The sequence below is a fragment of the Bacteroides sp. RCH18 genome (genome assembly GCF_058231005.1).
In genome coordinates, this window is sequence record NZ_JBIPTC010000002.1 from 1,845,209 (window position 1) to 2,075,894 (window position 230,686).

A 230,686-nucleotide genomic window follows, 5' to 3' on the forward strand; every position below is an offset into this window, starting at 1 on the left:
GACATTTCGACCTTTGCTTTCAGTCGCGATGCGGTGGCTCCCGTCAGCCATGAAGAAGTAAGCGGGGCATATACGTCTTTGCTCGAAGCCTGAAGGATGGTTGGCAAAGCCAGCGTAATCTTCAGACGGTTCGGCTTGATGGTTTCGATGCGCAGCCCCTTGTGGAAGGCAGTTCCTCCTACTTTCACGTAGGCATTCCATAATCCGGTGGGATCGTCGGCTTGTGTGGGCACGGCAAATGTATAAAATCCGTTTGTACCCTGCGTAGAGATCATTTTGGTATAGAACTGTCCTCTTGGATTGTAAATCTCCAATGCTACCGGATGTTTGTCCGGAATACGTTTCTCACGGTCTTCCAGCATGAAAGAAATATGCAGTGTATCTCCCGGACGCCATACGCCTCTCTCGCCATAGATAAATCCTTTCAGACCTTTCTGAATGTCTTTTCCTCCTACATCGAACCGGCTGACCGACTGCTCCTCGCCATCGACCACGCGTACATACGCCTTTTGCTTGTCCGCTTCGGCCACCGCTATGAAAGGAACTCCCTTCGGAGTGATTTCTACCAGCCCTTCACCGTTCGTCTCTCCCTTTCCAATCGGCTGAAGCTGGAAGTTATAAATCGTCACTTGTACTTTTCCTATCGGCTTTGTATCCAGAATGTTATTTACCGCAATCCACAACTTATTCAGTGAATTACGTTTCACAATCATTCCCAGATTGGAGGCAAAGATATTGCAGGCAGCTATCCGGTCGGAATTCATATAGTAGGACGGATGGCAGGGATTATCCCGTTCTGTCCATCGGTACTGGCTCCAGTCCATCGGCACGCTGCCGTTATAATAATAGTATGTTTCCGGAGTGTCCCATACCGCTTCATCGTCTTCCGACAATGTCTCTCCGCTGACTTTGGTCAGGTTGTCGGAAGATTTGTTGTCCGCGAACTGCATTTCCTTGTTTTCACTTCCCCCGCAAGGATAAGCGGAGTATTCTTGGCGGAACGAGAGGATGACACGGTAAATGGCTCCCGGCTCCTGATGAATCAATCCGGCAAGGTCTATCGAATAGTCTTCCCAACGGTGCACATCTTTGGAAGAATCTTTCGCCAGCCACAATGTCTTTTTATAAACCAGTCGTCCTGAACGGCGCAATTCATTAGCTGAGGAGAGCGAATTGTTCTGCATGAACATCAATACGTTGTTTTCGAAAATACGGATCACGCTCAAATCCACCGCATATAGATTGACGGCACGGAAGGGGATGATCAGACTTTTCGAATCGGGCAGGATAGCGGCGGAAGTAGCCATTTCTACCTGCGGTTTCAGGTTCAGTTCGCTGAATGAGATGGAGTGGGAAGTGCCCAGCGGTTTGTCCTGGCTGTTTCTTATTCCTTCATGGATATTTAGCGTCAGTTTGTTCAGTTTGCCGGTTTCGAAGTAAACGAATACTTTATTTTCTTTGATCTGGAAAATAGAGGAAGAAACTTCCGGAACGTCGATGAGCCCTTTCAAGTCCTGTGTGTTGGATACAGGGTCGGAGAATATGATTTCAATTCCGTTTTCCGGTTGGTCGATGCGTACGGCGGACAGGAAGCGGAAACTGTTCTTTGCCGGGATCAGAATACTTTCGTTTTGGGTACGGTCGATGCCTGCCGGATTGCCTTTGGCGGTAATTTCCAGTTGGTAATCTTCCGCCTCCCTTGTTATCTGACTGATGCTGAATGCGTATCGGGTCGGGTGATCTGTCTGGGTGATTTCAATCGGATAGCTTTTGTTCTTTTCGCTTCTGGCAGTGAGCATTTTCTCTACTTCCTCTTTTTTCACTACATCGCTGAAACGTATTTCACCCGTTACGGTCACTTGGTCGGGCTGGGTGGCTGTGACGGTTATCGGATCGGTATGAATACTAAAGTTTCGTTCCTGCACGCGGAAGGAGAAGTTGAATTCTTCCAGCTTTTTGTCTACATCGACGAAATCTCCCAGTCGGAAGGTTCCTTCGTAAAAAGCTCCCGGTTTCAGTGCCCCTTCTTCGGGGACAAATTCAATGGTATTGTTGCTGACCCAATACGTTTTTCCTTTCAATGAAGGAGAGAAGCTGAATGGATTGTCTTTCAGTTCCTGATTCAGGTCTACCATCGGCTGGTCTTGTGTCAGCTCAATGCGTATGGTTGAGTTTTGCGAAATCACTCCTCCCGTATAAGCATTGACATACGGAGCGTATTCGGCAGAAGGAATAATGTCTTTCTGATTACTTTTACAGGACGAAAATCCCGCAATTACTGTCAAAAGAATCAAGAATAGTCCGGCAGCAGTGCTGCATCTGGTTTTAATTTGTCCCATAGCGATGAGGTTTTATGATTCAACAAACAAATATACAGTTTTTATGGAAGATTTCTCTTAAATCTGCTTACTTTTGTACATTCAAATCATGTATTTATGGGAAGAAAGCAAGAATATAAAGAGACGAATTTGGAGTTCTTGAAAGAATTGTCATCGCAGGAAGGTGTTTATGCCTTGCCTTGCGGCATTTATTATAAGGTTTTGGAGACTGGTACGGGGACTGTTTTTCCTAATGTGCGGAGTATTGTTACCGTTCATTATAAAGGGAGCCTGATTAACGGTCGGGTGTTCGATAATTCTTATGAACGTAATTGTCCGGAAGCTTTCCGCCTCTGCGATGTAATAGATGGTTGGCAACTGGCGCTCCAACGGATGCGTGCGGGAGATAAATGGATCATCTATATACCTTACACGATGGGATATGGAACCCGTGCATCCGGTCCGATTCCGGCTTTTTCGACATTGGTATTTGAGGTAGAGCTTTTGGGAGTTGCATAACTAACGAAGAAAGATATGAAAGTGGAAATAAGAAGCAAAGTGGTGATATTGCTATGTATCGTTCTGGCAGTTTTTTCTTCCTGTATCACGGACGATGATGATGACAGGGGAGACTTTGCTCTTGTTGCCGGTGACGCCCTTCCTCAGTTTTCGGTAGAGATGAGTGATGGGGGAATGTTGAATACGCAGTCATTTAGCGGGAAGGTTGGAGTGATTGTCTTTTTTCATACGGATTGTCCGGATTGTCAGAAAGAACTTCCGGTTATTCAGAAAGTTTATGATACATATAAAGAGAATCCGGATGTATTATTGTCTTGTATCAGCCGTTCGGAATCGGGCTCTGAAGTACAAGCTTATTGGGAAAAACATTCGTTTACCTTGCCTTTTTCCGCTCAGAATGATGATGCTGTCTTTTCGCTTTTTGCTTCCCATACCATTCCCCGTATATTGATTACAGATAGGGAGGGGATTATTCGTGCTGTATATACAGATGATCCTTTGGCGACCTATCAAGAATTGGCAAAAGATATCGATGCTGTCTTAATCGATAAGTTGTCCGGAAATGAACGATAGCTCATTTGTTGCAAATCAACAGGTGGTTTAATCTGGCTTTTTCTATTTTTAATGGTGCAAATAGTATACATCTGTGTGAGTGCGAAAGAACAGATATACGGCACTGTCCACAATTTTGTGTAACTAATCTCATGTCTTTAGTAATGTTATGACTTCATTTCTAAGCTTTGGCAGATGATTAATAACCATGCTCCAAAGTATATCTACAGATAGACTATCATAGCCATGTATGATATAATTTCTGGCATCTACTATTTTACGAGAATTGGTTATAGCTATATCCTTATCAACTTTTAGTATTCTATTCATAGCTTCACCAATGATTTCTATATTCCTTTCAACGGCTCGTCTAAGGCATAGGTTACTATAGAAGTCATCATAAACTTTAGGAGCATTGCCGAAGAAACCTTCCACTTCTTCAATGGCAGTTAGAATATCTTGCAAGTGTTTCTTTATTAAGTCATCCATAGATTAAAGTTTTAGTTGCATCCACATTCTTCTTCAGATATGGATTCTTAATCGTTTGTTCTTCCAGTAAATCAACTTCTCTGCCAAACAGATTCTCTAAAGCATATTTGAAATCAAAGTAATTATCAAAGTAATCACTTACTTCTGCTTTATTGAAATCTACTACTAAATCAATATCACTGTTGTCGTTAAAGCGATTTGTAAGGATAGAACCAAACACAAATAGCTTATGTACCTTATGTTTCTTGCATAAGTCTATAATCTTCTGGATATTGTTCTCTATTAGTTTCATGTGGCTGTCTCCTTTCAATGCAAAGATAATGAATTAGTTTCTAATTAACAATCTTGTTTATGGGGAAGTTGTCAGATTCAACCTTTTTACATTAACACTAACATGAGTTCAAATAGAGAAGCATGGACCAGTAGGCTATTTGGCGGATGAGATAAAGGAGACTGTAGTAACAGAGTATGTATATCATCCTGTAGATGTCACCCTACTCAATATACTCATTACCGTTTCTTCCGAATCTTAAATGTAGCAAGATTCCCTTTATGGTCGCTGGGCCAAATACAAGAAGGCGTCAGAATCTTATCCTTAGAATCGTTTTCTGTTATTTTTCCCCGGACAACTGTTTCGGAGGGACCTACCAACTTGCTATCCTTCATGGAAAGCATCGACTCCAATGGATAATAATAAATGAAATCAATCCGGTCACGTTCGTCTGCCTCAGGCGCCCAAGCCAACTTTTCCAGTTTAGCCTCTTCTGCGAGTTTGTTTCCGGCAGGGAATGTAAAACCGGGATATCGAACTGTATTGGGAAATTTTTCACGATAAGCATCTTTGAATCCTGCTTTGCTCAGCATCATTGAGCAGTCCCAATGAATGATAGCCCCATTATGATCCCATAAATCCTTTGTATCTGCCTGCCAGTCTAAATGAGAGGGCTCATTAAAATCTCCTCCCATGATTATCGGGCGGCCTTGTTGAATGTCAGATTGTACTTCTTGAATAAAAGCACGGATGGTTTCATCCCGAAAAGACTGTCTGTTTGCTTTCAAGACTTCTTCTTCATCCGTTATCGGCATCTCCATCTTCTTCCAGGTAGTACCATTATATCCGCGTGGCATATAGCACTGATAATGCCGGTAATCCAAATGACAAGAATAGAAAGATACGGGTTGGCCTTCGATTGTTGCAACCATTTTCACCATAGCACGACCTTCGTCACCGGGTACGATGCAGCATTTAGTCATGCTATCCGGCTTGAATTTACTCAAAACACCGATTGCGAGATCAAATGTTTCTCCATAATAGTGTTTTCCTCTCTTCTCCAGCTCTTCGATCACATGAGGGATAAACTGTTTTCCGTCTCTGATTTCGCACAGAAAAACGACATCCGCATCCATCTCATCCAGTACATCAATAATGCCTTGATCTCCGTTGGGTACTTTAGTACATCCATGCCACAGGTTTAATTGGAAAACGGTAAAAGTGTCTTTCGCTTTTGCATGGCAAACATTGACCAGACAAAACAAGCAAAGTAATAATAGTAAGTTCTTTTTCATATCGTGTCTTTTATATTCTTCTTAATCTGATTTGCGTATCGATAAAATAGAGATCATTATCTATCCCATATAATACATTGTTGGGTACTGCATCGAATATCTCATATTCTTTATTATGGAATTCATCCATATAATCTGTTTCAAAACCAATGGCATTCATGTATTCAGCGATTTCATCTTCTGTAGCTTCTCGTTTGGCAATAATATATGGCTGAGTAAGAACTGCACAAAATTCATGTTTGCTGTTGTATGCGAAGCCGATCATTTCGTACGGGACATTACTGAAGTAATGATTGTGTGCAAAGATACGGATAAAGAAGTTTTCTAAATCTTCCCCAGCATATTCAAAATTATTCAGTTTGATGACTGATACGCTACCATCGTGAAAAACTTCGTTCTCTCCACCTTTATCCATATAAGTAATATTAAGATGAGATAAGTCGATCCACAAATGATTGGAATCAGCTAGTTTTTTTAGCTCTTCAGTTTGCGCTCTCTTATAGCTTTCTGTTGCTTCAGCATTTTCTGTTGCTTCCTTACTTCTTCTGGCGATACAGGCTGCTTGCTCCAAGAGGCTATTGACTGGCGGGTACGCTCTATCCATTCTTTGTGAAATTCGTTGATGTATTCCATAACCATAGTTAATTATGAGTTCATGCAAAAGTAATACATTTTTTATTTATTCCAATCTATTTATGTGCTTTTTGAATTTTCTTCTTCGGCCAGTTCTTTTATTTCTTTATTCAGAAAGACTGATAATACAGTTCTTACTATAACTACACCTCCTAAAATAGCCAGTTCGTCTAGAGTCGGGTCTACTACGGTCTTTAGTATGTCTGATGCAATTAGAAATTCTAATCCCAATAAGAGGTAACTGCCGAAATCAGCTCTCAGCTGCCGGACATTATTGATGGTATAGGTTCCGTTGATCCGTTTGAATTCGTTACGGAGAAAAGCGATGAATCCTACGAATACTCCATAGGTTACAATCAATAAGCTGATTACACCAATGATGGTGGCCAGTATGTTTAAAAATGTCAGTAGCATCGTTTCATGATGTTTGGTTATATTGTAATAACAAGTTATCCTGTATAAAAGTTTTGTATTGTGATGTAGAAAACGGATAATTCGTTATTGTCAAATTCCTGACATTTGACTACTATGGAGGAATAGTCGATGAAATACTTGCTGCCCCGTTTTACCTGATTATGTTATTTCATTATACATATTGGCAAATTCAATCTGCCTTGTACGCCTCTGGTATCTATTCTGCTTTCTTTAGGACCTGGAATCAGTGGGCTATAGTTTAAGATATGGCGTATTCTTTTTCGTTGTTCTAAAGTTATTTCATTATAAAAGCAATATGCATAATCCATAATGTTGTGTGCTTCATATTCTCCTTTTTCGCAGCTATATCGTTTAGCTAAATCTTTTAATTGATATTTTTTCTGCTTATCCAAATTGTTAAGCCATTGTTCATACTCACTACGGTTATAACTGGGAGTATCTTTGCAATAATCAGTATCGGTACACATTGAAGTGGTCCCTCCTTCTGAGAATACATGACGTAATCCTAAATAGTGTCCGAGTTCGTGTGCTAATGTTATTGCAGCATCGTTTTGATTAATTCTTTCATCTGTACTTTGCTCGTAAATATATGAACTATTGATCGATATACAATATGGGAAACTCAAATTTTCTAAAGTGATCCACGAAGCTGATACCTGTTGAGTCCCTTCTAAAAGAAAGTCCTTTAAACTATATGGAAATGTAGATATGCCTAAAATCTGTGAATCCGTAAAAGGATATACCATTATGTTAATGTATTCATTGGGTTCCCATAATAAAGATGTATATTTTCCTGTATTATCTCTCATAAACTTTTCGCAATCAATAGGAAGCTCATTAAATGGCACTCTTTCTACTCCAGGTTCTGGTAATGTGGTTCCATTCTTATCTTTGGTTGCTAATACAAATTCGAGATTTATATCAATTCCACACTTTTCAGATTGATAGAAATGGTTAGCTCGCACTAATACATCTTTTAAATGGTCTTCTTTTATATATTGATTTATGTCATTTTCGTTTTGATAAAGAACATGGAAAATAACGGGTAACTGATAGTGTATTTTATCTAAATCTTGATTAACTTCTCCTTTTTGTTGTGAAATCTTAATTGTTTGGTTTATCCCTTGGGCGGATATGATTAGATTAGTTTGTCTGTTTGCATGTTTGGTGTTAGCTAGAATTTTTATAGTAAGTATATCGTTTCCTTCTCCTTGATATTTGTCTGGTATGCACCAATCAGCTGAATTTGCGATGATCCATTCAGAATTAGATGTGATAGCAACAGTTATTTTCCCTCCGTTATTGTCGATATTGCGGAAGATGTTTTGTGAAATTTCAAGTTTTATACCATCGATTTTCTCCGAATGATCACAGCTTGTGGCTAGAAATAGTAATGTAAAGAGAATAGTGTTATATACAATTTTCATAGCTTTTATTTATAAAAGCCGTAATTCCTCATTTTCAAGAAAAAGGAAATTACGGCTTTGGGATATTTGTAACCTTTACTGAATTTCTACTTTTACTGTAAAGATTGGTGGGTTTTAGTCACGAGTTCCGGTAAAAGTGGTCATACTTCCTGCATTATTAAGGAAACTTATAGTCATTGCTTTACCTGTAACAGTTATGTTGATACCAGATGAGCTTTCGCTTGAAAGAATGTATTGATTGCCTTCTTTAGTAACATTGTAATTTTCACTACCGTTATCTGTGTAGAAGTCAGCGGTAACTTTTACTACAGAAGAAGATACTTTGGTGACAGTGACTACATATGCATCAGCTGTAACATTAGTTCCAACTTTGAGTTTACCTGTATAAACTCCTGCTATGCTGGCACTGAAATCACCAGACGTTTCATCATCATCATCTCCACATGATACAAATGACAGGCTTGATATAAGCACAATCATCAACATACTTAAAATTCTAAATTGTTTCATCTTTTTTGTTTTTAATGTGTAATCTTTTTAGTCATATACTTTGGTTGTCTTAAAAAACTTTGCAAAGATACATGCTCTTTAAACATAAATATCCTTTTGATTGTTGCTGTTTTATATACAAGGTTGTAGAAGATATTTCTATGTTCTGTTGTTATATATATCAGAATATATTTGGAAGAAATTGTATTCTAATATAATGGATATACGTAACAACAGTTCTGTATCTAAGCTCTGTCTTCTAAATATATTATATACATTAGTTCGATCGCAATAGAGTCGTCTTGCGAACCATGTGACCGAGCGTTCTTGGCGATGGAGCTCTTTTTCAATAATTTGTCCGATGTGTGTCATACTGGATTATTTTCGAGAGTTTATTTTATGTAATTCTTTATTTTCTAAAATTCTCTCTTTATATCCTCTTCTCTTTTTAATAATTTATGGATATTATTATCTCTTTGCAAAGATATGTTATAAGCTGGTTCATGGTAAGAATTTGTTGTAGAGAACTAAACAACGATAGTGTAGATTATTTGTAACAATCATCATCTTTTTTATAAAAATAGGAGAGTGTCTTATAAAAAATACTCTCCTGTATAATAATAAGTAACTTTTCAGCTTCTTGTAAACTATAGCAATCTGTTATTAATCAATACTATAATAGTTATTCATAAATGATTTGAGTTGGCAAAAGATATTAACTCTTCAATTTGCCCTCTTCTCATAGCTTTCTGCTGGTTCAAGCGTTCCTGCTACTTCTTTTGATTATGATTTTATGTAAATGTAGCTATTCATTGTATATAAATCTATCATTCAACAATTCTAAATGATAGGTGAGATAAGGTATCTGAAACTGCCATCTACTTCAAATTACCACAAATAAAAAAACTCCTGCAATCACATGGATTACAGGAGTTTATTTATATAATGTAACTTGAATTACTTAGCCAAAGCCTGAGCTACGTCTACAGCACAAGCTACTGTACAACCTACCATCGGGTTGTTACCAATTCCCAGGAATCCCATCATTTCTACGTGAGCAGGAACTGATGAAGAACCAGCGAACTGAGCGTCAGAGTGCATACGACCCATTGTGTCAGTCATACCATAAGAAGCCGGACCAGCTGCCATGTTATCCGGGTGAAGAGTACGACCTGTACCACCACCGGAAGCAACTGAGAAGTATGGCTTACCAGCCAATACACGTTCTTTCTTATAAGTACCGGCAACCGGATGTTGGAAACGAGTAGGGTTAGTAGAGTTACCTGTGATAGATACGTCTACGCCTTCTTTCCACATGATAGCTACACCTTCGCGAACATCGTCAGCACCGTAGCATTTTACTTTTGCACGAGGACCGTCAGAGTAAGCGATTTCGCGAACTACTTTCAGCTCACCAGTGAAATAGTCAAACTGAGTCTGAACATAAGTAAAACCATTGATACGAGAGATGATCTGAGCAGCGTCTTTTCCAAGACCGTTCAGGATGCAACGCAAAGGTTCTTTACGTACTTTGTCTGCTTTTGCAGCGATTTTGATAGCACCTTCAGCAGCAGCGAAAGATTCGTGACCTGCAAGGAATGCGAAACATTTAGTTTCTTCGCGAAGCAACATAGCAGCCAGGTTACCATGACCGATACCAACCTTACGGTCGTCAGCTACAGAACCCGGGATACAGAATGCCTGCAAACCGATACCGATAGCTTCAGCAGCTTCAGCAGCGTTTGTGCAGTTCTTCTTAAGAGCAATTGCAGTACCTACAACGTATGCCCATTTTGCGTTTTCAAAACAGATAGGCTGAGTTTCTTCACACGTTTTATAAGGATCAAGTCCGGCAGCTTCGCAGATTGCGTTAGCTTCTTCGATGTCTTTGATGCCGTTAGCGTTCAAGGCTTCAATGATACCTTTGATACGACGGTCTTGGCTTTCGAATTTTACTTCTCTAATCATAGTTTCTTTCCTCCTTATATTATTCGTGACGTGGATCAATGTGTTTAACTGCTCCCTGTTCTGCTGTTACACGACCATAAGTACCTGTAACTTTCTTCAATGCTTCGTTAGCATCAGTTCCCTTCTTGATTTCATCCATGAATTTACCCATGTGAACGAATTCGTATCCACAGATTTCATCATTCTTATCCAAGAAGATATTTTTGATGTAACCTTCAGCCATTTCAAGGTAACGAGGACCTTTAGCCAAAGTACCATAAAGGGTACCTACCTGGCTGCGCAGACCTTTACCTAAGTCTTCCAGACCTGCACCGATAATCAAACCACCTTCAGAGAAAGCAGACTGAGTGCGTCCGTAAACGATTTGCAGGAAGAGTTCGCGCATAGCTGTGTTGATTGCGTCGCAAACAAGGTCAGTGTTCAGTGCTTCGAGGATTGTTTTACCCGGAAGGATTTCAGCAGCCATAGCAGCTGAGTGAGTCATACCAGAACATCCGATAGTCTCAACTAAAGCTTCCTGGATAACGCCTTCTTTAACATTCAGTGTCAGTTTACAAGCACCCTGCTGAGGAGCACACCAACCGATACCGTGTGTCAAACCTGAAATATCAACGATTTCTTTAGATTTTACCCATTTGCCTTCTTCGGGTATGGGAGCCGGTCCGTGGTTAGGACCCTTCTTTACAACACACATGTGTTCCACTTCGTGTGAATAAGTCATAATTAGCTCTTTTTTTAGTGATATAAGGTGAGTTCTATCAATTCAATTTATCCTCTTGTATCAGACAGCAGAACTCTTTAACTGCCCAATTTGTGAGCTTTAGTCTTTCAAATTTAGCGAATATTTTCTACCCCCCCCAATTTTTACAATAATTAACTTGTGTCTGTTGTAAAAATTGGATGTGCAGGCATAATTCACCCCAACAACTCAGGTTTCAGCCTGATTATTTGCGTGTAACGACTGATGTTATACACAAGACTGGTGAGTGCTACATTGGCTTTAGCACGAATAAGCCCTACTGTACGCACCACAAGTCCACGCATGGTTTGTTCCTCAAACCCGAATACATGCTCGACAAGGCAACGTGTCTTGGATTTTTTCCTATTGTCTGATTTCTGCTCCTTGGTAAGCGGACGGTTACGGTAGCCCTTTTCGCAAATTATCGGATTCATCTTATGCTGTTTTACAATCTCCTCTTGTCCGACATAACCGGCGTCCAAATACAAGTCCTTGCCTTCGTCTTTTTCATCCAGCAGTCCTTCAAAGCCTTTGGAATCATGCACTTCTGCCGACGTGGTATCATAAGAAAGTATGATCTTATTGCGTTTCTCAACTTTAGTATGCTGCTTGTAGCCGTAAAAAGTCTCATCACGCTTCTTTGTCCAGCGGGCATCTACATCCTTGTGGCACTTCTTGTGGGGATTGTCATTCCACAACTTATCACCCGCTCCCTGTTTTATCTGCTCATTTTCATCACGGGTGTTACGTTGGCGAGGGGCAATAACAAAACTGGCATCAATGATGCGACCCTCATTGAATTGCAGACCCTTACTTTCCATGAAACTATGAAATTCCGAAAAAAGCTTGTCATAAACGCCTGTATTTGTCAGGAGTTCGCGATACTTCCACACCGTCTTCTCGTCAGGAACATCGTCAACACATTCAATACCAAGAAACTTGCGGAAACTCGTACGGTCAACTATCTGATACTCTATCTGATGGTCACTCAAACCATAATAACGCTGAAGAAACAAGACCTTGAACATCAGCACACAGTCTATCGGCGGACGACCGGCATTACTTTTGCGCTCTCCGGTAAAAAGGGCTGATTCAAGAGTAGGACGAAAGATCTCAAAATCAACATACTGAGACAACACTTCAAGAGGATTGCCCATTTCATTCAAACGCAATTCACGATTCTCTGACTCAAATAGTTGATTATAACGAAGCTTACGGTATCGGGATAACTTGTTCATTATAAAATTCTTATTTTCTGCAAATTTACGCTCTTGGAACCATATAAACAACTGTACTACAATATTTTAATTTATAGAACTCCTCATAATTAAAAATACGTAGTCACGATTCTCTAAATCGCCCACAAAGGTAGTCGATTTATTTGTTTCTGCAAATCGCCATATCTTACTTTTTTGTGAAAAGTGACAAATCCGTTTACGTTTTTTCTTCGTTTGCTAAGTCGGGATTGCATTTGTGAAAGATTACTATGCGTCGAACTATCTATTCGTTGCTTTGTTGTTATCTCAAATATAAATTTTATGGAACTGAATCAGGTAGATATACATTATTTGATAGCGGCAATCTGCGTTATTTCATCTGCGTTGGTATTTTATACTATCGGTGTATGGGGAGAAAGGCTGCAAAAGAAACTGAAGTTATGGCATATTATTTTCTTTCTTTTAGGATTGGTGTCCGATGCAGTCGGAACCAGCCTGATGGAGCATATTGCCAAATTAACGCATTTGCATGATGAAATCCACACGGTAACGGGGACGATTGCCATTCTTCTGATGTTTGTACATGCTTCATGGGCGATATGGACTTATGTGAAGGGATCTGCCGAGGCGAAAAGGCATTTTAATCGTTTTAGTATCGTCGTTTGGTGCATTTGGTTAATACCTTATTTAATAGGTATGGCTATAGGAATGCATTTACATGCATAAATAGTTATATGTTTTTGCATTAGATAGACTTAAAAGAGTTCCTTCTTTCAGCTATCCCATGCAAAGAAAAAAATATTTTAGTCTCACGGTCTCACTGCTTTTGTGTAATCTGCATATAATTAGTATATTACAGAATGAGAGATACTTTTCAAATAGGTATCTCTCATCATTTTCTCCCTAGAATCGCTTCATTTCAGTCTATCTCTCACTCTTTTTTGGGGTATCTCTCATTCCATTTCTTTGTCCTTTGCGTAAGTAGTTGCCGAATACATCTAGCATCTTGGTTGCTGTTTACTTGTTGTTTATATATTATGTTACTTATCTCTATGGCATTTGATGCCTTTATTCGTGTGTTATTTTACCGACATCTTCATCGTTCCACCCGGGTGAACCGATCGTTGCACCCTTGTAAACAGGTCTGCGCACCTAGGTGGACATGCTTGTTCACCCGGGTGGAACGATGAAGAACTCCCTTTGAAAATGCGACAATAATAGTTGTAAAGCTGGTTATTATAGGGTTGTTTGCATACTATTGAACGGTAAAAGAAATGTGCTTAAAGGGTTTTTCGGGAAAGGGAAAGTATATCGGTATGCAATTATCTGGCGGATATCGGAAAGCAGAATGAGATACCCTGTTTTCATGGGTTTGAATTAAATTAATTCCGCCAACAGGTATGTTTTAGTGAGAATGTGGCAGTATTACTAGATAGATATAGAATAAAATTAGTAGCTTTGCTGAATAATTTATTGAACAAAGCTATGATAGAAGTTATGGAGTCCGCTTTACAGAAAGCTGCGGGCGAAGGAATGGATGAATTTATCCAGGTATTTACTGATAAATATAAGGAAGTAATCGGTGGTGAACTGACTGCTGACACAATGCCGTTGTTGACAGGTGAACAGCATTCATTGCTGGCTTATCAGATTTTTCGTGATGAAATAATGTTCGGCGGATTCTGTCAGTTGATTCAGAACGGTTATGGCGGATATATCTTTGATAATCCTTTTGCCAAGGTTATGCGTCTGTGGGGGGCGGAAGAGTTCTCTAAATTGGTATATAAAGCCAAGAAGATATATGATGCCAACCGGAAGGATCTGGAAAAGGAACGGACAGACGATGAATTCATGGCGATGTATGAGCAATATGAGGCTTTTGATGATTTGGAAGAGGCATATTTAGATATGGAGGAACAGGTTACTGCGCTGGTAGCAAGGTATGTAGACGAGCACCTGGAACTTTTTGCAAAAATAATAAAGTAAACGATGCAGTATTTTTTAAGTATCTGCATTTATTAATTGTGAATTAGAATTTATATCTTTGCAAACTCTAAAAAATATGTTTATGAAACAAATGAAATTTTTATTAGTAGCTTTAATGACGGTTTTAATGGGGATGTCTGTTACTTCTTGTATGAATGGGGATGATAATACGATATATACCGGACCTGCGTTCGCAAAATGTACAAATTATTTTCCTGCTACATTTGAATTGGCTAATGGGCAGAAACTGGTAGTTAATGAATTGTCAATGCCTAACTTGAATCTAGGAGAGATCTATTTCTTTTACTATCAGTTTGACACAGCGCAACAGCCAGGGAATTCTCAGACTCTTGATGTAACACTTTATGCAGGAAGTACTCCGACTTCTATTAGTGCAAAATCTACTGAAGGACCAGAGAAAGCGGCAGATTATAACGAAGCTACTGCACCTTTATATACTTTTAATAGCGATACATCAACTCAGCCGGGAATACTTTTTGATCAATATCTTGTAATTCCTATTATGTATTGGGTAAAAGTAGAGAGTACAGACGAAAAGCAGAAAGAAGAACTTAATAAGCATTCTTTCATACTTACTTATGACTTTACAAATGTTAAATCGGGAGATACTACTCTTGAATTAACACTTAACCATGTGATAAAAGATGGTTCAGAAGAAACTGTAGATCGTAATAAATATACTTCTACTTATAAAGCCTATAATTTGACTACTGCTATTTCTGCTTTCAAAACTGCTAGTGGAGGAACTGAACCAACTAAAATAAAAGTAAATGCAAAGACCAACTCCTCAAAGAATTCTTTGGATGGTGCCGCAAATTCAACGTGGAGTGAAACACTTAAAACAAATTGAACTACAAAGAATTATTTAATATAGCAATGAAATTGATTTCCTCTCCGGCCAAGGCCTGGGAGGAAATTTCTATGGAAGAGGATAGGCGAAAAGTTTTTATGGCTTTTGTCTATCCTATGATTGGTTTATGCGGCTTGTCCGTCTTTATCGGCTCTTTGCTGACGAATGGATGGGGAGGACCGCAAAGTTTTCAAATAGCTATGACCAATTGTTGTGCCGTAGCTGTGGCATTGTTTGGTGGTTACTTTCTGGCGGCCTATGCAATTAACGAAATGGGAGTAAGAATGTTTGGGATGCCTGCCAATGCTCCGTTGACACAACAGTTTGCCGGATATGCACTTGTTGTCCCCTTCTTGCTTCAGATTGTGACCGGACTTTTACCTGATTTTAGAATTATTGCCTGGCTATTTCAGTTCTACATTGTCTATGTAGTATGGGAAGGAGCTCCCATATTGATGCAAGTGGAGGAAAAAGTACGATTGAAATACACCCTTTTCTCATCAGTTTTGTTAATACTATGTCCGACGGTGATTCAAATTGTATTTAGTAAGTTGATAGCCATACTTAATTAATGTGTAAAGATGAAACAACCTTCTGTAAATATCAAGAATAAACGTGCTACATTTGACTATGAGTTGATGGATACCTACACGGCAGGTATCGTATTGACAGGCACGGAAATTAAATCCATTCGTTTAGGAAAAGCAAGTCTGGTGGATACGTTTTGTTATTTTGCGAAAGGCGAATTATGGGTAAAGAATATGCATATCGCCGAGTACTTCTATGGTTCGTACAATAATCATACAGCTCGTAGAGACAGAAAGTTGTTGCTTAATAAGAAAGAATTGGAGAAAATTCAACGGGGAATGAAAGACCCCGGTTTTACTACCGTTCCTGTACGTTTGTTCATCAACGAAAAAGGTTTGGCGAAACTGGTCGTTGCTTTGGCGAAAGGTAAAAAACAGTACGATAAACGGGAATCAATTAAAGAAAAAGATGACCGCAGAGACATGGCCCGAATGTTTAAGCGATAAGATGGCTTTATAGCGTAATAGTAAGATAAGATCGTGATAGGTCTAAGATAGGCAGAGTGACAATTAGGTGTTAATGTAATAAGGTAAGAATGAAAAAGACAATTTCTCAGATTGTATCCGAGCGTATTCTGATTCTGGATGGCGCAATGGGCACAATGATCCAACAATATAATCTCAAAGAAGAAGATTTTCGTGGTGAACGTTTTGCGCATATTCCCGGTCAGTTGAAGGGGAATAATGATTTGTTGTGTCTGACTCGCCCCGATGTCATTCAAGATATCCATCGTAAATACCTGGAAGCAGGTGCGGATATTATCGAGACCAATACATTCAGTTCTACAACTGTCTCAATGGCGGATTATCATGTAGAAGAATATGTGCGCGAAATGAATCTTGCCGCTACCAGACTGGCACGTGAACTGGCGGACGAATATACAGTAAAGAATCCGGATAAACCGCGTTTTGTTGCAGGCTCCGTTGGACCTACCAATAAAACCTGTTCCATGAGTCCGGATGTGAACAATCCGGCGTTTCGTGCTTTGTCTTATGACGAACTGGCTGCCTCTTACCAGCAGCAAATGGAAGCCATGCTGGAAGGTGGGGTGGATGCCATTCTTATCGAAACCATATTTGATACGCTGAATGCGAAAGCTGCCATCTTTGCAGCCGGACAGGCTATGAAGGTGACAGGAATAGAAGTTCCTGTTATGTTGTCTGTGACGGTATCCGATATCGGCGGACGTACATTGTCCGGACAGACTTTGGACGCTTTCCTTGCTTCTGTGCAGCATGCCAATATATTTTCAGTCGGATTGAATTGCTCCTTTGGTGCCCGTCAGTTGAAGCCTTTTCTTGAACAGTTGGCTTCGCGTGCACCTTATTATATCAGTGCTTATCCTAATGCGGGACTTCCGAATAGTCTGGGGAAATATGATCAGACTCCCGCAGATATGGCTCATGAAGTGAAGGAGTATATTCAGGAAGGATTGGTTAATATTATCGGTGGTTGTTGTGGTACGACAGATGCCTACATTGCAGAATATCAGGCACTGATAGCAGGTGCCAAACCTCATGTTCCGGCACCCAAACCGGATTGTATGTGGCTTTCCGGACTCGAACTACTGGAAGTGAAACCGGAAATCAACTTTGTGAATATAGGTGAGCGTTGTAACGTAGCAGGCTCACGCAAGTTTCTTCGTCTGGTTAATGAAAAGAAATATGATGAAGCCCTTTCCATAGCTCGTCAGCAAGTAGAAGACGGAGCTTTGGTTATTGACGTTAATATGGATGATGGTCTGCTGGATGCCCGTACTGAGATGACTACTTTTCTGAATCTCATCATGTCCGAACCGGAAATAGCCCGTGTACCTGTTATGATCGACTCTTCCAAATGGGAAGTGATCGAAGCCGGATTGAAATGCCTGCAAGGCAAATCAATCGTAAACTCGATCTCTCTGAAGGAAGGAGAGGAAGTATTTCTGGAGCATGCCCGGATCATCAAGCAATATGGAGCGGCAACTGTCGTGATGGCTTTTGATGAAAAAGGACAGGCGGATACTGCTGCCCGCAAGATAGAAGTGTGCGAACGTGCATATCGTCTGCTGGTTGATAAAGTTGGATTCAATCCTCATGATATTATTTTCGACCCGAATGTGCTTGCGGTGGCTACAGGAATCGAAGAGCATAACAATTACGCCGTAGACTTTATAGAAGCTACTGGATGGATCAGGAAGAATCTTCCCGGTGCACACGTCAGCGGCGGAGTGAGTAATCTTTCTTTCTCTTTCCGTGGCAATAATTATATTCGTGAAGCAATGCATGCGGTATTCCTTTATCATGCCATCCAGCAAGGGATGGATATGGGAATCGTCAATCCGGGAACTTCCGTACTCTACAGTGATATTCCTGCAGATACGCTGGAAAAGATAGAGGACGTTGTATTGAATCGTCGTCCCGATGCTGCCGAGCGTCTGATAGAACTGGCGGAAGCATTGAAAGAAACGATGGGCGGTACTTCCGGTCAGGCAGCTGTGAAGCAGGATGCATGGAGAGAAGAATCCGTACAAGAGCGTTTGAAATATGCTTTGATGAAAGGAATCGGTGATTATCTGGAACAGGATTTAGCGGAAGCTTTACCTTTATATGATAAAGCTGTAGATGTAATTGAAGGTCCGTTGATGGATGGAATGAATTATGTCGGCGAGCTTTTTGGCGCAGGAAAAATGTTCCTGCCTCAGGTCGTGAAGACTGCCCGTACTATGAAGAAAGCCGTAGCTATACTGCAACCGATCATTGAATCAGAAAAAGTGGAAGGATCATCTTCTGCCGGAAAAGTTCTGCTTGCTACCGTAAAAGGGGATGTGCACGACATCGGAAAAAATATAGTTGCCGTCGTAATGGCGTGCAACGGTTATGATATAGTTGACTTGGGAGTGATGGTTCCGGCAGAAACTATTGTTCAGCGTGCCATCGAAGAAAAAGTCGATATGATCGGTTTGAGTGGTTTGATCACACCTTCTCTGGAAGAAATGACTCATGTGGCTGCCGAACTGGAGAAAGCCGGACTGGATATTCCTCTGTTGATTGGCGGAGCCACTACTTCAAAGATGCATACGGCACTGAAGATCGCACCTGTATATCATGCACCGGTTGTACATCTGAAAGATGCTTCTCAGAATGCCAGTGTTGCTTCCCGGTTGTTGAACCCACAGATGAAAGCCGAACTGATTAATGAGTTAGATGCAGAATATCAGGTACTTCGTGAGAAGAGCGGACTATTACGCCGTGAAACAGTATCGTTGGAAGAAGCCCAGAAAAATAAGTTAAACCTATTTTAAAGACTTGTCACAATGAAAAAGATTTTTTCTTTCTTGTGTATGCTCATGGCAATGACTGCTATGGTCTCGTGTTCTTCCTCAAAAGAGGAAAAAGGAACAACCGGCACCGGAAATGCCGCTTTGGATAATATCTTTGAACGTAAGAGCGTGCGTACTTACTTGAATAAAGGGGTAGAGAAAGAGAAAATCGATTTAATGCTTCGTGCAGGAATGTCTGCTCCATCGGGAAAGGATGTTCGTCCCTGGGAGTTTGTGGTTGTTTCCGACCGTGCGAAACTGGATTCGATGGCGGCGGCTCTTCCTTATGCCAAGATGTTGACACAAGCCCGTAATGCGATTATTGTCTGTGGTGATTCTGCCCGTTCTTTTTATTGGTATTTAGACTGTTCTGCTGCAGCACAGAATATTTTGCTGGCTGCTGAAAGTATGGGGCTGGGTGCTGTATGGACAGCTGCTTATCCGTATGAAGATCGTATGGAAGTCGTTCGCAAATATACCCACCTGCCTGAGAATATTCTTCCTCTTTGTGTCATTCCTTTCGGCTATCCTGCAACAAAAGAGCAGCCGAAACAGAAATATGACGAGAAAAAGATACATTATAATCAGTATTAGTAAACAAAAGTTTTGTCTTTTCAATAAATTCCTTACATTTGCGGCTTAATTGATTAAAATCTGATACGCAAATGTTTGGAATAGATGACCCTTTTATAGTCTTGCCATATATCCTCTCAGTGATATGTGTGATTTTTGCTGCCTGGTTTGGGCTGAAATATTGGAATAAGGACGACGATAAAGACGAAACACGATGAATACATTTACTCTTGGCTTGATTGTGATAGCTTATCTGCTGTCATTGGCCTACCTCGGTTTTTTAGGATATAAGAAGACTACGAATACCAGTGATTATCTGGTGGGCGGGCGTCAGATGAATCCGATAGTGATGGCGCTTTCTTATGGTGCTACGTTTATCTCTGCTTCCGCTATTGTTGGCTTTGGCGGTGTAGCGGCTGCTTTCGGTATGGGTATTCAGTGGCTGTGTTTCCTCAATATGTTTGTCGGGGTAGTTATCGCCTTCATATTCTTCGGTTTGCGTACCCGGCGCATGGGAGCAAAACTGAATGTCAGCACTTTTCCGCAGTTATTAGGCCGTCATTTTCGTTCCCGTAATATACAGGTGTTCATTGCAGCCGTCATATTTATAGGTATGCCGCTGTACGCTGCTGTGGTAATGAAAGGGGGCGCTGTATTTATCGAACAGATTTTTCAGATTGATTTTAATATATCTCTGCTGATATTTACGTTAGTCATTGCTGCGTATGTGATTGCAGGAGGAATGAAGGGGGTGATGTATACGGATGCTTTACAGGCAGTTATCATGTTTGGCTGTATGTTGTTCCTGTTGTTCTCTTTGTATCAGGTGCTTGGCATGGGTTTTACGGAAGCAAACAAGGAATTGACAAATATAGCCCCTTTGGTTCCGGAAAAGTTTAAGGCATTGGGGCATCAGGGATGGACTGCAATGCCTGTGACAGGTTCTCCGCAGTGGTACTCATTGGTTACCTCTCTTATTTTGGGAGTAGGAATCGGTTGCCTTGCACAGCCTCAGTTGGTGGTACGTTTTATGACGGTAGAAAGTAGCAAGCAGTTGAATCGTGGCGTATTTATCGGTTGTTTTTTCCTGATTATAACGGTAGGAGCTATCTATCATGCCGGCGCATTAAGCAATCTTTTCTTCTTGAAGACAGAAGGAGCTGTTGCTACGGAAGTGATACAGGATATTGATAAAATCATTCCTTATTTCATCAATAAAGCTATGCCGGACTGGTTTGCCGCTTTGTTTATGCTCTGTATCCTTTCTGCAAGTATGTCTACGCTTAGTTCTCAGTTCCACACAATGGGAGCATCGGTTGGTTCTGACATTTATGGTACTTATAAGCCCCGTTCTCGTGGCAAATTGACAAATGTGATTCGTTTGGGAGTACTTTTCTCTATTTTGGTCAGCTATATTATTTGTTATATGCTGCCTCACGATATTATCGCCCGCGGAACTTCTATTTTTATGGGTATCTGTGCTGCTGCATTTCTTCCTGCCTACTTCTGTGCATTGTACTGGAAGAAAGCGACGAAACAGGGAGTTATGGCAAGTCTCTGGGTAGGAACTTTAGGCAGTGCTTTTGCACTAATATTCCTTCATCAGAAAGAAGCTGCCGCAATGGGAATATGTAAATTCCTGTTTGGCAAGGATGTATTGATTGAGACATATCCGTTTCCGGTCATTGACCCTATTCTCTTTGCATTACCATTGTCTATACTGGCTATTGTGGTGGTTAGCCTTTTGACGGGCAGAAACAAATAATAGGTATTAAGTAATAAGTATTAAGTATTAATCGTAGCAGCACAACTGTTGATCCGCATGGTTTAATACTTAATACTTAATACTTAATACTTAATACTTAATACTTAATACTTATTACCTATTTTATCTTTTTCTTGTACGATTCGAACCGGGACTGAATATCACGTACGAAGTTGAACGTTTCTATGCCACGGAAATATCCATTTTTACAAACAGGGTCGGTGAAGTATTCTTCATTGCTTTTGAGCAGGATGAAGTTTTCGACGTTGTCTTTCCATACGAGGTTATTCTTTCCGTATTTTTTTGCTAATGCCATGGCATCGTAGATATGTCCTAGGCCGGCATTGTAAGAAGCCAGTATGAAATTGAGCCGTTCTTGTTTGTCAGAGATCATATTGAAACTTCGGTCTGTGGCGGCAATGTATTTAACGGCTGCTTTTATACTTTCTTCCGGGTTTTGTTCTTTACCTGCGGGTACGCCCATTGCTCGTGCAGTGGCAGGCATCAGTTGCATCAATCCTTTGGCTCCTGCCCAAGATACGGCTGTTGTGTCAAAGTTTGATTCCGTATAGGCGAGGGATGCCAGCATTCGCCAGTCCCATCCGATCTCTTTGGCGTATTTCTTGAATAAATCGTCGTAATGTGATATTTTTCCTTCTTTAAGTGAAAGGATGGGGGAGTGGGGCATCATTTTACTATTCTCGAAGTAACGCTTCATACTTGCCGTATAGGCAGGAGAGGTCATATTTTTTTTATGCCAGTTTGTGGCGGCGGCTGCCAGTTCGGGACTGTCTTTTCGTACAGCCCATGAAGAACGCTGGTCAAAACTGATAGAAAGATCGATATTCAGATTGGGATAGTAAGTTTTATTCAGTTTGGCTAAATCATTATCGGCTACGGTATAGGGAATCTTACCTTGTGCTACCTGGGTGATTAAGTCTTCCGCGGTAACGCTATCTCCCGTTATCTTATGAATATGGATACCACCTCCCAGTTCGTTGTTCAGATTCACGAGGCGATCGTAATATTTGCCTGGTTTGACATATATATCTTTGCCGATAAGTTCCGTTACATCTTTCAATGGTTTATGCTTTCCATTTCCTTGCTGGACGATAACCTGATGGGTGATTATATCTTCTCCACAATACAAAAGGCTGTCTTTCCATTCTTTGGTAATCGGCAGGTTGTAGGCGATCATATCTCCTTCGCCTGACTGTAATTTCTGAATCAATTCACGGACATTTCTGGCTACCTCGATTCTGAGTTTCAGTCCCAGACTTTTAGCAAACTGTTCACTGAGTTCGTATTGGAATCCCATTTCCTGTCCGCGATAAATGAAATATGAAGTAGAGCTATAGAGTGTCAGCACTACCAGTTCTCCACTGTCTTTAATCTGTGGAAGATCGTGTGCTGTTTCATTATTTTCGGTATGATGTTTGTTCCGGCATCCGAATACACAGCACAAAAGTATAAGAAACAAGGGGAGGATCAGTGTCTTGGCACTCATTCTGAACTCTTTATCTTTCATTCTTCATTTTTCAAATGTTTCTTGATATACATTGTTAATATATCGATAGCTACCGCATTGCTGCCGCCTTCCGGAACGATAAGGTCCGCATAGCGTTTGCAGGGTTCGATGAATTGCAGGTGCATCGGTTTCAGAACACGGGTATAGCGTTCCATGACAGCTTCCGCTGTCCGTCCTCTTTCGATGACATCCCTTTGGATGACACGTATCAGGCGTTCATCGGGATCGGCATCTACAAATATCTTTAGGTCCATCATATTGCGTAGCTTCTTGTCGCACAAGGCAAGGATACCTTCAATAATGACGACTTCACGAGGCTCGATGTGGATGGTTTCCGGTTGGCGGGTACAAGTCAGGTAAGAATAGGTCGGCTGCTCGATGCTTTTTCCTTCTTTCAGCATCATCACATGTTTGGAAAGCAAGCTCCATTCAAAAGCATCCGGATGGTCAAAGTTGATATTCTGACGTTCTTCAACCGGCACGTGACTACTGTCTTTGTAGTATGAATCCTGAGGTAATAGTACTACTTCTCCAACGGGGAGGCTTTCTATTATTTTTCGTACGACGGTGGTTTTTCCGGAGCCCGTTCCACCTGCTATTCCTATTATTAACATCTCTTTATAGTGTTATTTGAACCAAATAGAGTAATTTTGCATTAGTAATGTAATGCATTGACAAGACAAATATAGAAACAATTCATTAAAATAACAACGTAATGGTGAAACACATTGTATTATTTAAGTTAAAAGACGAAGTTCCCGAAGCGGAGAAACTCGTAGTGATGAATAAATTTAAGGAAGCTATCGAAGCGCTCCCCGCTAAGATTTCAGTGATCCGTAAGATTGAAGTCGGACTGAATATGAATCCGGGAGAGGCTTGGCATATAGCTCTCTATAGCGAATTTGACACGCTGGAGGATGTGAAGTTCTATGCAACACACCCTGATCATGTGGCAGCCGGAAAGATTATAGCTGAAGCAAAGGACAGTCGTGCATGCGTGGATTATGAATTATAACCCCCAATAATGAAAATGAGAAAATTAATTTCTTTTCTGCTTTTAAGCTTTGTAGCCTATACATTGCAGGCGCAGATTAAAGATCCGGTAAAGTTTAAAACAGAACTGAACTCTCTTTCTGATACAGAAGCGGAGATCGTGTTTACAGCTGCCATTGACAAAGGGTGGCATGTTTATTCTACCGATCTTGGAGACGGAGGACCTATTTCTGCCACATTTAATGTGGAGAAGAAGTCCGGTGTAGAACTGGTTGGTAAATTGAAGCCTGTCGGCAAGGAAATAGCTACTTTCGACAAACTGTTCGAAATGAAAGTGCGCTATTTCGAGAATACTGCCAAATTCGTGCAGAAAGTGAAGCTGACTGGTGGAGCTTATGCGATAGAAGGTTATCTGGAATATGGAGCCTGCGACGATGAGAGTTGTCTGCCTCCGACAGAAGTTCCTTTTAAGTTTTCGGGTGAAGCAAAGGCCGGAACTACGGCTACTCCTGTAGCCAAAGTTGATAAGCCGGAGACAAAAGAGGTGGAAGAGGTCACTGCTCCTGCTGCGTCCAAAGACTCTGCCGCAATGATGGAACTGGTTCCTGCTTCTGCTACGGATGCAAATGCCGATATTCAACCGGCCGTAGCTTCCGGTGACCTTTGGCGTCCGGTAATCAGTGAATTGCAGGCACTGGGCGAGGAACATACTCAGGGAGATATGTCTTGGATTTATATTTTCGTGACAGGTTTCCTGGGTGGATTGCTGGCTCTGTTCACTCCTTGTGTATGGCCTATTATCCCGATGACAGTCAGTTTCTTTCTGAAACGTAGCAAAGATAAGAAGAAAGGTATTCGTGATGCGTGGACTTATGGTGCTTCCATTGTCGTTATTTATGTGGCATTAGGATTGGCTATTACACTGATATTTGGTGCCAGTGCGCTCAATGCTTTATCGACGAATGCTGTCTTTAATATCCTTTTCTTCCTGATGCTGGTAATCTTTGCCGCTTCATTTTTCGGAGCGTTTGAGATTAGATTACCGTCAAAGTGGGGCAATGCGGTAGATAGTAAAGCGGAATCGACTACCGGTCTGCTGAGTATCTTCCTGATGGCATTTACACTTTCACTGGTATCTTTCTCTTGTACAGGTCCGATTATCGGATTCCTGCTGGTACAGGTTTCTACTACAGGAAGCGTGGTGGCTCCGGCTATCGGTATGTTGGGTTTTGCCATTGCATTGGCATTGCCGTTCACACTCTTTGCTCTGTTTCCGTCATGGCTGAAGTCTATGCCGAAGTCGGGCGGATGGATGAATGTGATCAAAGTGACGTTAGGATTTCTGGAACTGGCATTTGCGCTTAAATTCCTGTCGGTTGCCGATCTGGCTTATGGCTGGAGATTACTCGACCGTGAAACCTTCCTCGCTCTGTGGATTGTCATCTTTGCATTGCTGGGTTTCTATCTGCTTGGTAAAATCAAGTTCCCGCACGACGATGATGACAATAAGGTGGGAGTGACTCGTTTCTTTATGGCACTTATCTCTCTGGCGTTTGCCGTATATATGGTTCCCGGTTTGTGGGGAGCTCCGTTAAAAGCCGTAAGTGCTTTTGCGCCTCCTATGCATACGCAAGACTTTAATCTGTATAAGAATGAAGTACATGCGAAATTCGATGACTACGATCTGGGTATGGAGTATGCACGTCTGAATGGCAAACCAGTGATGCTCGACTTTACAGGCTATGGATGCGTGAACTGTCGTAAGATGGAAGCTGCTGTATGGACGGACCCGAAAGTGAGTGATCTGATTAATAATGATTATGTGCTGATTACTCTGTATGTGGATAATAAAACTCCGTTGACCGAACCTGTGAAAATCGTAGAGAACGGTAAGGAACGTACTTTGCGTACAGTCGGTGATAAGTGGAGCTATCTGCAACGTGTGAAGTTTGGTGCTAATGCACAGCCTTTCTATGTATTGCTGGATAATCAGGGAAGTCCTTTGAATAAGTCTTATGCTTACGATGAAGACATTCCCAAATATATTGAATTCCTGCAAACTGGACTGGAGAATTATCGGAAGGAAAAATAATCCGAAGATATAACTATCAATGAGAAGCGGTCTCACTCTGTAGAGTGGGACCGCTTCATTTAAATAGAATAAAACTAGAAATAATGTTTTTTACATGGGTACTTCCATTACCAGAAGTTTGGTCCCTTTAGTAGCACGGATAGAGAAGCTTTTGGTATCCCATATTCCGATGCCGTCACGTTTGGCCAGATGTTCGTCGGCCACGCTGATCTCCCCTTCGATCACAAACAGATAAGCTCCGTTACCTTCCTGATGCATACAATATTCGATGGTTCTTTCCGTATCGAAGTCTCCCATAGAGAACCAGGCATCTTGTTTGATAGAGGCCGGTGTCTTGCCGTTCGGTGAAATGAACAGAGATAACTCGTTCGGTTTCAGCAGCGGACGTATATCGAAATTGTTATATTCGGGTTTCGTATTCTCGATTCGGGGGAATACCCATATTTGCAGGAATTCCAATTGTTCTTCCTTGCTGTCGTTATACTCACTATGATAGATACCACTGCCCGTACTCATCACTTGGATATCACCGGGAGTAATCGTTTTCGTATTTTGTACACTGTCGCCATGTCTCAGATACCCTTTCAACGGAATGGAAATTACTTCCATGTTTTTATGTGGATGGGTATCAAATCCCATTGACGGGTCTACACTGTCATCATTCAGTACTCGCAAGGCTCCGAAATGGATTCTTTCCGGATTGTAATAGTTAGCAAAACTGAATGTGTGGTGGGTTTTGAGCCAGCCATGATTAAAATAGCCTCTTGATGAAGCTCTGTCGATTACTTTTTTCATAATCTTCCTTTCTTTTTTTATAGAACTTTGTTGCGTGCTTTGTTCGCACTTTTATAATAGGATAACAATTAAAGGGGGCACAAAGTTCTTGGACGGAAACTCAATAAGAAAGAAGGTTCTTTTTAACTCAGAAAGATGCGTATGTTAAGACGTCATGAGCGGAGTTCTGATTGAAGGACATAAAACGATCCGGAATGGGGTAGAGGTTTACGACTTTACTTATATTAATTGGTTTTGGATTGGGGCGGCTCTATTGTCGGTATTTTTCGCTTTATGGGTGTGGAATGCGAAGCAAAAAGTAAAGGTTTGATTATCACGTGAATATAAAATAGGAATCTTTTCTTTTAAAGTAGCGGGTTCTTGGTTTAAAACCAACGGGGCGTTTCTTTTAAAGGAATGAGCCCTGATATTTCAGAATTATTTCAGTATCATAATTTTTCTTTGCCGGAGTTTTATTATCTTTGTACTTTTAACCCGGTAATCAATGAGTAGAATATTTGCAATTACTAAAATACTGCTGTTTGCGCTATTGGCTGGAATGACTTCCACTGCATTTGCACAAAGTGATGATTTCACTACATGGACTAAATTCAAAGTGAACTATAAGATCGACCCCCGATTTTCACTTTTAAGCAATCTGGAGTTTCGGACAAAGGATGACGTAAGTAGAATGGACCGTTTGGGATTGGCCATTGGAGGTGAGTATCGGGCTTATTCATTTTTGAAACTGGAAGCCGGATATGAAACTCATTTCCGGAATTTGGGAGATTCGGAATGGAAATTCAGACACCGTTATAACTTTGGAGCAACTGCCAGTTTTCAGTATCAATGGTTGAAAATTGCTTTGAGAGAAAGGTTTCAGCAAACTTTTGATCGTGGTGATTCAAAAGCTCGTCTGCGTTCCCGCTTAAAATTAGCTTATGCACCTGAAAAAGGAATCGTTTCTCCTTACTTCTCAATTGAAATTTATCAAAGTTTGGATGACGCTCCTTTTTGGAGAGCAGATCGTATGCGTTATCGTCCCGGAGTAGAGATAGCTTTGGCTAAACGATGGGCGTTAGATGTTTTTTATTGTTATCAGTATGAGTCTCCAAAAGGTAAACATATTGCCGGAGTAGAAATAGGCTATTCTTTTTGAAAATGTTAGATTACTAATATAATAATGTGTAAGCCTATTTGGCTTTGAAATATCCCTGATTTATAAAGTGCTATTAATTTGATACTTATGAATAAATATAAATATTATTTAAGAAAATGAAGTGCTGGTTGGTTTATGATATATACTTTTGCTTTCAGCATTTCACAATGAAATGTTGGAGTTGATGATTCTCCAGTCGCAACAGAAATGTTGTGAGGAATCTCATAACTGAAAGCGAATACTTCCTTTTATGTCCTTCTTTCTGTTCAATCAAAGATTTCTTATTATTTATATTTAAATGAAGAGGATATGAATATTCTGTTTAGAATGGAGAAAGGAATCGCTGTATGCCTTTTTTCTTCTTTTTTTGTATCAGCATGTGTAAATCATATTTCGGAAGAGAAGGCTATAGTCAGCGATGGAGGTATTTCATTGAGATTTACTGCTGATATTCATGAAGCGACATATACACGTGTTGCCGGCAATGGCTTTGAAGAGAATGATGAAGTAGGGGTGTTTGCCCTTGTGGGTTCTTCCACCATGAAGGAAGAACGTTATGCGGATAATTTGCGTTTCTTTCGTACTTCCGAAAAAATATTTGAGTCCAGTGAACCGATTTATTATCCTGATGATGAGGTAACATTACGTTTGATCAGTTATTATCCTTACCAGGAAGAGGGAGTGGATATGGGAGAAAGTACGATACCGGTGGCGGTAGAAGCTGATCAAAATCTTTCTGTTGATTATTTCTGCTCTGATTTTCTGGTTGCCTCTCAGAACCTGCAATCAGCTCCTAAAGGAGCCATCGCCCTGCACTATGACCACAAATTTTTCAAGTTAAAAATAGCTTTGGTAGGAAAGGAAGGTGAAGAATTGCAGGGGATACTGGATACTGACCCCAAACTTTCTGTTTGTGGTTTTTATAGTAAGGCGATTTATGATTTTCAAAAAGAGACTTATTCCGCTTTTTCTGATGAGAAAAGCATTACTCCTGCCGGAAAATGGGAGATACAGGGAAATCGGTTGAGCGGAAAAGAAGTGATCCTTATTCCGCAAGAAACCACTTTGGGCTATCAATACATCGTATTGGAAGTTGGAGGCAAGATATATACCAGCCCATTGCCTTCTTCATTGCAGTTACAGTGTGGTAAGCAGAGTGAGCTGGCGATTTCTTTCATCCCGACCGAAGATGTTTTGATAAGTAAAGTCGAAGGGGAAATCAATGGTTGGGAAGATGGTAATACAGGGCAATCCGGGTCCGAAGTCTTCCATAATTATGTGGATGTGTCGAAATTGGCATTTGATGATTCGAAGGTGTATAAAGTGTTGAGTGCTGGGCAGCAGGTAGCAGAAATATGTAAAGAATATCTGGTGACCCCTGATTTTTCTTCACAGGCAATTGTCGTTTATCCGATGAAAGACCATGCGGTTGACTTATCCAAGGGAACAGTAGTAAAATTGGTCGGACATGCAGATAAAGTGCACGGTGGAACAGTTGCGTGGGATTTGAAAGAACATTCATTGAAATATACTCCTGGAAATCAGGCTGCCCGAAGTAAGGTGTATATTTTGCCTGACGGACAAATTGCATTGTCTATGCCTGAAGAAATGTTGCCTGTATTAGCTATGAAAGATATAATGCGTGATGTACGTGGGAGTAGTATTCACAATTACCCGATAGTGAAAATTGGTACGCAGTATTGGATGGGAAGTAATCTGAAAACATCATTATATATAGATGGAGAAGAAATTCCGAAACTGGAGATTATGAATGCCGGAGCGACAGGTTATCTATTGTCTCAAACAGATAAGAGTTATTATTTTTATAGTTTTGGAACAATTGTCAGTAATAAGCTGCTTCCTGTGGGGTGGAATATGCCTGATTGGAATGATTGGAATATACTGAAAACTTATTTGAGCAATGATGCCTCTTTGTTGAAAACCGGGACATGGAAAGCAATAAGCACCGGTGCCGGTGCAATAGTAGGAACTGCTACCAATCTCACGGGTTTTGATGGATATCCGGTAGGAATGTATGCCGGCAAGTTTCAGTCTGCCTATGAAGGAAAATATCTTTCTTATTGGACTTTGAATGAAGCTGGGACAGATGCGGCTGAGAAAATATTCTTGCTGAGAAGTGATAAAAACGAAATAGCAGAGGGAAACACCGGGTTGGATAAAGCTTACGCCATTCGTTGCATCCGAAAGTAAATCGTGTAAAATTGTTCTTCTTTTTTATATTTTGCTTATATTTGGGAAGTGAAACTTAAATAGAAGTCATAGATTATGAAGAAAATAATAAATCCTTGGAAAGGTCTGGAAGGGTACAATTGCTTTGGTTGCGCCCCTAATAATGAAGCCGGAATAAAGATGGAGTTTTATGAAGATGGCGACGAAGTGGTAAGTATCTGGAAACCCCGTCCTGAATATCAGGGATGGATCAATACCTTGCATGGTGGTATTCAGGCTGTTCTCATGGATGAAATCTGCGCTTGGGTGATACTTCGTAAATTACAGACAACGGGAGTAACTTCAAAAATGGAGACTCGTTACCGCAAGCCGGTCAGTACTACTGATTCCCACATTGTGTTGCGTGCTTCTATTAAGGAAGTCAAGCGAAATATTGTAATTATTGAAGCTAAGTTATATAATAAGGATGGCGAAGTATGTACCGAAGCGGTTTGTACGTACTTTACGTTCTCGCACGAAAAGTCGAAAGATGAAATGCACTTTGATAAGTGTGATGTAGAGCCGGAAGAGATATTGCCTTTAATTTGAAATAAAAACTGAACTTTTTGTGATAAATGTTTGGAAGTATCAAACAAATGCTTTACTTTTGTCGCATTAAATAAAAGAAATATGAAATATACAGCTGCACATCATCATCATCATTTTCCTAACGAATAACTCGGTGGGCGTGATTGATAGTGTGTATAACTCTATAAAGATAACGAAGGCTTACCGAATACGGTAAGCCTTTTTTTATTTCTGAATTGTTCGAATTGTAAATCATAAAGTAATAAATAAAATCATGTTAAGAATCGCAGTACAAGCCAAAGGACGTCTCTTCGAAGAGACAATGGCACTTTTAGGAGAGTCGGATATTAAAATCAGTACAACGAAGCGTACCTTGTTGGTGCAGTCTTCCAATTTTCCTATCGAAGTTTTATTTCTTCGTGACGATGATATCCCACAAACAGTAGCTACCGGTGTAGCTGATTTGGGAATTGTCGGTGAGAATGAGTTTAAGGAAAAAGAGGAAGATGCTGAAATCATCAAACGATTGGGATTCAGCAAATGCCGTTTATCCTTGGCAATGCCGAAAGACATTGAATATCCGGGATTGTCATGGTTCAATGGAAAGAAAATAGCTACTTCCTATCCGGTCATTTTGAGAAACTTCCTGAAGAAGAACGGAGTAAATGCAGAGATACATGTCATTACCGGTTCGGTAGAAGTATCTCCGGGCATTGGACTGGCAGATGCTATCTTTGATATCGTAAGTTCCGGATCTACTTTGGTAAGCAACCGTTTGAAGGAAGTGGAGGTAGTGATGAAATCCGAAGCGCTGTTGATTGGCAACAAAAACATGAGCGATGAGAAGAAAGAAGTACTGGAAGAACTTTTGTTCCGAATGAATGCAGTAAAGACTGCCGAAGACAAGAAATACGTGCTGATGAATGCTCCGAAGGATAAACTGGAAGAGATAATTGCCGTGTTACCCGGTATGAAGAGTCCTACCATTATGCCGTTGGCACAAGAAGGCTGGTGCTCTGTTCATACAGTACTGGATGAAAAGCGTTTTTGGGAAATCATTGGCAAACTGAAAGGACTGGGTGCTGAAGGTATCTTGGTGTTGCCGATTGAAAAAATGATAGTCTAATAAGTTTGAATGATGAAACTAATCAAATATCCCTCCAAAGAACAATGGGCAGAACTTCTGAAGCGTCCGGCTTTGAATACGGAGAGCTTGTTCGATACAGTTCGTACTATTATAAATAAGGTAAGGGCGGAAGGTGATAAGGCTGTTTTGGAATATGAGGCGGCTTTTGATAAGGTGACTTTGTCTGCTCTCACTGTGACTTCCGAAGAAATACTGAAAGCTGAAGGACTGATCAGCGACGAGTTGAAATCTGCCATTACGCTGGCTAAACGGAATATTGAAACTTTCCACTCTTCCCAACGCTTCGTTGGTAAGAAGGTAGAAACGATGGAAGGAGTAACTTGCTGGCAAAAGGCGGTAGGTATTGAAAAGGTGGGGCTTTATATTCCCGGTGGAACGGCTCCGCTTTTCTCTACGGTATTGATGCTGGCTGTTCCCGCAAGAATTGCGGGATGCAAGGAAAGCGTACTTTGTACCCCTCCCGATAAAAACGGAAATATTCATCCGGCTATTCTCTTTGCCGCTCAACTGGCAGGTGTCAGTAAGATATTCAAAGCGGGAGGAGTGCAAGCTATCGCTGCTATGGCATACGGAACCGAGAGTGTTCCTAAAGTCTACAAAATCTTTGGCCCTGGAAATCAATATGTGACGGCTGCCAAGCAGTTGGTAAGTCTTCGGGATGTAGCCATCGACATGCCGGCAGGTCCTTCCGAAGTGGAAGTGCTGGCTGATGCATCTGCTAATCCGGTGTTTGTTGCGGCAGATTTATTGTCGCAGGCAGAACACGGAGTGGACAGTCAGGCGATGTTGATAACAACCTCTGAAAAGCTTCAGGTGGAAGTAATGGAAGAAGTAGACCGCCAACTGGCAAAGCTCCCTCGCCGGGAGATTGCTGCGAAGTCTCTGGAAAACAGTAAACTGATTTTGGTGAAGGACATGGATGAAGCGTTAGAGTTGACGAATGCATATGCACCCGAACATCTGATTGTAGAGACTGAAAATTATATGGAAGTTGCTGAACGTGTAATAAATGCCGGTTCCGTCTTCCTTGGCTCATTGACGCCGGAAAGTGCAGGGGATTATGCTTCGGGAACCAACCATACGCTGCCGACTAACGGTTATGCGAAAGCATACAGCGGCGTGAGCTTGGACAGCTTTATCCGGAAAATCACGTTTCAGGAAATTCTTCCTCAAGGCATGAAAGTCATCGGGCCGGCTATTGAAGAAATGGCAGCCAACGAACTTCTGGATGCTCATAAGAATGCAGTTACAGTACGATTAAATACATTGAAATGAAAACATTACAAGAACTTACCCGGCCGAATATATGGAAACTAAAGCCTTATTCTTCGGCTCGTGATGAATATAAAGGCGCTGTGGCTTCCGTTTTTCTGGATGCGAATGAGAATCCTTATAACCTGCCTCACAACCGTTATCCGGACCCCATGCAGTGGGAACTGAAAACACTGTTGTCTAAAATTAAAAAGGTTTCTCCCCAGCATATCTTTTTAGGAAACGGCAGTGATGAGGCGATTGATCTTGTTTTTCGTGCATTCTGCGAACCGGAAAAAGATAACGTAGTTGCTATCGATCCGACTTACGGTATGTATCAGGTCTGTGCCGATGTGAATAATGTGGAGTACCGGAAAGTTTTGTTGGACGAAAACTTCCAGTTCTCAGCAGAAAAGCTTCTTGCAGCTACAGATGAGCGTACGAAACTCATTTTCCTGTGTTCACCTAATAACCCGACGGGAAACGACTTGTTGCGTTCTGAAATAGAAAAAATACTCCGCGAATTTGAAGGATTGGTCATATTGGATGAAGCGTATAATGATTTCTCCGAAGCACCTTCTTTCCTCGAAGAGCTGGATAAATATCCGAATCTGGTTGTTTTTCAGACTTTCTCCAAAGCTTGGGGATGTGCCGCTATCCGTTTGGGTATGGCTTTTGCATCCGAAGCAATTATCGGAATCCTGAGTAAAATCAAGTATCCTTATAATGTGAATCAGCTGACACAGCAGCAGGCTATTGCTATGCTGCATAAATATTATGAAATAGAACGCTGGATAAAAACATTGAAGGAAGAACGCGACTATCTGGAAGAAGAATTTGCGAAATTACCCTGTACAGTCCGAATGTACCCGTCCGATTCCAACTTCTTCTTGGCGAAAGTAACGGATGCAGTGAAGATTTACAATTATTTGGTAGGTGAAGGGATCATAGTGCGCAACCGTCATTCCATTTCGCTTTGTTGCAACTGTCTGCGTGTGACGGTGGGCACCAGAGTGGAGAATAATACGTTACTTGCTGCCCTCAAAAAATATCAAGGATAGTATATGAAGAAGAAAATATTGTTTATAGATAGGGACGGGACATTGGTCATTGAACCTCCCATTGATTATCAGCTTGATTCACTGGAAAAACTGGAATTTTATCCGAAAGTCTTTCGTAATTTGGGCTTTATCCGTAGCAAGCTTGATTTTGAATTTGTGATGGTTACCAATCAGGACGGGCTGGGTACAGCTTCGTTTCCGGAAGAAACTTTCTGGCCTGCTCACAACTTGATGCTGAAAACATTGGCCGGAGAAGGTGTTACCTTTGATGATATTCTGATCGACCGTAGTTTTCCGGAAGATAATGCGCCGACTCGCAAACCGCGTACAGGAATGTTGACGAGGTATATTGATAATCCGGAATACGATCTTGCGGAAAGCTTTGTAATCGGTGATCGTCCTACTGATGTGGAGCTGGCAAAGAATCTTGGTTGCCGTGCTATTTATCTGCAAGAAGCAACGGATGATTTGAAAGAGAAAGGTCTGGAAGAAGTTTGCGCACTTGCAACAACAGACTGGGATCAGGTGGCAGAATTTCTTTTTGCCGGTGAGCGGAAAGCAGAAGTTCGTCGTACAACGAAGGAGACTGATATTTATGTGTCTCTTAATCTCGATGGAAACGGAAGCTGTGATATTTCTACCGGTCTTGGCTTCTTCGATCATATGCTTGAACAAATAGGCAAGCATTCCGGGATGGATCTGACCATTCGGGTAAATGGCGACCTGGAAGTGGATGAACATCACACCATTGAGGATACTGCCATCGCTTTGGGAGAATGTATTTATCAGGCTTTGGGCAGTAAGCGCGGAATCGAACGTTATGGTTATGCTTTGCCTATGGATGATTGCCTTTGTCAGGTTTGTCTTGATTTCGGAGGTCGTCCTTGGTTAGTATGGGATGCAGAGTTCAATCGTGAAAAAATAGGAGAGATGCCGACGGAGATGTTCCTGCATTTCTTTAAATCATTGAGTGATGCTGCAAAAATGAATCTGAACATCAAGGCTGAAGGACAGAATGAGCATCACAAGATAGAAGGTATCTTTAAAGCGCTTGCACGTGCTCTGAAAATGGCATTGAAAAGAGATATCTATCATTTTGAGCTTCCTTCGAGCAAAGGAGTACTATAATTTGCCTCATCATATTATATAATCTCATAGGATTGCTATATGATAATCAATAACAAACGAATTTGGCTTGGTTTATTTATCGGGATAGTGATGTCTTTTTCGGTTTATGGTCAAAACATAAACGCTGAAAAGATAACTGTTCCCGATAGTAAACTGACTAATTTGTATCAGATAGACTCAGGTGTATATCGTTCGGAGCAACCATCGGATGCTGACTTTAAGGCTTTGGAGAAATACGGTATTCGTGAAGTGCTGAATCTTCGCAACAGGCATAGTGACGATGATGAGGCGGCAGGAACAAAGATTAAGCTTTATCGGCTAAAAATGAAAGCGCATTCAGTCAGTGAAGATCAATTGATCAATGCATTGCGCATTATCAAGAACCGCAAAGGGCCGATCGTCTTTCATTGTCATCACGGTTCTGATAGGACAGGTGCAGTATGTGCTATGTATCGTATTGTATTTCAAGGAGTGTCAAAGCAAAAAGCTATTCAGGAAATGACCGAAGGAGGTTTCGGTTTTCATCGTATTTATAAAAATATCATTCGCACTATTGAGAAGGCTGATATAGAACGTATTAAAAGAGAAGTATTACAATAGTGCAATTGACCGTATGTTCTGTATGATTGATACACAGTTATGTGACATTTCTGTTTTACCCCGTATAATACTTAAGATAAATACAAAAATGTCACAGAAGAAAGATCAAAGAGATTATAAATCTTCTATTTCTTTAAGCCAGATAGTTGAACTTGCATCACTTGGCATTCGCCAGTCACCTCTGGGACTGATGGAAATACTACCTACCTTCGGACCATCGGGCAGACAGGAGCGCTTGAACTGCTGATTAAAGAAACGTCGGAAGAAAGTAGATAGCCATTTCTTTATTGTTTCTTTGTCATATACATCCTTGAAAGCTATATTAGCCAGATAGTAAATCTTGGAAGGACGGAAACCAAAACGCAGGAAGTAATAGAGGAAAAAGTCATGCAGTTCATAAGGCCCTACCAAGTCTTCGGTCTTCTGTTTGATTTCCCCGTTTTCGTCAGCTGGAATTAATTCGGGACTGATAGGAGTATCTACAATATCCAGTAAAGTCGCTTTAGCGTCCTCATCCATATCATTTTCCGCTACCCATTGCACTAGATACTTCACAAGTGTTTTGGGAATACTTCCATTGACACCGTACATAGACATGTGATCTCCATTGTACGTAGCCCATCCGAGTGCAAGTTCTGACAAGTCACCCGTACCCACTACCATTCCCCAAGTTTGGTTAGCGATATCCATTAATATCTGTGTGCGTTCGCGTGCCTGAGAGTTCTCATAGGTGACATCATGTACATTGATATCATGGTCGATATCTTTGAAATGCTGGATACAGGCATCTTGAATACTGATTTCCCGGATAGAAATGCCTAATGATTTCATTAAATCAATGGCATTGTTATAAGTACGGTCAGTCGTTCCAAAGCCTGGCATTGTAACTCCCAGAATATCTTTGCGGGGTAAGCCGAGTTTGTCGAAGGTCTTCACGCAGACTAATAATGCCAGTGTTGAATCCAATCCGCCGGAAATACCGACTACAGCTGTTTTAGCTTTGGTATGAACCAGTCGTTGTGCCAAGCCGGCTATCTGGATAGAGAATACTTCCTCACAATGCTCATTCAGTTCTGCTCCTTGGGGGACAAAAGGATGTGAATTGAAGCCTCGGGTCAAAGTAAGCTCTTTACTATTAACAAACTCCGTTGCGATGGAGATTGCTTTTTTATCTCCTGGATTTCCCTGGCTGGCAGCAAAAGTGGTATTGATTCTACGTTCTGCCCGTATGCGTTCCACATCGATTTCGCTAATGATCAGTTGTTCCTCCATGCAGAAACGTTTGCTACGTGCCAGTAATGAGCCGTTTTCGTAAATCAATCCGTTTCCCGCAAATACTACATCCGTAGTAGACTCCCCGAAACCACAGGAAGAAAATACGTATCCTGCAATGCAACGTGCTGATTGTTGGCTGATAAGAGAACAAAGATAATGATGCTTTCCGATTCCTTCATTATCGGCAGACATATTGAAAATAATTTCTGCTCCTTGTAAAGCCAGTGAGGAACTGGGAGGTATGGTAGCCCAAAGGTCTTCGCAAATTTCGATCCCAAAAGTCGTATCGGCAGTTTCAAACAGCAGGTTGGCACCTATGGGAACGATTTGTCCGCATAGGCGTACGGTATCTTCTGTCAGTTGAAGGGCAGAAGTAAACCAGCGCTGTTCGTAGAACTCCTTATAGTTGGGGAGGTAAGTTTTGGCAGCAACACCTAGTACTTTTCCTTTTTGAATCACTACGGCGGCATTGATTACGGTTGAATTAACTACTACCGGCATGCCGACAATAGAGATGATGTCCAGTTGGCGGGTATTATTGAGTATCTGCATTAGCCCCATTTCTGCTTCTTCCAGCAAGATTTGCTGTCCGAATAAGTCGCCGCAAGTATATCCGGTAATACTCATTTCCGGGAATACTATGATTTGCACACCCTTACCTTCGGCTATTGCGATTTGGCTTTCTATTCTCTCTGCATTGAATTTACAGTCGGCCACTTTAACGTGTGGCACGGCTGCAGCTACTTTTACGAATCCGTAGTTCATCTTGTACCTTTTTATATATAGTGGGTACAAAAATAGGAAATAGTTTTGGATTTTTGCCTTTTTGACTCCGAATCCTCAAAATGAGGTGTTTTATGTCGTTTTAATGACTATTGCATAAACAACTAATAAGAATGTCAAATAGAAAGTAATATAGCCCTGTTTTTGACTGATTCTATGGGATATATCTGTTTGTTTATTAATATTTTGTTAATTGTGCAATAAAAAGACATTTTAGGAAATTTGGTATAAAAAATGCGACTTTTTGTTTCTTCCATTTAACGATTATAATTATATTTGTAGCCAAATTAAATAATTTTATAGGCAATTTACACCTAAACAAACGATAAGCACTTATTAATATCTATAATTTTAGAGAGATGGACATACACTTTATTAGTATTGCAGCGACACAAGACATTTATTTAGACACATGGCGTAATATTAAAAATCAGCCGAGCTAATTTTCCTATTCTATATATTGTATAGACTATTTAATAGTCTGTCCTGGAACGATGATAAAAGTACACTTTTTAAAGTCGCTCCAAGGGAAGAAGTATATTGCTGTTTCATGCGTGAAGCGTAATATGCTAAGTTTTCGTTTTGTAGATAAATCAATAAAAATAAATCAATTCATTAATTTAAATTCAAGTATCAAAGATGAGAAAATCAATTCTCTTGTTTGTACTCTTTGCTCTACTGAATATTCCTCTTATGCTTTTTGCACAGAGCGGATATAAGGTAAAAGGACATGTTGTTTCGGCAGAAGATAATGAGCCGATGGTAGGTGTGTCTATTTTAGAGAAGGGTACTACAAATGGTGTAATTACCGACATTGATGGTAATTACACTCTTGAGATTAAGGGTACGGCAAGTGCTACTTTGCTGTTCTCTTATATCGGTATGCAATCACAGGCACATGAAGTTAGTGCCAAAACCGGCACACTGAATGTTCGTCTGGTTTCAGATGCTGCTTTAATAGATGAGGTAGTGGTGGTAGCGTATGGAACTCGTAAAAAAGGGACGATTGCTGGTGCCGTATCTACTGTTAAAGCAGAAAAAATGGAAAATGTTCCCACAGCTGGTTTCGACCAGTCATTGCAGGGACAGACGCCCGGTTTGACGGTAATTTCCAATTCGGGAGAACCCAGCAAGGCGGCTGTGTTCCAGCTTCGTGGTACCAATTCCATCAATTCGGGCACCTCTCCACTGTTTATACTGGATGGTACGCCTATCTCCAGTGCTGATTTTAACACAATTAGCCCGGGAGATATAGAATCAATCTCTGTGTTAAAGGATGCTTCGTCGACTTCTATCTACGGAGCCCGTGCGGCAAATGGTGTGGTAGTTATCACTTCTAAGCGCGGACTGGCAATAGATAAAGCGAAAGTTACGTTGCGTGCCCAATGGGGTATTTCTCAATTGGCGTCGAATGACAAATGGGTGGTGATGAATACTCCCGAACGTATCCAATTTGAAAAGGAAATCGGGTTAGACACCGGACAAGATTACGACCTGCTGTCTCGCACGAATGTTAATTGGCTGGATGAAGTTTTCAACGATCGTGCACCTTTGCAGAGTTACGAACTTTCTGTCAATCGTGCCACCGACCGTCTGAACTACTATGTTTCCGGAGGATTTTATGATCAGGAAGGTATTGCGCAGAGTTCTTCTTTCCGCCGTTACAATATGCGCGCCAATGCGGAAGTGAAAGCCAGCAACTGGCTGAAAGTGGGCACGAATACAATGATGGCCTATGAAGAAATATCACAGGCTGAAGAGGGAGAACCGGCGCTTTATACACCTATTTCCGGTTCACGCTTTATGTTACCTTACTGGAATCCTTATAATGCTGACGGTTCTTTGGCTTCCGAAAATGATGGAACTTGGACGGGAACGGGGCAGAATCCGATAGAATGGATGGCGAATAATCCCGTATCATACAAAAAGTACAAATTGCTGTCTACTGTATTTGCAGAGATCACTCCGATTCAGAACTTGACTATTCGTGGCCAGTTTGGTGCTGATTATTCACACTCTACGGCTTTCATGCAGTCTTTCCCGAGTTACATTATTAATAATAACTCCGGTAAAGCAGGGCGCAGCTCATCTGATATCCTTAGCCTGAGTGAAACTCTTACAGCCAATTATCGGTGGGCTTTGAATGATGATCATTCATTCAATTTTCTGCTGGGACAGGAAGGGATAGATTATCAATCCTCCGGATTCCAGGTATCTACACAGGGGCAGAATAACGATCGCCTCACCAACCTGCTTACCGGAACTCGCGCTACATCGTGGCCGGATAGTAATAGTGCCTATTCTTACTTGTCTTTTTTCTTCCGTGGGGAGTACAACTATAAAGATTTGTATTATGCGGAAGTTGCTGCACGTACGGATGCTTCTTCCCGCTTCGGTGCAGATCATCGTTGGGGTATGTTTTGGTCGCTGGGTTTTATGTGGAACATCAAGAACGAGGCTTTCCTCAAAGACATAGAATGGCTTACTAGCGCACAGGTTAAGTTGAGTACAGGTACTTCCGGTAACTCGGAAATTCCTTATTACGATCATCTTGCGCTTGTTTCCGGAGATGCAAACTATAATGATGAAGCTGGTATCTATCCTTCACAAAGTGGAAATGAGGAATTGAGCTGGGAGCAGACTTGGGCAAACAATGTTGGCGTGAGTTTTGGCCTTTACAATCGTGTCAATGTGAATGTCGATTTTTATCATAAAAAGACTACTAATATGCTGATGTTAGTTCCTCAATCGTATGCGATCACCGGAGTAGGCAATCGTTGGGACAACATCGGCGCTATGATGAACCGCGGTGTGGAAATTGCGATTGACGGTGATGTGATTCATACCAAAGATTTCACTTGGAATCTGAGCGCAAACGTTTCTTACAATAAGAATAAACTTTTAGAACTTTACAATGGTGTAGAAGAATATGTAAACTCTACCACTGGATTGAAATATGTAGTAGGACACTCCGTACGTGAGTATTTCATGAACCGTTATGCAGGTGTGAATCCGGCCAATGGCGATGCTTTGTGGTACACAGCCGACGGAGAACTGACAACAGAATTTCGTGAAGAAGACAAAGTGATGACCGGCAAATCGTTTGATTCTCCTTGGGTAGGCGGCTTCGGCACATCCCTTATGTGGAAGGGGCTTTCATTGTCGGCGCAATTCAGCTGGATGGCAAAACGATATGTGATGAACAATGACCGTTTCTTCGAAGAAAGCAACGGACTATACAGTGCCTACAATCAATCGAAAAGATTATTGTACGATCGTTGGAAAAAACCGGGCGACATCACTGATATCCCCCGTTACGGAGTGACGGCTCAACTTGACGATCGCTTTCTTGAAAACTCTTCATTCCTTCGTCTGAAGAACCTGACACTGGCTTATGCATTTCCGCAATCACTGCTGAAGAAAACTAATTTCTTCACATCTGCGCGTGTTTATCTGCAGGGACAGAACTTGCTTACCTGGACAGGTTTTACCGGACTCGATCCGGAAGTAGCAACTAATGTGTATAGAGCACAATATCCGGCTTCACGCCAGTTTACTTTGGGTATTGACGTTTCATTCTAATAGTATATTTAAAGAAAGATGATTAAGAAATTTAAATTATATATCCTGTTGGCAGCCATGGCATTTTCTGCCGCTTCTTGTTTGGACAAGATGCCTGAAGACGGTATTCCATTCAATGAGTCTATACAGACGGTAGATGATGTGAATCTGGCTGTTATTGGTATTTACGATGCATTCAAAAGTAGTGCTCTGTACTCAGGGAACCTGACAATACTTCCTGATCTGCAGACAGACCTTGTGTATGGGGTAAATGGAAATACGAATACATTCGGAGATATTTGGCGTTGGAAAGACATTCTGGCAACTAATACAAGTATTGAGGCTGTTTATGCTGGACTGTACAACGTGATTAACCGTTGTAATTTCATGCTCGACCGTGTAGACGGGGTGAGAAATAACACAACCGATGATAACGATTTGGATAAGCTCGACCAGTGTTGCGGTGAAGCTTATTTTGCCCGTGCGATTGCTTATTCCGAATTGGTGAAGATGTTCTGCAAGGCTTATGAGAGTGATGAAGATGCAGCCAATCAATTGGGTGTGATACTCACCAAGCATTATCAAGGCAATGAAGAAATGAAACGTGCTTCGCTGAAAGCCTCTTATGAGTTTATTCTTGAGGATCTTGATCGGGCTGCCCAATTGTTGGCTCTGGATAAAGATTATGATCCGTCTGTCGATGGAGCTTTATTTAATAATGCTACTTATTTCAATGAATACACGGTGTATGCTTTGCGGGCACGTGTCGCTCTTTATATGAGAAAGTGGGATGAAGCTATCAAGTATTCCAGCAAGGTTATTGATAGCGAATATTATCTGCTGGCCAGTTGTACTCGCACTATTTCTTCCGGAGTGAGCTATTATAAGTATATGTGGACGAACGACATGTCAACGGAGGCTATTTGGAAAGTTGGTTTCACCATAAACTCTTATGGAGGCAAACTGGGACAAATTTTTTTGAATTACAATCATGTGAATTATCGTCCGGACTATGTGCCGGCTAATTGGGTGTTCGGATTGTATGATTCGAATGATTTGCGTCCGGGTACCATTTTTCAAACTCTGCAAACCGGCTTTAGTCATGGTCTTTCATGGCCTTTGTTGATAAAGTATGCCGGTAATAATGAGTTTATTGCAGCTAATATTTATCACGTATCTATGCCGAAAGTGCTTCGCTTGTCGGAGCAATATCTGATACGTGCCGAGGCTTATGTGCAAAAAGAAACCCCCGATTATAATGCAGCGGGGAAAGACATCTCAACGCTACGTACCGCACGCTATTCTTCTTATGGCGGATCTACCGCTCTAAGTGCTTCCAATGCAATGGACATCATCGAGGGCGAGCGTGTGAAGGAACTTTATATGGAAGGTTTTCGCCTTCACGATTTGAAGCGCTGGCATAAGGGTTTTGAACGTAAACCGCAAGACCAATCATTGGCGAATGGTAGTAGTTTGAAAGTAGAAGCTGACGATCCTTTGTTTGTGTGGCCTATACCGCAGCACGAATTGGATGCTCCCGGCTCACAAGTCCAACCGAATGAAAGTAACAAATAAGATTAAAAGCATACGATAATGAAGAAATTATTATTAGGATGTGCAGCAGCCATTGCCGCTCTGATAGCTCTTTCCGGATGCGGGCAGGACAAGGTGCTGTACAACGGAGCCAGTTATCTTATGTTTTCTGACACGCTTTATACTTATGCCGTGCAAGAAACTAATGAGATATTTAATGTTCCAGTCTCCGCCACTGTCTCTGCCGACTACGACCGTACTTTCGGTGTTGAAGTGTTAGATCGGGAGAGTAACGCTATAGAAGGCAAGCATTACAGAGTATTATCGAACACTGTGACCATAAAGGCGGGTGAGATGAGTGCTAATGTGAAAGTGCAAGGTCTTTATGAGAACATCGGCATAGCGGATTCGTTGGGATTCGCTTTGCGACTCGTAATCCCCGAAGCCGAAGAATGGAATTTATACAAGAATGAAGCAAAAGTAGTGATGCAAAAGGTTTGTCCGTTCGATATCAAGAACTTTACGGGCTTTTGCAAAGTGACTTCTACTTATTTGTCTTCGGATTACTATCCGATAAAAACAGATTTGCGTCTGGTGAAATCCGAAGTGGTAAAAAGCAAAGAGAACACCGTTGTCATTCGCGGACTTTATTTTGACGGCTATGATATGGAAATCAGTTTCAATAGGGAGGACGTTTTGGAGCCTTTGGTCGAGATGGACGAACAGATTTGCGGTTCAACGGGAGAGGCTTTCAATACGATTCATGGTGACGGAAAGTTGCGATTGAATCAACCTACTGCCTATACATCTTACTTTAGCACCAATGAGAATTTTGTCTTACAGTACGTCACGATGAGTGTGAACAATAAAGACGGGTCGTACTACGGTACGGTTGGAACATTCGTGAACATACTTGAATGGATAAGCGAGGCAGAAGCTGAAAAATTAAAAGAACAAGGATATTAAAAAAAGCAATTAAAAAAATATGAAAAAGTTTAGTTTAAAACCACTTGGAGATTCGTGCATGAAGACATTCTGCAAGAGTGGGTTCTTCGTAGGCTTACTTACGGCGTTATGCCTTGCGGCATGTTCGGACGATGATGATAAAGTAGTAACTCCGATATTTCCGGAAAAACAAAACATCGTCTGCAATGCGGGTGAAACAAAGGAGTTCACATTTGCGGCTAACACGAACTGGAGTCTGGCGTCTTCAGCCATTTGGTGTAAGTTCAAGGCCAATGATATGGAAGAATTTGTAGTGTCAGGTGCTGCCGGTACGCAATCCGTAACACTAATGGTAACAGATGACAATCAGATGATTGATAATATCAGCGTTGCTAAATTGGAATTGACAATGGGCGGTCAGACTATCGTGATTGGAGAAGTAACCCGTTCGGCTGTTGGTTATGAATTGAAGATAGTGGATGAAGAAGGAAATGAAATCAAGGAAATTAAGGCAGGCTATCAGCAATTTGCTAAATTCAGCGTTGAAGCTAACTTCCGCTTTGCCGCAACAAATCTCCCCGGCTGGGTAGAACTTGAAGGTGGTTCACTTGTAGGTGCAATTAACCAGAAAGTAAGTGGCGGGTTGAGAATCATTACCGATAATAACCGTGAAAAATATCCGGTCGTGGCAAGTGAAAAGAATGTAATAACTTTCTCTGACGAAGAGGGAAAAGCGTTCTATTCTTTCCCGATATCTTATGATGGTATGACTCCCGGAGTGCTGGATTTGACTCGTCCGGCAAGTTATCCAACAAATTGGGTTGTATCAATGGATGGAAAGACATTTACTCAGAAAAGTACAGGTGGAAGCACAGGTGATATAACTCTACAGAAAAGAATGCCGTTTACCATTAAGACCCTCAATGATGATTATGAGATTGTATTTTTAAGTGAGGGATGGGATGGTAAAATCCATCTTGTAGGTTCAGATTATGATTTCTTTAATTATGAATGGATGCATTGTGAAGGTGATGGGGGAAAATTGAACTTTACTGTTGATAAATATAGTCCTAATTCGATGAATGCTGATCCTGAAGAAAGAACTGGATATGCACTTGCATTTTCACGTGCTGAGTATGAAAATATTAAAGATAAGCTGGAAGAAACTATCGTTCAAAATGGAGAGATAGCTTATAAATATGAGCAAAGTAATCTTTTAATAGCTTTTACTCAGAAAGATGTGAAAGAAGAGCCGGATAATAAAAGCTTTACAATAAAAAAAGGTGGATGGGAAATCATTTCAGCAACGCAAACAACTAATACAGCTATTTTAGAGTTTCTGAAAGGAAACTATTTTATTGATGATGTTTACTCTATCACTGCTAATGCGGGAGAATATTTTTCAATTTATCCATTACTGTCAGAAAGTGAATGGGCAGGTGAAGTTTATGTAATTAATATTAAAGATGAAGATGTTACTGTAACTAAAGAAGTGTCAATGGATGGAGAAGGTATGTTTTTAGGAATTACTATACCCGATAATTTTGATGAAGACTTGATTGTAGTTTTTAAAGGAACAGATAATTTCTTTAAAAAAGCTTTAGTAATCACTCCAGCCAATTAATTAACATAGCTAATTATATAAATGAATCTACATAAATTATACTCAATATGCTTCCTACCCCTCCTCTTTATTTTATTGACGATGGTGGTAGTAACAGGTTGTTCGGATGATGACGAGGCATTGCAAAGCCAATATGGTTATGTGCAATTCAGAATTCACAAGAGCGCCTCATTTGAGAAGGAAGCAACTACTCGTGCCACGGACAAACTCGAAACGTTGGCGAGTGCACATAAGATAAAGGTTGTGATGGTGCACGACGGAACAACCGTGTCGCAGACTCTGCCCCTGAATTCATACAATGCAAACAATGCAGAGTATGGACTTCGCAGTGACAAATTGAAAATGTTGGTTGGCACTTATAAGATTGTCGGCTATTATCTGTATGATAATCTGGATAAAGTACTTCTGGCAGGACCTGCCGGTGACGACGATCTATTGACTATCGTTAGTGGAGGGCTTCAAGAAAAGGCATTGGTGGTGGATGCCGTATCACGCGGAACGGTAACTTTCAAGTTGACAAAAGAAGGTCTTACTACTCGTGCGGCGGGTGAATACCTGTTCAGCAGTATTCGTTTTATCGATGTTACGGTAAAGAACACTTTTAATAGTGTCACTACTAATCTGAAACAAATGACCGTTAAATATAAGGAAGACTCTAAGGAAAATCAGAATCCTGACAATCCTAATGACAAGTATATGGATATAGGTGTAGCCACCTGTGACTCTGCCGTATGGCTTCCTGCCGGAACCTATCAGGTAGTTGCTTATACCACTTATTCAAAAAGTGGTAGTAAAGTAACCTCATTGGAAACACAAGCCGTGAGAGGAGAACCTTTCATCGTGAAAGACAATGAACTGACAAAAGATGCCAATGTACCTATCCAATTGAAGAAGACCGCAGAGTACATCAAAGACTACATAGCACTGAAAGAAATTTGGGATGCTTTGGACGGTGAAAACTGGAAATACAATAGCGGAGCGGTAGACAATGCTGTGCGCAGTTCGAACTGGAACTTCAATAAAGAATTGGATATGTGGGGTGATCAGCCTGGTGTTGATTTGGATAACAACGGACGTGTTACCGGACTTTCTATTGCCGGATACGGAGCTAAAGGCAGAGTGCCCGACGCTATCGGACAGCTAACGGAACTGAAAACCCTGTCGTTTGGTTCGCATAGCGAAAAGCTTAGTGGCAGGCTATTTGGTGAAGATGAACTAACTCCGGATATGAGTGAAGAACAGAAACAGCGGATACGTATGCATTATAAGAGGACATTCCTTGATTACGACCCGCGCCTGAATATGTCGGAATTATTGCAAGATGCCATCAACAGGAATCCGGATTTAGAACCGATTAAGAAAAACAGCCGTATTACATTGAAGGATACACAAATCGGTGTTCTTACCAATGGAATTACGTTTGTTTCCAAGGCTATTATGCGATTGACCAAGCTGCAAGCACTTTTCTTTGCCAATTCGCCCCTTACTGAAGATAACATCGCAAGCGCCTGGGAAGATGAAAATTCTGACTATGCCAAACAGTATATGGATGAAGAACTGAGTTGGAGTAATTTGGAGTCACTGACGGATATGGAACTGTATAACTGTCGTGATATGAGAAAACTCCCTGATTTTGTATACGAACTTCCTGAATTGCAGTTGCTAAACATTGCCTGCAACAAAGGTATCAGTGCGGATCAATTAAAAACTGACTGGCAAAAATTGGCAGACAGCGAAAATACGGGTCCGAAGATTCAAATCTTATATATGGGTTACAACAATCTGGAAGCATTCCCTCCTACCGAATCTTTAAAGAAAATGGTGAAGCTCGGGTTGCTGGATTGCATACATAACAATTTGAAATCGGTGAATGCCTTTGGCACGGATGTGAAACTAACCACTCTGAATCTTGATTATAACCAGATTGAAGAAATTCCGGAAGATTTCTGCGCGTTTACCGATCAGGTGGAAGGCTTGGGATTTTCACATAACAAACTGAAATATATCCCGAACATCTTCAATGCAAAATCGGTATTTATTATGGGATCTGTCAACTTCTCGTACAATGAAATTGGTTCGGTTGGTGGTAAAAATATCAATTGCTCGATGGATGAATTCAAGGGTATCAATGCTGGTACGATAACCTTATCCTACAATAGGATATCAAAATTTCCTACGGAATTGTTTGCGTCTGGTTCTCCCATTTCGACCATTGACTTAAGTAACAATGAGATGACTTCGATACCCGAGAACTCACTTAAACCGAAAGAAGGAAATTATAAGAATACTTATTTGCTCACTACCATCGATTTACGATTTAATAAACTGACAAGCTTATCTGATGATTTCCGGGCTACAACGTTACCTTATCTAAGTAATATGGATGTTGGCTATAACTGCTTTTCTAAGTTCCCTACACAGCCATTGAACAGTAGCCAATTGCAAGCTTTCGGCATCCGTCATCAACGTGACGCAGAAGGTAACCGCATCTTGCGTGAATGGCCCGAAGGTATTACTACTTGCCCGAGCTTGATTCAGTTGCAAATCGGTTCAAATGACATTCGTAAAGTAAAAGAAAAGCTGACACCGAAACTTTGGATTGTTGATATTGCAGACAATCCGAATATATCTATTGATGTGACAAGTGTATGCTCTTATATTGAAGCAGGTATGTACGCACTTATATATGATAAGACACAGGATATTCGCGGTTGCGATGCTTTGGGTATTGAACGATAATATAAAAAGATGCTATTAATGAAATATTTTAATAAAATAACATTAGGACTCATTCTTTGTGCAGGGGTTGTATCCTCGTGCAAGGATGACGATGAAACGGGGTTCGATGGCATTACGGTAGATAAGGAAGAGATTACTATCGGTGCCGAAGGAGGGACAGAAAAGATATCCGTTTCGTCCAACGACCAATGGGTGGCACGTGTGTCAGATCCTTGGATTGCCGTTTCACCGGCAAATGGTATGGGCTCGGCGGATTGTGTTCTTGCCATAGACTCTACATTAGAAAATGTTGCGCGCACAGCCAAGGTACGCTTTTCTATGGACAATCGTGAACCAAGAATGGTTACTGTTACGCAATTCGGCTTTGGTAAGCAAATTCTGGTAAGAGATCCAGAAGTGGAAATCCTCAGTTCGGATGCTTTCAAGAAGCGTCAATTTGAAGCTACGATCTCTACGAACATTAATTTCAAAATCGATGGCGTTGACTATTCTTTCGCAGAAGAAGCTACGATGACTGATGAAGAAAAAGCCGAAGTAGAGGGAGAGAAAAAGAACTGGCTTACATTGCCCGCACAGAAAGATTTAGAAGTGAATCTTGACAGAGGTGCACGCCCGCGTACGCTGAAAGTAAACTTCCGTTGGGGAATGAATGTAGCTCCTTTTACTCGTGTAGCCAAAATTAAACTTGTTCCGGTAGATCCGAAAGACCAATTGTTAGACAATGACGGCAATGAAATAGATGCTGTTGTGCTGACCGTCACCCAAAAAGCTGCTATGAAAATTGAAGATAACCGTGCAGGTGACTCATTGGCTGTAATCACTATCAATAGTAAACTGCAGACTATGATGAACTTTGATACCAGTGAAAGTATGATTAACTGGGATTTCGTGACGCTTTGGGAAGCTACGGATAAGGAGATAAAGAACAATGAACTTCCTGCAGAAGCTGTGGGACGTGTACGTTCTGTAAGTTTCTCAATGATTGATTTGCAAGACGGTGAATCCTTACCGAAAGAAATTCGCTATTTGAAGTATCTTGAATCGTTCACAGTTCAGAGTAATGCTAACCGACAGATACGTACCATACAATTAGGGGATGAAATCTGCGAATTGGAATATCTGAAAAGTCTGACAATATTCTCTATCGGTGTGAATGCTTTCCCTGAGAATTTCAAAAAATTAGGCAAAACTCTGGTGAACTTGGATCTGACAAGTAATAACTTCAAGACGCTCTCTGCGATAACAGACGTAGTGAACGAGGAGAATTTCCCAGTATTGAGACATTTATCATTTACCGGATGTCGTGCTACGGAAACGTTGAAAGATTTGAGTCTGATTGAAAATGGTCAATACAACGGCAGGGATGCTGGTTTGTGTGTAGACATTTCTCAGGGACAAGCACAGCGACAAGCTTTCTTGAAATTATTAACATGGGACAAACTGATTACCTTGCAAATGGCTTACAACTTCATTGAAGGCGAACTTCCTACCGATGAAGAGGTAACTGCAGCATTGAGAACTGCCGGAAAACCATTAACTTATAAAAAGGACGATTTTTTTAGCAAAGAAGAACTGGCTGCCAAACCGTCTATATTTCTTGATAAGATATCAAGTGATACGTGTCAATGGTTGCTTACTAAAAATAATGAGGTAACTTATCAAACACAAGCTCCCGTAACAGGACAGGACGTTCCACGTGTGTTGCCACTGGCCCGTTCAGTTCGTTTGAATTTGAACTTCCTGACAGGTAAAGTACCGAATTGGATTCTGTTCCATCCTTACTTTGCCTATTGGCATCCCGAAACTTTGATATTTAATCAACAAGAAGATGGGTTGGATTCAAAAGGAAATCCGGTAGGATTTAGCAATGTGAATCTTGTGAACTACGATTATTCTTATTATTACGGAAAAGAAGATCCGGGTGATAATCCGATAAGTGATGGTGTAGCTTATCCATTGTATTTCAGAGTCTTTGTGTTATCGGGAACAACCAACTAAGATTACTGCTGAATAAATAACATTATGAAGAATCATATTAAAAAGGAATAATGAAGAAAAAATTCTTATATACAGCACTGTTTGCCTTCATGTTGGCATCATGCTCAGAACAAGAACTTATCGAACAACCGTCCACCCCTGTAGGGGGGACGGAAGTTCAACTTCCGGCTGACGTTACTTCCGGCGAATTGCTCATCAAATTCGATCCGGCAATGACTGAAATCCTTGATCAGACTCTTAAAGTTGCGACAAGAAGTGGAGGAGGAGTCATGACTCGTTCCGGCATTCCATCTACTGACGAAGTATTGGATATTCTGGGTGCATATCATTTTGAACGTATATTTCCGGTAGACACTAAAAATGAAGAACGTACCCGTACTTCAGGATTACATTTGTGGTATCGGGTAAAGTTTGATGAAAATACAGACTTGAAGGAAGCCGCCGGTCGTCTTGCTAAATTAGGTGAAATAGCTAAAGTGCAGGCTAATAGTCACATACAGCGTGCTTATAGAGCTGATGGCTATCGGAGTTATGTCAGTGAGAGTGCATTGCGACAGAAGGCGGCAACACGTACTGTTACGACAGGAAGCACCTTCTCTGATCCCGGATTGGCATATCAATGGCATTATAATAACAGTGGAAATAACCCTTTTGACAATCAGAACGCATTGAAAAATGGTTCCAGGCCGGGGTGTGATGTCGGTTGTATGGAAGCATGGAAGAAGTGTACGGGCGATCCTTCTATTATCGTTGCTGTGCTGGATGAAGGTGTGATGTATACCCATCCTGATTTGAAAGGTAATATGTGGATCAATGAAAAGGAAGAACTTTATGCAGATGAGGATGCTGATGGTAACGGATATAAGGACGATAAATATGGTTACAATTTCGTGAGCAATTCAGGAATCATTTCGTGGATGGATGCAGTTGACACGGGACACGGAACACACGTTGCAGGTACTATTGCTGCTGTGAACAATAATGGCGAAGGTGTTTGCGGTATTGCCGGTGGCGATGGTTCCAAAAACTCCGGAGTGAAAATTATGTCATGTCAAGTGTTTGCGGGTGAAGCCGGTGTTACTTTGGATGCTGAAGCAAGAGCTATAAAATATGCGGCTGATAATGGCGCAGTCATTCTTCAGTGTAGCTGGGGATACAACTCTTCCTTGGCCAATATGATTGAAGGATATACTCCCGGTCCGGGATCGGAAGAAGAATGGGAAAAATTGTATCCGTTGGAAAAAGATGCATTGGACTACTTTATCAATAATGCCGGTTCGCCCAATGGGGTGATAGACGGGGGACTGGCAATTTTCGCTTCCGGAAACGAATATGCAGGAATGGCTGCATTCCCTGCTGCTTATTCCAAATGTATATCAGTCAGTGCGGTAGCGGCCGATTTTACTCCGGCCTCATATAGCAACTATGGAAAGGAAGTCACGATATCTGCTCCGGGTGGTGATACGGAATATTACAATCCGGTGGGGCAAGATGACCCTGAGGGTTGGGAAGAAGGAATCCATTCCGGTTCTATTCTCTCGACTTGGATACAAAACGGTAATGCGACCTATGGATTTATGGATGGTACGTCTATGGCTTGTCCGCATGTATCAGGAGTCGCAGCATTGGGTTTGTCGTATGCTGTCAAACAACGTCGTCATTTTAAAGCAAGTGAGTTTGTCGAACTATTGAAGTCATCTACAAAACCACTCGATAGCTGGTATAATACAGGAGAAGTGAAGGCTTACTATCGTAACCACATCTCATCCGGAGCTTCCGCTACTAGAGTAGAGTTATCGAAATATGTGGGTAAGATGGGTGCTGGATTGGTAGATGCCGGAATGTTGCTTAACAATATTGAGGGTAATGGTTCTGACATGGTAGTACCAAATATGTATGTAGCAGAAGGTACAACATCGGATTTAAACCTTGCCTACTATTTTGTTAATGGAGAGAATCTAACTTATACCTGTACATCGGGTGATACAACTGTCGCTTCAGTATCTGTCAATGGTACTTTTATGACAGTAACTGGGTTAAAAACCGGTGCAACCCGTATTACAGTGAAAGTAAGCAATGGAAGCGAACAATCCATTACTGTTACCGTTCGCAAGAAGGCTAATGATAATGGTTGGATGTAATTTTAATATTCAATGAAACCAGTTACTTGGATACGATTCTTTTTATTATGTGTAGTCATCGGACAATTCCGGGCGGTTGAAGCCCGGAATGTCCATTTTACTCCACAGGAAAAAACAGATACGCTGATAAATCCTCCGTTGATAAAAGGGGCGGAACATATTCTGCGTTTTGACGAGACTGTGCTGAATATCGGGACATTGACCGAAGATGATGCTCCAAAAATGTATCGTTTCACATGTACTAATGTAAGTGGCAAAGCCATAAATCTTACCCGTGTAAGAACTACTTGTGGATGTGCGGTAGCAGATGTACGTACAGGGGAGATATCTCCCGGTGAAACGAGAGTTGTAGTATTGACTTATCATCCGAAGAATCATCCTGGAACAATAGATACGAATGCTTTTGTTTATCTGTCTTCTTCGGACAAAATGCCCGTGGCACGCCTTACATTAATTGGTAATGTGTTGCCGGGAACGGATGAATGGGGACGTTATCCATATAAGATGGGTAAATTGAGACTGAAACAAAACCGGATAGAATTTCGGGAGGTAAATGCGGGAAAGCGTCCTTCTGAACGAATCCTGTGTGGTAACAGCGGAAAACAATCATTGCGTCTGTCGGCTGCTGTTATTCCTGAGTTTGCAACTTTTCGTACCGAGCCGGAAGTAATCAGTCCGGGTAGTGAAGCCGACATTGTGATTACAATAGACGCCTCACTGATTCCTGTGGAAAAAGGCCGTTCATTTACTTTTCCTATTATTATAGAGGGAGTGGAAGGGCAACCGTCAGACCGGACATTGAATATAAAAGTAAACTGTATTAAGTAACAATAAAAATAAAAAGAAGACATGAAGAATATTCTCAAATTAATGGCTTTATTCGCCTTCGTGCTTTGTTTCGCATCCTGTGACGACGATGAAAAGGTAGAGATTCCTGCCTTGCCGGTCACTGCTGCTAATTTGAACGGAACGTGGCAACTTTCTGAATGGAACGGACAAGCTCTGGCAGAAGGTACATATTGCTATATAACTTTTAATCGTAGAGAACTGACTTTTGAAATGTATCAGAGGTTTGACAGTATGTATGCACGTTATATTACTGGTTCTTTTAGTATAGAAAACGATCCATATCTGGGATATGTTATTAGCGGTGAATATGATTTTGGTAATGGTGACTGGAACAATGACTATATCGTAACGGATTTGCTAGAATCCGGTTCTATGATTTGGACTGCAAAAGATGATGATAGTGACGTGAATAAATATGTCCGTTGCGAAAAAGTACCTGAATCAATAATCGAAGAGGCTAAAACCAATAAGAATTAAGGCAAAATAAAGGTATATCAATGTCTAAAGGTCATCTTTCTTAAGATGGCCTTTTTTGTATGGAAGAATTTAGTAATACATATCTGCAAAAAAAATATTGATTTTATTTGGAAATGATATCGGGACTTTCTATATTTGCATCAGATTTATAATTGTAATGAATACAACTTTGAAAAGAAGGGGAATTTATGAAACCATATGAACGATTGTTAGAACATAATATCAAGCCTTCCATGCAGCGTATAGCTATCATGGAATATTTGATGAATCATCCTATTCATCCATCGGCTGATGATATTTATACAGCATTGTCTCCTTCAATGCCGACTCTTTCAAAAACTACGGTTTACAACACTTTGAAACTGTTTTCGGAACAAGGAGCTGCGTTGATGCTTACGATTGATGAGAAAAATACAAATTTTGATGCAGATACTTCTGTACACTCACATTTTCTTTGCAGGCGCTGTGGTCATATTTATGACTTGAAATGTCCGGAATCTGTGAAGACAGTTGAGAATCAGGAAATGGATGGGCATCAAGTGACAGAAGTTCATTATTATTATAAAGGTATATGTAAGAATTGCTTAAGAAAAGATAAAGAAACACGTATTGACTAATTAATTTAAAATTGAGAAGAAAATGAAAAAATTTAGATGTACTGTATGCGGTTACGTTTATGAAGGTGACGCAGCTCCTGAGAAATGTCCTTTGTGTAAAGCTCCTGCCAGCAAATTCGTAGAAGTTGTTGAAGTAGAAGGTGGTGCATTGTCTTTTGCTGACGAACACGTTATCGGTGTTGCAAAAGGTTGTGACGAAGAAATGATCAAGGATCTGAATAATCACTTTATGGGTGAATGTACTGAAGTAGGTATGTATTTGGCTATGAGCCGTCAGGCTGACCGTGAAGGTTATCCTGAAGTAGCTGAAGCTTTCAAACGCTATGCTTGGGAAGAGGCTGAACATGCTTCTAAATTTGCAGAATTGCTGGGTGACTGTGTTTGGGATACAAAAACTAACCTGCAAAAGCGTAAAGATGCTGAACAAGGTGCATGCGAAGACAAAAAACGTATCGCTACCCGTGCTAAAGCTTTGAATTTGGACGCTATTCACGATACTGTACACGAAATGTGCAAGGACGAAGCTCGTCATGGTAAAGGTTTTGAAGGACTTTACAACCGTTATTTCGGAGATAAGAAATAATAAAGCCTTATAAATAACTTTTAAAAGGTCTGTGTTCTATAGTGAATGCAGACCTTTTTTGTTTATATTTGCCTATCAACTTTATAAATACCACAATTATGAGAAAGGTACAACTATTGTTCATTTGTTTAATGCTTTCAGCGGCTGCTTTTGCTGCTGATAAGGTTGTTAAGTTACCAAAACCTAATTTAAATCGTACTGGTACGGTGATGAAGGCATTGTCTGAACGTCAGTCTACGCGCGAGTATGCTTCGAAAGCGTTAACTCTTGCTGATTTGTCGGACTTATTATGGGCGGCCAACGGAATCAATCGTTCGGATGCTGGAAAACGAACGGCTCCTTCCGCTTTGAATAAGCAGGATGTAGACGTATATGTGATATTGCCGGAAGGAAGTTACTTGTATGACGCAAAGAATCATCAGTTAAATCTGATTGCTGAGGGAGATTACCGTGGAGCGGTAGCGGGTGGTCAGGCTTTTGTAAAAACGGCTCCGGTATCTTTGGTGTTAATCAGTGATATTTCCCGTTTTGGTGATGCTCAGAAAACACAGAATCAATTAATGGGAGCCATGGATGCCGGTATTGTTTCTCAGAATATTTCTGTTTTCTGTTCTGCGGCTAAACTGGCTACAGTGCCACGTGCCTCGATGGATGCCGCTCAGTTGAAGAAAGTCCTGAAACTGAAAGACTGTCAGATTCCTATGATGAATCATCCCGTGGGATACTTTAAATGATCTTTATTCTGCATATAAAAATGGTGACACTATCCACATCGGATAGTGTCACCATTTTTATATTATAATGTCATTATCCTGACCGGATAGTGTCACTATAATTGGGGCTCTTTATTTCAGCAGAAATTCATCGATAGCTTTCTTGTAAGTTGCTTTATCAGCCGCTCCACGGAAAAGCTGCGGGTCTCCTTTCATAGGAATAAATACGAACAATGGAATGCTTGTTGCGTTGAACAAGGCAGCAAGTTCTTTCTGCTTGTCTACATTGACTTTGTAGATTGTTATTTTCCCTGCATATTCCTTTGCCAATTCTTTCATGATTGGAGCTGTCTGGCGACAAGGCCCGCACCAGTCTGCATATAAGTCAATGATGGCGGGTTTGTCACCTTTGTATTTCCACTCTTTTGATTTCTCATAATCGAAGACGTCTTTCAGAAACATTTCTTTGTTCATTACGACGACTTCACCGTTACCTGTTACCTCTTTTTTACCTTGATTGGTATCCGGTTTGTCATTGAAGGCGTATACGATAACGCTTAGCATGACAAAGGCTACCATTGTTAATACTTTTTTCATTCGCTGTTTTCTTTTTATGCGTAATTTGGTTCGATGATTCCTTTTAATTCACTACTGTGGATAACTCCGGAATGTCTCCATACGGCTTCTCCATTTTTGAATAAAATAAAAGTCGGCACTGCCTGTATGCGATATTTAGTAGCCAAATCTTCATGTTGGTCAACATCTATCTTCACAATACGGGCTTTATCTCCTACCATTGTTTTCAATTCTTCTAAAACCGGTTTCATCGCTTTGCATGGTCCACACCATTCTGCAAAGAAATCAACTAAAACGGGTACCGGTGACTGTATTAAATCTTCAAACTTTTCCATAATCTTTCCTTTCTTAAATTTAAATATCAGTCTTTGAAGACTGCAAATATAATTTCTATTTTACTAATATAACGGGAAAAAGCTGTTTTTGTTCATAAAATAGTAATTGTAGAGTCATCTTATTGTAATCTGGAAAAGGGAACTTTGCATAACGAAAAACAAATAAATAAGAAATAAACTAATAATGATAGCCTCATGAAATTTTTATTTATTGTACAAGGTGAGGGTAGGGGACACTTGACACAAGCTATTACCCTTGAAGAAATGTTGTTGCGTAATGGACATGAAGTAGTGGAAGTATTAGTCGGTGAGAGTTCATCACGTATCTTGCCCGGGTTTTTCAACCGGAATATACAGGCACCGGTCAAACGTTTTATCAGCCCTAATTTCTTGCCTGCGGCAGATAATAAACGGGCGAATCTAAAGAAAAGCTTTACTTACAATTTACTGCGTATTCCGGAATATTTTCGCAGTATGTGCTATATTAATCAGCGGATTAAGGAGACGGGGGCGGAAGTAGTGATCAACTTCTACGAGCTTCTGACGGGACTTACCTACGCACTCTTTCGTCCCTCCGTTCCATATGTCTGCGTCGGACACCAATACTTGTTTTTACATCAGAATTTTGAATTTCCGGATAAAAACTCTTTTGAATTGCGGATGCTGCGTTTCTTCACCAAGATGACAGCTGTTAGATCTTCGAAGAAACTTGCTTTATCTTTCAATGATATGGAACCGGACAGGGGACAACAAGTGGTGGTAGTTCCTCCTTTAATTCGGCAGGAAGTAACTGCTATTCAACCGGAAGAAGGAAATTATATTCATGGATATATGGTAAATTCCGGTTTTGCAGATAGTGTGGAGGAATTTCATACGATATATCCGGAAGTTCCTTTGAGGTTTTTCTGGGACAAAGCAGATGCAGAGGAGGTGACCCGGATTGACGAAACACTAAGTTTCTATCAGATAGATGATGTGAAGTTTCTTAATGGGATGGCCGGTTGTCGCGCTTACGCTACCACTGCCGGGTTCGAATCTATCTGTGAAGCAATGTATCTGGGAAAACCTGTATTGATGGTTCCGGCACATATTGAGCAGGATTGTAATGCTCATGATGCAATGAGGGCAGGAGCCGGGATTATCAGTGATTCTTTTGATTTGAAGCCTTTACTCCGTTTTGCCGGAACGTATTCTCCTAATCGTATTTTCGTTCGTTGGGTACGCAGCGGTGAACGACGTATTATTCTGGAACTGGAAAAACTGGCTGCATCACAATCAGCAATTACTTCAATACCAACATTTACTAATTATTTACCGATATGAAACTGAATAAAACAGATTATGTACTTGAGCGGGCGTCAGATGGCGGATATTATGCCTGGTTGACTGTGAATATGCAATGTAATGCTTACGGAGAGTCTCCTGAAGAAGCTGTGCTGAATTTGCAGGAAACAATGAATGAAATGATAGATGAGATGTATATGGTAGAAGAGTTTATTTAATGGATAATGGAAAATGGATAATGGAGAATTGATGATGCCATTCTGCATAGAGATTTTACATTATCCATTTTTCATTATCCATTTATTCAATACTCAGTTCATCAATAATATGGGAGGCTCCTGCATATTTATCGATAATAAATAAGGTATAGCGGATATCTACACAGGCGGCACGTTGTGAGGAGGGGCGGAAAGCGATGTCTCCGGTCAGACCTTCATAGTTGCGGTCGAAAGCTGTGCCCACTAGTTGTCCTTTGCTATTGAATACCGGACTGCCGGAGTTTCCTCCTGTATTATCAGTATTAACAATAAAGCAGACAGGCATTTCACCGTCTTTACCATAGCGTCCATAGTCTCTGGCTTTATATAGTTCCTTCAACTTCTGCGGAACTACAAATTCCCAGTTTCCTGGATCTTCTTTCTCCATAACTCCTTTGAGTGTAGTATGAGCGTCATAAACTACTCCGTCGGCAGGTTCGTAAGAAAGTACCTGTCCGTAAGTCAGTCGTAAGGTTGAATTGGCGTCCGGATAGATAGGTATTCCTTTTTCCTGTCTCATGTCCATCATTCCTTTTACCCATACCTTATGAGCAGTGTCGTAGTTCTGATTGGCCTCTTTCATGGCAATGGCAGTTTTCAATATTCCATCTGTGATGGAGTATTTGAAAAGCACCATCCAGTCATGACCTATCTTATATAAGCTTGGCTTTTTGATAAACTTTTCAAAGTTCTTGGGATTACCAAAAATCGAATATTCAAAACAAGCATCTACAAATGAATCTATATTTCCTTTGAAACGTGAGTTTATGATCTCGAAAATATTGATTCGTTGTTCCTCCGGAATGTAATTGGCATAAGTTTGCAGCATGGTTTTGGCAACCATTCGCTCTACTTCCGGGAAGGGAACAGAGGCAAAGTATTTTTCACCGGCTTGTTTCAGGTTTTCGGTAGCTGTTTTTATTTGTTCTTTGTCTTTTGACTTAAGGGCAGTGACCATTTCAGTCGTAGAAGGGAGGCGCATAAAGTCAAGTGCTGTGACAAGTGCTTCGTTAAGGGCTTGTTGGTGATAGAGCGCATCCCGTCGATGAGCAACGATAGAACGTATTTCATCAAATGCCTTCTGATAAGAATCATCACCTTTTTCGCGGCCACGGGCCAAGAGTTCTTCTTGTTGCTTACGTTTGGTATCCAGTACTTTGAGACGTACTAATCCTTCGTTCATACCAATTGCATTTTTCCAGTAATTGGCTGAAGATGCATACTTACTTGCATAATGGATTCGTACGGCAGGATCTTTCAGCATCTGCTCCATCAGAACTTTCTGACGGGCACTGCGTACATGTTGACGCATAAAGTTGGTAGTCTGCATACGCTCTTCCACTTCGTCGGAAATCATATATCGCCAGTTACGTCCCGGGAATCCCATAACAAAGGTGAAGTCACCTTCCTGTACTCCGGCAATGCTGATTTTCAAATGTTTTTTGACCTGCAAAGGAACATTGTCTCTAGAATATGCGGCAGGTTTGCCGTTTTTATCAGCATAGATGCGGAAGAGGGAAAAATCTCCGGTATGGCGGGGCCACATCCAGTTGTCTGTGTCGGCTCCGAATTTACCGATAGAAGAGGGGGGAGCACCTACCATGCGAATATCGCTGTATACGGTCTTTACAAACATATAATATTTATTTCCTCCGTAAAAAGCTTTAAGTTCAAGTTTGGTTGCAGGGGTGACTTCTATATTTTCATCTTTAGCGAAGCGTTCTGCCACTTTGCTCAGGTAACTTGGCGACAAATAATTAGTACCATTCGGATCTTCATCTTTTTTCAACTGATCGTTTACGTAACTGGTTACATCAAGGATACGGTCGATAAAAGTGACGGTCAATCCCGGTGTGGGAAGTTCTGCATCACGGTTCATGGCCCAAAATCCTTCTGTCAGGTAATCATGCTCTACATTACTATGTTGTTGGATAGCTCCGTAACCACAATGATGGTTGGTAAGTACCAGTCCTTCAGAAGAAATGACTTCTCCGGTACATCCGCCGCCGAAGTGTACAACAGCATCTTTCAGAGAGATGCCATTGGCATTATATACCTCTTCAACAGGAATCTCCAGACCGAGTTCCCGCATGGCAACTGCATTTTGTGCTTTCAGGTCAGTTAGCATCCACATACCTTCATCGGCGTGGATGCTAAGAGTTGCCAGTGAAAAAATAGCAAATATAATTTGTTTTCTCATTTATTCTACGATAGTCATTTCATTAATCAGATGGCCGCAGTTACCTAATTTCTCAAGGATAAACAAGACATAGCGGATATCAAGATTGATACAACGTTGCAGGTTGTTATCAAAGTTAATATCACCACTCAGAGATTCCCAGTTGCCATCGAATGCACAGCCGATCAATTCTCCGTTTTCGTTCAATACCGGACTGCCGGAGTTACCACCGGTAATGTCATTGGTTGACAGGAAGCAGACAGGCATATCACCGTTAGGTAATGCATAACGACCGTAGTCTTTCTTTTCTATAAGTTCTTTCAACTTGGCCGGTACCACAAATTCGCGATCTTCCGGATTTTCTTTTTCAAGAATACCTTTTGTTGTTGTGTAATAGTTATAGTGCACGCCATCTTTCGGATCATATGGTTTTACGTTACCATAGGTCAGACGAATGGTGAAGTTTGCGTCCGGATATGAAGGAACAGGTAATTTCATTTCACCTAAACCGCGGATGTAAGTTTTGTGGAGCAGAGCAAGTTCTTTGTCCAGCTCTTTTAGCTGATCAAGGAGATTGCCGTATTGATCGTATTTGGATTGAGCATATTGCAAAGCCAGATCCTCATCAATAGCTTTTACTGTCGGCTTTTTGAGGAATTTATCAAAGTTAGCCTGATTAGCAAAAATAGACTTGTCGTACATGTCGTCTACGAACTTATTGTAGTCTCCTTTATATTTCTGTTCGATCACTTTATAGATAGCAGGGCGTTGGTTTGCCGGAATCATTTCTGCATAGAGAGGAAGCAGTACTTTAGCTACTTTGCGGTCTACTTCATGATCATAGTCTTTGTTATGGATGCTTTTGAAGTTTTCTTTCAGACCTTCCAGACGAACTTTGATCAGAGAGTCGTTTTTATCAACCAAAGCTTCCCGTGTTTTAGTTAACATTGAGTTACCAAATTCGATAGCTCCGAAGAAAACTTCAGTCAGGCAAGTCAGTTGATAATTGAGAGGAGCTGTTTGTGCTACCAGATCATCGATCTTTTTCACAACATTGGCATATTCGGTATTGTTTTGTGCCTTTGCAAATTCTGCAAATTTAGCTTCCTGTTCTGCTTTAGTGCCCAATACGTCATTGTCAATGATCGCTTTGTTCATTCCGATCGAGTTTTTCCAGTAGTTACTGGAGCCTGCATATTTGTTTGCATACTGAATACGGATTTTATCGCTGGCGTTCATCACTTCTTTCAAAACAGCCAGGCGTGCACCACGAATGCGGATACGCGGTTCATTGGTTGATTCCATGCGTTCTTTTACTTCTGACACAGTCAGATAACGGCTGGTTCTTCCGGGGAATCCCATGATCATTGCATAGTCTCCTTCTTTTAAACCTTTGATGGAGATTGACAGATGTTTCTTCGTTTTCAGCGGAGTATTGCTTGCACTGTATTCAGCCGGCTCTCCGTTGGCATCTGCATAGATACGGAACATGGAGAAGTCACCGGTATGACGGGGCCACATCCAGTTGTCTGTTTCGCCACCGAATTTACCTACTGAAGAAGGAGGAGCGGCAACCATACGTACATCCGGATATATTTTCTTGTAGAACAGGTAGAATTTGTTTCCTGCGTAGAAAGGAAGGGCTTGCGGTACAATTCCTTTCTTATCTTTCAGGTCACTTTTTTCATAGAGTTCTTTAGCCAGTCCTTCAAGGAAAGCACCGGTGAATGACTGGGATTCTGTAATCTCTTTGGCGGCGATTTTAGCATTCACAATATCTGTTATATCTTCGATACGTTCGATGAAGGTGAACTTTAGTCCCGGAGTAGGCAGTTCCTTGTCTCTGGATGTAGCCCAAAAGCCATCTGTCAGATAATCGTGTTCTACACTACTGTGTTGCTGGATAGAAGAATAACCGCAGTGATGGTTAGTCAGGATCAAGCCTTCCGGTGAAATGATTTCTCCTGTACATCCTCCTCCGAATATACCGACTGCATCTTTCAAAGAGACACCATTGGGATTATATAAATCCTGGGCTTCCAGTTTTAATCCTTGCTTCTTCATCATATCTATGGAATGTTGCTGTTGCATTAGTTGCAATAACCACATACCTTCGTCCGCTTTTACGGTACATACCAGCAGCGCTGTCAGCGCTAATAAATAAAGTCTTAGTCTGTTCATTACTTTATGATAACAATTATAAATTATGATGTTAATATTCTATTTTTAAACTTCCGTCTTTTAGTGCTTTCATGATATTGGCAGGAGCCTGTTGATTCATTAATTCTTTTTTCATGAAATCCATATAGGGAGCTACATGCTGAAAGTATTGGTAATATCCTTTGCACAGATAGTTTAGGCCGGGTTCGCCGTCCGCTGTCCGACTGAAGCGGTTCTTTGGACATTCTCCGTTGCAGGCAAATAGAAAGTCGCACTCCTTGCATTGGGTTGGGAGTGATTGGTATTTCATTGTCCCGAAGTTATGCTGTCGTTCACTATGCATCATTTCCACCAAAGTCTGGCTATAGATATTTCCCAATTTATATTCCGGGAATACGAAGTGGTCACAAGAGTATACGTCTCCGTTGAATTCCATAACGCCGGCATGTCCGCAATGCTTCGCCATTGTACATACGCCCGGTTGCTCGCCCATCCAGTTAGCCAATGTGGAATCGAATATCTGTATGAAGAATTTGCCCACATCTTCTTTTACCCATTCATCAAAAATTGTACAGAGAAAGTTACCCCATTGTTCCGGACTTACGGAAAAATCAGCCAATGCCCCTTCTTTACCTTCTGCCAGAGAGGCAAGATGACGACCGTCCTGATGTGAAACAATGCGTTCAACAATCGGAGCGAACTGAATATAATGGCAATCTATTTCTTTGAAGAAATTATAAAAGTCTAATGGATATTCGGCATTGAAATCGTTCACAACAGCCATAGCGTTCCATTCTACTCCATGTTTTTTCAGGAGATTGATCCCTTGCATTACTTTGACGAAAGAAGGTTTGCCCATTTTGTTCTTGCGGTATTCGTCATGAAACTCTTGCGGGCCATCAATGGAAACCCCTACCAGCCAGTTGTTTTCACGGAAGAACTCGCACCATTCGTCTGTAAGCAAGGTTCCATTCGTCTGGATACAATTGTCAATCGTACGTCCGCGGGCGTATTTCTTTTGCAGCTCCATCGCCTTTTTATAAAAAGAAAGCGGACGCATCAGCGTTTCTCCACCGTGCCAGGTAAAAAGCACTTGAGGCATGGTTTGAGAGTTGATATACTCGTCGATAAACTTTTCCAGTAGCTCATCGCTCATTACATGTTTTGGGTTTTCTTTGTATAGATTTGCCTTTTCCAAATAATAGCAGTATTCGCATGCGAGGTTGCATACGGCTCCCACGGGCTTTACCATGACATAAAGCGGTTTGGCAAAAGGTGCATAAGTTGTTGCTTTCATGACTGCAAATTTAGATAAACTAAATGAAAAAAATGATCTCTCACCTCTGTTTATAAGGATTATTAAAGAAAAGAGTCTTACAAGTTTTAAATATTGATAAAATGTTTCTTTTAAGTCCGAATCAGTTGTACCTTTGTACCCAGAATTTAATGAAACAATGAACGTGAATAAGATTTTGCCTTTTGTGCTTTTGCTTCCCTTTCTAGCTTCGTGTACTCATAAGTATAAGATAGAAGGAACATCTTCAGTAAATGGTCTGGATGGAAAAATGTTATATCTGAAGACTTTGAGGGATGGAGAATGGACAAAACTGGACTCGGCTGAAGTAGTGCATGGATCATTTTCAATGAAAGGGAAAATCGATTCTGTACAAATGACAACACTTTATATGGATGACGAAAGTGTCATGCCGGTTGTGTTGGAAAGTGGCAAGATCGTTATTACCATTAGCAATACCGACCTTAAAGCGGTTGGAACTCCTTTGAACACAGCATTGTATGACTTTATTGCAAAGAAGAATGCAATGGAAGAAAGCATCGGTGAACTGGAAAGAAAAGAAACCCGTATGGTGATGGATGGTGCTGATTTGGAAGAAGTTCATGAACAGTTGCTTGCAGAAGGAGATTCACTGATGAAAGCGATGAATCAGTATGTCAAGACTTTCATCTCGGATAATTATGAAAATGTATTAGGACCTAATGTATTTATAATGCTTTGCAGCTCTTTGCCATATCCTATTATGACTCCACAAATAGATGATATAATAAAGGATGCTCCCTATTCTTTTAAGAGTAATAAGATGGTGCGAGAGTTCTTGACGAAGGCCAAAGAGAACATGCAATTGATAGAAGAGCATCAACGGATGCAACAAAATGTAGGTTCGAAGAAATAAATCTTGAGTTTTTTGCGTATTTTTGCATAAAACTCAAGATAAGATGAAAATGTCCTTTTCTATTCGTATTGCTTTTTTCTTTATTCTTTCTTTTTTGGCAGTTTCCTGTCATAGAGATACGGACGCTCTCAACATGACTTTTTCAAAAGTGGAAAAGTGTATGGATCTATGTCCGGATAGTGCTCTAAACCTATTAAAAGGTATTCATGATCCTGAAAAATTGTGGGGTGAGTCACAAGCGACTTATGCTCTTCTGATGACGCAGGCAATGGATAAGAACTATATGAAGTTTAGTTCGGATTCGTTGATTGCATTAGCTCTGAATTACTATACAATAACTCAGACCTCCCCAATAATGTATGCAAAGGCTCTATTTTATCATGGAAGAGTTATGCTTGAATTGGATAAGGAGGAAGAAGCCTTGAAATCTTTTCTTGCGGCAAAAGATGTTTATGAGAGAACTAAGGATCATAAAATGTTGGCATTGATAGCAGAAGAGGTTGGTATGATAAATCGAAAACAGGACTTGTACGATGATGCTTTGACGAATTTTAGGGAAGCACTTACTACATATAAGCAGTTAAAGGATTCTCTTTCGGTTATTAGTGCTAGTCTGAATATTGCTAGAGTTTATTTGTTTAAGTCTGAATGGGATAGCTGTTCCTTATATTATAATAACGCATTAGAAATAGCAGTACAGAAGAATTATTTATCTGAAATTACAATATTGCATGAATTAGGTATATTGTATCGCTCTATGCAAAATTTATCAGAAGCAGAACGTTATTTCTTAGCTGCTTATGAAAAAGAAACAGATGAAGAAAAGAAATATATGGAATGTTTGTCTTTAGGATATTTATATATGCAAATGGGGCAGACAGAAAATGCTAGAAAATATTTAATAATGAGTGCGAACTCTTCTAAAGCATATACGCAGATTAGTGCATACGATTGTTTATATTTCTTGGAAAAAGACATTGATAATTTTGAAGAGGCAATAGTTTATCATGAATTAGCAGATTCCATAACTAATGCTATGGAGGAGCTTAACTCACGAGAGTTAATAGCAAGTTTACAGAAAAAATATGAGAATGAAAAACTACGGAATGATAATTTGCAAATGAAAGTACGATATACGAACTTTATTCTGTGGGGTACGATTGCTTTTTTATTTGTTGTTGCATGTATGTGTTATTATTATTATAAAAATCGGAATAACAAAAAGAAAATAGCCGAGATTGAATTACAGATTCAAGAGAATGAAGAAGAAATAGAACGATACCAACAGGAAATAGAGGATATTCAAATATCAAAAGATCAGGTGTTAAAGGAAAATCTGATGTTAGAAGAAAATCGTACTAAAGTAGGAGAACTCAATGGAAAGATTGTTCTTTTAACCATGCAGAATAAAACTTTGTCGGAACATCTGAAAGAACTGGGGGGTGAATTAAATGTTGGCATATCTTCAGGCTCATTTATACATGCATTTCGGCTTCTATTGGCAATAAAAGAAGGGACCTTAAGAGGAAAACTTTCTAATGAAGAGCGTCAGAAGTTATTTAGTCTGTTTGATTTGATTTATTGGAATTATGTTAGTCGTTTATTGGAAAGAGCTCCAACTCTTACTAAGCATGATCTTGAGATTTGCTGTTTTCTTAAATTTGGTTTGAGTCACGAAGAGCTAAGTTGTATCTTTCATACTACTTCTGATTCTGTAACGAGGGCAAAAGGCAGGCTTAAAGGTCGATTAGGCATTTCTCCGCAAGATGATTTGGATCTTTTTTTGAAGGAATTTTGAGAAATAAAAAATGGATTGTCCGGGTAAATGTTAAATTGATAATTGGTAATGTGTTGATTATTAGGGTGTTGCTTTTTATTAACCTCTTGTAATTTGTCCGGGTCGATTTTTTTGTTTTTTCGAATACATACCGTACTTTTGGCGAAACAAAAAAGCAATATAATTATGAAAGTACGTTTTATTTTATCTTTTCTAGCTGCATTATTTATTGCAGGGAATATGATCGCTATTGAGAGTACAGAACGGGTAGAGAGAAAACTGCCTCTTGTGTTAAAAGGAGAAGTTCCGACTACGACAAGTCGTTCTATTCCTGTAATACCTATTAATGCGTCTGTTTCTACAGATGATAATATTGTAGAAATCATTTTTACAGCTCCTTTGGGCGAAGTGAAAATACTAGTAGATGGACAAGTACAGGAAGTCTGTCAGGTAACGGCTCCTGGACAAACAACTTCTTTCTCTATAGAAGGATGGGCTCCGGGCGTTTATAAACTAGAATTTAAAGTAGCCGGAGGCGGATACGTATACGGAGAACTAGTAATAGAATAAATAAGGACTAGACCTTAACTTTTATATAATGAATAGTCATCATACAGTTGCTATTGGCACTTGGGAAGGTGACAAACAGCAATCTATAGAATATAATTCTTCTATTGCAGTGGGGATTGATTGTCCCCGTGCAAAATTGAGAGTAAGTATTCTATTAGATACAATACAAGAGTATCAGGTGAGATATATCTTTTCTGACGAGGAGATAAGTGAAGCTGTAAATGAGGCTGGGCTTATCATTGGCGCAAGGGGTATGGCCTATGAAGGGGTATTACAACGAAAACCGGTTATTGTAGTGGGGGAATATGGTTTTGGAGGTTTAGTTACTCCAGATACATTGCATGAACAATACAATAATTATTTTAGAGGCAAAATCAATGGAATAAAAGCAGAGTACTTCTCTTTAGAACGATTAGAAGAAGAAATAAGGAGAGGATTTGCTTTGACATTCCAGGAATTGCAAATGATGTCTAACCAGACAATAAGATTTCTACATAATATATAGACTTTTTGATTTAATAGATTAATGCATAAAGACTGGTTAGGTATGCGGGGGTGCGTGAGTATCCCCGCATTTCGTTTTTTATCGATCCTGGTCTTGGTTTGTGACCATTCCTTTATGCTTTTCAGGAAGTGCACTCTCAACAGCAGCATAAGCCTCTGCCATAGTAGCTTTTATGTTTTCCATACCTTTTCCTTTAGGAGGAATAGGGTCATGAATGGTCAGAATCATGCGATGGCGATGTATCCATTTGCCTGTACGTGGCAGGATTTCAAAAGAACCGTCGATTGTGACGGGAACAACTGCCAGCTGCAAGTCATCTGCCAATTGAAACGCCCCTTTTTTAAAATATCCCATGTGTCCGGTGAAAGTACGTGCTCCTTCGGGAAAAACGACTAAGGATACCCCGTCTTTCAGTGAATCTTTTGCTTGCCGAATGGTTTCCAGTACTTTTTTGGGACCGGACCGGTCTACAAAAATGTGTCCTGCACTTTCACATGCTTTTCCTACAAATGGTATCTTACGCAGACTTTTCTTCATCATCCACTTGAAATTTCTTCCGATGAATCCATAAATAAGAAAAATATCGAAGGACCCCTGATGATTCGGCACAAAGATATAAGAGGTCTTCCCGTGTAATTTTTCACGACCGTGAATCTTTACAGGAATCAACAGAAAAAGACAGATGAGTTGTGACCATATTTTGCCCGGATAGTATCCCCAGAAATGAGCTCCTCCTAGTAAAGAGCCTACAATGGTGACAATCGCTGTAAGAATAGTCAATACCAATAGGATAGGTAAAGCAATACAAATTTGATAAATATAATATAGTATCTTCATGGGGAATTTATTTTTATATATATGCAAAGATACATGATTATTGGTAAAAAAAGCAGTAGGATACAACATAATCTTTGCGATTATGCTATTTTTGTCATCTGTTATAGACAGATAATGATATGATACGTATACTACATACTGCCGATTGGCATTTAGGACAGACATTTTTTGGTTACGACCGCACGGGAGAACATAAGGCTTTTCTTGATTGGCTGGCCGAAGAAATCCGACAGAACGAGATTGATGCATTAGTTATAGCTGGAGACGTGTTTGATGTTTCCAATCCTTCTGCTGCGTCTCAGCGCATATATTATGAGTTTATTTATCGGGTGACTGCGGAGAATCCGAAACTTCAAATTGTGATTGTTGCCGGTAATCATGACTCTGCGGCGCGTTTGGAAGCTCCTCTGCCTTTGCTGCAGGCGCTGCGGACGGAAGTCAGAGGGGTAGTGCACAAATTGGAGGGCGGAGAGATTGACTATGATCATTTGACAATAGAATTGAAGAATTGCGAAGGGGAAGTAGAAGTACTTTGTATGGCTGTTCCTTTTTTGCGGCAGGGAGATTATCCGGTAGTGGAGACAGAAGGGAACCCATATATGGAAGGAGTTCGCGAACTTTACGCGCGACTTTTACAAAGGTTGTGGGCACGCCGGAAAACGAATCAGGCTATTCTCGCTGTCGGTCATTTACAGGCTACCGGATCAGAGATTGCCGAGAAGGATTATAGCGAACGGACAGTGATTGGTGGTTTGGAATGTGTATCACCCGATACTTTTTCGGAAAAGATAGCGTATACGGCTTTAGGACATATCCATAAAGCACAGCGGGTATCCGGCAGGGAGAATGTAAGATATGCCGGAAGTCCGATTCCTATGTCTTTTGCCGAGAAGCATTATCATCATGGAGTGGTGATGGTGACTTTAGATGAAGGCTGTGCGGTTGATATCAGAAGGATAGAGTGTCCACAATCCAGACCTCTTATCAGTGTGCCGGGTGGAGAGGCTGCTTCACCGGAAAAAATAATAGAAATATTAAGAGATTTACCGGAGGTGGATGGAGAAGCTCCTTATCTGGAAGTCAAGGTTTTGCTTGAAGAACCGGAACCTATGCTTCGTCAGGAAATAGAAGAGGCATTGGCTGGTAAGAAATATCGTCTGGCACGTATCGTTTCTGCTTATCGTCAGGAAGAAAGAGTGGAAAAGGAGGTTGATGGCTGGAAAAAGGGATTGCAGGAAATGTCTCCGTTGCAGATTGCGCAATCTGCATTCGAAAAGGTTTATCAGGCGGAAATGCCTGCCGACCTGACTGATTTATTCCAGGAAGCATATATTTCCGCAACTCGTAAAGAAGAGGAGGAGGGAGAATGAAAATTATAGCAATAAGATTGAAGAATCTGACTTCGATAGAAGGCAGTGTTGAAATAGATTTTACGGTGGAACCGTTATCTTCGGCTGGTATATTTGCAATTTCCGGTGCTACAGGAGCGGGAAAGTCGACTTTGTTGGATGCTCTGTGTCTGGCATTATATGACAAGGCTCCCCGTTTTGCGGCTTCGGTGGAGAGTATCAATCTGGCAGATGTGGGAGATAACCAGATCAATCAGTCAGATGTGAGAAATCTGCTTCGTCGGGGGACGAGTGACGGATATGCGGAGGTCGATTTTCAAGGAGTGGACGGACATCGATATCGTTCCCGGTGGTCGGTCAGACGGACAAGGAATAAGGCGAGTGGTTCTTTGCAGCCCCAAGTATTGGAGGTGAAAGACTTGGATACGGAAAAAGAATTTCAGGGAACGAAGAAAGAATTGCTGGCACAGTTGGTAGAGTTGGTCGGTTTGACGTATGAGCAATTTACCCGTACCGTATTGCTGGCACAAAACGACTTTGCAACTTTTTTGAAATCCAGAGGGGCAGCGAAAGCGGAACTACTGGAGAAATTGACGGGAACAGGTGTTTATTCCCGCATCTCTCAGGAGATTTTTGCCCGGAATAAGGCTGCACAAGAAGAGGTGACGATGATTCAAAGTAAGATGAGTGTGATTGAGTTGTTGCCGGAGGAAGAACTTTTAACCTTGCAGAATGAGAAAGAACAGTTAGTTGAGAAACGTGCGGCAGGGATTAAATTGCTGGCAGAACTGAATGCGCAATTGAATGTGGTCCGTTCATTGAAAATGCAGGAAGCTCTTTGGGTGAAAAAGCAGCAGGAAGAGCAGGAGGAACTGAATAAACAAAAGAATCTACAGGATGCTTTGGTTGTTCAGGAAGAAGGACTGATTCATTTTAAAGCGCAGTGGGAAGCGATACAGCCGGATTTGAAAAAGGCACGTCAGCTGGATGTACAAATACAGTCGCAGCAGGCGGGGTATATACAGTCTCAACAAATTTTGCAGGCTGCCCGTCAGCAGGTGGCGGATCAGGATAAGAAATCTGCATCTGCGGTAGAGCAGTTACGGATCTTCTATCATTCTTTGAGTCGTCTGTTGAATCGTACGGATGTGGAGTCACTGCAGTTGGAACAGATTGAGGTCATCCTTAATGAGGAAAAGGATACACTGGAAACATGGACAAAGGTGAATGAAGAACGCCTTGGCCGGTTAAATTCTTTCGGTTATCCTTCTTTGGTAGATGAGCAGGGTAAGATTCAAAAAGAACTGACGCGCTTGCAGAATATAAAGAAATTGACTGAAGAACAATCGAAGTCGAAGCAGGATATAGAGAAACTGGAAAAGGAAGTGACTGTTTGTACACAGCAGTTGGCAGAGCAGGATACTGTAGTTAAAGCCTTGCAGCGGCTTTATGAAAATGCCCGTATGGCGGTAGGAAAGGATGTGAAAGCATTGCGTCAGCAGTTGCAGGAAGGGGAGGCTTGTCCGGTTTGTGGAAGTACGACACATCCTTATCATCGGGAACAAGAGGTAGTGGATACTCTTTACCGGAATATGGAACAGGAATATAATACCGCAGTGTCTGCTTATCAGCAGATAAATAATCGCAGCATTGCCCTGCAACGAGATTTAACCCATCAAAGGGCAACTGAGGTACAGATAAAAGAACAGTTGGTCGTTTTGCAACAAGAAGGATTGCCGGCTGGAGAGGAAGAACAGATACAGAATCGGTTAAATGAGTTGGCAGAACGTATTTCAGCTTATCAGCATCTGTATGCGGAATGGCAGCAGAACGATGAGAAAATAAAGAAATTGCGGATACACTGTGATGCTCTGCGTGAGAATGTCTCGCAGTGTCGTTTGGCTGCGCAAAAGGTATCAGCCGCTAAAGAACAGTCGGCTATTTTACAAAAAGCAGCTGTTGATGAGCAACAAAGATTCGAAGTGATTGCTAAAGCGTTGGATGCACTCCGACAGGAACGTTCTTTGTTATTAAAAGGGAAGAGTGCGGACGAAGCTGAAGCTGCTGTTGCCCGAAGAGAAAAAGAATTGAATGAGGCGTTGGAAAAGGCTCGTAAACAAGTGGAGGGAGTACAAAATCATCTTTCCGGCCTGCAGGGAGAAATGAAACAATTGTCCGTTGTCATTGAAGAACTTCGGGAGCAACAGAAAGGTATCGAACTTCCGGATCAGCTTCCTCAGACTATAGCGAAACAACAGGAAGATAATCTTAATACGGAACGTGCGCTGTCGACTGCGGAGGCACATCTGTTGCAGCAGGCAAAGAATAAAACAATCTTTGAGCAGATAACCAAAGAGCTTGCCGAAAAGCAGGCAGTTGCCGTACGTTGGGCTAAATTGAATAAATTGATTGGTAGTGCCGACGGTGCTAAATTTAAAGTCATAGCCCAAAGTTATACTTTAAATCTGTTATTGCTCCATGCCAACAAACATCTGGCTTATCTTTCCAAGCGATATAAATTACAGCAAGTCCCCGATACACTGGCGCTTCAGGTGATTGATTGCGATATGTGTGATGAGATACGTACGGTATATTCGCTTTCGGGAGGTGAATCTTTCCTGATTTCACTGGCACTTGCATTGGGCTTATCTTCGCTTTCGAGCAATAATCTGAAAGTAGAATCCCTGTTTATCGACGAAGGATTCGGCTCGTTGGATGCTGATAGTCTGAGAACAGCCATGGAAGCTTTGGAGCAGCTACAGATGCAGGGACGGAAAATCGGAGTCATTTCCCATGTACAGGAAATGAGTGAACGTATTTCAGTTCAGGTGCAGGTACATAAGAAGATCAATGGAAAAAGCGTGCTTACTGTCGTAGGGTAAGCACCGTTATTTCCGGCCATGCACCGAAGCGGAAAGGAAGTCCGACATAGCCGATGCCTTCATTTACGTACAAACCACGTGTTCCTTCCAGATACATCCCGCTCCATTCGGGATAGATGTAAGAGGAAGGAGAATGATTACCGAATTTTAACTGCATGGCGTGGGTATGCCCTGCCAGCATTAAATCGATGTCTGTTTGTGGAAGTACTTCCCGTCTCCAGTGGGTAGGGTTATGGCTTAATAGTATCTGGAACATTCCTTCGGTTCCCCGCATCGCTTCGGGGAGATCAGCATATTGGGAGAAAGGAGGTTCTCCTTCGTTTTCAACTCCAATAAGGGCGATACTGTCGCTGCCCTGAATCAGAATCGTATGAGAATTATTCAATAACTTCCAGCCCATAGCGGCTTGTCTTTGCAGAAGATCGTTCAGATTATCATCTTGCTCATCTTTGCTTTTCCAGCGGAAATAAGGACCGTAATCATGATTCCCTAAAATGGAGTAGACTCCATCTTTGGCTTTCAGTCCGGCCAGTATATCTTGAAAATCATTCAGTTCGACTGCACGATGATTAACCAGATCACCGGTAAAGACGATAAGATCGGCCTGTTGCTCATTCACCAGTTTTACTAACTTCTGAATAGCGGAAGCATTTCCCTGCCAACTTCCGATGTGAATATCCGACAGCTGAACAATACGGTATCCATCGAAAGCCGATGGAAGCTTGGGCGAGGAATAAGTTACCTCTTTGACGTCAAACTGCGTGCGTCCGATAAAAGACCCGTAGATGACCATTACGATAGAAATCACGGCTAATGTCAGTCCGGTACAGATAAAGGGAATTCGGGGGCACCGTAGCCATTGGTGGAAAGGTATCCCGATAATCGTGCAGAGAGACAGCAATAATTTAGGAGCCGTAAACAGGAAGAAAAAGATGGAAAACCATCCAATAGCCTGTGTATGGCGTTCGGCAAAGGCGTTATTGGAGAAGTAAACCAGATAAAGTAATCCTGCGGATAGCAGGAAAGCAGGCAACCAGTAGAGGATTCTCAGCCAGCGTTTTGCCGTCAGATGAACGATAAATCTGAGATATAGATAAATGTCCGGTAGAATAAGGAAAATAAGTAAAAATATAAATAGGCGTTGCAACATAACAGCACGGATATTAAATTTTTAGTTGAAATAGGCGAAGCAGCTGACTCTGGTCAACTGTCTATGATTTTAAGTTCGTCCAGGTTCTTTTTGATTTCCTGAATACGGTTCAGGAATTTCTTGCGATAAATCCACAAGATCAGCCCCAGGCCAGCTCCCCAAAGCAGGATAAAAAACAGAATGATGGCTATTCCATATTGCCATATCTGCCAATAAATAAATGAGAGCACCGCCAGTATAAGAAGGAAAGCAGTAGCAATCAGACGTTCCCGGATCATCCACCGATGGATACGGTTGACACGGCTGATCACTTCTATCAGAGGCATTTCGTCCACTTTCGTCTGTTGTAGAAAACGGGTGGTGGTGATGTCCCAGTAGAGTGCGGGAATCCACGATAGAATGATAATGATATAGATCGGATTTAGTCTGCCGTGCAACAGGACTTCCAGCAGGAATAAGACCAATACCGGCAAAGAAATCAGGATTAGTTTGATATTCAGCCGGGCAATGGCATGGATACCTTTGTCTGCATGTCCTATCAGTTTGCCAAGTTCTTCCTCTTTGATCAGCTCCTTGTCTTTTAAGTGCTCATCCAGGGCATTCCATGATTTTTTCAGTTCTTCCAGTTCCATATATGATTACTCCTTTTTCATTTTTTTTAGTTTGTCTTTGATACGGCTCAGTTTGGTAGCCACATTGGTCACCGTCAGTCCGGTGATCTCCGCAATATCTTCGTAGCTTTTGTCTTCAAGATAAAGCAGGATAATTGATTTGTCGAGTTGTCCCAGCTGATTGATCATTTGATAAAGTTGCCTCAGCATTTCGTGGATCGGGTCATGTTCCTCTATCATCCAGTCCGCTTCGCGGGTGAGGGTAACGATTTCCGGTACATTCTTTTCTTTGCGGAAAAAGCTGATACACGTGTTCAGGGCGATGCGGTAAATCCATGTGGACATTTTGCATTCTCTTCTGAACTTGGGATAGGCTTTCCAAAGGTTGAGTATCACATCCTGATAGAGGTCATTGAGCGGGGCGTTAGGATTGGTATATAAGTAACATACCTTGTAGATCACCCGTTCATATTCGCGGATGACCGATAAGAACTCCTGCTCAATAGGGTTGGTTGCCTCTGTTGTTCGTTCTCTCATGAATTAAATGGGTTACTTTTCTGGTTAGTTAGTCGTGCGAAAAGGAGAAAAATCACAAGTAAACGAAAGTTATTGCAGATTGGCAGCCAGGAATTTTCGCATTTCCTCCGTACTTTTTCCCCGACGGCGGGCATAGTCTTCGAGCTGGTCTTCTCCTATCTTTCCGACAGAGAAGTATTCGGCAGCCGGATGGGCAAACATCAGTCCGCAGACCGAAGCATGAGGGTACATGGCACCATTTTCGGTCAGCGTGATTCCTATCTGTTTCATATCCAGCAGTTCGTCCAACAGGAAATTGATGGATTGATCGGGTAGGGACGGGTAGCCTACGGCAGGGCGAATCCCTTGATATTTCTCGACCAACAGATCGGGCATTGACAGACTTTCATCTTTGGCGTATCCCCACGCTTCTTTGCGTACATATTCGTGCATTTTTTCCGTAGCAGCTTCTGCCAGACGGTCGGAAAGAGTCTGGACGAGTAAATGCTTGTAGGGATCTTGCTCGTACAGGCCTTCCATATCTGCATCTATGCAAGAAGCAAAGGCACCTATTGTATCCGGAATGCCGGAAGAAAGAGGACGGATAAAGTCACTCAGACAAAGGAACGGACTTCCGTCCCGTTTAGGCGTCTGCTGGCGGAGCAAAGGGAAAACGAGGAATTGACCGGTTTCTTTTTCAATCACCAGATTGTCTCCGTCCGAGTTTGCTTTGCAAAGTTTGAAGATAGTTCTCACTTCATAATCCCTGTCAAGTAAATCCAGCATCCGGTTGGCTTCCTTAAACAGTTGCATAGCTTCGGAAGCCTTGTTGCGGTCTTCTTCCGGAAAAGTAGTCAGCCACGAAGCACGGCAGACATCGCAACCGTGAATGTTGGCAATCGCTGCGAAACGAGGTTGGAATCCCCATGCATGGAAAAAGTAAATCCAATTGATGTAGGGGGCGACGTTATGTATCTTATAAGATAAAATCATATGTTTATAAGTGACGAGTTGCTGTTTATCTGAATCTTAATTCCTGTCCACGATAATTCTCGTCAATGGTTCCGTTGTTATATAACAGATGACCGTTCGCAAATGTTTTTTCGACCTTCCAGTGGAAAGTATGACCTTCCAGCGGGCTCCATTTACATTTGCTCAGGATGCAGTCTGTGGTAACAGTCCACTCACTGTCGGGACGAACCAGAACCAGATCCGCCTGATATCCTTTCCGGATAAATCCGCGATTGCGTATCTCATACATTTGTGCAGGGGCATGAGACATCTTCTCTACTACCTTTTCGATGCTGAAAGCACCCTTGTCTGCCAATTCGAGCATACTGACCAAAGAGAATTGTATGGTCGGCATGCCGGACATGGCTTTTAATGCGCCCCCTTCTTTTTCGCTCAAGGAGTGCGGAGCATGGTCGGTCGCTATAGCGTCGATCAGACCGCTGTTGACTGCCTCCTGCAAAGCCTTCCGGTCTTCTGCCGTTTTGATGGCAGGATTACATTTGATGCGCGCTCCTAAGGTCTGATAATCTTCTTCGGTAAAAATTAGATGAGACACACACGCTTCGGCAGTAATACGCTTCTCTGCCAAAGGTGCTTTGGAGAATAAACTCAGTTCTTTGGCTGTAGAAATATGCATGATATGCAGACGCGCATTGGTCTCGCGTGCCAATTGCACCGCCAAAGCGGAAGAACGGTAACAAGCCTCTTCCGAGCGGATGACCGGATGAAGTGCCAAAGGCACATCGTCACCGTATTCTTTTTTATATTTATCCGTATTCTCTTTGATGATTCCCTGGTCTTCACAGTGTGCTGCAATCAGTAAATCCGTACCTCCGAAGATATTGCGCAGACTTGCCATCCGGTCTACCAGCATATTTCCCGTACTGGAACCCATAAATAACTTCACCCCACATACCCGGTTTTTGTCCAGCTGACTGAATAACGGATAATTATTGTTGGTCGCTCCGAAATAACAGGAGAAGTTGACAGATGATTTTTCCGCCAGCAAAGCCAGTTTGTCATTCAGTGCTTCCAAAGTTGTGGTCTGAGGATTTGTGTTCGGCATATCCATGATCGAGGTAACTCCTCCGGCTGCCGCGGCATGGCTTTCCGTTGTGATATCTGCTTTATGAGTCAGCCCCGGATCGCGGAAATGTACGTGCTCGTCAATAGCTCCCGGCAAAAGATAACAGCCGGATGCGTCAATCGTTTCGTCACAAGGCATGGCAGCCTCTTGTCCGTCAACTAAGATCTCAGCAATCTTCTCACCTTCAATAACAACAGATCCCGGAACTTTTCTTCCTTCGTTGACAATTACGGCATTTTTTATCAGTATACGTTTCATTTCTTTTGCGGGAATTTATGGAACCAACTATTTATTTTTAACTTGATCACTCCGAATATGGCTTCTCCAAAGATACTGCTGTTCATCTTGGAAGTTCCCAACTCACGGTTAATGAAGATGACGGGGACTTCTATGATTTTGAATCCGCATTTGTAAGCAGTGAACTTCATCTCGATCTGAAAAGCATATCCTTTGAAGCGAACATGGTCCAGATCGATTGTTTCCAGCACCTGACGGCGGTAGCATACAAATCCGGCAGTCGTATCATGCACCGGAATACCGGTAATGAAGCGGACGTACTTGGAGGCAAAATAAGACATCAGCACCCGTCCCATCGGCCAGTTGACTACATTCACGCCGCTTACATAACGGGAGCCGACAGATACGTCTCCTCCTTCTTTTGCACAAGCTGCGTACAAACGGGGCAGATCATTCGGGTTATGGCTGAAATCGGCATCCATTTCGAAGATATATTCGTATGCGTGCTCCAACGCCCACTTGAATCCTGCGATGTAAGCAGTACCCAATCCTAACTTCCCTTTGCGCTCGATCATAAAGAGGCGTTCGGGGAATTCCTGTTGCAAAGTTTTCACAATGCTTGCAGTGCCGTCCGGAGATCCGTCTTCTATAACCAGTATATGGAATACTTTGTCTAAGCCGAAAACGGCACGGATAATATTTTCTATGTTCTCCCGTTCATTATAGGTCGGGATAATAACGATGCTATCTGATAATTGCATAGAAGTCCTATTTTTAAGACAAATGTAGTGCTTTTCCTTTAGTTATAAAGGGACTAAGGATAATTTAACGTGTTGGCATTTGTTCCCCGGTGTGAAACTATTGGTTTCAAGGCATGAAACAATCTTGCAGAAGAAAACTTCGGTGTGACTATATCAATCCCGGTTCTTTTTTCGTACTTTTGCGGTGAAATTTTATAGCTATGACAATAACTGAGTTGCAACAACAATATGCCGCTCATCCTAATACGGCAGTCATGGAACGACTGCTGAAGGATGCGTCCGTTCAAACTATTTTTTGCGGGGGCTTATGTGCTTCTTCCGCTTCTCTTTTCTCTTCTGTATTGGTGAAACAAGATGTGTGTCCGTTTGTCTTTGTACTGGGCGATCTGGAAGAGGCGGGCTATTTTTATCATGACCTGACACAAGTGCTGGGAACAGAGAAAGTGTTTTTCTTCCCGTCTTCATTCCGCCGTTCCATCAAGTACGGACAAAAGGATGCGGCCAACGAGATTCTGCGTACAGAAGTACTGAGCCGGTTGCAGAAAGGAGAAGAAGGTTTGTGCATCGTTACCTATCCGGATGCGCTGGCAGAGAAAGTGGTATCCCGCAAGGAATTGAGCGATAAGACCTTGAAACTGAATGTGGGAGAGAAGCTGGACACTACTTTTATCACAGACGTGCTGCATAGCTACGGTTTCGAATATGTGGATTATGTGTACGAGCCGGGACAATATGCCGTTCGGGGTAGTATCATTGATGTCTTTTCGTTTGCTTCGGAATATCCTTATCGTATTGACTTTTTCGGTGACGAAGTAGAGAGTATCCGTACATTTGAAGTAGAGTCGCAGTTGTCCCGTGAGAGGAAACAGGGAGTGGCTATAGTCCCTGACCTGGCAGTGACGGGAGATGTGACAACTTCTTTTCTTGATTTCATTCCTAAAGAAACCGTTTTGGCGATGCGTGACTTCCTTTGGTTGCGCGAGCGTATCCAGGTAGTGCACGATGAGGCTTTGACGCCGCAGGCTATTGCCGTGCAGGAAGCCGAAGAAAATGGAGGTATCACGCTGGAAGGCAAGCTGATTGACGGCAGTGAATTTACGGTACGTGCCCTTGATTTCCGCCGGATGGAATTTGGAAATAAGCCGACTGGTACGCCGGATGCAAAGATCTCTTTCCATACTTCCGTACAACCTATTTTTCATAAGAACTTTGATCTGGTGGCCGGTTCTTTCAAGGACTACCTTGAACAGGGATATTCACTTTATATCTGTAGCGACAGTACCAAGCAGACTGACCGTATCAGAGCCATTTTTGAAGACCGGGGAGATAAGATTCAGTTTACTCCTGTAGTACGTACGATACATGAAGGCTTTGTGGATCATACGCTGCATCTGTGTATTTTTACGGATCATCAGCTGTTCGACCGTTTCCATAAGTACAACTTGAAAAGTGACAAGGCCCGTTCGGGTAAGGTCGCTCTGTCCCTCAAAGAATTGAATCAGTTTACTCCGGGAGATTATGTGGTTCACACGGATCATGGTATCGGCCGTTTCTCCGGTTTGGTACGTATTCCGAATGGAGATACTACGCAGGAAGTGCTGAAACTTGTCTTTCAGAATGAGGATGTCGTGTTCGTTTCCATTCATTCCCTTCATAAAGTTTCCAAATATAAAGGTAAGGACGGAGAAGCTCCGCGACTGAACAAACTGGGTACCGGTGCCTGGGAGAAACTGAAAGACCGTACGAAGGCGAAAATTAAAGATATTGCCCGCGACCTCATTAAACTATATTCGCAGCGCCGTCAGGAAAAGGGTTTCTCTTACAGCCCCGACAGCTTCTTGCAGCGTGAACTGGAAGCCTCCTTTATCTATGAAGATACGCCGGACCAAAGTAAGGCAACGATGGAGGTGAAGGCCGATATGGAAAGCGACCGTCCGATGGATCGCTTGGTGTGCGGAGATGTGGGTTTTGGAAAGACAGAAGTAGCGATCCGTGCAGCGTTTAAAGCCGTAGCCGATAATAAACAGGTGGCGGTCCTTGTGCCGACGACCGTCCTTGCCTATCAGCATTTCCAGACATTCCGCGAACGTTTGAAGGATCTGCCCTGCCGGGTGGAATATTTGAGCCGTGCCCGTACGGCAGCTCAGTCCAAAGCCGTATTGAAAGGACTGAGGGAAGGAGAAGTCAGTATTCTTATCGGCACCCACCGTATTTTAGGAAAAGATGTTCAGTTTAAAGATTTAGGCTTGCTGATCATTGATGAAGAGCAGAAATTCGGAGTCTCTGTGAAGGAGAAGCTGCGACAGCTAAAGGTGAATGTGGATACATTGACCATGACTGCCACACCGATTCCGCGTACGCTTCAGTTCTCGCTGATGGGAGCCCGCGACCTGAGTGTAATCTCTACGCCCCCGCCTAACCGCTATCCGATTCAGACAGAAGTACATACCTTCAATGAGGAAGTGATTACGGACGCGATTAATTTTGAGATGAGCCGCAACGGTCAGGTTTTCTTTGTCAACAACCGGATTGCGAACCTTCCGGAACTGAAAGCGATGATCGAACGTCATATTCCCGATTGCCGTGTTGCCATCGGGCATGGACAGATGGAACCCACACAGCTGGAACAGATCATTTTTGACTTTGTCAATTATGACTATGATGTGCTTTTGGCGACTACTATCATAGAGAGCGGTATCGATATTCCGAATGCCAATACGATCATCATCAACCAAGCGCAGAACTTTGGTCTGAGTGACCTCCATCAGATGCGTGGACGGGTAGGGCGCAGTAACAAAAAGGCTTTCTGCTATCTGCTGGCACCTCCGTTGAGCAGTCTGACGGCAGAAGGAAAACGACGCTTGCAGGCGATTGAGAACTTCAGTGATTTGGGGAGTGGCATCCATATCGCTATGCAGGATTTGGATATACGTGGAGCCGGAAACCTGCTCGGAGCAGAGCAGAGTGGCTTCATTGCCGATCTGGGGTACGAAACGTATCAGAAAATCCTTGCCGAAGCAGTTCATGAACTGAGGAATGATGAGTTTGCAGAATTGTATGCAGATGAAATAAAGGGAGAAGGTCAGATCAGTGGAGAAGAATTTGTAGACGAATGTCAGATAGAAAGCGATCTTGAACTTCTGTTGCCGGCCACCTATGTGACGGGCAGCAGCGAGCGTATGTTGCTTTACCGCGAACTGGACGGACTGACGTTGGATAAAGACGTGGATGCCTTCCGTTTCCGCTTGGAAGACCGCTTCGGACCTGTTCCGCCGGAAACGCAGGAATTACTTCGCATCGTTCCCCTCCGTCGCTTGGCGGCGCGACTGGGAGTGGAGAAAGTCTTCTTGAAGGGCGGACGTATGACGCTATTCTTTGTCTCCAATGCGGATAGTCCGTTCTATCAGAGTCAGGCGTTTGGCAAAATGATAGATTACATGATGAAATATACCCGTCGCTGTGACCTGCGTGAGCAGAACGGCCGACGGAGTATGCTGATAAAGGATGTGACTAATGTGGAAACTGCCGTTAGTGTGTTGCAGGAGATTGTAGCGTTGCCGGTAAAAGAACAGGATGATCATTAATTGATAAATAATAAGAGCAATGTTTGTTTTTTATATTCAAAAATGCTTATCTTTGATCTAAAGACACAGATAAGAACAGGTAAGAGCCATTTAAAATCTAAAAAAGAATGAATATGAAAAACATGCTGACATTGATCGTCCTATTATCATCGTGGTTGACGGTGTATTCGCAAGAGAGTTATACGGAAGCTGAACTCAAACAGAAATGTGATTCTATTGTAGAAGAAGCTAATACTTTGTACAGATATGAAACGGCTGCCTGGAATTTCACTGATATGATCTTTGCCAAACCGGGGTTAATTGAAACAATTCAGAATATTCTGACTTACCACCAGGGCGATTCTATTAAATGTGTTGCTATTGATAAGCAGTCTTATTGTATCTATGAGGCAACTTTTCTTAATGAATCAGCTCCATGTTCGGAAGTAACTACCCGCAGGAACTTAACAGAACAGGAAATACTTTTGGCTAAGATAAAAGAAAAGATACGGAGTGAACTTGCTGACCATGAAAAATATCCAATTTATCGCTACGATAATTATCCTCTGAATTGGGATCTCATACCATTTGCAGATGGATATAAATTCTATGCTATTTCAGGAGTATCTAAAGGGCGTGCCATACCTTTCGGCAATGATTACTTATTTATTGCTAATAAAGAAGGAGAAATTCAATCGTGGAAGAAATTTCATTCCAGACTTATTCCGGTGGAAGCTACAGAACAAATGCCGATGATTGCTTTTCCTGTTCACTCGCATTTGAAATATGAACCATTCATTTCAGCTACTGATATTTGTACATTTAGATTATATTACAACAAAACCGGTAGTACTAAGTTCGCTGTATATTCTACAGCTCTTTCCATGTATTTCATTTATGAGTTAGCTACCAATACCATCACTCCGACAAAGGATATAAATTTTAATTCGGCTCCTCTTTCTGAAAAGGTTGCCCCATGATTTATTTATCATGATTGGAAAGAGAACAGGAAGGCATTAGTAAAAGTATATTATTCTTTGTAAATGTGTGAATATATTTGCGTCTGATGCTTTTCTTCTGTCATCTGTGATTTTTGTTTTCTCTTTCTTATACAAGTTGCTTCATAAACCCGCAGCACGTTTATAATAAATAGTGAGGACGTTTATTATAAACGGGTCCCAAGTTTATTATAAACTATATTTTGCCAAATTCTTCGAAACGAGAGGAATTAATTAAACAAAATGGGGTGAAATCCTTGCGGACTTCACCCCATTCTTATTCCTTACAATGCACTCTCATACATGTAAATTATATCTTTATGTCTTTATATTTGTACATTTCATGCTTTTGATTCCTGATTTGTTTCCACAAATATACGAAATTTAAAAGGCAAAGTCAATAGGGAAGCCATCTTAATGGTTTCATTTGTTTCTCTTTCCGTATAACTTGTCTATCAGATCCTGTCGGCCGATACGTCTTAACTCATTCAGAATATTCTTTCGTTCTTCCGGCTTATACCAGAAGAAGAATTGTCGTTGTGCCAGTTTCTCCCGTTGTGTTTTGGCACTGAATACAGGCTCCAGTGTATAGGGATGAAATCCACTGTACCATGCTTCGGTGGCTACAGTCATCGGAGTAGGGGTAAAGTCCTGTACTTGCTCCAGATGAAAGTCCAGCCGCTTGGTGATAACAGCCAGTTCCGCCATGTCTTCTTCCTTGCAGCCGGGGTGTGAAGAGATAAAGTACGGTATAAGTTGCTGACGTAGATTCTCTTCCCGGTTGATACGGTCGAATATTTTTTTGAAAGTTTCAAACTGTTCGAATGAAGGTTTGCGCATGATGGATAACACCCGGTCGCTGGTATGCTCCGGAGCTACTTTCAATCGTCCGCTCACATGATTGACAATCAACTCGCGTGTGTATTCAGCCGTGCTGCGATTGGTGGCGGCGTCTTTACTCTGATGGAGCAATAAGTCGTAGCGCACTCCACTGCCGATAAATGATTTTTTTATGCCGGGGATGGCATCTACCGCTTTGTATATGTCCAATAACGGGCGGTGGTCTGAATTAAGATTCGGGCACACTTTGGGATGAATACATGACGGGCGTTTGCACTTTTTGCATATTGCTTCATCTTTACCCTTCATCTGATACATATTGGCGGAAGGGCCTCCAAGGTCACTTAAATACCCTTTGAAGTCGGGCAACTGCATCACCTCCTTTACTTCCTTCAAGATAGACTCTTTGCTGCGGCTGACGATAAACTTCCCCTGATGTGCGGAAATGGTGCAGAATGCACAACCGCCGAAGCATCCCCGATGGATGTTGACGGAGAACTTTATCATATCATATGCGGGAATCCGCTTTCCTTTGTATTTAGGATGGGGAAGGCGGGTATAGGGCAGATCGTACGAATGGTCAAGCTCTTCCTGGCTCATCGGAGGATAAGGAGGATTGACAACGACCACTTTATTATCTACCTCTTGTGTGATACGGGAAGCCGCATATTTATTGGATTCTTCTTCGATGTGCCGGAAATTGCTGGCCTGTTTCTTTTTGTCAGCCAGACACTCTTCATGTGAGTAAAGCTGAATATCGTCTGCGGCAGGAGTCCACTCTGTCGCACGGCAGAGATAGGCTGTCTGAGGGATAGTTCCCGCTATTTTCTTGAGTTCACCGGCTGTCAATGAAGCATCCTCCGCAGGAAGCAGTTCCTTCATTTTCCGGGTTAGTTCTACAATCGGCTTTTCTCCCATACCATAGATCAGCAAGTCTGCACCACTATCGCATAAGATACTTTTCTGAACTTTATCCTGCCAGTAATCATAATGACTCAGACGGCGCAAACTCGCTTCAATACTTCCTAATATAACAGGAACGTCCGGATAGAGTCTTTTTAGAATCTGACTGTATACGATGGAAGGATACTCCGGACGCATATCCGGACGGCCGTCCGGAGTGTACGCATCCTCACTGCGCAGACGCTTGTTGGCAGTGTATTTGTTAACCATCGAGTCCATACTTCCGGCAGAGATGCCGAAGAATAATCGGGGACGACCCAGCTTTCTGAAGTCACGCAGGTCATCACGCCAGTTGGGCTGGGGGATGATCGCAACTTTCAAACCTTCCGCTTCGAGGATACGTCCGATGACGGCAGCGCCAAATGAGGGATGGTCTACGTAAGCATCACCGCTGAAAAGAATGACATCCAGTTCATCCCATCCGCGGAGTTCCACTTCTTTCTTGGTGGTAGGTAACCAATCGGTCAATCGATATTCTTTCATGCCGCAAAGATACGGATAATAAAAAACATCCCAATGATTTTTTTATTCATTGGGATGTTTAACTTCAATCATTAAGATGTTTTTTTAAAACTTCTCATTGATTGTAAATTGCAATGTCATTTGCTCTCCGTCATAGATCTCACGAAAACCGATGCTTTGCTCGGAAAGATATTCCTTTAAGTCCTGGAAAGCATCTGCATGATTCATGATAATTTCGAGCGTTTCACCGAAAGGAGCCTCGCATATAGCTTTGATTGCAGGAATTAAAGGACTGTAAGCTGTTGTTCCGCAGGTATCTACCGTAATCATTATTCTTCCTCCTCTTCCGCATCCTGAGTGGAAAGCCAAGTGAGATAGAGCTTGATGAGCTGTTGCAGGCCGAATGCTTTCATGTTATTGTGATAAATAACATCAATGCAAAGATCCAGCAATTCTTTACTGTCCTCTTCCTGACTGGCAATCAGGGAACGAATATTTAGTTTCAGTTTATCCAGTACGGGTTCGTCTACAATTCCGGTACTATCGATGAGATGGCGGAATAAGGCGTATTTCTCGATTGTTTTCAGATTTTCGCTGGACACCTCTATGCTGCGTGTACCGCTAGGGTTTGCTTGTATAGTATACATCGTTTTTTAGTTTTAAGGGTTATTACTAGGAGCAAAGATAGAATTTAAAATGAAAAACGGATTAAAAAAGCCCGGATATTTTTATCCGGGCTTTCAGAAAATAAATCTTATATCCGTGAGTACTTTATTTCTGAGTAAAGAAACCTAGTATCCCGGCCATAATGCTGGCGCGATCTGTTTCCGACTGAATGCTTTCGAAAGGAAAGCCGAGTACGAAGGTGCGATAGTCTGCTCCTTTGTAAGCAATGCCTGCCGACTGATTGCCACGTGCATAAGTAAATACTGGAAATGCGGGAGCTACCGGAACGATGCAGTCCGGTGCCGTAACAGCATAACTGGTCTCATTGGGCAAGCGGGGGATCGTGATGCTGCGTCCTAATCCATTGATTTGACCGGAGCTTTTATCTGTCAGACTGTTCTGATAACCGTATTTCAAAACTTTCTCTGTAAACTCCCGGTTCCCTTGTGTTCCGCTCATGTCACTTCCCACATACGCACCGCTGACGAACAAATGACCTCCTGACTGGCAATAGCTTGTAATCAGTCTTTGCATCGGTGAAGAGAATGTTTTGTAATATGCTTTGGCTATTGGGTCTTCCTTTTCAAGTCCGAGTATATAGTCTACGATCGGGTAATCTTCTAAAGTGACGATTCCATTCTCTACCGCTTCGTCGCTGCACGAAACAAAACTGTATCTCCCTGCTGCCTGAATGGCTTTTCCATGAATGAAAGGATAATCAAACGTATTTCCTGCTATCTCCATGCCTTCCAGTTCTCTGCCGCTGTGTCCCAGGCTGCCTTCTCCTTCTTTTCCAGCTTGTGAACGGTTGAATCCGCTCTGTGCCCCACAAAAAGAGATATTGGACAAATAAGGTACTCCCGGATCCTGTTCCAGATCAAATCCGGCTTTGTCCGGTGTGTTAATGACAGCCGGACCGCTGATTCTGTCGAATCCATTGATAATCAAGATTCTCTCTCGTTCACGTTTTGCCTTATAAGCCGAAAGGATTTCAGAAGGAAAACTTTCTCCTCCCCGGTTTACGGCTGTCACTTTGAATGAATAGACAAGTCCCGGTTCTACTTTGACACTGTAATAGGGTTTGCTGACCAGAGTTCCGTTGTCGAATCCTCCGTATCCGATGCGTGTATATACCATATATTCCCGTGGACGGGCTGTCGGTTCCAGCGGATCGTCTTCCCCTTTCCAGGTAAGTTCCAGTGTATTTTTCTTTTTTCCGAAATGGATAGCGAAGTTGCTGACCGGAAGAGGTTGTACTACATAGTCTTTGCCATGCTGACTGTTTATAAATTGCAGGATACCCTTGTAGATAGCACGTCCTACGGTAAACTTGAAATTCGGATTATGACCGAGCTGCATATCTGCAAAGTTCTGATGAGAGAGCAATTCGATAATCGTGGAAGGAGTAGCAGGAAGTCGTGTCTCACTGTAATTCCGGTTCCACATGCTGCGGCGTGTCCATGGTAGATTGTAGTTCGTACGAATATCTTTCTGAATTTGAGTCAGCAGGATATCCGCAAGATCACGTGAAGCATATCTGTCCATTCCCGAATTTAGTTTGCCATTATTGAAATCGGTGGTATAGATGCCGAGCGAACCGATGATTTCATCGTCTTTACTGCATCCTGCGTCACTATGAAGTGCCATAGTCATTTCCAAAGGTACACCTAAACCCGCTTGTCCCGGATTATAGACAGAGCCTCCCGACAGATAGTTGATTGTATTGGAACGTGTATTGATATCGTCTGTATAATCGTTTTCTCCTTTACGCCCGGCATATACATCGTATGGCATACCGGCCCACTGGGATGAATATCGTGCTCCTTCCAGATAACGGGGGAGTCCGCTTATTTTTCCTCCGCGAGAGATATTACCCATTCCGCCTCCGAAGCGTACGGCATCTGCACACACTACGCCATGCTCGCTACTTTCATTACTCAGTACAACCATACCGTAGTCATTATTTCCTTTGTCAAACTCAAAAGTTCCGAGATACACCCAAGTACCGCCGCCTATTTTCTGATTGACCTTAAATTCTGTGACACCCCCATTATGAAAGACGAGGTATTTGGCATCGCTCACGCTATTGGGTAGTGTCTGATATGAAACATAAACCGCATATTTTCCGGTTGCCGGCAGGGTAGGTACCCATTCGGCAAAAGCCTGATCCTTATTCCTTTTTTTCTTCTTTTCTGTTTGGATATATCGGCTGGTACCGTCAGTGAAAGGGTTTTCCCCATCTTTGTAAATGGCTTTTTTCTGGGCGAATCCTTTCACGGAAGTAGTCGTCCAGCGTGCCTTCTTACTGCCTGCTTCCAGGTAAAGGGAAGCATTCGGAGTATCGTTGTCAACGATGATTTCATTCTTTTGTGTATCCCGTTCGCGAGGAGTATACACTATGGCACCGGCATTTTCCAACATCGGAATGACATATGGAAGAATGAAAGATTGAGTGAACATATCTTCTGTAGTGCAGAATAATCGGGGGCGTTGCCATCCCCATTCGCCTTTGTCATTCTTATAGTAATTACCGTGACTTTGCCAGAGGGCAATATGCCGGTCCTGCAATCCTCGGGATATCTCATTGGGGCGGGAAGTGTTTTTCACCCATGGAGCACCTTTGTATTCGGTGTTCAGCGCCATTCGTTCTTTATCCTTTTTCTTGCTTCTGTACAAGTTGGGAACTAATTCTTCAATGGGCTTTCCATCTGCATAAATGGTGATCTGATAATAGTTTACCGGACCGGGGAGCAGTTCTTTCATCTGATTGTAGATGGTTTCTACCGTTTCCGGCAGAAATGGCTGGTAGGCGAAGCTTTCCGAAGCATAAATCTGAATGGTTCTGCGGTCATAATCAATATCGAAACTGTTCAGTTTCGGTGTACTGATTTTAGCTGTCGCTGTGTATTTGGCAAAGTAATCCGTTAACCGCTCTTTTATATTTCTCTCAATGTCCTGAGCGAAGAGAAGACTGGTGCCCATTGTCAGGCACAGAAGAAAGACTATTATTTTTTTCATCGTTCCACTCTTTAGGTTGCATCCTATGATTATCTATGTCCGCCACTTTCCCCTTGATGGCATTTCCCCTTTTGGAAGGAGAATACGAAATGAATCTCGCGTTCATGTAAGTCCATTGCATTCTGTGGCAAAATCTCCTGCAAAAATAAACAAAAAAAGAGTGGGAAGTATCGAACTGCCCACTCTTCTTTGATTGTTTTATATTCTATTAATTAAGAATTTTCTTTCTTATAGAGGAATGTATTCTACAAATGCCTCCATTGCCTCATACGATGCCAGTCCTAACTGATCGTACAACGTTGCTGTGCCACGGTTACGGTCTTCGCTACGTTGCCAGAACAGACGTTCGTCATTACCTAAGAACGGAGCGCTTTCCATCTGTGACTGATGCTTCAGGATAGAATTACGTTTTGCACGAAGCTCTTCTGGACTGATAGGCACAGCCATTTCGATGTTCTCAATTTCCCATTCTGCCCACGCACCACGGTACATCCAGATACGACAGTCTTTCAACCATTTGGCTCCTTCTTCTTTTTCAAGATCGACAGCAGCGAATACGGCATCCGTACATACACGGTGTGTGCCATGCGGGTCAGCCAAGTCTCCGGCTACGAAAATCTGATGAGGCTTCACTTCACGAAGCAGGTTGCGTACGATCTCTACGTCAGCCTCGCTAATCGGATTTTTCTGAATCTTACCGGTTTCATAGAACGGCAAGTCAAGGAAATGTACCCGATCTAACGGAATATTATTGTATGAAGAAGCGGTACGGGCTTCACCACGACGAATCAAACCTTTGATAGTCAGAATGTCACGGCTGTCCATATCACCGTCTTTCTTTTCTTTCAGGAATTTGCGTATTTCTGCATATTTCTCGCTGATTACCAAATCTTCGCTGTTATTGAAAATCTGATTGAATCCGTTGATGAAATGCATGAAACGAACCACTTCCTCATCACCTACGGCAATGTTACCGGAAGTTTCGTAAGCTACGTGTACCTCATGCTTCTGTTCTACCAAGCGGCGGAGGGTTCCTCCCATGGAGATAACGTCGTCATCCGGATGCGGAGAGAAGATGACCACACGTTTCGGATACGGTTTGGCACGTTCAGGGCGATAAGTATCATCGGCATTAGGTTTGCCGCCCGGCCATCCGGTGATGGTATGCTGCAAGTCATTGAAAATCTTGATATTTACATTGTAAGCAGAACCAAACAATGCCAGAAGTTCGCTCAGACCGTTTTCGTTGTAGTCCTTGTTGGTCAGCTTCAGAATCGGTTTGCCTGTCAACTGGCACAGCCATACGATAGCGCTGCGGATCAGTTTATCATTCCACTCGCAGGATGTTACCAACCATGGACGTTGGATGCGTGTTAAGTTCATGGAAGCCGAAAGGTCGATCGCTACATGAGCATTGTTGTGAGTTTGCAGATAAGATGCAGGAATAGTGTCGCTAATCGGACCTTCCACACATTCTTTGATCATTGCTGCCTTATTTTCCCCCCATGCCAGCAAATATACCTTTTTAGCGCCAAGAATGGTAGATACTCCCATTGTGATAGAACTGATCGGAGTATTTTCTATCGTTCCGAAAATCTTGGATGCTTCGTTGCGCGATGCATTGTCCAATAAGATCAGACGTGTGGTAGAGTTCAGACGTGAACCCGGTTCGTTGAATGCGATATTACCTACACGACCGATACCCAGCAGGGCAATGTCAATACCTCCGAAACTTTCGATGCGCTGTTCGTACAGACGGCAATATTCAAAGATGGTATCTTTGGCGATGGTTCCATCGGGAGTGAATATATTCTGTTTGTCAATATCGACATGATCCAGCAACATTTCTTTCAAAGCATTGAAGTTGCTGTTGATAGCATCGGCTGTCAACGGATAGTATTCATACATATTAAATACGATCACGTTACGGAAGCTCAGTCCTTCTTCCTTATGCATGCGGATCAGTTCCGAATAGACATGACTGGGTGAGTTACCTCCGGGGAGTGCTAGTACGCAAAAGCGTCCTGCTTTCTGTTTTTCGCGGATGGTTTGTGCTATTTCGCAAGCAATGTAGTTAGCCCCTTCTTCTACAGACTCATAAATGTCTGTAGGTATTTTCTCGAGTCTTGTCAAGACTGATTTTTCAAATGCATTCTCCGGTCTGTAGTATCTGGGGGAGACCCTGTGGAGAGTGATTTGAGAACTAAGATTTGTTTTCATAAAGTTGTTAATTAAGTTATGTAAGATTAGAGTCCTTACGACTGTATTTTCACGACAAAGATACAAAAGAAGTCTATATAATTAACTACTAACTTCTAGGTATTGTTGCACCTTCAAATCGTTTTTAACATTTGTTTTATCACGAATGGCGGAGTTGGAATTCGTCTGCATCTTTCCATACCGGAAACTTTTCTCTGAACTGATGAAGTGCGGTCAGATGAAGCGTAGCAGTTGCTATGCCCTCCGTTTCGTCGGGCACGGAGGCCGCTTCTTCTCCGAGCGCTGAATAGATTTTGCTTCCTCCGTTGTATTTCAGATGATATCCGTCTATACCTACTCTGTTGACCCCGCATACGTAACACTGATTTTCCAAGGCACGGGCACGAAGCAGTGTATCCCATGCCAGACGGCGGGGGATAGGCCAATTTGCTACATATATTAATAGGTCATATTGATTGGCTACGTTCCGGCTCCACACCGGAAAACGAAGATCGTAGCATACAAGCAGGCAGATATTCCAGCCACGGTAAGGGATAATCAGACGTTCATCGCCTGCCGAGAAATGTTCTGCCTCACGTCCCATGCGAAACAGATGGCGTTTATCATAATAGAATTCTTCTCCTTCCGGCGTCAGAAAGAAAGCGCGATTGTAATATCTTCCGTTGTCTACAGTGATATAACTCCCGCAGATGGCCACTTGAAACAAAGAAGCCCATTGTTTCAGTGCTGTAATCGTCTCACCGGAATTTGCTTCCGCCAGCATATCACTCTGCATACTGAATCCTGTAGAAAACATCTCCGGTAAAACAACAATCTCCGTTGTTCCACGGAGACTTTGCAGCTTCTCGTGGAGCAAACGGAGATTTTCTTGTTTGTTTTCCCAAACGATATCGGTTTGTACTATGGAAATACGAATCGAATCCATGATGCCTGTTTTAAGTAATAGGGAATAAGTAATAGGTAATAAGGAATAAGTAATAAGTAATAGGTAATATACCATGCGGAGCAGCATTTCAGCAGCTACGATTAATACTTAATACCTATTACTTATTACTTTATTCTTAAAGTTCTCCAAGTGCAAAATTCTCAGGATGTTTTCCTTTGAAATCCTTGAAGTACAGTTTGATTTCCCGCATATCTTTATTAAGATCTCCCGTCGGCATAATTGCTTTAGTGGACGTTATGGTCTTTGTACTGTAGTCAATACCGATCAGAACGATAGGTACTTGAGCCTTAAGGGCGATGTAATAAAACCCTTTTTTCCAGTTCGGGTTCGCCTTGCGGGTTCCTTCGGGTGTGATAGCCAGATGAAACTTTTTGCATTCAGCAAAATGATGAACCATCTGATCAACTAACGAAGTTTTCCGACTACGGTCTACGGGAATTCCGCCTACAGCTTTAAAAATAATTCCTAACGGAAAAAAGAACCACTCTTTTTTCATCATGAAACTTGTTTTACGGCCTAATGCTCCATAAAACAGTTTTCCAATAAATAAATCAAGGTTCGTTGTGTGTGGTGCGGCACATATCACGCATTTATCATAATTAGGTACCGTAACGTTTGTCTTCCAGCCTAGCAGGCGGTAATAGATAAAGCTATAAATTGCTTTCTTCATTCTGATCTTTAATTCAATTTCCCGATGGCCTCAATAATCTCGTTAACTTTTGCATTGAAATCTACTCGGAATTTCTTATAAAAGCCTTTCACATTGCCCGGCTCTGTATGGCTGATGCGGCTGACAAATTCATCCTGCATTCTTAAAACTTCAGCCATCAGTTCATCAGCTTTAGCCTTGTCAGTACCAGGGATAAACATACTATTGATTAAGCACTCGGTGAATAATTCTCCTGCGATATAGTTTACGTTCTTTTTAAGTTCTCTTCTACTTGCCATAATATTTACATTTAATGGTGAATAATAAAAATTACTTGGGGTAAAGATAGGGACTTTCTTTGATTCTAGCGAATATTGCAGGGAAAAAATAAAATGTGGGAGCTTTTAATATCCTTTTTATATGTATATAAGCATTTCTTTATTATAGCCTCTTGTTTGTATTTGGATCGAGAGGGCAAAATAGGGGAAAACTTGTTTTTCTATGAAAGAGGATACGTGAAAATATTTATTGATTGAGAGGTTGTTTTTAGATAGTTTCCATAATAAAAAAGCAGTTATCTATTTATACAGATAACTGCTTTTTAAAAGAGTTTGCTTTTTCTTTTATAATGGTTTCCCGTAAGCGGCAAATTCATAAATGCCGTCTGCCCACATGGCAGAGCTATTGTGATGTACGTTGACAATCCCATATATGCGAAGTCGTAAATATCTGTAGGATGCAGGATCTTCAACATTCAGAATTTGAAATCCTACCTGCCAGTTCAATTTGCCATCGACGAGCATTTTATAGCTTTTTCCATCCCGACTCCCCTCAATTGTATATTTGTAGGCAGTTTCGGAGCCGTTGACCAATCTTGTTGAAAGATTTATTTCTGAAAACTTAGCTTCCTTCTGCATATCTATGATAAACATATAAGGAGATCCTGTGGCTGCATTTGAGCTTTTTTGGAAATAGGGAGAGGACTCCAGGGCTGCTCCGTCTGTAAGGCAATCGGCTGTGACTCCTTTTGCTCCGGGAACAGCGGCTGTAACCGGAGTATTCAGCGTTAGATTCTTACCATTCTGGACGGGAATGATTCCATATTTGTCGTTAAATTCCAGATATCTGTAATAATCCATTGAGGCATATCCTTTATTGAATGCAGCTATTGAAATTCTGGGAAAATTACCGGCTGGAGTTTTATATTTCCGTTGTGCTCCCCAATGGTAACTCCATACTCCACAAGTCTCTCCGACCATACTGATTCTATTGAACTGTGCATCAAAAGTAGAATTGTTGCCAATTTCTCTCATCGGTGTCCACTCACCGCCTAGATCAGTTGCAGAAGTATACATGGTCTGGCTTGGATACCATCCGGAAGCTTTAGAACTGAAAAAATAGTATTCTCCATCTTTTTTGATGATTGCGGGAGTCTCTCTATGTAACCCCTTACAAATGGTATTGACTAATGAAATAGGTTTGGTCCAGGAAGCATCCAATTTATAAATATTTATATCGTTATTCATATTGGTGGCGGAAAGAAGATATGCTGTATTATCGTCATCAATGAAAAGTGATTGATCTCTGGACTCATATCCCAATGGTCGTTCCATCGTACCTACTTCTAGTTTGCCTTTCGGAGTAATCTGTGCGAGATATATTTTAGCTGCAACATATCCGTTTTGATCTTCATAATGTGCAGATAAAACGACTTTTCCGGTCTTTTTATTATATCGGATAGCGATACCCTCAAAATTTACATTGGGATAAAAAGCTAGTTCTCTGGGTGTACTCCAACTTCCGTTTAGTCCTGTTGGGGAGTAACTTTCGGAAACCTTCCATCCATTAAGTGTTTGTCCGTCCGCCTCTTTTTCAACTTTCTCCATCTTATAAGAGAAATAGAGATCTCCTATTTTAATACCTTGAGGCTTATTGGCAGATTTTTTGGTGAGATATTTGCCATTGAGATTATCATACACTTTCGTCTCACCACTGGGAATAAAGGTGGTAGCTTCCTGGGAAACGGCTGTTGCCACTTTTTTTCCATCTTTAAAGGCCTCTACATGGTAGGTAAAGGTTTTGCCTGTTCTCAGGTCATAATCGTCATAAGTATTTCCTTTGGCTTCTCCGATCAAGTTTCCGTCCCGGTAGATTTTATAAAGGTCGGCGTCCTCCCGCTGCATCCAGTTCAGCTTTACGTTGCTGACTTTCTTTTCACCGGCAAGTTTAAATGCGGTAGCAGTGATAGCCCAAGTGTCTATGTTCCTAGTTGCTGATTCTTTAGGTTGAGCTGCGAACGAGGAAAGTTCCGAAAGGCTGCATAAACATACAAAAATGAATATGAAATAACTTTTTGTCTGTTGACTCTTGATGTTCATAATGTAACTATTTAAATTTATCTGAAACGGATGGAAGTTATTTAACTCCCATCTGTTTCAGATTGTTAGCTCTGTAAGCGGCAGAGAATATATCAGCTTCCTTATATTTGTATTTATTCGAATCAAAATATATGGCGAAATCCTGCATCTGTTTTTTAGAATATTCCGTAAGGTACAGGTTTGTACCATTAAAAGTATTTGAACCGGAAACTGTAACATACTTCTTATCTTTCAGATTTTGTATCTGATAATAACCATCTTCTTGTAGGTTGAATACCCAGCATTGAGCATCATCTTTCTTCTCGGGATTCAGGCGTAAAGTTCCGAACAGTGATTCCAAAAACTTTCCGGTTTTGGTATCTTTTATTTTATATACGTTGGGTATATTAGTCTTTATAAACTCCAGACTTAGATTGATGTCATCATCATCATCCGCTATACTGAAACCATTGGCAGGTTTAGACACTAAACGATCAGAGGTCTTTTCTAATAATGAGTATATATTACCGGGTATGATTTCTGCAGCTCTTTTATAGCGATACATACTATTAAACACGGTTAAATCCCATTGATCATACCATTTTACGACAGGATAGCCTGAGCGCATACTAATGGGCAACCACACATGATGAGACTTTCCTACATCCTTAGAGTTCCAACGGTCACCCATGTATATATAAGCTTTTTCTTTACCCTCCACTTTAAATACATAACAGCTTTGGGAGTTGTAAGTAACTTGTTTGAGTTTGTCTACAGCAAAATTATTCCCTGTTGTCCAGTTCCCCAGTATATCAGTACTGTAGGCACTTTTCCCGGGATTGGGTTCCCAGCCTGTGCAACCGGAAAACAATCCAAAATACATATCCCCAACCTTAAAAATAGCGGGTGCCTCATATTTAAGTCCCTTTAAAATTTTAGTTTCTGTCGGAGTCGGCTCCAGATAATCGTCTCTAAGTAATGCAATATTCATGTTGGTATTCATATCCGTAGAACAGAAATGATATGCTTTCCCGTCTGTATCTACGAATAACGTCTGATCACGGGACTCGTTTTTATTAGGGCGAAATGTTTTGTAAAGTACATAAGGCCCCATTATTTTATCGCTTGTTGCTACACAAACACGTGCAGCTCCATATCCATCTCCACTTTCCCAATGACTCCACATTACCCATTTCTTAGTTTGGGGATTATAAATTACTTTGGGACGTTCGAACAAACGTCCCTGCGATATATCATTCATGTCTTCTCTGGCTTCACCTGTCGTTTTCATCGACAACCCCAGCCGTTTCCAGTTGTATAAGTCTTTAGATTGATAACAACTTACCCCATTTGATTTAAAACCTGTTCGATCTTCTCCAAACCAATAATAAGTTCCTTTTTCGTAAACGACACATCCACCGTGTGCGTTAATTTGCTCCCCATCTATGTCATTCCACAAAACACCCGGACTGATCTGGGTGTTTTGTGAAAAAATAGAGGTGAATGAGAACATAAAGCAGATAAATAGAGTTATTCTCATGTTTTCGTTATTTTAGTCTTCAATATTAATAGTTATTTCGGGCTGTGCAGGGGCATAGGCTCCAGATTCGTCAATTGTGAAATATTCCACATCAGCAGTATTATCTATAAAACCGAATTTGGGCGAGTATGTACGTGATGTGCCGGTCAGTTTAGCGTTGTCTACACGGACAGCTCCGATATCATTTCCCCATCCTCCACGTCCTACTGTAAAGGATACGCGAATTTGGTTACATTCGGCAGAAGTAGTATAGTCCATTGAATAAGTTTCCCAGTTGTCACTGGCAATTTCTGTTATGACTTTTTTTTCAGGGTCTTGCACTTCTTCTATAATCATTTTACCGGTGAGTTTTCCTTCTTTTTTTGCTATTCCTCCTTTTAATAGAGCAGATAGTGTGTAACTTTCATTCGGTACAACATCTACCACTTGCATTAGGATACCATCACTCCAACCAGTTGCCCATTTATAGGGTCTAATTTCAAAAACATGATTGTCTAGGTCCTGATTATTATCAATTTCTTCAGGAAGAATTTGTTGTTCTGAATTCCAACGGTCGCTAATAACAACATCCCATCCTTCCACTCTACTAACTAACTTCGTTTCTGGATTTATATCAAATTCTCCTTCGAAGTTTGGGTTCTTTAAAAGATTTTCTACTGGTTTGCCAACTTTCTCTGCAAAGTTTGGCTGGGGAGCGTAGTCTATAATTCTAACGGAATCTACAGGAATTCCATCTCTGTAAATGAAGGCACGGTTATCTGGTGTTATGGCAAAACGATAAATATGTGCTTGTCCATCATTATTATAGAACTTACCTTTTCCTCCTGCTTTTCCATTTGTTGCAGGATTGGTAATTTCTTTTTTGTAGGCATTGAATAATCCGATTTCATTAGAGGTAATATATGCTTTGAATCCATAACCTTTTTCGTTTACAAAATAAGGATAAAAGCTTTTCTCCGAGTCATCTGTTTTTATTTTGAATTCGATAGTATATCCTTTTGAATTTGGAGTGAATGCTTTGGTAAATTCCGTATCATTTCCTTTCTTATAAACAGGAGATGCTGCAATGTCTTTCACTGGAAGGGCAGTTCCAAATCCTTTTACTTTTATATATGAACGGATATCTCCACTTCGCAGAATAATTTTCCCTTCAGTCAGTCTTTTAGTACTGTTTAAGGTCACTTTCACTTTTTGTTTCCCGGAGTTGGCTGCTATAACAGTCGGAGTTACGGTGAAACCGTTTGGAGCTGTAATTGTTATTTCTTTGTCGAGTAAAGCCTCGGAATTGACAATGAAGGATGATGATGTGTTTGTACCATTAATCGTTAGTAATGGTAGATGTTCCTCTGTTGAGGTTTGTAAGGCTTCATTTTCTTTTTTATCATCTTTGGGTTGAACTGCATAAGTAGCTGTTGTGCTAATTGTCAGCAATGTCAATGATAAAAACATAATCTTCACATATTTTTTTTTCATGATACAGAAATGTTTTATAAATTAATTATTTATGATTGAACTAATAATCTGTGTTTATTTCTTGCTTACTGAATAGTATAACCAAAATTGATTCGAAATATCAATAGCTTGTTTCCTGTTTGCAAAATTGCTGAATCATATTTATATATAGGTGCTGGAATGATTCAAATACGTATAATTTTAAGTTATCTGATTATAGTGGGATAAAAATCATTCAGAAAGGTTTAAAAATAGACCACATATGTTTGTGGTAGTTTTAAATTAATATATTTTAAGTGATTTATGAATAGTGATAGCTATCTTTATTTTAATATTGCACAAGAAATACGTCTTTATATTAATTCTACTATGAAACATCAACTGAAATTTTATATAGTACTGTTTTTTATTCAATTATTTCCGTGTGCCTTTGCGCAACAAATGTCGGTATCTACGCTTCCGTTAAATAATTATTTGCCTTCAAGTACTGTTTTGCGGGTTCATTGTGACCGGGAAGGCTTTTTGTGGTTAGGAACTAAAGACGGTTTGTGTCGGTATGATGGCTATCGATTACTTGTTTTCCGTTCTGGATTGAAATCACCGGATCTTTTGACGAATAATGAAATTACTTGTATTGCGGAAAATAAAAATGGATATCTATTTATAGGAACTAAAAAAGGTATTAATATACTGGATAAACGAACTTATCAGATAATACCAGTTACACACAATGATTTGAAGGATCAAGAGATTCGAACAATGATAGTGGATAGTGATGGATGGGTATGGGTTGGAACATTAACTTCTGTTTTTCGTTGTTCTGCCGATTTCTCATATTGCAAAAGATATGATTCTACTTTGCCTGTTACTAGTGTGAATTCTATTTATGAAGATGCAGATAAGAATATTTGGGTAACTTTATGGGAAAGGGGATTACATCGATATAATTCAAAAACAGATTCATTTATTGCTATGCCTCAGATTGGAGATTTAAATAATCCATTTAAAGTTTTTCAAGATAATAAGAAGCAACATTGGATTTTAACATGGGAAAGCGGAATCTTTTTACTTTATCCAGAGGAGAAAGATGATTTGATGTATAGTCATGTAGATATAAAAAGTAATGAACATTGGGATAAGAATGGTTGTTTTAGCATAACTCAGGATGATAAGTATGGTTATATATGGATTGTATCTACACAGGGACTTTATGCACTTCAAAAACGTCCTGGAAATATAATTAATACTGTTGATATATCTCATATTTCTTCTAAGTTAAATAATATTTTTAGTGAAATAGTAAAAGATAAGTCAGGTAACTTATGGATTGCTGCTTTTAATGAAGGAGTATCAATGATTGATTTAAATAAACCATTAGTGCAGAATTACTCTTTTCCTGTTATTCGGGAAAAGACGGGGTTTGTTACAAATATAAAGAATATATATGAAGATAAAGAAGGAGATTTATGGATAGATCAGAATCGTTGGGGAATAGGAATTTATAATCCAGATTCTAATAAACTTCTCTTTTATACAGATATCCCTTCTCTAAAAAACATTGCTAATCTGAAAAATGTAAGCTGCATTACCTCTGTTCCATTGCTTAATGAGATTTGGCTGGGTTCTGAGTATTATCCGGAAATTTACAAGGTGAAGAAGGATAAAAAAGGAGTAGAGCTATTGGGAACTTTGAAGTTAACAGATTACGTAGATAATTCAGGATTTCCGCGTTTATTTTATACTGATAGTAATCATAATCTTTGGGTGGGAACAACTAAAGGTATTTTGGTTAAACCGGCAAAGGAAAAGATACTTCAAGACACTAAATTTCCATTTGTAGATATAATAGGAATTAGAGAAGGTAAAGATGGTTCATTATGGATTAGTACAAGAAAGCAAGGTGTGTATAATGCTAAAATATCCTCTGATCTGACATTAGAAGAAAAGAATTTAAGAAATTTGAAAACTCATGCAGAAGGAGTAATAAGTGATAATATTGGAGCAATCTGTGTGGATGATAATGGCTTGGTGTGGATGGGGAGTCAGGATGGAGATGTGTTCACTTATGACCCTCAAACAAATAAAGTGGAAAACTTATCCGATATGTTTGATATGCTTGAAGAAGGTATTTTTAATATTATAACAGATCAGTTGGGACATATTTGGATTTCTACCAATAAACGGGTAATTGAATACGACCCTAAAAATGGTGGTATCATGGACTACTCGACAATGACTGATGTGATGGTAAATTCTTTTATGCCTAATTCTTATTATAAAACTCGTTCTGGGAAAATACTGTATGGAGGAAATAAAGGAATCTCAGTATTTACTCCTTATGATCATTTGTCTGATAATCCTCGTAGAATTAGAACGATGGTGTCAGATGTCAAGATAGATGGTGTTTCTAGTCTTTTGGAGAAAAACAACCAACGTTTTAATTTAAGAAGTCAGATCATTTCTTTAAATGCAGGAGATAAAAATATTGAGATAGATTTTTCTTCTTTAAATTATGCGTTTCCTGACAAAATTAAATATGCATATAAAATGGATGGAGTTGATGATGATTGGGTGTATGTCAGAGGCGATCGTCAATTTGCATTTTACAATCAATTACCTAAAGGTAAACGTACTTTTTATCTAAAGACAACTGATGTAAATGGTTTATGGAGCAATTATATAGCAGAAGTTCAGGTGTTTAAACAGCCAGCTTTCTATGAAACATTGTGGGCTTATTTATTTTATATTGTGTTTACACTTTTATGTCTGTATCTTTTCTATCATAGGATGAAGCGTCGTATTCAGTTGCGGCATGAACTGAGAATAGCTCAGATAGATAAAGAGAAGTCAGAAGAATTGGTGCAAACTAAATTACGTTATTTCACAAATATATCACACGATTTATTAACTCCCTTAACTATTATTACTTGTTTGATCGATGATGCGGAAATGACGAATGGTAGTCGGATTTCGCAGTTAACTATGATTCGTTCTAATGTGAATAAATTACGTAGACTATTACAGCAAATTTTAGATTTCCGTAAGGTGGAAAGTGGGAACATGAAATTATCTGTATCAAAAAGTGATGTCATATCATTTATAGATGATGTTTGTAAGATACACTTTACTCCACTGATGAGAAAGAAAAATCAAACCTTTACATTTTTGACTGAAGATAGACATTTGATGGCTTATTTTGATAGAGATAAACTAGATAAGATAGTATCTAATTTATTATCTAATGCTTACAAATATACAGCTAATGGTGGAGATATAAAATTAATAGTAGATTCATATTGGGAGTCTGAAAATCATCATTTGCGAATACAGGTCGTTGATACCGGAGAAGGTATTGCTCCTGCTGATTTGGAGAATGTTTTCAAAAGATTTTATACAATAAATAAAGGAGATGAAAGTGAATCTAATGGGATCGGGTTATCCTTAACAAAGGATTTAGTGGAGTTACATCATGGCACTATTAATGTTGAAAGTGAATTAGGTAAGGGAAGTACTTTTACTGTAGATCTTCCCATTAATAAAGATAGTTATCAAGAAGATGAATTAATATCAGAACATATTTCGGCAAATGGCATAAATACGGATCTTATTTTAGAGAAAGAAGCATTGGCTGATTCACAGGTTGGTGAAGATACGCAGATAGCTGACGTTCATTTGTTATTGGTGGAGGATAATGAAGAATTGTTGTTTTTGATGGAGAAAATTCTATCCAAGCATTATCATGTGCTTATTGCAAAAGATGGATTAGAAGCTCTGAACGTTATAAAAGATAATGAAATAGATATTATTATAAGTGATGTGATGATGCCTGAAATGGATGGTTTAGAGTTTTGTCGCGCTTTAAAGTCAAATTTGGAAACCAGTCACATTCCTATCATATTATTAACAGCTAAAAATACCGTGGAAGATCGCATTGAATGTTATAATGCGGGAGCGGATGGGTATATATCCAAGCCATTTGAATTAAAAATATTAGAGGCTCGTATTAATAATTTTATAATGCATAAGAAAAACAAACAGGAAGAGTTTCGTTCTAATGTAGAAGTCAATATTGATTCTTTAGAACCTTCTTCTATTGATAAAGAGTTTTTGGATAAAGTGATTTCTGTTATAAATTCAAATATGTCGGAAGGAGATTTTGATGTGGTTCAGTTAGCGGACGCATTAGCTGTGTCTAAGTCTTCTCTTTATAGGAAAATGAAATTAGCAACAGGACTGTCACCCATTGAGTTTATTCGAAATATAAGATTAAAACATGGAAGTCAATTATTGAAGGATAAATCAATATCTGTAGCAGAGGTAGCTTATGAATGCGGATTTTCTAATCCTAAATATTTTGCAACCTGTTTTAAAGAAGAATTTGGCGTAACTCCAAAGGAATATCAAAAATCTTGTTAGGATAAAAATAATATGAACTTAAAATACACAAGTACGCGTCTTAATGGAAGATGCGTACTTTTCCATATATCAATGATCTATCCCATTTGAATGATTCCTGAACTTATATTGAACGATTTTTAGACCTGTTATAGTTAATAGCGATTATGGTCCAATTTTGGAAGTTTTTGAATGATTAGAGAACTTCTTTCTACTGGATAACTCGCACTTTTGTGATGCATTTGATGCACAACTAATACTTATTTGGTCTAAATAACTTTATAAATCTAATAGTATGGTGATAATTTTACCTAATTTCTTTTTGCAGAAGCCTGTTTGTCGTTTGCTGGCTGTCATGGGCTTTTTAGGATTTAGTGGAGCGATAGCGTCTCAATCAAGTTCGCCTGTGAATATTGATTCTGTGGAGACCTATATGAAAAAAGACTCTTTTGAGAAGAATGTAGGATCTCGTTTCGTTACTAATCGTAGTATAGACTCCTTTGGGGTGAGTGATACTGTTGATATCAAGATGTTGCAGCGCTCTCAATTTTTATCTATTCAGCAATTACTGAAAGGGAATGTGCCCGGTGTATATGTACAGGAAAATAATGGAGAGCCTGGTACCATTCAAAGCATGCTGGTTCGTGGCTTATCTTCACCTGTCTTTTCTAATAAAGATGTGTCCAGTGTTCAGCCGACAGTTTATTTGAATGGCGTTCCATTGATGCTGGAAAATAGCTATGTGTACGATATCAAACAGTTTGATATTAATCCGATAGGAGCCGCTGCCAACATGCTGGCGGGATTGGATATATCTTCCATAGAGTCAATCGAAATTATCAAAGATCCGCTTCAGCTTGCCAAATTAGGTCCTTTAGCTGCTAATGGTGCTATCTGGATAACAACCAAAGACGGTTATTATGGCGGTGAAAACGTTTCTATCGGAGTTTCGGCAGGAATGGCCTTTGCTCCGTCTTCGGTTCGTATGACGAATGGATCATATGAAAAAGCATTCCGTCAATGTTTCTATGATACGTATTCTCTTACACCGGGTAAACAACCCGATTATCTTATGGATACAAGAGATGTACGTTATTTTGGTAAACCGGACTGGGCAGACGATTATTATCAGTCATCACTCTTATATAATGTAAATGCTTCTATCGGTGGTGGTTCAAAGAAAGCGAATTATGTATTTACACTCGCAACGACAAAAGATGCGGGAGCAGCGGACAATACCTCTTATACGAAATATAATATTGGCTTTGCCTTGAATATGGTTCCTTTGGATGGCTTGAATGTTAGTACAATTATTAATGCCGCTAAGATAGACCGTGTCAGGAATCGGAATTTTAGAGACAGGTTTGCTGAGATGGAGTACATGGTTGATTTTTCAACTCCGCTTGCACCTGCCGGCAATTTGTATAATGACTTTTTAATATCCAATGATTTGACTAAAGATGATAATTATAACAATTTACTGAATGGATTGTTGGCTTTGAGCTATACTAAGCAAAGATTCAATGCTACAGCCAGCATCAAACTTGATTATACAACAAATGTTCGTCGCGCTTTTTGGCCTATGGCTTTGTTGGAGTCCGTCAACTTTGTATCTAACTATTCAGGATACAATCAACGGATTATAGGTGAAACTTCAGCGAGCTATTTGTTGCCTTTAGCTGATATTCATAAGTTGAATATTCAGTGGAATGGCTCTATAACCAGCGATTTGTATCACTATAATTATACTCGTGCCTATGATGGTGATGATGATATGAAGCCGACAACAAGTACCGGGAACTTCAAGCAGTATCGTTATGTTGATCGTTTGGAGAATAGGTGGGTATCGACTTCAATAGCTTTAGATTATAAGTATAAGAATTTGCTTAATGTGGGATTATTGGCAAGATACGACGGAAATTCCGCTATCCAGTCGGATCACAGATGGATGTTTACACCCGCTGCCTCTGCTGAATGGAATTTAAAGAATCATTTTTTTACAGGTAGTACTGCATTGTCTGGATTGTCTTTGCGTGCATCTTATGCACGAATAGCCAAATCATTCCAGTCCGATAGATATGAATTAGGTCCTCAATACTTGGCTACAAGTATCACATGGAGTGGCGAACCGTTACTTTCCTCAGCTAATGGATTTGCAACAATCACTCGTCCGTATGCATCGGGTTGGGTTGGTTATGATTTAAAGCTTCCCTATTCTGATAAAATGGAGCTTGCTTTGAAAGGTTCTTTTTTCGACAATCGCATTATTGCGGAAATAAGTCTGTATAAGAATTATGAAAAGAACTTATTGACATATTTGCCTGTCACTCAAGAAATGGGATATGAGTATAAACTGGCCAGTGGAATGGATATCAGTAATCAGGGATTGGAATTAAATCTTTCGGCATCCATTCTGAAGAACACTCCGTTGAAGTGGGATTTGTCTTTCAATGCAAGTTATAATAAGAACAAACTGGAGAAACTTCCCGAAAACCAGAAGACAACTGTGATAGGCGACCATAAACTACAAGTAGGACAGTCAGTTGATGCCTTTTGGGTGTATCAAAATAAAGGCATTTATACAAACGACTCAGAAGTTCCTGTTATGAATGGGAAACCACTGAACATAAATGGAGTTCCTTTTAAAGCAGGAGATCCTGTTTGGACAGACGTTGACGGAAACAATCAGATTAACGACAATGACCGTGTGCTGACCGGACATGCCATTCCACCCTATACAGGAGGATTGACTAACCAGTTTGCTTATAAAGGATTCGATTTCAGCTTCAATCTCTTCTTTGCTTTGGGGCATAGTGCTTTAAATCTGCGCGATCAGCAACGTTACGACTTTGCGACTTTGGATAATATTCAGTCCTTGCAGTCTGTCAAGGAGATTTTCTTTTGGCAAAACACTAATCAGCGTGATAATTATCCTATATACAATCCGCAAAGTAGTGTTCATCCTTACCGTGCAGAACAGGATTTGTTCCTTGAAAAGCTGTCATACCTGAAACTGAGAAATATAACTGTTGGTTACACACTTCCTATAAAGAAAGTTGGTAGTAATATACCTAAAAGTTTGTATTTCTATCTGACAGGATCTAATCTGTTATCTTTCAGTAATTTTTCAGCAGGTGATCCGGAATTAGTTAACTTCAATGGTACCTATGACGGGTATTCGCTTCCCATTCCTCGTTCCATTTCTTTGGGACTGAGATTTAAGTTCTAAAAATATCGGAGATGATAAAAAATGAAAAACAATATGAAAAACAATATGAAAAAATTGCGATTAGCTCTTTTCTCCGCACTTGCCTGTTTATTTCTGCAGTCCTGCAATGACTTTCTGGATGTAGATCCCAAACATGCAGCTTCGGAAACCCAACAATGGAAGACCCTTGAAGATACTCGATCAGCATTAATGGGAGTATATGGCTTGACACGCGCAGCCTTAGCCGATAACAATACTCATTGGATATGTGGTGATTTGCGGAAGGGGGATTTTACGGTTTATAAGCGTAGTGACTTACAAGCTGTGTCTGATAATGAATTGAACAAGCCATATGACTTGTTGAAGAAAGTATCTAACTGGAGAAGATTTTATGCGGTAATCAATGCGGCATCTGTTTTTATGGAAAAAGCTCCACGAACTGTCGAACTTGATCGGTCGTATTCTGAACAAAACTTGAAATATGACATTGCTCAAGTACGCGCTTTGAGGGCATTTGCTTATTTTTATATGGTAAGAATTTGGGGAGATGTGCCGTTAGTCACCTATTCTTATGATAACGGAACTTTTCCGTCTATGCCCCGTACAGACGCTCAAACGGTGCTGAGTTATGCTAAGGCAGAACTGTTGACAGCTATAAAGGATTTACCCTATCAATATGGTACTCAAACGAATTTATATTATGGTTCATATGGGGCCCAATGGCAGGGAAAACTGTTCAATAAGTTATCTGCATACTCTGTATTAGCTCACATCTGTGCTTGGCAGGGAAATTATGCAGAAGCCGAGACATATTCTGCATTTATAATAGATCATGCATCTGAGATTAATGCAAAATATACTTCTATTGCCGACTTGACTTCAGAAACAGGGCTGTTTTACTCGAATGCGAGTGTAAAAGGTTCAAGGATTTTAGGATTTAATTTTGCTCACAATGATAACGAAGCAACTCAAAGCGGACATCTTGAACAGTTGACTTTAGCTTATCCATTGGTACAAAAATCCTATCCTGAAATATACATTTCAAAGGACAGCTTATTTTCGATTTTTACCAATTTTGATGACTTGCGGTTTGGAATCATAGATACCATCAAATATTCATCCTATTATGTTCAGAATTTGAATGAAGAAACTCCGGTGTTCAGTAAAATAAAGATTATTCAGGATGGATCGGCGAAAGACAATGATTTCGGAGTCTTTGGCTCGTCTATTGTTTTCACTCGCCTTGAAGATATCACCTTGCTACGGGCTGAAGCATTATGCGCACTAAATAGAAGCACAGAAGCTGTATCCTACCTGAATATGATCCGAACAAATCGTGGATTGAGAGAAGTATCTTTTAAAAAGGATTTTGGGAATAATCGCGAAAGCTTAATTGCCGAGATATTTGAAGAGCGTCGCAGAGAGCTTATGGGAGAAGGCTGGAGGTGGTATGACCTTGTCCGTCGGCAAAAGCTGATGAAAGATAATGAGGCATTCTTGCGACTGATCAGCAGTGGTGGAATCTACTGGCCGGTATCGGAAGATATCATTACTGCTAATTCACAGATTGAACAAAATGAGTTTTGGAAATAAAAAGAAAACGACAATGAATAAGATACTATTTATTTTATGTCTGACTTCGGCTTCCCTTTGGATGCTGTCTTGTACAGATTACGAAGTGGCTTCATATCCTGAGGAAAATGAAACCGAAGTATTTAATGGAACCGTTCTGGATTATTTGTCCACAGGGAATGAAAGGCTGAATTTGAAATTTGATTCTATGATGGTTCTTGTCAACAATATTCCCGATTTCATACAACAGATGGAACAGACGGATGTGCAATATACAGTTTTTGCCATACCGGATGCATGTATCCGTTCCTCATTGGCGCAACTTAACGAGTACCGTAAACAAAAGGAGTTGGGTGAAGCGATTTATTTGAGTGATTTATTAATTGAACCGTTTGTTGTTAAAGATACGATCGTTAATGTTATAACACCGACTTTAAATGATACGATCATTAACGAATATCATTATGATTATAGAGCTGACCTTGAGCGAATGTTATGCAAGTACATTATTAAAGGTAGTTACGATACCGATAATATTCTAGCCAATGAAGGAAATAACTCCTTAAATTCTTTGAAGTACAATTATCAAATGAATATAGAATGTTCTCGCAAACCGGCATCCGGATTTGTAGGCGGAGGAGTCAAACAGCTTATTTTCAGTGATATGAAAAACTCTCAGGTAAAAGATAACTGGAACAGAGTTTCTACGGTATGGAATGATGTTTATACAAATAATGGTATCATTCATATCCTTTCTCCCCAACACAGTTTCGGTTTTGATGAATTTATTTACGTATTTAATAATTATGGCAATGAATATAAGAAGTAAAAATATTGCGCTGCTGTTTTCCTGCGTATTATTAAGCATATCGTGTGTCGATAAATATTTGCCGGATAGTTTGGATGCTTTCGACAGAGACGTCAATTTTACTACAAAACTATATCGTCCTCAACTAGGAAAAAATACTTTGATGTCTGACAACTTTTCATCGGGTAATTCAACGCTTCCTCTTACTTTCGAAATATCACGAATCGTGAGGGCCGACGGAAGTCCTGCACCTGAATTGACGGAATATTTCCCGGTAAAAGTTTGGAAAACTCCATATATGGGTACCGAAAAGTCTATAGAAGAAATAGAAGCTAAAAGAGAAATAGAATATCGTACTCTTTTTCAGGTTAAAAAGCATTCCGGAGAATTTATGATGTGGTCCAATGCCGAATCTTCTTTTGTGCAGTGTGCTCCGAGTGACGGTTATATTTTTGATGTGCTGGTGAAAAACTCGGGAGGATATAAAACTTTTACCGATATGCAGCTTATACCTGTCAGAGAAAGTGATTACGAACCGAGTATATACGATCCGGAAACAGGGTTGGTGCAGGGACAGGACTATGTTACACCAAATTCGTTAACCCTTTTTCAAACAGAAAGTGGAGACTATATGTTTCCTGAAGATGTACATATTTATTTTCGTGAGAACCAAGATAATGATGATGATGTAAAAAGTTTGACTTTTCGTTTTTATGGACCGGATTATACACCGATCTCTCCTTCATCTTTTAATCAGACAGACTGGGCTAATCTGATTCATGGTTTCAATATGGAGAAAACAGATGAATATGTAAAGTATGATGTAGTTTATCCCATGCCATTGGTTGAAATGAAATCAAAATATACCAATAAAGATGGTAATAGAATAAATGTCAATTTTTTATATGACCGTATTACAGCAAGTGGTTATCGTATGACATCCACTATGTCATTTGAATTTGCGATATACAAGGAAGCTCATTGGGAGATAATAGTTGTATTTACAGCAGGAGCCCCCTTGTTTGAAGATGGAAAATAACTAATTAATACCATGATTCTAATATGAGAAATATATTTAAATATGGCTTGTTGGCTATGGCGATTGTCGTCACCTCGGTTGGTGTTCGGGCTCAGGATATTCCTGTCAGTGGTGTAGTCAAAGATAAAAGCAATAATTCTACATTGCCTTATGCTTCTGTTATTGTTAAAAATGAAAGTGGAAAAACTGTGCCTCAGCTTTCAACCACAACTGATGATAACGGACGATTCTCTACAAAAGTTAAGAGTGGTTACCGACTTGTATTCTCTTTCCTGGCGTTCGACAGTCTTTCAGTCAAAGTTACTAAACCTTCAGAACGCATGCAAATATATCTGAGTCCGACAGAGAATATGCTTGATGAAACAGTTGTAGTCGGATTTAAAAGAGTTAGTAAGGCTGCGGTAACAGCATCGGTTACGGTTATTAAAGCAGAAGATCTGGTCAATACTCCTGTTGCTAATCCGATGGAGTTGCTTCAAGGGCGTGTTCCCGGATTAAATATTCAGATGAATAATGGTACTCCCGGAGGTCTTCCAAGTTTTTCAATTCGAGGAGTCTCGGATATTTCCGTTCAATCTTCCGGTGATGGCGAGTTTATGATGGGGCTGACTCCTCCTTTGTTTGTAGTTGACGGTATACCGCAGGAAGACGTAACGGGCTATGATGCAGCTGGTTTGCTGTCAGGTGCGACAGTCAGTCCGTTGGCTATGATTCCACTTGAAGATATTGCGAATATTCAAGTATTGAAAGATGCAGCTGCAACTTCCCTGTATGGTTCAAAAGGTGCTTACGGAGTAATTCTTATAGAAACTAAAAGAGGAGAAACAGCCAAACCGAAAGTTTCTTATTCGGCTAACTTTGTAGTGAAAACACCACCGAGGTTGAGAGATGTACTTGCAGGCGGGGCGGAGAGAGCGCTCAGAATTATGCAAATTTTGGGAAATGATACATCCGCCTATCATGGATATAATGAAATCCATAAATTGCAGGCACTGTCAGATAGCTTGAATCCTTATTACAATAATAATACGGATTGGCAGGGTGTCTTTTATCAGACGACTTACAATCAAACTCATAATCTTAGTTTCTCTGGTAAACCTAATGAGAAATTTGACTATAAGATCAATGCAAACTATTATACGGAAAAAGGAATTGTGAAAAACACGGACTTTAACCGATACGGTATCAGGGCAGCAGTAGGATATAAGCCTAATGATAGATTTCATTTGGATCTAAATCTTGCCACTACATTAACCCGAAATAGTAATGGTAGCGGAAATGCTTTCTCACAATCCGGCGTAGCCGCAGGTTCGGCAGCTTCTTCCTTGTTGCCTCCACCGTCTATGTATACAGCTTCCAATTCTGCATTGTCTGTTTTTTCTGTCCAGGCAGATAATCAGAATGTAGTCTATGATGCAAGTATGAATATCATGTATCTGTTGCCATTTGATATAAGATGGAGAAGTACTTTAGGATATAAATACGGAACTGTGGAGAATGAGAAATTTACGCCGGGTATTTTGAATGCCAATAGGGCTACTTGGAATAACGGTAGTGAATATAGTTATAATATGTATGTTCGTTCATTATTGTCAAGAACCGTAAAATTGGGAATTGTAAATTTTGATTTACAGGGAGGTTTTGAACTTTCATCCGAAAAGTATAGCGGTAACTTTATTATGCTGAATGGATTGGCAAGTGACCATATATGGTCGTCCGGTATGCCGTCCATGGCAGCTGGAAGGTCGAATTTTTCAGATAAAAAGAATACGTTTGCACTTATTATAGATCCTCAGTTATCGCTGCCTGGTGGGAAATACGTATTTACTCCCAATATTCGTCCTGAAATAAATTCATCTTATGGGTCGCAGGCGAAATGGGCAATAAATCCTTCATTAGGATTTCGCTGGAACTTCAGCCGTGAATCTTTTGCTAAAAAATGGAAGTTTCTGGATGCCGGAGCTCTTCGTGTAACTTGGGGACGTAGTACCACTTATAAAGCTAGTATTTATGATATATGGGGAAGTTACAATCTGAGCAAAGATACTTATAATGGAGTTTCTATTATTCCTATTGATAAAAACGCTATGCCGAATCCGGATTTGAAGCCGGTAACGTCAACATCATGGAATCTCGGAACAGACTTATCATTCCTTAATAATAAAATTATGTTCGTTGCCGAGGCGTATTACAAACAAATTGACAATCAGCTAAGTTCGATAGAGTTGGCTAACCACAATGCTTTTAATTCCGTAAGAAGTACGAAAACGAGTCTGGTTAACTATGGATTGGAGTTTTCGTTGAACGTCCGTCCGTTGTCAAGGCAAAGTAATTGGGATTTGAATGTAGCGACTTCACTGGCAATTAATAAAGACGTGATCGCAAAGCTGCCTAACGAGGTGCGGCAGATTATTAACAGTGATGCGGAAGTGGTGAATAAATTAGGTTCTAACGCGATGGGGAATTATCTCTATGTGTATAAAGGCGTATATGCGACTGACGAAGACGTGCCTGTTAATCCGCTGACCGGAGAACGCTTGCGGATGGGAGGGAATACTTCTACTCAAGCATACTTTAAGGCGGGAGACCCTATTTGGGTGGATGTAAATGGTGATTATATCATCGATGAAAAAGACAAGGTGATTGTAGGTAATTCACAGCCGCGAATGACCGGTGGTATTAGTATCAATCTTCGTTATAAAGCGTTTTCTATCAACACTAACTGCTCGTTTACGTTGAGACGTGATATTATCAACAAGGCTCTGGCAGACCGTTTTAGGGCTTATGGAACACCTGTAGCAGGTAAGGTGAACCTTACAGGTAGTGGAGCTTTAACACCTATTGAGGCATATAATTTCTGGACAGAAGATAATATCTATGCCCAATATCCTAATCCGTTTGATTATACCCGTTCAAGTATTATTCAGCCTTTCAGATACGACCAGACATTGTTTATGGAAGATGGCTCTTATTTTAAAATTAACGGTATATCTGTGGCTTATACTATTCCAAAGAAAATGCTGGATTTTTTTAGGATCAGCCGATGTCAGCTTAATTTTAGTATGAACAATATTTATACTTTCTCCAAATATTCAGGCATCAATCCCGAAAATGTAAACAATTTGGGATATGACACATCCGGTGGTTATCCCAATGGTCGTACTGTGACATTTGGTGTCTCAATGGATTTTTAGATGAACGATTAAATATAGAAGAATATGAAAAATATAGTTTTAATAATGACTTTGATAGTATCTTGCCTGTTTGCCGGTTGTGACTCGCTTGCAAATAAGAGTGAAGATAAATTATCGGGTGATGATTTTTGGGCGCAGGGAAATGAGACGAATGCGGAAGCTTTTTTGTTGAGCATATACAATTCGTTTCGGAATGCAACAATGTCACAACGTCCTTTCCTTACGTATAGCGGAGATATGCGGTGCGCTCCAATAACAGCCTACAGCACTGGGGATAAATATGTAGCTTATCTGGCTAACAACGATATGGGTGAATTGCGTAATACATATCCCGATGATGCTAGGGGCGGTTTAATAATGCAATGGGATGTGTTTTATACTGCTATTCAGGATGCCAATATTCTGCTTGCTGAGATAGACAAAGTGCCCGGTATGGATGGATTGAAACGGAGTCGTTTTAAGGCAGAAGCTATTTTCATGCGTAACTTGTCTTATTTCTTCATCGTAAGGGCTTTTGGAGATGTGCCTTATTATACAAATGCCTATAATGAAGCTCCCTTGCCAAGAACCAATATGGTTATAGTTTTGCAAAATTGCCTTGCTGACTTACAACCTTTGCTTGACGATGATCCGGGAGCGGAAGTACTACCATGGTCATATTCATCTTATTCGAGCAAAGGGATTAGAGCCTCCAGAGGTTCTGTCATTGCGCTGATGATGCATATAAACTTGTGGCTTGTACAGTTTGATGCACAAAATAAAGAGCAATATTATAGGAATGTTGTTTCGCTAGGCGAGGAACTGGAACGTAATAATGGAGCTTATTCATTACTTGATATAAATAGAAGTTCCGTGATTTTCGCAGGAGGGTCAGACGAAGGCTTGTTTGAGATTGCACAAAATATAAATTTCAATGAGATATTTATGATGAATGCAAAGTTTTCTGATAATGTTTCCTATTCCTGTCTGAACAAGTATACACCAGTGTTCTGTTATTCAGGAGATTATCTAATGAGTCTGTTCCCTATGTATGAAGATGATGCGAGAAAAGAATTATGGTTTGACGAAAAGATATATTCTACTTCGGTTTCAAGTTCTGCTCCTAAGGAAATCAAGAAATTTTGGAATATTGATACTTATGGAAACGGAACAATTACGTCCAACTCCGGCAATCAAATAGTATTCCGTTATGCAGGTGCACTTTTGTTGTATGCTGAAGCTCTTGCCGCTTTGGGGACTAACGATACGAAAGCCTGCGAATTACTCAACCGGGTCCGCAATAGGGCACATGCTTCCGAAATAAATACCTCGGGTAGTGAACTGATGGATGCTATTTTCTGGGAACGCTGCAGAGAGCTTATCGGTGAAGGACATTACTATTATGATTTGGTTCGTACAGGAAAGGTGTATAACAGAAACTATTGTATGAATCCGATGACGCGTACTAATTTCAATGTGGGGGCATGGACATGGCCTATTCATCGTAATGCGTTGAAAAACAACACACAGATTGGATTGAATTTATTTTGGGAGTAACTCTGATAAACTTAAAATGTATAGATATGAAAAATAATATCAAATTATGGAAGAAAATTGTCGGATGTTGCCTTTTGGCAGTACTCATGTACAATTGTGCCGATGATAGTTATTTAATTGATGGTGGAAAAGCGAACCCTTATTATAATGGGAATATGATGCAATATTTGGAATCAAGACCCGATTATTTTAAAGATTTGGTGGAAGTCATCCGGCTGTCCGGTATGGAGGATGTTTTTGAAGACGAACAAATTACCTTTTTTGCACCTACCGATTGGTCAATCCGTGGTAGTTTTAATTATCTGAACCGTATTTGGTATCGTATGGGGCATGATAGCATCAAGAGTTTTAGTCAGATAAAACCGGAAGTCTGGCGTGAAATGCTGTCAATGTACATTGTAAAAGATAAATATTTGCTGAAAGATATACCTCAAATTGATACGACTGCCATAGCAGCCTATCCGGGACAGGCATTTTTATCTTATGGTCAGCAGCCTATGAACATGGGTGTTGTTTATTATGATGCAAACAATGTGAAATATGCCGGTGCAAGACAAATCATATACTCTTATGTCTATGATTTCACTATAGGAGATATGAAAAACGCTTATGTAGCAACATCTGATATACAACCGACTAACGGAGTGGTACATGTACTCAGATTAACCGATCATGCATTTGGTTTTGAACCATATCTTTTCGCTACCAAAGCTATAAATGCGACAATAGAAACAGAACCGGATAATTAACTATAAATAAAGATAGTACAATGAAACATATTACCATCTATTCGTTAATGATTGTTTGCTCCGTATTCACTTCGTTATTGGTAACATCCTGTAACAGTGATCTGAACAGCAATATTAAAGATGATCCGTACAGTGGAGGAAAAGCTCCGCTTGGAATCGGTTTGCTGGCTGAATCTCCTTCTCCGGAAAGCGCTTATCCCAATGATACGGTTGTATTCAAAGCAAAAGGGATGTTGAACTGGTGTGATCCGCAATCAGGACGTTACGATTTCAAGTTCTATATTTCTGATGAAGAAACTAAAATTGTAACTGCTACCGACACGACAATCACCGTGAAAGTACCTGGAAATCTTAGTTCGGGTACGGCTTATATTGTATTGAAAGAACAGGTTTTCTATGGACCTCGTCTCACTGTATTAGGAAATATTAAGATAGATCAGTCATACGGCTTTAAAGGCACTTCGGGACCTATTTACGATTGTGCGGAACATTATTCAAAAGCACGGGTATATTATCCTGTTGGCGACTATATGCAGGCCTACTACAATGAAAATAGCTCGCAGAGGTTTTCTTGTATATCTATGGTTTTGACAGACGGCTCTGTATCGGGAAAATGGGTAACTGACTTCAAACTTGATCCTGGTCAGGGAGCCGGCATTGATCTGGCCAATCCGGGAGTGACAGATATTGAATGTTACCTTAATTCATTTACTTATTTTCCTAGTGACCACAGGGTTCTTCTGTCGGGTAAATTTTCAGAATACGGCTGGGATAAGTTGCCGGTCAATAACATCACGATAGCTACTAATGAAGTAGCCTCGTATTATAAAACTGTAGCGCTGCCTTCGAAAAAGAATAATACAAGCATAAATTGTAAGATACCGGTATTCAACGGGGGAACTCTTGAAGCGCCTGTCCGTACATTTATAACTTCCAATGAGAAGGTGGTAGCAGTAGGAAATATTACAAACTACTGTCGTATTAATACCGAAAAATCCTATGCTGAGAGTATGGTTTTGGATTATTCGAAGGTTGCGAGTGTATTGCGTATGTCAAGGACTGGAGAACTTGATGATAGCTATCGCAGGGATGCAGAAGGAGTTATCGGGCAGATTTTAGATGCTTGTATGGTCGAAAGTGACGGTATTGTCATAGTAGGGACATTCAGCAGTTTCGATGGACAGTCTGTGAAGAATATTGTGAAGTTGAATGCCGAAGGTACCCTTGATGAAACTTTTATGAGAAACATCGGTACGGGCGCAAATGGAAGTATTACTAAAATCCGGTACAATAAAAACAAAAAGAAAATCCTTATAACTGGGGAGTTTTCTGAGTTCAACGGTATTCCTGCACAGAGTGTAGTTATGTTGAATGATGATGGCACACGTGATGAAATTTTCAAGATCGGAAAAATGGAAGGAGGATTGGCCAATTTTGCCTGTCTGCTTGATAATGATAATATTGTTGTTTCAGGTGCGTTTACGAAATACGATGGTGTAACTCGCCGTGGTTTCCTTATATTGGGTCGTGATGGAAAGGCGCTGCAACAATTTAATGTGCCGGGCATCTTCCAGGGTGAACTCTACAAAGTAATTGAAACTCGTACTTCGACCAATTCAAACGGATTGCTGCTGCTTGGTGATTTCAGTCGTTTTGATGGTAATATGGTTCGCAATGCGATGATGATAGAAGTTGATTATGAATAACTTATTATGAAATACAATGGAAAAGTTGATAAAAAATATAATGCTTTGCCTGTTTGCTGTATTTGCATTCTCGTGCAATGAGGATATGGAAAGGCTTTTGACTGATGATTATCCGGAGTCGGGTACTGAATATACTACGGGACACGTATTGATGGTGGTTATCGATGGTGCATCCGGAATAGCCGTTAATGAGGCGTACAATACACGAAAGGCTCCAGTTATCCGCTCCATGACGGATAAATCTTTGTTTACTTTTTACGGACTTGCCGACAATGAAGAAGGGGTAAGTAAAGAACGTGGATGGGCAAATTTGCTGACCGGAACAACAAAGAACGGGCTTGATGTCAATCAAGGAATTGACGAACTCGAAACGCCTTCTTTTCTTCAACGATTGAAAGAGGCGGATGAAAATCTAAAAGTCAGCTTTTATTCTTCCGATACGGAGTTTTTCGGAGCTTTCGGGAGTGTTGCCGATACTAAAAGAAAGACTTCGGCCGACAGTGAAACCGCTGATGCTCTTATTGCTGAAATCAATGGTGAAACAATCTCGGATATCGTAGTTGCACAGTTCGGCGGTGTTCAACAGACTGGTGAGCAACATGGATTCTGGAGCAATGAGACAACTCCTACCAGTGAGGTTATTGATGCGATTTACAATGTAGATGCTTTCATCGGTAAAATAATGAAAGCACTTGAAGCGCGTCCGCGTTACGTTCAGGAAAACTGGCTTGTAGTTATTACATCTTCTTATGGTGGTGTTTATGAAGGTAATGTAACTCCGGCATCGTTGTATGATGATCCGCGTCTCAATTCTTTCATGATGCTCTATAACAGTCGGTTTGCATCCAAATTGTTGCAAAGGCCGGGCTCGGATGAACTACAATACAAATTCTATAGTCCTTATTTCGTCGGTCCCGGACAAAAAGCGACAACAAATGCCGTTATGACTGGAAATACCGAGTTTTTTAATATGGGTAAACGATGGAGTTCCAATCCGGATGAAGAGGTGGATAAAAGTGGATATACCATTCAGTTTAAAATGTTTGATAAGCACGGCGACCCTTGGGGTAATAGAAATATAATATCGAAAAGATACCAAAAAGCAGGTACAGGTTGGCAGCTAATGTTTTCTAATAATACGCAAGTCGAATTTGCTGCTAATTTTAAAGAGGGTTCTTCGGTTTTCCGCTTACCATCTACGAGACGTGACGGATCATGGCATTCTTATACGCTAGTTATAAAAGAGGTTGATGATACCCAGAAAGGTGACTCCATCTTATTTTATCTTGACGGTAAGTATCAGATGGGATGTAAGATAGACGGCAGTAAAGATATGTGGACAGATGCGCCTCTTGCCATCGGACATACGTTTTCTCCGGACAGACCTAGTCAGGCAAATCTATATATAAACGATCTCCAGTTTTACAACGTTGCTCTACCTGCTGATATTATTGCGGAGTATCATTGTACTACAAAACTGGACCTTTTGGGTGAATTATATCCGTATTGGAATAATCTGGTGGGTTATTACCCCAACGATCGCGAAGATGATATCGGATTATCTTATTTGGAAGATTATTCGAAATATACATCAAAAGATAAAAGATTATACTTCAATAAACCGGTTGGTACGTTTGCGCCTACCGATGATTACGTAACGCGCAGGCAGGAGAGTATTGTAACGGATAAGGTATGCCCACTTATAGACGATTCCTACTATAAAACGGTTCTTAATACAGTCGATTTATCCTATCAGATTTTTCAGTGGTTTGGAGAGCCGGTTGATTCTTCCTGGAATTTCGATGGTGAAGGCTGGGCATTAGATTACGTTTCTTTAAATAATTAAATTAGAATGCAATATGAAATGCTTTAATAAACTAAAAGCCGACTATGCAGTTTTGCTGTCATTCATTTCCTGTATGTTTTTTATGGGAAGCTGCAACATTGCTTATCAATATGATATCGAAAGCGGGACAGAGGATGATACCGCCGATTCTACCAATGTAACCATAGTAACAGGTGAAGGAATCGATGTCAGTATGTATGAAAGTGCCCGTATTTTTCCAGGTTTGGTAGATACTTTAGTCGATAATACTGTCAATACACTGCTTGCGCTTGATTTAAGCAAGAGATACATTCCTGCATACGATCTGGACGTGCAACAAGTTCCTCGTCCGATATACAGCACCGGGCTTTATGCCGGAGCAGGTGAATTGATTACTATAACCATTAATGACAACACTATGGGGTTGACGGTTATCATCGGTTCTCATTTAGATGATTTGACGGATATTTCTCCCTACTTGCGTTTGCCGGTAGTTACTACTTCGAAGCAACTGTTCCCGGGAAAAAACACGATTCGTAATCCTTTGGGAGGTATGATATGGATCGAAAAAAGCAAGGATGTGAATGGTAGTGCGGATTTTGTTATGGAGATTAACGGGGCTTATCGTTCGCCTGATTTTATTGTCGGTTCTACTGATGTAACAGCGTGGGTTGAGCAGTTGCGTACAACGACTGTACCGTGGCTCGAGTTGCGTGGCCGGCATGTCGCTTTTTCCGTTCAGCGTGAGCGATTATTGGATATGATAAATGATGATCCTATCATTGCTGAAAAGATGCCGAACACACTGGAAGCATGGGACAATGCTGTCGAGACCTATTATTATAACTATTACAGTTTGCAGGTTGGGGCACAGGATTTTTCAATGCGTGCTCCCGATTTTCCTGAGCGTGTGGTGCTGGATGTGGAGTTGTTGGACAATCTGTATATTCGTAATGCCGATTATGGTGTAGTGGCATTGAATACAAATTATCTGTTGAATGAGCTGGCTAGCTATCAAACGTTGAAATCCGGTAATTCTGTTGCTATTTTTAATGCGTTATATAGAAATTACTCTTTCAGAGATATAAAATCACCCTGGTGGAGCGAAGTATCTGATGCGGTAAAAGCAATTCCCCTATATCGCATGGCTGAGAAAGGATTAAGAGAGGATGGGTATCCGATGGGACCGATTTTCCCGGAAGAAGGCAGTAGCATTGCGGAGCAATTCCCCAAAGCATTGGCATATGCAGATACCGATAGTAGCCGCTGGTTTGTATCTGATATAAAGTCGGAAGTACGGCCGACATACGCATTGGCAAGCCTCGTTCAATTAGCTAACTACAAAGATGACGATTGGGCTTTTTATATAGAGTTGAACCGTATGATTAAAGATAAAATTTCCATAGATCATTCTACTTCTACCTATTTCTTTAAGGCTTTATGTGACTATTTTAAGGAAGATTTTTCACCATTCTTTGAGCATTGGGGCTATTCGCTGACAGACGAAGCCCGTAGTTATGCATCGAAATATCCGCTGATGGATAAAGCCATATGGAAATACTCGCCTCTGGCAGAAAATCCATCAAGTGGTGTGGTTGATTTCCCAAGTAACGGGTATCACTACCGTCATAATCGAGCTGACTGGGAGATTTATGCACTGGATGCAAATGGAAGCGATAACTTTAATTCAGGGCAGTCGCCGGACCGATTGCTGGACAGCGACAAATCAACAGGATGGACTTCATATTACAACAACGATACAAGTACTCCGCCACTTCCGTATTATTTGTTTATTGATATGAAAGAGACGACAGATGTTAATGGTGTATTTCTGGCTGGCAACAACTCAGACTTTGCGGCAACTAAGCTGATTATCGAGACTCCTGTCAATCAGGATATTATTAATGATCCGCTTGACGAAAATATAGTTTGGAGGGAAATTGTGCAGATTGATTCCATTGCACATCCCGAGTTGCCCAATATTAAAAGTGAGGGTTTCTATGATTTTCCGTCAAAAGAACAAGTGAGATATCTGCGTATAAAACTTCCTGAACCTAATCGTAATGATAACTGGAATGAAACAGATATGTCTCGTTTTAGGTTCAGAGTACAGTCGTTTACCGAGTTTGGTACATTTTATTATAAACCGTAAATTTATATCAGATGAATAAACTATTAAATATTCTCACATACAGCTTGCTTGTTGTTTGTGTCCTGGCATTTAACTATGCTTGCACGGAATACGATACACCTGCTGAAATAGCAGACGATGGAACTATAGATACCGGCATATCTACCAAAATCCATCGTAAAGTATTATGGATAAATATAGATGGTGCGGTTGGTGAAGTGGTGAAGAACTCCCTTCCTGCCGATGGTGCCATTGCTAAGATGTTGAAAAATAGTAAATATTCGTGGACAGGAGTTAGTGACAATCGAACCCTGTCTGTCGAGAGGAACGAAGACCCTGTAACGTGGGCAACCATGCTCACTGGGGTCATACCCGAAAAGCACAGTATAACCGATGAATCTTATACTGCTAATGTGGAGTACAATCCGAACAATCCGAATGAAAAGGTAATTCACTATCAAAACATTATTAGCTATATTTCGAATAATGACGTGAATATGCTTTCATTGTGTGTGACACCTTGGGCGAAACTGAACAAAAATATGCTTAACAATGCTAAGACTACCATTACTTCAGAAAATGACGTTCAAACTCGGGATGTGGTTCTCAATCATATTGCGAATGAAGATTACACATTCATTCTGGCCGATTTTTCAGGAATGTTGGAGGCTGGGAAGAGTGGGGGATTCAAAGCGGACAACGCCGCTTATGTCAGTGCACTTGAAGCTATAGACGGATACATTGGTGAATTTTTGTCGGCGATTGATGCCCGTGAGAATGCATTTTACGAAGACTGGCTTATTGTTGTAACTTCCAATCACGGTGGATCGGCTGATGGTCGTTATGGTGGCACTTCGGAAGTGGAGCGTAACACGTTTGGTCTGTTTTACTACAATCATTATACGGAAAAACAATTGAATGGTAATAGACTATACGGTGCATATTTTGATTCTCAGAATGAATACAAGGCTGTCGTTTTTGATAGTATAGGTAAATATTATTCTTTAGGTATGGATGCATTTTCTATGGAGATCATAATGCGTATGGTTCCTAGGCAGGACGGTACATATAATGGTAACAATTGGGATCGCATACTTGGAAAAGCCGGCTGGGGACTATATAGGCAGAGAGGAACTGTATCCATGAGAACAAATCCTAAGGAAGGTCCTGCTCTTGAGCAAGCTATTACCGGATACAATGATTCTAAATGGCATCACTATGGTGTTAGCATAAGTTCCGCTGCCTCCGGAAGGAGAAATTGGCTCATTACTTTAGATGGTAAGTTGCAGGGATCTGGAACTACGGATACCCAAGGATTGGCTCCGGATTCAAGCCTTTTGGCGATAGGTGGTTATTCTGTGCCAACTTCCTATTATATATCGGAAGTACGTCTATGGAAAAAGGATCTTGCTGAAAGAGAATTTTTGCAACTATCGGGAGAAATTGATATTGAACCTTCTAGTGATATGCTCGGCTATTGGAAATTCAAGCCAACAGAGCAACTTGAGAAATTAGAGGAGGATACATTAGTAATTAAAAATCAGATACAAGGTGGACTCAATATGTATTATATTAAAGATAAAACAAGCAGTTCTCCGATTATCGAACAGAAAGCTTCTGCCATGTTTGCAAATACATTGCCTACCAATGTCAATGCTGAAAGAATCTGTGTTGAGAATACGCTGATAGTACCGCAAATTCTCTATTGGTTAGGCATCTCGGTGCCATCCACATTAGATGGATACGTGTTTATCAATAACTATGCGCTTTCAGAAGAATGGCGCGAAGAGGTGGATACGGAATAATTTGACGAAAAAAGAAAACTTTGTTTGATGCTGGAATTAATGGAGGAGTATCGATTAAATATTTATGTCGGTACTCTTCTCACTCAATTAATAAAGTTGTGATTATAGTTTTTTATCAATCATAAAAGACATCTGTAAGAAATATTATGAAGACAATTAAATTATCAATCCTATTTCTTGTCCAGATACTATTACTTTCATGTAGCGAACAAGTGTATGTCGATGGCACTTCCAAGCAAGTTATAAAAAGAGATAAGATGATTACTCAAGCTATCAGTCAACTTACACCCCAAAACAAACTGCTTGTAGAGGAGATTAATAAAAATGTTCAGGATACCATACTTGAACGATTAAACATGAATATTGCAGGGAGATGGAATGATTCATCCTTGTCCTTAACTTTGATGAAGTCCACTATAAAGTTTGTACCGGTTATTGATTCGCCTTCAAGATTATATTTAGTGAACGATTCAGAAAAGGTATTTAGAATTCCAGAAAAGTTTGCTTGTTTTTATGGGCAGAATGATAATGGGGAAACAATATATTTTTATGCTATATATCATGCTGAAAACTTTATGAAAGACACGAATCCGAAAAGTTATTATCAAGGATATGTTGAAGTGTTTGGGAAGGAAGCTGCGGACAAGATGGTAGAAAGTAGTATAAAGAGGACAGAAGCGGAAAGATGGGAAATTATGTCGTTTACACCGCAGAAAAATGAAACAAAGAAGTTTGAATATGCTAGAGAGCATTCTGATGATGGGACATTTTTTATTTTAACTCGAGAAAATACTTATCCTCATATATGTTTCTTTAAGGATAAAAAGCCTTATTATTGTTGGGGAGCAAATCAAGATGAATTGTCTATGGAACCTTTGGAAAATTATTTGAAACCATAGTTAATACGGAATAGTTCTGTATAATTTATCAGCCCTTCACCTTCTCTCTACATCCCTTATCAAATGGGGAAGAGCGGGTGAAGGGCTACCTGTTTCATGGCTCTTTCATTGTTCTTTATATTTTAAATCCACCGATACCCTGTAATTACCCGGAACCGGAGTATATATCGGTTGATAGATCGTCCCTTTATTTTGCAATTTCTTTTCTGCCATTAACCTCTTGATATGGCGATATGCAGTGATTTGCGTCATTCCGCAGAGATATTGAAAATCTTTCCGGGTGATAATCTGATTTTCAGCAAAATATTCAGTTAGTTTCATGTCTATTTCTACTTCTGATAAATTGGCGGAGTGCGGTCTGATTTTAGAACGCTGGAATTTCATGTGACACAATTCCCCTTTCAATTCTTTATCAGCTTTAAACTTTATAGCTTTCAATTTTACCCGGTGCACACGTTTGTCTTTCGGGTTACGTATTTCTTCTTCGCAGGAAAGAGTGACCTGAAAGGATCCTAATCCATCGACATGCACCTTTTTACCTTCCAGGAGGCACTGAGCTACTTCATTTTTCAGTTCTTCCAAGGTTGAAATAATGTCCGATACTCTTAATGTGGAGCGATCATGGATGCGATAAGCCAGTTTCTCGGTATTGACGGTCTCAAAACTTACCGGACGGGCATGATAACGCGTCTTGTTCTTTTTCTCCTTTGGCATCGGAGTCTTATATAATTCAAATTGTACTGCCATTTCTGCTTTATCTTTAAATGATTTCTTGTTTTTAGTGCTGATATTTTATACTTATCATTACTATGATAAGATCTTATCACAATAATGATGTAATTTTATCATAATAGTGATAATATCTTATCACATTTGTGATAAATATAATTTGTCGGTGACAAAGATAAGGTTTAATAGTATGATAAACAAGAAATGATAGGATATTAATGATAAGTCTGGTTTTCAAAAAATGAATAGGATGAAAAGTTGCAAATGGCTTTTTTTTGATATTATATTCGCATCCATTAATCATAAAAAAAAGAAGAAAATGGAACAAAAAAATGGTTGGTTTGCCTTTTGGCAAAAATTGATGAAGTGTCTTTCAAAACAAGATGAAACGGGAATAGGGGATACAAAAAGTGTAGCACCTGTCAATACTATTATTCAGTCGATTAAGGGGGTATCATCGTCTAAAGAAAAAGACTCATCGAAAGTGAAGTCACTAACTGAGAGCGTAGATACTTTTTTAAAATCCCGCTATGATTTCCGCTACAATGTGCTGACAGAAGAAACGGAATATCGTTTGTTGGAACGAATGGAGGAAGGATTTGCACCTGTGAATCAGCGTGTCTTAAATACATTCTGCCTGGAAGCTCACGAATCAGGTATTTCTTGTTGGGATCGTGATCTTTCACGCTGTATTTTCTCCACCCGTATTGCAGAGTATCATCCTTTCAAACTTTATTTGGAAGAATTGCCGGTATGGGATGGAGTGGACCGTTTGGCGGCTTTGGCACGCAGAGTTTCGAGAGACCAATTGTGGGTGAAAGAATTCCATATATGGATGCGGGGTATGACAGCACAATGGATGGGGGTTACGGGAAGTCATGCCAATAGTGTGGCGCCTTTGCTTATCAGTACGGAGCAAGGATATTTAAAGTCTACCTTTTGCAAATCGCTACTTCCTCCTGCGCTTCAGCGTTATTATATGGATAAGGTGGATTTAACCAGTCAAGGGCATATAGAACGGAGATTGGCGGAGATGGGACTTCTCAATCTGGATGAGTTTGATAAATATGCTCCGACGAAAATGCCGTTATTGAAGAATCTGATGCAGATGGCTTCATTAAGCCTGTGCAAAGCTTATCAGAAAAATTATCGCTCGCTACCTCGTATAGCATCTTTTATCGGGACATCGAATCGAAAAGATTTATTGACTGACCCGACTGGTAGTCGCAGGTTTATTTGTGTGCTGGTAGAGTATCCTATCGATTGTGAGGGGATTGACTATGCACAACTTTATGCTCAATTGAAAGCGGAGATTTTGGCGGGTGAACATTATTGGTTTACAAAAGAGGAAGAGACGGAATTGCAGCAAAGTAACATGACGTTCTATCGTCAGGGACCTGTGGAAGACGTATTGCGTTCCTGTTATCGGGCGGCAGAAAAAGGAGAAGGGTGTGAACTTCTTTCGTCTGCTGATATCTTTCAGCGATTGAAGAAGATAAATCCGGCAGCTATGCGTGGGGCAAATCCGGCGAGTTTGGCACAAATACTGATAGCAGTGGGGATAGAACGTAAGCATACCAAGTTTGGGAATGTGTATCGGGTAGTCTCCGTCTGATGGGAGGTGAAGCGGATGGTGAACAGGAGACCTTCACCCGCAATCGTCGTGCCAGAGGGAGTTGTGAAGGGTGAAGGGAGGAAAGGAGATTTGCTTATTTGGGATGAAAAATTGTATCCTTTTTGGGGACACTCTTTCCTTTTCTTTTTCGTTTTTTCTTCTTATCTTGCGAATGATAATTCATCTCATGTAAAAAGGTGAAGTAGAGAGATGTTTGATTATGGACAACATAAAATTTAATAGAAAATGAAAAACATTATTTTAATAGTAAGTTTATTATTGATGGGTGTGAGTAGTCGGGCAGACATATTGAACTCTTCTGATAATAAGAATGTGGCAGATAAATTTGATCCGATGCTTAAAGCAGCGTTGTTCCAAATGAAGATTATAGCTGATACCAGCTCTATTTTATTATCGGATATTGATTACGTGGAGGATTTGGAGCTGAAAACCAGTTTATGGATTAATAATGACGTGAATAGAGCGAAAACTACGAGACATGAAATTACCTCATTAAAAGGCCTTGAGTATTTTTCTTCTCTACGTCGGTTAAAGTTGGTGGGAAATCGGACTGATACATTGGAGTGTATTCCTGATTTTTCTAGATTTAAAGAACTTCGTGAGTTGGAAATTATACAAATCTACCTTCCGAAACTGGATATAAGTGGTTGTAAAAATCTCACGAATTTAAGTTGTAGAAGTTGTGATTTGAATACGATAGACTTGAAAAAGAATATTCAATTAAGAACTTTAGATTGTACTTATAACCGACTGATAGAATTGGATCTTAGTCATAATAAACAACTTCGAACGGTTATTGTTAAATCTCAAAGAAATAAAGGATTACTTTCGGAAGGAGGTCGTGCCGGGATATTATCTAAGTTGATTCTTCCGGATAACCGATCGAATACAGAAGGAATAAGTATACTTGAATGTTCGGATAATAATCTGGAGAAATTGGATATTAGTCGATCACCGCATCTTAGAAAAATAAATTGTAGTTGGAATAAGCTAAAAGCACTTGAAACATCACATAATCAAGAATTGCGGGAACTAAATTGTGAAGCAAATTATATTGGAGAGTTGGATTTTAGTGCTAACCTAAAGATGGAATTTTTAACTTGCGGATTGCAGGGATATGAGTGGATACGCCAAGAAGGGAATGATTATCGTTTATTGAAGAAATTGATACTCCCTGAGCAAAAAGAGAATGTGGAAGGAGGTTCGCTGCGTAAACTTTCTATTAAAGAAATATCAGAAGAAGCAATTCCGGTTTTTAGTGACTACCCTTATTTAAAAGAATTAAATTGTGCTGATAACAGACTAAAAACAATTGATCTTAGTGCAAATATATATTTGGAGGTTTTGGATTGTAGTAGTAATGCTATATCTCAGCTTGATTTGCATTCAAATGTCAACTTGTATTCGTTGAATATTTTAAATTGTCCATTGCAAGTATTGGACTTGTCCCAGACAAAAGTGAAGCTAATTATGTGTGATTTCTATGATAGAAGAGAGAAGGGTGTGAAAAATGGATACATATCTGGTTTGTATTTAAAATTGATTGTTCCTAAAGGATACCATGCTGAAACTATAAACTTTAGAACCCCCACCTTAGAAACTGCCTCTTTTGAAAATGGCTCTATATATAATTATTTACCTCCACAATATGTCAGGATGGTAGTGTCAGGAAAATAGATACAAAACCTGATATAGCAGATAAAAAACAGCTGGAAATTTCTGGTAATGGATTATTTTTAAACCTATTGAGTGATTTTTGAACTCTTTATTTTGTATCATTTTAAGGAATTGGAGTATTTTGAATGATTTGAGTACTCATTTCTTTTCTATTTTTATCAACTTTGCCACTGTGAATCATTCGATGATTTGCGGTGGCTTTTAAATTTTAATAAATAATAGAATAGACATGAATTGCACAAAGATGAAAAAACTTTTTAGAAAAGGTACGTTGAGTATACTTCTTTTAGGAGTAATAACGTTTTTCACTTATCCGCTCTCAGCCCAAACAAATAGTAGATCCGGTAAAGGATTATATGAAATCTTTAGTACTAAAATACCGGACGGGGCGCAGTGGAAAGCTCAGGATAATAAATTTGTCCGTGATGGGGGATACTCTAAAAAATCAGAAAATTATATATATGTAGGAGCCTCTAAAAGTCCGGCAGAGTTGACCGGGCTATCCATTCCTATTCGCGAGAATCCGGGACCGGGTGAGTTTCGCTATATCACTTTTGCCTGGGTAAAATGGGGAGGTGATCAAATTGGAATGAAATTTCATGTTTCCGAAAAGTCTGCAAATCAAAAAGGCAAGAAATATGATTTTACTTATATAGCCGGTAAGTCCAAGGATTTGATAAATCCGATGGAAGGTCTTAATCTCGGTGAGCTACCGGGACACTGGATGGTGATGACCAGGGACTTATGGAAAGATTTTGGTAATATTACGTTGACCGGTATTTCTTTTATCTGCCCGGAGAGGCGTGATGCAGGATTTGATGAAATCTTTCTCGCTAAGACACAGGATGATATAAAGAATGCTCCGAAAGTACTTCCGAGCGAAATTGCAACTCCGGTACCCGTTGATGGAGAAGAGGAAGGGCTGGTATATGAAGAGGGAACAACTAATGAGGATGAACAACCGCAAGGGGTACAGATTGACTGGGCTGCACAGATTAAAGCGGGAGGATTCATGATGTATCCGTTGTATTTGCTTGGATTGCTTGCCTTAGTAATAGCTTTGCAACGCTTGCTAACTTCAAGAGAAGGAAGACTGGCACCAAAAGGACTGCGTAAAACAGTCAGCGAATGCCTTGCACAAGGAGATTTGAAAGGTGCGATTGCAGCCTGTGATAAATACCCTTCCACATTAGGAAATTCGCTGCGTTTTATTTTCGAGCATGTGAAAGCCGGAAGAGAAGCTGTCAGCCAGACAGCTGGTGATATGGCCGCACGTGATATCCGTACACATTTGTCACGCATATATCCTTTGTCAGTCATAGCTTCCCTGTCGCCCCTTATCGGTTTGCTGGGAACAGTTGTCGGTATGATCGAAGCGTTTGGTCTGGTAGCATTGTATGGTGACGAAGGCGGTGCTTCTATATTGTCCGATTCTATTTCAAAAGCTTTGATTACGACTGCTGCCGGTTTGATCATCGCAGCTCCTGCCATTGCTTTGTATTTCATTATTAAAAATCGTATTATGAAATTGGCTTCTTTGGTGGAAGTAGAAGTTGAAAATGTAATTACTACTCTCTATCTGGAAGGAGATTCGACGGATATGAACACACCGGGGAGTAAGGAGGAAAAGCATGAGACTAAACTATGATGAAGAAGACAAAGTAGAGGTGCAGATGTCGCCCTTGATAGACTGCGTCTTTCTGCTACTGATCTTCTTCCTTGTGACTACTATGATGAAGAAGTGGGAAATGCAAATACCTTTATCACTTCCTTCAATGACTTCCAGCTTGTCTACTACTCGTGCCGGAGAGGAAGCTGTTATCATAGCAGTGGATGAGGAGAAAAATGTGTATCAGGTAGTAGGACATGATGCGTATACTGGTGAGAACCACTATGTGCCGATTTCTGATCTGAATACTTTCCTTACAGAACTCCGCAACAGTGAAGGTACGGAAATAGCCATCGATGTGGCGGCTTACCGGACTGTACCCGTAAATACGGTAATAGAGATATTCGATCAATGTCAAATACAAGGATTCACGCGTACGCGTGTCCGTTTGGGTAGTAAACCTTATTAAGCTTATGAGACTATCACTATTTAATAACGAAGATGAACCGGAAGTGTCTATGTCGCCCTTGATCGACTGTGTGTTTCTGCTATTGATCTTCTTTCTTGTCTCTACAATGACGAAGGTGAAAAACAGGGATATTTCAGTGGATCTGCCGACTTCGGAATCAGCTATAAAACTGAAACCGGATGATAAACAGGCTATTGTAGGACTGGATGCTGAAGGTAACTTCTATTGGGACGGACAACCTTGTTCGACCAATTTCATGATGGAACAATTGCGGGAGACCTGTATCTCTGATCCGGGGCGGCGTATCCGCATTGATATGGATAAAAACACTCCATTCGGACGTTTTGTGGAAGTAATGGATGCTTGTCAGTTTTATAATTTAACGAATATAGGAATACGAACATATGACGAAAACTACAACAGGGAGTAGCCGTCTGACGGTTATCCTATCATGGGTTATTGCACTGGTCTGTCTGGTAGGAGGAGCGTTGTTTATCTGGCTGATGCCATCACCAGGACAGGGAGCTATTGACTTGCAAGCGAAAAAACAGAAATCTCCGAAAAGTATCAGTGATAAAATAAAGCAGGAGCAGGCTCAGCGGGAGCTTCCCGCTAATTATTCTGAGCAATTAGTGAAGCAGTCGGAAGTATTGGTCAAGAAAAATTTGGAAGATCAGCTTCGTAAATTTCAGGAAATGGCTAAGAAGATGAGGCAGCGGAAAAATGAATTGTTGACTAAAGTAGAGCAAAGAAAGTTACCACGTACGGCACCGGATGATGCTAATGATACTTCGAAAGCAAGGAATATTCCGCAGGCGGGCAAGTTATCTGCGAATCCGTCGGTAGAAGATATGTATGCTCTTTTAAGAGAATATGAGGCTGAAATACAGCAGAACCATTTGGCTGCCAATGCAGCTAAACAAGCGCTTTCCAAGGGACTTTCGTTTCCCGAGGTTTATAGTTCTCTGAAGACAGGTTCTTCCCGTATGCCAAGTTTTGATGAACTGATTCGAATGCAGACTAAAGGAGGGGAATGGGCTACTTCAGCGGGAAGTAATGCCAGCGCAGGTCTGGAAATAAAAAGTACGGCAGACTTGAACAATTACCGTGGTCTGTTGGGACAAGCGACCCGACAAGTCGGACTTGCTCAATCTCGGTTGGAAAATCTCTTTGGAGTAGTGAAGCAGGTCGGAAAGCCCGGTGGCGGCTTTGGAATTGGCAATGGTCAGCCGGGCGGAGGTGAAGGCAGTGGCAATGGGAACGGTTTCGGTGGCATGGGGGAGGCAGCTCAGGGCAGTGGAAACAGACGTCCGATGAATGCTTATGCAGGTCCCCGGCTTAATCAGGAAATGGTAAAAGCTCAGGCATTGCCCGGACGGCGTTTCTCAAAAAGCGCGGATCGTAAAGGGTGGTTATATATTAACACATGGTATATGATAGGACCGTGGGAAAGCTTTGGGCGAGAGGACTTTTCGATTGTCCATCCGCCTGAGATATCTGTGGACTTTGATGCGGTATATACTGACGGACAAGTAGGTACAGGGGTGATGGAAACGGATTCTCATCCGATAAAGGTCATAGGGGAAGAAGTGTATTTGGATGGTACGCTGCGATGGAAGTTTATGCAAAGTGAATCAATGCATAATACGGTTCCTGTCACTACCGGACATTCTACTTATTATGCTTATACGGAACTTTATTTTGATGAGGCTACTACCATGCTGGTTGCCATCGGTACGGATGATAGTGGTCGGGTATGGATAAATGGTAAGGATGTATGGCGCGATTATGGTACCAGTTGGTATAATATTGACGAACATATTGCTCCTTTCCAGTTCCGTCAAGGGTGGAACCGTATTCTTGTGCGATTGGAAAATGGCGGAGGAGGAGCGTGTGGTTTCAGTTTCTTAATTATTCCACAAGAGTAATATGATACACGTTGGCCGGCTTATAGAAATTGAACTACATCGACAAGGATTGTCTGTCACTTGGTTTGCAGAACAGCTTTGTTGTGCGCGGACCAATGTGTATAAAATCTTCGGGAAGTCAAGTATTGATACCGAACTCCTTTTGAGAATCTCTGATATCTTGCAATATGACTTTTTTCAATGTTACTCAGCATGTTTAAAGAACAAAAAGGAAATGATGTAGTTGTGGATACATCATTTCCTCCTCTTTTATAATTTTAGTTTTGTACCGATTGTCGTTTTCTTTTTTGTCCGAAGGTATTGAACCGATAGGCAATATATGCCATAAAATATACGTTAGATGTACTGGATTCTCTGTCGGTGATAGAATTCTCGGAAATGGAACGTTCCGAACTTTCATTCTCACGGAGGATATCATATAGGTGAAATCGGACGGTTGCCTTTTTCTTCTTGAGGAAGCTTTTCGATATTTGTGCGTTCCATAGGGTGCGGTTAGTATCATTTTTACCGCCATATCCTCTTTTTAATCTACAATTGATATTGGATGAGATTTTTATATCCCAAGGTAAGTTTAAGTTTGCTTCAGTTCCGAATGTATAATCAAATGTTTCCCGTCGGTTCTCTTTTTTGATAGAATGTTCTGATTTTCGATATCTGACTTCTGCAGATAACTCAAAGTCAATCAGATCGCTACGGTAGCTTCCTTTTAAACGTTCTGATAAAAAGAGGTTAGTTGTATTACTTTTAACTGCATCTGACTCTTTGTTGAGCACAGTGAAACCGACAGAGTTGCCGTAATTTGTATTGGTGTGTGTATTTACTGTGAATTTTTTGTTGGATAATGGAGTACTGAAGGTAAGCGAACCGTTTATTCGCCAGTTCCCGTTCACATTAGTCGGTTGGGTAGTCTGTCCTCCGGTATTTTCGTCATATGTGACAATACGTGTTGTACTATTCATTGTATTATTATAGGAGAGGTTAGCATTGAAACTGCGGGATGTTTCAGTAAAGTAAGTGTTAAATGTAGCTGATATGTTGTTATTGAATGATGGTTTAAGTTCGGGGTTAGCGAGCCGTATGTTTAAAGGATCAGAAATATCTTTTTTTCTATATAAGTCGGTCATACTGGGTTGTGCTGTTCTCCCATGATAGTTTATTCTTAAGGTTGTTTGTTTAGAGAAGGTATATTTAAAGTTTATGGTGGGGGAGTAGTTTATTGCATTTCTGGATAAATACTCAAAGGTCGTGTCCCGCATATAGCTTTTATTGGCCGTTTTTTGCGCCTCAACTTCTATACCTATATTATAAAAATAGTTGGTGCGGATAGTACGGAAAAATATGCCGGTTTGGTGAGTGGAATATTTATTTTTGTAGCAATCACTGTGCGCTGTGTCAGGATATTGACTGTATGTATCTTCTTGTTTATCCCAGTCATAGGCATATTTTTCAGAGAGTGAGGAACGGTGTTGATAGCTATAATTAATTTCGATAAACCGATTGGTAAATACAGGTTCCATATATGTTATCTGAACTTGATATTTATTGTTATTGTCAAGTTTTTCAATCCATTGATTCAAAGCTTTTATACTATCACCATACTTTAAGTAATAAGTATTCGAAAGACTATATCGATCGGAATTGCCGTCATCCAGATCGTAATAAAGACGTAAGGCGATGTTTCTTCCTTTACTGTTCAATTTGCGATTCAACTGCAAGGAGCCATTGGTGGAGAATCTGTCATTCGTTTGGCGGTTTGTGGCTTCTTTCCGGTTGATAGGAGTTGACTCGTTGTTGAGCGTTTCTGAGAAGTTGCCTGAATTGGAATTTCCTTTGGAAAAATTAAACGTCGGTCGATACATAATAGTGGTGAGGCTGTCTAATTTCCATTCGAAACGAAAATTAGCGGAAATAGCACTTGTCTTTCCATCGGATTGGTTGTTCTGCAGGGAAAACTGAGAAGTGTTGTCTGACAAAAAAGATTCTGTATGACGCTTGCTCCATGAATTGCGTTTATTTTCCCGGACTTCAATGCTACCTCCATATTTGAGTTTCTGAGTATTCTGAGAATAGTTGGCACCTATTCTTTGATTGGAATTAATTCCATTGTCGTTGGCGGTACCATTGATTGATAAGTTCATTTTGTTTTTGAAACGATTGGCCATTCCTTTTGCCCTATAATGGTCGTCATTTCCATATCCTGCTTCAAAGTTACCATTCCATCCTTTTCTCATACTTGGTTTTACGCGTAAGTCGAGTACCATTTCTTCTTTACCGTCATCAACTCCGGTGATACGTGCCATGTCTGATTTCTTTTGGTAAGTTTTTAGTTGATCTATCATATCGGCTGGCAGTTCTTTTAAAACCGTATTGGGGTCGTTAAGGAAGAATTCTTCTCCGTTCATCATGATTTTTTTGACTTCCTGACCATTAATGATTAATTTCCCTTCTTCGTTTATTTCGGCTCCAGGTAGCTTTTTGACTAGTTCTTCCAGTGCAGCACCTTCACTGACGCGGTAAGCGGAAGTATTATATGCGGTTGTATCACCTGTGATGACAACAGGCGGGGCTTGGGCTACAATGACGGTTTCGTTAAGAAGTACAGCATCAGGTTTCAACTCTATTTTGCCTAGTTGAATAATAGTCTGGGTTGTGTTTATTTGCAGAGTCTTATATTCGGTAGTGAAGCCTATGAAAGAAATTTTTAGCAAAAAACGTCCCGGGAGAGTTGTGAGTGAAAATTTTCCCTGTTCCAAGCTGGAAATGCCTTTTACATAATTACTGTCGGGCAAGGATAACAGTTGTATGGTAGCTTGCTCAACGGGGAACTGTGTGTCTTTTTCCAGAATAGTTCCCTGTACTGTGACACGTTGAGTCTGTGCTTGAATATAAGCAGTATTGATGTATGATATAATTAATGTTATTAGTAGTATTAAAGTCGTTTTATTCATAAGGTCTCCCGTTATGAGGTGTTTTAGTGTTTATGGTATTTCTTGCAAATATCTTGATTTTTTCTGTAAAAAGAGTTCATAAAATGATAAATAAAGTTCATTTGAACGATATTCATACCCTTTTGACTTATTTGAGGACCTTTGTTTACGCATAATACCTCATCTTTGCACCGTACTCAGTTTTCAATAGGTATTATTTTAGTTTTTAGGAACACTTGGATTATTTTCAAATTCGCTGTCGGTTGAATGGAAACATTAGCCGATAGTGAATTCTCTTTATTAAATATGAGATATATCATGAAAACAATAGATAGAAAATGAAGAAACCTTTATTGTATTTACTTATTTTAGTAGTAGCTGTTCTTGGCAGCTCATGCTCTCAATCTTCGGAGGGCACATTTGAAGTGGGGAAGAATACTTTCTTGCTGAATGGAAAACCGTTTGTTGTAAAAGCGGCAGAGATTCATTATCCGCGTATCCCGAAAGAATATTGGGAACATCGTATTAAAATGTGCAAGGCACTGGGTATGAATACGATTTGCTTGTATGTGTTCTGGAATTTTCATGAACCGGAAGAAGGAAGGTATGATTTTGCCGGACAGAAAGATATAGCTGCGTTTTGCCGTTTGGCTCAAGAGAATGGAATGTATGTCATAGTGCGTCCCGGCCCTTATGTCTGTGCGGAATGGGAAATGGGCGGCTTGCCTTGGTGGCTGCTGAAGAAGAAGGATATCAAACTTCGCGAGCAAGACCCATACTACATGGAACGTGTGAAACTCTTTTTGAACGAAGTGGGCAAACAGCTGGCTGATCTTCAGATTAGTAAAGGAGGGAATATCATTATGGTACAGGTGGAGAATGAGTATGGAGCATTTGGAATCGATAAGCCGTATATATCCGAAATCCGTGACATGGTAAAACAAGCCGGTTTTACAGGTGTTCCTTTATTTCAGTGTGACTGGAACTCGAATTTTGAGAATAATGCACTGGATGATTTGCTGTGGACTATTAATTTCGGTACGGGTGCTAACATCGACGAGCAGTTTAAACGGTTGAAAGAACTACGGCCGGACACTCCATTGATGTGCAGTGAATTTTGGTCCGGATGGTTTGACCATTGGGGAGCCAAGCATGAAACAAGAAGTGCCGAAGAATTGGTAAAAGGTATGAAGGAAATGCTGGACCGCAATATTTCTTTCAGCTTGTATATGACTCATGGAGGGACTAGTTTCGGACATTGGGGAGGCGCGAATTTCCCGAACTTTTCACCGACTTGCACATCGTATGATTATGATGCTCCTATCAATGAATCCGGTAAAGTGACTCCTAAATATCTGGAAGTACGGAATCTGCTTGGTAACTACCTGCCGGAAGGTGAAACCTTGCCGGAAATTCCGGATTCGATACCGACTATAGCTATTCCTGCTATTAAAATGACTGAAGTGGCAGTCTTGTTTGATAATCTGCCTCACCCCAAAGAGAGTGAGGATATCCGGACAATGGAAGCTTTTGATCAGGGATGGGGTAGTATTCTGTATCGGACTTCACTATCCGCTTCTGATAAAGAACAGACATTACTGATCACAGAAGCTCATGACTGGGCACAAGTCTTTCTGAATGGTAAGAAACTGGCTACTCTGAGCCGTTTGAAGGGGGAAGGTGTAGTAAAGTTACCACCACTGAAAGAAGGTGACCGACTGGATATCCTGGTGGAAGCAATGGGAAGAATGAATTTCGGCAAAGGTATTTATGACTGGAAAGGTATTACCGAGAAAGTAGAACTGCAATCGGATAAAGGAGTTGAACTGGTGAAGGACTGGAAGGTATATACTATTCCGGTAGATTATAGTTTTGCCCGTGATAAGCAGTATAAACAACAGGAGAATGCTGGCAATCAACCGGCTTATTACCGGTCGACGTTTAACCTCAATGAGTTAGGGGATACATTCTTGAATATGATGAACTGGAGTAAAGGTATGGTATGGGTGAATGGTCATGCGATTGGTCGTTATTGGGAAATCGGACCTCAACAGACCTTATATGTGCCGGGCTGCTGGTTGAAGAAAGGAGAGAATGAAATCATTATATTGGATATGGCTGGTCCTTCAAAAGCCGAAACTGAAGGTCTGCGTCAACCAATTCTGGATGTACAACGTGGTAACGGAGCTTATGCTCATCGTAAGATGGGTGAGAACTTGGACTTAACAAATGAAACTCCTGTTTATCAAGGGATATTTAAGTCAGGGAATGGTTGGCAACATGTGAAATTCGGTAAGAAGGTGGAGACTCGTTTCTTCTGTCTGGAGGCTTTGAATGCCCATGATGGGAAAGATTTCGCGGCTATTGCAGAATTGGAGTTGTTGGGCGAAGATGGCAAACCGGTATCCCGTCAGCATTGGAAAGTGATTTATGCCGATAGTGAGGAGACGGATGCCGCGAACAATATTGCAACAAATGTTTTTGATTTGCAGGAATCAACATTCTGGCATACCAATTATTCCTCTTCCAAACCTGCATTTCCTCATCAGATTGTGATAGATCTTGGTGAAGATAAAGTTATTACGGGATTCTCTTATTTACCCAGGGCTGAAGCCGGTAAAACGGGGATGATTAAAGACTATAAGGTATATTTGAAGATGCAACCGTTTAAGATATAATGTTTGAGATTTTTAAGAAAAGGTTAATTATTTATTAGTTTGTTCATTAAGTTATGAAAATCAGAAAGCGACTTTCACGTGAGTGAGGGTCGCTTTCTGATTTTCGTTCGAAATAAAATAATTCTTGTGATGGTTAAAATCCTAAGAGGAAGTATATTTGTTCTCTCATCTGAGAAGGTGATTTATATAATTAACTAGTGTATAAATGATGAAAAAAAATGGGTTTAGCCGATGCGCTGAGATGTACATCGGTCGTTTACGAAAAGAGGGGCGCTATTCTACTGCGCATGTGTATGAAAATGCACTTCTTTCTTTTAGAGGGTTTTGTGGCACACCTACCGTGTCATTCGGACAAGTAACCCGCGAACACTTACGGTGTTACGGGCAGTATCTTTATGAACGTGGCTTGAAGCTTAATACGGTTTCGACGTATATGCGTATGCTGCGTAGTATTTATAATCGTGGAGTAGAATCGGGAAGGGCTCCTTATGTTCACCGATTGTTTCACGGGGTGTATACGGGAGTGGATGTCCGTCAAAAGAAGGCTTTGCCGGCAACTGAGTTACATAAGCTTTTATACGGAGATCCTAAATCGGATATTTTGCGACGTACACAGGCGATTGCTGCTTTGATGTTCCAATTCTGTGGTATGTCGTTTGCTGATTTGGCGCATTTGGAGAAGTCGTCTTTAGACAGGAATGTTCTTCATTATAATCGTGTTAAAACGAAGACTCCGATGAGTGTGGAAATATTGGATACCGCTAAAGATATGATTGATCAGCTTTGGAACAGGCAGCCTGCTTATCCGGATTGCCCTGATTATCTATTTAGTATTCTGAATGGTGATAAAAAGCGGAAAGATGAAAGTACTTATCGGGAATACCAGTCTGCCCTCCGGAATTTCAATAACCATTTGAGAGGACTGGCAAAAGCTTTGCATCTGACTTCTCCTGTCACTTCTTATACCATTCGCCATTCGTGGGCTACTACTGCGAAATATCGCGGAGTTCCTATTGAAATGATCAGCGAATCGTTGGGACACAAATCAATCAAAACAACACAAATCTACCTTAAAGGCTTTGCTTTGAAAGAACGTACTGAAGTAAATAGAATGAATTTGTCTTACGTAAAGAATTGCTTGGTAAAACGTGTAAATGATATAAAGTATTAATAATCAGTATAAATATATGCGAGTTACTTCTTAGGTAACGGAAATAATAATGGCACAAAGATAGACAAAAAAATAAATAACAAGCAAATAAACTGTCCTTTTTTTCTTTTTTGATTCAAAAATAAGATAAAAATAGCCTGGAACATGAAAGAACCCTTTTCTTCATATTCTAAGATTTTTACGTCCCATAATCAAAGAAATTTCACCCTACGCTTAGACTGAGCTTCCTTTGGTGGCTTGGCATGTCCTATCTTTCGTATTTTAAGAGATTTTTCCCTTCCCCCCCTGTGTTTTCCGTTACCTAAGAAGTAACAGAAAAAAGAATGGTAAAAATAGAGGATTTATGAATCAAATTGGGGTAAGGTCTCTATTTAGGAATATACATAGATAAAAAATGAAACAAACTGAAGCTATTTTGGGGGATATGCGATTTATTCCATTAAAGGGTGTTGTATTAATTCTGATTCTAATCTTGACAACAAGCCGGATTCATGCACAATATGCTCTTGGGGCAACTGGGCAGATGATGATACCTACAGCCGAGATGCAGGAAACAGGAACCTTTATGGGAAGCGCAAACTTCCTTCCTGAAGAGGTTACGCCTAATAAGTTTAACTATCCTACCATGAATTACTCCGTAGACATGTCTTTGTTCTCTTTTGTTGAACTGACTTACCGTATGACGTTACTCAAAATGCGAACATATAATGGCAGAGTCGGTTATCACAACCAAGATCGTTCCAATACTATCCGTATTCGTCCATTGAAAGAAAGCCGTTATTTCCCTGCTGTGGTAATTGGTGCTGATGATCTTTTTACAGAAAAGGCTACTCAGTATTGGGGAGATTATTATGGTGTCTTAACTAAGACGTTTGGTTTCTGCAAAGGTCATCAGTTGGCTGTTACAGCAGGCTGGTATTTTCATCAGGGCAATCAACCGGCTTTCAAGAAAGGCCCTTTTGGTGGTATTCGTTATACTCCCGCTTTTTGCCGTGAGTTAAAGCTGATGGCAGAGTATGATACCAATGGATGGAATTTGGGTGGAGCAATACGTTTTTGGAAACGTTTGTCCGTCCATGTGTTTACACGCGAATTTACCTGTGTTTCTGCCGGTTTGCGTTATGAATGTACATTAATACATTAAGAAGATGAAAAGAGTATTTAGTATACTATATATAATATGTTGCTGCACTTTGGAAAGTGTGGACGCGCAATCTGCTGGGATATCTGAAGTCCTGAAAGAATTGCAAATGGAAAATATATCTGTGGCACAGAAGCTGGATACGATTACGGCAGCATTTGAGACTTCCGTATATAGGGGATCTTATAATGGTATAGGCATTGCAATACGTCGCCTGATCACTCTTCCGGAAGTCTCTACATTGCAGTTGGTCATATTGGATAATGCTTTGCCGCAACTTTGTATCACTTTGCCTGCGAAGCTGATTGAGGATTATCAATCGGGAAAATGTGATTTGGATGGAGTTTACCGTAATATGCAGATGACTACTTCCACCAAAACTGCAATGGAGGCCTTAAAAGGAACCAAACGAGAGTCTACTACTTTTGGGAAAGTGGACGTAGTGGTTTATCCGGGGGTAATGTTAGTTAATAATGTTACTTACAAATTATATAAAGCAGCTTTTGAATTGCAACCGGCTGTAGAAATGCAACTTTGGAAAGGTGCTTCATTGAGGCTGCAGGTTTGCTTACCTATCGTCAATAATGAGCCGGGCAAATGGGATTGCATCCGACCGGGGTATCTGACATTGCGCCAGGAATTTCGTCTGGATAATCATTGGAAGGGATACCTGACTGGTGGAAATTTCTCGGATGATCGTCAGGGGCTCGCAGCCGGTATTGGTTATTTTTCTTCTGACGGCCGTTGGACAGTAGAAGGAGAAGGTGGTATAACCGGTTCGTCTCATTTATATGGCAACGACTGGGGAATGAGTAAATGGAAAAGAGTGAATGGACAGCTTAGCGTAGGTTATTTCATTCCACAAGTGAATACTCAATTGAAAGTTAGCGGTGGACGTTTTATATATGGAGATTATGGGGTATGCGGAATTCTTTCACGTTACTTCGGTGAATATATCGTGGGACTTTATGGCATGTATACAGATGGAGAAACAAATGCCGGATTTCATTTTTCGATTCCATTGCCGGGTAAGAAGCGTAGTCGTCACGCGGTACGTGTGATGCTTCCGGATTATTTCGCTTTTCAATATGACATGCGTAGTGGGAATGAATTTGCTCGCCGTGCTTTGGGGGTAAGCTATAGAACCGAACCGAAATCTGCTGAAAACAGCCGTTTCTGGCAGCCGGATTATATCCGTTATTATTTGATTCGTACCAATGAAAAGACAAAACTTAAATAAGAGTTGATATTAGTAATTTAAACAAAAATTGAACAATTATGAGAAATTTAAAATGGTTGTATGCATGCTCTTTGGCGATAGCCTTCGGTGTGTTGTCTTTTGTAACAGTTTCCTGTCATGATGATGACGATGAACCAAAGCAAGAGCCGGGTGAAGTGATTGAAACTCCCGCTCCGGTTGTTGAGTATTATATTATGGGTACTGTGACGGATGCCGGGAAAGGTGTGTCTGGTGTTGATGTAAAAATTGGTACTGAGACAATTAAGACTGACAAAGATGGTAAGTTCTCTGTAACAGAGAAGAATGTAGGTAAGTATTCTGTAGAAGTTGCTCCTAAAGGTTATCTTGCTCAAAGTACTTCTGTAGAAATTGCTGCTAATGCGGAAAATCGTAGTGTGGTGACTGTTGCTGTGGCTTTGACTAAGCAAAGTGAACCTACGACTGTAGAAGTTGGAGAGACTGGTAATACAGAAGAGGTTAAGGTAGAAGATAAGAGTGCTTCGAATGAGGAAGTTAAAGAACCGGGTACTGTTGAACCGGAGGATGTGAAAGAAGATCTTCCTCTTGTAACTCCTGAATTAGAAATCCCAGCTGGGGCAATTCAGACAGAAGGTAATGAAGACGTTCTGGAAGGTGGTAATGCTGAAGTCAGTGTAACTACGTATGTACCAGCCCCAGAAACTGTGACTACAGAAGTGAAGAAAGAAGAAGAGAATAAAGAAGTAGAAAAGACCATACCTTTGGCGGCAGCACACTTTGAACCTAGTGGTTTGAAATTTAAGGAGGCTGTAACGATCTCTATTCCTAATCCTATTCCGGGTGTGACTTTTGCCCAAGATATAGAGCTTACTTATTTGGAGAATGGAAAGTGGGTTCCACAAACAGAGGACATTAATAAAGTTGTTTATGATGAGAAATCAGGTAGCTACACAACTAAAGTTAAGCATTTCTCTTCCTATGCTATGGAAAATAAAGTCACTAGTAAAGTTAGTACTGAAAATGTAGTGAAGAGTGAGATTTTAGGACAGGCAAGTCGTGATAACAGTGAAAATCCTAAAGCTGTAACAGGAATTGCATTGACTTATAAAGAAAAGTCGGGTTGGGAATGTAAAGATGCGGATATTAAAGCGGCTGTAGAAAAAGCTTTGTCAGGTGCAAAACCAGAAACAGTTAATGCTATGGTAGCTTTCTTCAAAACTCGTTTATACTCATTGATGGGATCGGCATCAGGTATTACAGAAACAACTCGTACCTATAATACTGTAAATGTGAACGGTTATACAACAATGACTTATACTTGCTATGCCAAGACTCGTACTACTACATTGTCGACCACAGTGAAGTATAATAATAAGGATGTGAAGATTTCAGTAATTGCAACACGCTATACCGGAACTGACCATCAGTATAAGACAGTGACTACTAATCCTACTCATAGTGGTGGTAAGGGTGGAAGTAACTAATAAATAATTAAGATCATAAAAATAACCCTTTTTTAATAAAACCCTTTTTTATAAACCCTGTTGGGCAATAATCATATGGGATATGAGGAGGAAGAGGTCACTGTGAAGTGGTTTCTTCCTTTTCGTTTATGAGATATATGGATGTTTGTTGAATGTTCATTTTAGACAGAATTCTACTAATATAAGTTAATGTTTATAATTATGATTTGTATCCTGTAAATAAAGCCTATCTTTATCACCCAATACAACATAGGACAAATAAAATGTCATGAGCATAATTATTAAGAACCTTAATAAGATCTATCCAAACGGAAATCATGCCTTGAAAGATGTCAATCTGGAAATACCTGCAGGGATGTTTGGCTTATTAGGACCCAATGGCGCCGGCAAATCTACTTTAATGCGTATTCTTGTAGCCCTTATGGAACCAACTTCCGGGCAAGTAGAAATTTGCGGTTATGATTTGATGAAACAGCGGAAAGAAATACGCGGTATTCTGGGGTATCTTCCTCAGGACTTTCGTTTTTTTGCCAAATACAAAACGTATGAGTTTCTTGATTACGCGGCGCGTTTGTCCGGTATGACCCATAGCAGGCAGAGAAAACAGGCTGTGGATGAAATGCTCGAAAACGTTGGGTTGTTCGATGTTCGCGAACGATATGCCAATAAATTATCGGGAGGTATGAAGCGGCGGTTAGGAATTGCACAAGCGCTGATACATCATCCTAAGGTAATCATTGTTGATGAACCTACTACCGGACTTGACCCGGAAGAACGTATCCGTTTCCGTAACCTTCTTTCGGAGGTCAGCGAGAATGATGTGACTATTATTTTGTCTACTCACATTGTCGGTGATATTTCCAGTACTTGTAATAATATGGCGTTAATGAACCGGGGACAAGTTTCCTTCAACGGTTCTCCGCAAGATATGCTGAAATTAGCCGAGGGTAAAGTGTGGAGAATCAGGGCTGCGGGAGATCAGTTGCATGAGATCGATAAAAAATATCCGGTGATCTCGACGATTCCATCGGGGACAATCTGGGAAGTACAGGTGGTTGCCGATAAAGTAGAAGGATACGAAGCGGAACCATTTCCCCCTAATCTGGAACACGCCTATGTATATTATATGGAGAATCAATTAAACCTTTGGACAAACGACTAAACACGATATGCTGATATGACCTTTATATCTAATATACAATCGGTAGCAAAATATGAAAGTAAATTATTAATCAGAAGCTGGTTCTTCAGAGTATTCACGGTACTCGCTGTAACTATTATTACTTTTTTCAATTTCCAGTTGTTCGTATCGGAAGATAGCGGAGGCTTCTGGATTGCTACAGCCATTCCATCGAACATTCCTTATCTAATTTTACTGTTGCTAAATACAGGGCAGGCTGTTATTGCTATCTTTCTGGCATCCGACTTCCTGAAAAGAGATAAAAAGCTGGATACATCAGAAGTCTTTTATGTCCGTCCATTAAGTAATGCTGAATACGTCATCGGTAAGATTTGGGGAAATCTGCGCGTCTTTTTGTTGCTGAATCTCATTATTATGGCTATTACGGCTGCATTCAACCTGACATTGGGAGAAGTGGACTGGATGGCTTACTTGCTTTATTTTCTGTTGATCAGTGTCCCTACGCTGATTTTCATCATCGGCCTGGCTATCTTTCTGATGCTGGTATTGAAAAATCAGGCACTGACATTCGTTTTATTGTTAGGATATATCGGACTTACCGTTTTCTATATTGAAGATAAGTTTTATTATCTTTTCGATTATATGGCTTATAGTCTTCCTTTGGTGAAGTCCAGCATTGTTGGTTTTTCCAACTGGGAGGTGATTTTAAATCATCGTGGCATCTATTTTCTTGCCGGACTGGCGTTTGTCTTTTTCACGATTTCCCTGTTCAGGCGTCTGCCGAATTCATCGCACAGTAATTATCCGTGGCTGGTTATTTCTTTTTGTACTCTCATGTTAGCTTTCGTATGCGGTTATTGGCATATACATTCGATTTTATATCAAAGTGATATACGCGCTACCTATACGAAGATCAACAACCAATATGTTTCTACTCCGAAGATGTTCATTCATGAATATGATCTTTCTGTAGAGCAGCATCCTGAAGATTTTCTGTCGGAAGTAACTGTGAAAGGAGTGGCATTGGACTCATCTGCCGTATTCACCTTCTGTTTGAATCCGGGATTAACCATTCATTCCGTTCATTCGGCCGGACAGCAACTCAAGTTTAAACGTGACAAGCAAATAGTATTGGTGGATTTCGGCACGAAGCATGCCAAAGGCGATACAATCTCTGCAACATTCAGGTATGACGGACAGATAGATAACTCATTCTGTTATTTGGATATCCCTCCCGAAGTGCTGCAAGCTTCCAATAAAAAGTTTCTGTTCAACATAGACAAGCAGTATAGTTTTCAGACGAAAAATTATCTGATGCTTACCCCTGAAACTTATTGGTATCCCCGTGCAGGAACAAGCTATAGTGATAAAAATCCTGACTGGCAGCAAACTTATTTCAGTAATTATCGCTTGAAGGTCAAGCCTCTACCGGGGTTAGTTCCTCTTTCTCAAGGGGAAGGAAAGTGTGATGAAGAAGGAGTGTATTCGTTTAAAGGAGATTATCCGTCTCAGACACTATCGTTGGTCATAGGTGACTATCAGCAAAAAAGTGCTTATGCGGACAGCATTCTTTATAGCGTCTGGCATTTAAGGGACCATGACTATTTTACTGCTTCGTTTGATTCTATTCACGATACCATTCCCTGGCTGATACGTAATGTGAAAGAGCAACTGGCACGGCAATATAAACTGGATTATCCTTTTAAGCGATTTTCTATTGTAGAAGTTCCTGTGCAATTTGCCAGCTATGAACGTGCCTGGTCGCAAGCGCAGGAGACAGTACAACCTGAAATGGTATTGTTCCCCGAAAAAGGAGCTATATTCTGGGAACTGGATGTGAAGAGGCAGGTGAAGAATCATATCCGGTGGTCGGGAAATAATGAAATCAGTCTGCAGGAAGCCCAGATGCGGACTTTTAGTAACTTTGCCTGGATGTTTTTGCAGACAGAAGGCGATTATAACTTTTCGTCGGGTAGTAGAGGACGGGGAAATCTTTCGTCTACGGCAAATCCTTATTTCCTTTTCCCGCAGATTTATAATTTCCGTTACAATATTTACTCTTCGGAATGGCCTGTTGCCAATCGGGCTATTGAGCTATATCTGCAAAAGAAGTCGGAAAATGAAGGATGGGAACGTCAGATAAATGGGCTTAGTAACAATGAAAAGGCCAACCTGCTGCTGGAAAAGCATACTTTCAAGGAGTTGCTGGCTGATGTGGAACAGCGTAATCTGCAAAATAATATCGTAGGACTGGAGGCAAGCCGTCTTTTTGCCCGGTCAGAAATAAACATGGGCGTAGATGCTTTCCGGGATTCACTATATGCGATGTTGAAGCGTAATACATTTCTGAACATAAAGTTCGAAAATATGCTGGATACTCTGGGAGAAATGAGCCGGACGGATCTTTATTCATATTTGAAAGAATGGGAACAGTTGACGCCTCTTCCTTTTTATTCGATCGGAGAGCCCGAACTGACCAAAGTTGTCAATAAAGGAGGAGAAGAATTCTTTGTCTTGAAAGTACTGGTGAGCAATAACTCGGATTATGACGGAATCATTCAGATGAACGTTCTTCAAAATGGCTGGTGGTATCAACCGATGGAAGATCCCAGAGCCAGAAAAAAGGTAGAGATAGCTGCCCATACAAGCAAAGAATTTGTTTCTGTCTGGGAAGAACAGATACGTGATGTGGAAATCAATACGATGGTTTCCGGCAATCTTCCTTATATGATACGGCAATCCATTGGTAATGTAAAACAAGAACGGAATAAAATAGTCAAGGATACTATCTATACCTTGCCGGAATCATCCTTAGAAATGCCGGGAGAGGTTATTGTGGATAATGAAGATTCCACTCTCTTTGTACTTTCTACCCCTGCTGTCGTAGGACTTCTGCCTAAATGGCTGGATAAAGTGGAGGATACTTCCTTTAAATATTCGGGCATATCCTGGTGGCGTGCGCCTTTACAATGGACAGCTACCACCAATGCTAAATACTATGGCAAATATATCCGTTCGGCCTATGTGATTAAGAGTGGAGACGGCAGTCAGACGGCTACATGGAAAATTCCTGTGCCGGAAGCCGGTCAATATGAGCTTTATTATCATGTATTCAAGGATGATGAGCTGCGATGGAATGATCGCCTTCAGGGTGAATATCATTTCAGGGTGGCATACGACAGTGAGATGGAAGATGCCTATATCAATCTGAGAAAAGCCAATGAGGGTTGGGAACAACTCGGTACTTACTATTTTAGTGCCGATACGGTTCGTGTCGTGCTGACGGATGAATGTAAGCTGCGCTCTGTGACAGCCGACGCAGTGAAAATAGTGAAACGATAATTATTAAAACAGCAAACTATATGCAAAGTGACTTACTACTATTAAAAAGAATGCTGCTGACAATCGTAATTTTTACGGGAATTGCCCTGACATCACAAGGACAAATTCCTTTAACGATTGACAAGGCAATGGAGATTGCGCAGGAGAACAGTCCTTCTCTTCGCCGTTCCTACATGAATTTGGAGAGATATAAGCAGAATCTGCTGGCGCAGAAGGCTTCATTAAAGTCTCGATTTTCATTAAATCTGAACCCGGTGGACTATAACAAGAACAGGCGTTTCGATAATCGTCTGTCACAATGGTACACGAATGAAACATTCAATACCAGCGGGACCTTTCAGGTCGATCAGCCCATTCTATGGACAGACGGTACTATTTCTTTAATCAACCGTTTCGGCTGGCAGGACAACAGTTCCATTATAGAAGGCGATAAAACTAGTAACCGGGCATTCAGCAATGACCTCTATCTTCAATTGACTCAGCCTATTTTCACATACAACAAGCGTAAAATGGAACTGAAGCAAATAGAATATGATTATGAAAATGCCAATATCAGTTATGCTTTGCAGCAACTGAATACGGAGAAAAGTATAACCGATCAGTTCTATTCTGTCTATATGGCACAGAGTAATCTGGAAATCAGTCGTGAAGAACTGGTTAATGCCCAGCAAAGTTATGATATTATCAAGAATAAGGTAGAAGCGGATTTAGCAGCGAAGGACGAACTCTTTCAAGCGGAACTGAATCTGGCTACGGCACGTTCGTCCGTAGACGAAAGTCAGGTGAATCTGGAGAATGCGAAGGATAAACTCAAACAGACTCTCGGAATGAGGCTGGATGAAGATATTCTCGTATTTGCGGAAGTGGAGATTAAACCGATTCAGGTAAATCTGGACCAGGCCATATCGCATGGATTGGGTTCGCGTCTGGAACTTCGTCAGCGTGAAATAGAGAGCAAGGAACTTGAGTTCGATATGATTAAGACAAAAGCGTTGAACGAGTTTAAAGGAGATGTATCCATCTCTTTCGGATTGATAGGAGATAATAGCCACCTGAATAAAGTCTATAATAATCCGACACAGAATCCGAGGGTTTCCATCAGCTTTGCTGTCCCTATTTTCGACTGGGGTGAAAAGAAAGCAAGGATTAAAGCACAAAAGATGGCTCAACGGATTAATGAACTCGAGTTTCAAGAGGATAAAGTGGATATCGAGCTGAATATTCGTCAGGTATGGCGTAACCTCGAAAACCTCCGGACTCAGATTAAGATCGCCGAGCAAAATGTACAGAATGCACAGTTGACCTATGATCTGAATCAGACTCGTTATCGGGAAGGTGACATAACCGGTATGGAAATGAGCCAGTTCCAGACTCAGCTTTCGAATAAGAAGATTACTTATACGCAGGCGTTGATTAATTACAGAATAGAATTACTTAATCTTAAAATCCTTTCATTGTATGATTTCGACAAGAATATCCCTCTTGTTCCTATGAAAGACATTATTGATAAAAAATAAGCAGACCATGAAACAGTATCAAATTTTTATTGCATCTTCTTTGTTAACAACCTTATTGTTAACCGGCTGTGGCAACAAACCACAAAACGCACCCAATAATATTGCAACTCCGGTATCTGTCGTGGAGCTGAAGAAAGGTTCTATCAGTAAATTAATAAATACAACAGGAACAGTGCAGCCGACTTACGGTGCATCTCAGAATGCGGAAATGAGCGGATTTTATAAACTTCAGACTAATCCGAGAACCGGAAAACCTTTCAAAATGGGAGATAGGGTAAGTAAGGGGGAACTGATAATCCGTCTGGAAGACAAGGAGTATGAAAACGGAATCGCTATTGACGCTAAAAAACTAAGTCTTGAAATTGCCGAACAGGAACAGTCAAAGCAGAAAGCTCTCTATGAAAAAGGAGGGGTGACGATGAGTGAAATGCGGAATACGGAAGTAAAAGTAACGAATGCCCGTTACGATTATGAAAACGCAAAACTCAATCTGGAGAAGATGAAAGTGAAAGCTCCGTTTGATGGTGTGATTGTTGATTTGCCTCACTATACGGCCGATACAAGAGTGGAGCAGGGGAAGGCTATGGTGAGTCTGATGGCTTATGATAAAATGTATATGGATATCAATCTGCCGGAAAGCAGCATTCGTTATGTCAAGGAAGCGCAACCGGTATATATTACTCATTATACCATCCCCGGAGATACTTTAAAAGCGAGAGTCGGTGAGCTGTCTCCTGCAATCAGTACGGAGACACGTACTTTTAAAGGAAAGATTCTGATTGATAATGACCAGTTGAAGTTGCGTCCGGGTATGTTCGCCAAAGCAGATATTATCGTTGACAGAGCTGATAGTTCTATCATTATACCTAAAGACGTAATCCTGTCCAATCGTCGCCGGAAATACGTATATATCGTCGAAAAGAATACGGCAAAGATACGCAATCTGCAAACAGGTCTGGAGGATGAATACAATATCGAAATTCTATCCGGACTTAATGTAAATGACAATTTGGTAGTGAAGGGTTTTGAAACACTGAAAGAAGACGCCAAAGTCAAAATCCAAAAGTAAATCATGGATGCGATATATGAACGCATCTTTTGAAAATAGGAAATACTTATGAAGAATATAATCAAATTTGCAGTAGGCAATCCGGTTACGATTTGTATGGTAGTATTTGCCCTCTTATTGTTGGGAAAAGTATCATACGATCAGTTGAGTGTGGATTTATTGCCCGATCTGAATAATCCCCGCCTGTTTATTGAATTAAAGGCGGGTGAACGTCCTCCCGAGGAGATCGAAAAGCAATTCGTTAAAAATATGGAGTCTATGGCGATCCGGCAGAGTGATGTTACTCAGGTCTCTTCCGTGATTAAAGCCGGGACGGCACGAATTACTGTAGAATATACCTGGACAAAGGATATGGATGAGGCTTTTCTAGATTTGCAGAAAGCCATGAATCCGTTTGCCCAGAACAAGGATATCACTGAACTGAAGATTACGCAACACGATGCGAACTTGTCTCCGGTAGTTTTGGTGGGAATGTCTCATCAGAGTATTACAGATATGGCGGAATTAAGGAAAATCGCCGAAAGCTATATCCGCAATGAGTTGATTCGTCTGGAAGGCGTGGCTGAAGTGACGCTTTCGGGAGAAGAAGTCAGTACTCTTACCATTCAGACTGATCCTTATAAACTGGATGCTTTTCAACTGAAAATAGAAGATATCGCTTCGCGCATCGAATCGAATAATCAGAGTATATCCGGTGGACGGGTCAGTGAACTGGGATTACAATATCTGGTGAAAAGTTCGAGCTTGTTTGCTTCGGAAGATGATTTTGAGAATCTGATTGTCGGATACAAAGCGATACAACAAGAGGAAGCATCCGGAAACAATGCTTCGGGAACAGCGACTGCCAACAGTAATAAAGCTCCTGTTTTTTTGAAGGAAGTGGCTACTGTGCAGTTTTTGAACGCTCGTCCGGAGAACATTGTACGGATTAACGGGAAGCGTAGTATCGGACTGTCTATTTATAAGGAGATGCGCTTTAATACTGTAAAAGTGGTGGATGAGGTAACCCGCCAATTGGCAGTGATAGAGAATGCATTGCCCGGTTATCATTTTCAGGTGATTTCCAATCAGGGTACTTTTATAAAAAGTGCGATTGGAGAAGTGAAGAGCAGTGCTGTTCTGGGTGTTATCCTCGCTATTGTAGTCTTGTTTGTATTCCTTCGCCGGATGGGGACAACACTGATTGTCAGTCTTGCTATTCCCATCTCGATTGTGGCTACTTTCAATCTGATGTTCTTCAACGGACTGTCACTGAATATTATGACATTGGGAGGACTGGCGCTCGGGGCGGGTATGCTCGTCGATAATGCCATTGTCGTCATAGAAAGTATCTTCCGAAATCAGGAGAAAGGATTGAGTATCAAAGAGGCTGCTATTAACGGGACAGCAGAAGTTGCCAATGCGGTAATTGCTTCTACTCTGACGACTATTGTCGTCTTCCTGCCGATTGTTTATCTTCACGGAGCTTCGGGCGAGCTGTTTAAGGATCAGGCATGGACGGTTACTTTCTCACTTGTCTCTTCTTTGTTTGTGGCTATCCTGGTGATTCCGATGTTATATATCCAGCTTTCCGGCAAGAAGGTTAAGCTGGAAGAAGTGAAGTCCATTCGTATTACAGGATATAGCAGAGTGCTTCGCAGGCTGATTCAGCGACGCTGGCTGGTGATCGGTATGGCAGTGTTGCTCCTTATCGTGACTGGGTTGCTGACTCCGTTTATCGGAACTGAGTTTATGCCCCGTGCGGAAAGCAAGACGTTTACGGCTGTAGTCAAAATGCCCGAAGGCACACAGATGGAACGCACTTCCGCTGCTGTAGGTAATCTGGAAGAATTGTTATATACCATCGTTGGCGGTGATTCTTTATGTACGGTATACAGTCATATCGGAGAGGGAAGCGGTTCGGAAAATGCGATATTTGAAGGAGAAAATACAGCAATGATGAAAGTGATCCTTTCACCGGAATGTACACTTTCACCGGAAAAGGTGATTGCGTCTTTCGTGGAATCGGCTAAGAATCCTGACGGACTGGAACTGACGATTCAGCAGGATGAGAATTCTCTGAGTTCACTGTTAGGAAGCGAAGGGGCTCCTATTGTTGTGGAGGTCAAAGGAGAGGAGCTGGATGAGATTGCTCAGTTGACTGAAGAGGTGAAGGAACGGATGATTGGCGTAAATGGAATCTATGATGTTATTACCTCCGTGGAAGACGGTGCTCCGGAAGTTGTGATCTCGATTGATCGTACAATAGCCGGTATCAATAATTTGAGTGTGGCTATGGTAATCGAACAATTGAAGCAGCAACTAAGCGGTAAGGAAGTCGGTAAGATGGAATATCGTGGTGAGATGCGTGATATTGTCATAAAGGTGCCGGATATCCCGTTGAGTTCTCTTGGTGCTCTTGTTATCAAAAGTGGAACACAGGAATTTGTGTTACAGGAGATTGCTACCATTACTCACGGACAAGCGCCCAAGGAGATTCTGCGTCGCAATCAAAGCCGTATCGGTAAGGTGATGGCTAATATGGATGCGAGTAAATCACTGGATAAAGTAGCAGCCGAAGTGCGTGAAACGGTGAAAGGTATTGAATTGCCTGCTAACTACAGTATCACAGTGACAGGAGAAGAAGAAAAACGGCAAGAATCAATGAACAGTCTGTTGTTTGCTCTGATGCTTTCTGTTGTACTTGTCTATATGGTGATGGCTTCCCAGTTTGAATCCTTGCTGCATCCGTTTACGATCTTGCTGACTATTCCTCTGGCTGTAGTAGGTGCTATCTTACTTTTCTTCATTACCGGAACCACTATCAATATGATGGGAGTCATCGGTATTGTCATGCTGGGAGGTATTGCCGTCAATAACTCTATCATTCTGGTGGATCGTATCAATCAGCTTAGTCAGGCGGGAATGGAGTTGACTGATGCCATTGTAGAAGCAGGGCAACAGCGTATCCGTCCGATCATCATGACTACTTTGACTACGATTCTGGCCATGCTTCCGATGACATTCAGTTTTGGTGAAGGTGCATCTTTACGTTCACCGATGGCTATAGCTGTGATCGGAGGATTGATAACTTCTACTCTGATGAGTTTGATGGTTATTCCTTGTGTCTATTATGTCTTGGAGAATATCAAAAGACGTATAAATCGCCGAACTAAAAACAGCTGAAGATGAACTTTTTACTAAATAGGAGAATAACGATTTGTATGCTGTTTATTGCACTCAGCCTGCTGGGCTATGTGTCGTATAAACAACTTCCGGTGGAGTTGCTGCCCAACGCAGAACTTCCGGTTCTGTTTGTCCAGGTGTCGTCACAGCAGGATATGGACCCTTCGTATGTAGAGTCGGAAGTGATTATTCCACTTGAAGGAGCGGTCAGTGCGATAGGTGGAGTAGACAAACTGCAATCCTACATTGACAGGAGGCAGTCCAGCATACAGATTGACTTTAAAAAGAATATCAACTTCAAGATGACCAGTCTTAAACTGCAGGAGAAGGTGAATGAAATCGCAGCCTCCCTGCCGACCGGTTTTACCGTACAGGTACAGAAAGTGGATATTGCTCAGATGAATAATAACTTCATGGTGCTTCAGGTGCGTGGTACGGGAGGAACCGACCGTGTCCGGAGTCTGGTAGACGAGGATGTTCGTTCCGATCTGGAGAATATAGATGGGGTAGCTTCCGTCAATATCTACGGAGGACGGCAGAAAGCCATTGAAGTGCGTCTGAATCCAGAGGCTTGCAAGGCTTTGAACCTCACTGCTTCCAAAATAAGCGGTTTGCTTTCGCAGAATACCCAGGAAAAGACATTTGTAGGCTTCGCAGATGAACCCGACAGTAAGAATTTTGTCCATGTCAATGCGATGTATACCAAAGTTTCTGATTTGGAGAATATAGTTGTCGCTCCCGGTCCTATTCTGCTGAAAGACGTGGCAACCGTCTTTTTTGACTTGAAAGATGAAACCACTTATAGTCGTGTGAATGGAAAAGAAGCCGTCTCGGTTGCTTTGATCAATGATTCACAGGCTAATCTGATTGAACTTTCACACCGTGTATCCGATGTGATTGAAAAGCTGAATGAGAAGCTGGCTCCGCTCGAACTGGAAATTGTCATTCAGGAGAACAAGGCTGAAACCATGGAAAATAATATCAACCAGATTATTAATCTGGCATTGGTAGGGGGATTATTGGCTGTATTTGTTCTTTGGCTTTTCCTGAAGAATATGCGGCTGGTGTTTTTTATCGCACTTTCCATACCGATTTCTGTCTATACGGCTTTCAACTTCTTCTACGCTTTTGGTATCACTATCAATAGTCTGACCTTGGTAGGAATGGCGTTGGCCATCGGAATGCTGCTGGATAATAGTGTCGTGGTGCTTGAGAATATTTATCGTTTGTCGGGAAACGGCTATACGCCCGAACGTTCGGTAACGCAGGGAACAAAAGAAGTGTGGCGCTCCATTGTGGCGGCTACCCTGACTACCATTACTGTGTTCCTGCCGTTCGTTTTTTCTGATAATTTCCTGATAAAACTGATCGGGCACCATATCGGAGTATCCATTATATCAACTTTGACGATCTCGCTGTTTGTAGCTTTACTTTTTATACCGATGATTACTTACCTTCTTTTGAAGAGTAAGAGTGGGAACAGCGTTGTTTATGAAAAAGTCTCGATCGTTCAGCGTCCGATGCAGGTCTATCTGGTCTTATTGAAGACTTGTATGCGTAATCCGGGAGTGACAGTCTTTGGAGCTGTAATCTTGCTTTTTGCAACATTGATTTTGTCATTGACCTTGAATGTGCAACAGATGAAGGAAGTTGCTTCAGACCGGTTCAACATCAGTGTCGTGATGCCTACCGGGAGTACGCTTGAAAATACGGATAAGATTGTAAAGGTACTGGAAGAACGTCTGGAGGATTTTCCGGAAAAGAAAGATCTGATTTGCCGTATTCGGGAAAAAGAGGCGACTCTGACACTCGTTTTGCAGGAAGATTACACAAAGATCGCCAAACGGAAAATAGCCGATATAAAAGCGGATGTGCAGACTAAAGTCGCCAATATCAATGGTGCGGAAATCTATGTCTCTGATGCTATGGGAGGCGGAGGAGATAACTCGGCTCTGAGCAGTCTGGGCGGATTCATGCGTTTGTTGGGTATCGGTGACAACAGTGAACGGGTGGTGATCAGGGGATCTGATTTCGAAATGATGCAGATGGTGGCAGAGGAAGTGCGTTATTTGTTGGACGAACAGGATTTTGTACAGCATACTCATGTTTCGTATACTCCTCGTCAGGCAGAAATAAATCTGAACTTTGACCCTATTCTGCTGACTGCCTATGATATTAACCGTGGCAATATTACCACCGGATTGACTGCGCTTAATAATGAATACTCTTCCGAAGCTACTTTCAAGGTGGGAGAGGATATTTATGATATTATTATCCGTGACGAAATACCGGAAAAGGAAACTGAAGAAGAGGCACAGGAAAAAGCTCAGAAAGAGAAAACTGTGGATGACTTGCGTGCTATCCGGATAGAAAATGCCAATGGCGGTATGCACAATCTCGAAGATATATCGTCTCTGAATTATGGACGTGGGCGTTCGCGCATCATCCGTGTCAATCAAGATAAGCAGATTGAGGTATACTATGCTTTTCCGAGAGATGTTCAGTCTTCGAAAGATTTATTGGGAGGATATCGTTCCGATATCGACCAGTTGATTGCCAGTTATAATCTTCCGTCCGGAGTCGCTGTGCAGGTATTCCATGAGGAGGATGAATTCGGGGATTTCAAATTCCTTATTCTGGCAGCTTTTCTTTTGATATTTATGATCCTTGCTTCAGTCTTCGAGTCTGTAGTGACGCCTTTTGTGTTGCTTTTTACCATTCCGTTGGCCGCTATCGGTTCTTTGCTGGCATTATTGCTTTCGAGCAACAGTCTGATGAATGCGAATACACTGACAGGGTTCCTTATTCTGTTGGGAGTAGTCGTCAATAACGGAATCATTCTGATAGATTACGCCAACATTTTGCGTAAACGGGGATACCGCCGGAACAGGGCGTTGATGACTGCCGGTATGTCACGTATTCGTCCCATTCTGATTACTTCCATCACCACGATTGCTGCCATGCTTCCGTTGGCTATGGGAGATACGGAGTATGCAGGGGCTATCGGTGCACCTTTTGCCATTACAGTGATAGGCGGACTTTTCTTTTCTGCCATGCTGACGCTGATTTTAATTCCGACAGTTTGTATGGGACTGGAAAATGTGCTTCAGTGGTACCGTTCGTTATCCCGTAAACTATGGACCATTCACCTGATTCTTTTTGTGTCCGATGTAATCTGTATCTGGCTATACACTGACGGAATGCTTTGGCAGTCAATCTATCTGGTAGCACTGATTGCAGGCATACCGGGGATGACATACTTTGCGCAAACCAGTCTTCGGAGAGCTAAGGCGGAGGTTATCAATCCGGATGAAGAAATACGTATTTCTGTCCGCAATCTGGTTAAGATCTACGATTGGCCTGGACACATCAGCCGTCAGTGGAACAGTGGCTTGCAATTACGCAAACGTCTGGGATTGAGCAATGAATACCATTCTCTGAAGGACTTTATCAATGTGCTATGGCAGTTTGGAATCTTACTGTTTGCCATTTATTTCACCTATTTCTTCATTCATAACAGGCTTTGGATATTCCTGTTCTCGTTCGCTATTTATGCAGCGATACTGTATTTGTGGAGAAAGGTACGTTCCTATTTATATTATCGGTACGGAGATAATCGGGTAACAAAGATCGTAAACCGGGTGATATTCTGGAGTCTTCCTCCCCTTATCCTGTTTCAGTTATTCCGGAAACTGGATAATAACGGGCTGGTCATCATGATCGGATTGTTATGGCTGGTGGGTATTGCCATCTATGTCACTTCTCAGTATCTGTATGATCACGATGTAAATATAGAGCGTGTCACCGGACGATTTGCAGGGCTTCGCCGTTCCTATTTCCGCATGGTGAAGAGTGTTCCTATGATTGGAAAACGACGCAAACCTTTCAAAGCATTGCGTGGGGTGTCATTCGAGATTCAGACAGGTATGTTCGGACTACTGGGACCCAATGGGGCAGGTAAATCGACCTTGATGCGTGTCATCTGTGGTATCTTTGAGCAGAGCTATGGTAGTATCTGGATCAATGGTCTGGATACCCGTATCTACAGAGAAGAATTACAGAGTCTGATAGGTTTCCTTCCACAGGAATTCGGAACTTATGAGAATATGACTTCGTGGGAGTTTCTGGATTATCAGGCTATACTGAAAGGGATTGTAGACGGTGAGTTACGAAAGGAGCGTCTGGATTATGTGCTGAAAGCGGTACATATGTACGAGCGGAAAGACGAAAAGATAGGTTCTTTCTCGGGAGGTATGAAACAGCGTATTGGCATTGCGCTTATTCTGCTTCATTTACCGCGTATTTTGGTTGTGGATGAGCCTACAGCGGGACTCGACCCTCGCGAACGTATCCGTTTCCGTAATTTGCTGGTGGAATTGAGTAAAGACCGCATCGTTATTTTCTCCACTCATATCATTGAGGATATATCCAGTTCCTGTAATCAGGTAGTGGTAATCAATAAAGGTGAACTGAAATATTTCGGTGATCCTTCGGATATGGTGGAAATGGCTAACGGAAAAGTATGGCAGTTTAATATAGATAAGACAGAATTTGAAAAAGTACTGGACAAATCGTTGGTAATACATCATATTCAGGAAGGCGATACGATTCGGGTGCGCTATCTTTCTGTCGGACAGCCTTATGAAGGGGCTGTAGAGGTAGAAGCTAATTTGGAAGACGCTTATCTCTGTCTGCTGAAGAATATGAATTAAAAAGAAAAGAAGGATATGACATTCAAACAATTGATACAACTGTTGCCTAAAGTAGTCAGGTATAACCTGAAGATTATATTTGCCGGGAAGTTTTTCTGGTTTCTGTTGGCTGCATTTGGCTTTTTTGCTCTTTTCATGTTTCAGAATGCCTGGAAACGGGAGGAGATTAACGAGGGACTCATCTATAGCATCCTGATGTTTCCGTCTATGTTGCTTATTTTCTACCCGGCTGTATTCGGCATTCAGAATGATGAAGATAGCCGGATATTGGAGATTCTTTTTGGAATCCCCGACTATAAGTATAAGGTTTGGGGCGTGCGGTTATTGATGATTTATGTGGCAATTTTTGTTATTCTGATTATCTTTTCATACATAGCCATTTTATTGCTGTATCCGGTCAATCCGCTTGAGATGGCATTACAGTTGATGTTCCCGATACTCTTTTTCGGAAACATGGCTTTTATGCTGTCTACCATTACGCGGAGTGGAAACGGAACTGCCGTATTTATGATTATTATAGGCATTGCATTGATGTTCTTAGGTAAGCCGGATTCTTTTTGGAACGTTCTGCTGAATCCTTTTCGTGTTCCCGATAATGTTCATCCGATTATTTGGGAGGGAATCCTTATCAAAAACCGCATTTTCCTTTTATCCGCCAGTTTAGTCTGTATGATGATCGGATTACTATATCTACAGAAAAGGGAAAAGTTTGTATAACAGTAGATTAGGATACTGAATATTCTCAAGTGTTCTTGCTGCGATGAGAAAAAATTCTCACTATGATGAGAAAAAAGTCTCATCGCAGTGAGAACTTTTTCTCATCATGGTAAGTATAGTCCTATGTATGCAGGAACCGAAATAGTGACTTAGAAGTAGTATCCCAGATTCACATAACAACTTCCTTTGTCAGTCTGATTGGAATACCCGAACGTAATCTCCAACGGACCGAACATACTGTCCATACCATATCCGGCACTGATACCAAACAGTTGTTTCCCTTTCAGTATTTCGAAGAAGTGACTGTCCGTCAAGCCATAATTACCTGTCAGAGTGAGATAATGAATGCTTCCCATCCGTTGTCTGAGTTTCACGGATGCAATCATGATAGAATTGTCCATCAGTTCCATATTAGTCACACCGGCAAACGGCAGTTGCTGTGGAATGTAGAGTCCGTATACTTCGCCGCCAATGGCATTTTGCAAGGGATAGGCGATGTCTTTTCCAATCAGAACACGACCATAGATGGATGGAATGATAGAAAAACGTCGGGTTACGGGAACTACGCTGGCCCACGAACCGCTCAGTGCGGAGAACGGGGCGTGATCATTATACTGAGCCATATTATCGGTGTAGAGCGAATAGGCAGCTTTGAATTCGGTTCCTTTGGAAGGGAAATATCCTTTGTCGAATGTACTATAGTATACCTGAGCGAAATAACTCAGGAAATGTTCGGATTCTACATCCAGCCCAGTGAGTTCCGGTTTCTTGAAAAGAAAATCTTTGTATTTATAATATTCGAAACGAAGTCCGAGTCCGAAGCGGAGGTTTTTGTACCAGACATCCGAAAAGCCAAATTCAGCTAAATGATACTTGTAAGTAGTGTTATAGGCACGTTCGCCTTCATCATAGATGTTGATGTCATTATATTGAAACATATATGAGAAATTGAAATTGCGTTGCTGCATCGGTTCGAGAGTGTAATCGATGCGTGCGGCATATCGCTTTCCTAATCGGCCGGTCAGGGATAATCGGGAAGGAACATGAGTTTTGAGATCCGCTGTGGCATTAATCAGCAGGGATGCTATTTCTTCCGAGTCGAAACGGATGCCCAGATTGATTCTTTTCTCATATTTTTCTTCTAACAAGAAATTAAGGTGATACCCTTCGGGAGTGTCGGTAAGTGTGTAGCTGGCGCTTGAGTAAGAATGACTGCCACGCAACTGATACACAGCTTGTTCTATCTGCTGAGTGGTAATGTTACTGTTCTCTTTGAGATTACACTTCTTCATCAGCCATTTTTTGTCATCAGCCTCTACGCCGGAGAACGATATATCTGTGACGTATACTGTCCGTGAATTGGAAAGAGAAGAGTATGGTCCATGTTGTTTGGGGACATAATTGTCCGGTATACCGATTTCTTTTTTTAAGGCAATCAGGGAATTCCACTGTGCACGTGCAGCTTCTTCGCCCCGACGCATCAGGGAGTCGATGGCTGCCGGAGTGAAGCTGGCGGATGAAAATCCGTCTACATTTACCTTGATATAGGTATCAGTGAGTTCTACATTCTTTTCATGATTGGTCTGGCAGGTGAGATCAACAATCTGCCCCAATATGTCCGGAGCGCTGTTGAGTTTGTCGGCACTTTTCAGTGCATTCTGAACATCGACTCCGATAATAATATCGGCCCCCATTGCTTTGGCCACATCTGCCGGATAATTATTGACAATTCCACCGTCTACCAATACCATACTGTCTTTGCGTACCGGTGTGAATACACCGGGGATAGCCATACTGGCACGCATGGCAGTAGAGAGTACGCCATCATGGAATACGATCTGGTCCCCATTGACTACATTGGCCGATACACAGGCGAAGGGGATCGGTAACTTATTAAAATTGATCGAGTCATGGTAGCCCATTGTCAGATCAGAGAACAGATTGGCAAGATTCTGTCCTTTGATAATTCCTCCGGACATGGCAGCTTTCGGGTTCTTGGTAAAAGGAAGCGAAACAATGTATTTTGCAGAACGTTCGCGTTCGGTGAGCGACATAGCACTGCGTTTGATACGATCGCTCAAAAGGAAAGTCCAGTCTTGCTTGCGTACCATACTGTCCAGTTGTTCCGGAGTATAACCGATGGCGTAAAGTCCACCGACTATAGATCCCATACTGGTGCCTACTATATAATCGATCGGAATGCCTGCTTCCTCAATGACTTTCAGTGCTTTGATATGTGCCACTCCTTTGGCACCACCGCCACTGAGGACGACGCCGACCTTCTTCCGTTGTTCCTGTGAATATACAGAAAAAGGTAATATCAGGCACATTGCAAAAACTAATGTTGAAAAGATTTGTTTTTTCATTAGACATGTTATTGTGTTGATGTACAATATAACTACAAATGTAGGGGATAAATTGTTTAGTTGATGAAACAAGAACTATAAAAAATGTTCTAAAAGTCGGAAATGTGGATAAATTCTACACTTTAAGGATGTTTTCCACACTTCCGTCTTCAAGAGGAAATATGTAATATGTTGATAATAAACAGATAAGATAAAACAGGATATTTTGGTATGTGTATTGCATAATAGAGTGTAGAACAAACATAAGTTAAATTAAATAATAAGATTCGATATGAGATTATTCTTTTCGAAACATGAGTTGAAACTGAGGAGAAAGAGAACCATTGCTGCTGTAGTATGTATGGTAATTGTGTTGGGAGTGTATTGGATACTGACCCGACCTCAGAAGGCTGCGCCGGAAATGCCGACAGTGATTGTTGAACCGGTTATAAAAGATGATGTAGAGATATTCGGAGAATATGTGGGGCGAATCCGTGCCCAGCAATTTGTCGAAGTACGTGCCAGGGTAGAAGGCTATCTGGAAAACATGCTTTTTGCCGAAGGCACTTATGTAAATAAGAATCAGGTCTTGTTTGTGATCAATCAGGATCAGTATCGCGCGAAAGCCGACAAGGCACGGGCTCAGCTGAAAAAGGATGAAGCACAGGCATTGAAAGCTGAACGTGACTTGAAACGTATCCGTCCGTTGTACGAACAGAATGCTGCTAGTCAGCTGGATCTGGATAATGCGGAAGCAGCTTATGAAAGCGCTGTTGCGACAGTAGCGATGAGTGAAGCGGACTTGGCGCAGGCTGAACTCGAATTAGGCTATACCATCGTTCGTTCACCTCTTGCCGGACATATCAGTGAAAGAAATGTAGACTTGGGAACGCTTGTTGGTCCGGGAGGAAAGTCTCTGCTGGCTACAGTAGTAAAAAGCGATACCGTATTGGTCGATTTCAGTATGACGGCACTTGATTATCTGAAAAGTAAAGAACGTAATATTAACCTCGGACAACAGGATTCTACCCGTTCCTGGCAACCGAACATTACTATTACTTTGGCGGATAATACGGTTTACCCCTATAAAGGATATGTCGATTTTGCAGAACCGCAGGTCGATCCCCAGACAGGTACTTTCTCCGTACGTGCAGAGATGCCTAACCCGAAACAGGTATTACTTCCGGGACAGTTTACCAAAGTAAAACTACTTTTGGACGTGCGTGAAGGAGCTATCCTTGTTCCGATGAAAGCTGTTACCATTGAAAAAGGCGGAGCTTATATTTATACAATGCGTAAAGATGATACAGTAGAGAAACGTTTTATCGAGTTAGGACCCGAAGTGGGGAATAACGTCGTAGTGGAAAGAGGACTTGCTGTAGGAGAGACAATTGTTGTAGAAGGTTTCCATAAGTTGACTCCGGGTATGAAAGTACGGATCAGTCAGCCGGAAATGGAGGTGAAGGATACCACTATGGTGGCAGGTGATTCTACAACAGGAATGAAGGATAACGCAAAAGGAGAATAATCAATGAAAGTTAGTTTTTTTATAGACAGGCCGGTATTTTCGGCTGTCATTTCCATCGTGATTGTGATTGTCGGAATCATCGGGCTGACCATGCTTCCGGTGGATCAATATCCGCAGATCACGCCTCCGGTGGTAAAGATCAGTGCGTCTTATCCGGGTGCGAGTGCGCTTACCGTGTCGCAGGCGGTGGCTACTCCGATTGAACAGGAAATCAATGGTACGCCCGGTATGCTTTATATGGAATCAAACAGTTCTAACTCCGGTGGCTTCTCGGCAACAGTTACCTTTGATGTATCTGCCGACCCGGATTTGGCTGCTGTGGAAATTCAGAACCGTGTGAAGCTGGCTGAATCCCGTCTTCCGGCGGAAGTGATTCAGAATGGTATTTCCGTAGAGAAACAGGCACCCAGTCAGTTAATGACACTCTGTCTGACTTCTACCGATCCTAAGTTTGACGAAATTTACCTGAGCAACTTTGCTACGATCAATGTGCTCGATGTGATTCGCCGTATTCCGGGAGTAGGACGTGTATCCAATATTGGTAGCCGTTACTATGCTATGCAGATATGGGCAGAGCCTGATAAGCTGGCTAACTTCGGATTGACTGTGCAGGACTTGCAGAATGCTTTGAAAGATCAGAATCGTGAATCGGCAGCCGGTGTATTAGGTCAGCAGCCGGTACAGGGACTGGATATAACGATTCCTATCACTACTCAGGGACGTCTTTCTACAGTAGGGCAATTTGAGGATATTGTGGTACGTGCCAATGCCAATGGTTCCATCATCCGGCTGAAGGATGTGGCGCGTGTATCTCTGGAGGCTTCTTCATACAATACCGAGAGTGGTATCAATGGTGAGAATGCAGCGGTACTTGGTATTTACATGTTGCCGGGTGCCAATGCGATGGAAGTAGCCGAGAATGTAAAGAAGGCGATGGAAGAAATCAGCGAGAATTTTCCGGAAGGATTGAGTTATGAGATTCCGTTTGATATGACAACGTATATCTCCGAGTCTATTCATGAGGTATATAAGACCTTGTTCGAAGCATTGGTGCTGGTTGTGTTGGTAGTGTATCTGTCTTTGCAGAGCTGGCGTGCTACGTTGATTCCGGTGGTAGCGGTACCTATTTCCCTGATTGGTACTTTCGGATTCATGCTGATTTTTGGTTTCTCTATTAATATATTGACCTTACTCGGTTTGATTCTCGCCATCGGTATCGTGGTCGATGATGCGATTGTAGTGGTGGAAGGAGTAGAGCATATTATGGAAACGGAGAAGCTGAGTCCCTATGAGGCGACAAAGAAAGCGATGAACGGATTATCAAGCGCATTGATCGCTACTTCACTGGTATTGGCGGCTGTGTTTGTTCCGGTAAGTTTTCTGAGTGGAATTACCGGGCAGCTGTATCGTCAGTTTACGGTAACTATCGTGGTATCTGTACTGATTTCTACTGTGGTTGCTTTAACGCTGAGCCCTGTGATGTGTTCGCTCATTTTGAAACCGGATAGTGGCAAGAAGAAAAATATAGTATTCAGAAAGATCAATGAGTGGTTAGGTATCGGAAGCAATAAGTATGTAGCTGCCGTCACCTGTACTATCAAACATCCTCGTCGGGTTTTGAGTGCTTTTGGTATGGTATTGATTGCTATACTGTTGATTCACCGGATTATTCCGACCAGTTTCTTGCCGGTAGAAGACCAAGGATACTTTAAGATTGAACTTGAATTGCCGGAAGGAGCTACCTTGGAGCGAACCCGTGTAGTAACGGAACGCGCGATTGCTTATCTGGAGAAGAATCCATATATAGAATATGTGCAGAACGTGACCGGAAGCAGCCCGCGTGTAGGCAGTAATCAGGGACGTGCCGAGCTGACCGTTATTCTGAAACCTTGGGAAGAGAGAAAGAGTACCAGTATTGAAAAAATTATGGATACGGTAGAAAAACATTTGAGAGAATACCCCGAATGTAAAGTCTACCTGTCTACTCCTCCGGTCATACCGGGACTGGGTAGCTCCGGTGGTTTTGAAATGCAGTTGGAAGCTCGTGGAGAGGCTACTTTTGATAACCTGGTAGATGCGGCAGATACGTTGATGTATTATGCTTCCAAACGTAAGGAGCTTACCGGTTTGTCTTCTTCCTTGCAGTCGGAGATTCCCCAACTTTACTTTGACGTGGACAGAGACAAGGTGAAAATGCTGGGAGTACCCTTGGCAGATGTGTTTTCTACGATGAAAGCGTATACAGGTTCGGTGTATGTGAATGACTTTAATATGTTCAACCGTATATATAAGGTATATATTCAGGCGGAAGCTCCTTATCGGGAACATAAAGACAATATCAACCTGTTCTTTGTGAAAGCTTCCAATGGAGCGATGGTGCCGCTGACTTCTTTGGGTAATGCTTCTTATACGACAGGACCGGGAAGTATCAAGCGTTTCAATATGTTTACTACTGCCGTTATCCGGGGTGCTGCCGCACAGGGATACAGTTCCGGTCAGGCAATGGAGATTATGGAGCAGATCGCCCGTGACCATCTTCCGGATAATATCGGACTGGAGTGGAGCGGACTTTCTTATCAGGAGAAACAGGCAGGCGGTCAGACGGGTATGGTCATGGCATTGGTGTTCTTGTTTGTCTTCCTCTTCCTTGCCGCACAATATGAAAGTTGGACAGTGCCGATTGCTGTATTGCTATCCTTGCCTGTAGCAGCTTTGGGAGCCTATCTGGGAGTCTGGGTGTGCGGACTGGAGAATGATGTCTATTTCCAGATCGGATTGGTAATGCTTGTCGGGCTTGCCGCCAAGAATGCCATTTTGATTGTTGAGTTTGCCAAAGTGCAGGTAGATAGAGGTGAAGACTTGATTCAGTCGGCAATCTACGCAGCGAAATTACGTTTCCGTCCTATTCTGATGACTTCCCTTGCGTTTGTACTGGGAATGCTTCCGATGGTATTGGCGAGTGGTCCGGGTTCGGCGAGCCGTCAGGCGATTGGTACGGGCGTATTCTTCGGAATGATATTCGCTATCGTATTTGGTATCATACTCGTGCCGTTCTTCTTTGTGATGGTGTATAAAACAAAGTCGAAAATCTTAAAACATAAGAAATAATGAAACTGAATAAACTATATATTGCTATACTACTTTTTGCAGGAATACTGACTTCCTGCAAAGTAGGCAAGAGCTACGTCCGTCCTGATCTTCATTTACCCGATAGTCTGGCTCAACATCAGGATGCGGTCAGCTTTGGAGATCAGGATTGGGAGGAAATCTACACAGATTCCACACTTCGCAGTCTTATAGACCGTGCGTTGGATCATAATAAAGATATGTTGATAGCGGCTGCCCGCATCAAGGAAATGGCAGCTCAGAAACGGATATCCACTGCCGCGCTGCTTCCCGATATTAAAGGTAAAGTGACTGCCGAGCGTGAACTTGAAAATCATGGAGGAGATGCTTTTAAGAAATCGGATACTTTTGAAGCGCAGTTCCTTGTTTCATGGGAACTCGATCTTTGGGGAAATCTGCGATGGGCACGTTCTGCCAGCATCGCCGAATATCTGCAGTCAGTAGAAGCGCAACGTGCGCTTCAGATGACGATTGTGGCGGAAGTGGCACAGGCATATTATGAGCTGGTTGCCTTGGATACGGAACTGGATATCGTCAAGCAGACTTTAAAGGCCCGTGAAGAAGGGGTTCGTCTGGCACGTATCCGTTTTGAAGGAGGACTTACTTCGGAGACTTCTTATCGTCAGGCGCAGGTAGAGTTGGCACGTACAGCTACTCTGGTTCCTGATCTGGAACGCAAAATATCGCTGAAAGAGAATGATATTGCTTTTCTGGCCGGAGAATACCCGAATCGCATAGCCCGTTCCCGTTTGCTTCAGGAGTTTAATTTCCCGGAAACTCTTCCGATAGGGATGCCTTCCACTTTGCTGGAACGCCGTCCCGATATACGTCAGGCAGAGCAGAAGCTGATCGCTGCCAATGCAAAAGTAGGTGTGGCTTATACGAATATGTTTCCTCGTCTGGCACTGACGGGTGGTTTCGGTAGTGAAAGCACGTCTTTGTCAGAACTTCTAAAATCGCCTTATGCCGTTATGGAAGGTGCTTTATTGACTCCTATTTTTGGCTGGGGAAAGAACCGTGCTGCGTTGAAAGGCAAAAAAGCGGCCTATGAAGCAGAAATACATAGTTATGAGAAAACAGTCCTGACGGCTTTCAAGGAGACACGTAATGCGATTGTCAACTTTAATAAGATAAAAGAGGTGTACGCACTTCGTGCCAATCTGGAACGTTCGGCTAAGAGTTATATGGATTTGGCGCAGTTGCAATATATCAATGGAGTGATCAATTATCTGGATGTTCTCGATGCTCAGCGTGGTTATTTTGACGCACAAATTGGTCTGAGTAACGCTATTCGTGATGAACTGATCACCGTAGTACAACTGTATAAAGCACTTGGCGGTGGCTGGAAGCAATAGCCTCTGTAACTATGCAGCGAAATAAAATGAGGGCTTCTCTTTCATAATTCGAGGAAAAATGCGAAATTTGCAACGCTTTTCAAGTTTGACAAGAAACTTACTAACACCTTTAAATAAAAATAAAGAAAATGACTAAAAGTGCATTGCAAATCGCAAGGGCTGCTTATCAGCCCAAACTTCCGAAAGCATTGGCAACAGGAGCCGTTAAAGCTGTAGCAGGTGCTGCTACTCAATCTGTAGCCGATCAGGAAGCTATCAAAGCATTATTCCCTAACACGTACGGAATGCCGTTGATTACATTCGAAGCGGGTGAAGCTGTTCAACTTCCTGCTATGAACGTAGGTGTAATCCTTTCCGGCGGACAAGCTCCGGGCGGACACAATGTAATCTCTGGTTTGTTCGACGGTATCAAAAAGCTGAATCCTGAAAGTAAGCTGTACGGCTTTATCTTGGGTCCTGGCGGTCTGGTAGACCACAACTATATGGAACTGACTGCTGACATCATCGACGAATACCGTAACACAGGTGGTTTCGATATCATCGGTTCGGGACGTACGAAGCTGGAAACTGAAGCTCAGTTTGAAAAGGGATTTGAGATCATCAAGGAATTGGGCATCAAAGCACTGGTTATCATCGGTGGTGATGACTCTAATACAAACGCTTGTGTGTTGGCTGAATACTATGCTGCCAAGAAGTACGGTGTACAGGTGATCGGTTGCCCGAAGACGATTGACGGTGACTTGAAGAACGATATGATTGAAACTTCTTTCGGTTTCGATACAGCTTGTAAGACTTATGCAGAAGTAATCGGTAACATCCAGCGTGACTGTAACTCAGCCCGTAAATACTGGCACTTTATCAAATTGATGGGTCGTTCGGCTTCTCACATCGCACTGGAATGTGCTTTGCAGGTACAGCCTAACGTATGTATCGTTTCTGAAGAAGTGGAAGAAAAAGATATGTCTCTGGATGATGTAGTAACATCTATCGCTAAAGTGGTAGCTGACCGTGCTGCACAGGGAAATAACTTCGGTACAGTATTGATTCCGGAAGGACTGGTGGAATTTATTCCGGCTATGAAGCGGCTGATCGCTGAGCTGAACGACTTCCTGGCTGCAAATGCAGAAGAGTTCTCTCAGATCAAGAAGTCTCATCAACGTGATTACATCATCCGTAAGCTGTCTCCGGAAAACTCTGCTATCTATGCAAGTCTGCCGGAAGGTGTAGCTCGCCAGCTGACACTGGATCGTGACCCGCACGGAAACGTTCAGGTATCACTGATCGAAACAGAAAAACTGTTGTCTGAAATGGTAGCTACCAAATTGGCTGCTTGGAAAGAAGATGGCAAATATGTGGGTAAGTTTGCTGCACAGCACCACTTCTTCGGTTACGAAGGTCGTTGCGCTGCTCCGTCAAACTTTGATGCTGACTACTGCTATTCTTTGGGATACACAGCTTCTATGCTGATTGCTGACGGTAAGACCGGTTATATGTCTTCTGTACGCAACACAACTGCTCCTGCTGCCGAATGGATTGCAGGTGGTGTGCCTATCACCATGATGATGAATATGGAACGCCGCCACGGTGAAATGAAACCGGTGATCCAGAAAGCATTAGTGAAATTGGATGGTGCTCCTTTCAAAGCATTCGCTGCACAGCGTGACCGTTGGGCTGTTGAAACGGATTATGTATATCCGGGTCCGATTCAGTACTTTGGTCCTACAGAAGTTTGCGACCAGGCAACTAAGACTTTGCAATTGGAACAAGCTAAATAAGAAAACTTCACCGGACTGTAGTAAGAAGCAGTTGCAATGAAGAGCTCTTTCAGGCACGGATTACGCGGATTGACGCGGTTTTAGTTATACTATTTCTTAAAACCGTGTATTCCGTGTAATCCGTGCCTATCTATATTACATTCATCACTCAAAGTAAATGTCGTCACGTAATAATCCGATTTCTGCTGTCCAAAAGAAAAGAACTGCTTCCACTACCCCAAAAAAGAGGACGGTTTCTTCTTCCAGGCCTTCCCGTGCTCCGAAAAAGGCACCGGTGAAGCAGCATTATTCGATGCCCGGTTGGCTTCGAAATATATTGGCTGTGGCAATTGTTGGTTGTTTCTCTATGGTTTTCTATTATTTCTTTATACGTCCTTATGCTTATCGGTGGAAACCTTGTAATGGTTTAAAGGAATATGGAGTTTGTATTCCTTCCGGATATGATATTCATGGGATTGATATTTCCCATTATCAAGGAAAAATAGACTGGGGGAGACTTTTACAGAATAAACAGACGGCAACTCCTTTGCACTTCATTTTTATGAAAGCGACGGAAGGGGGAGATCATAACGATACTACCTTTCAAACCAATTTTGCTAATGCGCGTAATCATGGCTTTATCCGTGGCGCTTATCATTTCTATATTCCCGGTACGGATGCTTTGAAACAGGCGGACTTTTTTATACGTACGGTCAAACTGGATTCCGGCGACCTGCCTCCGGTTCTCGATGTGGAAGTGACCGGACGAAAAGAGAAAAAAGAATTGCAGCAAGGCATTAAGCGCTGGTTGGACCGTATAGAATCCCATTATGGGGTGAAGCCCATTCTTTATACCTCTTATAAGTTCAAGACCCGTTATCTGGACGATTCTATTTTCAATGCTTATCCTTATTGGATCGCCCACTATTATGTCGATTCGGTGAAATATCAGGGTAAGTGGAATTTCTGGCAACATACTGATGTCGGAAATGTACCCGGTATTAAAGAAGATGTAGACCTCAATGTATTCAACGGTACATTAGAAGAACTCAAAAAACTGACGATCAAGTAGGATGATTGATCTGTCATACAACTAATCTCTTCTCTTATTTGTTATAATCGTATTATTACTAAAAAGATACGATTATGAACTTTGATATAGCTATTATTGGTGGTGGCCCTGCTGGTTACACAGCTGCCGAAAGGGCAGGGGCAAACGGACTGAGAGCCGTTCTGTTTGAAAAAAAGGCAATAGGTGGGGTGTGTCTGAATGAAGGATGTATTCCTACTAAAACGTTGTTATATTCTGCTAAAATTCTGGATAGCATCAAGAGTGCTTCCAAATATGGCATTTCTGCCGAATCTCCTTCGTTTGATTTAACTAAAATAATGAGCCGTAAAGAGAAAACGGTGAAAATGCTGACTGGTGGGGTAAAGATGACTGTGAACTCTTACGGAGTGACGATCGTGGAAAAAGAAGCCTTTATAGAAGGAGAAGAAAACGGGCTGATCCGTATCATCTGTGACGGAGAAAGATATGAAGTGAAATATCTGCTGGTATGTACCGGTTCCGACACGGTTATTCCTCCGATACCGGGACTGTCGGAAGTTAGTTACTGGACGTCAAAAGAGGCTTTGGAGATCAAAGAGCTTCCTGAAACGTTGGTTGTTATAGGTGGTGGAGTCATAGGAATGGAGTTTGCTTCTTTCTTCAACAGTATGGGAGTGAAAGTGCATGTTGTCGAGATGATGCCGGAGATACTGGGAGTCATGGATAAGGAAACCAGCAGTATGCTTCGTATGGAATATGCAAAACGTGGAGTCACTTTCTACTTGAATACAAAAGTAATAGAAGTGAAACCTGAAGGAGTCGTCATAGAGAAAGATGGGAAGGCTTCTACTATCAAAACGGAAAAGATCTTGCTCAGTGTGGGGCGTAAAGCAAATATTACCAATGTCGGATTGGATAAGCTGAATATAGAACTTCATCGGAATGGGGTTAAAGTAGACGAATATCTTCAGACTTCTCATCCCGGAGTATATGCGTGCGGTGATATTACAGGCTATTCTTTATTGGCGCATACGGCGATTCGGGAGGCGGAAGTGGCTATCAACCATATTTTAGGAGTGGAAGACCGGATGAATTATAACAGTGTGCCGGGAGTCGTTTACACCAATCCTGAAGTGGCCGGCGTAGGTAAGACAGAAGAAGAGCTGACCAAACAGGGCATTCCTTATCGTGTGGCGAAGTTGCCGATGGCTTATTCCGGACGTTTTGTTGCGGAGAACGAACAGGCAAATGGAATATGTAAGCTGATTTTGGATGAAACTGATCATATTATCGGTTGTCATATGCTGGGAAATCCTGCTTCGGAATTGATTGTGATTGCCGGAATAGCCATTCAGAAAGGCTATACGGTTGAGGAATTTCAGAAGAATGTATTTCCCCATCCTACGGTTGGAGAGATTTATCATGAGGTGCTTTCATAACACTTTTACAGATATTTATTTTCATCTGGCGGCAGAAGAGTATTTGCTGAAGCAGGAAACAGATTCGGTTTTCATGCTTTGGCAGGACACTCCTTCTGTAGTGATGGGAAAACACCAATCTGTACAGTTGGAAGTGAACCGGGAATGGGCGGAAGAACAACAGATTCAAATAGCCCGTCGGTTTTCGGGTGGGGGAGCTGTATATCATGATTTGGGTAATGTCAATTTAACTTTTATCGAAACAGTGTCCCGCTTGCCTGATTTCAGTCTTTATCTTCATCGGATACTGGATTTCTTAAAACAGATAGGATTGCCGGCAAAAGGAGATGAACGTCTGGGTATCTATCTTGATGGTCTGAAAATATCGGGGAGTGCCCAGTGTGTACATAAGAACAGGGTTCTTTATCATTGTACTTTGTTGTATGATACGAATCTTGCTGCTTTAAATAAGGTACTGAATCCGAAGAGGAACATTGAGACGGGCGTGGCATCGCCTGTGTATGCTGTTCCGTCTGTCCGTAGTGAAGTTACAAATATTAGTCGTTACTTACCTATGGAAACGGTTGATCATTTCAAAGAGATGCTCTTCGAATATTTTAGTCAGAGGGGATGTGCCGATACTTTCAGTGAAAAAGAATTGGAAGCAATCCATAAACTTCGGACTGAGAAATATATTTGCGAAGAATGGATCTTCAGTCGTTGAGTCCGGTTAAAAATACTTTAACTTAAAACTTTCTTTTTCAGCGGGTTGTTCTAATAGTTCAAGGTTGAATAATAAATTTACTGTCTATGTCAAGATTCGAAATAAAAATGCCTAAGTTGGGCGAGAGTATAACCGAAGGGACGATTGTCTCTTGGTCTGTGAAAGTGGGGGATATCATTCAGGAAGACGATGTTCTCTTCGAGGTAAATACGGCGAAAGTCAGTGCGGAAATACCTTCACCGGTAGCCGGTAAGGTCGTGGAAATCCTGTTTAAGGAAGGAGATACAGTCGCTGTGGGTACAGTGGTTGCTGTTGTAGATATGGGAGGTGAAGAGGCATCCGATGAAGAGATTGTAAGTGGAAAAGAAACTCCAGAAAGTAAGGAGAATACTTCTTCTGATGCAGTAAAAGTATCTTCTCAGGTAGCAAAGGCTGAAGAACGCTGGTATTCTCCTGTGGTGATTCAATTGGCACGAAGTGCGAATATTCTGAAAGAAGAACTTGATTCGATACAAGGCACAGGATACGAAGGCCGGTTGAGCAAGAAAGATATAAAGGATTATATTGAGAAGAAGAAAAGGGGAATTTCCGAAGTCTCGAAGGCGGCGATACCTACCGGTGATGCACTTACGGCTTCTATGCCTTCTTCGACTGGAGGGGCTGGCTCTATGACAACTTCTCCTGTGGCGGCTTCCGTGCAAACTCCTGTTGCTGCACCGTCTGCTCCATCTAAACAAGCACCTGCAGCTGCCAATATTCCGGGAGTAGAAGTGAAAGAAATGGATCGTGTCCGCCGGATTATTGCGGATCATATGGTGATGTCCAAGAAGGTTTCACCACACGTAACCAATGTAGTAGAGGTAGACGTAACCAAACTGGTACGCTGGCGTGAAAAGAATAAAGACGCTTTCTTCCGTCGTGAGGGAGTGAAACTGACCTATATGCCTGTCATAACAGAAGCTGTTGCAAAAGCATTGGCAGCATATCCTCAGGTCAATGTATCTGTTGACGGATATAATATTCTTTTCAAGAAACATATCAATATCGGTATTGCTGTTTCTTTGAATGATGGCAATCTGATAGTTCCTGTGGTACATGATGCCGATCATCTGAACTTGAACGGATTGGCTGTAGCTATAGACTCGCTGGCATTGAAGGCTCGTGATAACAAATTGATGCCGGATGATATTGACGGAGGTACGTTTACCATTACTAATTTCGGTACATTCAAGAGTTTGTTCGGTACGCCGGTAATCAATCAGCCCCAGGTTGCCATTTTGGGAGTGGGATATATTGAGAAGAAGCCTGCCGTAATAGAGACACCGGAAGGTGATACGATTGCTATCCGTCATAAGATGTATCTGTCCCTGTCTTATGACCATCGTGTAGTTGACGGTATGCTGGGAGGCAACTTCCTGCACTTCATTGCCGATTACCTGGAAAACTGGAAGGGCTGATAACAGATTATTTCATTCATTAAGAACTTCATTAACTATGAAAAAGAAATATGATATAAAGACTACGGATGTTGAAACACTGAAAAAGTGGTACCATCTGATGACATTAGGGCGTGCTTTGGACGAGAAGGCGCCGTCTTACCAGCTGCAATCCTTGGGTTGGTCATACCATGCTCCTTATGCGGGGCATGATGGTATCCAACTGGCTGTCGGTCAGGTTTTCACATTGGGAGAAGATTTCCTGTTCCCTTATTACAGAGATATGCTGACTGTGCTTTCTGCAGGAATGACTGCGGAAGAGATTATATTGAATGGCATTTCGAAAGCAACCGATCCCGGTAGCGGCGGACGTCATATGTCGAATCACTTCGCCAAACCGGAATGGCATATTGAAAATATATCTTCTGCTACCGGAACGCATGACCTTCATGCGGCAGGTGTAGCAAGAGCAATGGTATATTATGGGCATAAAGGAGTAGCAATCACTTCGCACGGAGAATCTGCTACTTCCGAAGGCTTTGTTTACGAGGCTATCAATGGAGCTAGTCTGGAACGTCTTCCAGTGATTTTCGTTATACAGGATAACGGATATGGCATCTCTGTTCCTAAATCCGAGCAGACTGCCAATCGTAAAGTAGCTGAGAACTTCTCCGGTTTCAAGAATCTGAAGATTATCTACTGCAATGGAAAAGATGTGTTCGATTCCATGAATGCCATGACTGAGGCACGCGAATATGCGATCAGTACCCGTAATCCTGTGATTGTACAGGCTAACTGCGTTCGTATCGGTTCTCATTCCAATTCGGATAAACATACACTTTATCGGGACGAAAACGAACTGGAATATGTGAAAGAAGCTGATCCGCTAATGAAGTTCCGGCGGATGTTGCTGCGCTATAAGCGCTTGACAGAAGAGGAACTGCTGCAAATTGAAACTGAATCAAAGAAGGAACTATCTGCTGCCAACCGCAAGGCGCTGGCTGCCCCTGAACCTGATCCTAAAAGCATTTACGATTTTGTGATGCCCGAACCTTATCAGCCGCAAAAATACAAAGAAGGTACTCATCAGGAAGAAGGAGAGAAGACTTTCCTGGTCAATGCAATTAATGAAACATTGAAAGCGGAATTCCGCCATAATCCGGATACCTTTATCTGGGGGCAAGATGTGGCTAACAGAGAAAAAGGCGGGGTCTTTAATGTGACCAAAGGCATGCAGCAGGAATTTGGCGAGGCGCGTGTATTCAGCGCACCGATTGCCGAAGATTATATTGTAGGTACAGCCAATGGTATGAGCCGCTTTGACCCTAAAATCCATGTAGTGATAGAAGGAGCTGAGTTTGCAGACTACTTCTGGCCTGCCGTAGAACAGTATGTGGAGTGTACTCATGAATATTGGCGCAGTAACGGTAAGTTTGCTCCGAATATCACTTTACGGCTTGCTTCCGGAGGATATATCGGTGGTGGATTATATCATTCTCAAAATATAGAGGGGGCTCTGACAACGTTGCCGGGTGCACGTATTGTCTGTCCTTCTTTTGCAGATGATGCAGCCGGATTGTTACGAACCAGTATGCGTTCAAAGGGATTTACCTTGTTTTTGGAACCGAAAGCTCTATATAATTCGGTAGAAGCAGCAGCTGTTGTTCCGGAAGATTTTGAGGTTCCTTTCGGAAAGGCACGTATTCGTCGTGAAGGAACGGATTTGAGCATTATTACTTATGGCAATACGACCCATTTCTGCCTGCACGTAGCAGAGCAACTGGAAAAAGAAAGTGGCTGGAAAGTCGAAGTGATCGATATTCGTTCATTGATACCATTAGATCAGGAGGCGATTTTCGAATCGGTGAAAAAGACCAGTAAAGCATTGGTTGTTCACGAAGACAAGGTGTTCTCCGGTTTCGGTGCGGAACTTGCGGCTATGATCGGAACGGATATGTTCCGTTATCTGGATGGTCCGGTGCAGCGTGTCGGATCTACATTTACTCCTGTCGGTTTCAATCCGATTCTGGAAAAAGAGATATTGCCGGATGAGGCGAAGATCTATGAGGCAGCTAAAAAGCTATTGGAATATTAATGGAATAAAATGGAGGTATAGTATATGAAGAAGATTGGTTTGTTTTATGCCACCAAAGCTGATAAGACTACTTGGGTGGCAGAGAAAATTCAGAAAGAATTTGGAAAAGATAAGATAGAAGTGGTGCCTATTGAGCAGGCATGGCAAAATGATTTTGCAGCTTACGATTGTTTTATAGTAGGTGCTTCGACCTGGTTTGACGGAGAACTTCCTACCTATTGGGATGAGTTATTGCCGGAACTTCGTACATTGGATTTGAAAGGGAAAAAAGTAGCTATCTTCGGGTTAGGAGATCAGATACGTTATCCCGAAAACTTTGCTGACGGAATCGGGTTACTTGCCGAGGTATTTGAAGGAGACGGGGCTACACTGGTCGGTTTTACTTCTTCCGAAGGATACACTTTCGAACGTTCCAGAGCGTTGCGTGGTGATCGGTGGTGCGGTTTGGTCGTCGATTTGGATAATCAATCCGAGCAAGCGGAAAAGAGAATCAGGGAATGGTGTGAACAGGTAAAGAATGAGTTTGATTCAAAACCTTAATACTTTATATCTGTTTCCCAGTAACATAACAGAAGGAATATTATACCATACCATTCTTTTCATTAAAGGATGGTATGTACCAGATGCTCATCTCGTACGCTACCGGATGTGCATCTGGTGTATAACAAGATGAGCATGCCGTACAGTACGAGATGAGCATCTCGTACATCTTATCTCTACCACAAATATATGCTGTCTTTTAAAGATACGTGGTCTGTGTCTTCTTGAAACAGATAAGGAAGATTAATGCTTAATATGTGAACTTCACTGCTGCCCAGCGGTTTTTCTCCTTATGATGTACGAAGGTCAGTCCATTCTTTTCTGCTTCCCGGCGGATGAAAGGGATGTCGTCCACATAAAACCCACTCATATAAAGTTCCGATCCCGGGTGCATGCAGGCAACATATTGCTTCATGTCGTTCAATAAGATATTCCGGTTTATATTAGCGATGATGATATCAAAGGGTCCTTTGCCAATAAGCGATGAGGCATCTCCTTGTAAAACGGCGATGTCGTCTACGTGATTTAATTCAATGTTCTCAATGGAGTTTCGTACACACCATTCGTCGATGTCGATAGCGGTACATGGGCGTGCTCCCCGCATGCGGGCGAGAATTGCTAAGATCGAAGTTCCACAGCCCATATCCAGAAGTGATTTATCTTTCAACTCATTGTCCAGTAACTCTCCGATAATGAGGCTTGTCGTTTCATGATGTCCCGTGCCGAAAGCCATTTGCGGATTGATAACGATATCATAAGTTGCTTGGGGTACATCTTTATGGAAGGTACTATGGATAACACATCGGTTGTCGATCACAATCGGCTGAAAGAAATTCTTTTCCCATTCTTCGTTCCAGTCTTTGTCTTCCGCTTCAACGTACGTATAGGAGATTTCCGTATCAGGCAGTGGGAAGTCGGCTATTGCATCTTTTATTGTATTTTCATCGCATAATGCCTGTTGTATGTATGCAGTCAGTCCGCCTTCGCTTTCGACAAAACTTTCAAATCCGGCCTCGCCTAATACGGCAGCCAGTACGTCATTTACTGTTTCTGTGCATGGACTTGTATGGAATGTGAACTCAAAATACTTCATAGTTGTTTTTAATTTGGTGAATCTTTTGCAAAGATAGTCAGAAATAGGGATTTCCCTATTATCCTTTGGGGAAAATCTCCCTAGAGTGGCGAATCTCTTCCTTATCTTTGTAATGTGAATAAGTTTAAGTAATTACATAAACCGAGATGATATGAAAAAGATTGTTTATTTCTTGCTAATTGCTTTATGCCTCCCTATAGGCTTGATGGCACAAAGCGTTGATGACGACCTTTATTTCGTACCTTCTAAAGACAAAAAGGAGAAGAAAGAAACGACTCCGGAAAAGAAGGAACCGAAAAGACAAGTCACGACCAACATCTATACATCACCGGGCACTACCGTTGTAGTTCAGGACCGCAAGGGAAAAACACGGGATGTGGATGAATATAACCGCCGTTATGACGCTCGTGAGAATGAATTCGTAATGGAAAACGATACCTTATATATAAAAGAGAAAGCTCAGCCAGACTTGGAAGGAGAATGGGTAACCGGTGAATTTGATGGTTCGCAAGAGGACTATGAATATGCCGAACGTATTATCCGTTTCCGTAATCCACGTTTTGCTATCAGCATTAGCAGCCCACTCTATTGGGACGTAGTTTACGGACCTAATTCATGGAACTGGAATGTATATACCGATGGCATGTACGCTTATGCTTTCCCGACATTTAGTAATCCGCTTTGGTGGGATTGGCGTTACAACTCCTACGGTTGGGGATGGAACTATGGCTGGGGCTGGAATCGTCCTTACTATGGCTGGGGATATTACCCGGGTTCATGGGGCGGCTGGTATGGTGGCTACTGGGGTGGCTTCTATGGCGGCGGTTATTGGGGACATCATCACCACTGGGGTGGTGGTCCTAGCTGGGGCTGGGGCGGTGGAGGAAGACCCTACGGGCGTACTGTGCTGAATGCTAATAATCGTTCACGTTATAGTAGTTCTGGTTCCTTCAATTCATCACGTGGTACAGGTTCTCGTTCCTCATATCAAGGTACACATACAAGGGCAACTTCTGGTCGGGTAGTAGGAACTCGTAATGGAGAAGGGGCATCTTACATTCGTTCAAGTTCGCGCTCAACATCACGTTCACAAGGAGTGCAATCTTCACGTACAGAAGGTACACGAGGAGGTACATACACTCGTCCTAGCAGCACGCGTAGTTATACTCGTACTTCTACTACGGGTTCTAACAGTAGTTCTAGAACGAATACAAACTCTGCTCCTAATCGTAGTAGGTCGACATATTCCCGTACAGGTTCTACCACGCGTAGTAGTTCAACTTATTCCCGTGGAAGTTCAACTTCTCCATCACGTAGCTATGATAGTGGAAGTTCTAGTCGCTCTTCTTCTACGTATACTCCTTCCCGCAGTAGTAGTTCTTCTTCATATACTCCGAGCAGCAGTTCTTCTCGTAGCAGTGGAGGAAGTTATTCTGGTGGTTCATCTTCATCATCGCGTTCATCAGGCGGTGGTAGTAGCAGAAGTAGTAGAAGATAATATATTATTAAAAAGATATAGTTATGAAAAATATATATAGAATAATCGTATTCGGTACATTCTTGCTTGGAATAGGCGGCATGTTGAATGCTCAAACTACCATTTATGATGCAAACCGTTTAATGGGGAGCGATCTAAACGGGACGGCGCGCTTTGTTGGCATGGGTGGGGCGATGGGAGCTCTAGGTGGTGATATCTCAACAATGGGAACTAATCCTGCTGGCATCGGTATTTATCGAAGTAATGATGTGATGGTATCTTTTGGCTTTGTTAATGTCGGATCTAAAGATGCGGGTGGATCTAGTATTGATAAATTTCATGGGTCATTTGATAATGCAGGCTTTATATTTACCAATAAGATTGGAAATTCAACTCCTTTACGTTATGTTAACTTTGGATTCAATTATCACCGTACAAAATCATTTGATAAGAATATGGTAATGAATGGTGTTTTTGGGCAGTCTCAAACTACTTTTATGGCAGATTTGCTGAATTTCTATGATGGTGAGTTTTCGCCTGTAACGGTAGAAAGTATAAAAGCAGCAGGGGCTTATGAAAACCCAGATATCCCATGGCTTGGTATACTAGGATATGATTCGCAATTGGTGCGTCCCGGTTATATTAAAGAAGAAGGTAAGGAAGATGTATTTGATGGTTATGATCCTTATTTGCATCCTGGTGATAAAGTGAGACAAGCTTATACTGCCCGTGAGAGAGGAGGATTACATTCATACGATTTTAATGTTTCATTCAACTTGTATGATCGCTTCTATCTAGGTGCTACGATTGGTGCATATAGTTTAGATTATAAACGTACAAGCCTTTATAAAGAAGATTTCATAGGGGCGGATGGCAATGATTATGGTGGTTATGATTTAGGAAATGACTATTGGACAAGTGGTGGTGGTGTTGATTTTAAAGTTGGATTTATTTGGCGTCCTATTGAATCTTCTTCTTTTCGTATCGGAGGTGCTATACATACGCCGACTTTCTATTCTATAACAGAACATAATCATGCATATATTGCTTATGATTTAGCTGTAGAAGATTTAAAACCAGGCTCTGCGGAAATTGTCAACCGTAATGGAAATCCGATGGATGGTGAATATGAGTATCGTTTGGTTACTCCATGGAAATTTAATCTGAGCACAGGATATACTTTTGGTTCTGTTGCAGCTTTCGGAGTAGAGTATGAATATAGTAACTATTCTTCTGCAAAATTAAAGGATGTGGATGGGATTACTTTGGAGCAAACTGATGATATAAAGTCAATGATGAAAGGGGTTCATACATTTCGTGCGGGAGTCGAGTTTAAGTTGGCTCCGGAATTTGCTTTTCGTTTAGGATATAATCATATCACAGCATCGATGAAACCGGAAGCATATAAGTGGATTCAAAGTAACTCCATTCGTACTGACACAGAATATTCCAATTTGGGTGCAACTAATAAATATACATTAGGATTTGGATATCGTGGATCAACTTTTTATGCAGATATGGCATATCAATATAATACTTATAAAGAAAGTTTTTATGCATTTGATAATTTGGATTTAAGAGCTACGGAGATAACCAATAATAATCATAAAGTGCTTCTTACAGTTGGTATGCGTTTTTAATTAGAAACTGTTTTCAATTTCAATAATAACTTTTGTGTGTTAGAGTCCCTGGAATGCTGAGTGTCTACAGCGGTTCCAGGGATTTCTTTATTATCTTTTCATTTAATGCAAAAGAAGGTTCATTCTGTTTTGGATATTGTAATTTTGTTAGCCGATATAATTATTCTTTTTGTTTAAAGAAAAAAAACTACTTATTTTCTTGTTATTTAAAATAAATTCATATTTTTGTAATCGTAGTCAGAACCAAACTATGAAATATTGACGTCCTCTCTACACACAGACAATTTTTATTAACCTTAAAAGAGCAGTATTATGTTTAAACCACTCAAATCAGTAAGTGTGCTGTTGCTCTTGTTTGCCATGCCGGCAGCAATTTCCTATGCAGCCTCTGAGAATGGAGCAACAAGTGTGAGTGTCACACAGCAAAACGGTACGTGTAAAGGTGTAGTAAAAGACAAGGCAGGTGAAGCGGTTATTGGAGCTTCAGTTGTAGTCAAGGGTACTACAAATGGTGTAATTACCGACTTGGACGGTAATTTTGTTCTTTCCAATGTTCCTGATGGAGCAACGATTCAAATCTCTTATGTAGGTTATACCCCACAGGAAGTGAAGTTCACGGGTAAACCTTTAGACATTACCTTACAGGAAGATACGCAGACACTCGATGAAGTTGTAGTGACAGCTTTGGGGATTAAGCGTCAGAAAAGGTCCCTCGGCTATTCTACAACGACAGTAGGAGGAAAAGATTTCACGGAAGCTCGTACAACGAACATTGGTAACGCACTTTCCGGTAAGATTGCCGGTGTTTCCGTTTCCGGAAATGCAACAGGTCCGGGTGGTAGTAGCCGTGTCGTAATTCGTGGTAATGCTTCTTTGACGGGAAACAACCAGCCGCTTTATGTTATCGACGGTGTTCCGTTTGATAATACTAATATCGGTAGTGCAGGTCAATGGGGAGGTAAAGATATGGGCGATGGTTTGTCAAGTATCAATCCGGATGATATTGCAGATATTCAGGTGTTGAAAGGTGCTGCTGCATCTGCTCTTTATGGATATCGTGGTGGTAACGGTGCTATCTTGATTACTACTAAATCCGGTCAGAAAGGAAAACCGGTCTCCGTTGAATTCAACAATAACCTGGCTTTTGATGTGATTTATGATTACCGAGATTTCCAGAATGTCTACGGGCAAGGAACTCAGGGTAACCGTCCGCTTTCTGCAGATGTGGCAAAAGCAACGGAAACATCCAGCTGGGGTGAAGTAATGGATGGAAAAAAAGCAGTAAACTTCTTGGGTAACGAATATGCTTATTCTCCGGTAGATAACTGGAAGAACTTCTATCGTACGGGGATTAACAATACGACAACCTTGGCAGTAAGTGGTGCTTCCGATAAGATATCCTATCGTTTTGGTGTTTCCAATATGGCGGTAAAGGGGATACTTCCCAATTCCAGCATCAGTCAGCAAGGTATTAATATGAATACGACTTATGACATTTCTTCAAAAGTTCATTTAATGGTGAATGCCAACTACGTATTCGACAAGAATAAAGGTCGTTCTAACTTGTCCGATGGTAACAGTAACACGAATGCCGCACTTCTTTATCATGCCAATTCATTTGATATCCGTTGGATGGAACGTGAAAATCCGGATTGTGACTGGGGTACCGGTGCTGACGGCAAAGAGTTGTTAGGCGGTACGAACGGTTATTTCAATAATCCGTATTGGTTGCAGTACAGGGTTACTAATGAAACCAACCGTAATCGTCTGACTGGTGGTATGACTTTGAAGTATGATATCTTTGACTGGTTATACATTCAGGGTGCTGTGACACGTGACGGTTATAATCTGGAATATTCCGAAGTGAAGCCAATCGGTTCCGCTTCTCCGGAAGATCCACGCGGTTATATAAAGGAATACACTCAGAACTTCTCTGAAATGAACCTGAACTATTTGATCGGATTCAATAAGACATTCGGAGACTGGAGTGTCGGTGCTACTTTCGGTGGAAACCGTCAGAGAAATATTACAAAGAAATACGGTCTGGATGATAAGGCCTCTTCATTCTTTGTGCCCGATTTTTATTCAAGTAGCAACACTGCGAAGCATGTGTATAAGAAAGAATATACAGAATATCGGGTAAATTCAATCTATGGTACTGCAGACCTTGGTTATAAGAATCAGGTATTCTTAAATTTAACCGGACGTAATGACTGGTTCTCTACACTGGACCCGGATAATAATCATTATTTCTATCCTTCTATCGGTATGTCATGGGTATTTAGTGATACATTCAAGACTCCTGACTGGTTTACTTTCGGAAAGGTGCGTGCATCTTATGCAGCTGCATCCAACGGAACCAAAGCATATCAGAATCTTCTTACCTATAAAGTAGATAATTACCAATCGAACGGACAGCCTGTAGTAACGATCAATAACTCGACCGTACCTAACAAAGGACTGAAACCGGTTCAGATTTCCGAATGGGAAATTGGTTTGAATCTCTCTTTCTTGGATAATCGCCTGTCATTGGATGCTGCATATTATGTAAAAACAACCAAAGATGATATCGTGCAGGTAACCACCAGTGGTGCGTCCGGTTTTGAATCAGCTATCCAGAATGTCGGAGAAATCAGAAATAATGGTGTGGAAGTAATGGTGAATGCCGTTCCTGTTCATACAAAGGACTTTAACTGGAATTCTACATTCAATATCGCTTATAACAGCAGTGATGTGAAATACCTGGGAATAGACGGAACGGGAGAAAAGATAAAGAGACTTACTCTTGACGGAGCCAATTCACGTGTAGGTAGTGTTTCTGTTCAGAATATCTTGGGGCATCCTTATGGTGAATTAGTAGGTTATGAATACAAACGTACTTCGGATGGACAAGTTATTTTTGAAAACGGTCTTCCTGTACACTCAGACGAGGTACAGGTATTAGGAAACGGCGTTTATAAGGTAACCGGTGGATGGCGCAATGAGTTTACTTACAAAAACATAACTCTTTCTTTCCTGATTGACTTCAAGGCAGGAGCTAAGATGTTCTCCGGAACCAATCTGTCTCTTTACAGCAACGGTCTGCACAAGAATACTTTGCAGGGACGTGGTGCTGACGGTAAAGGAACAATGGTGGGCAATGGTGTAATGTCTGATGGTAAGGGGGGCTATGTGAAGAATACCGTAGCCGTTTCTGCACAAGACTACTGGCAGGCTATTACCAGTCAGAATATTGCTGAAGAGTTTGTTTATAATGCGAGTTTTATAAAACTGCGCGAACTGTCAGTCGGATATACTTTGCCGCAGGCATGGTTGAATAAGCAGACACTTATAAAGGGGGTAACCCTTTCTTTAGTCGGTCGTAACCTTTGGACTATATTGAAGCATACGGATAATATTGATCCGGAATCTGCTTATAATAACGGTAATGCTCAAGGTCTGGAATTGAACGGATATCCTGCCACGAGAAATGTGGGATTCAATGTAAATGTTAAGTTCTAACATCTTAAATACTGTAACAATGAAAAAGTTTACTTTATATATATTGACGGCTTTTGGTCTGATGGGATTAGCGACGAGCTGTAATGACTTTGGGGATGTGAATAACGACCCTATGAACCTGAATCCCGGAGTGGTGGATTATAAAATGGAATTTACTCAGGTTGAAGCACAGATATGTGGCTCCGACTGGGACGTGTGGCGTAATGGCTGTATCTACACAGCCAACATGATACAGCATACGGCTAGTGTAGATTGGGCGTATGGAGTTTTCTATACATGGAACGATCAGTATAGTGGTGCTTATTGGGGAGGATTCTATTCCGGTGGGCGTGCAGCTATTCGCAATATTATAGATGTGATGAATAATTGGGAAGGAAATCCCGCTTATGCGAATGAATATCAGATGTGCCGCATTCTGAAAGCATATATGTTCCAGAATATGACTGACCTTTATGGAGACGTTCCTTATTCTGAAGCAGGGCAGGGGTATTCTACCAATCCGATTCCGTATCCTAAATATGATACACAAGAAGCAATCTATAATGACCTGTTGAAAGAACTCGATGAAGCACAAGCTGCATTAAGCACTTCTGCCGGTAATACGATAGGGGCTGCCGACGTTATCTATAACGGTGATGCTGCGAAATGGAAGAAATTTGCAAACTCACTGATGCTCCGGGTAGCCATGCGCTTGACCAAAGTAGCTCCTGATAAAGCGAAAACATGGGTAGCTAAAGCGGTTTCGAATGGCTTGTTCGTAAGCAACGATGATAATGCAATCGTCAGACATACCAATGGTTCACCAAGCGATGACTCTGCCGAACCTTACGGAAAAGTATTTTCCAGTCTGGATACTCAGGCGTTCTATATCAGCGAAACATTTATAAACATCCTTCAGGACGATCCTCGTCTTCCTCTGATTGCTACAGTTTGTACCAGAGATCCTAAACCGGGATGGGGAGATGCCGATTTTGATTTAGGTGACAACACGGCTGCTAAGCAGAAAGGTATGCCGGTTGGTTATGATGTGTCAGGAGGAGACTGGGATTTGAGTAAAGCTCCGGGATATCCGGGAGAAAATTGGAGAAAAGCATATTCTGTTCCTAACCGTACAGTTTATGCACGCCCGGATTCACCCTCTATGCTTGTCACTCATGCCGGTAACTTGTTATTATTGGCTGATGCAGTGAAACGTGGACTCTATACAGGAGATGCAGAAAAATTTTATAGAGATGGAGTAACTGCTGCCATGAAACAATTCTCCTATTATGAGAAAGCCTCAGCTACGATTACAGATGATGCGATAACTGCCTATCTGAATGCTAATCCATTGGATGCTGATACGGAAAAAGCGCTGGAACAGATTAATACGGAATATTATATTCATACGTTCTGTAATGAGTATGAAGCTTTTGCAAATTGGCGTCGTACCGGATATCCTAAATTAACCCCGTCTCGAAATGCAGCCAGCTATCCTAACAATGTGACAAATGGAGAGATTCCTCGTCGTTTCATTTATCCGGCAAGCGAGATAACGGCTAATCCTGTTAATTACAACGATGCAGTAAAGAGACTCAGCGACGGTGATAAGATGACATCACGTGTATGGTGGGATAAAAAATAATACGCTATAAATAAGTCGGTCGATTCCTAGGAGCTGACCGGCCTTATATAGTTTTTAGGTATAAATAAAAAACGGGATTCATCATGAATCCCGTTCTTTTATTTATATAATCTGCAAGATTGCCTTTAAGTGCAATCTTCTTATCTGTACAATGGAACATTGCCATCAATAATACCTCCGAATCTTTTTGATAATCTGACAGAAAGTGTGCTTCCGGCTTTTAAATCAAGATCTTCCACTGCACTGATCTTCTGAGTGACTCCTCCAACAGTGATCGTTCCTATTTCTTCTCCGGCACTGATCTTTTGCGGGAGAACATTGGTAGTAATGCCTTCGGATACTTTCTTTACTTCGATATTCTCTGACAGCGCATTTTCGTTGATTTCAATGATACCGTTCAATAAATCCTGCGTACCTTCATTTTTCAGGCTGAGCTCAACTTTAGCTTCGCCTTCATACGGACGATCGTTCTCATCAAGTATAATAACCGGTACGGTCATTCGTTTGAATTTCAGCGATACATTCTGGCTGCCCGGAGTTGCTTCCGCTGTTCCGAACAAGTGCTCCTGGCCTCCTTTTAAATAGCGTTTGTTACCGCCTGATCTGGTAGCGGCTTCGTCTGTCAATGCAGGATAGTGGGCGTAGAAGGTTACTGTGCCTGTGGCAGTTCCTATTTCGTTCCATGCGCGGCTGTCTTTGCCAACAATAAACGGAGTATAGTCCTGACCGGAGGCAGCCATGGAGATAACTTCTCCTGTAGTGATGCTGTTTCTGGCAGGGAACAGATCATTGCTGGTACAGGTGAGCGGGTCAGAGAGAGCGTCGTCGATAGAGATAGAGAAGTTGGTTGCTTCTTTACTTGTTTCTTGCAGTTCATCCTGTTGCTGACAACTGAACAAACATCCTGCGGCTAGAAGAATCAAAAAGTTTTTTCTTTTCATTTTACTAAGTATTAGTGAGTTTAAGTGAGATTAGATGCTAATATTCTACTTTGTCTTCTTTGGACATCCAGGCTTCGAAGGCTGTAATGGCTTCGTTGTGCAATAATACTTCCGAGGGAAGTTTTCTGTCGGCAGGTTTTAAAGCCAGCTCATCATAAATAAAGGAATCGTCGAAACCGATGTTTTTGGCATCCGTCTTATTGTTCCCATAATACATTTTGTCTAGTCGTGCCCAATAGATGGCACCCAGACACATCGGGCAAGGTTCGCATGAAGTATAGATTTCGTATCCGCTGAGGTTGAATGTTCCCAGTTTCGCGGCTGCGGCACGTATGGCGCTAACTTCGGCATGAGCAGTGGGATCACATGAAGAGGTTACTCTGTTGACTCCTGTAGCTATAATTTCCCCTTCTTTTGTTGCAATGACAGCTCCGAACGGGCCTCCACCATTAGCAACATTTTCCTTCGAAAGCTCTATTGCTTTCCTCATTAGTTCTTCTTTGGTCATAGTTATAAAAAATAAATATCGTTAGTTTTGCTTTTATTGCTACCTTTCGCAAATATAAAGAAAACTAACGATAGAATATAGTGATTAAATTATTTTAAGAAACAAACGAGGGAGCTTTATCTTAGAGCTTCCCTAATATTTTGTCCATTACCCAGTTAGTCAAGGTAGCACTTTCTCCGTCGCATGAGCAGACTGACTTACCGAGCAGATGATCTACTACTGCCTGAATAAGAGGTTGTTGAACATGCTCAGGATTACCGATACAGATTTCCTCCCGGCCGCGTTCGGTGTGCAGACCAATTGGCTCGTACGTAAAGACAGAGAAGCAGATCATACCTTTATCTCCGATAATTTCGATGCGGTCTTCGCGGGCGGAATCATGGGCGACAAAGCACCATGAACCACTGCCGACCAATCCGTTGTCGAACTGGAAGCAGGCGCTCAGCGTATCTTCGGCAGGATAAAGCCCTCCGCGATTGCTCTTATATCCGCTGGCTTCGAGGATGCAGCCGAACATATCTTGCAGCAGGTCGATCTGATGCGGGGCGAGGTCATAGAAGTAACCGCCACCGGCAATATCAGCCTGTACACGCCAAGGAAGATTTTCACGGTTGTAATCCAAATCACGTGGCGGCTGTGCAAAGCGGACTTGTACGTTGATGACATTACCGATAGAACCGTTCTCTACCATTTCTTTCACTTTCTGAAAGTAGGGGAGATAGCGGCGGTAATATGCGACGAAACAGGGAACACCCGTTTCCTTAGAAATACGGTTGATACGTGTACACTCCTCATAAGTGACAGCCATTGGTTTTTCAATATAGGCAGGCTTGCCTGCTTTCATAGCCATAATGGCGTAGGTAGCGTGTGAAGAAGGAGGAGTGGCGATATAAATGGCATTTACTTCCGGATCGTCTATCAGTTCCTGAGCGTCATCATACCATTTCCTGATTCCTCTTTCTTTTGCGTAAGCCTTTGCTTTTGCGCCGTCGCGGCTCATTACAGCTACTACTTCAGAATGTTCTACCTTTTGAAAGGCGGGGCCACTTTTGGTTTTGGTTACTTCTCCGCAGCCGATGAAACCCCATTTAATCATCTTTTCACTCATAATATACCTATTGTGCTTGTTTTAACAACTCCCAAAGATAAAGCTATTTTTTATTAAGAACAACTTTATTGATTGTTAACTGTCAGAAATAGGTAAGGGTCTGAGTATTTACTTTACCAGTACCAGCATACACCGAAAGAGAACGGATAAAGTTCGGGACCTTTGTTCTTCTCAAAGAGGCCGTAGGTGGAGTAACGCATATACACGCCTAAATCTGCATAACCGGCTTGTGCAAGTAAGTTGATACCTAGCGGGCGCCCGTTCAGTCCCTTGTCAATCGTCTTCTTCGATCCATTGACTTTGGCTTTGGATCTGAATCCGTGACGTATTTCGGCTTCGGGACCTACAGCAAAAAACAAAGGACCTTTGCCGTTGAGCCGTGTTTGCCATTCGATAGAGAGCGGAATGCGGAAGTAGAAATAGCGCAGACGGCTTTTGCTGTACTCTGTAGGTTCTTCTGCCTCCATGCCGGAGTAAATTTCAGTCACTCCGTCTATTTCACGAAAAGCATAATTGCCGTCCAGGCGCATACTGCGGTATCCCCATCCTAGTCCGATGGTGATCCCCCAGTTATAGGTAGGTGCAAAGGCGTGCGAACCGGTAAACAGATTGCCGCCTATCTCCCATGAATGACTGGTGTTGAGGTCGGCACCGTTCGACGGATTGAATGAGAGGAAGTCATTGGACAGTCGGGTGTAGCCGATGTAGAATCCGCCGGCATGTGGCTCGAACCTGTTTCTCTTGTTGTTTTTTTTCGAGAAGGGGAGAGCGCTCAGCACGGTACGGCTTTCCGTACTCTGCCCGTTCAGGTAGACTCCTTCGAAGATTTGCGCGTTTGTTATCGTATCTCCGCCGGATGCGCTTTCGTAGAGTTTCACTTTAATCTTGTCGCCTTGTTCCTTGATCACGATCTTCCGTCCGTTGACGTAAAGTGTTGTATCCTGCGGTGTACTTTCATTTTGTGCCATTCCGCTCATTGGAGCTATCATGAGCCATAGTAATAATAGTTTTTTCATATCAGTATTTCTTTATCTGTTTTTTTATTCTTTCTTCATGAACAACATGGTGATCAGGTCGTCGGCATCCAGTTCTCCTTCGATATAGATAAGGGTAGCCGAATCTTTCTTTCCGGTTTTGAAGAGGATAAAGCGGTTCACATCCTCCTTGAGCTGGGGAAGCTGGTAATAGCCGGACTTGATTTGCCCGTTGGAAACCACTTCTTTCACCTTCTTTGCTTTCTTCTTGTCGGCTTCCAGGCAACGGAGAATCGTAGGTAGTGCATCACTGGCATCCTTGAACACAAGACTTTTATAGAGAGTCATCTGGTAAGTTTCCAGCATTTCATTGGATAGCTCTACCATAGTTACCCCTTTTTGCTTTCCGTACTTCTGAAAGACGGTAGCAATCTGTAGTCCCTGTTGGGCGGCCGCATGGGCGGCGAATGTAAGTAACAGGGCGATTAGTGTGGTACGAATGATTTTATTCATCATAATTATATGCTGTTTTTATATTATTCATCAAATAAAGTAGCGAACACTTCCTCCTCGCTGAGGCTGACGTCACGGAAGGCGACCATCGCCTGTTCGCGGATTAAATGAACGTCCGTATATTCCTTACCGTCAATGATTACATAGTTGGCCGGTGCAGGGGAGAGATGACGGTAGATACCGGAGATGCCTACGAGTAGCAGGATGGCGGCAGCGGCAGCACCGAGACTGTAAGTCAGATACTGTCTGATCGTTTTTGTCTTTTTCTCGAATGGGGCGAGTTCCGGCATTTCGACGGCATTACCTATACCGGAGATTTCCGGAAGTTCCTTCTGTTCCGCTTCGAAGAAAGCGAACATCGGGCGATATACCTCCAGATGTTCCGGTACAAGTCCTTCGGCAAAGAAACGTCGTAGCCTGCGCTCTTCTTCGCAAGTGGTTTCTCCTTCGAAATATTTGTTTAGCAAGGTTTCTATATCTTTCATGCTTTGTTCCTCCTTTTTCGTTCTTGTATCGTTTGCAAATAGACGTCCCTTACTTTCTTCCGGGCCCTCGACAGATTACTGCGGATGGCTTCCGCATTGCAGCCGGTGATTTCGGCAATCTCTTCCGTCTCGTACTCTTCGATGTCTTTCATGCGGATAATCGTTCGTTGCAGCGTAGGCAGGGAGTCGATAATTTCCCGCATCAGTCTGAACTCATCTTTCTCTTCCAGCAGTCGCTCCGGAGTAGCCGAAGGGGTGGGAGCCTGTACACGGTCGAGTGATAGAGTGTCCGGTCGCTTGGCACGCCACATATCCATGCAGAGATGATGCGTCATGGTCATGGCTACGGCTTCGATGCTTCTGTACTCGTCTAGCTTCTGGCGCAGATTCCACAGCTTCAGCATGACTTCCTGTACGGCATCTTCCGCATCCGAAGGATCATCTGTCATCCTTCGGGCGTAGTTCAGCAGCTTGTCTCGAAGGGGCACAACGGTTATTTTAAATTGTTTCAGTTCCATTTACACTGATAAGACGGTGGCGGATTAAAAACGTGACATCGAAAAGGGAATTTTTTTCAAAAGTAGAGCAAATTTTTGTCAAGAGCAACTTTATTGATTGTTAACTCTTGGGAACTGTCCGGAAACAGAGCTTCTGTTTGGGGAGAACAAAGCATCGGTTTATGGATAACAAAGCATCTAATTAGTCATAACAAAGCATCTAATTTTCATAAGATACTATGTTAAGTATAGTAACAACCAAGGTAAAACGGACTAAGATCGGGGGTAAAATGAGCAAAAAGCAGGGAAAAAGACTGATTTTCATTCATTGTAACAAAAAGAAAGGAGGGAACTGCGATTCCCTCCTTTACGTGTAGTTTAACTGAAACTACTTTATGATTACGTTGACAAAGATACGACATTCAAATGCGAAAGTCAAGTCTTCAGCGTATTATTTTTATCTATTTATCACCATAGTATTTCCGGTAAATCTTTTGATACTCTTTTTCTTTTTGGAATTTATCCAGCCATGTATTCAAACTATCGAGCAATGCGGGTGATTGCTTACTGACTGCCCATGAGTAGAATTGAGTAAAGCTGATTGCGGTATTGATATCTACCTGAGGCAATGAATCTGCCACTGCACGGGCAATGCTTTCATCACAGACGGCATAATCGATATCTCCATGAGCAACTAACGAAATCAACTGCTCTGAACCGTATTTCTCTATTTCCTTTATATAAATAGTATCTCCGATTTCATTTCCCAGATTCTGAATACGTAGAATAGAAGGCGAGCCTTTTACCACATGAAGTGTCTTTTGGGCAAGGTCCAATTGGTTTCGGATATAAAGTGAATCATTCTCCCCGTTCGCTTTTCGTTGCACCAGCACCTGCTTGTTGAGTATGATGGGGGAGGTGAGAAGCAGAGAATCTTTCAGTTCGCTGGTTGCCAGTATTCCGTATGCTATAACATCGTAGCGTCCGTCGCTTAATCCTCTCAGCCGTTCGTCGAAGCTCATGACAGGAGTGATTTCAGTTTTCAGCCCCTTGTCACGTGCGAACGCTTCTATCAGTTCATAATGGAATCCGGAGACAGTGTCACTGTCTACATAAAAACTGATTGAATTATATTCGGTGGCTACATGCAGGATGCCTTCTTTGGCGATGGCTGCGTAATCACGCGGATGCCCCAGAGGTTTTTCTTGTTTACCGCAATAGCGGACAGAGAAGATAAGTGCCAATACAATGACTACCGGCAACAGATATCTGAATAGTCTCAATTTCGGGCGCGTTTTCATAAGCCATAGAGGTTTTGTTAATCATAGAAGTTCCATGAAAGTCCGAATTTCAGCACACGTGGGTTAATGGGGTAATGAGGTGCCAGGAAGTAATTAGGTTTGCTCATTCCCTGATTGACGTGATACATCATCACATAGAAACGGGTACGTTTCAAGTGTAAGTTAGCATAAACATTCACTATCGGATAACCGCCTATTTCTACTTTACCTTCTTCCGGTTGCAGGTAGAACTGCTGTGTAGCAGGCATATAGGCCGGAGCATCATATTTAGTGAAGTAACGTACATCAGCACCTAATTGTACACTCAATACTTTTTTCGCCAGCTTGAACTGCATATAGAAGTTATGATACAGCGAAAGTTCCGGTAATGGAAGTACAGCCTGATCACTGGATTTCTGCCAGATTACTTCATTGTCCAGATGGAAGATTCCCACTTTGAAATCCTGATTGAAGCAAGCTGATACTACCTGCAAGCTACCACCTTTTTGTTCCGGTAATGCCTGCTGGTTGAAGTAAGTATAGTTCTTTATGTTTTCAACGCCGGCTCTTAAGCGGGTCCCCCAATTGGCTATGCTCAGCTCGCCTTCGATACGGGTGCGGAATTCCTTATCCATATCATCATCCCACCAAAAATGTTTGGAATGGTAATGACGCATGTAGAATGGAGCAAGTTTATTACTGATTTCTCCGCGTGCAATCACACTGACAGTATCTTTCCATAAAGGGATATTTAAGTCGATATCTCCTTTGACATCAAACTGTCCGATAGCCTTTCCTGCCATTCCCACTTCACCGATTGCGTGATAATGAAGAAAGTTTCCCTGTTTTTTAGTCAGTTCGCCACCGATATAGATTTCTGTCTCATTGTATTTATCCTGCTTTAGCGGGTCTAGGCTCATTAATGAATATTTGCTCAGCTTATGTGAGGCAAAGGCTGTCAATCCGGCTTTTGCATATTTGTTGAAGCCTTCGAGCAAAGCAATACCTATGGTATTCTTGACTCCGATATAGACAGTACTGTCTCTGACGAATGTATTCTCTTTATCAAGGAGAGTTTGCTTGTAATAGTTTTCTACATTATCATCCGAACGGAAATTATGGCGCGAACGTTCTACTTGAATGGTATGTATAAAGCTGGTGACCGGAACAAATTCCTGTTTGGCAGGCATCGTATCATTTTCTGCCTGTGGAATATCCCGGTGGAATCCCAGATTATAGCGTTGTGTCAGAAAGACATAGAAGTCATGATTACGGTTGGCACTGGCATTGAGTACGGTAGGGATATTGACAGATTCATATTCTTTTCTTCCTTCTGCCATTTCTTCCGGTGCGGTAATGTATCGGTCGTCAGTGATACCACCGTTCTCATTCGTTTTCAGATAGTTGTTGCTATAGATTCCCTGCACCTGATAGCGGTCGCCAATGTAACTACCGAAAAGCGCGGCATTAAAATAAGAAGTGTTTTGATTATTATAGTAGCCTCGGCCATACAGATAATCAATATTAAAGCCGAAAGCCAACTTCTTGTTTACATTGACTGAAAAATAAGATTTGAAACGTTCTTCTCCATTTTGCTTATTTCCGGCCTTGTGATAGGTCAGGTTAGTATAAGGAACATTACTGTTCGTAAAGTTAAATTCCGTCGGGCGAATGAAAAAGCTGGAGAAAGACTCCATAAAGATGGTTGGCTCCGGATAACGGCGCTCAAAGAAGATACGCGACAGACGCGGTGAACCTAAGTTGGCCAGATAATTATAATGTCCGGTGATTCCTTCTGTAAGATTCGTATTCTGAAAGTGATGGTAAGTTGTATCTGCCGGAATCATTGTCCGGTCGCCTAATTGGTTCTTGATACGCCACATATATAGTGTAGGCGGCAGTCCCTGTACTTCAACATTGGCACTATCCAGTTTGTCCGGAATCATGGCAGGGTCTACCTGATTACCATATTGGTCGCGTCCGTTCTCGTCGATTTGCTGGCGGGCAGGGTTGAGCTGCGCATGGATAGCACTCAGTCCTATAACGGAGAATAATATATATAATAGTAAGATTCGTCTCATAATTGGAGGCAAAGATACTTACTTAAATTGAGAATTGAGAATTGAGAATTGAAAATTATGTTGCATCGCGCTATTATCTAGCAAATAATTCTCAATTCTCAATTTTAAACTCTTAATTTATTAAACTTCGTGGATTAATTCCATTCCTTTTTTGATCGCTTCCTCGTTCATAGGAATCAAGTGGTGATGGCGTTCCGGAAGAGTTTTCTTCAATCCTTTGATGACGTTTTCCAGAGTTACGATAGGACGGAGTTGCAGTAACCCGCCAAGTACGATCATATTGAAGGCTTTCGCATTATTCATTTCGTTGGCAGCATCCATTGCGTCGATGCGATATACTTTGATATCCTTGCGGGTAGGAGGGTTGATAATCCCATATCCGTCATAGATCAGGATACCGCCCGGCTTTACTCTGCTTTCAAACTTTTCCAGTGAAGGCTGGTTCAGTATGATCGCCGTATCATATTTACTTAGGATCGGTGAAGAGATTTTGTCATCGCTGACAATCACTGTCACATTGGCTGTTCCGCCTCGTTGTTCAGGACCGTATGCCGGCATCCAGCTCACTTCTTTTCCTTCCATCAGTCCGGAATAAGCAAGGATTTTACCCATAGACAATACGCCTTGTCCGCCGAATCCAGCAATAATTATTTCTTCTTTCATTGTTCTGTTGACTTTTGCGTTATTCTTTATCTTTTAAATCACCCAGCGGATAGAATGGGAACATATGTTCCTCCATCCATTTATTTGATTTTTCCGGAGTCATCTTCCAGCCGGAGCTACAAGTTGATACGATTTCTACCAGATTGGAACCTTTGCCGTTCATCGAATTTTCGAATGCCTTGCGTATTGCTTTCTTGGCTTTGCGGATGGCGGGCACTGATTGTACCGACTGACGCGTAACATAAGCAGTTCCTTCCAGTTGGGCGGCAATCTCGGTAATCTTCAATGGATAGCCGTGTAGTTCGACATCACGTCCGTAAGGACAAGTAGAACTCTTCATGCCTACCAGAGTCGTCGGAGCCATTTGTCCACCGGTCATACCGTAGATAGCGTTATTGATAAAGATAATGGTAATGTTTTCGCCACGGTTCAGTGCGTGGATTGTTTCGGCGGTACCGATACAGGCCAGGTCACCGTCCCCCTGATAAGTGAAAACGAGACGGTCGGGCCATAAGCGTTTGATAGCCGTAGCTACTGCAGGTGCACGTCCGTGAGCGGCTTCCTGCCAGTCTATATCCAGATAGTTGTAGGCGAAAACTGCACATCCTACCGGAGAGACTCCCACCGTTTTTTCTTCCATGCCCATTTCCTCAATGACTTCGGCAACGAGCTTGTGTACCACGCCGTGACTGCAACCCGGGCAGTAGTGCATGGCATTATCATTCATCAGAGTCGGTTTTTTATAAACCAGATTCTCAGGTTTGATTATTTCTTCTTTAGTCATAACTTCTTCTCCTTATCTGTTGGTGAACCGTATAAAAAACTCCATCAGCTTGACAAAGATTGCCGCGCCGCATACGTAGATAAACATTTTAAAATCTTCCTTTCCTACTACAAAGTAGACAATGATAGCGGCAAGTGCCAATATCATGAAAAGGATGTTCAATACGTTTCTTATTTTATCGGGATTCATCGTCGTTTCGTTATTTGATTATTTTTTCTTCCAGAGCAGTTACAATTTCATCCGGATCGGGAACAATACCGCCGAGACGTCCGAAATGTTCTACTTTTACTTTACCATTGACAGCCAGGCGGACATCTTCAATCATCTGTCCGGCATTCAATTCTGTAACGAGCATACCTTTCACTTTGTCAGCGTAAGCGGCAATGGCTTTGGTCGGGAACGGCCACAAAGTGATGGGGCGAAGAATACCTACTTTGATTCCTTTTTCGCGGGCGAGTTCCATTGCTTTCTGACCGATACGTGCCATGGAACCGAAAGCTACGATCAGATATTCTGCATCTTCGCAGTTGATTTCTTCGAAGCGTACTTCGTTTTCCTCAATCTGTTTGTATTTAGCCTGGAAACGGATGTTGTTGATTTCCATTGCTTCCGGCTTCAGTTCGAGTGAAGTAATAATATTCGGTTTACGACCTTTCGCTTTTCCGGTAGCAGCCCACGGACATTGTTCGATAACTTCTGCATCGGTGCGGCGTGGCTTCTGTGCAGGAAGAACTACTTTTTCCATCATCTGTCCGATTACACCGTCGGCAAGGATGATAGCCGGGTTACGGTATTTGAAAGCAAGCTCGAATCCCAGTGCCACGAAGTCCGCCATTTCTTGTACGGACGCCGGAGCGAGGGCAATCAGCCTGTAGTCACCGTGGCCGCCTCCTTTTACTGTCTGGAAGTAGTCTGCCTGACTCGGCTGGATGGTTCCCAATCCCGGGCCGCCGCGCATTACGTTTACAATCAGACAAGGAAGTTCGGCACCTGCGATGTAGGAGATACCTTCCTGTTTCAGACTCACGCCGGGACTTGAGGAAGAGGTCAATACCATCTTTCCACTACCTGCGCCTCCATATACCATATTGATAGCTGCCACTTCACTTTCTGCCTGGAGAACTACCATGCCGGTTGTTTCCCACGGTTTCAGTTCGGCAAGCGTTTCCAGTACTTCCGATTGGGGAGTAATAGGATATCCGAAGTATCCGTCCGCACCGCAACGGATAGCTGCGTGGGCGATGGCTTCGTTTCCTTTCATTAATACAACTTCTTCTGCCATATTCTTTTTCTTTTATTCTACTTTTACTTTATACACTGAGATACATCCGTCGGGACAAACCATTGCACACGAGCTGCATCCGTTGCAGGTATCTTCTTTTACTTGCCAGGCATAGTTATAGCCTTTCATATTCACCTCTTTGTTGAGGGCGATTACATCGAGCGGACACGCTACTACACACAGGTTGCATCCTTTGCAACGCTCCGTGTCGACTACGATTGCTCCTTTAATTTTTGCCATAATCTCTATTTTATTACGTTATCTTTGAATTCGGTTATTGATTATACATATCTTTGTGGTAGAAATTCAGGATATCTATCGCCATTGTTCTGGCTTGAACAGCGGGGCTGTCGGGATTAAGATCGATAGCATACTGGTAGTTATCCAGCGCCTGCTTCCAATCTCCTTTTTTTCGGTAGGCATTTCCCCGTAAATAGTAGAGCATATCTTTATCTTTCTCGACAGAATCGTCTTGGAGAAGTTGGTCCAGTTGCTTGATTGCTATGTCCACATCCCCTTGATTGATAAGCTCTTTTAGGTTGTCTATTTGCTCCATTTTCTTTCGTCTTTCGGGATTCTGAATCGCAAAGATAGTTTTTATTTATGTAAATGGGGGAAAATGAGAAAGGAAATTTACCTCCTTTTGTTTTTATTGCATATTGGGTGAATAAATAATCAATATTAAATATGCCTTAAGATAATTCTTGAGTATAAAAGACAGAATTAGAGAAGAGGTATTTATGTTAATGACAGGTAAAACCGTATATTTGCAAGCCGTTTATCTGCAAACAATGCATAGGCGGTAAGGTGAATAACATCTTTATTTATGTGCTGAATCAAAGAATAATATGGAAATAAAAGAACGTATACAGTTGCTGCTGTCTGAAATGAACAGGGGGGTATATGAGAAAGAGGCTGAAATCGGTTTGTCTTTGCTGGCTGCTTTGGCGGGCGAAAGTATTTTGTTGCTGGGACCTCCTGGGGTGGCAAAGTCGATGGTGGCCCGTCGGTTGAAGAGAGCTTTCGTAGATGCAAGGGCATTTGAATACCTGATGTCCCGTTTCTCCACACCTGATGAGATCTTTGGTCCGGTGAGCATCAGCCGACTGAAGGAATCGGATAAATACGAGCGTGCTGTGGACGGGTATCTGCCTACAGCGGATGTCGTGTTTCTGGATGAAATATGGAAAGCCGGTCCGGCTATTCAGAATACGTTGCTGACAGTCATCAATGAAAAACTGTTTCGGAACGGAGATACGGAACTGAAACTTCCGTTGAAGCTGCTGGTGGCTGCCAGTAATGAACTGCCTACGCAGGGCGAAGGACTGGAAGCCTTGTGGGACCGTTTCTTGATTCGCATTATCAGCACCTGCGTGAAACAGGAGGAAGCATTCTATCAGATGTTGCTGGACGATGGTGACGAAGAAGAACAGGAAGCATGCCGGTGGCAGATTTCGGATGAGGAATATGTCGGATGGCAGAAAGAGATACGACAGATCAAGGTACCTGCCGAAGTCCTGTCCTGCATCACAGAAATTCGTAAGAACCTGGAGAAAGTCGAGATTCAAGGCTCGGAAATACATCGGAATGTCTATGTGAGCGACCGTCGCTGGAAGAATATCGTGAAGCTGCTGAAAGCTTCTGCTTTCATTCATGGTCGGAAGGAAGTCTGCCTGACAGATTTATTACCTGTTTACCACTGCTTGTGGAATGAACCGGAAGAGTGTGCGGATATCCGGCAGATCGTTGTCCGTGCGCTGTTTGTGCCTTATGTGAAGGAGATAGCCGCTATCAACTTATCATTAAAGTCAGACCTGAAAGTGAGCCGTGTGCGTGAAGCATTGGAGAAAGCCCGTCAGAAAGGTGACCGCAGGGACGATGATTTGATGATCATCGATCATTTCTACTATCAGATAGAGAATCATGGCACGGGAAATACCTACATATTTATTGTGGATTATAAGAATCTGAAAGAATACAGTCCGAAGGATGTTCCTGCGACAGGAGTCATGTATGCCGATCCGCTGAATCCGAAGCGGACGATTATACGTACTTTTTCGGATGCCACCAAAATGAAGGAACAAGGTGCCGAGAGGGTGACACTTTACAGGGATGAGAAGAATCTTTATATCAATGGTGTCCGCTTTCCGATGCGTCGGCTGAAGAGGGGAGAGCAACAGCAGTTGTGGCTAGGCAATATGACTCTCACCGACCGGGATTATGAGACGGAGTTGGAGACAGCCCACGGCCGGATTGAGAAATTAGTAAAAGACTTGTCTGAGAATATTTTCGTCTCCGAAGAAGATAAAAAAGGGGTGGCACAATATGTGGCGACCCTTCGTAAAGAGATTGCATGGGCACGGGTGGATGTCCGTAAACTGAGATACGGTGATGAGTCTTAGATATGATGCTGCATTTTATGTGCAGGTGCTGGATAAGTATGTAGCGACCGGAGAGTGTGCGGAGGCGGATAACGAACCGTTGTACGCTTATCTGCTTTCCGTTATGAACGATCCGATGATAAAGATACAAGTCCTGAGTGATGAACTATGTGCCCGAATCTTTTACGATGCGATGAGCCAGTTTATACGGCTGAATCTGGAAAAGCAAAAGTACAATATGCAGAAAAGCCAGTCGGAACAGCAAGGAATGGAGCTTGTGCTGGAATGGTCCGAGACCAAGCGGAAAGACGGATGGCAGGCTTTACTGCAGGAGGTTGCCGGCAAACATGAAGGTAATGGTTTCGACAGGGCGTTTTATCAGGGGCAGTTCGGCAATGAAGGGAGATATGCGGATGAGGAAGTTTGGGAGAGGATGGTGGACGACTGGAAAGAAGCTTTCCAACGGGATTTGCAGGAGCAAAAGGAAAAGGAGATAGAACAGCGCAAAGATGATTTCGAACGCAGACTTCATGCCAATCTCAGGAATATCCCTGAATATATCCGGCAAAATAACATCGAGAAAGACGAGTTCTATCAGGCTTGGGGCTTGATGAGCGGTATGTGGAATACGGTGGATTTTGAGCGGATACGCAAAATCGTCCGCATTCAGAAAGAATATCCGGAAGTGGTCAAGGTTGCCAATAAGATGGGGCGTATGGCTGACGATGAAGGACAGGAGCAGTTGCATGTCGCACAGGGGAATGTATATAAGATGGAGCATTCTTCTAAAAGTGACATTTTGGGTATCACAGTAGGGAATGACCTGAACGCATTGCTTCCTACAGAACTGGCGCATTGTGCCGATGATGAGCTGGAAGATTTGTTTGTCTATAAGTACGTTACCCGAAAACTTCAGACCTTCCGTTATAAATCCGAGATCATGCAACCGGCACGGCGACTGGAAATAAAGCCTGCTACGCAGAAAGGACCGATGATAGTCTGTCTGGACACTTCCGGAAGCATGGTCGGGAAACCGGAAAAGATTGCATATTCGCTGCTGATTAAAATACTGGAAATAGCTGACAGGCAACGTCGGGACTGTTTCCTGATTGCCTTTTCTGTATCCATCAATCCGATTGATGTGCGGAGAGAGAGGGCGCGGCTGCTTGAATTTTTCTCCACCACCTCTTGTGGAGATACGAATGCTACCCGAATGCTGCAAGCTACCTTCCGGCTGCTTCAGTCAAAAAAGGAGTATATGAATGCGGATGTGCTATGGATCAGTGATTTTAAGATACCTTTATCCGTACCGGAACTGACAGACAAGATGCTGGAATATAGAAAAGTGGATACGCATTTCTACGGTCTGCAACTTGGGATTGCGGAGAATGAATGGAGTCCTTTCTTCGATCGTATTTATAGAATTGATTATACTCCTTCCCGACGTTACTGATTGTTTTTTGGAGGATTCGGTTTATTTGCTTAAATTGCTACCGGATATAAAGTACGTCTTTCAAATGAAATAAAACGATGTTAGATATTATTCTGATTATACTAGGTGTGTTATGCCTCATTACCGGACTGATGGGGTGTATACTTCCATTCCTGCCCGGTCCTCCCGTTGCTTATTTGGGATTGGTCCTTCTTCATTTTACAGATAAGGTTCAATACACCACCACACAACTTATTGTATGGCTACTGATTGTTGTTGTCGTGCAAATCCTCGACTACTTCACGCCCATGCTTGGCAGCAAGTATAGCGGTGGCAGCAAATGGGGCAATTGGGGATGTATCATCGGGACCCTTATCGGTCTTCTTTTCCTGCCTTGGGGAGTGATTTTCGGTCCGTTCTTGGGGGCAGTTATTGGCGAATTGCTAGGGAATAAAGAGTTTTCTCAAGCACTCAGATCGGGGGTAGGATCATTGATTGGATTTCTACTGGGAACATTCCTGAAATTTGTAGTTTGTGGCTATTTCTGTTATCAGTTTATAGCCGGTTTTATTCGATCATAGAATTCGTTCTGTACGGATTTGAATTATAAGTTTTTGCTTCTTTTCGGAACCAAAAGTGGCAAAACTCGACCTCGCCAACAAAGAAACGACATTCCGTATTCAGTCCTTTCAGCTTTGTCCGCAAATGCCCTGTCAGAAGTGGATAGCGGCTGAAGGGGTCATTTTATACCCTAGCTTCTGGTATGTTCTGGGGAAGGTAAGCGACTTCAGTCCCTTCAGCCTGAAAAATAATCCATTCGAACGTCGGTAGTTACTGACTTAATAGAGCCTGTGTTTATCTCAAACAAAGGTTCTGTTTGGAATAAACACAGGCTCTGTTTGAGGTAAACAGACCTTCTGTTTTTTATCTGAACCATTGGTTAGTTTATTGATTTGAAGTAAGCCGGTATCTCACCAATCTTAGCCTCGGTGTTGAGTACCCTTCGCCTCGGTGCTGAGTGAAGTTTAGCACCGAGCTTATAAAATTCACCCCGCATGCGGAGTAACTATAACTTGTATGCAGAGGGATATAACCAATTGGCTATGGATTTGTTATTGAGACTGAAAGGACTGAAGCCACTTCCCCCCGCTCAGAGGCTCCAAAAGGCGGGGTGCAAAATAGTGCCTTCAGCCGCTATCCCCTTCTATCAAGTCGTTTGCGAGCAAAGCTGAATAGTCTGAATACTGAAAGTACCCCGATTGTTGCAATGGCATTTTTATTATTTTCATCCTATTCGAGTACTAAATGGATGTATGCCCGTCCTAACTATAATAGCACATTGAGTTTGTACCATGAAAAAGACAATCGTTGTTCTTCTTTTGATGGCTTCTTTAGGTTTATTTTCCTTTCTCGTCGCAGGCGAGATTTATGTTTCTCCGCATGGGAGTGACAGGAATGCAGGTACCAAAGAAGCTCCTTATCTTACCTTGAATCGCGCCATCAAGCAGGCTCGTGAATGGAGAAGGCTGAATCGTCCCGAGGCGGCCGGAGGAATTTGTATCTGTTTGGAAGACGGGGTTTATGCACAGTCCGCTCCTTTGTTTATCCGACCGGAGGATAGCGGCACGCCCGATTCTCCGACACTCATCCGTGCGGTGGAGAATGCGCATCCTGTCATCAGTGGCGGAGTGGCAGTGACCGGATGGAAGCAGGGATGTGATGATCCTCGGATTTCAAAGGAATTAAGATCAAAAATATGGGTGGCAGAGGCACCATCCTTTGGAAATAGAATCGTAGAAACCCGTCAGATGTGGGTGAACGGCAACAAGGCTCAACGGGCGGCACAGTTTCCCGATGGAGTGATGGAACGGATGATTGATTTCAATCCGGAAGAACAGACGATAGCAATCCCTGCTTCTCAGATCGGAAACCTTCCCAATGCCCGTCAACTGGAAATGATAGTTCATCAACGTTGGGCGATTGCCATTCTGCGTGTGAAGAGTATAGACGTCAGGGGAGCACAGGCCGTCATTCGCTTTCACGAACCGGAGAGTCATCTGGAGTTTGCCCATCCGTGGCCTCAGCCCGTCATCGGGGTAGAGAAAGGCAACTCTTCCTTTTGCCTGACGAATGCTCTGGAACTGCTGGACCAACCCGGAGAGTGGTTTCAGGAATATCCGTCGGGGACAATCTACTATTATCCCCGTTCGGGAGAAGATATGGAGACTGCCGAAGTGATCGTTCCGGCTCTGGAAACATTGATGATGGTAGACGGCACCTTGGAACGTCCGGTGCGGCATATTCGAGTGGAAGGAATCACCTTTGCCCATACTTCATGGATGCGTCCTTCCTATCAGGGGCACGTCACTCTGCAAGGAGGTTTTCCCCTGCTGGATGCTTATAAACTGCATGAACCGGGACTTCCGGAGAAAGCGGAACTGGAAAACCAGGCGTGGATTGCGCGCCCCGAAACGGCGGTACGTGTACGGGGCACTGAGCATCTTACGTTCAATCGCTGCACGTTCCGGCATCTGGCATCTACCGGACTGGATTATGAATGGGCTGTTTCATCTTCCGGCATAGAGAATTGTGTCTTTTCGGATATCGGCGGCACAGGCATACTGATTGGTGCATTTCCCGACGGAGGTTTTGAGACGCATGTGCCTTTCATCCCTCTGGAAGAACGTGACTTATGCGCGGACATTACCATTAAAAATAATCTGATCACCGATGTGACCAATGAAGACTGGGGGTGCGTGGGTATCGGTGCAGGATATGTCAGCGGTATCGACATTTCCCATAATGAAGTTTGTCACTTGAATTATTCGGGTATTTGTGTCGGCTGGGGATGGACGCCCTTGAAAAGCGGAATGAAGAACAACCGGATAGAAGCCAACTATGTACATCACTTTGCCCGCCGTCTGTATGATGCCGGAGGACTTTATACCCTTTCCAACCAACCGGGCTCCGTGATGCGGAATAATCGGATCGAACATCTCGAAGAAGCACCTTACGCCACCAACGACAGGGCCTTTTATATTTATCTGGATGAAGCTACGGACGGATATACGATTGAAAATAACTGGTGCCCGGCAGAACGTTTCGACTCGAATCGTCCCGGCAACCGGAATGTATGGAGTAATAACGGATCACAAGTGGCAGACAGCATTAAAAATAAAGCCGGAAGATACAACTAATAATAGATCATAAATGAAACCTACTAATTACCATTTGTTTGATTTCCTTGATTTCGATACAGAGTTATCAAGGGATGAGTCGCTTTGGAAAGCCTGTAAACCGACAGCCGTTTACGAAAAGGATGGGGATATCTGTGTCACGGTCCCCTTTCAGAAACAGCTGTTAGCCAATGATATGGCTGCGGATACGGCTGTCCCCCGAGAAGAATATACGTTGATCATACGCCAGTATAATATCGGCATTACCCGTCTGTTTCTTGGATTTGGTGAATATGAACTGACAGATCAGTCGGAAATGCTGCAATTCAGCGAACGGATACGCAGAGTACCTTTGTCTGTAGAGAAGCTGGGAGGCGAATGGATTCTTTTCACCCAAGACGGGATGAAGCGTGCTGTTATCAATGTAGAAGAGCCGGCTTTGGACCGATGGAGTGAGTTACTGCCCGATCCTCAGGAAACACTGGACATCACTCTGTATCCTGACGGCAAACGGGAAATCCGCCTGGCAGCATACGATCATTTCTCACCTCCCCGCTATGACGGACTGCCCATTGCCTTCTGCAAACGGACGGGCAAGAAAGAACGTGCCACCCTTTCTTTCGAGAGCCGGCCGGATGAATGCTTTGCAGGAACCGGAGAGCGTTTCTTCAAAATGGACTTGAGCGGACAAACGCTTTTCCTCAAGAATCAAGACGGGCAGGGAGTAAATAACCGGCGTACCTATAAGAATATACCTTTCTATCTCTCCAGCCGGATGTACGGGACTTTTTACCATACCTGCGCCCACAGCAAACTTTCGCTGGCGGGACATTCCACCCGCTCCGTACAGTTCCTGAGCGATCAGGCTATGCTGGATGTATTTGTCATTGCCGGCGATACGATGGAAGAGATACTTCGCGGCTACCGTGACCTGACCGGATATCCTTCGATGCCTCCTCTCTGGAGTTTCGGAGTGTGGATGAGCCGGATGACTTATTTCAGTGCCGACGAAGTAAATGGGATCTGCGACCGTATGCGTGCCGAACATTATCCCTGCGATGTCATCCATCTGGATACCGGATGGTTCAGAACCGACTGGCTGTGTGAATGGAAGTTTAACGAGGAGCGTTTTCCCGACCCGAAAGGATTCATTCAGAGATTGAAAAAGAACGGTTACCGTGTATCCCTATGGCAGTTACCTTATGTTGCCGAAGATGCGGAACAGATCGAAGAGGCAAAGGCGAATGAGTATATAGCTCCGCTGACGAAACAGCAGGATACGGACGGTTCCAACTTCTCGGCTCTGGATTATGCGGGTACTATCGACTTTACTTATCCGAAGGCAACCGAATGGTACAAGGGGTTATTAAAGCAACTTCTGGATATGGGCGTCACCTGTATTAAAACGGACTTCGGAGAAAATATCCACATGGATGCCGTTTACAAAGGCATGAAACCGGAACTGTTGAATAACCTGTATGCCTTGCTCTATCAGAAGGCAGCTTACGAAATAACAAAGGAGGTAACAGGAGACGGTATTGTCTGGGCACGTGCCGCCTGGGCGGGTTGCCAGCGTTATCCGTTGCACTGGGGAGGTGACTCCTGCAGTTCATGGGATGGCATGGCCGGTTCGCTCAAAGGAGGCCTGCACTTCGGCTTATCGGGTTTTGCCTTCTGGAGCCATGATGTCCCCGGATTCCATACCTTGCCCAACTTTATGAACTCAATCGTAGCGGATGACGTCTATATGCGCTGGACACAGTTTGGAGTATTCACCTCACACATCCGTTATCATGGAACCAATAAGCGGGAGCCCTGGCATTATCCGGCTATCGCCCCGCTGGTGAAGAAGTGGTGGAAACTGCGTTACTCGTTGATTCCCTACATCATAGAGCAAAGCAAACTGGCAGTAGAAAGTGGCTGGCCGTTGTTGCAGGCGCTCATCCTGCATCATCCGGAAGATAAACTCTGCTGGCATATCGACGACGAATATTACTTCGGCAACGATTTTCTGGTAGCTCCGGTGATGAATAGCGAAAACCGTCGCGACATTTATCTCCCCGAAGGACAGTGGGTGAATTTCTTTACCGGCGAACGGCTGCAAGGCGGACGCTGGCTGAAAGAGGTGTATGTGCCATTGGAAGAGATGCCTGTTTATGTGCGTGAGAATGCCGTTATCCCGATTTATCCGGAGGAAGTGAATTGTACGGACGAGATGGATTTAAGCAAAAGTATTGCCTTGCGCATAGATCATAATTACAAAGGATTTTGGACTAAATAAAGAATAGCAATGAAAACTTGGAAAACAAACTTAGAGGAAACGAAACAGCGTTATATAAATTGGTGGAATCATAAAGGAATTATTCTTTCTATGTGGGAACACTTTCAGGAAGGCGTGAAACCGCACGCCGACATTGCTCCACCTGCTCCGGCAAGGGATTTGTCGCAGAAGTGGTTCGATCCTCAATGGCGGGTGGAATATCTCGATTGGTATGTCGCTCACAGTAGTCTGATGGCAGATATGCTGCCTGTTGCAAATACCCAGTTGGGTCCCGGCTCGCTGGCTGCTATTCTGGGCGGAGTATTTGAAGGAGGCGAAGATACGATCTGGATACATCCCGATCCGAACTTTAATGATGAGATCGTATTCAATCCCGAACATCCGAACTGGCTCTTGCATAAGGAACTGCTGAAAGCGTGCAAGTCTAAAGCCAACGGAAACTACTTTGTCGGTATGCCCGACCTGATGGAAGGACTGGATGTATTGGCAGCTTTGAAAGGTACGGATATGGTATTGTTGGATACGGTGATGCAGCCCGAAGTACTGGAGCAACAGATGCAGCAGATCAATGACATCTATTTTAAAGTCTTTGATAAACTCTACGACATTATCCGTGAAGGGGATGAAATGGCATTCTGTTATTTCTCTTCATGGGCTCCGGGCAAGATGAGTAAGTTGCAGAGCGATATTTCTACCATGATCAGTCAGGATGATTATCGTCGTTTTGTGCAGCCGTTTATTCGTGAGCAATGTCAGAAAATCGATTATACGCTCTATCATCTTGATGGAGTGGGAGCGATGCATCACCTTCCCGCCTTGCTGGAGATTGAAGAACTGAATGCCATCCAATGGACGCCCGGTGTCGGCGAGCCGCAGGGAGGTTCTCCGAAGTGGTACGATTTATATAAGAAGATACTGGCAGGAGGCAAGAGCGTAATGGCTTGCTGGGTGACTCTGGAGGAGCTGAAACCTTTATTGGACCATATCGGGGCAGACGGAGTGCATCTGGAAATGGATTTTCACAATGAGAGGGAAGTGGAGCAGGCAATGAGAATCATTGAGGAATATACCGGTTCTTCTTCGTCTGTGTCTGCAGATGTTCACACGAATCAACCCGTTGGAGAACAGGATAATGCACAGGAAAGTATTCGGATCAGAGAAGAAAAGTCTCAGGAAGAGGATCGGCTGAAACCTTTGTATGATGCCATTGTAGCCGGAAAACTGGAACCGGCTGTTGAAGTTACAAAGGATGCTATTGCTGCCGGAGTGCTCCCGCAGGATATTATCAATGGCTATATGATTACGGCTATGGGCGAAGTCGGCCAGCGCTTTCAGGACGGCAAAGCCTTTGTCCCTCAGCTCCTCATGGCGGGGCGTGCCATGAAAGGAGCTTTGGAACTTTTGAAACCTTTACTGGCAGGGAATGCATCTGCTACTATCGGGAAAATTGTGATCGGTACTGTAAAAGGAGATTTGCATGATATTGGAAAGAACCTCGTGGCTTCCATGTTGGAAGGTTGTGGCTTCGAAGTGATAAATATCGGTATTGATGTTACTTGCGACAAGTTTGTTGAAGCGGTGAAGGAGAACAAAGCTGACATCTTATGTATGAGTGCCTTGCTGACTACCACTATGACTTATATGCAGGATGTGATTCGGGCATTGGAAGAGGCGGGTATCCGCGATCAGGTGAAAGTGATGATCGGAGGAGCACCTGTGAGTCAGGGATTTGCCGATGAAATCGGTGCTGACGGGTATAGTGATAATGCTAATACTGCCGTGGCGGTCGCCAAAGTGCTGATGGGGAAAAGAGATTAAGAATATTTTAATTGTTAATACTTGAATTATGCACGCGAAATTCTTAGACACACTGGATTGGGGCATTCTGATTGCCTATTTTCTGATTCTTATCGCCATTGGTATATGGGCAAGTTCCAAACGAAAGAAGGGGAGCAGTCTCTTTTTGGCGGAACATTCTTTGAGATGGCACCATATCGGATTCTCCATGTGGGGGACTAATGTGGGGCCGTCTATGTTGATAGCTTCTGCCAGTGCCGGATTTACTACCGGCATCGTTTCGGGCAATTATGCCTGGTATGCCTTCGTTTTTATATGCCTGCTTGCTTTTGTTTTCGCTCCCCGTTACTTGGGTTCTCGTGTTTCCACCTTGCCGGAGTTTATGGGAAAGCGGTTCGGACAGTCTACCCGTAATATCTTGGCATGGTATACGATTGTTACAATCTTGATTTCCTGGCTGGCATTGACATTGTTTGCGGGTGGCGTTCTGATTCGCCAGGTATTCGATATACCGATGTGGCAGTCCGCTTTGATATTGCTGATTATATCCGCATTCTTTACGATGCTCGGAGGATTGAAAGCGGTTGCCTACACGAATGTCTATCAGATGATCTTGTTGATTCTCGTTTCGGCTACGCTGGCTATTGTAGGAATCTATAAGGTTGGTGGTATATCGGCTTTGGCAGATGCCGTTCCGGCAGACTTCTGGAATCTGTTCAGACCGAATGATGATCCCGCTTTCCCTTGGTTGCCGATTATTTTGGGATATCCTGTGATGGGAGTATGGTTTTGGTGTACGGATCAGTCAATGGTGCAGCCTGTGTTGGCAGCCAAAAGTCTGAAAGAAGGACAGCTGGGAACGAACTTTACCGGATGGCTCAAAATACTGGACGTTCCTCTTTATATTCTTCCGGGTATCATCTGTCTGGCCTTATTTCCGCAGTTGGAGAATCCCGATGAGGCGTATATGACGATGGTAACCCATTTATTTCCTGTCGGGATGGTGGGACTGGTGTTGGCTGTGTTGACTGCCGCGCTTGTCAGTACTATCGGATCGGCATTGAATGCTTTGAGTACCGTGTTTACGATGGATATTTATGTGAAGAAGATTCGTCCGCAGGCGAAACAGAAGGAGATCATCCGGGTTGGACAAGTGGTGACGGTAACCGGTGCATTGATATCCGTAATTATAACGATCGCCATTGACAGCATTCACGGACTGAATCTATTCAATGTTTTCCAGTCTGTATTGGGATTCATCGCGCCTCCTATGGCAGCAGTTTTCCTTTTTGGCGTTTTCTGGAAGCGTACGACTACGTTGGCTGCTAACGCTGCCCTGACAGTGGGGACGGTATTCAGTATAGGAGTAGGTGTATTGTACCTGTGGGTATTTCCTGCGGATCAATATCCTGCATGGCCTCACTTTATGCTATTATCCTTCTATCTGTTCGTTATTATCGGGATAGGGATGGTAGTTGTCAGTCTGTTAGATAAGACTCCTCAGACGGAAATATTGAATATGGAGAAGATCAAAGAAAAGCCTGCCCGCATCGTACTTATCTTATGGGGGATGCTTATCGTAACTATGATAGGGCTTTATATCTTCTTTAATGGTCATTAAAGAAGATATAAAGCTGACTAAAAAGTCGATAGTATCTCCATTCTCCTCCTTCGGGAAGGAGGAGTACCCGTAGGGGGAGGTGGTAGGTAATTATATAACTTGTTTATTATCATTAATTTATTTCTTCACCTACCACCTCGGTCTTCGACCACTCCTCCTTCCCGAAGGAGGAGAATGGAGATACTACTGACTTTTTAGTCAGCCCCTAATCACAAATTTATCTGTGTTTTCTTTTGCGATAACAGTTTTCGTAAGTGCACAGTCCACAAGTATATTCAAGCTTGCGGACATTAGTGCCCGTTCCGATGACACCACTAACTGATTTGATGGGTACCATGAGGCTGGAATCTGTCAGCCGGATGCCACAGGGATCAGCTACGGGGAACAATGGGAATAGCTTTTGTTGTTCCGAAACGTGCCATCCACAGTATCCTGGACTGTATCGGTTGGTATGTTTCCAGTTCTTCTCCCGTATATATTCAGCCAAAGCGACTTCCATGCAATCAGCCGTCTTTTCTGCAATAATACTCCCTAACGAGTCTGCTATGTATATTTTGACCATATCTCCTTCTTGTTGCAACGTATGCTGAAATTCCTCAAACTCAGTTCCGGAAGTAGCTGCGAAAAAGACAAACGCTTCCGAGCCTCTTAATTGACGGGCGATGGTTTTACCAACAGAGAAAACGGTACTTTTACTTTGTGTAGAAAAAGTGTTTTGCTCAGGGCTCCGTGTGGGAATGGTGTCTTGTATAAGATTGACAGTGGGTGGATGGATGCTTTGAAGTACGCTAAGAGTCTCTTTTTCGATATCAAGTGTCCCTTCCATAAAGAAGAATGCGAACCGAGGGCGAAGCAGGGGAGTAATCCGTTTTAGCAACGTATTAGTCTCATCTATCACCATCTGATCCGGTATAGAATCTTTGTACCCCATCGCTTCATAAATTTCGGACGATGGGATTCGTAAGTCTTGATAAGTGAGTTCTTGCTCAATCATTATTAACTGACATTATCTGAATGACAGCCTAATTTCGAGTTTCATTGAACTCTTCCAATGCTGTATAAAAAGCGTTTATATTAGCTAATGGCGTATATGGCGGTATATCGCAACCGCTCGACAGAACGAAGTTCGGATATGCGGCAGTGGCTTCCAATAACTGTAGAGTCGCTTTTTTCATTTCCTCCGGACTCGACATCTTGAAAAGACTGACCGGATCAAGATTACCCATTGCAAGAGCATCGGCAGGAACTTCTTTCAATGCTTCCTCCATGTTGATTTTATTTCCGAAATGATAGGCTGCCGCACCCGTATATACCATAGCCTGGGTGCAATTTCCTGTATTCCCGCAATTATGAAGTACAACGGTGAAATGATCATCCTGAACCTTCTCAACTATTTCTTTTACGAATACAGAAGAGTATTGCAGGCAATCTTCATTGGATAATAATCCGGCAGCAGGTTCCGCCATTACCACTCCATTCACTCCGGTCGCTTTCAGGGCCATACAGTACCGAATAATGAAATCGGTACATTTGCGCAGCAAAGTGTTGGCTGCCTCGGGGTTGATATAAATCAGCATCATGATCTCAGACATATCATACAAGCGTCCCGCTAATGAATAAGGACCGATACAACCAGCCAGCACCGGACGGTCTGTGATATTCTTTGCAGTCAGCATATTCGCTTTGAGATATTGTGCAATCCTTCCTTTATTCAGTGCCGGTATTTCCAAGGCTTCAATGGCAGCTTCGTCTGTAAGTAAACGACCGGATACGCTTGGAACTTCATTTTCCGGAAATACAATTTCGGCTCCGAATGCTTCCGCCTCTACCGTTAAATCCATGATAACCGTTGCGGCAGCAGAAGGATATTTGTCGCAGAGCGCTTTGATTGCTTCATAATGCACCTGTCCGTTCGTTACTGCATCATGAACCGTCTTTCCGATAAGCTCGATGCCCGGATGTGTCATGATAGGAATGGAAATGACCTTTTTATTCAGGATCGTCTGATTGATCCAGTCTTTCATATTCAGTTTACCCATAACTTCTGTTTTTTAACTTCGTCATATAGTAAGACGATGCAGGTACCCTTTTGTAATCAGTACTTATAAATAAAGCTGTTCTTCAAGAAAGAAGAACAGCTTTATCTATATTTGAATGCTTATCAGGCTTTATTTTACCGGAATCTTATCAATACGATTCTGATGACGTCCTCCCTCAAACTGTGTTGAGAAGAACTCCGTCAATATCATGTCCGCCTCCTCAGTGCTGATGAAGCGTCCCGGCATCACGAGAATATTGGCGTCATTATGTTGACGGGCCAGATGTGCGATCTCTGCATTCCAGCAAAGAGCAGCACGTATTCCCTGATGTTTGTTCAGAGTCATGTTGATTCCGTTTCCGCTGCCGCAGATCGCAATACCGGGATAACATTCACCCGATTCTACTGCTAGGGCCAGCGGATGGGCATAGTCCGGATAATCTACGCTTGCGGCAGAGTTGGTTCCGAAATCTTTGTAAGCCCAGCCTTTTACTTCCAGCCAGCCGCGAACATATTCTTTTAGTTCAAAACCGGCGTGGTCGCATGCTAATCCAATTGTTTTCATTAAATCATTGCTTTTACCTGATTATATACGTTCTCGGCAGTAAATCCAAGTTTTTCATCCAATACTGTGTAAGGAGCAGAGAAACCGAAAGATTCCAATCCCCAGACTTTGCCGTGGCAACCTACCAGACCTTGAAGAGTGACAGGCAAACCGGCAGTAAGACCGAATATCTTGGCATCAGCCGGAAGAACTGATTCCTGATATTCCTTAGACTGGCTGCGGAACAGACCTTCTGATGGTGCAGATACGATACGAACCTTTACACCATCCTTGCGAAGCAACTCTGTACCGGCTACCAAAGTAGACACTTCGGAACCTGAAGCTACCAGGATTACATCCGGATTTTCGTCTGAACCGGCTACGATATAAGCACCCTTGGCTGCTTGTTCGTAATCAGTTCCGGCAGGCAAGTTAGCGATATTCTGACGGGAGAAGATCAGGCCTGTCGGAGTAGACATATTTTCCATGGCAAGTTTCCATGCGATAGTTGTTTCTTCCGCATCAGCCGGACGAAGTACCAACATAGAGTTGTGTCCCTTGTGGTTTTTCAATTTCTCCATCAGGCGGATTTGAGCTTCCTGTTCTACCGGTTCATGAGTAGGACCGTCTTCACCTACGCGGAATGCATCATGAGTCCAGATGAACTTCACTGGTTGTTCCATCAGAGCAGCCATACGTACGGCAGGTTTCATATAGTCGGAGAATACGAAGAATGTACCGCAAGCAGCGATCACACCACCGTGAAGTGACATACCGATACAGATACAAGCCATTGATAATTCAGATACACCGGCCTGGAAGAATGCACCGCTGAAATCGCCCTTCTTGAAAGAATGAGTTTTCTTCAGGAAACCGTCAGTCTTGTCAGAGTTAGAAAGGTCGGCAGAAGCAACGATCATATTTTCTACCTGCATTGCAAGAGCACTCAGAACAGTTGCAGAAGCGGCACGAGTGGCAGTACCTGCTTTCTGTTCGATGGCAGCCCAGTCTACTTTGGGAGCTTTGCCGGAGAAGAATGCTTCCAGTTTAGCTGCCAGTTCCGGATTAGCTTTGGTCCATTCGGCTTTCTTTGCATATCTTTCAGCTACGATTTTCTTTAATTCTGCTGCTCTCTTTGCATACAGTTCGGCAACTTCCGGGAAAATCACGAACGGATTGACAGGATCGCCACCTAGGTTCTTGATTGTATTTACATAAGCATCGCCACCGAGCGGAGCACCGTGTGTAGCACAGTTGGCTTCGTAGCTGCTGCCGTCTGCCTTGCGTGCGCCTTTACCCATAACGGTTTTACCGATAATCAGAGTCGGGCGCTCTTTTTCTGCCTGTGCTTCTTTGATAGCTGCACGGATTTCGTCAGGATCATTACCATTGATGCTGAGTACGTTCCATCCCCATGCTTCATATTTCATGGCAGTGTCTTCAACGGTTACATCTTTCGTTTCTGTAGAAAGCTGAATATCGTTGGAGTCATAGAACATGATCAGGTTGTCCAGTCCCAATGCACCGGCAATACGTCCGGCACCCTGAGAGATTTCTTCCTGAATACCACCATCGGAAATGTATGCGTAAATAGTCTGATTCATTACTTCATTGAAGCGTGCTTTCAGGAATTTAGCTGCGATAGCGGCACCTACAGCGAAAGTATGTCCCTGTCCCAGCGGACCGGAAGTATTTTCGATACCACGCATGATGTCTACTTCCGGATGTCCCGGAGTAGGGCTTCCCCATTGGCGGAATTCTTTCAGTTCGTCCAGAGTGAACTTACCGGTCAATGCCAAAGTTGAATAAAGCATCGGAGACATATGACCCGGATCAAGGAAGAAACGGTCACGACCTTCCCAACGCGGATTTTCAGGATCGTATACTAGAAATTCAGAGAAGAGTACATTTACAAAGTCAGCACCACCCATGGCGCCACCCGGGTGACCGGAATTGGCTTTCTCAACCATTGAAGCAGCAAGAATACGGATGTTATCCGCTGCACGATTCATAAGTTTATTATCGTTCATATCTTTAATAATTAATAGATTTGCTAGTCTGTCAATGTGCCAATTACTTGGCATATTTCTCATAATGTTGGCAAAGATAGCTCTTTATGTGTAATTAACCATCCAAAAGAGCTATCTTTTTTGTAGGCTTTTTAGCAGCCTTCTTGTTTACAATACAGTAAGTATTTACTATTAGATTACTGTAACTCTAAAGTAACAATTGACTTAGCCGGTAGTTTTACCTTCATAATTCCTTTATTGATTTTTACCTCTTTGAAGGCAGCCGGTTTTACAATATTAGGTTTTTCGAAGGAGTTGTAATCGGTCAGATTAGCAGAAGTCAGGATTTCTCCAATCGCCTTTTTGGCATTTACGTCCGGAAGATTGACTGTGATTTCCTGTGCGTTGTCTGCATTCATGTTGGAGAGAGAAATATGGATCACTCCGTTTTTGTCCTTAGAAGCTGTTGCGCTGACCATAGGAACTGTACGGTTATCGCGTACGTTCATTTTCTCGCAAGTCAGGTCGAGTGGGAGATAGGTTGCATCCTGATGCACTTTGTACATCTTAAATACATAATAAGTAGGAGTAAGTACCATATCTTTGTCTTTAGTCAGGATCATAGATTGCAGAACGTTGACTATCTGAGCAATGTTCGCCATTTTCAGACGGTCGGTATATTTGTGGAATACATCGAGACTTAAAGAAGCAACGAAGGCATCACGCAATGTGTTTTGCTGATACAGATGACCTCTGACCGTTCCTGGTTCTTCGTCCCACCAAGTGCCCCATTCGTCAAGCAAAAGGGCAATCTTCTTGTCTTTATCATATTTGTCCATGATGGCGCAATGTTTTTTGATGACATCTTCCACTTCAAGACATTTGCCCATCGTCCAGTAATAATCGTCTTTGTTGAATTGGGTTGCCGCGCCCTTGCTGCCGCTCCATCCTGTAACTGTATAGTAGTGTAAGGATAGACCTTGCATCCGATGACCGACACGATTCATCAGTACATCCGTCCAGTTATAGTCGTAATCACTGGCACCACTGGCTATCTTGAACAGATGATTGCCGTCATAGTTACGGCAATAAGTAGAATAACGACGATACAGATCGGCATAATATTCAGGACGCATGCTGCCGCCGCATCCCCAGCTTTCATTTCCTACACCGAGATATTTTACTTTCCATGCCTTGTCTCGGCCATTCTTGCGACGCAGATTTGCCATTGGAGAATCACCGTCGGAAGTCATGTACTCCACCCATTTGGCGAGTTCTTCTACCGTGCCGCTGCCTACGTTTCCACTTATATATGGTTCGCAGCCCAGCATCTCGCAAAGGTTCAGAAATTCGTGTGTTCCGAAACTGTTGTCTTCAATCGTTCCTCCCCAGTTGTTGTTCACCATCTTCGGACGGTTTTCTTTGGGACCGATACCGTCCATCCAGTGATATTCATCGGCAAAGCAACCGCCCGGCCAGCGGAGAACGGGAACAGACAAGTCTTTTAATGCATTAAATACGTCCGTGCGGTATCCTTTGATATTAGGAATATCCGAATTTTCGCCTACCCAAAGACCACCGTAGATACATGAGCCCAGGTGTTCGGCAAATTGACCGTAGATTTCCTTCGGGATGATTTCTTTGCCTTGGTCGGCATGTACAGTGATGGTAGCATTCTTTTGTGCAGAAAGAGATACCGAGGCTGCCAGAAAGGCCGTGCTGACTAATAGTTTTGCTTTCATAAATGGAATTTGTTTAAATGATTATATAGAAGTTTGATTTTTACGATGATCATTCTCTTGTTCTTACGATTATTTCAGTAAACGTACTTCATAAATGGCAGAGGTCCATTCTGTTCCGTCCGGCTTAAAAAGAATCTCGCAGCTTCCTGCTTTTAACTTACGGGGCAGGAGATAGCAGAGTGTGATAAAACTGTCTTTGTCGGCTTTGCTGATAGTGGGATGAACGGTCAGTTTTTCGTTATTCAGCAGGATCACTGCTTTGTTCCGATCTTCTTGCCGTACGGTAATCATCAGCTGACTTGCTTCTTCTTTTACTTTCAGGTTATAGCTGAACCAGCCTTTAGCCCGGCGGAAATGATGGTCTTTATCGGTGCCGGTTTCGGATGCTTCATATTGAATGCCATGATCAGATTCCGGTTGCTGTTCACCGGGGAAGATCAGGTCAACTGTCTGATTCGCCAGTTCGGTCGCTTTCCGTTCGGCTGTAGCCATTTCTTCCTGAATCGTTTTGAACTGTTCTTCACTGGCTTGGCGGAAATAAACGGCATAACGGGAATTATGCAGGCGGAAGAACGGAATAAGCTCCAGTGATTTACTCTTTTGTGTCGGATAAACGTTTCCATCATAACTAAAAGCTAGTTTGCTTCCGCTCAGTTTGTGAAGAGAATGGCGGATAGAATCGGGATTCCCGATCAGCATCGGGATCTCTTGCAAAGGAATTTGCCGGTCGTGGGCAATGTGACCGCCGCGGCTGTCGTCTGCATAGATGCCGTCAAGGTTTTCTGTTCCTGTAGAAGCTGCAAGAACGATGGGACCGTATAAGAAAGCATAGTAATCTTTCTTGTCGGGAATCTGCTCCAGACTGACCTTCATAGGCAGATGAAAGGTGATCATATCTCCTTTCTTCCACTTACGCCGGATGGGGAGGTACGTACTGGCTCCCGCCTGTTTGTCATAAAGGTGTTTCTTACCGTTGATGGTGATTTCATACCCTTCTGAGTTTCCTGTCCATTCCGGTATACGAATCATTAATGTCAGTTTCTTCTTAGCGGCTTTGTCTATTCGTAAGGTAACTTTTTCATCATCAGGGAAGAGAGTTTCCTGCGTTAATGTAACGCCTTGTTCTTTCCAGTTCAGTTGTGAAGGAATAAAAAGATTGACGTAAAGCGTATCTTGTTGATGCGCATAAATAAATTCACCATACTTGGTATGATTTTCCAAGCCTGAACCGACACAGCACCACATCGATGTTTCTGGTTGCGAGTATACCCGATAATGTCCGGGACGCATCGGAGTAAAGTAGACGAATCCGCCTTTATCCGGTTCTTGTGATGACAGGATATGATTGTATAGCGCACGTTCATAATAATCTACATAACGTGGGTCCGGTTTGTTGGAGTTGCCAACGTCTCCGGAGTTCTGATAAAGCATTTTTGTCAGCCGGAGCATGTTGTAAGTATTGCAAGTCTCCGGTCCCTGAACGTCATTCAGCATAGACGTAAAGTTGTCCGATGGATGAAAATGTTCGCGTACGCTATTCCCGCCGATACACACAGAACGGTGATTGACTACGGTATTCCAGAAAAAACGGGCTGCATGATCCCATTCTACTGCATGATTCCAGTCTTTGTCATCCTTTGAAACTTCGGCTACCCGTTTGTATCCGATTACTTTAGGAATTTGTGTGTTGGCATGCATTCCGTTTAACCTGTCTTCGTTTTTGATAAGCGGGTCGAGAATGACTTTATGAGAGAAACGGCGTGCCAGTTCCAGGTATTTCTTATCGCCTGTTATTTCCGCTACATCCGCAAACGTTTCATTTAAGCCGCCATGCTCACTACGGAGCATATCCTGCATTTGGCTGTCGCTAAGACCGGAAGTAATATCAATCATCCAGTCGGTGAGATTAATCAGCATCTGACGTGCCAGATTGCTGTGGGCATACAGGTAAGCGTCCCGCAGTCCGGCATACGTTTTGTGTATATTATAGAGGGGTACCCATTTGCCGTTTAAGCTGAAGCCTCCGGCACGAATGTCACCTGCTTTGATTTCTTTCCAAAGTTGGAGGCTTCCGGGTGTTCCTCCGATAAATCCTGTGCCGACAGCTTGCTGTGCACGGTGTAGTTCGTTGAGCATATAGTTGAGCCGGTTGTAAATCACCGTATCTCCGGTGGAGGCATACATCATGGAAAGTGCGGAAAGGTAATGTCCGCCGATGTGACCGTCCAGTCCTGTATTCTCCCAGTTGGTATAGCTTGGGGCTTTGGGTGTCAGTCCGGCTTCGCGAAGGAAAGGAGCTGATAATCTGTCCGGATCGAGAGCTAAGATATAATGTAAATCAGTCTGTTGAGCTTGCAGAAAAGGACTGTCTAATAACTTCACATTTTGAAGGGAAAAGTAAGAGACCTGATGGTTCGTCTGGGCTTTTCCGATGGAGATGGATATAATAAGGGCAAGTATGAACGAGGTGGTTTTCATGATAATAGCTTCCCCCTTGACCCCCTCCAAAAAGGAGAGGGAATGAGGATATTTATGTTAATACTAAATTCAGGGAAAGGGGGAGAAAGGTCTCCGTGAAGCCGCTTATTTGAATTTGACAGCTGCTTCTTCTATAGGCAAACCTGCCTTGTAGCTTTCGATGTATGTGTTGAAGCCGGCTACATCTTCGGGTGTGGGTGATACCTCGACACCAGCATCGCTGACAAATACACTTTCATCCAGGAAATCGGCAAGAGATTGTCCCTTTTTATTGTTTACCAGGTAAGAACCCAGCAGGGCAATTCCCCATGCACCGCCTTCACCGGCTGTTTCCATAACAGATATGGGCGAGTTGATGGCTGCTGCAAGTACTCTTTGACCGACTCCTTTGGTTCTGAACAATCCTCCGTGACCTGTGATTCTGTCGACTTTGATCTTTTCTTCGTTGAACAGGATGTCGTTGCCAATCTTGAGAACTCCGACTGAAGCGTACAAATGAGCCCGCATAAAGTTTGCAAGGTTGAACTTGTCATTGGCCGAACGTACGAACAAAGGTCTTCCCTCGGCAAGTCCCGTAACAGGTTCGCCTGAAATGTAGTTGTAGGAGAGGAGGCCACCGCAATCGGCATCACCGGTGAGGGCAATGTTATAAAGTTTGCCATAGAGTTCATCCATATCTACAGGTATATCCAAAAGTTCTTGGTATTCTTTGAACAGGTTGACCCATGCGTTAAGATCCGAAGTACAGTTGTTGCAATGTACCATGGCTACGAGGCTTCCGTCGGGAGTGGTGACCATGTCGATCATTTCGTATGGCTTCGACAATTCTTTTTCCAATACGATCATAGAGAAAGAAGAAGTACCTGCCGATACGTTGCCGGTGCGTTGTTTGACGGCGTTGGTTGCTACCATGCCAGTGCCTGCGTCTCCTTCCGGCGGGCAGACCGGTATTCCTGCTTTCAGATGACCCGATGCATCGAGCTTTTTACAGCCTTCCGGTGTGAGGACACCGGCATTTTCACCGGCCGACAATACTTTGGGCAGAATATCTTCCAGTTTCCAACTGTATTCTTTCGAAGCAATCAGATTGTCGAATTTGGCCACCATTTCGGCGGAATAGTTGTTGGTAGTCGGATCTATGGGGAGCATACCCGATGCGTCACCAATGCCCAACACCTTTTCGCCTGTTATCTGCCAATGTACATAACCTGCAAGAGTTGTCAGGAACTTGATGTCTTTGACGTGCGCTTCGTTGTCCAGAATAGCCTGGTACAAATGAGAAATGCTCCATCTCAACGGGATGTTATAGACAAATAATTCGGATAATTCCGCCGCTGCACGGCCTGTATTGGTATTTCTCCAAGTGCGGAAAGGCACGAGGATTTCTTCTTTTTCATTGAAAGGCATGTAACCATGCATCATGGCGCTGACACCGATGGCCGCCAGTGTTTCGATCTCTGTGTCGTATAATTTCTTTACGTTGGAGCGGAGGTCGGCATAGCAATCTTGCAGTCCGGACCAGATGGCATCAATGCTGTAAGTCCAAAGTCCGTTGACCAGTTGATTTTCCCATGTGTGGCTGCCTTGAGCGATAGGTTTGTTTTCCTGGTCAATCAGAACAGCTTTTATTCGTGTAGAACCGAGTTCTATGCCAAGGATGGCTTTACCTGTCTCTATGGTTGATTTTGCATCTAATTTCATGTTGGAACCGATATTTTAAGGTATAACAATAAGTGTGGAGACCAAAGACTGAGTCTACTTTCAAAAGGCGGAAGTGTCTTTAATTCGGGTTGAATTAAAAGTCGTCAGTATTCATATTGTATGTGATTAAAAAGTCGATTCTATCTCCAATCTCCTCCTTCGGGAAGGAGGAGTACCCGTAGGGGGAGGTGGTAGGTGAATACATAACTCTGTCATTTACAGTAAAATAGGAATGATGGTCCTTTTTCCTACCACCTCGGTCTTCGACCACTCCTCCTTCCCGAAGGAGGAGAATGGAGATGATACCGACTTTTTAGTCAGTCCCAATGGAGATGGTACCGACTTTTAAAAGTGAACTCAGTGATTGGTTTTTAGCAAAGCGCTTTGTTCAGCATGTAATATACTTCATTCATGCGCAGTTCTTTCTTGAAGCAGCTGATAGTCGTATCTTTATTGATATGTACCATTTCGATGCCTGCGATTTCCGCATAATCTTCCCAGTATTCTGCTGTCAGGTCATATGAGAAGCAAGAGTGGTGAGTTCCACCGGCCAGAATCCATGCGCCTGCGCCTACTTCGAGGTTAGGCATCGGAATCCAGAGTGCGGAAGCAACCGGCAATTTCGGAAGTGGTTTTGGTTCGATACATTCTACATCGTTTACGATCAGACGGAAACGGTTACCCATATCCACTACAGTTGCGGTGCAGCCTGTTCCTGTCTTTGAAGTGAACACAAGACGGGCAGTCTGGCTCTTACGGATACCTATGCCGAGGAAGTGTACTTCCAGACGAGGCTTGTTAGCTGCGATAAGCGGACAGATCTCTAACATATGTGACTGTAGGATAGAACTGTTGGCACCATCAAAGTTCAGTGTATAGTCTTCGAGGAATGAACAGCCTTTCGGAAGTCCCTGATTCATTACCCATACAGTGCGATAAAGAGCAGCCGATTTCCAGTCACCTTCAGCACCGAATCCGTAGCCTTCTGCCATCAGGCGTTGAGAAGCCAGTCCCGGAATCTGATCGAAATAGCTACCGTCAGTCTGACCCAGATCGTCAAAGTTGGTAGTGAATCCTTTGGCGCCTTTCGCTTTGAGGATAGCACGGAGAGCAAGCTCGGCTTTGGCAGCATTCCATACTTTCTGATAAGCTTCGGTTGATTTGTCTTCCAGAGAAGCGTCGTGATCGTAATCATTGAAGTAAGTAGCTACCAAAGCATCTACATCAGCATCTTTAATTTCTTTGTGATATTCCATCAGCTCGCTTGCCGGGCAATAATCTACATGATAGCCCATGCGCTGTTCTGCTTCTACCTTGTCACCATCGGTTACGGCTACATTATTCATCTGATCGCCGAAACGGATAATCAGCATATCCTGAGAGTCAGCCCAACCTGCGCAAACACGCATCCAGACAGCAATCTTATGCAATGTTTCTTCTTCTTTCCAGTAGCCTACCACTACTTTGCGACGGATGCGCATACGGGTACAGATATGTCCGAACTCGCGGTCGCCGTGAGCTGACTGGTTCAGATTCATAAAGTCCATATCCATTGTATCCCAAGGAATTTCCTTGTTGAACTGAGTGTGTAGATGCAGCAATGGTTTCTTTAATTGTTGCAGACCATGAATCCACATTTTAGCAGGAGAGAAAGTATGCATCCAAGTGATGACGCCTACACATTTGTCATCGTTGTTGGCTGCTTTGAATACAGCTTCCACCTCTTTAGAAGAGTTGGCCGTTCCTTTGTATACTACTTTAACAGGAAGTTTGCCCGATTCATTCAGACCGTTAACCATTTCGTTAGAGTGTGCGTCTACTGCGATTACTGCATCACCTCCGTACAAGAGCTGTGCTCCTGTTACGAACCATACTTCATACTGATCAAATACGTTATTCATAATGTTTTAATTTTTAATTTATAATCTTTACTCGTTTTATTGTCCGTAGTAAGCGTTCGGACCATGCTTGCGGCTGAAGTGTTTCTCTACCAGCAGTGGGTTCATTGTTAAATTGGGATTCACGGCATAAGCAATGCTTGCCATTTTGGCAACTTGTTCCATCACTACTGCATTGTGTACGGCATCGTGTGCGTCTTTTCCCCAAGAGAAAGGCCCATGATTCTTGACCAATACTCCCGGTGTATGTACAGGGTTCAGGCCTTCGAAACGTTTTACGATTACGTTTCCGGTTTCCAGTTCATAGGCACCTTTTACTTCCGCTTCCGTCATATCCGCTGTGCAGGGGATTGCATCATGGAAATAGTCAGCGTGAGTAGTCCCGATATTAGGGATATCACAACCGGCCTGCGCCCATGCGGTAGCATAAGTAGAGTGAGTATGCACCACTCCGCCGATTTCGGGGAATGCTTTGTAGAGTACCACGTGAGTAGGAGTATCTGAGGATGGCTTCAGCCGTCCTTCGACGACTTTGCCATCCAGGTCCACTACTACCATATCTTCCGCTTTCATATCATCGTAACTGACTCCACTGGGTTTGATGACTACCAGTCCCGTTTCACGGTCGATGGCAGAAACATTTCCCCATGTAAAGATGACTAATCCATGCTTTACCAATTCGAGATTGGCATGAAATACTTTTTCTTTCAGTTCTTCCAGCATATTGGTTATAATTTAAATTTCGGGTCCTTGCGGTAGGCTTTGCCGTTGAATTTATACAAGGCTGCACCCCGTTTGGAACCCAGTTTATCTATTTTATCCGTCTTTTCGATAAAGTCCATTTCTGCGACACGCTTGCGGAAATTCCGTTTGTCCATCGGTTCGCCGTAAATAGCTTCGTAGAGACTTTGCAGTTGGGACAGTGTGAACAGTTTCGGCAACAGATTGAATCCGATAGGCTCGACAGATGCTTTCTGTTTCATCATCTCCCGTGCTTTATCGACCATCTCCGGATGGTCGAAAATTAGTGCGGGGAGTTCGTTGATGTTTACCCAGTAGGCATTGTGCTTCTGAACCAGTTCGCGGTCGTACTCATTGATGTTGATCAGCGCATAGTAGGCAATCGAAACTACCCTTTCGCCCGGATCGCGGTCAATGGCGCCGAAGGCTCCCACCTGTTCCATGTATACGTTTTCCAAACCTGTAAGTTCAGCCAATACACGTTTGGCAGCGTCGTCCACACTTTCGTCTTTTTGCACGAATCCTCCCATCAGTGACCATTCGCCCATTGCCGGTTCGAAGTTTCTCTTCAGCAGCAGCAGGCTTATTTCGCCTTCATTAAAACCGAAGATGATGCAGTCGATACCGAGATAGAAGGTAGGATTCGAACTATAATAGTTTTTCATCGTTTGAATGAATTTATTTAATTACCAGAAATACCAGTAGAAGGCACCTGTGATAGCAAGGATGATTACTGTATGAATGATATCCCAGTGATCCCAGCTTGCGCGGGTAGCCGCTTTTTGTTCTTTCGTTGCCGTACCGAATACCAGTCCCTGAATCTTTTCAGCTGTCGGAGCTTCCGTGGCAAGGCTGACTGCGATGACTACGATGATACAGAACAGGAACATCCATCCGCAGAAGAAGAGCCAGTTCATATCGTAGAACAAGTATTTGAAGGTAGAATCTGCCACTTCACCTGCGTTGCTGTAATATACTTTGGCACCCAGACGAGTCAGACCGATGACCATACCGGCGATCAATCCCCACATACCACCTTGTGCGGAAGTACGTTTCCAGCAGATACCCAGCAGGAAGGCAGCGGCAATACCCGGAGCCAATACAGACTGAACGTCCTGCAAATAAGTATAAAGTACATCACCTACGCTGCGCATGATAGGAATCCAGAGAATACCGAGGATTACGATCACTACAGTTGCTATCTGACCGATACCTACCAGTTTCTTTTCCGGAGTCTCCGGACGGAAGCGTTTGTAGAAGTCGATTGTAAACAACATGGCAGATGAGTTGAACAGTGAAGCCAGCGAGCTCATCAAGGCAGCGAGGATACCGCATACTACCAGACCTTTCACACCGGCAGGAAGCAATTTAGCTACCAGGGTAGGGAAGGCGGCGTCAGCGTTGGCAGTACCATTGGCAAGCATCGGAAGGAAACCTTCGCCACCGGCACCGATATATTTCTGATGTAATGCGAAAGCAATCATACCCGGAATCAGGAACAGGAATACAGGCAACAGTTTCAGGTAAGCGCCGAAGATAGTACCGCGACGAGCCTCTTTTTCATTCTTTCCGGAAAGTACACGTTGTACGATGAACTGGTCAGTACACCAATACCAGAAACCGATAATGGCAGAACCGATAAGTGCACCCAGCCAAGGGAAGTTCGCATCATCGTTGCTGCGGATCAGGTTGGTCATGGTGTCACCGTAATCATTGACCGTCACAGCACCGCACACTCTCATCATTTCGTCCCAGCCTCCCAGTTCTTTGAAACCGAGCACAAGGATAATCAACGAGCCTAACAGAAGAATCGGAGTCTGAAGTACAGAAGTATAAAGTACCGATTTCATACCACCGAAGATTGTATATAGGGCAGTGAGAACTACCAGTCCGATAGCGGCAATCCAGAAGAAGTCGATTCCCCAGAGTTCCTTGATGCCGAATACTTGCTGGAATACTAGTCCGCCGGCATATACTGTCACTGCTACCTTGGTTAATACGTAACTTACCAGTGAGATGACCGATAAGATGGTACGTGACTGAGGATTGTAACGACGTTCCAGAAATTCCGGCATCGTGTATACCATGCTTCGTGAATAGAAAGGTACGAATACCCATCCCAGAATCAGGATCATCCATCCCTGAATTTCCCAGTGAGCCATCGCCATACCGCTTGAAGCTCCTGCTCCCGCCAGTCCGATCAAGTGTTCCGAACCGATGTTTGATGCGAAGATAGAGGCACCGATCGCAAGCCATGTTGCGTCACGTCCGCCTAAGAAATAATCTGCCGAGTCATTTTGTTTTTGTCTGACTACCCAAACAATAATACCTATCAGAGCCAAGAAGAAGACTCCAATTACTAGCCAATCTAATGCTTCCACAATAAATTTGATTTATAAGTTAATATTATTTCTCTGTCGAGAATTTAAAGATACATTCGCTGTTGTACGTTTGTCCCGGTTCCAGCACAACGGACGGCCAGTCGGCTTTGTTGGGGCTGTCGGGGTAGTGTTGTGTTTCGAGACAGACAGAAGCACGTTGGTTGTAAACGATGCCTTTCTTTCCGCTTACGGTTCCGTCGAGGAAGTTACCTGTGTATACCTGAATACCCGGTTCGTTGGTATATACTTCCAACGTGATTCCGGTTTCGGGAGACGTCAGTCTGGCAGCTACCTGCGAGATGTCACCTTTGGTGTTGAGCACCCAGTTGTGATCGTATCCGTTGCCGTTCTTGAGTTGGACGAAGTCGTAATCCTTGATATCTTTGCCTACCGCTTTCGGAGTAGTGAAGTCCATCGGAGTATCTTTGACCGGAACGATTTCGCCGGTTGTCATGAAGGTGCTGTCTACCGGAGTATAGTAATCTGCATTTACATACATGATGTTGTCTGTCGATGTTTTTGACGGATCACCAGCCAGATTGAAGTAAGAGTGGTTGGTCATGTTGATGATTGTCTTTTTGTCGGTAGTAGCGCTGTACTTGATGTCGATGGCGTTGTCATCTGTCAGTTGATAGGTTACTTTAGCAGTCACATTTCCGGGGAAATTCGCGTCACCGTCCGGAGAGATAAGAGTCAGTTCCAGTGTTGTCGGATTGATAAGGTTGGCTTCGTATACTTGGTATTGCCATCCTTTCGGGCCTCCGTGCAGGCAGTGGCCGAAGTTGTTTTGCGGCAGTTGGATGGTATCTCCGTCCAGTACAAAACGCCCTTGGTTGATGCGGTTGGCGTAGCGGCCGATAGAAGCACCGAAATCACTGGGTACATTAATATAATCAGCAATGCTGTCAAAACCTAAAACTACATCCTGCATCTTGCCGTTCTTGTCGGGCACCATGATGGACACGATGCGTCCGCCGAAGTTAGTGATGCATACTTCCATACCCGCCTTATTCTTTAAGGTATAAAGAGCTGTTTGGGCATTATTCACTTCTGTTTGAAATTTTGCCGGGTCAAGACCGGATAAAGTCAGCTCGGAAGCCGGCTTGTTATTGCACGCAAAGAGCATCAGCGCGGCAATACCTGCAAGTAGAAAATGTTTTTTCATGGTTTTATTTTTAATGTAAATGAGATGCTTATCTTATTTTGGGTGTAAAAGTAACACTTTTGTTTGGTGTATCAAATACACTCTTATATGTTGTGCAACATAAAAGGATAAGAACTTTACTGTTACGTATAAAACTATCGCATGCTCCTGTCTTCGGAGCGGGATCGTTATATTGCATTTTCTCTTTCTATATAGAGCTGAATAGTTTTTGGGGCTTGGAACCAGAGTTTCACCAGCTTGAAACTAAAGTTTCTTCAGTTTGAAACTAAAGTTTCCTCTGCTTGAAACTAGAGTTTCATCCGCTTGGAACCGTTGGTTCCGGCATATGGAAACGAATGAACCTACGCATGACCTGTCGGCAAAGTCCGGTAGATATAGCAGCACTGTGACGGCAAAAATTGCCATCACAGTGCTGTCACTAGTTGCTGTCACTGCTTTACTTCTTCATTATAAGAGAGTTATGCTCTGCTTTGTGACGGTGACAGCAAAACACATATTTATTTTTCTATAGAGGGTTATTGGAGTTTCTTCCCCCAATACGTCTTTTGATTACCCTGCGCCGCATACACGATCGTATGTGTTCGCGGACTGGCTTCCCAGTCGACTTCGCGTTGCAGATAGAGTACTACTCCGGCGCTTGTCGTGATGGTCTGAGTCGCTGCATCAAATGTCCATGTAGCATTCTTCCAGCTGCCGGAAGTTATCTTATGCGTACCGAGATCATAAGTCATCGTTTCGGACGTTCGTTGGGTGCCCGTACTGTTGGTCAATGCCAGATGTTCCCAGTCTCCGGCTATTTCATTTTCCGTGATAGGTGCTTGCGGAACGGCTCCGTAACGTTCGGGCATGACGAGAGGCCAGCCGTTGGCATCCCAGCGGATGCTGCGTACATGTCCCATCATGATGGCGTTGGAGTATTCATTGCCGCCTACGTTCACGGGGAAACGTCCTTGTGAAGTATAGAACCAGTTGCCGGCTCCGTCATCGAAGATGCCACAATGGGAAATACCGACCCAGCCGTAGCTGTTGTCGAACCGGTAAGGAGCAGTCAGTATCGGATATAGTTGCGCGCTGCCCATAGCGGAATTGCCGTGTATATCTACATAAGGACCGTCGATGTTTCTGGAACGGCAGACACGTGTGTTGTATTCTACCGACAGTGAACCGTAAGCCAGAAACAGGTAGTAATAACCGTCACGATAGATCACTTCGGGACCTTCGGATGCCTGCCAGCGGCTGGTGCCACGTGTGGCGATTATCTTTCCATAACCCGAATTGTCTTCCCCCGTGATGTCCCAGGGATTTCCCAAAGCATTCAGCGGCTTGCCGTCTTCCGGATTTACCTGTAGGGCAGCGATACCGCTGTGCCATGAACCATAGATCAGCCAGTGTTCGCCATTTTCCGTTATTATATAAGTAGGGTCGATCGCATTGATTTTAAAATACCCTTCCCAGTCATTGATGCTGCTGCGCCCATAATCCGTCTTTCCCTTATCGCTGGCAGAGCAGACAACGAATCCTTTGTCTTCCCATATATTACTTGCCGGATCGGAAGTTTCCATCAGTCCGATAAATGCGCGTTCGGTCCATGAACCGTCAAAGTTGCCGTTGTTTTCAATCTCCGGTTTTCCGGTTTGGATGTAGTTCGTGATTACGATGGAATAATACATACGGTATTTTCCGTTCGATACTTTTCGTGCAACAGGTGCCCAGTATCCGTAAGACGGATTGTCAATCGGTTCCAGTCCCATCTCCTGACGGTAGGCATTCAGCTTTTCTTTGATCCATGTCGGGGGCGTTTCACTCATGGTTGCTCCCAGGTACTCCCAGTTGACGAGGTCTTTGGAACGCCGTGCGTGGAAGTGTCCGTTTCCGCTGTGCGCGTTGCCGTAAGAAGCGTCTGTCTGATACATATAGTAATATCCGTCATCGGCTTTCATTACCGTAGGGTCGTGTACGTTGGCAAGGTTCCAGTCATAACGATTGCTCCAGGCAGAGAAACTTGTGTAGTCGTCTACATATGTAGGCGCTTCGTACGCTGCCAGTTCATCGCTCAGTGTCTCGGCGGGAGTCGTGAAAGAAGTTTCCTCCGAGTATCTGGGCTCTTCGTTGTAAAGGGTGACAAAGGCTCTTACGTAGTACCTTGTCTGTGGAGTCAGGCCGGTCAGGGTCGTACTGATTTCCGATCCTCTGACTTCGGAGGTCGTGTCATAAATGTCCGGATGGGATGCCGTGCCGTAGCAGAATCCCCGTTTGACGATATTCACTCCTTCCGTTCCGCTGATATTGGCGGATAAGGTAACTTTGTTATACCCCACATTCGTATATGCCGGCGTTGTGATGCTTAAAGCTCCTGATGCGGAGTTTTCATCGTCGTCGCTGCACGCTGCTAGGGCGAGCGTGCAACAGAGTAGAAGATAGATGGTCTTTAAGTATTTCATATCTCAGTCTTTCTTTTTTTAGATCATTTTGATGTTTATTCGTTAGAAGCGCTTCCGGTGTCCCATCCCGGATTCTGTCCCAGATTGGGTGCCCGTTTCACTTCGTTGGCAGGTATCGGGAAGTAGTAACTCTTGGGATTGACAAACGTGCGTGAATTGACCGTTTCTGCCAGTCCGAAGGTATAAGAGGGAGTATCTGCGCTGCTGGTCACTTTCACTCCATAAAGATTCAGCAACTGGTTGTAACGGGGCTTTCCAGTTTCTCCCGTAGAGGTTACATTGTCATATAGTTTCCAGCGGCGTACATCGAAGAAACGATGATCTTCGAAAGCCAGTTCGATGCGTCTCTCGTTGCGGATACGTTCGCGGAGTTCACTTTGCGACATATCTGCGTAGGCCGGCATACCGGCACGGGCGCGTACCTCATTGATGTAACTGTATGCCTTGGCAGGACCTTCCGCTTCATTATAGGCTTCGGCGGCATTCAGCAGAATTTCGCCATAACGGAAAATCATCCATGCGTGAGGATAGGTGGCCGGTTCTTTGCAGGAAATGTTATTCACAAACTTTTTCAGATAGTATCCGGTGTAGGTGCCTCCCATGGCTGAGGTGTAATCCACTCCTTTGTCCGCATCCGAGTTGTAGCGTACATCGATGGCACGTCTTTCTTCTTTGTCGGCACGTCCCCACATCATTCCCTGATAGAAGATGGTTTGTGCCAGACGCGGGTCACGGTCTTTGTACGGATTGGCGGCATCATAGGTACTGCCGTTCTCATCGATCCGTTTGCCGTTGCTCATTTCGTAAGCGTCCACCAGATTCTGTGTCGGGTTGGTACGTCCGTTTCCGGAGAAGGAACCGGTAAAGCCTACCGGCAGGAATACTTTTTCTACCTGATTGGTATTCCATACGGAGCGTGCAAGGATAATTTCATTGTTGTATACCGGATTGGTCGTGAAACATTCGTAATAGTCATTCTCCGGATTTCCCGTATTGTACAGTCGGTAAGGGGAACCTTGCTTGTTATTCTGAGTGATGAAGTCGGCTGCTGCCTGTGCCGCATTCGCCCAGTATGCGGTGTTGCCGTCCGGATTGTTCAGCTTGGAAGCACGGTAGAGCAGGGCTCTTGCCTTTAAAGCATAAGCGGCGGCTCCGTTGACACGTCCCCAGTTGGATGCTTCATCGCTGTAGCGGAAAGGGAGCTGGTTTTTAATCTGGTCGCATTGGTCGGCTACCCATTCAAGTGCTTCGGCAGCGGGAGTACGGGACATGTTCATTGCCGAAGGATCGGACAAGTCGAAGATAATCGGTTCGCCGGATTCATCTTCCGCAATGACAGGGGCAGCGCCGAACCAGCAGATTAAGTCGAAATGGAAGATAGCGCGAAGCAGTCTGGCTTCTGCACAGTAACGGTCGTAAAGGCGGTTGTCGTCACCGTCTTTCTCCGTATTTCCTACTACGGATGCCTTGGCGTTCTTCAGAAACATATTACATTTCCGAATCCCGTATAAGTCGGTGTTCCAGAAACCCAGCAGGGGATGGTCGCCGGCGGTGTATCCGTCGCTGCCGATCTTTGTATAATAATGAAGTCCCCAGCAGGTCACTGCATTATCCGTCATACAGTCGCGTGAAGCACCTGTGAACTGGTCGTCCGACAATGGCGCCAGCCCGTCCGGCAGATTCGTGTAGATGTTGGCGAGGAACTCACGTGTCAGGTTCTGGTTATTGAACACTTTCTTTTCAGACAAGGAGGCGTCGTACTCTTTGTCGAGGTAGTCGCTGCACGAACTGCCTGCGAGTGCGAGGACCAGAGTAGCTATATAAGTTGATATTCTTTTCATAATTCTTTGCTGTTTTATTGAATGATTAGAATCCGATATTCACACCGAACGTAAATGAACGTGTCTTGGGATATGCCCAGATATAGTTGGTCGGGTTTTCCGGATCAAAGCCTTTAGGCAGATGGCTCCAGTTGCACAGGTTGTATCCGCTGAAGTAAAGACGGCATTTCGTCATATTGACTTTAGAAATCAATCGTGCAGGAAGTGAGTAGCCGACTTCCACATTCCGCAATGACAGGAAATCTCCATTGACTACCCAGATGGTAGACTCATTGTACGGATAGTTCCGGTCGAGGTCGCTGAAGGAGGTAGACAGACGCGGATATTTGGCGTTGATATTGCGCGGGTCTGTCGGATCATCGGTATAATATCCCCATGTATTGGTGATTTCGTGAGTGGAAGTACCTCCCCAGCCGAAGCCATAGTCCATATTCTCACGGCAGGGAACGGTGCGGTTCAGATAAGCGGTCAGCACGGCACGTGCGTCGAAGCCTTTCCAGCTGAAACCTAAACGGATGGTCGGGATTAATTCCGGAATATTCGTGTATCCGGTCGGTACTTTGTCGTAGCTGTCTATTTTACGGTCGCCATTCGTATCTTGGAATACGGCATTGCCGAGCTTGTATTTACCGGCAGCGTTCCACGGATATTTCTGAGGATTGGCAACAGCGTCTTCATAAGACTCCGGAATCAGGTCGGGATTACTGGCCCATTGTTTCCAGATTAGGAGCTGGCTCTGGTCGATCCGGTTGCCGGTTCTTGCCTGATAAGCGTAATCGGGAGTCAGTTCATCCATTTCGGTGATCTTGTTGGTGTTGAAGGTCAGCATACCGTCGATATAGTATTCAAAATCACCGATCCGGTTGCTATGTCCTAAAGTGACTTCAAAACCTTTCGTTTCGGCCTTGCCGTAAGAGTCTTGCGGGGCGTTTACACCGAATAAGCCGGGCACGGTGGAACGGGATACCAGAATATTGGAACGCCATTCCTTAAAGAAGTCTACGGAACCGTAGATTTTCTTGTTCCACAAGTCGAAGTCAACGCCGAAGTTTGCCATGTCCGAGATTTCCCATTTGATATTCTTGTTGCCAGCTGTCGATTCATATACACCCTCCGTGTAAGATTGGGAAGTACCGAAATTATAACCGTTTCCTTCGGTGAATGTACCTTGGTACGGGTAGCGGCTGACACCTGTCACAGCTTGTCCCGCCCGTCCGTAAGAAGCACGGAGTTTCAGGAGATTCACGAACGAGTTCTTCAGCCATGATTCTTCGGAAAGTACCCATCCCACGGAACCGCCGGGGAATGTTCCGAAGCGTTCGCCGTCTGCATAATTGTCACTGCCCATGCGGGAGATATTACCGGAAAGGATATACCGGTTGTTATATACGTATGTAGCCTGTGCATTATAAGAAAGGTAGCGGTTGGATGATTCCTGTCCGCGTACTACATTCTGATAAGTACGGATAAAAGCCTGAGCATTGACGGTATGTTTACCGAAGGTATGTTCGTATGCCAGTCCGCCGTTCATATTGAGATTATAGTAATAGTCGCGTGGAGAAGTGGTGGCATTGGGCAATGCTTTGTATGTTCTCATGCGTTGGTATGTATATTCCGACGGGTCGTTGACATCAGCCATATAGTTATAGTAGTAGACATTGACATCGGCTTGCTGCACCTTCTGGAATGTTTCGTAAGAGTCGAAACTGAACGTCATCTTGGCTTTCAGTCCGGGAACGAGGGCATCCAGGTTTCCGGTAGCCGTTACGGTTGTATAGAGGTTACGGCGGCGGTTCTGTTCCACACCACGTCCGGCGATTTGTGCGGCACCGTTTTTACTGTCGCTGCTGGTCGGCATAAAGAATTCACCGTTCGGGCAGAATACGGGATACACCGGAAGGTTTTCGCCGGCTCCCCAGGTAAAGAGGTTCCATACGTCAATGCCCGGTTGGGAGATATTGTCGATACGTCCGCCCAAGTCCATCGATACATTCAGGAACTTGTTTACATCGATGTCGATGTTCGAACGCAGGTTGTAGCGGTTCAATACTTCCTGTGTGCTGTAGCCTTCGTTCCATTCCGTCCATTTGGTGTCGAACAAACCTTCCTGGCGGAGATAAGAGAAGGAGACATAGTAGCGCGCACGTGCATTACCGCCGCTGACAGACAGGTTGGTGCGGTATTGCGGAGCTGCATCCCGTAGCATGGTATCGTGCCAGTTCGTATTGAAGTATTTGTATTTTGCCATTCCTTCCAGTTGCTCACCGTTGCAGACACGACGGTAGTA

170 protein-coding genes and 1 pseudogene (2 of these 171 cut by a window edge) are annotated in these 230,686 nt (G+C 42.3%); 98 read left to right on the forward strand and 73 right to left on the reverse strand.

The annotated features are described in order from the left end of the window. Positions 1 to 2,339 carry the 5' end (the start) of an alpha-2-macroglobulin family protein gene (locus tag ACHLI0_RS22455; RefSeq protein ID WP_490750076.1) on the reverse strand. The gene continues 3,310 nt to the left of window position 1, outside the view, so only the first 2,339 of its 5,649 coding nucleotides appear in the window; it begins with the start codon at positions 2,337 to 2,339; the stop codon falls past the left edge of the window. A 96-nt stretch (positions 2,340 to 2,435) separates the two neighbouring features. Between ACHLI0_RS22455 and bamJ the strand changes: the two genes are divergently transcribed. Both bamJ and ACHLI0_RS22465 read left to right on the forward strand, forming a co-directional pair. After that, complete coding sequence (gene bamJ / locus ACHLI0_RS22460) at positions 2,436 to 2,837, forward strand: BamJ family beta-barrel-assembly machinery protein (RefSeq protein WP_008766716.1); 402 nt, start codon at positions 2,436 to 2,438, stop codon at positions 2,835 to 2,837. Between the two features lie 15 nt (positions 2,838 to 2,852). Next, positions 2,853 to 3,410 (forward strand): TlpA family protein disulfide reductase, encoded by a 558-nt coding sequence (locus ACHLI0_RS22465; protein ID WP_225709917.1) that lies wholly within the window; start codon positions 2,853 to 2,855, stop codon positions 3,408 to 3,410. A gap of 129 nt (positions 3,411 to 3,539) precedes the next feature. Here ACHLI0_RS22465 and ACHLI0_RS22470 read toward each other — a convergent pair whose 3' ends face one another. The 11 genes from ACHLI0_RS22470 to ACHLI0_RS22520 form a co-directional block, all read right to left on the reverse strand. Then, positions 3,540 to 3,878 (reverse strand): HepT-like ribonuclease domain-containing protein, encoded by a 339-nt coding sequence (locus ACHLI0_RS22470; RefSeq protein WP_008766714.1) that lies wholly within the window; start codon positions 3,876 to 3,878, stop codon positions 3,540 to 3,542. Continuing rightward, positions 3,871 to 4,170 (reverse strand): nucleotidyltransferase family protein, encoded by a 300-nt coding sequence (locus ACHLI0_RS22475; protein ID WP_011107149.1) that lies wholly within the window; start codon positions 4,168 to 4,170, stop codon positions 3,871 to 3,873. The genes ACHLI0_RS22470 and ACHLI0_RS22475 overlap by 8 nt, the downstream gene beginning before the upstream one ends. 218 nt (positions 4,171 to 4,388) lie before the next feature. Beyond that, the gene (locus ACHLI0_RS22480; RefSeq protein WP_132062176.1) at positions 4,389 to 5,444 is read right to left on the reverse strand and encodes an endonuclease/exonuclease/phosphatase family protein; all 1,056 of its coding nucleotides are present in this window, start codon (positions 5,442 to 5,444) and stop codon (positions 4,389 to 4,391) included. Between the two features lie 10 nt (positions 5,445 to 5,454). Continuing rightward, positions 5,455 to 6,048, reverse strand: a complete 594-nt coding sequence (locus ACHLI0_RS22485; RefSeq protein WP_225709918.1) for a putative polyvalent protein kinase domain-containing protein — start codon at positions 6,046 to 6,048, stop codon at positions 5,455 to 5,457. Positions 6,049 to 6,137: 89 nt separating this feature from the next. Further along, positions 6,138 to 6,491, reverse strand: a complete 354-nt coding sequence (locus tag ACHLI0_RS22490) for a DUF1622 domain-containing protein (protein ID WP_008766711.1) — start codon at positions 6,489 to 6,491, stop codon at positions 6,138 to 6,140. Positions 6,492 to 6,655: 164 nt separating this feature from the next. Next, the gene (locus ACHLI0_RS22495; RefSeq protein WP_225709919.1) at positions 6,656 to 7,939 is read right to left on the reverse strand and encodes a zinc-dependent metalloproteinase lipoprotein; all 1,284 of its coding nucleotides are present in this window, start codon (positions 7,937 to 7,939) and stop codon (positions 6,656 to 6,658) included. A 114-nt stretch (positions 7,940 to 8,053) separates the two neighbouring features. Beyond that, the gene (locus ACHLI0_RS22500) at positions 8,054 to 8,449 is read right to left on the reverse strand and encodes a hypothetical protein (protein ID WP_008760488.1); all 396 of its coding nucleotides are present in this window, start codon (positions 8,447 to 8,449) and stop codon (positions 8,054 to 8,056) included. A gap of 138 nt (positions 8,450 to 8,587) precedes the next feature. Next, positions 8,588 to 8,800: a hypothetical protein gene (locus ACHLI0_RS22505; protein ID WP_008760489.1), complete on the reverse strand. Its 213-nt coding sequence runs from the start codon at positions 8,798 to 8,800 to the stop codon at positions 8,588 to 8,590. Between the two features lie 585 nt (positions 8,801 to 9,385). Beyond that, positions 9,386 to 10,396: a GGGtGRT protein gene (locus tag ACHLI0_RS22510; RefSeq protein WP_008760490.1), complete on the reverse strand. Its 1,011-nt coding sequence runs from the start codon at positions 10,394 to 10,396 to the stop codon at positions 9,386 to 9,388. Positions 10,397 to 10,415: 19 nt separating this feature from the next. Then, positions 10,416 to 11,117, reverse strand: coding sequence for an iron-sulfur cluster assembly scaffold protein (locus tag ACHLI0_RS22515; protein ID WP_005677723.1), 702 nt, complete (start codon positions 11,115 to 11,117; stop codon positions 10,416 to 10,418). A 194-nt stretch (positions 11,118 to 11,311) separates the two neighbouring features. Continuing rightward, a complete protein-coding gene (locus ACHLI0_RS22520; RefSeq protein ID WP_005794453.1) occupies positions 11,312 to 12,373 on the reverse strand; it encodes an IS5-like element IS1169 family transposase in 1,062 nt (353 codons plus the stop codon). A gap of 300 nt (positions 12,374 to 12,673) precedes the next feature. Between ACHLI0_RS22520 and ACHLI0_RS22525 the strand changes: the two genes are divergently transcribed. The 9 genes from ACHLI0_RS22525 (at position 12,674) to ACHLI0_RS22565 (ending at position 21,436) form a co-directional block, all read left to right on the forward strand. Beyond that, positions 12,674 to 13,078: an HsmA family protein gene (locus ACHLI0_RS22525; RefSeq protein ID WP_048693171.1), complete on the forward strand. Its 405-nt coding sequence runs from the start codon at positions 12,674 to 12,676 to the stop codon at positions 13,076 to 13,078. 759 nt (positions 13,079 to 13,837) lie between these two features. Then, positions 13,838 to 14,338 (forward strand): DMP19 family protein, encoded by a 501-nt coding sequence (locus ACHLI0_RS22530; protein ID WP_055217545.1) that lies wholly within the window; start codon positions 13,838 to 13,840, stop codon positions 14,336 to 14,338. Between the two features lie 82 nt (positions 14,339 to 14,420). Continuing rightward, positions 14,421 to 15,209 carry a hypothetical protein gene (locus ACHLI0_RS22535; protein WP_490750077.1) on the forward strand — a complete coding sequence of 263 codons (789 nt, stop codon included), beginning with the start codon at positions 14,421 to 14,423 and terminating at the stop codon, positions 15,207 to 15,209. Positions 15,210 to 15,235: 26 nt separating this feature from the next. Beyond that, complete coding sequence (locus ACHLI0_RS22540; protein WP_008760494.1) at positions 15,236 to 15,781, forward strand: Yip1 family protein; 546 nt, start codon at positions 15,236 to 15,238, stop codon at positions 15,779 to 15,781. Between the two features lie 9 nt (positions 15,782 to 15,790). Next, complete coding sequence (gene smpB, locus ACHLI0_RS22545; protein ID WP_008760495.1) at positions 15,791 to 16,243, forward strand: SsrA-binding protein; 453 nt, start codon at positions 15,791 to 15,793, stop codon at positions 16,241 to 16,243. Between the two features lie 89 nt (positions 16,244 to 16,332). Continuing rightward, entirely contained in the window at positions 16,333 to 19,080 is a 2,748-nt protein-coding gene (gene metH / locus ACHLI0_RS22550; RefSeq protein WP_490750078.1) for a methionine synthase, read from the forward strand. Positions 19,081 to 19,092: 12 nt separating this feature from the next. Further along, positions 19,093 to 19,692, forward strand: a complete 600-nt coding sequence (locus tag ACHLI0_RS22555; RefSeq protein WP_490750079.1) for a nitroreductase family protein — start codon at positions 19,093 to 19,095, stop codon at positions 19,690 to 19,692. Positions 19,693 to 19,763: 71 nt separating this feature from the next. Beyond that, complete coding sequence (locus tag ACHLI0_RS22560) at positions 19,764 to 19,889, forward strand: symporter small accessory protein (protein ID WP_008766705.1); 126 nt, start codon at positions 19,764 to 19,766, stop codon at positions 19,887 to 19,889. After that, positions 19,886 to 21,436 carry a sodium:solute symporter family protein gene (locus ACHLI0_RS22565; protein WP_008760499.1) on the forward strand — a complete coding sequence of 517 codons (1,551 nt, stop codon included), beginning with the start codon at positions 19,886 to 19,888 and terminating at the stop codon, positions 21,434 to 21,436. Before ACHLI0_RS22560 ends, ACHLI0_RS22565 begins: the two co-directional genes overlap by 4 nt. A 118-nt stretch (positions 21,437 to 21,554) precedes the next feature. Here ACHLI0_RS22565 and ACHLI0_RS22570 read toward each other — a convergent pair whose 3' ends face one another. Beyond that, positions 21,555 to 22,943, reverse strand: coding sequence for an MltF family protein (locus tag ACHLI0_RS22570; RefSeq protein ID WP_490750186.1), 1,389 nt, complete (start codon positions 22,941 to 22,943; stop codon positions 21,555 to 21,557). A gap of 17 nt (positions 22,944 to 22,960) precedes the next feature. Beyond that, on the reverse strand, positions 22,961 to 23,578 hold the full coding sequence (gene udk / locus ACHLI0_RS22575; RefSeq protein ID WP_008760501.1) for a uridine kinase: 618 nt from the start codon (positions 23,576 to 23,578) through the stop codon (positions 22,961 to 22,963). Positions 23,579 to 23,679: 101 nt separating this feature from the next. Between udk and ACHLI0_RS22580 the strand changes: the two genes are divergently transcribed. Both ACHLI0_RS22580 and ACHLI0_RS22585 read left to right on the forward strand, forming a co-directional pair. Further along, on the forward strand, positions 23,680 to 23,979 hold the full coding sequence (locus tag ACHLI0_RS22580) for a Dabb family protein (protein ID WP_008760502.1): 300 nt from the start codon (positions 23,680 to 23,682) through the stop codon (positions 23,977 to 23,979). Positions 23,980 to 23,994: 15 nt separating this feature from the next. Beyond that, positions 23,995 to 26,049, forward strand: a complete 2,055-nt coding sequence (locus tag ACHLI0_RS22585; protein ID WP_414229469.1) for a protein-disulfide reductase DsbD family protein — start codon at positions 23,995 to 23,997, stop codon at positions 26,047 to 26,049. Positions 26,050 to 26,139: 90 nt separating this feature from the next. Here ACHLI0_RS22585 and ACHLI0_RS22590 read toward each other — a convergent pair whose 3' ends face one another. Next, on the reverse strand, positions 26,140 to 26,844 hold the full coding sequence (locus ACHLI0_RS22590; RefSeq protein WP_008766240.1) for a pirin family protein: 705 nt from the start codon (positions 26,842 to 26,844) through the stop codon (positions 26,140 to 26,142). Between the two features lie 148 nt (positions 26,845 to 26,992). On the opposite strand from ACHLI0_RS22590, the pseudogene ACHLI0_RS22595 reads away from it, so the two are divergent. The 9 genes and pseudogenes from ACHLI0_RS22595 to ACHLI0_RS22635 form a co-directional block, all read left to right on the forward strand. Beyond that, positions 26,993 to 27,154 (forward strand): annotated as a pseudogene (locus ACHLI0_RS22595) (MFS transporter); the annotation flags it as partial. A gap of 174 nt (positions 27,155 to 27,328) precedes the next feature. Next, positions 27,329 to 27,982: a DUF2490 domain-containing protein gene (locus ACHLI0_RS22600; protein WP_055217325.1), complete on the forward strand. Its 654-nt coding sequence runs from the start codon at positions 27,329 to 27,331 to the stop codon at positions 27,980 to 27,982. A 309-nt stretch (positions 27,983 to 28,291) separates the two neighbouring features. Beyond that, positions 28,292 to 30,193, forward strand: coding sequence for a fimbrillin family protein (locus ACHLI0_RS22605; protein ID WP_490750080.1), 1,902 nt, complete (start codon positions 28,292 to 28,294; stop codon positions 30,191 to 30,193). 75 nt (positions 30,194 to 30,268) lie between these two features. Beyond that, positions 30,269 to 30,760, forward strand: a complete 492-nt coding sequence (locus tag ACHLI0_RS22610) for a PaaI family thioesterase (protein ID WP_008766233.1) — start codon at positions 30,269 to 30,271, stop codon at positions 30,758 to 30,760. Positions 30,761 to 31,013: 253 nt separating this feature from the next. Then, the gene (gene hisG, locus ACHLI0_RS22615; RefSeq protein ID WP_490750081.1) at positions 31,014 to 31,865 is read left to right on the forward strand and encodes an ATP phosphoribosyltransferase; all 852 of its coding nucleotides are present in this window, start codon (positions 31,014 to 31,016) and stop codon (positions 31,863 to 31,865) included. Between the two features lie 12 nt (positions 31,866 to 31,877). Continuing rightward, positions 31,878 to 33,161, forward strand: coding sequence for a histidinol dehydrogenase (gene hisD, locus ACHLI0_RS22620; protein WP_490750187.1), 1,284 nt, complete (start codon positions 31,878 to 31,880; stop codon positions 33,159 to 33,161). After that, entirely contained in the window at positions 33,158 to 34,198 is a 1,041-nt protein-coding gene (hisC, locus tag ACHLI0_RS22625) for a histidinol-phosphate transaminase (protein WP_022470890.1), read from the forward strand. The genes hisD and hisC overlap by 4 nt, the downstream gene beginning before the upstream one ends. Positions 34,199 to 34,201: 3 nt before the next feature. Then, on the forward strand, positions 34,202 to 35,326 hold the full coding sequence (gene hisB / locus ACHLI0_RS22630; protein WP_490750082.1) for a bifunctional histidinol-phosphatase/imidazoleglycerol-phosphate dehydratase HisB: 1,125 nt from the start codon (positions 34,202 to 34,204) through the stop codon (positions 35,324 to 35,326). A 39-nt stretch (positions 35,327 to 35,365) separates the two neighbouring features. Continuing rightward, entirely contained in the window at positions 35,366 to 35,926 is a 561-nt protein-coding gene (locus tag ACHLI0_RS22635) for a dual specificity protein phosphatase family protein (RefSeq protein ID WP_008766229.1), read from the forward strand. Between the two features lie 114 nt (positions 35,927 to 36,040). On the opposite strand, the gene ACHLI0_RS22640 is transcribed toward ACHLI0_RS22635, so the two are convergent. Continuing rightward, on the reverse strand, positions 36,041 to 37,966 hold the full coding sequence (locus ACHLI0_RS22640) for an NAD(+) synthase (RefSeq protein WP_490750083.1): 1,926 nt from the start codon (positions 37,964 to 37,966) through the stop codon (positions 36,041 to 36,043). 657 nt (positions 37,967 to 38,623) lie between these two features. Here ACHLI0_RS22640 and ACHLI0_RS22645 point away from each other — a divergent pair. The 12 genes from ACHLI0_RS22645 (at position 38,624) to ACHLI0_RS22700 (ending at position 55,785) form a co-directional block, all read left to right on the forward strand. Further along, complete coding sequence (locus ACHLI0_RS22645) at positions 38,624 to 41,566, forward strand: SusC/RagA family TonB-linked outer membrane protein (protein ID WP_490750084.1); 2,943 nt, start codon at positions 38,624 to 38,626, stop codon at positions 41,564 to 41,566. 18 nt (positions 41,567 to 41,584) lie between these two features. Continuing rightward, complete coding sequence (locus ACHLI0_RS22650; RefSeq protein ID WP_490750085.1) at positions 41,585 to 43,120, forward strand: RagB/SusD family nutrient uptake outer membrane protein; 1,536 nt, start codon at positions 41,585 to 41,587, stop codon at positions 43,118 to 43,120. Positions 43,121 to 43,138: 18 nt separating this feature from the next. After that, a complete protein-coding gene (locus ACHLI0_RS22655) occupies positions 43,139 to 44,044 on the forward strand; it encodes a DUF4984 domain-containing protein (RefSeq protein WP_490750086.1) in 906 nt (301 codons plus the stop codon). Between the two features lie 19 nt (positions 44,045 to 44,063). After that, positions 44,064 to 45,647: a DUF5003 domain-containing protein gene (locus ACHLI0_RS22660; RefSeq protein ID WP_490750087.1), complete on the forward strand. Its 1,584-nt coding sequence runs from the start codon at positions 44,064 to 44,066 to the stop codon at positions 45,645 to 45,647. 21 nt (positions 45,648 to 45,668) lie between these two features. Continuing rightward, positions 45,669 to 48,386 carry a DUF4458 domain-containing protein gene (locus ACHLI0_RS22665; protein ID WP_490750088.1) on the forward strand — a complete coding sequence of 906 codons (2,718 nt, stop codon included), beginning with the start codon at positions 45,669 to 45,671 and terminating at the stop codon, positions 48,384 to 48,386. 18 nt (positions 48,387 to 48,404) lie between these two features. Beyond that, positions 48,405 to 50,384: a BACON domain-containing protein gene (locus ACHLI0_RS22670; RefSeq protein WP_490750089.1), complete on the forward strand. Its 1,980-nt coding sequence runs from the start codon at positions 48,405 to 48,407 to the stop codon at positions 50,382 to 50,384. A 50-nt stretch (positions 50,385 to 50,434) separates the two neighbouring features. Further along, complete coding sequence (locus ACHLI0_RS22675) at positions 50,435 to 52,525, forward strand: S8 family serine peptidase (RefSeq protein ID WP_490750090.1); 2,091 nt, start codon at positions 50,435 to 50,437, stop codon at positions 52,523 to 52,525. 12 nt (positions 52,526 to 52,537) lie between these two features. Further along, complete coding sequence (locus ACHLI0_RS22680; RefSeq protein WP_490750091.1) at positions 52,538 to 53,353, forward strand: DUF1573 domain-containing protein; 816 nt, start codon at positions 52,538 to 52,540, stop codon at positions 53,351 to 53,353. A gap of 21 nt (positions 53,354 to 53,374) precedes the next feature. After that, positions 53,375 to 53,851, forward strand: coding sequence for a lipocalin-like domain-containing protein (locus tag ACHLI0_RS22685; RefSeq protein WP_490750092.1), 477 nt, complete (start codon positions 53,375 to 53,377; stop codon positions 53,849 to 53,851). Positions 53,852 to 54,039: 188 nt separating this feature from the next. Beyond that, complete coding sequence (locus ACHLI0_RS22690) at positions 54,040 to 54,468, forward strand: Fur family transcriptional regulator (RefSeq protein ID WP_055217339.1); 429 nt, start codon at positions 54,040 to 54,042, stop codon at positions 54,466 to 54,468. 22 nt (positions 54,469 to 54,490) lie between these two features. Beyond that, the gene (locus ACHLI0_RS22695) at positions 54,491 to 55,051 is read left to right on the forward strand and encodes an NADH peroxidase (RefSeq protein ID WP_008760531.1); all 561 of its coding nucleotides are present in this window, start codon (positions 54,491 to 54,493) and stop codon (positions 55,049 to 55,051) included. A 98-nt stretch (positions 55,052 to 55,149) separates the two neighbouring features. After that, a complete protein-coding gene (locus ACHLI0_RS22700; RefSeq protein WP_490750093.1) occupies positions 55,150 to 55,785 on the forward strand; it encodes a SagB/ThcOx family dehydrogenase in 636 nt (211 codons plus the stop codon). A 111-nt stretch (positions 55,786 to 55,896) separates the two neighbouring features. Here ACHLI0_RS22700 and ACHLI0_RS22705 read toward each other — a convergent pair whose 3' ends face one another. Both ACHLI0_RS22705 and trxA read right to left on the reverse strand, forming a co-directional pair. Continuing rightward, positions 55,897 to 56,361 (reverse strand): thioredoxin domain-containing protein, encoded by a 465-nt coding sequence (locus ACHLI0_RS22705; protein ID WP_490750094.1) that lies wholly within the window; start codon positions 56,359 to 56,361, stop codon positions 55,897 to 55,899. A 14-nt stretch (positions 56,362 to 56,375) separates the two neighbouring features. Next, on the reverse strand, positions 56,376 to 56,675 hold the full coding sequence (trxA, locus tag ACHLI0_RS22710; protein WP_490750095.1) for a thioredoxin: 300 nt from the start codon (positions 56,673 to 56,675) through the stop codon (positions 56,376 to 56,378). A gap of 195 nt (positions 56,676 to 56,870) precedes the next feature. Here trxA and ACHLI0_RS22715 point away from each other — a divergent pair, with 195 nt between their 5' ends. Together ACHLI0_RS22715 and ACHLI0_RS22720 are read left to right on the forward strand one after the other, a co-directional pair. Beyond that, the gene (locus ACHLI0_RS22715; protein WP_225720595.1) at positions 56,871 to 57,998 is read left to right on the forward strand and encodes a glycosyltransferase family protein; all 1,128 of its coding nucleotides are present in this window, start codon (positions 56,871 to 56,873) and stop codon (positions 57,996 to 57,998) included. Next, positions 57,995 to 58,177 (forward strand): type II toxin-antitoxin system HicB family antitoxin, encoded by a 183-nt coding sequence (locus ACHLI0_RS22720; protein ID WP_008760535.1) that lies wholly within the window; start codon positions 57,995 to 57,997, stop codon positions 58,175 to 58,177. The genes ACHLI0_RS22715 and ACHLI0_RS22720 overlap by 4 nt, the downstream gene beginning before the upstream one ends. Before the next feature lie 82 nt (positions 58,178 to 58,259). Here the strand turns inward: ACHLI0_RS22720 and ACHLI0_RS22725 are convergent, their stop codons facing one another. Genes ACHLI0_RS22725 through ACHLI0_RS22735 form a run of 3 tightly spaced genes read right to left on the reverse strand, consistent with a single transcriptional unit; the run spans position 58,260 to position 63,852 of the window. Next, the gene (locus tag ACHLI0_RS22725; RefSeq protein WP_225709940.1) at positions 58,260 to 60,416 is read right to left on the reverse strand and encodes a S46 family peptidase; all 2,157 of its coding nucleotides are present in this window, start codon (positions 60,414 to 60,416) and stop codon (positions 58,260 to 58,262) included. Next, the gene (locus tag ACHLI0_RS22730; protein WP_165938005.1) at positions 60,417 to 62,576 is read right to left on the reverse strand and encodes a S46 family peptidase; all 2,160 of its coding nucleotides are present in this window, start codon (positions 62,574 to 62,576) and stop codon (positions 60,417 to 60,419) included. It abuts the gene before it with no gap. 31 nt (positions 62,577 to 62,607) lie between these two features. Next, a complete protein-coding gene (locus ACHLI0_RS22735; protein ID WP_008766211.1) occupies positions 62,608 to 63,852 on the reverse strand; it encodes an anaerobic sulfatase-maturation protein in 1,245 nt (414 codons plus the stop codon). Between the two features lie 157 nt (positions 63,853 to 64,009). Between ACHLI0_RS22735 and ACHLI0_RS22740 the strand changes: the two genes are divergently transcribed. From ACHLI0_RS22740 to ACHLI0_RS22755, 4 genes are all read left to right on the forward strand, one after another. Further along, a complete protein-coding gene (locus ACHLI0_RS22740) occupies positions 64,010 to 64,744 on the forward strand; it encodes a DUF4369 domain-containing protein (protein ID WP_008766210.1) in 735 nt (244 codons plus the stop codon). Positions 64,745 to 64,787: 43 nt separating this feature from the next. Further along, complete coding sequence (locus ACHLI0_RS22745; protein ID WP_225709942.1) at positions 64,788 to 66,542, forward strand: tetratricopeptide repeat protein; 1,755 nt, start codon at positions 64,788 to 64,790, stop codon at positions 66,540 to 66,542. Positions 66,543 to 66,707: 165 nt separating this feature from the next. Beyond that, entirely contained in the window at positions 66,708 to 67,091 is a 384-nt protein-coding gene (locus ACHLI0_RS22750) for a DUF3244 domain-containing protein (RefSeq protein WP_258972667.1), read from the forward strand. Between the two features lie 28 nt (positions 67,092 to 67,119). Continuing rightward, positions 67,120 to 67,596: a polysaccharide deacetylase gene (locus ACHLI0_RS22755; RefSeq protein ID WP_055217347.1), complete on the forward strand. Its 477-nt coding sequence runs from the start codon at positions 67,120 to 67,122 to the stop codon at positions 67,594 to 67,596. A 78-nt stretch (positions 67,597 to 67,674) separates the two neighbouring features. Here ACHLI0_RS22755 and ACHLI0_RS22760 read toward each other — a convergent pair whose 3' ends face one another. Next, complete coding sequence (locus ACHLI0_RS22760) at positions 67,675 to 68,433, reverse strand: lysophospholipid acyltransferase family protein (protein ID WP_490750096.1); 759 nt, start codon at positions 68,431 to 68,433, stop codon at positions 67,675 to 67,677. Between the two features lie 119 nt (positions 68,434 to 68,552). On the opposite strand from ACHLI0_RS22760, the gene ACHLI0_RS22765 reads away from it, so the two are divergent. Together ACHLI0_RS22765 and ACHLI0_RS22770 are read left to right on the forward strand one after the other, a co-directional pair. Continuing rightward, entirely contained in the window at positions 68,553 to 69,803 is a 1,251-nt protein-coding gene (locus ACHLI0_RS22765; RefSeq protein ID WP_490750097.1) for an exonuclease SbcCD subunit D, read from the forward strand. Further along, positions 69,800 to 72,664: an AAA family ATPase gene (locus ACHLI0_RS22770; RefSeq protein WP_490750098.1), complete on the forward strand. Its 2,865-nt coding sequence runs from the start codon at positions 69,800 to 69,802 to the stop codon at positions 72,662 to 72,664. The genes ACHLI0_RS22765 and ACHLI0_RS22770 overlap by 4 nt, the downstream gene beginning before the upstream one ends. Here the strand turns inward: ACHLI0_RS22770 and ACHLI0_RS22775 are convergent. The 6 genes from ACHLI0_RS22775 to ACHLI0_RS22800 all read right to left on the reverse strand — a co-directional run bounded on the left by ACHLI0_RS22775 (position 72,648) and on the right by ACHLI0_RS22800 (position 78,037). Then, positions 72,648 to 73,814, reverse strand: a complete 1,167-nt coding sequence (locus tag ACHLI0_RS22775; RefSeq protein ID WP_490750099.1) for a metallophosphoesterase — start codon at positions 73,812 to 73,814, stop codon at positions 72,648 to 72,650. The genes ACHLI0_RS22770 and ACHLI0_RS22775 overlap by 17 nt on opposite strands. Positions 73,815 to 73,867: 53 nt before the next feature. Continuing rightward, positions 73,868 to 74,446, reverse strand: a complete 579-nt coding sequence (locus ACHLI0_RS22780; RefSeq protein ID WP_008760546.1) for a membrane protein — start codon at positions 74,444 to 74,446, stop codon at positions 73,868 to 73,870. Positions 74,447 to 74,452: 6 nt separating this feature from the next. Then, on the reverse strand, positions 74,453 to 74,962 hold the full coding sequence (locus ACHLI0_RS22785; RefSeq protein ID WP_008760547.1) for an RNA polymerase sigma factor: 510 nt from the start codon (positions 74,960 to 74,962) through the stop codon (positions 74,453 to 74,455). 69 nt (positions 74,963 to 75,031) lie between these two features. Continuing rightward, entirely contained in the window at positions 75,032 to 75,934 is a 903-nt protein-coding gene (locus tag ACHLI0_RS22790) for a vitamin B12 dependent-methionine synthase activation domain-containing protein (RefSeq protein WP_008760548.1), read from the reverse strand. A gap of 25 nt (positions 75,935 to 75,959) precedes the next feature. Then, the gene (locus tag ACHLI0_RS22795) at positions 75,960 to 77,297 is read right to left on the reverse strand and encodes a dihydroorotase (RefSeq protein ID WP_016267945.1); all 1,338 of its coding nucleotides are present in this window, start codon (positions 77,295 to 77,297) and stop codon (positions 75,960 to 75,962) included. Further along, on the reverse strand, positions 77,294 to 78,037 hold the full coding sequence (locus tag ACHLI0_RS22800; RefSeq protein ID WP_008760550.1) for a polyprenol monophosphomannose synthase: 744 nt from the start codon (positions 78,035 to 78,037) through the stop codon (positions 77,294 to 77,296). The genes ACHLI0_RS22795 and ACHLI0_RS22800 overlap by 4 nt, the downstream gene beginning before the upstream one ends. A 200-nt stretch (positions 78,038 to 78,237) precedes the next feature. Here ACHLI0_RS22800 and mfd point away from each other — a divergent pair, with 200 nt between their 5' ends. Both mfd and ACHLI0_RS22810 read left to right on the forward strand, forming a co-directional pair. Beyond that, a complete protein-coding gene (gene mfd / locus ACHLI0_RS22805; protein WP_490750100.1) occupies positions 78,238 to 81,621 on the forward strand; it encodes a transcription-repair coupling factor in 3,384 nt (1,127 codons plus the stop codon). Between the two features lie 107 nt (positions 81,622 to 81,728). Then, a complete protein-coding gene (locus ACHLI0_RS22810) occupies positions 81,729 to 82,580 on the forward strand; it encodes a hypothetical protein (RefSeq protein WP_224200325.1) in 852 nt (283 codons plus the stop codon). A 441-nt stretch (positions 82,581 to 83,021) separates the two neighbouring features. Here the strand turns inward: ACHLI0_RS22810 and ACHLI0_RS22815 are convergent, their stop codons facing one another. The 11 genes from ACHLI0_RS22815 to ACHLI0_RS22865 all read right to left on the reverse strand — a co-directional run bounded on the left by ACHLI0_RS22815 (position 83,022) and on the right by ACHLI0_RS22865 (position 97,732). Next, complete coding sequence (locus ACHLI0_RS22815; protein WP_008760552.1) at positions 83,022 to 84,884, reverse strand: YgiQ family radical SAM protein; 1,863 nt, start codon at positions 84,882 to 84,884, stop codon at positions 83,022 to 83,024. 84 nt (positions 84,885 to 84,968) lie between these two features. Beyond that, a complete protein-coding gene (locus ACHLI0_RS22820; RefSeq protein WP_008760553.1) occupies positions 84,969 to 85,193 on the reverse strand; it encodes a sulfurtransferase TusA family protein in 225 nt (74 codons plus the stop codon). Beyond that, positions 85,193 to 85,510, reverse strand: a complete 318-nt coding sequence (locus tag ACHLI0_RS22825) for a DUF8442 family protein (RefSeq protein ID WP_008760554.1) — start codon at positions 85,508 to 85,510, stop codon at positions 85,193 to 85,195. The genes ACHLI0_RS22820 and ACHLI0_RS22825 overlap by 1 nt, the downstream gene beginning before the upstream one ends. Positions 85,511 to 85,634: 124 nt before the next feature. After that, a complete protein-coding gene (locus ACHLI0_RS22830) occupies positions 85,635 to 88,547 on the reverse strand; it encodes a golvesin C-terminal-like domain-containing protein (RefSeq protein ID WP_490750101.1) in 2,913 nt (970 codons plus the stop codon). Positions 88,548 to 88,775: 228 nt separating this feature from the next. After that, positions 88,776 to 90,767, reverse strand: coding sequence for a glucosamine-6-phosphate deaminase (locus tag ACHLI0_RS22835; RefSeq protein ID WP_055217359.1), 1,992 nt, complete (start codon positions 90,765 to 90,767; stop codon positions 88,776 to 88,778). Between the two features lie 139 nt (positions 90,768 to 90,906). Further along, positions 90,907 to 91,692, reverse strand: coding sequence for an amidohydrolase (locus ACHLI0_RS22840; protein WP_130042227.1), 786 nt, complete (start codon positions 91,690 to 91,692; stop codon positions 90,907 to 90,909). 136 nt (positions 91,693 to 91,828) lie between these two features. After that, entirely contained in the window at positions 91,829 to 92,383 is a 555-nt protein-coding gene (locus ACHLI0_RS22845; protein ID WP_008760558.1) for a 1-acyl-sn-glycerol-3-phosphate acyltransferase, read from the reverse strand. Between the two features lie 8 nt (positions 92,384 to 92,391). Continuing rightward, a complete protein-coding gene (locus ACHLI0_RS22850; RefSeq protein WP_008766192.1) occupies positions 92,392 to 92,661 on the reverse strand; it encodes a hypothetical protein in 270 nt (89 codons plus the stop codon). Between the two features lie 324 nt (positions 92,662 to 92,985). After that, positions 92,986 to 94,740, reverse strand: coding sequence for a family 43 glycosylhydrolase (locus ACHLI0_RS22855; protein WP_490750102.1), 1,755 nt, complete (start codon positions 94,738 to 94,740; stop codon positions 92,986 to 92,988). Positions 94,741 to 94,777: 37 nt separating this feature from the next. After that, the gene (locus tag ACHLI0_RS22860; protein ID WP_490750103.1) at positions 94,778 to 96,259 is read right to left on the reverse strand and encodes a family 43 glycosylhydrolase; all 1,482 of its coding nucleotides are present in this window, start codon (positions 96,257 to 96,259) and stop codon (positions 94,778 to 94,780) included. Between the two features lie 12 nt (positions 96,260 to 96,271). Continuing rightward, the gene (locus tag ACHLI0_RS22865; protein WP_490750104.1) at positions 96,272 to 97,732 is read right to left on the reverse strand and encodes a sugar-binding protein; all 1,461 of its coding nucleotides are present in this window, start codon (positions 97,730 to 97,732) and stop codon (positions 96,272 to 96,274) included. A 348-nt stretch (positions 97,733 to 98,080) separates the two neighbouring features. Between ACHLI0_RS22865 and ACHLI0_RS22870 the strand changes: the two genes are divergently transcribed. The 13 genes from ACHLI0_RS22870 to ACHLI0_RS22930 all read left to right on the forward strand — a co-directional run bounded on the left by ACHLI0_RS22870 (position 98,081) and on the right by ACHLI0_RS22930 (position 122,578). Continuing rightward, the gene (locus ACHLI0_RS22870; protein WP_490750105.1) at positions 98,081 to 102,127 is read left to right on the forward strand and encodes a hybrid sensor histidine kinase/response regulator transcription factor; all 4,047 of its coding nucleotides are present in this window, start codon (positions 98,081 to 98,083) and stop codon (positions 102,125 to 102,127) included. Positions 102,128 to 102,401: 274 nt separating this feature from the next. Beyond that, positions 102,402 to 105,335, forward strand: coding sequence for a SusC/RagA family TonB-linked outer membrane protein (locus ACHLI0_RS22875; RefSeq protein WP_490750106.1), 2,934 nt, complete (start codon positions 102,402 to 102,404; stop codon positions 105,333 to 105,335). Between the two features lie 33 nt (positions 105,336 to 105,368). Next, a complete protein-coding gene (locus ACHLI0_RS22880) occupies positions 105,369 to 106,907 on the forward strand; it encodes a RagB/SusD family nutrient uptake outer membrane protein (protein ID WP_055217552.1) in 1,539 nt (512 codons plus the stop codon). A 13-nt stretch (positions 106,908 to 106,920) separates the two neighbouring features. Further along, a complete protein-coding gene (locus ACHLI0_RS22885; RefSeq protein ID WP_008766185.1) occupies positions 106,921 to 107,715 on the forward strand; it encodes a hypothetical protein in 795 nt (264 codons plus the stop codon). Next, a complete protein-coding gene (locus ACHLI0_RS22890) occupies positions 107,666 to 108,733 on the forward strand; it encodes a DUF5007 domain-containing protein (RefSeq protein WP_225637521.1) in 1,068 nt (355 codons plus the stop codon). The genes ACHLI0_RS22885 and ACHLI0_RS22890 overlap by 50 nt, the downstream gene beginning before the upstream one ends. Before the next feature lie 23 nt (positions 108,734 to 108,756). Beyond that, positions 108,757 to 111,927, forward strand: a complete 3,171-nt coding sequence (locus ACHLI0_RS22895) for a SusC/RagA family TonB-linked outer membrane protein (RefSeq protein WP_202572932.1) — start codon at positions 108,757 to 108,759, stop codon at positions 111,925 to 111,927. Between the two features lie 24 nt (positions 111,928 to 111,951). Further along, positions 111,952 to 113,463 (forward strand): RagB/SusD family nutrient uptake outer membrane protein, encoded by a 1,512-nt coding sequence (locus tag ACHLI0_RS22900; RefSeq protein ID WP_048698522.1) that lies wholly within the window; start codon positions 111,952 to 111,954, stop codon positions 113,461 to 113,463. 26 nt (positions 113,464 to 113,489) lie between these two features. Then, entirely contained in the window at positions 113,490 to 114,212 is a 723-nt protein-coding gene (locus ACHLI0_RS22905; protein WP_008766181.1) for a fasciclin domain-containing protein, read from the forward strand. Positions 114,213 to 114,232: 20 nt separating this feature from the next. Beyond that, positions 114,233 to 115,918: a DUF5124 domain-containing protein gene (locus tag ACHLI0_RS22910; protein ID WP_118337169.1), complete on the forward strand. Its 1,686-nt coding sequence runs from the start codon at positions 114,233 to 114,235 to the stop codon at positions 115,916 to 115,918. Positions 115,919 to 115,934: 16 nt separating this feature from the next. After that, positions 115,935 to 117,764, forward strand: coding sequence for a LamG-like jellyroll fold domain-containing protein (locus tag ACHLI0_RS22915; protein WP_225720587.1), 1,830 nt, complete (start codon positions 115,935 to 115,937; stop codon positions 117,762 to 117,764). A 13-nt stretch (positions 117,765 to 117,777) separates the two neighbouring features. Beyond that, entirely contained in the window at positions 117,778 to 119,895 is a 2,118-nt protein-coding gene (locus ACHLI0_RS22920; protein ID WP_048698526.1) for a M60 family peptidase N-terminal accessory domain-containing protein, read from the forward strand. Between the two features lie 11 nt (positions 119,896 to 119,906). Beyond that, on the forward strand, positions 119,907 to 121,679 hold the full coding sequence (locus ACHLI0_RS22925; protein ID WP_118307332.1) for an alkaline phosphatase family protein: 1,773 nt from the start codon (positions 119,907 to 119,909) through the stop codon (positions 121,677 to 121,679). 146 nt (positions 121,680 to 121,825) lie between these two features. Then, positions 121,826 to 122,578, forward strand: a complete 753-nt coding sequence (locus ACHLI0_RS22930; RefSeq protein WP_008766176.1) for a hypothetical protein — start codon at positions 121,826 to 121,828, stop codon at positions 122,576 to 122,578. Between the two features lie 105 nt (positions 122,579 to 122,683). On the opposite strand, the gene ACHLI0_RS22935 is transcribed toward ACHLI0_RS22930, so the two are convergent. Beyond that, entirely contained in the window at positions 122,684 to 123,325 is a 642-nt protein-coding gene (locus ACHLI0_RS22935; protein ID WP_490750107.1) for an HU family DNA-binding protein, read from the reverse strand. Positions 123,326 to 123,626: 301 nt separating this feature from the next. Between ACHLI0_RS22935 and ACHLI0_RS22940 the strand changes: the two genes are divergently transcribed. The 7 genes from ACHLI0_RS22940 (at position 123,627) to ACHLI0_RS22970 (ending at position 130,849) form a co-directional block, all read left to right on the forward strand. Then, positions 123,627 to 124,922, forward strand: a complete 1,296-nt coding sequence (locus tag ACHLI0_RS22940; RefSeq protein ID WP_055217554.1) for a DUF3874 domain-containing protein — start codon at positions 123,627 to 123,629, stop codon at positions 124,920 to 124,922. A gap of 246 nt (positions 124,923 to 125,168) precedes the next feature. Continuing rightward, complete coding sequence (locus ACHLI0_RS22945) at positions 125,169 to 126,620, forward strand: leucine-rich repeat domain-containing protein (RefSeq protein ID WP_008766173.1); 1,452 nt, start codon at positions 125,169 to 125,171, stop codon at positions 126,618 to 126,620. 229 nt (positions 126,621 to 126,849) lie between these two features. Beyond that, on the forward strand, positions 126,850 to 128,268 hold the full coding sequence (locus tag ACHLI0_RS22950) for a MotA/TolQ/ExbB proton channel family protein (protein ID WP_008766172.1): 1,419 nt from the start codon (positions 126,850 to 126,852) through the stop codon (positions 128,266 to 128,268). Beyond that, positions 128,252 to 128,698, forward strand: a complete 447-nt coding sequence (locus tag ACHLI0_RS22955; RefSeq protein ID WP_008760581.1) for an ExbD/TolR family protein — start codon at positions 128,252 to 128,254, stop codon at positions 128,696 to 128,698. Before ACHLI0_RS22950 ends, ACHLI0_RS22955 begins: the two co-directional genes overlap by 17 nt. A 4-nt stretch (positions 128,699 to 128,702) precedes the next feature. Then, positions 128,703 to 129,128 carry an ExbD/TolR family protein gene (locus tag ACHLI0_RS22960; RefSeq protein ID WP_008760582.1) on the forward strand — a complete coding sequence of 142 codons (426 nt, stop codon included), beginning with the start codon at positions 128,703 to 128,705 and terminating at the stop codon, positions 129,126 to 129,128. Further along, positions 129,103 to 130,626 (forward strand): OmpH family outer membrane protein, encoded by a 1,524-nt coding sequence (locus ACHLI0_RS22965; RefSeq protein ID WP_490750108.1) that lies wholly within the window; start codon positions 129,103 to 129,105, stop codon positions 130,624 to 130,626. Before ACHLI0_RS22960 ends, ACHLI0_RS22965 begins: the two co-directional genes overlap by 26 nt. 1 nt (position 130,627) lies before the next feature. Continuing rightward, a complete protein-coding gene (locus tag ACHLI0_RS22970) occupies positions 130,628 to 130,849 on the forward strand; it encodes a hypothetical protein (RefSeq protein WP_074858583.1) in 222 nt (73 codons plus the stop codon). Between the two features lie 34 nt (positions 130,850 to 130,883). On the opposite strand, the gene ACHLI0_RS22975 is transcribed toward ACHLI0_RS22970, so the two are convergent. Next, a complete protein-coding gene (locus tag ACHLI0_RS22975; protein WP_074858579.1) occupies positions 130,884 to 133,574 on the reverse strand; it encodes a TonB-dependent receptor in 2,691 nt (896 codons plus the stop codon). Between the two features lie 317 nt (positions 133,575 to 133,891). Between ACHLI0_RS22975 and ACHLI0_RS22980 the strand changes: the two genes are divergently transcribed. The 12 genes from ACHLI0_RS22980 (at position 133,892) to ACHLI0_RS23035 (ending at position 156,909) form a co-directional block, all read left to right on the forward strand. Then, positions 133,892 to 136,231 (forward strand): beta-galactosidase, encoded by a 2,340-nt coding sequence (locus ACHLI0_RS22980; RefSeq protein WP_055217375.1) that lies wholly within the window; start codon positions 133,892 to 133,894, stop codon positions 136,229 to 136,231. 205 nt (positions 136,232 to 136,436) lie between these two features. Further along, positions 136,437 to 137,402, forward strand: coding sequence for a tyrosine-type DNA invertase cluster 3b (locus ACHLI0_RS22985; protein ID WP_225693879.1), 966 nt, complete (start codon positions 136,437 to 136,439; stop codon positions 137,400 to 137,402). A gap of 394 nt (positions 137,403 to 137,796) precedes the next feature. Continuing rightward, a complete protein-coding gene (locus ACHLI0_RS22990; RefSeq protein WP_048698984.1) occupies positions 137,797 to 138,546 on the forward strand; it encodes a YjbH domain-containing protein in 750 nt (249 codons plus the stop codon). Between the two features lie 4 nt (positions 138,547 to 138,550). Next, the gene (locus tag ACHLI0_RS22995; RefSeq protein ID WP_490750109.1) at positions 138,551 to 139,783 is read left to right on the forward strand and encodes a hypothetical protein; all 1,233 of its coding nucleotides are present in this window, start codon (positions 138,551 to 138,553) and stop codon (positions 139,781 to 139,783) included. A 38-nt stretch (positions 139,784 to 139,821) separates the two neighbouring features. After that, complete coding sequence (locus ACHLI0_RS23000) at positions 139,822 to 141,246, forward strand: carboxypeptidase-like regulatory domain-containing protein (RefSeq protein ID WP_055217378.1); 1,425 nt, start codon at positions 139,822 to 139,824, stop codon at positions 141,244 to 141,246. 268 nt (positions 141,247 to 141,514) lie between these two features. Continuing rightward, the gene (locus tag ACHLI0_RS23005) at positions 141,515 to 142,408 is read left to right on the forward strand and encodes an ABC transporter ATP-binding protein (RefSeq protein ID WP_008760592.1); all 894 of its coding nucleotides are present in this window, start codon (positions 141,515 to 141,517) and stop codon (positions 142,406 to 142,408) included. A gap of 15 nt (positions 142,409 to 142,423) precedes the next feature. After that, positions 142,424 to 145,729, forward strand: a complete 3,306-nt coding sequence (locus tag ACHLI0_RS23010) for a golvesin C-terminal-like domain-containing protein (protein ID WP_055217379.1) — start codon at positions 142,424 to 142,426, stop codon at positions 145,727 to 145,729. A 20-nt stretch (positions 145,730 to 145,749) separates the two neighbouring features. Next, complete coding sequence (locus tag ACHLI0_RS23015) at positions 145,750 to 147,246, forward strand: TolC family protein (protein ID WP_195364877.1); 1,497 nt, start codon at positions 145,750 to 145,752, stop codon at positions 147,244 to 147,246. Between the two features lie 7 nt (positions 147,247 to 147,253). Further along, on the forward strand, positions 147,254 to 148,315 hold the full coding sequence (locus ACHLI0_RS23020; RefSeq protein ID WP_008760595.1) for an efflux RND transporter periplasmic adaptor subunit: 1,062 nt from the start codon (positions 147,254 to 147,256) through the stop codon (positions 148,313 to 148,315). Between the two features lie 48 nt (positions 148,316 to 148,363). Further along, positions 148,364 to 151,480: an efflux RND transporter permease subunit gene (locus ACHLI0_RS23025; RefSeq protein WP_061474183.1), complete on the forward strand. Its 3,117-nt coding sequence runs from the start codon at positions 148,364 to 148,366 to the stop codon at positions 151,478 to 151,480. A gap of 2 nt (positions 151,481 to 151,482) precedes the next feature. Beyond that, a complete protein-coding gene (locus ACHLI0_RS23030; RefSeq protein ID WP_490750110.1) occupies positions 151,483 to 156,192 on the forward strand; it encodes an efflux RND transporter permease subunit in 4,710 nt (1,569 codons plus the stop codon). Between the two features lie 15 nt (positions 156,193 to 156,207). Further along, positions 156,208 to 156,909 carry a hypothetical protein gene (locus ACHLI0_RS23035; protein ID WP_490750111.1) on the forward strand — a complete coding sequence of 234 codons (702 nt, stop codon included), beginning with the start codon at positions 156,208 to 156,210 and terminating at the stop codon, positions 156,907 to 156,909. A 149-nt stretch (positions 156,910 to 157,058) separates the two neighbouring features. On the opposite strand, the gene ACHLI0_RS23040 is transcribed toward ACHLI0_RS23035, so the two are convergent. Next, complete coding sequence (locus ACHLI0_RS23040) at positions 157,059 to 159,275, reverse strand: patatin-like phospholipase family protein (RefSeq protein WP_055217383.1); 2,217 nt, start codon at positions 159,273 to 159,275, stop codon at positions 157,059 to 157,061. Between the two features lie 271 nt (positions 159,276 to 159,546). Between ACHLI0_RS23040 and ACHLI0_RS23045 the strand changes: the two genes are divergently transcribed. The 10 genes from ACHLI0_RS23045 to ACHLI0_RS23090 all read left to right on the forward strand — a co-directional run bounded on the left by ACHLI0_RS23045 (position 159,547) and on the right by ACHLI0_RS23090 (position 174,281). After that, complete coding sequence (locus ACHLI0_RS23045) at positions 159,547 to 160,782, forward strand: efflux RND transporter periplasmic adaptor subunit (protein WP_061474181.1); 1,236 nt, start codon at positions 159,547 to 159,549, stop codon at positions 160,780 to 160,782. A gap of 3 nt (positions 160,783 to 160,785) precedes the next feature. Then, the gene (locus ACHLI0_RS23050) at positions 160,786 to 163,890 is read left to right on the forward strand and encodes an efflux RND transporter permease subunit (RefSeq protein WP_490750112.1); all 3,105 of its coding nucleotides are present in this window, start codon (positions 160,786 to 160,788) and stop codon (positions 163,888 to 163,890) included. Beyond that, positions 163,890 to 165,263, forward strand: a complete 1,374-nt coding sequence (locus ACHLI0_RS23055; RefSeq protein ID WP_490750113.1) for an efflux transporter outer membrane subunit — start codon at positions 163,890 to 163,892, stop codon at positions 165,261 to 165,263. Before ACHLI0_RS23050 ends, ACHLI0_RS23055 begins: the two co-directional genes overlap by 1 nt. A gap of 128 nt (positions 165,264 to 165,391) precedes the next feature. After that, positions 165,392 to 167,038, forward strand: a complete 1,647-nt coding sequence (locus ACHLI0_RS23060; RefSeq protein WP_008760603.1) for a diphosphate--fructose-6-phosphate 1-phosphotransferase — start codon at positions 165,392 to 165,394, stop codon at positions 167,036 to 167,038. Positions 167,039 to 167,195: 157 nt separating this feature from the next. Beyond that, the gene (locus ACHLI0_RS23065; protein WP_048692256.1) at positions 167,196 to 168,089 is read left to right on the forward strand and encodes a glycoside hydrolase family 25 protein; all 894 of its coding nucleotides are present in this window, start codon (positions 167,196 to 167,198) and stop codon (positions 168,087 to 168,089) included. A gap of 74 nt (positions 168,090 to 168,163) precedes the next feature. After that, the gene (lpdA, locus tag ACHLI0_RS23070) at positions 168,164 to 169,507 is read left to right on the forward strand and encodes a dihydrolipoyl dehydrogenase (protein WP_490750114.1); all 1,344 of its coding nucleotides are present in this window, start codon (positions 168,164 to 168,166) and stop codon (positions 169,505 to 169,507) included. After that, positions 169,491 to 170,210, forward strand: coding sequence for a lipoate--protein ligase family protein (locus ACHLI0_RS23075; protein ID WP_234118602.1), 720 nt, complete (start codon positions 169,491 to 169,493; stop codon positions 170,208 to 170,210). Before lpdA ends, ACHLI0_RS23075 begins: the two co-directional genes overlap by 17 nt. An 86-nt stretch (positions 170,211 to 170,296) precedes the next feature. Then, entirely contained in the window at positions 170,297 to 171,667 is a 1,371-nt protein-coding gene (locus ACHLI0_RS23080; RefSeq protein WP_490750115.1) for a dihydrolipoamide acetyltransferase family protein, read from the forward strand. A 37-nt stretch (positions 171,668 to 171,704) separates the two neighbouring features. Next, positions 171,705 to 173,741, forward strand: coding sequence for an alpha-ketoacid dehydrogenase subunit alpha/beta (locus ACHLI0_RS23085; RefSeq protein WP_258972692.1), 2,037 nt, complete (start codon positions 171,705 to 171,707; stop codon positions 173,739 to 173,741). Positions 173,742 to 173,765: 24 nt separating this feature from the next. Beyond that, positions 173,766 to 174,281 carry a flavodoxin gene (locus ACHLI0_RS23090; protein WP_048692262.1) on the forward strand — a complete coding sequence of 172 codons (516 nt, stop codon included), beginning with the start codon at positions 173,766 to 173,768 and terminating at the stop codon, positions 174,279 to 174,281. A gap of 250 nt (positions 174,282 to 174,531) precedes the next feature. Here the strand turns inward: ACHLI0_RS23090 and prmA are convergent, their stop codons facing one another. Beyond that, positions 174,532 to 175,374 (reverse strand): 50S ribosomal protein L11 methyltransferase, encoded by an 843-nt coding sequence (prmA, locus tag ACHLI0_RS23095; RefSeq protein ID WP_258972693.1) that lies wholly within the window; start codon positions 175,372 to 175,374, stop codon positions 174,532 to 174,534. Positions 175,375 to 175,525: 151 nt separating this feature from the next. Here prmA and ACHLI0_RS23100 point away from each other — a divergent pair, with 151 nt between their 5' ends. The 4 genes from ACHLI0_RS23100 (at position 175,526) to ACHLI0_RS23115 (ending at position 183,616) form a co-directional block, all read left to right on the forward strand. Then, entirely contained in the window at positions 175,526 to 176,872 is a 1,347-nt protein-coding gene (locus tag ACHLI0_RS23100; RefSeq protein WP_234118599.1) for a hypothetical protein, read from the forward strand. Positions 176,873 to 176,895: 23 nt separating this feature from the next. After that, complete coding sequence (locus ACHLI0_RS23105; RefSeq protein WP_490750116.1) at positions 176,896 to 178,491, forward strand: hypothetical protein; 1,596 nt, start codon at positions 176,896 to 176,898, stop codon at positions 178,489 to 178,491. A gap of 312 nt (positions 178,492 to 178,803) precedes the next feature. Beyond that, positions 178,804 to 181,992 carry a SusC/RagA family TonB-linked outer membrane protein gene (locus ACHLI0_RS23110; RefSeq protein ID WP_008766148.1) on the forward strand — a complete coding sequence of 1,063 codons (3,189 nt, stop codon included), beginning with the start codon at positions 178,804 to 178,806 and terminating at the stop codon, positions 181,990 to 181,992. A 19-nt stretch (positions 181,993 to 182,011) separates the two neighbouring features. Next, positions 182,012 to 183,616: a SusD/RagB family nutrient-binding outer membrane lipoprotein gene (locus ACHLI0_RS23115; protein WP_055217394.1), complete on the forward strand. Its 1,605-nt coding sequence runs from the start codon at positions 182,012 to 182,014 to the stop codon at positions 183,614 to 183,616. A gap of 140 nt (positions 183,617 to 183,756) precedes the next feature. Here ACHLI0_RS23115 and ACHLI0_RS23120 read toward each other — a convergent pair whose 3' ends face one another. The 15 genes from ACHLI0_RS23120 to ACHLI0_RS23190 all read right to left on the reverse strand — a co-directional run bounded on the left by ACHLI0_RS23120 (position 183,757) and on the right by ACHLI0_RS23190 (position 195,288). Next, entirely contained in the window at positions 183,757 to 184,557 is an 801-nt protein-coding gene (locus ACHLI0_RS23120; RefSeq protein ID WP_490750117.1) for a fimbrillin family protein, read from the reverse strand. Between the two features lie 37 nt (positions 184,558 to 184,594). After that, positions 184,595 to 185,065 (reverse strand): nucleoside deaminase, encoded by a 471-nt coding sequence (locus tag ACHLI0_RS23125; protein ID WP_008760614.1) that lies wholly within the window; start codon positions 185,063 to 185,065, stop codon positions 184,595 to 184,597. A gap of 121 nt (positions 185,066 to 185,186) precedes the next feature. Continuing rightward, positions 185,187 to 186,173 carry a Gfo/Idh/MocA family protein gene (locus tag ACHLI0_RS23130; RefSeq protein WP_008760615.1) on the reverse strand — a complete coding sequence of 329 codons (987 nt, stop codon included), beginning with the start codon at positions 186,171 to 186,173 and terminating at the stop codon, positions 185,187 to 185,189. A 113-nt stretch (positions 186,174 to 186,286) separates the two neighbouring features. Beyond that, on the reverse strand, positions 186,287 to 187,189 hold the full coding sequence (locus tag ACHLI0_RS23135; RefSeq protein WP_008766144.1) for a hypothetical protein: 903 nt from the start codon (positions 187,187 to 187,189) through the stop codon (positions 186,287 to 186,289). A 24-nt stretch (positions 187,190 to 187,213) separates the two neighbouring features. Continuing rightward, positions 187,214 to 187,660, reverse strand: a complete 447-nt coding sequence (locus tag ACHLI0_RS23140; RefSeq protein ID WP_032841026.1) for a DUF6108 family protein — start codon at positions 187,658 to 187,660, stop codon at positions 187,214 to 187,216. Positions 187,661 to 187,683: 23 nt separating this feature from the next. Next, on the reverse strand, positions 187,684 to 188,145 hold the full coding sequence (locus ACHLI0_RS23145; protein WP_490750118.1) for a PG0215 family putative anti-sigma factor: 462 nt from the start codon (positions 188,143 to 188,145) through the stop codon (positions 187,684 to 187,686). Next, on the reverse strand, positions 188,142 to 188,663 hold the full coding sequence (locus tag ACHLI0_RS23150; protein WP_234118595.1) for an RNA polymerase sigma factor: 522 nt from the start codon (positions 188,661 to 188,663) through the stop codon (positions 188,142 to 188,144). The genes ACHLI0_RS23145 and ACHLI0_RS23150 overlap by 4 nt, the downstream gene beginning before the upstream one ends. 440 nt (positions 188,664 to 189,103) lie before the next feature. Next, a complete protein-coding gene (locus ACHLI0_RS23155; RefSeq protein WP_008766141.1) occupies positions 189,104 to 189,943 on the reverse strand; it encodes a transporter substrate-binding domain-containing protein in 840 nt (279 codons plus the stop codon). A gap of 17 nt (positions 189,944 to 189,960) precedes the next feature. Continuing rightward, positions 189,961 to 192,003 (reverse strand): putative porin, encoded by a 2,043-nt coding sequence (locus ACHLI0_RS23160; RefSeq protein WP_234118594.1) that lies wholly within the window; start codon positions 192,001 to 192,003, stop codon positions 189,961 to 189,963. Between the two features lie 120 nt (positions 192,004 to 192,123). After that, positions 192,124 to 192,666, reverse strand: a complete 543-nt coding sequence (locus ACHLI0_RS23165) for a 2-oxoacid:ferredoxin oxidoreductase subunit gamma family protein (RefSeq protein ID WP_008760622.1) — start codon at positions 192,664 to 192,666, stop codon at positions 192,124 to 192,126. Positions 192,667 to 192,685: 19 nt separating this feature from the next. Continuing rightward, on the reverse strand, positions 192,686 to 193,450 hold the full coding sequence (locus ACHLI0_RS23170) for a thiamine pyrophosphate-dependent enzyme (protein ID WP_008760623.1): 765 nt from the start codon (positions 193,448 to 193,450) through the stop codon (positions 192,686 to 192,688). Between the two features lie 12 nt (positions 193,451 to 193,462). Beyond that, the gene (locus tag ACHLI0_RS23175; protein WP_008760624.1) at positions 193,463 to 193,639 is read right to left on the reverse strand and encodes a hypothetical protein; all 177 of its coding nucleotides are present in this window, start codon (positions 193,637 to 193,639) and stop codon (positions 193,463 to 193,465) included. Between the two features lie 10 nt (positions 193,640 to 193,649). After that, complete coding sequence (locus ACHLI0_RS23180; protein ID WP_118337164.1) at positions 193,650 to 194,732, reverse strand: 3-methyl-2-oxobutanoate dehydrogenase subunit VorB; 1,083 nt, start codon at positions 194,730 to 194,732, stop codon at positions 193,650 to 193,652. Between the two features lie 12 nt (positions 194,733 to 194,744). Next, complete coding sequence (locus tag ACHLI0_RS23185; RefSeq protein ID WP_008760626.1) at positions 194,745 to 194,972, reverse strand: 4Fe-4S dicluster domain-containing protein; 228 nt, start codon at positions 194,970 to 194,972, stop codon at positions 194,745 to 194,747. A gap of 34 nt (positions 194,973 to 195,006) precedes the next feature. Then, positions 195,007 to 195,288 carry a tetratricopeptide repeat protein gene (locus tag ACHLI0_RS23190; protein ID WP_008766138.1) on the reverse strand — a complete coding sequence of 94 codons (282 nt, stop codon included), beginning with the start codon at positions 195,286 to 195,288 and terminating at the stop codon, positions 195,007 to 195,009. 292 nt (positions 195,289 to 195,580) lie between these two features. Between ACHLI0_RS23190 and ACHLI0_RS23195 the strand changes: the two genes are divergently transcribed. The 8 genes from ACHLI0_RS23195 (at position 195,581) to ACHLI0_RS23230 (ending at position 207,420) form a co-directional block, all read left to right on the forward strand. After that, positions 195,581 to 197,134, forward strand: a complete 1,554-nt coding sequence (locus ACHLI0_RS23195) for an AAA family ATPase (RefSeq protein ID WP_490750119.1) — start codon at positions 195,581 to 195,583, stop codon at positions 197,132 to 197,134. Continuing rightward, positions 197,124 to 198,566 (forward strand): vWA domain-containing protein, encoded by a 1,443-nt coding sequence (locus ACHLI0_RS23200; protein WP_055217401.1) that lies wholly within the window; start codon positions 197,124 to 197,126, stop codon positions 198,564 to 198,566. The genes ACHLI0_RS23195 and ACHLI0_RS23200 overlap by 11 nt, the downstream gene beginning before the upstream one ends. Before the next feature lie 77 nt (positions 198,567 to 198,643). Beyond that, positions 198,644 to 199,126, forward strand: a complete 483-nt coding sequence (locus ACHLI0_RS23205; protein ID WP_490750120.1) for a DUF456 domain-containing protein — start codon at positions 198,644 to 198,646, stop codon at positions 199,124 to 199,126. Positions 199,127 to 199,181: 55 nt separating this feature from the next. After that, positions 199,182 to 199,376 (forward strand): hypothetical protein, encoded by a 195-nt coding sequence (locus ACHLI0_RS23210; RefSeq protein WP_490750121.1) that lies wholly within the window; start codon positions 199,182 to 199,184, stop codon positions 199,374 to 199,376. Positions 199,377 to 199,897: 521 nt separating this feature from the next. After that, the gene (locus ACHLI0_RS23215) at positions 199,898 to 201,742 is read left to right on the forward strand and encodes a right-handed parallel beta-helix repeat-containing protein (RefSeq protein WP_490750122.1); all 1,845 of its coding nucleotides are present in this window, start codon (positions 199,898 to 199,900) and stop codon (positions 201,740 to 201,742) included. Positions 201,743 to 201,755: 13 nt separating this feature from the next. After that, positions 201,756 to 204,002, forward strand: a complete 2,247-nt coding sequence (locus ACHLI0_RS23220; protein WP_490750123.1) for a glycoside hydrolase family 31 protein — start codon at positions 201,756 to 201,758, stop codon at positions 204,000 to 204,002. Between the two features lie 9 nt (positions 204,003 to 204,011). Then, positions 204,012 to 205,820: a corrinoid protein gene (locus ACHLI0_RS23225; protein WP_490750124.1), complete on the forward strand. Its 1,809-nt coding sequence runs from the start codon at positions 204,012 to 204,014 to the stop codon at positions 205,818 to 205,820. A 28-nt stretch (positions 205,821 to 205,848) separates the two neighbouring features. Beyond that, positions 205,849 to 207,420: a sodium:solute symporter gene (locus tag ACHLI0_RS23230; protein ID WP_490750125.1), complete on the forward strand. Its 1,572-nt coding sequence runs from the start codon at positions 205,849 to 205,851 to the stop codon at positions 207,418 to 207,420. A 217-nt stretch (positions 207,421 to 207,637) separates the two neighbouring features. Here the strand turns inward: ACHLI0_RS23230 and ACHLI0_RS23235 are convergent, their stop codons facing one another. The 15 genes from ACHLI0_RS23235 to ACHLI0_RS23305 all read right to left on the reverse strand — a co-directional run. Beyond that, positions 207,638 to 208,414, reverse strand: coding sequence for a vitamin B12 dependent-methionine synthase activation domain-containing protein (locus ACHLI0_RS23235; RefSeq protein WP_490750126.1), 777 nt, complete (start codon positions 208,412 to 208,414; stop codon positions 207,638 to 207,640). Between the two features lie 28 nt (positions 208,415 to 208,442). Then, positions 208,443 to 209,459, reverse strand: coding sequence for a uroporphyrinogen decarboxylase family protein (locus ACHLI0_RS23240; protein ID WP_490750127.1), 1,017 nt, complete (start codon positions 209,457 to 209,459; stop codon positions 208,443 to 208,445). Positions 209,460 to 209,588: 129 nt separating this feature from the next. Next, entirely contained in the window at positions 209,589 to 210,023 is a 435-nt protein-coding gene (gene rpiB / locus ACHLI0_RS23245; protein WP_008766127.1) for a ribose 5-phosphate isomerase B, read from the reverse strand. Continuing rightward, positions 210,023 to 212,032, reverse strand: coding sequence for a transketolase family protein (locus ACHLI0_RS23250; RefSeq protein ID WP_008760638.1), 2,010 nt, complete (start codon positions 212,030 to 212,032; stop codon positions 210,023 to 210,025). The genes rpiB and ACHLI0_RS23250 overlap by 1 nt, the downstream gene beginning before the upstream one ends. Positions 212,033 to 212,208: 176 nt before the next feature. Further along, the gene (locus ACHLI0_RS23255; protein WP_225720807.1) at positions 212,209 to 213,753 is read right to left on the reverse strand and encodes an alpha-N-arabinofuranosidase; all 1,545 of its coding nucleotides are present in this window, start codon (positions 213,751 to 213,753) and stop codon (positions 212,209 to 212,211) included. 69 nt (positions 213,754 to 213,822) lie between these two features. After that, entirely contained in the window at positions 213,823 to 216,231 is a 2,409-nt protein-coding gene (locus ACHLI0_RS23260) for a beta-L-arabinofuranosidase (RefSeq protein ID WP_490750128.1), read from the reverse strand. A 105-nt stretch (positions 216,232 to 216,336) separates the two neighbouring features. Further along, complete coding sequence (locus tag ACHLI0_RS23265; RefSeq protein ID WP_490750129.1) at positions 216,337 to 217,932, reverse strand: xylulokinase; 1,596 nt, start codon at positions 217,930 to 217,932, stop codon at positions 216,337 to 216,339. 371 nt (positions 217,933 to 218,303) lie between these two features. Beyond that, a complete protein-coding gene (gene araA / locus ACHLI0_RS23270) occupies positions 218,304 to 219,833 on the reverse strand; it encodes an L-arabinose isomerase (protein WP_010537646.1) in 1,530 nt (509 codons plus the stop codon). 36 nt (positions 219,834 to 219,869) lie between these two features. Further along, entirely contained in the window at positions 219,870 to 220,553 is a 684-nt protein-coding gene (locus ACHLI0_RS23275; RefSeq protein WP_016267882.1) for an L-ribulose-5-phosphate 4-epimerase, read from the reverse strand. A gap of 5 nt (positions 220,554 to 220,558) precedes the next feature. After that, positions 220,559 to 221,236: an NUDIX hydrolase gene (locus tag ACHLI0_RS23280; protein WP_008760645.1), complete on the reverse strand. Its 678-nt coding sequence runs from the start codon at positions 221,234 to 221,236 to the stop codon at positions 220,559 to 220,561. Between the two features lie 21 nt (positions 221,237 to 221,257). Beyond that, positions 221,258 to 222,952, reverse strand: coding sequence for a sodium:solute symporter (locus tag ACHLI0_RS23285; RefSeq protein ID WP_490750130.1), 1,695 nt, complete (start codon positions 222,950 to 222,952; stop codon positions 221,258 to 221,260). 25 nt (positions 222,953 to 222,977) lie between these two features. After that, positions 222,978 to 224,117 (reverse strand): aldose epimerase family protein, encoded by a 1,140-nt coding sequence (locus ACHLI0_RS23290; protein ID WP_490750131.1) that lies wholly within the window; start codon positions 224,115 to 224,117, stop codon positions 222,978 to 222,980. A 515-nt stretch (positions 224,118 to 224,632) separates the two neighbouring features. Further along, entirely contained in the window at positions 224,633 to 226,558 is a 1,926-nt protein-coding gene (locus tag ACHLI0_RS23295) for an arabinan endo-1,5-alpha-L-arabinosidase (RefSeq protein ID WP_490750132.1), read from the reverse strand. Positions 226,559 to 226,593: 35 nt separating this feature from the next. Further along, positions 226,594 to 228,399 (reverse strand): RagB/SusD family nutrient uptake outer membrane protein, encoded by a 1,806-nt coding sequence (locus ACHLI0_RS23300; protein ID WP_490750133.1) that lies wholly within the window; start codon positions 228,397 to 228,399, stop codon positions 226,594 to 226,596. 25 nt (positions 228,400 to 228,424) lie between these two features. After that, a protein-coding gene (locus ACHLI0_RS23305; RefSeq protein WP_490750134.1) for a SusC/RagA family TonB-linked outer membrane protein crosses the window boundary here: on the reverse strand, positions 228,425 to 230,686 show its 3' portion. 888 nt of this gene lie beyond the right edge of the window; the window shows 2,262 of its 3,150 coding nt (coding positions 889–3,150); its start codon lies beyond the right edge, outside the window; it ends in the stop codon at positions 228,425 to 228,427.

What these genes read in the sequence shown, in the direction of transcription:
- bamJ (WP_008766716.1), top strand. Translation starts at nt 2,436, where the DNA reads ATGGGAAGAAAGCAAGAATATAAAGAGACGAATTTGGAGTTCTTGAAA.
- ACHLI0_RS22465 (WP_225709917.1), top strand. Translation starts at nt 2,853, where the DNA reads ATGAAAGTGGAAATAAGAAGCAAAGTGGTGATATTGCTATGTATCGTT.
- ACHLI0_RS22470 (WP_008766714.1), bottom strand. Translation starts at nt 3,878, where the DNA reads ATGGATGACTTAATAAAGAAACACTTGCAAGATATTCTAACTGCCATT.
- ACHLI0_RS22475 (WP_011107149.1), bottom strand. Translation starts at nt 4,170, where the DNA reads ATGAAACTAATAGAGAACAATATCCAGAAGATTATAGACTTATGCAAG.
- ACHLI0_RS22480 (WP_132062176.1), bottom strand. Translation starts at nt 5,444, where the DNA reads ATGAAAAAGAACTTACTATTATTACTTTGCTTGTTTTGTCTGGTCAAT.
- ACHLI0_RS22485 (WP_225709918.1), bottom strand. Translation starts at nt 6,048, where the DNA reads ATGGATAGAGCGTACCCGCCAGTCAATAGCCTCTTGGAGCAAGCAGCC.
- ACHLI0_RS22490 (WP_008766711.1), bottom strand. Translation starts at nt 6,491, where the DNA reads ATGCTACTGACATTTTTAAACATACTGGCCACCATCATTGGTGTAATC.
- ACHLI0_RS22495 (WP_225709919.1), bottom strand. Translation starts at nt 7,939, where the DNA reads ATGAAAATTGTATATAACACTATTCTCTTTACATTACTATTTCTAGCC.
- ACHLI0_RS22500 (WP_008760488.1), bottom strand. Translation starts at nt 8,449, where the DNA reads ATGAAACAATTTAGAATTTTAAGTATGTTGATGATTGTGCTTATATCA.
- ACHLI0_RS22505 (WP_008760489.1), bottom strand. Translation starts at nt 8,800, where the DNA reads ATGACACACATCGGACAAATTATTGAAAAAGAGCTCCATCGCCAAGAA.
- ACHLI0_RS22510 (WP_008760490.1), bottom strand. Translation starts at nt 10,396, where the DNA reads ATGATTAGAGAAGTAAAATTCGAAAGCCAAGACCGTCGTATCAAAGGT.
- ACHLI0_RS22515 (WP_005677723.1), bottom strand. Translation starts at nt 11,117, where the DNA reads ATGACTTATTCACACGAAGTGGAACACATGTGTGTTGTAAAGAAGGGT.
- ACHLI0_RS22520 (WP_005794453.1), bottom strand. Translation starts at nt 12,373, where the DNA reads ATGAACAAGTTATCCCGATACCGTAAGCTTCGTTATAATCAACTATTT.
- ACHLI0_RS22525 (WP_048693171.1), top strand. Translation starts at nt 12,674, where the DNA reads ATGGAACTGAATCAGGTAGATATACATTATTTGATAGCGGCAATCTGC.
- ACHLI0_RS22530 (WP_055217545.1), top strand. Translation starts at nt 13,838, where the DNA reads ATGATAGAAGTTATGGAGTCCGCTTTACAGAAAGCTGCGGGCGAAGGA.
- ACHLI0_RS22535 (WP_490750077.1), top strand. Translation starts at nt 14,421, where the DNA reads ATGAAACAAATGAAATTTTTATTAGTAGCTTTAATGACGGTTTTAATG.
- ACHLI0_RS22540 (WP_008760494.1), top strand. Translation starts at nt 15,236, where the DNA reads ATGAAATTGATTTCCTCTCCGGCCAAGGCCTGGGAGGAAATTTCTATG.
- smpB (WP_008760495.1), top strand. Translation starts at nt 15,791, where the DNA reads ATGAAACAACCTTCTGTAAATATCAAGAATAAACGTGCTACATTTGAC.
- metH (WP_490750078.1), top strand. Translation starts at nt 16,333, where the DNA reads ATGAAAAAGACAATTTCTCAGATTGTATCCGAGCGTATTCTGATTCTG.
- ACHLI0_RS22555 (WP_490750079.1), top strand. Translation starts at nt 19,093, where the DNA reads ATGAAAAAGATTTTTTCTTTCTTGTGTATGCTCATGGCAATGACTGCT.
- ACHLI0_RS22560 (WP_008766705.1), top strand. Translation starts at nt 19,764, where the DNA reads ATGTTTGGAATAGATGACCCTTTTATAGTCTTGCCATATATCCTCTCA.
- ACHLI0_RS22565 (WP_008760499.1), top strand. Translation starts at nt 19,886, where the DNA reads ATGAATACATTTACTCTTGGCTTGATTGTGATAGCTTATCTGCTGTCA.
- ACHLI0_RS22570 (WP_490750186.1), bottom strand. Translation starts at nt 22,943, where the DNA reads ATGAGTGCCAAGACACTGATCCTCCCCTTGTTTCTTATACTTTTGTGC.
- udk (WP_008760501.1), bottom strand. Translation starts at nt 23,578, where the DNA reads ATGTTAATAATAGGAATAGCAGGTGGAACGGGCTCCGGAAAAACCACC.
- ACHLI0_RS22580 (WP_008760502.1), top strand. Translation starts at nt 23,680, where the DNA reads ATGGTGAAACACATTGTATTATTTAAGTTAAAAGACGAAGTTCCCGAA.
- ACHLI0_RS22585 (WP_414229469.1), top strand. Translation starts at nt 23,995, where the DNA reads ATGAGAAAATTAATTTCTTTTCTGCTTTTAAGCTTTGTAGCCTATACA.
- ACHLI0_RS22590 (WP_008766240.1), bottom strand. Translation starts at nt 26,844, where the DNA reads ATGAAAAAAGTAATCGACAGAGCTTCATCAAGAGGCTATTTTAATCAT.
- ACHLI0_RS22600 (WP_055217325.1), top strand. Translation starts at nt 27,329, where the DNA reads ATGAGTAGAATATTTGCAATTACTAAAATACTGCTGTTTGCGCTATTG.
- ACHLI0_RS22605 (WP_490750080.1), top strand. Translation starts at nt 28,292, where the DNA reads ATGAATATTCTGTTTAGAATGGAGAAAGGAATCGCTGTATGCCTTTTT.
- ACHLI0_RS22610 (WP_008766233.1), top strand. Translation starts at nt 30,269, where the DNA reads ATGAAGAAAATAATAAATCCTTGGAAAGGTCTGGAAGGGTACAATTGC.
- hisG (WP_490750081.1), top strand. Translation starts at nt 31,014, where the DNA reads ATGTTAAGAATCGCAGTACAAGCCAAAGGACGTCTCTTCGAAGAGACA.
- hisD (WP_490750187.1), top strand. Translation starts at nt 31,878, where the DNA reads ATGAAACTAATCAAATATCCCTCCAAAGAACAATGGGCAGAACTTCTG.
- hisC (WP_022470890.1), top strand. Translation starts at nt 33,158, where the DNA reads ATGAAAACATTACAAGAACTTACCCGGCCGAATATATGGAAACTAAAG.
- hisB (WP_490750082.1), top strand. Translation starts at nt 34,202, where the DNA reads ATGAAGAAGAAAATATTGTTTATAGATAGGGACGGGACATTGGTCATT.
- ACHLI0_RS22635 (WP_008766229.1), top strand. Translation starts at nt 35,366, where the DNA reads ATGATAATCAATAACAAACGAATTTGGCTTGGTTTATTTATCGGGATA.
- ACHLI0_RS22640 (WP_490750083.1), bottom strand. Translation starts at nt 37,966, where the DNA reads ATGAACTACGGATTCGTAAAAGTAGCTGCAGCCGTGCCACACGTTAAA.
- ACHLI0_RS22645 (WP_490750084.1), top strand. Translation starts at nt 38,624, where the DNA reads ATGAGAAAATCAATTCTCTTGTTTGTACTCTTTGCTCTACTGAATATT.
- ACHLI0_RS22650 (WP_490750085.1), top strand. Translation starts at nt 41,585, where the DNA reads ATGATTAAGAAATTTAAATTATATATCCTGTTGGCAGCCATGGCATTT.
- ACHLI0_RS22655 (WP_490750086.1), top strand. Translation starts at nt 43,139, where the DNA reads ATGAAGAAATTATTATTAGGATGTGCAGCAGCCATTGCCGCTCTGATA.
- ACHLI0_RS22660 (WP_490750087.1), top strand. Translation starts at nt 44,064, where the DNA reads ATGAAAAAGTTTAGTTTAAAACCACTTGGAGATTCGTGCATGAAGACA.
- ACHLI0_RS22665 (WP_490750088.1), top strand. Translation starts at nt 45,669, where the DNA reads ATGAATCTACATAAATTATACTCAATATGCTTCCTACCCCTCCTCTTT.
- ACHLI0_RS22670 (WP_490750089.1), top strand. Translation starts at nt 48,405, where the DNA reads ATGAAATATTTTAATAAAATAACATTAGGACTCATTCTTTGTGCAGGG.
- ACHLI0_RS22675 (WP_490750090.1), top strand. Translation starts at nt 50,435, where the DNA reads ATGAAGAAAAAATTCTTATATACAGCACTGTTTGCCTTCATGTTGGCA.
- ACHLI0_RS22680 (WP_490750091.1), top strand. Translation starts at nt 52,538, where the DNA reads ATGAAACCAGTTACTTGGATACGATTCTTTTTATTATGTGTAGTCATC.
- ACHLI0_RS22685 (WP_490750092.1), top strand. Translation starts at nt 53,375, where the DNA reads ATGAAGAATATTCTCAAATTAATGGCTTTATTCGCCTTCGTGCTTTGT.
- ACHLI0_RS22690 (WP_055217339.1), top strand. Translation starts at nt 54,040, where the DNA reads ATGAAACCATATGAACGATTGTTAGAACATAATATCAAGCCTTCCATG.
- ACHLI0_RS22695 (WP_008760531.1), top strand. Translation starts at nt 54,491, where the DNA reads ATGAAAAAATTTAGATGTACTGTATGCGGTTACGTTTATGAAGGTGAC.
- ACHLI0_RS22700 (WP_490750093.1), top strand. Translation starts at nt 55,150, where the DNA reads ATGAGAAAGGTACAACTATTGTTCATTTGTTTAATGCTTTCAGCGGCT.
- ACHLI0_RS22705 (WP_490750094.1), bottom strand. Translation starts at nt 56,361, where the DNA reads ATGAAAAAAGTATTAACAATGGTAGCCTTTGTCATGCTAAGCGTTATC.
- trxA (WP_490750095.1), bottom strand. Translation starts at nt 56,675, where the DNA reads ATGGAAAAGTTTGAAGATTTAATACAGTCACCGGTACCCGTTTTAGTT.
- ACHLI0_RS22715 (WP_225720595.1), top strand. Translation starts at nt 56,871, where the DNA reads ATGAAATTTTTATTTATTGTACAAGGTGAGGGTAGGGGACACTTGACA.
- ACHLI0_RS22720 (WP_008760535.1), top strand. Translation starts at nt 57,995, where the DNA reads ATGAAACTGAATAAAACAGATTATGTACTTGAGCGGGCGTCAGATGGC.
- ACHLI0_RS22725 (WP_225709940.1), bottom strand. Translation starts at nt 60,416, where the DNA reads ATGAGAAAACAAATTATATTTGCTATTTTTTCACTGGCAACTCTTAGC.
- ACHLI0_RS22730 (WP_165938005.1), bottom strand. Translation starts at nt 62,576, where the DNA reads ATGAACAGACTAAGACTTTATTTATTAGCGCTGACAGCGCTGCTGGTA.
- ACHLI0_RS22735 (WP_008766211.1), bottom strand. Translation starts at nt 63,852, where the DNA reads ATGAAAGCAACAACTTATGCACCTTTTGCCAAACCGCTTTATGTCATG.
- ACHLI0_RS22740 (WP_008766210.1), top strand. Translation starts at nt 64,010, where the DNA reads ATGAACGTGAATAAGATTTTGCCTTTTGTGCTTTTGCTTCCCTTTCTA.
- ACHLI0_RS22745 (WP_225709942.1), top strand. Translation starts at nt 64,788, where the DNA reads ATGAAAATGTCCTTTTCTATTCGTATTGCTTTTTTCTTTATTCTTTCT.
- ACHLI0_RS22750 (WP_258972667.1), top strand. Translation starts at nt 66,708, where the DNA reads ATGAAAGTACGTTTTATTTTATCTTTTCTAGCTGCATTATTTATTGCA.
- ACHLI0_RS22755 (WP_055217347.1), top strand. Translation starts at nt 67,120, where the DNA reads ATGAATAGTCATCATACAGTTGCTATTGGCACTTGGGAAGGTGACAAA.
- ACHLI0_RS22760 (WP_490750096.1), bottom strand. Translation starts at nt 68,433, where the DNA reads ATGAAGATACTATATTATATTTATCAAATTTGTATTGCTTTACCTATC.
- ACHLI0_RS22765 (WP_490750097.1), top strand. Translation starts at nt 68,553, where the DNA reads ATGATACGTATACTACATACTGCCGATTGGCATTTAGGACAGACATTT.
- ACHLI0_RS22770 (WP_490750098.1), top strand. Translation starts at nt 69,800, where the DNA reads ATGAAAATTATAGCAATAAGATTGAAGAATCTGACTTCGATAGAAGGC.
- ACHLI0_RS22775 (WP_490750099.1), bottom strand. Translation starts at nt 73,814, where the DNA reads ATGTTGCAACGCCTATTTATATTTTTACTTATTTTCCTTATTCTACCG.
- ACHLI0_RS22780 (WP_008760546.1), bottom strand. Translation starts at nt 74,446, where the DNA reads ATGGAACTGGAAGAACTGAAAAAATCATGGAATGCCCTGGATGAGCAC.
- ACHLI0_RS22785 (WP_008760547.1), bottom strand. Translation starts at nt 74,962, where the DNA reads ATGAGAGAACGAACAACAGAGGCAACCAACCCTATTGAGCAGGAGTTC.
- ACHLI0_RS22790 (WP_008760548.1), bottom strand. Translation starts at nt 75,934, where the DNA reads ATGATTTTATCTTATAAGATACATAACGTCGCCCCCTACATCAATTGG.
- ACHLI0_RS22795 (WP_016267945.1), bottom strand. Translation starts at nt 77,297, where the DNA reads ATGAAACGTATACTGATAAAAAATGCCGTAATTGTCAACGAAGGAAGA.
- ACHLI0_RS22800 (WP_008760550.1), bottom strand. Translation starts at nt 78,037, where the DNA reads ATGCAATTATCAGATAGCATCGTTATTATCCCGACCTATAATGAACGG.
- mfd (WP_490750100.1), top strand. Translation starts at nt 78,238, where the DNA reads ATGACAATAACTGAGTTGCAACAACAATATGCCGCTCATCCTAATACG.
- ACHLI0_RS22810 (WP_224200325.1), top strand. Translation starts at nt 81,729, where the DNA reads ATGAATATGAAAAACATGCTGACATTGATCGTCCTATTATCATCGTGG.
- ACHLI0_RS22815 (WP_008760552.1), bottom strand. Translation starts at nt 84,884, where the DNA reads ATGAAAGAATATCGATTGACCGATTGGTTACCTACCACCAAGAAAGAA.
- ACHLI0_RS22820 (WP_008760553.1), bottom strand. Translation starts at nt 85,193, where the DNA reads ATGATTACGGTAGATACCTGCGGAACAACAGCTTACAGTCCTTTAATT.
- ACHLI0_RS22825 (WP_008760554.1), bottom strand. Translation starts at nt 85,510, where the DNA reads ATGTATACTATACAAGCAAACCCTAGCGGTACACGCAGCATAGAGGTG.
- ACHLI0_RS22830 (WP_490750101.1), bottom strand. Translation starts at nt 88,547, where the DNA reads ATGAAAAAAATAATAGTCTTTCTTCTGTGCCTGACAATGGGCACCAGT.
- ACHLI0_RS22835 (WP_055217359.1), bottom strand. Translation starts at nt 90,767, where the DNA reads ATGAAAACAAATCTTAGTTCTCAAATCACTCTCCACAGGGTCTCCCCC.
- ACHLI0_RS22840 (WP_130042227.1), bottom strand. Translation starts at nt 91,692, where the DNA reads ATGGATTCGATTCGTATTTCCATAGTACAAACCGATATCGTTTGGGAA.
- ACHLI0_RS22845 (WP_008760558.1), bottom strand. Translation starts at nt 92,383, where the DNA reads ATGAAGAAAGCAATTTATAGCTTTATCTATTACCGCCTGCTAGGCTGG.
- ACHLI0_RS22850 (WP_008766192.1), bottom strand. Translation starts at nt 92,661, where the DNA reads ATGGCAAGTAGAAGAGAACTTAAAAAGAACGTAAACTATATCGCAGGA.
- ACHLI0_RS22855 (WP_490750102.1), bottom strand. Translation starts at nt 94,740, where the DNA reads ATGAACATCAAGAGTCAACAGACAAAAAGTTATTTCATATTCATTTTT.
- ACHLI0_RS22860 (WP_490750103.1), bottom strand. Translation starts at nt 96,259, where the DNA reads ATGAGAATAACTCTATTTATCTGCTTTATGTTCTCATTCACCTCTATT.
- ACHLI0_RS22865 (WP_490750104.1), bottom strand. Translation starts at nt 97,732, where the DNA reads ATGAAAAAAAAATATGTGAAGATTATGTTTTTATCATTGACATTGCTG.
- ACHLI0_RS22870 (WP_490750105.1), top strand. Translation starts at nt 98,081, where the DNA reads ATGAAACATCAACTGAAATTTTATATAGTACTGTTTTTTATTCAATTA.
- ACHLI0_RS22875 (WP_490750106.1), top strand. Translation starts at nt 102,402, where the DNA reads ATGGTGATAATTTTACCTAATTTCTTTTTGCAGAAGCCTGTTTGTCGT.
- ACHLI0_RS22880 (WP_055217552.1), top strand. Translation starts at nt 105,369, where the DNA reads ATGAAAAACAATATGAAAAAATTGCGATTAGCTCTTTTCTCCGCACTT.
- ACHLI0_RS22885 (WP_008766185.1), top strand. Translation starts at nt 106,921, where the DNA reads ATGAATAAGATACTATTTATTTTATGTCTGACTTCGGCTTCCCTTTGG.
- ACHLI0_RS22890 (WP_225637521.1), top strand. Translation starts at nt 107,666, where the DNA reads ATGAATTTATTTACGTATTTAATAATTATGGCAATGAATATAAGAAGT.
- ACHLI0_RS22895 (WP_202572932.1), top strand. Translation starts at nt 108,757, where the DNA reads ATGAGAAATATATTTAAATATGGCTTGTTGGCTATGGCGATTGTCGTC.
- ACHLI0_RS22900 (WP_048698522.1), top strand. Translation starts at nt 111,952, where the DNA reads ATGAAAAATATAGTTTTAATAATGACTTTGATAGTATCTTGCCTGTTT.
- ACHLI0_RS22905 (WP_008766181.1), top strand. Translation starts at nt 113,490, where the DNA reads ATGAAAAATAATATCAAATTATGGAAGAAAATTGTCGGATGTTGCCTT.
- ACHLI0_RS22910 (WP_118337169.1), top strand. Translation starts at nt 114,233, where the DNA reads ATGAAACATATTACCATCTATTCGTTAATGATTGTTTGCTCCGTATTC.
- ACHLI0_RS22915 (WP_225720587.1), top strand. Translation starts at nt 115,935, where the DNA reads ATGGAAAAGTTGATAAAAAATATAATGCTTTGCCTGTTTGCTGTATTT.
- ACHLI0_RS22920 (WP_048698526.1), top strand. Translation starts at nt 117,778, where the DNA reads ATGAAATGCTTTAATAAACTAAAAGCCGACTATGCAGTTTTGCTGTCA.
- ACHLI0_RS22925 (WP_118307332.1), top strand. Translation starts at nt 119,907, where the DNA reads ATGAATAAACTATTAAATATTCTCACATACAGCTTGCTTGTTGTTTGT.
- ACHLI0_RS22930 (WP_008766176.1), top strand. Translation starts at nt 121,826, where the DNA reads ATGAAGACAATTAAATTATCAATCCTATTTCTTGTCCAGATACTATTA.
- ACHLI0_RS22935 (WP_490750107.1), bottom strand. Translation starts at nt 123,325, where the DNA reads ATGGCAGTACAATTTGAATTATATAAGACTCCGATGCCAAAGGAGAAA.
- ACHLI0_RS22940 (WP_055217554.1), top strand. Translation starts at nt 123,627, where the DNA reads ATGGAACAAAAAAATGGTTGGTTTGCCTTTTGGCAAAAATTGATGAAG.
- ACHLI0_RS22945 (WP_008766173.1), top strand. Translation starts at nt 125,169, where the DNA reads ATGAAAAACATTATTTTAATAGTAAGTTTATTATTGATGGGTGTGAGT.
- ACHLI0_RS22950 (WP_008766172.1), top strand. Translation starts at nt 126,850, where the DNA reads ATGAATTGCACAAAGATGAAAAAACTTTTTAGAAAAGGTACGTTGAGT.
- ACHLI0_RS22955 (WP_008760581.1), top strand. Translation starts at nt 128,252, where the DNA reads ATGAGACTAAACTATGATGAAGAAGACAAAGTAGAGGTGCAGATGTCG.
- ACHLI0_RS22960 (WP_008760582.1), top strand. Translation starts at nt 128,703, where the DNA reads ATGAGACTATCACTATTTAATAACGAAGATGAACCGGAAGTGTCTATG.
- ACHLI0_RS22965 (WP_490750108.1), top strand. Translation starts at nt 129,103, where the DNA reads ATGACGAAAACTACAACAGGGAGTAGCCGTCTGACGGTTATCCTATCA.
- ACHLI0_RS22970 (WP_074858583.1), top strand. Translation starts at nt 130,628, where the DNA reads ATGATACACGTTGGCCGGCTTATAGAAATTGAACTACATCGACAAGGA.
- ACHLI0_RS22975 (WP_074858579.1), bottom strand. Translation starts at nt 133,574, where the DNA reads ATGAATAAAACGACTTTAATACTACTAATAACATTAATTATATCATAC.
- ACHLI0_RS22980 (WP_055217375.1), top strand. Translation starts at nt 133,892, where the DNA reads ATGAAGAAACCTTTATTGTATTTACTTATTTTAGTAGTAGCTGTTCTT.
- ACHLI0_RS22985 (WP_225693879.1), top strand. Translation starts at nt 136,437, where the DNA reads ATGATGAAAAAAAATGGGTTTAGCCGATGCGCTGAGATGTACATCGGT.
- ACHLI0_RS22990 (WP_048698984.1), top strand. Translation starts at nt 137,797, where the DNA reads ATGAAACAAACTGAAGCTATTTTGGGGGATATGCGATTTATTCCATTA.
- ACHLI0_RS22995 (WP_490750109.1), top strand. Translation starts at nt 138,551, where the DNA reads ATGAAAAGAGTATTTAGTATACTATATATAATATGTTGCTGCACTTTG.
- ACHLI0_RS23000 (WP_055217378.1), top strand. Translation starts at nt 139,822, where the DNA reads ATGAGAAATTTAAAATGGTTGTATGCATGCTCTTTGGCGATAGCCTTC.
- ACHLI0_RS23005 (WP_008760592.1), top strand. Translation starts at nt 141,515, where the DNA reads ATGAGCATAATTATTAAGAACCTTAATAAGATCTATCCAAACGGAAAT.
- ACHLI0_RS23010 (WP_055217379.1), top strand. Translation starts at nt 142,424, where the DNA reads ATGACCTTTATATCTAATATACAATCGGTAGCAAAATATGAAAGTAAA.
- ACHLI0_RS23015 (WP_195364877.1), top strand. Translation starts at nt 145,750, where the DNA reads ATGCAAAGTGACTTACTACTATTAAAAAGAATGCTGCTGACAATCGTA.
- ACHLI0_RS23020 (WP_008760595.1), top strand. Translation starts at nt 147,254, where the DNA reads ATGAAACAGTATCAAATTTTTATTGCATCTTCTTTGTTAACAACCTTA.
- ACHLI0_RS23025 (WP_061474183.1), top strand. Translation starts at nt 148,364, where the DNA reads ATGAAGAATATAATCAAATTTGCAGTAGGCAATCCGGTTACGATTTGT.
- ACHLI0_RS23030 (WP_490750110.1), top strand. Translation starts at nt 151,483, where the DNA reads ATGAACTTTTTACTAAATAGGAGAATAACGATTTGTATGCTGTTTATT.
- ACHLI0_RS23035 (WP_490750111.1), top strand. Translation starts at nt 156,208, where the DNA reads ATGACATTCAAACAATTGATACAACTGTTGCCTAAAGTAGTCAGGTAT.
- ACHLI0_RS23040 (WP_055217383.1), bottom strand. Translation starts at nt 159,275, where the DNA reads ATGAAAAAACAAATCTTTTCAACATTAGTTTTTGCAATGTGCCTGATA.
- ACHLI0_RS23045 (WP_061474181.1), top strand. Translation starts at nt 159,547, where the DNA reads ATGAGATTATTCTTTTCGAAACATGAGTTGAAACTGAGGAGAAAGAGA.
- ACHLI0_RS23050 (WP_490750112.1), top strand. Translation starts at nt 160,786, where the DNA reads ATGAAAGTTAGTTTTTTTATAGACAGGCCGGTATTTTCGGCTGTCATT.
- ACHLI0_RS23055 (WP_490750113.1), top strand. Translation starts at nt 163,890, where the DNA reads ATGAAACTGAATAAACTATATATTGCTATACTACTTTTTGCAGGAATA.
- ACHLI0_RS23060 (WP_008760603.1), top strand. Translation starts at nt 165,392, where the DNA reads ATGACTAAAAGTGCATTGCAAATCGCAAGGGCTGCTTATCAGCCCAAA.
- ACHLI0_RS23065 (WP_048692256.1), top strand. Translation starts at nt 167,196, where the DNA reads ATGTCGTCACGTAATAATCCGATTTCTGCTGTCCAAAAGAAAAGAACT.
- lpdA (WP_490750114.1), top strand. Translation starts at nt 168,164, where the DNA reads ATGAACTTTGATATAGCTATTATTGGTGGTGGCCCTGCTGGTTACACA.
- ACHLI0_RS23075 (WP_234118602.1), top strand. Translation starts at nt 169,491, where the DNA reads ATGAGGTGCTTTCATAACACTTTTACAGATATTTATTTTCATCTGGCG.
- ACHLI0_RS23080 (WP_490750115.1), top strand. Translation starts at nt 170,297, where the DNA reads ATGTCAAGATTCGAAATAAAAATGCCTAAGTTGGGCGAGAGTATAACC.
- ACHLI0_RS23085 (WP_258972692.1), top strand. Translation starts at nt 171,705, where the DNA reads ATGAAAAAGAAATATGATATAAAGACTACGGATGTTGAAACACTGAAA.
- ACHLI0_RS23090 (WP_048692262.1), top strand. Translation starts at nt 173,766, where the DNA reads ATGAAGAAGATTGGTTTGTTTTATGCCACCAAAGCTGATAAGACTACT.
- prmA (WP_258972693.1), bottom strand. Translation starts at nt 175,374, where the DNA reads ATGAAGTATTTTGAGTTCACATTCCATACAAGTCCATGCACAGAAACA.
- ACHLI0_RS23100 (WP_234118599.1), top strand. Translation starts at nt 175,526, where the DNA reads ATGAAAAAGATTGTTTATTTCTTGCTAATTGCTTTATGCCTCCCTATA.
- ACHLI0_RS23105 (WP_490750116.1), top strand. Translation starts at nt 176,896, where the DNA reads ATGAAAAATATATATAGAATAATCGTATTCGGTACATTCTTGCTTGGA.
- ACHLI0_RS23110 (WP_008766148.1), top strand. Translation starts at nt 178,804, where the DNA reads ATGTTTAAACCACTCAAATCAGTAAGTGTGCTGTTGCTCTTGTTTGCC.
- ACHLI0_RS23115 (WP_055217394.1), top strand. Translation starts at nt 182,012, where the DNA reads ATGAAAAAGTTTACTTTATATATATTGACGGCTTTTGGTCTGATGGGA.
- ACHLI0_RS23120 (WP_490750117.1), bottom strand. Translation starts at nt 184,557, where the DNA reads ATGAAAAGAAAAAACTTTTTGATTCTTCTAGCCGCAGGATGTTTGTTC.
- ACHLI0_RS23125 (WP_008760614.1), bottom strand. Translation starts at nt 185,065, where the DNA reads ATGACCAAAGAAGAACTAATGAGGAAAGCAATAGAGCTTTCGAAGGAA.
- ACHLI0_RS23130 (WP_008760615.1), bottom strand. Translation starts at nt 186,173, where the DNA reads ATGAGTGAAAAGATGATTAAATGGGGTTTCATCGGCTGCGGAGAAGTA.
- ACHLI0_RS23135 (WP_008766144.1), bottom strand. Translation starts at nt 187,189, where the DNA reads ATGAAAAAACTATTATTACTATGGCTCATGATAGCTCCAATGAGCGGA.
- ACHLI0_RS23140 (WP_032841026.1), bottom strand. Translation starts at nt 187,660, where the DNA reads ATGAATAAAATCATTCGTACCACACTAATCGCCCTGTTACTTACATTC.
- ACHLI0_RS23145 (WP_490750118.1), bottom strand. Translation starts at nt 188,145, where the DNA reads ATGAAAGATATAGAAACCTTGCTAAACAAATATTTCGAAGGAGAAACC.
- ACHLI0_RS23150 (WP_234118595.1), bottom strand. Translation starts at nt 188,663, where the DNA reads ATGGAACTGAAACAATTTAAAATAACCGTTGTGCCCCTTCGAGACAAG.
- ACHLI0_RS23155 (WP_008766141.1), bottom strand. Translation starts at nt 189,943, where the DNA reads ATGAAAACGCGCCCGAAATTGAGACTATTCAGATATCTGTTGCCGGTA.
- ACHLI0_RS23160 (WP_234118594.1), bottom strand. Translation starts at nt 192,003, where the DNA reads ATGAGACGAATCTTACTATTATATATATTATTCTCCGTTATAGGACTG.
- ACHLI0_RS23165 (WP_008760622.1), bottom strand. Translation starts at nt 192,666, where the DNA reads ATGAAAGAAGAAATAATTATTGCTGGATTCGGCGGACAAGGCGTATTG.
- ACHLI0_RS23170 (WP_008760623.1), bottom strand. Translation starts at nt 193,450, where the DNA reads ATGACTAAAGAAGAAATAATCAAACCTGAGAATCTGGTTTATAAAAAA.
- ACHLI0_RS23175 (WP_008760624.1), bottom strand. Translation starts at nt 193,639, where the DNA reads ATGAATCCCGATAAAATAAGAAACGTATTGAACATCCTTTTCATGATA.
- ACHLI0_RS23180 (WP_118337164.1), bottom strand. Translation starts at nt 194,732, where the DNA reads ATGGCAGAAGAAGTTGTATTAATGAAAGGAAACGAAGCCATCGCCCAC.
- ACHLI0_RS23185 (WP_008760626.1), bottom strand. Translation starts at nt 194,972, where the DNA reads ATGGCAAAAATTAAAGGAGCAATCGTAGTCGACACGGAGCGTTGCAAA.
- ACHLI0_RS23190 (WP_008766138.1), bottom strand. Translation starts at nt 195,288, where the DNA reads ATGGAGCAAATAGACAACCTAAAAGAGCTTATCAATCAAGGGGATGTG.
- ACHLI0_RS23195 (WP_490750119.1), top strand. Translation starts at nt 195,581, where the DNA reads ATGGAAATAAAAGAACGTATACAGTTGCTGCTGTCTGAAATGAACAGG.
- ACHLI0_RS23200 (WP_055217401.1), top strand. Translation starts at nt 197,124, where the DNA reads ATGAGTCTTAGATATGATGCTGCATTTTATGTGCAGGTGCTGGATAAG.
- ACHLI0_RS23205 (WP_490750120.1), top strand. Translation starts at nt 198,644, where the DNA reads ATGTTAGATATTATTCTGATTATACTAGGTGTGTTATGCCTCATTACC.
- ACHLI0_RS23215 (WP_490750122.1), top strand. Translation starts at nt 199,898, where the DNA reads ATGAAAAAGACAATCGTTGTTCTTCTTTTGATGGCTTCTTTAGGTTTA.
- ACHLI0_RS23220 (WP_490750123.1), top strand. Translation starts at nt 201,756, where the DNA reads ATGAAACCTACTAATTACCATTTGTTTGATTTCCTTGATTTCGATACA.
- ACHLI0_RS23225 (WP_490750124.1), top strand. Translation starts at nt 204,012, where the DNA reads ATGAAAACTTGGAAAACAAACTTAGAGGAAACGAAACAGCGTTATATA.
- ACHLI0_RS23230 (WP_490750125.1), top strand. Translation starts at nt 205,849, where the DNA reads ATGCACGCGAAATTCTTAGACACACTGGATTGGGGCATTCTGATTGCC.
- ACHLI0_RS23235 (WP_490750126.1), bottom strand. Translation starts at nt 208,414, where the DNA reads ATGATTGAGCAAGAACTCACTTATCAAGACTTACGAATCCCATCGTCC.
- ACHLI0_RS23240 (WP_490750127.1), bottom strand. Translation starts at nt 209,459, where the DNA reads ATGGGTAAACTGAATATGAAAGACTGGATCAATCAGACGATCCTGAAT.
- rpiB (WP_008766127.1), bottom strand. Translation starts at nt 210,023, where the DNA reads ATGAAAACAATTGGATTAGCATGCGACCACGCCGGTTTTGAACTAAAA.
- ACHLI0_RS23250 (WP_008760638.1), bottom strand. Translation starts at nt 212,032, where the DNA reads ATGAACGATAATAAACTTATGAATCGTGCAGCGGATAACATCCGTATT.
- ACHLI0_RS23255 (WP_225720807.1), bottom strand. Translation starts at nt 213,753, where the DNA reads ATGAAAGCAAAACTATTAGTCAGCACGGCCTTTCTGGCAGCCTCGGTA.
- ACHLI0_RS23260 (WP_490750128.1), bottom strand. Translation starts at nt 216,231, where the DNA reads ATGAAAACCACCTCGTTCATACTTGCCCTTATTATATCCATCTCCATC.
- ACHLI0_RS23265 (WP_490750129.1), bottom strand. Translation starts at nt 217,932, where the DNA reads ATGAAATTAGATGCAAAATCAACCATAGAGACAGGTAAAGCCATCCTT.
- araA (WP_010537646.1), bottom strand. Translation starts at nt 219,833, where the DNA reads ATGAATAACGTATTTGATCAGTATGAAGTATGGTTCGTAACAGGAGCA.
- ACHLI0_RS23275 (WP_016267882.1), bottom strand. Translation starts at nt 220,553, where the DNA reads ATGCTGGAAGAACTGAAAGAAAAAGTATTTCATGCCAATCTCGAATTG.
- ACHLI0_RS23280 (WP_008760645.1), bottom strand. Translation starts at nt 221,236, where the DNA reads ATGAAAAACTATTATAGTTCGAATCCTACCTTCTATCTCGGTATCGAC.
- ACHLI0_RS23290 (WP_490750131.1), bottom strand. Translation starts at nt 224,117, where the DNA reads ATGAAAAAACATTTTCTACTTGCAGGTATTGCCGCGCTGATGCTCTTT.
- ACHLI0_RS23295 (WP_490750132.1), bottom strand. Translation starts at nt 226,558, where the DNA reads ATGAAATACTTAAAGACCATCTATCTTCTACTCTGTTGCACGCTCGCC.
- ACHLI0_RS23300 (WP_490750133.1), bottom strand. Translation starts at nt 228,399, where the DNA reads ATGAAAAGAATATCAACTTATATAGCTACTCTGGTCCTCGCACTCGCA.